Below are 230,686 nucleotides of genomic sequence, written 5' to 3' on the forward strand. Positions count from 1 at the left end.
ATTGCCCTAAACACAACTGCCGGAGCCTCGCAAAAAGGAAGCCCCGGCAGTCGGTTTTCTTAACGAGACAGCTAACTTCTACATCAGAATTGTTCTACATGATGCAGTGCTGGTGGTAGTTTCTGAACGCGAAAAATCTCTGTTACCACCGGCCCTGGAAATATTGTTGAGCCGTGCCACCGTGAATCTGATTAATTCAAGCTTTGTCTGGAATCGTGCCTGTGCTTTCATCGGGCTATCGTTGTTTACGGGTTATTACTTGCCCGAAATAACCCGACAAAAGCGTTCTTTTTAAACATTTTATACCAATAACCATCAACGTTCGACCAAAATGCGTCCTCCTTCGTTTGATGCTAGCCCACCGGAATTTGTACCGAAACGTTAAACTCTGTTTCCGTTTCTGATTTTTTAACCTTGTACTGTCCGGGGTAGTATATTCCCAGCCTTCTTTCTAGATTAGCTAACCCGATGCCCCCGCTTCCCGACTTGCTTCGTAGCGGTTGTGATGGTTTGCTATTGGTTATTTCAAACATTAACAAACTATTTGAAACGTTAACCAGAATATCAACAAACGAATCATGGCGGGTCGAATGCACACCATGTTTGAATGCATTTTCAACCAGGGTTATTAGCGAAACCGTTGGAACACGATAGCTATCCTTGACTTCTCCATGCTGCTCTACATTGATGTGACAGCGGCGGTTGCTTCTCATCGATTCTAGTTCAATATACAAATTCATATAGGCCAGCTCCGTTTCCAGTTTGATAAACTCATCATTCATCTCATACAGGGAGAAGCGCAATATTTCAGAAACTTTCTGGAGATATTCAGCAGCATCTTCCGAGACCGGCAATACCTTCGCATAGGCGGCATTCAGCACGTTGAAAACGAAGTGCGGATTGATCTGCGACTTCAACGCTTTCAACTCCATATTGCGGGCATCGTCTTCGATTTTTTGTCGAATAAAGCGCTCATTTGCAGCAAATTTTGCGGTTTTCAACGCGGCAGGCAATATAAAGAATTGCACCTCAGAAATGTCGCTGCTAATCACCAACCAGGTATTTGGATCCCGGAGATTGAAGGGAGCAAGATACATGTTCGCAAACATCCTGTATCTCTCGGTCATGTTTTCCAACCCCAAATAATAATCCACACCCCGGTATAGTACCACTGAAAACATATGGTTGATCGCAAGTGCAAGAATGAAAAGGACTAGAAAAAGTAAAAAACCCTTGATGTAATTGCGGAGCAGATAGTAGAGTCCGACGCAGATATAATATTCAGGTACTATTTTCAAAAAATAGAAAAAACTTGCAATGGTAACAGTCGGATCAGCATTCTTCTTTAAAATCGTGGGCAATGCATAGGAGTAATGCAGCAAAATGAACAAGACCCAGAAAAGAACGTGATAGGAAATTCTTAGTTTTTGCGTTCGGGGAAACAGCAGCCTTTCTATCAATGATCCCCTTTTTGTAATATCGTTGTTCATTCAGCGAGTTATCTTTCTGTCAATTGGCGGAGCACCTCGTCGCGGGTGGGGGACACGGCGATCGACACTTTCATGCCGTTCAGCATGGTAACCATGTTTCCTTCTATCATCTTGATCATATTGCGGTTAACAATGTAGGACCTGTGTGTGCGTACGAATGTGGGTGAAGGCAGGCGGGTCGTCATGGCCGCCATGGAAGCCAACGTAACCAGCACTCCGTCGGTATAGTACACTTTAACATAGTCTTTCAATCCTTCCACAAAATAAATGTCCTTAAACCAGACACAATACATCTTGCGATCGGCGCGAATCCACATATATTCTTCCTGCACGGTCTCTGGGCGCTGTTCGGAAGGTTGCGGGGCTGGCACCTGCTGGCGATCCGCCACATCATCAGCGGCCGGCTCAGGAACCGACCGCACCCTTTCACGTGTCAAATGGCTGTCACCTATCAACCTCCTGACCTTCGTGACAGCCTTCAAAAACCGGTCGAACCCGATGGGTTTCAACAAAAAAGCGGTAACGTCGAATGAAAAACCGTCCACTGCATACTCAGGATAGGCGGTGGTCATGATCACGTGCGCATCCGGGGCGTGAACGATATTCAGCAGGTCAAGGCCCGACAGCTCAGGCATATTTACATCCAGAAAGATAATATCCGGCTTAACCTCCGGGATCATTTCCAGCGCCTCCAATGCATTGTAGCAACTTCCTGCGTAGGTCAACCAACTGAGTTTCGAGATCAGAAATTTAAGGACTTCATGAGCCGGTTCCTCATCATCCACAATGAGGCAACTAATTTTCCCTGTCATACTTAAACCGAGTCCGGGTAGTAACTTATGAACTTACTGCCCGCGCAAAGCAAATTCCGCTAGGCACAAACAAATGTCAAATGTGCCACTTTTTCCCTTCTTGCCAACTTAGACTCGTAATATTTTTTCAAATAATGATACACAACTAGCTCATGTTCACGCTGTTGAGCAACAAACAGCCTATTTAGGAACATATGGACCAGGCTACTGGCGAAGTGATTCAGAGAAATCTCGTTGCGAGGCAAAATCACCGACAGCGAAGCTCTGATGTGGATAGACCGCTTTTCAAGTAATGCTACGATGTCTTCGATACCGTTCAGCGCATCGTGCTCCGAGTCTAAAAAACTCCTGATTTCCCCAGTATGCTGGCGATATTTGTTGTTCAACTGGACATTCAGACAGGTATCTCCCCGAAACTCACGAAAGAAGCGCTCCTGCAACTGCTCGACGAATGCTTTTTTTTCTGTTAATGTTAAACCCAGGTCGTTCAGGAGCATATCCACTCCCCTCAGTCCTGTCAGCCACCGAAAATGCTCACCTTCGTCGCCCGAAAGCCTATTCAAAAGACCAGCCGTAGCAACGCTATCGGCAAAAAAAATGGATTCGATTTCCTCAAATGCCTGATGCCCGTATCGTTCCAGCTCACGCTTGTAAGTATCGAGCTGTATTTTGTGAACGGTCCCATTGCTCAAATACGGCTCCATCAACACATGCAATTGCACGAGGACAGTCTGCCAGAACGATTTATCGCTACCATGAAAAAAACGCAGCCGGATATGGTTGTCGGGGTCACCGTAGCGGATAAAAAACCATTTTTCGATGACACTTTCAGCCAAAAGACGGTCGGCAAACGGTTTAATGACCGATGTCAGCAGCCGATCAGCCGTGCGGGTCCCTGCGTAGATTTTCACATACAACCATTCACTACCCGTCATAAAATCGCGTCTGACGGCGGGCCGGGCTACCGATTGCTGCTCCCCACCTTGCCTGGGCAACGAGGAATCTTTTTTGTGCAAAAGCGGCAATAGAATCTCATTCAAATAGTTTTCTCCGTCCTTGCCCAGGAACCCGTTCTGTTCATACTCGGGAAACTCTGTCAACGTAACTTTGTCAAACTTCCTGATAACATCGGAAACTATCTCCACTGCAAAATCGGAATCTCCGTCGATCAGCAATTCGCTATCCCCTTGCCGGAGCTGAACAAAACGCGGAATGTTAAATGCGCTCCTGAGCACACGCCACTCCCTGGCTGTCAGGAAGCTGCTTCCTACAAGGTTCACCACCATCTTTTTATCAATATTCCAGGTGGCGCGGCTTAATATCCAATGCTTGTATTCAACGCGCGGCAAGAAAGTATGGGAAGCAAGATGCCCCCATTCCCAGCCCAGATAACGGTAATCATGCTGGTAGGTGAGCTCGCAGAGGAAACGGTACACCGGCAGCCCATCAGAGAAATTATGGGCATTGGTAAGTCGTGGAAAAACACGTTTGTTCAACCTTTTCGACCGCAATATCACCTCCCCGGAAACTGATACCGACACCATCAGGTCTTCCGGCAGGATCTGGTTTTCGCGTGGCATCGTGGAACCGGAGAGATAGGGTATTTCAAACTCCCGCAAATGCGGGCGCATGAGCACATTCCCTACGCGCGCCTCGGGCAGGTGCGCGATTTCTGCATACACCCCTTCTTCACCCAGTGCTTCCTCCTCGGCGACGGCGCTCTTCACCCATTCGGATAGCTGGCTGTTCCCGTGGCAAAACCGCCCGATCAGTTTCAGGCCCGAAGGCCCTCCCATCGCTTTGAATGCGAATTTGAAATTTCCATTATCGACATCCTCCTGCGAACCGGCAATGATATTTCCAAACAGGTAAAAACTATCCGGCGTCTGCGCAGTGTTGTCGACCCTCTTTCGAAATTCATTCAAAATATTATCTGTGAGGCAAATGCGCATCGTCTTATCTGCCATAGATTGCAGAAAGAGCCTGTCCCGAAGCTCCGCGATCGCAGAGACATCCGCTTGCTCAGATTTAGGTCGCCCAGGCCATTGCATATCGTCCAGCAACGGGAGGTTATCAGCCCTCCCTGCTATGGCGTCGCCATAACCGATTCCGGTTTCACAGTCCAGCACTTCCAGTAGCGGCATTTCGCGTCGTTCATACCTTGCCAGAAATCTCTTTTTGAACAGATCCAATTCCGGTATCGGGTTCCGGTAGCCCAGGCATGCCAGATTCTGATATTCCCTGGTCAGCGTAGCCACCGCATTCTCATGGATAGTACACGATTGTGTTTGAAGAAAAAGGTCTGTCTGCACCAGATCCTTGCTGCCTGTTGTAGCAAAATGCTTCGCCAACACGGCTTCTACCTCCCGGTATTTATCCACGCTCTGTTCACCCGATTGGAGCAGGTTGGCAATTTTGTTCAGTTGTTCCAGATCCTTCGCTGCTCCTGCTATCCCACGTAATTTGTCGACAATTGTAAAAAAGAACTCTCCGCCGGTGACGGTCGCCGCGAGCTCGGAAACAAGAATTTGTGCATGGATGATCGCGTCGACAAATTGCTCCGCTTCCTCCTGGCTAACATCTTCGCACACAATGCAATCCACCAACTCATGTATAGCAGCGCCATCGTGGGCCGTGGCAATAATCTTGTCCAGATAGGCGTCGCGATCTACCGACGCCAGTATGTACAGCCTTTTTTTATTATTTAATGTACTTTCCACATAGCGGTAAGTGTCGCCAATCGGGTAGAGACTTGTATTAGGGAAAAACTTCACCTCATTGCGAATGGTGCTTTTTTGCAAAAGCCCTTCCGACAATTCGGCAACGTAATTCATGTCCAGCCGCACATGTTTACGAAATGGCTCAGCCTCGTCGAATGCAATACGGGTTTCCTGTCCCAGCTCACCCACAGCACATCCGGCAAAGAGGCCGTACGGAGTGCTGCGGGAGGTCATCCTGACGAGGTATTTATATAAAGTCTTTAGCAACTTGTCTACGCCGGTTCTAACCCGGCCCTCGATCAGCCCGGTGAACGAATGATATAATTCCGGCGAGGCTACATAAAGCGCCTCCAACATTGATGATTGCGAGAAAAAACGGATCAGTTCCCGCTCGAACAGCTCCGGCCGGTTGCCGGCCCGCTCATTGAATGTATAAAGAACGCTTAACGGCAGCCGGGGGCGTCTCAACACGAAGAATCCTTGGGATACAATTGACATATAATAGGAAGGTTTACAATCTCTGGATGAAGCTACCCACCAGAACTCACTGAAACCAAACTATTTATGCCAACGAGAATATTTTATCGACAAAGCTCCCGATACACACGTCGGTCATTCCCGCATGCTGTTTTGCAGTTCGTCGAACTAGATACATGGTTGGTCTAAAAAGTTCAGATCACACTCCCGTTTGTATTCACATTTGTGTATAAAAACCAACGGGTATCATGACGACATCAACAGGAATATCGGGGCTTTCGGCGATGATCGCTGCTGCTAAAATCGATGAGATCTACGAAGTTGTAAGTACACACAAAAAACAGCTGAGCAGTTTCGGTTTTACCCGGGGGTACCTCGGCGTTTCTGTTTTCACTTATTTATATGCGGTACATTCCGGCAAAAAGCAATACCTCGATGCCGCCCGGGATGCATTCGATCATGCCTGCGACCTGGTCGATAGCGATCCGCTGAAAGCTTATCCGCTGGACTTCGCCAGTCTGGGGGCCGTCGCGCAATACCTCTGCCAGGTGAATGTGCTGGACCTTGACCCCAATGTTTTCCTGAGCGATATCGATGCTGTTCTGCTCAAAAAAATGCGTTCCGAACTGTATATCGGGAACCTGGGAGATTTTGACAGCGGGGCACTCGGGTATGGCATTTACTTTCTTCAACGGAGCTATTTCAACAGAGCATTGGCACAACCGGTTGTGGATGAACTTGTTCAGGGCATTGTGCGCTATGCAATATCCACGGGCGAGGGTTGTTACTGGAAATCGGGATTCAGTGGACGCCATTCGAAACCTGCCGTGTTCTCCCCTGCCGAAAATACAGCGGTGCTCATTTTTCTGGCACGGGCAATTGACATGGGCCTTTGCCCTGCCGACTTCCTGGAAGGGGTCGTCAATGAAGCAGTCGTTTATATAGAAAATCAAGAGATCGACGCAAATGCGGAAACCGGTTATGCGCTACTCCGTGTCGGTGCCGCATTCGGCAACCCTTCCTGGACGCGGGAAGGACTGGAAATGCTGAGAAAATTTGCAAAACGCCGACAAGGACATCCGAGCTCTACCCGAGATGCCGGAATACAAAACGGTGCCGCCGGCCTCGCATTACTTTTCGATCGCATTGCACGGCTTACCTACGACCAAACGCTTGAAAATGCCGCCGGCTTCTGGTACCGGCAAATCCTGCGGTTCGATATCCATCCCGACGGATTTGCGGGTTATAAAACGCCTGAAAACTCCTGGAACATGCAAAAAAACCTGGCGTTTGGCGAGGGCATCGCCGGCATCGGGAGTGCATTGGTGAAAGCGCTGCATCCCGAAAAAGTCGACTTCGACGACCTTATCTGGCATTTCTGACATAACGCTTCTTCAACATCCTAAGTAAATAGCGCCGGAGAAATTCCCCGGCGCTATTTGCATAAAAAGATTTAACACATGAAGCAATTATTTTGCTACAATGATCTTCTGCGACCTCACGCCTCCATCCTGGTTAACGACTTTCACCAGGTACATACCGGCACTAAGTCCGTCGACCCGGAACGTGCCACCTGCCGTAATGCCGGTTTCCTTCACAGTTTTCCCATTCATATCGATCACCGAAACGCTTTTCACATGATCCGCATGCTGAATGTACACGATGTCGCGTGCAGGGTTCGGATAAGCGAGCTGGTTAATGTTATCGAAAGTCACGCTTTTGATCGAACTGTAAGCGAATGTTGCGTCTTTATCCACCATTTTCAGGCGGTACAGGTTTTCACCGGCTAAGGGAGCAGTATCAGTAAAGGTGTATTTCACCAGCACTTTGCTTTCTCCGTTAGATGCCACAGCGCCTATCCTGTTCCAAACTTTACCATTCGCACTGCGCTCGATCTCAAAGCGGTCACTGTTGGTTTCAGCGGTAGTTGACCAGGCGAGTGAGGCCGTCGAACCTTCCTTCCGGGCTTCGAATGCAACCAGTGTGACCGGGAGCGCGATATTTGCTCCGAACGTGAATGCCGAATAGTTGTCGGGGATGACGCCGATAGCGGTAATACTACCCGTGCCGGCCAGTGTACCGGTGGTACCGCCCGCTTTGCCCAGACTTTCCCATTGAGAGGTAGCCGGATTGTACCCCACAATGATCAGATTCACCATGTTCGAGCTCGCGAGTGTGTTCAGATTGCTGGCGGCGTCCCAGGTAAGGGTGATGTTGACCGGCCCCGCGCCGTCCAGGTCCCAGTATTCCACAGCACTTACACCGGTAACATCGGAGTTCATGTTCGTCAGCGGAAACGGTGCCCCTGCTGGCAAAGTAGCCGCACCAGCGCTTTCTGACCAATATGCCGCCTTGTATACGCCAGACGTTGCAGGAGCTGAAATTCCGATTGTACGCAGTTTTGTGCCGTCACCGATTGGGAACACAAATGCACTGTTGCCGTCCTTGGACACGTAACCGTCGACATGGTTTGCATCATCCTGGCCAGTATAGGAAGCGGTAGTCCCGAAGCCCAGAATACCGGGTGACAGGGCACGGTTGGCTTTAATGATGCCAGGTTGAATGCCCGCACCGCCTGTGAGGAAAGTATGCGTACCGAACACGGTCATCTGCGTGCCTTCCGAGATGACCGTATTTCCCTGGCTACTCGACTGCGCGGCCGCGGGGTCGGTCATTAGCGTGAGCGACAGGCACAATGCCGCGCTCAGGCCAAAGAGCTTTTTATGGATGATTTTGCGCATAATTCACTCATTTTGAAATGATAGCCTCAGATTTCTGCTGTTCGGCATTGCCCAACATCGCTTTGATGCTGGCTACCTCAGCTTTGAGCGCATTCATTTCGCTCAATTGCACTTTCAGTGCGGCGATTTCCTTTTGCTGATCTTGAACGGCTTTTACGAGAAGTGGGGTGATTTTACCATAGTCAACCATCCAAGGCTTTTTACTGACATCATCACTACCTTTTGTGACAGCGTCAGGGAATACCTTGAAGAGATCCTGGGCGATAAAACCAGTTATTTGCGTTTTTGTCTCGTCATTGATGTAATTGTAGTCCACCACACCAACTTTCATGAGGTCTTCGATTGAGTAATGCGTGTTTTTAATGTTTTCTTTCAACCGACGGTCAGAAGTTAAATTATAGGAAACGCCTGTACCTGTGCGCGAAATACTTCCTATCGGATTGGGCTGGTTACCAATCACGAATTCAACAAAGTTTTCTCCACTAGCAGAACCCTTTCTGGCCAAAATCATGTTTGCGTTTTCGCCAGAAGCCTGATTGATGATTTGAGCCCTATCATTGTCGGATGGAGCGTAAACAAGCATTGTCCCATTTGTTCCCGAAGTACCAGCGACAAGACCATTTCCAGTTGCATTTTCAGCTCCGGAAAATATTACGCCGGCAACGTGCAAGGGCCGTGCTGGGGTAGACGTACCGATTCCAATCTGGCCGTTTTTATTCATAACCATCCGCATCACATTAGAACTACCACTGCCAGTCTGGAAGGCAAGCGCACCTTCATCGCCGGCAGCATCATTCCGAACACCAATTCTAAACTGGTTCAATTGAGTAGACGTATTGGTAAAATCAATGGCGCCTCCCGCGTTCGCACCCAGCGTCGGCGATCTGTAAAGTTGTAGAATGCCACCCGGCGAAATGAGCGTCTTACCCAAGTTATTTTCGCGCAAGGCTACAATTTGCCCTCTTCGGGAAATCAAACCGGTCTTGTTTGACCCCGCATCGCTGGTCGTTGTAAGTCCAGAGTAAAAGGGGGTACTGGCCGGAGCACTGTATGGGTCCCAGGCGCCATTTCTGCAAATCCATTGCTGGCCTTCGGTGGCACTTCCCTCCAAAACATCTACCCAAATATTTCCTTCTGTACAGCCTCCGGTCGCCGGTGCCGGGCCATTTTCATATTGATAACGATCAGGAGAAATTTCACTTACCAGTCTTACCCAGCGGTTACCGTCGTAATAATACTCGCCCGGTGAGATCCCATTATCGCCAGCGACAGTGGCCGTATTGTACACATGCATGCCCGCTACGGCGTTGTCGACCGGTGCTTTGGTACCAAGGCCCTGAAGTGCGACCCGAGGCAACAAAAGCGCCCTAGTAGCACTTTCCAGCTCTAGAATCGAACTTGGATTAATCGAATTCGGGTTATCCCCGATCTTCACCTGTGCCATCAAAGGCGAACCGACAAAAAGCAAACCGGTGGTAACTCCAAGTGCACCGGCAGTGCGTGTTAGTAGTTGTTTTACTTTCATTGTTCAATTGGTTTTAATTAATAATCATTGAAAACAGTATGGAATTGAAAGGGTGATTAATGCTGGATAAAAGGATACACCGCTACCGCTCGAAAACAGGGCTTTGCCGCCTGCTTTTAAATGGACATAGACGATCTTCTCGTAAAATGAATGGGGCTTAAATCAGGCCGCCGTCCCGAAGAACAGGGGCCTTGTTTGTTGCATACCTGCGATGCAAACTATATCTACAAAGTAGCGGGAAAAATGTATCCGATTCGATGGACGGACAAGGCGAAGCGAACCCAGCAATCGTACAATAAACTCATTTACAGTTAGTTGAAAATGAAATTTTTCACAAAGCATAGAAACACTTCTATTCTTTTCCCTCGCCAGAAATAGAGTATCAATGGAGATATTTTTATCCCGGTATTGAACCGGGAAAGGTATCCTATTTCTTACGGGTTGAAATAACATCACCCTTGGACAGATGATACATCTCAACCCGCCTGGCCAGATCCAGCAGATTAGTTACACCCAGCTTTTTAAAAATGCGGGCCTTGAAAGTGCTGACTGTCGTGCTTTTTAAATTCAGCTGACCGGCAATATCTTTCGTCCATTTACCTTCCAGCAACATCTCCATGACCACCAGTTCTTTGGCCGACAAAAGCTCGGCCGGGTCGGATACACCCTGTTGCAGCATGGAGCCCAGCATTTGTGCCCGGACCACCGGACTGAGGTATTTCTGCCCGCTGAGCACAACCCGGATCGCCTCCTGTAATTCAGTTGCTTTGGATTCCTTGGAAACAAATCCGGCAGCTCCCGCGCGTATGCAATGCACGCCATACAGTTCTTCTTTTTGTCCGGAAAAAACGAGTATGGGCGCACCAGGTTGTTGTCCACGCAATTTTTCAATCGTCAGTAAATGGTCGGTACCCGGGATATTCAAGTCGAGAATAACGAGTTGGTAGCGCTGCGAAGAGACCGCCCGTGCCGCTTCCTTGAAGTTAACCGCAGTGTCAACGACCGCATCGCTGATCATTTCCTGGATAAGCATACTGGTGGCGATTCTGACAATATCGTGGTCTTCAACGAGTAAGATTCGGGTGGGGAGAGATTGCAATGGTATCGTGGTTCTCAATAATGTCCCCAATTAACAAAAACTCCCTGAAATTCCATTGAAAAGTGTAGTACTATGTTTACATCCCAAGACCAACATCTCCATTGTGTGGACAGCTCTCCCTGCCTAGTTTTGATCCATAAGGCCTCATCCGCCCATGTTATGAATCAAATATACTACCATTAATGAATGCATTACTTATTGAGGATCACGCCGTTGTGAGGATGGGCATGCGTCTGGTGCTACGCGAATTATTTCAAAATGTAACGGTTTGGGAATCGGAAAATTATAATGAGGGTCTACGCACCGTTCAGGAGAAACCGGTCGATCTGGTCATTCTTGACATTCATCTTCCCGGCGGCCAGGATGTGAAGATGATCGATATGATCAAAAGAGCGAGCAAAAATATAAAAATACTGATATTCAGCGGATTACCTGAGGATAAATATGCACTGAAATATGTACAGGCCGGGGCGGATGGTTATTTGTCGAAGCGATCGGATCCTGGGATGTACGGGGAAGCGGTATGGGCGGTGGCGAACGGAAAGAAATACCTCTCCGACGCGGTCCGACAGCAACTGGTGACGCAGTTGCCACATAATTACAACAAAATAAAACGACGGAAATGGATCGGATTGACGGACAGGGAGTTGGAAATCAGCAGACTGCTCATCAAAGGTTTGTGGACCAAGGAGATCGCTACCCAGTTGGAGCTGAAATTAAGTACCGTCAGTACGTTCAAGAAGAAGATTTTCCAGAAATGCGGCGTCACGAGCGCGATCGAACTTTCCAAAATCATCGACGACGTCGCTTCCACGTCCTGCTGACTTTCCACCTGCCGGGCAGGTTACCGCAACATTTCCATTTTCTCCGACAACGCTACCAGATTGCTCACTTGCAGCTTTTTGAAAACATTCGCTTTGAACGTGCTGACAGTACTTTCTTTGAGGGCAAGCATCTCGGCAATAGCCCTTATTTTGTTCCCTTCCAACAGCAAATGTACCACCAGCCGCTCCCGTGATGTCAACATTTGTAGTGGGTTGTGGTCAGAAGCGTCCACGTTGGCAATCACCTGCGAAAGCAGGCTTTCCTGTATCGCTTTGCTAAAATACGTCTTCGAATCCAGCACCATATCCATTGCAATCCGCAATTCGTCGCCAGAAGCATCCTTAGACAAGAAACCATGCGCACCGGAAGAAACCGAGGGAAGCGCATAGGTAGCTTCGCTCATCGAGGAATACACGAGGATCTTGCTGCCCCGAGCGATCGCCCGCATTTCCCGTATCGTGTGCATACTCCCGCCGGGGATACCGATTTCTACGATAATCAGGTCAAAAAATTGGTTTTCAATGGCTCCCTGGGCTTGCTCAAGCTGTGCCATCAGCGTAACCCTGGCTTGCGGTTTGTGGTCTTTTATTTCCCGTTTAATGGCCGATCTCATCAGAGGATGACCGTCAATAACGAGCACTTTCATAGTACGATGGGTTAACGCTTAAAATGGGTAAAATGAACGGCTCCGGAGAGCCGTTTTTCAGCGTGTGTATAATGTCTTGTTTTATTGCAAACCTGCATTTCAGGATGATAAAAACTCCTTTCGACCACCAAAATCAAAACGATCGTTACTATACGTCAACATCAAAACTACTCCCGCTTATGGTATGCTATCAGATTACTATTGCACCAAAACTAACTAGAATTACATCGTATTAGCTCGTGCCGATCAAAAGTAGGCCATAGAAAGATTTCTATTAGTTTCTAAAACCGACTGCTTTTTGCGACAATTCAAATGTATCGGTCACATTCATTTTCTTATAAATGCGCTTTTTGTAAGTGCTTATGGTGTTGCATTTTACATTGAGCAGAAAGGCAATCTCTTTTGTTGATTTTCCCTGCACCACCTCGTTCATTACCATCCGCTCGCGCTGTGAGAGCATTTCGAGCGATTCCAGGCCTTCTTTCCGATGGTTCGAATCCATCATTGAAACCAGCGAAGTCTGTAAATCCACGCTAAGATACTTGCCGCCGAAACCTACAATGGCAATAGCCCTGGCGAGATCGGCGGGCTTTTCACGCTTCATGATGAACCCGTCGGCACCGGCCCGAAGCGCCGGCAAGGCAAATATCCGCTCAGACAGGCCAGAATAAAATAATATAGAAACACCCGATCTGACAGACCGAAGCACCTGGATGATCTCAGACGGAACCAGTCCGTCTATTTTCACCTCGGTGATCACCAGTTTGATATCAGGATTTTCCCGGAGAACGCTTCGGGCTATTGTCAGGTCCGCCGCCTCAAAAAGCCTGTAATCGTCGGAAATGGTTTTCAAAAATAGCCGCATTCCGGTGCGCAGCAGCGTTTGGTCGTCGATGATGAGGATTTTCATGATGGTAAAGGCCTATGGGCCGGTCAATACAGACAACGGCGCACCAGAGAGACGCGACGCGAAAGAGAAAAAGTTTATACCGGTGACATCAGTAAAAGTAGGATGAAACTATTTTTGTTACAATGGCTCTATGGTAAATAGGGCATAGAATGATTTCTATCATTTCCGAGCGGGTATTTACGATTGCTGATCATCCTTTTATTATTAGGCACGGAACGATTTCACTTACTTTGTCTGAAAATCCAGACACGCCTAAATCAAAACTGTACTTTCAGTGAAGGATCAGATACAAGAGAATGCGACGGTAGCAGCCCACGCCGGCTGTGTCGTGAAGTTGGCGGGAATCTGTATCTGTGTCTTACTACATTTTTTCACACTGTCAGCCGCTTCACAGCCTCCGGCAAAAACTGCGGGATACGCTCTTCGGCACTATACCAGCGAAAACGGCCTGCCTCAAAATTCGGTAGCCACCATCGCGCAAGATCGCGACGGCTTTATCTGGCTGACAACCTATAACGGGCTGGTCAGATTCGACGGACAGGCGTTCCTTACGTTCGGTAAAACGGGGCTGGGATTGAAGAGTAATATGTTCGTGGGCTTTCTTCCTGACGCCGGCCGGCTGTACGCGCTGACGAATGAGCACGACTACGTTAAAATCACCGATGGCCAGGCCGTGAGTGAGGTACCCTCGCCGGTTAGACGCATCCGTTCGATGTTCAAAACCAGGGAAGGGTTTTATGACTTGTTCTTTTCCAAGGGACATGCCGATAGGCTCAATATGAACTGGTTTCTGCTCGACCACACGGATTCGTTCAAAAAGCTCTGGTTCCCGTCCCACTATGTATTTTTCGTCCCGCAATCAAACGGCCATTTTTTCATATGGCAGAAAAACGGAGGCATTGACTTTTACGCCAATTGGAAAAAAGAGAAAAGCTATCCCACACGGATAAGCTGGCCAAGAGGTGTTTTCAGGATCGGAACCAGTTTGTACAACGACGACCAGGCTGGCAATATCGAAATGCTGGCACCCGGCCCCGGAGCGGACGTTTCGGCCGGAAAAATCAAACTAACGGCCTCGCTGTCTCACGATCCAAGGCTGGACCTGGGCAAACCATACCTGGTTTATGCCCCGGATTTGTCGATGAACGCATTCATTTACCAGGATAATAAATTGTTCATGCTTTCGGAGAAGCGTCCGGGAAACATTCAAACAAGACTTTTGCTCGACGACTTCGACTTTCAGAGGAATAATGTAGCTTCTGTATTCTTTGACGAAAGACATCGAAGGCTCTTCCTCGGAACGCTCAGCAACGGGCTGTTTATCTTTGATTTTCATCCATTCGAAACACTGACAGTCAGCAGTAATGAACGGGAAGCAAATGTCTATTATGCGCAAACGGCTTTCTGGGATAGCACCGTAATTACACCGTCCTTTAATGTACTGGGCAAAAGTACTGCCGGCAACACGATCGCCTTCCAACTGTCCCGACCGGCGGGGCTTACGATGAATAAGCGTACTACGCTCACCAGCAGGAATGGTGACATTTGGTGCGTAAGCAATGATATGCTTTACCGCTTCGACGCAAAAGGCGGCAAATTGAAAAGACAATGGAATGCTGGCGGCGAAATATCCCATATATATGAAGACAAAACCGGAAGAATCTGGCTGGGCACCCGGTTCGTTGGTTTGCGTTACATTGATCCCACAGAAAAGGGGATGCCTGTGCGCCTGTTCACACCCAAAATCCCGCGCATTACCTACATGCTGCAAGAAGGCGCGGAAACGCTTTGGGTCGGCGCAGACACGGGATTGTTCCGCGTTAACTTGGGTCGGAAAACTTTTTCACTCATACCACACACCGGGAACGTTTTCGTGAAGAGCCTCTGCATTCCGCATCCGGGAGAGCTCTGGTTCACTACCCGCGACCATGGCCTTTGCCTTTATCAAAATGGCAAACTCACAACGTTCCCTGTGGATAAGAACCACTTTATGGTCTCGGGACATTGCCTGGTTTTGGATAAGAACGGCTATTTCTGGATGCCCACGAACAATGGCCTGTTCCGCATTCTTCGCAAAGACTTGCTGGATTTTACCACTCACCGCGACAGCACCCGGCTTTACTACCACCGTTACATCAAGCGGGACGGTTTTCGGATCGACGAATTCAACGGCGGTTGCCAACCGTGCGCGGTCCGTCTAGGCAACGGTTATGTATCACTGCCTTCCCTCGACGGGCTGGTATTTTTCGAACCGGAGCAAACACCGGTCGATGTGCCGGATTCAAAAATCTTCATCGACCGCATTGAAAGCAACTCTCAAAACGTGCCCATGGAAGGTAGCCAGGTAAAACTGCCGGCAACGGCCACCGATTTGAAGGTACTCATTTCCTCACCTTACCTCGGCAACCGGGAAAATCAGCAGCTTTACTACGCGGTAACGAGCGACCGGAGGGCGGAAACCCCTCAGATCTGGTTTCCGATTGAAAACGAGCAGCAATCCATTCACCTCAACAACCTGGAATCGGGCACCTACACGCTGAGAATCCGTAAAACTGGCGGTTTTGGAAGCAATTCGGAGCGATTGACTTCCCTGACCGTCATCGTCCCCTATCAATGGTACGAGACCTGGCCGTTTAAAGTGCTGATGGTAATTCTCGCAACGGCGACCCTGGGGATGTATTTCAAAAGCCGGCTAAAAAAGGCGGATAGACTTAACAAGGTGCTCGAATCCCGCGTATCCGAAAAAACACAAAACTTACAGGACACGCTAAACGTCCTCAAAATTTCGGAACAGGAGCTAGTCAAACAAATACGACTTCAAATGCATCTGATAGGCTCTATCAGCCATGACATTCGCAGTCCGCTCCGGTTCGTACAATATACGTCATCACAAATCCCCGTCTTGATTCAAAAGGGTGAATACGATTTGGCGGAAAGCATAGGCGCCAGTGTGAGTGAGTCTTCTGAAAAAATCCTGCTGTTGCTGGAAAATATGCTTTCGTATGTTAAATCCCAGGTTTCGGGCGGTTCCGTGGCATTCGAGGCCGTAGCTATTCGCAAACTGGTGGATAACGTCGCTGCCATTTTCAAAGACGCGTTTATAATCAGGCAAAATACATTTGTCAACGACATCCCTGATTCGTTGATCGTCAGGTCGAACCAGCAGTTGCTGAAAGTGATCCTGCACAACCTGATCGACAATGCCAACAAATTCACATATCAGGGAGCTATTACTGTAAGTGCCCGCCAGGACGACGGCATAACCACATTGTCGGTATCAGACACCGGCGCCAATCTTCCGGACGCCGTGCGGGACTGGTTCAACGATGGCAGCACGGCATATCCGGAATCATCAGATGGTGAACAGGGTGTTAACGGCATCGGTCTGCTGATCGTCAGGGAGCTGGCCGAACTGCTGAATGCAGAGGTCCGTGCGGATGCAGGTCCCGGGGCAGCATTTTTGATAAAGTTCGGCAAACCCGGCGAATGGTGATCTGAAAGCAGCTGCTCCGGCCTCAACGCCAGCCCACACTCATCCCCACGCCCGCGTGCGAAGCGAGCGCATTAGGCAGCAGTGGCGGGGTGTAGCGTAATCTGAGCATGTAAATCCATTTTCGGGATACAATGTGAAAGCGAAAACCGGCCACACCGGAGGGCGTCAGCAGCCGTTGTTTGTTCGTATCGTAGTAAATGCCGTTGTCGTAGCGGTCGACGAGGAAACCACCTATTCCGGCTTCAAAATAGCTTTCGACCAGATAGTTGCCCGGCTGAGGAATGCACGATCTCCGTTTATAAGGATTTAATACGAAACAATGCGTCAGAGCCGCTAAGACAGTAGGGCTCCGAAAATTCGCGCTGGTAATGGCCCCAATACCCGCCTGAACATTCCAGAATGATTTTTTGAGATAACCGAAAGCTGCTTCGGCAGTAACCGCTGCCCTGGGCGCAATACCGTATGCGTCAGCTCCAAAAGCCCCGCGCGTGCGCGTATAGTACGGCTGCGCGGCGGCATATTGAGAAAAGAAGAAGAGGATTACGAAATATCTTGATAACACGTATAAAGGCTTTGCCTCTTAACGGTTGAGAGTGACTGATAATTATCCCGGTTTCGATTTTGGATTATTCAATTACCTATACCAAAACTAACTTCCTAATAATCAATAATAAGAATATGTAGAATATACTAATTTCTTGTCGCCGTTAAAGCACAAATACCAGCGCTCATTCTTGCCGTTGCTGAGATCGAATGTATAACCCCGGTTGTCTTCGTATTCATTGCGAAAACTACTGTTGAAATTTACAAAGTTGTCGAGGTTAAAACCCATAAACTGCGAAGACGCAGCGAACAAATCGCGGAAATAGGTGATTTCCTTGTTAGTGAGGTTTGATGCTCCAAAACCCGGCCCACCATTGAAATCCTGATTAAACTGACGTATCCTGTTAAAGGCGCCGACCCATAACACCTGCCCATCTTCCTTAAAAAGAATGGGAAGGCTAGTCGCACCAAGGAATTTGACAGAAACCATATACTGCTTGGTTCCGTCGGGCATTACATTGACCGTACACTGGGAAAAAGCCAATTCATTATTATTGATAATGTACTGGCGGCTCGCCTCATTAAGGTTGGTGAGCGAATTCACAAATGCCGGGTTCGGCTTGTTTCGTGCAGCAATATATTGCTGGATCACATCGGGCAAATCCTGAATTTCGTTTGTAACAAATCCTCTTTCATAACTTGTAAGTGTTGCGCCCCCATTAACGAACCGCACTAAATATTTCAACCCATTCAATTCATAATCAGCAGCATACGAATTCTGTTCATTGAGATATGTAAGCTTTCTGTAATTGCTCAATTTACCTCCCCGGATTGTCAGGCGCTGGATCGATGCAACCAGTGAATCCGGTACCGCTTCTCCGACAGTAGCAGCCAATCTGAGAATATCGGATGTACCGACGATTGCATTATAGCCGGTATTGTTATTTTCAAAAGACAGCTCATACACCCGCCCTTTTTCCACCTCTGAGAGGCCTTTCAAATTGGTTGCCGACGGGTATGATTCATAAATCAAATCCTGAACTGACTGCGGTAATTCCAAAGAAGGCTGAGGCGCAGTTCCTGGATTTTCAGGGGATTTACATCCATGAATGGCTAATAGTACTATTGCGAAAAGTAAAAAGAATCTCATTGTTTTTCGGCGTAGTTTTGCGGACTCAAATCATAGACCTGTTTTCGAGTTTCAAACGTTGCCCGATATGGAAATAAATCATTTCCGATTTTAGTCCTCAAAAACATTTTCAAAAAAATTCCTCGGCTCAGGCAACATTTTCCAGCGACTCCCCTGTCTGTTAGGCAAACATGTCGGTAATACGCTCTATTATATATTAATGAACTTCGAAAAGATTGCACTTTTTGTCACAATCCTCTGCTTATCGATTCTGATCGGCTGCAATAAGGTTGTCGATGTGCAGGAACCCGATACTGAAACCGTTCCCGAGGCCACCATTACGGCTATAAAAAACGACTACCCGAATGCCGAGAAGTTTGTGTTCAAAACTTTATTGAAAGACAAATTATGGAAAGCAAAATTTGTCAGCAATGCTTCCAATTTTGAAACGCAGGTGAGCCCTACGGCGATCGTTGCCCAGGTTTACCGGGAGTCTTCCGATATCACATTATACAAAGACCTGACCGACAAGCTGAAAGTAAGAGGAGGAGCAATTTCCGGCGTTCAACTGGCCGACAAGGCCACCGATAACGGGGCGAGAATGAAATACGTTTTCAATGGCAAGCCGTTCCTGCTGGATTACTATATCCTCAACGACTGGCACATTATTAAACTGACTTCGAAAGCTCCTTCCGAGTCCATTGCACTGGAAGTCGTGGATTTACCAGACAATATTCAATCGTTCTGCCAGCAAAAGGCCATATCGCTGACCAACGCCACTATCAATCTGATCACCGATTCCGAAGGCAAAAAAGCCTATTACATCTATCCCGTGGCGCAATTGTATCCGGTTATCTTCAATGAGGCAGGCGAATTGTTGTGGATAGCCCGCAATTCCAATGGCTCGAATGTCGTCAACAAGCCTAATAATGAGGTAGGCAATGCGGAACTGCTTGCGAAAGTGAGCGAGGGATATGAGGACTTCACGACGCCCACCGCTGTCGCTTTCGAAGCGCAGTTCGACAGCCTGAAAAGTATCCGGTATGTATTCCAGAAAAAATCCGGGGTGGAAGGCACACGCACATTCATTAACGAACTGAGAGAAGTTTTTGTCAACGCCGCCACAGGGGAAATCATTTATGACCAATACTCATCCTATGTTTTTAGATAGCTTGTTCATGCAGGACCTTCGAACAGTCAGCAATTAACAGCCTCTGTTTCGATCATACTTGCGAATGGCCTTATTTCAAACAAAAACCAAAATGGAACTAGCGGAGCTCGTGAAGGCTTGCCAAAGGCAGGACTCGCGGGCACAGGCTGTTTTCTATGACCGCTATAAAAGCAAATTGCTGGGCGTTTGCCTTCGCTATGCAAAAACCGTGGCTGAGGCGGAAGATATTTTTCAGGAGGGAATATTACGGATTTTCGCAAAGATCAACGACATCCAAAATCCCCAGGCGATCGATAATTGGGTCAAGACGATCATGGTCCGCCATGCGATCGACTACTACAACCAGGTGACGCGCAAGGAAATGCTGAGCACATCCCACGAGGATGTAAAACTGGATTGGGAAAACAACGACTACACGCTCTTGTTCAGCAAACTGGACATCAGCCTGCTTCTCGAAGCCATCAACGAACTGCCCGACGGCTACCGGATTGTGATCAACATGCATTTCATTGACGGGTACAAACATGCGGAAATAGCTGAAATGCTGGGCATTAAAGAAGTCACATCCCGCTCTCAATTATTGAAGGGCCGGAATCTTTTAATTAAAAAACTGGAACAAAAAGGGATCAAGCAGCATGAAATCTTTTGATGACGAATTAAACGATGCCATTCGAAAGGCCCTTCACGATTCGTTTGAGAATTTTGAAAGAAAGCCTCGTGCATCCATTGACCAGAAAATATATAACACCCTGGACAAACCGGCCAGAGTAAGACCTTTACTCCTTTCTACCGCTGCGGTTCTTTTATTGCTGCTCGGGTTCGGAGTGAAGGAAATAAGCGAACGCTATGCTTCCTTTCGATCAATTACCCACTCCCGGGTCACGGACAGGGGACTCAAAGAAAATGCCACAGTAGTGCCTCTTCATGGCAGCATCGTGGTCAGCGCCGACCAACCATCGCATCATGAAAATGCTACCCAGGCAAATGCAGCCAAAACGACCATCCGGAGACCTTTAAAAACAACAGATCCGGAAAAACCGGCAAATACCCTGCGTGAGCATTCTAAGCCGGTACTCAATAAGGTTCACACTGGCGCGAGTCCTGCTCCTCGGGCCCAAAACCATACACTGCTTTTCAAAGAGAGCGGGCACACATTGCCTGTTCAAATGCTGGGAAGTCCCGTTAATCCCACTAACATGCACACTATTACTGCTGGCCATCTGACGCCGTTCCCTATCGATCTGGCTATGCCGGAAATCAGCCGTGTGGTAAATGCGGGAGACTCGACATTGCAAGCGCCAGAGCCTCAGCCGGTGCGCGAAAAGCTCGATTTCCCACGCTACCAGCCTTCCGACAAAAAGTCGTTTGCCTGGCTGTTTAATCTATCCGCGACCAATACTTTCCAAAGCATTTACCTGCTGCCCAATGCCGAATCTCGTATCCTGAAAGTCTCCTTTCCGGTATCGGCTGCGAATCTGGGATATAAGCTCAGTGCCGGGTTCCAGACGCTGGGCTTTCAATGGCTGTTCCATTACAGCCATCTCAGCTGGAAAGCGGAATACGTTTATGCGATCGATGAATTTAAAGCCGACGAACAAGGTGCGAATCGCTATGTTTTTGAGCGGCTGGGGAAAGCAGAAACGGTAACCAGCAAAGTGGAATTGGCAGGAATAGGCATTAAAAAACAGTTCGATTTCAAAGGCAAGCGTACCGGGCGCTTTTTCGCAAGAATCGGTGCCGACTATTCCCGTCAGCTGCAATCCAGCGGACAGGATTTCGTCACGGGCGCGATTTCAGCAGGAAAGATTTTTACCGTGAACAAAACCACGGACCTGATCATCGGCCCTTATTTCGAATACAATTTCAACAAGGTACCGACCGCCGAATACAGTATCAAAGTACGGCCTAATCAGGTCGGTTTATCGGTAGGTTTAAGGATCAACAGAACGAAGTAACGGCGCTAAAACTGGTGCGGCAGGCAGCTCAGCGCAGCGCTTCCAGATAGTTTTTTAACTCATTCAGATAAGGTAAGTATACCTCCTTGCTCTTTTCCAGTTTGCCAAAGTTGCGAATGCCCCAGTAGCCCGACAGGACGAACATGGTTATCTGCCGCGCATTTACGTCCTTGCGAACGGCACCGTTCGCTTTGCCACGCTCGATCAGATCGATCATCGTGTCGATCCATTGTTGGGTCAGCTCGTTTAGTGCTTTGTTGAAATCTGCATTCCAGGAGGTCATTTCATGGGTGAGATTAGCTGCGGGGCAACCGTACTCCACTTTGAGAAATTCGTTTTCCATCAGCAGATTGTACATTAGCCCGTAAATGGCGGTCAGCGGATCGGCCCCGGCTTGCAGAGGCCCGATGAAACTGCCTGCGAGCGTCGGTTTCAAAAGCTCATTGATGATGGCCAGGCCCATTTCGTCTTTGTTTTTGAAATGGTAATAAAAGGCGCCTTTTGTAACCTTGGTAGTCGCGATGATGTCGTCGATACTCGTGGTTTGGTACCCCTTCACGTAAACCAGCTCAAATGCCTTTTCAAGAATAGTCAACCTGGTCGCTTCTGCCTTCTTCATTGGTTTGCTCAATCCATTTTCCTCAAACCTACAATTTTTACAGGTCAAATTAGTCCGCAAGGCTTTTAATATAGTCCCTGATCAGTTTTACCCCTTCCTCGTCGGGCGTCGTCGTGCCGATTTGGGGCATATGGTATTCGCCCATCGTGCTCATCCGGATCACCATATTTTCCTTGTTATAGCCAATACCTGTTTTCTCAAACGGCGTGTTATAACTCAGGTCCAACGAGGTCCCGGCGGCCGAGCCGGCGTCGCGGTGACAATGAGCGCAGTTCATTTCAAGGTAAGCCCTGGCCCGTAGCGCCAATGCCCCCGACGAATCTTTATAATCCGGAAGCGAAGCAATTCCCCCAACGTCTGCCTTGCTCAACACCCCTTTCTTCATGAAGTAGACCAACTGATTGACATTTTCGCCTCCTACATTGACATCGATATTCAAATTTCGTATCTGAGGGCCCAGCGGGACAAGCTCATCACCTGAACGGTGGCAGGTACCGCAGTCATTTTGCGTCGGAATCTTGTATTCCAGATGCCGGTATTTCCCATACTTGTCCTCGAAGTAAACCGGTACTGTGGCTCCTTCCGTCAACAGTTCCGCATCGGTTTGCGCTTCGTTCCATCGGTAAGTAGCGGCGTTCCATTTGCCGCTGGAATACAGTAGCAAGCGGGTTTCTACAATCAGCCTCGTTCCCTTCCCTGCTTTTGAATAATAGAACGTCTTCGCGAGCAGCGTGCCGTCGGGGAATGACGGAAGTCCGTCGCCTTGAATGACCATCTTCCGACCTTTGGGAATTTTCAGGAGGCGCTGCTTTTCGGCGTAGTCGGTGAACAATGAGGAGCCGATCAGGATCGGTACCACGCCGTCGGCCGGAACGAGATCCGGCATTTCGCCCTTGAACAATGCGTATTCCGACAATCTGGCTTTAAAGGAAACATTGTTGCTGATTGCATGCGGGCCATTGTTGCAAGCCTGCATTAATACAACCGCCAACACCAGGCATAGCAGCATCGCCAATCCTAGTCCCTGCTTACCTCCTGTTTTAAACACCTTGGTCTTTACGATTATCCCAAACAGATTGTTCACGGGCCAGGACGTACTTATCGATATAAAAAGTCCCGAATGGAATCATACAAGCCAGCAGGACTTTCCAGGAAATTTCTGAAAACTTCCAGCTATAAGTCACTGCGGCGCTTAATGTGGCCAATACGAACAGCGTAAAAAGCAGACCATGAATAGGCCCGATCACTTTTACGAGCAAAGGTTCGCCACCCCAATATTTTAGGGGAACAGCAATAAAAACCAGTAAAATCAACGAAATACCTTCGAAAAAACCGAGTATTCTCAGGCGTCCAATGGGCGTTTTGAATAATTGAAGCATAAGAAATGCGTGATAATTAAAATGATCTGAAATAGGGCCGGTTAACCAGCGGTGAGAATGGCCAGGGAATGGCGGCCAGGATGATCAGCAAAGCAATTGCAAACCAAACGAGCATGGTCCTGAATTTTTCCTTATCCGACCCAATGCGCTTCGCCCTGGCCGACCCGACGGTGATCACGACCACTGCAATGGCCATGAGGACAATGTGAATCAGCCGGAAGAAGATGTGCTCGCTGACAAGCCCGGCGCCCACGGTTTCGGCGACATCGAACTTCACGACAGGGCTAATCATGTAAAGCGAGAGTCCGAGCAGCAACTGGACGTGCGCAATAGTAGCTGTAACGTGCCTGACTATATTGTCGGCAACGGAAAATGCCCTGCCCGAACGAAGGCCGGACAAGGCGATCCCGATTGCATAAAAGAGGCTTGCCAGAACAAGCCATCGGTTGATGGAGTGTAAAATGAGAAGTGTTTGATGCATGGTTTTTGAGTTTCCATGCAAAGCTAAACCAAAAACATACTACTTAGTATGTTTTTGGTTTAAGATATTTTTACCGGTGCCGTTTGATCGACCATTCAATGCCCTGGCGCAACAATTTCCGGTAGTTGGAGTTACCAAAAGCCTCAGGCCCGTGACCCAGCTGAATAAAGAGCACCTCGCTGCGGCCATACGGGTTGGTCCATGCAATGTATTTTGAACTTCCGGGATGTGTCGTACTCAGCAGTGGCCCGATGGTTGGCTGGGTGAGGAAGTTCCCGTAAACCTCGTCATAGATTTCAAAATCGGTGAGTCCTTTCGTGACCGGGTGTGCCGGATTCTCGACTTTTACCGGAATGATCACGTCATGCTGATAGCTCGATTTCACCGGACTTCCATTCACCATCGTAGCCTTTTCGTAATACTTGCCGCCGATTATTCGCAGGAAATCGTCCCAATTCTGATAGGAAACCAATGAATGATGCAGAAAGACCATCGCTTTGCCTTTTTGCAGCAAGTGCAGATAGGCTTGCTTTTGAGCAGGCGTAATCGAATCGTTCATGTCGTAAAAAACCAGCGCGTCGTATCGGCCCACCTCAGAGGAAGCGATCAGTTCATTCGCTTTGGGCTGCTCCAACTGGTCATAGGTGAAATTACCCAATGAATCCATCATATTGTAAAACGGTACTTTCTCGAAACCGTGCCCGCCGGTGATCACCAGCAGGTGGTACTTATTCTGGGAGAAGGCCGCCAGCTGAACAATGCATAGTAAAAGGGTCATCGACAATGATTTCATAGCAAATCAATTAATTGAGAATGATGCTTAAAGGCTAATGAGCTCCAACCGTTCCCCCTGCGAAGTTGCGAAAGAAAACATCTTGCCGCTTAGCTGCTCCGCTTTCTTTCCATTCCGAAGCAATTGTACCGGGCGACCCGGCCAGGGGTTTTCCATAACACAAGGCCTTCCCGCTTCACTCAGCAGCTTGACAGACCCAATTTTTCCCTCCTGCAAAGCGCAGCTGACCAGAAAGGCACCATAGGCACGGAGCTGATCAAAGTTGGCATTTTTTGTTCTGTTCCAATTGGGGAATACCCGGATGACGCCTTCATAGCTCTGCATCATCATTTCATTGATCGTCAATGGAACTGCCGATAGCGTCTCAATGCCGCCGCCTTCCGCAGTAATCCAGAGATTAGGCAGGGACTGGCGTTTGATACGGTCTGTGAGTTGCTTCATCACCTCGTCAGAGTCATATCCTACTCTGATAGCTGCCGGAAAACAGGTCTCGACACCATTGCCTAAGGTATTTGCCCATTCCCCCGGTGCTTTCATTTTGTCTTTCCAGCGACCGACGTCCCTCAACAATATCTGGTTGAATGCAGAATCGGTCACAGGCCCGCATACACCTCCCGGTAGCACCAGTCCGTGGATCGACACCCTGGCGAGCCCCTCAACCTTGCTATGAATCGGTGAAGGGCTGGTTTCGACATTTTTGAGGCTCAACTTCCCGTCTACCTCGCCTACTGTGAACTGGCTCATATGCTTGACAATATGCTCCCACTTCTTCCGTCTTTCCTGGTCGACATTTAGAAACCCGCTCACGTCTATCATCCCTTTGAACAGCATTTTGACCAATCCCACCGATAATGTCGAGTTGAAATCGCCCAGGAGCTGGCGCCATTGACCTTTATTTTTAAGGTTGGGCATCACCTCATTATAGTGGTCCATATAAATCACGTACCGCCCGTTCTCGAATTTCAGATAATCTTCCCAAAAATTCGCGCATTCGCGCATGTATGGATACACCCTGCGCGCATACGCAGCATCATATGTGCTGTAAAAACGCATGAGCATATTGCCCACGCTGAACACTGCATTGATTTTCTGTCCCAGGAATTTGTATCCTCCGTCAATTGTATTTTCGCGGGAAGCGTACCTTGTCTCCATCTCGTCGGCCGTCAGTGGCCAGCGGGTAGTGACCAGCCCCATCGGACCGATCCCAACCGGGTAATAGATCCCCCTGATACCAAGAAGCTCTCTCGCGTGCCGCTTCCCGTTTTCCATGTAATCGAGCAGGGGCTTGTCGAAATTATCGGTTTCATCGATATGGTTTGAAGAATAGGCGGCCCAAAAAGGGGCCTGATAGTTGTAATTCAGGTGGTAGTCGCCACCCCATGCGGCAGAATCCTTCGTAATAAATGATCCCCAAATGCCTGGTGCAAATTTGCCCGCCCGCGAAGTCGCCCCGAAGAGGTATTGGGAGGCATAATAGTATTTTTCCAGAAACGGGTCGCCTATCTGCACGGACGACCGGCTCCAATACTTTGCCCACCATGCCTGGTGGGCCTTCTGTAACCCGTTAATTTTCGCCAGCGTCATGGCTTTCGCCTCCGCTATCGTCTTTTGTTTCCACTCTTTCGAATCGTGGTTGGAATACATGGTTACTACCAAAGTCACCTTGCTGCCGGGCGTCAGGGTAATGGCGCCATCGTTTTCCGGTTTAGTGCCTAATACGCTTACGCCCATCGCCACGTGCGACGGCCATGCAAGCAATGGGGTATTTTCAAAAGAGCGCGTAACCCAATGCACGCCTGCCTCGGTCCCTTGCGCATTGACGGATGTGTTTCCCTCCGTCGCTCTCAATGCAAAATACATCGCGCAAGCTTTGTTAGCTTCCAGCTCTATCACAACCGTGTTGGTCGTTGCGGACACCCAGGTTTTCACCGACACCGAAAGGGTATTCTTTGAAAACCGGGCGGCGATTTCTGCTTTGTCCTGTATTTGCTCGGCATAATAGTCGGCCCCTGCAAGTGCGGGAATATTGATTTCCAACCATCCGGGCAAGGCAATGCCACCGCCTGGGTAAACCGGATAAGCACGCCAGAAATCATTCTTTCCGAGGTAGAAGCGCAGCTTATCCGGGTCGCCTCCCAATGTAAGCCCGATATCCCCGTTTCCCGCCAATGGCCCGTCCGGCGTTTTGGAAGTCGGCACTTTACGAGGCGGACTAGTGAAAACGGCTTTGTAACGTCCGGCATAGATATCCTGAGCATTGACCGGTTGCTGTAAGCTTAGCAGCATCACCATAAACAGGCCGAATATTGGAATGGTTATGATCCTAAAAATCGCGTTCATGGGCGTATAAATTTTGCAATGAAACCACCACCTTCTCCCAGGTTCAGGTGAATGCTACCATTTTTGTCATAGCTCCCCTTTTCAAGCGTTACACTCGCAGGGTTCTCATCTGAATCCCTTACTTCCGAAGCAGTGAAAGTACCCTCCGCCAGGAAGCTCAGCGGAATATCAATGTTCTTAGGGGTAGCACCGTTCATGACAGCCAGAAACCAGCGCTTCCCGCTCCGGCGCGCAAATACGGCCGCCTCGCCGATCGCAGACCCCGGCAGTACGATAGTCTCGTCCCAAACGGACGGAATACTTTTGATCATGTCCACCGCCGGATTTTCCAGCAAATGCTCAGGGCTTGCTGAATAGGTAAGCAGCGGAGCCGAAAAGATGGCGGCACTTGCAATCTGATGCGCCCAGGTCGTGTTTTTCCGGCGCTCGCCGAAATGTACGGGTGTGTACTCCGCGTGGCCGGTCACGAAACGGGTAAACGGCAACGTCACATTATGCCCGGCCCGGTCTTTCAGCTTACTTGCCTCCATTCCCTTCACTGCTTCGCGGGTCAGCTCATTGGGCCAGGTGCGTTCCTGACCTGTGGGCTTGTTGGCACCGTGGAAATCCACCATGAGCTTCAACTCCGCGGTTTCCCGCAGGATCGATTGGTACAAATCAATCTCCTCTTTCGCCTCGTGATCGAAAAAATCGAGCTTTAAACCGCTAACGCCCAGATCACGGCAATGCCTGAAAAACGCCTGCCGCGTTTTCGCATCCCGAAGCTCCTTCGAATGCACCCACAACCAGATGTAAACCCCTTTTTCGCGGGAATAATCCACGAGTGATTTCAAGTCGCTATCCGGCCATTTTTTCCAGAAACCTTCGAGAATATTATGTCTGAAACCCAGCTCGGCTGCCTGTCGGGAGTATTCCTTCATCGTTTCCAGGGTACCTTCACCCCCGTTATCAAGGTATTTCCAAACTGCGGAACCGGGCTGTATCCAGTCGGTTTTAATGCCCTGCGGGAAAAGCTTCTTATCCGGCGGCGGGCACAGGTTGTGCACGATATCACTGTTGACCAACGCATTCAACCCATTTGCAACTACAATCACGCGCCAGGGAGTGGTTACCGTTCCGCCGATGGCAGCAGGTTGCGACAGCCGGAGCACGTCTTCTGCGCTGTAACGCAATTTGTAGGGATAGGCAGTCGGTTGATACTGAGGTAGCCTCAGTACCATTCCCTTGTTACCGTCGGTCTGCAAAGCCATTCCACCATAATTTTTAAGGTCCGCCTCCGTCACCGACAAGTAGAGCTGGCTGTCGGGCAGCCGGAATGTCACCGAAGGCGCAGCCCATTGTCCGGCTTTTACCGTGTCCATGCTTTTCCGTGCGTATTCGCCTTCGTAATGCATGTACAGGTCGTGGTACCAGGCCGTGGTCCCCGCGGGTAGCCTGAAAACGGTGGATTCGTCGGCAATGCGTTTCGCGTCGGACTTGCCGGGAATGGTCAGTTGAAATGCCGCGCCATCGTTAAATACCCTTACATCGACGGTGTACCGTATTCCGCCCCGGCTAATGCCGATCTTCGAGCCGTTGCAATGGTTCCTGGCTACGGAATGGGCGCCATTCCAGGGATATTCTTCCTTCACCTGATAGTTCTCCGCTTTCCCTATATTGATTTTGTGGGTAATGCTCTTCCCGTCCAGCGACATACAGATGGGCGAAGCTTCGATCACGTCCTTGTTTTCATAGGAAATGCGGTAGAACAGGGAATCACTTTTTGTGAAAAGATGGAACAAAATCCTGTTATCGGGGCTCTTGATCGTCAGGTCTTGCGCAGACAATAGCCGGGTGGACGCCAGAAGTACCAGCACCACCAATCTTTTGATACCAAACATCATTTTATGTTATCAGTAATTTTCGTTTTGCGCCCAAACCCCTTTCATAATATCCATTTGCCCCAACGGAATAGGTAATAGGTAGGATTTGAATTTTCTTTTTGTGCCTTTCGCGTCGTACGCAACTTGCGGGATCACTTTATCCAACAGCTTCCAGCGGACCAGGTCGTTGTACCGTAATCCTTCGAAAGCCAGCTCAACGCGCCGCTCATTTCGGATCACGTCGCGCGTGAGGGTAGTTTTCGCAGGCATTCCTACGCCAGGCCTGGCGCGCACGTCGTTCAACGCCTTCAATGCATTCGCGTCACTCCCTTTCCCACTTTCAAACATCGCTTCGGCGTACATGAGCAGCAAGTCGGCGTAACGAATTTTCACCATATGCTGCTCGCTTAATGTGGAGCCTGATCCGTTGTTGATCGCCAGGTTAACCCACTTTTTGAAGGCCATGCCTGTGTAAGGAATTTGTCCTTCGGCGAGGCTTCCGGTTTGTTTGAAACCGGCTGGATTATAAGCCCATGGGTCGCCCGCTTCAAAAATGGTCATTTTTCTGCGCGGATCGTTCGGTTCATAAGCATCCCGGAGCTCGGTTGTGGGGAATACGGACATCCGGGCGCCAATCACCTGGTCGAGCGAATGGTAGTCGTCCGGTGCCTTGAACTGAACAGAAAACATAATCTCCCGGTTGTTGGCCTGGTTCCCAAAGAATATCCCCGAATAGCTGTCCGAGAGCTTGAACGGATTCGCAGGATCACCGATCAGGCTCCATGCCGCATCGGCCGCTTCACCGTACCGCTCGTTATTCAGCAGCACCCTCGTTTTTAATGCAATAGCCGACCCCTTCACGGCACGCCCGTCTGTATACGCATTCGCGGGAAGGTATGAAATGGCAAGATCCAGGTCTTTCAGTATCTGCGCGACCACCTCCGTCTTAGGCGCTCTTGGAGTCTCCCGGATATTGTCGTCGAGTTCCGCGGGTTTCAGGAGAATGGGCAGATCGCCGTAGAGCTGCGTAAGGTCATTGTAATAAAAAGCCCTCAGAAACAACGCTTCCCCTTTCATCCGGTTGCGGACGGCGTCGGTAGTAGCCGTTACCCGGTCGATGTTCGCGAGGAAGTAGTTGCACGCAGCGATCCCCTGGAAACCGATGCTAAACGATTTGCTGACGATACCCGTCGTAGCCGAATTGTGCTCGCCGCGCATCACGACGTCGAAAGACTCATAACCCGAGGTATTGGACGCGTTATCGGACAGCGATTCCCAAAACAGGAAGTTTCCGCTCTGCGCGGGACCATTGGATATAATGGGTTCTTTCAATTTGGCATAACAGGCAATCAGCGCCTTGTTGGCCTCCGTCTCCGTTTTCCAGAAGTTCTCAGAATTGGGATTTGCAAGCGGGTTTTTGTCCAGCGTGTCCTTGCAGGCGAACCCGACCGTTGTCAATAGAAGGAGAAATATATTTTTCGCGAATCTGGTTGTCATGGCATTACGGATTAAAATGTGACTTTAACACCAAATGAGTAGATCTTGGCCTGCGGATAAATAGCCGCTCTGCCGCTGGCGGCCGCACGCTCAGGGTCTATTCCTTTAAAAAATTTACTGAATGTCAATAAATTATCACCGGAAACATACAATCTGAGCATTTGGACTTTCGCGCGGTTGATCAACTTGGCCGGGAAGCTATATCCCAGCTGAAAGTTCTTTAACCGTAAATAGGATGCATCTTGCAGCCACCAGTCGGAAACCTGGGTGTTGGGCGCGTAGTTTTCGTTGAAGATATGCGGGATCGTGTTCGACGTACCTTCGCCGTCCCAGGCCTTCTCCCAGAATGTAGGCGGCGGTCCTGCCTGCCGGAAAGGCGCTATCCCCCACTCCTTAATGTAAATCTTGCGGCCTTCTACGCCTTGCAGGAATATTCCCAGGTCAAAGTTCTTATAATCTGCATTAAAGGTCACTCCGTAGTTGAACTTCGGGAATGCACCGCTGACAACCATACGGTCGTCGGTCGTGATTTTACCATCCGGGACACCGTTCGGCCCGCTGATATCACGGTATTTCATATCGCCGGGTTTGGGCTTCACGAGCGGCGTGGGACCGTTGTCGATTTCACCCTGATTTTGGTAGATACCATCAAAAACATACATGAAGTAGGAGTTATAAGGCAAGCCCTCCTGGGTTACGGTGCCGTTTCCATTGTTCACCTCCCGTGCGCCAAACTTCACTACCTTGTTTTTGTAGGTTTCAAAATTGCCCTGGATTTTGTAACGAAAGTCCTTGATCCTGCTCTGATAACCCAAAGAGATTTCGACTCCCGTATTGCTCATTTCGCCCAGGTTGACCGTCGGGCCGGCAACACCGATAAAATCAGGCACCTGCAAAGGTCTCAGGATATTCGTCGTCTTTTTGGAATACCAGTCCACACTCCCGAACACCGATGCCCGGAACAAGCCAAAGTCAAAACCCACGTCCGTTACGGTCGTGGTCTCCCAGGTAATGTTGCGGTTGATGAGGTCGGTCTGCGTGACACCTTGCTGCAACGAGCCGCCGATATTGTACACTACGGGGTTCAAAACCTGCTGGTACGGGTATGGTACCGATTCCCCGCTCAGCGACCGGTTTACATTCTGGTTACCGACCTGACCCCACGATACGCGTGCTTTCAAACTTTCGAGCCAGGTAACCTGTTTCAGAAATTGCTCTTCCGAAAGTCTCCAACCTGCCGACGCCGACGGGAAAAAGCCCCATTTGTTACCTTTCGGGAACCGCGACGAGCCGTCGTACCGAAAATTCCCTTCGAGCAGGTACTTCTCTTTGAAATTATAACTTACCCGGCCAAATACCGATTGCAATGCCCACTCATAAGCCAGACCATCGGCCAATTGCCCGCCGGGAGAATACGCGCCCAGTTCCAGGAGATCGTTCGACGGGGCATTCCGTTTAAAACCCTGCAAACGGTCGTACCGGAAAGTCTCCTGGCTCACACCCAGCAATGCATTGAGGTCGTGATTGGTGCCGATTTTCTTTGTGTAGTTCAAAGTACCAAATACTGTATACTGCACGTCGTTTTCCTTGCGGACGGTCAGGTTGTTTTCGCCCACGGTGCCATTCCACTGCGTGTTGTACAGATACTGACCGCTCGCATCAGGCAAAAATAGATAAGCCGGAATGCCCACCACATGGACTTTGGTTTGCCGGTCGTTGAACTTGACGGCACCTTTAATCTGCCCTTTCAAACCCGGTAAAATGTTGACATCCATAAATGCCGATGCCAGTGCGTAGTAGTTCCTTACATACCGACCGCCGTTTTCGGCAAGCGCGACGGGGTTTTTGTTACCGCCTTCCTGAATATAGGCCTTGGCAGCATACCGGCCGCTTCCATCGGGAAGCTTCGGTGTAAATGTGGGGTGCGCAGCCAATGCGCTCAGAATCTGGTCCTCGGTTGAATTGCCGTCGAACTGGGTGTTCAGCGCCGTCTCATTCCGGTCGCCTTTGGAAAAAGCGAGGTTGGTGCCGAAAGTGATCGTCTTGTTCAGACTCGTCTTGAAATTGAACTGGGCGTCGTACCGTTTATAACCGGTCGCGATCAAGATTCCCTCCTGATTGAGGTAACCTGCTCCGAAATTGTAAGTGGTATTTTCCTTGCCTCCATTCACGCTCACGTAGTGCTGCTGCATCGGGGAAGTCCGGAAAACGGCGTCCATCCAGTCATAACTCGGATACTGCGCGGGATTGGTAATACTTCCCTGCCGGTATTCCTCGATCTGTGCGGGTGTGTAGAGCTGGTTTGCATTGGTTCCCGTGTGGGCGATGGCCTTGTTGAGCAGCTCCATAAACTGTACCGAGTTTGTGATCCTGTCGTAAACAGACGTAGCGCGCTGACTGCCGAAATTGTAGCTGTAATCGACATTCAACCGGCCGGCGGTACCCGTTTTGGTCGTCACCAAAATTACCCCGTTCGCTGCCCGCGAACCGTAAATGGCCGCCGAAGCCGCATCCTTCAACACGGAAATGCTCTCGATCTGGTTCGGATTGACATTGTTCAGGTTACCTTCCACGCCATCGATCAGAATGAGCGGATCGTTCCCCGCGCCGCTGAATGTCCCCTGCCCGCGGATCTGGATGCTCGCGTTCTCAGCGCCGGGCTGCCCCGAGTTCTGCGTTACCTGCACGCCGGGCATTCTTCCCTGCAAAAGCGAAGTCGTGTTCGGCGCTTGCCGCGTGGTCAGCTCGGAACCTGTTACGTTGCTCACCGCTCCCGTAAGGTTCACCTTTTTCTGGGTACCATAACCAATCACGACTACCTCCTCCAATGCCTTTTCGTCCGTTGCCAGTACTACGTCCAGCACTTCTCTTGTGCCCACTTCCAGCTCCCGGGCCACATAGCCCACAAAACTGAATATGAGCACCGCGTTGTCTTCCGGTAATTCGAGATTGTAACTGCCATTCTGATCGGTAATGGTCCCGTGGCTGGTTCCTTTGATAATCACACTCACGCCCGGCAAGCCTTGCCCGTCCTTGTCGGTCACTTTACCTCTGACCGGAGCCCGGGTTTTCGTTTCGGGACTAACGACCTCCCTTTCCGTGAGAATAATATTTTTGCCCTCTTGCCTGAATGCCAGCTTAGTCCCGTCCAGAATCAATTCCAGCGTTTTCTGAACAGTGCGTGATTCTTTTCGGAGGCTGATATTGTCAAAAGGCGAGACAGCTTTTGAAAGATAGAAGATATTGTAGCCCGACTCCTGTTGAAGCGTTTGAAGCGCTTCCCTTAAAGAAGACTTTTCCAAACCCATGGTGACATTGACATCCCGGATGTCCTGTGCGCCGCTCACCCCTGCGAGTAGCAGCTGGGTTGCCATGATCAAAACACCGACGCCATAAACACTGATCTTCATTAGATTGCAGAGATACCGGCACAAGACACCTTGCCGGATAGGCACAGTTCTCCTGCCTACGGATATAGGTTTTTTCATATATTTGTATTGTCTAGAAATTTGTTTTTGCGAATTTTCTATTCAAAGCTCCCTATTGCTGTCCAAGGCCGGGGAGCTTTTCATATGACTGCCGGGAAGCTACGGGGCCCGGCCCGAATGGATGGAAATCTGTTTCATAAGAGTTTAGTTATTCGTTAATTCAGCGGCATCCTTCCCCACTTAACACCAGTTCGCCGCTTTCCAGGGTATATTTCGTATTGCTCGTCAGCGTCAGCACCTTAAAGACTTCGTCCAGGGTCTCCGTCCCTGAAAACCGCCCGGTAATGAGGCATTGCTGCAATCGGGGATTTTGAAAAGAGATTTTCACGCCGTAACGTTTTTCCAGCATTTCGGCCAGGACCCCAAAAGGCATTTCCTGAAACACCATATCGGCCTGTACCCAGGCGGTAAGCTCCTGTGATTTAACCACTTTCTCGTCCGCGACAGTCGTGCGGGTGTTGTACGTCACTTGCTGGTTCGCGGTAAGCAGACTGGTGTGTTTATTACCGTCGTCTACCCGCACTTTACCCCGCGTAACCGTCACCACCACTTCGCTTTCCGAAGGAAGGGATTTGATGCTGAATGCCGTTCCGAGTACGGTGGTGCTGATCTTACCGGTTTTAATCACAAAAGAAGCCGGTTTTCTGTCACCCACATTTAAATGCACGACATCGAAGTAAGCTTCGCCGGACAGCGATACCTCCCTGGTTTGACGGTTAAAATCTCGATCGTACTCGACGCGCGTATCGCCGTGCAAAACAACCCGGCTTCCGTCCGGTAATATCACAAATTTCGTCTGCCCTTTTACAGATTGGTGAACCACCGTCCTCGACGCCGAAAGATTAACTACGGGCTTCCGCTGTTCCCTTACCAGGAAGAAAACCCAGCCCGCACCGATCAGAATGAGCACCGCAGCAGCCACACGCCAGAAAACGCCCGGCAGAAACGGTCGCGACCGACCCGGCGGCGTAATACGTTTGGCAATATTCCCCTTCATTCGCTCCCGGACATCCGCAAGCTCGTCGTCCGAGAGCTTTGACAACCGGTCGGGCTTCCCCGCGAAAAGCTCATAGTATTTCTCGATCATGTCCGATTCTTCCTCATCGGCATTCCCGCTGAGGTACCTTGCCACGATCGACCTGAACTTATTCCTATTTCCACTTGGCATGTTTATAGACGCTGTTTATTTACCAGTGAAGGAATTCCTGAAAAAGTCCCAAACGAACTTCTAATTTTTTCAAAAAAATTCCAGGAAACTCCGGAAACGGTCGGGAACGGCTACGGGCGAAGCAGCAAAATGACAAGGGCAAGAAGCCTTCCGATGCTTTCGCGCAGGCTTTGTTGGGATGTATTAAGCTGGTTTTGGACGGTCTTTCTTGAAATATCGAGCTGCTCGGCAATTTCCAGGGTGGAGAGCCCTTCCAGGTAGCGTAGCCGGAAAATTTCACGGCGCTTTTCCGGCTGCGTTTCCAGCCAGAGATGAATGCTCGATAGCAATTCGTCCCTCAAATAACCGGAATCGGCATCGTCGCTGGAAAACGCCATATAATCAAGCGGCTCTTCGAATGCAGGGAGGGTTTTTCGCTTGTGGTAAATGGCAAAAACCTGGTATTTCACCGCTCCCAGCAAATATCCACGAAGATTATCGATCTGCCGGTTCTCTCTTTTATTCCAAAGGTCGACGAAAACATCCTGGACGATTTCCTCGCTATCGGAAGCATCGCTGAGCCTTTTGTAGGCTTCATTATAGAGTTTTTTCCAGTAGCGCTCGTAAATCAAGTCGAATGCCGCCTCCGAGCCATCCATGAGCATAGCCACCAGATCTTCGTCCGCTGCATTTTCGTCGATATACATGTAAGAAAGTGTCGAGATACGAAAACAAAAATAACAAAAAAATAAAGACGTTATGTCCTATTTTTCTCCCCTACACAACATGCAAAACCGTAGAAATCAGTTTAAATCCAAGAAGCTCCGCTACCGACATTCTATATACGCAAACGACAACCCAGCCTGTAACCCTCCCATTGACAGGAAGAACGTTTTATACAAATCAGGAAGGCAACGGTTTAAGTGAACAAATCCGTCTATCATTTGGTTGACATGTGATCCAACGTCAATCGAACATTTTCGGTAAAAGCATTGACCAATACTTTGAAAACGAATTCTGCACGCTGTTCATCGAAACATCATCCCATTTCCTGTCGGCTAACATTGTTTGCACTGATCCTGCTTCCACTCATGTATGGTTGTACAATGAAAGAAGCCGCTCCAAACCAGGATCCGGCCATTTCCGGGCAAATCCAGCGTTTAGTCTTCGAGAAATATCCTGATGCCCAAAACTTATCGGGCAAGGTCGTTGAAAAAGGGAAGGTGTTTGAATTCGCATTCACCGTGGATGATGAACGGTATTCGGCCATTGTCAATAATACCGAAATCATTTCCACGGCCAGAACAAGCGGGGAGCAAATACCGGACTCTTTGGTCAGCAGACTTCAAAATTCCACGATAAAGGGAGGCACGATCTCGGATTACCGGACCATTACTCTGTTCGACGGATATGTCTCTAATCCTGCGGTAAACTACCGGTTAAACGGAATGGATTTTGTGGCATCCTTTGGCGTGTCGTCGATATACATGTCTCCTTATCCAAGATGGTACTATATTAAAAACATCAACGACCTGCCGGATCCGATTATCGATTTTATCCAAAAGCGAAGCAAGCCCAATCCTGCATTTGTTAATACGCTCACTAATTTCAATGAAGAAACCAGGCAGATGATCGCCCGAAATAACGAATTCGAATTCGGGGGAGCTACCGTCTACATTAACCTCGATGGGACAAAAACATACGATGTTATTGTCAGATTTCTGGGAGTTGATTCACAAAGCCTGCTCTTCGATCAGGATTACAATTTGACATGGGTAGGCAGTTTTAATCAGATCCGGCAATACAATGAAGATTTCACGGGGCGTAACTTCGATACTAACCTGACGCGAAAAGAGATAGCGACCTTTACTGACATTTTCGGAGCTCCCTCTCACTTCCTCAATTTCGGACTGGATGTAGGTTATAACCTGATGAGAAGCTACCGGAATGAATACGAGGGGGTTACAAGCTACATTTTCTGGCTCGATAACGGCCGGGGAGAACAATGGATGCTTCGTTATAATGCCGACAAAAAAATTGTGTTTTCTTCTTATTCGAAGCCGTGAGTGGGGTTATGCAACAAAAAAAGCACTTAGAAACTAATCTAAGTGCTTGATTTTGAAGTGATCCCGTTTGGATTCGAACCAAAGACCTACTGCTTAGAAGGCAGTTGCTCTATCCAGCTGAGCTACGGGACCGATATTTCAAGTTTAAACTTTATTCTAAAAAAATAGGCAGTCAGCGATTCACAGTTTGCACTGCTACGGCTTACTGCCTTATCTTTTCTGTCGGGGAGACAGGATTCGAACCTGCGACCCTCTGGTCCCAAACCAGATGCGCTACCGGACTGCGCCACTCCCCGATAATTTTCTCCTTCTACTTTAAGAAAGAGCACTTTTTCGAACGTTCGGAAACCGCGTGGAGGAAGCGGGATTCGAACCCGCGGTACCCTTGCGAGTACGGCAGTTTAGCAAACTACTGGTTTCAGCCACTCACCCATCCCTCCTTCGTCCGTCGTTCTTGGGTGCAAATATAGCTGGTTCGTTTTCAGAAAAGCAAACATTGAAAGAAAAAAAACTTCGCCAGAAGCGCGAAATGCCTATTTTTGCCCAAGTTTAAATCACACAATACGTTCATTATGAACTGGAATTACCCCTTTGAGAGCACCGAATATTTTTTTATATTTTTTTTCATTTTCGCTTACACAGCCTATATAATACGTACTGTCCGGGTAGCCCGACAGCTTCAAACGACTGCCCGGACACTCATCATTAAACTCTTTTTACGCAGTATTACCTTCTCTCTTTTGATCGTTAGTCTGCTCGGGCCGTCCTTCGGGGAGGCCGAACGCGATATTCAGGCAAAGGGCAAGGATATATTTATGGTAGTAGATCTTTCGAAGTCGATGGACGCGGCAGATGTGACTCCCTCGCGCCTGGAAAAGGTAAAGTTTGAGCTGAACCGCTTCGTCGAGAACGAGCGGGCGAACCGGATCGGGATCATTATTTTTTCAAACGACGCGTACATTCACGTACCGCTCACGTACGACGCGGCCGCGCTCGAACTGTTCATCCAGTCGCTGCAAACGGATTTGCTCCCGACTAATGGCACCAATATATGCGGCGCCATTGAAATGGCCTACAACAAGCTGATGAACGCAGCCAACCCGACGAGCCGCGCCAAGATGATGGTGCTTTTCACCGACGGGGAGAACAGTTCAAGTTGCAGCAATGCATTGTTCAATAATCTACGCCGCTTCGGGATCGGGGTATATTCGGTGGCCGTGGGCACGAAGGTGGGCATCAGCATTCAGCAGAACGGCAAGCCTCTTATGGACAAGAACGACAAACTGGTGATCAGCAAACTGGATGAGAATTTCCTGCGCGGTGTCGCTAATTCGGCCCGCGGATCTTATTATGAACTCAACAATTCAAAAAACGACGTCCAGAAGATGATCAGCGACATTAACCAGGCGGAAGGCGCATTGGTGGATTCGCGGACGATCACCGTTGTTTCCAACAAGTACTATTATTTCCTGGGCGCGGCGCTGGTACTGATCTTGCTCGACGTACTAATTACTATCGGAACGTTCCGACTCTGAGCGCAATTCCCTATTTTTGCACGCAAATGTGAACCGATATGACGTCTCTGATCCTTTATGTCCTGCTCTGGCTTTGGGATAACCGTACGTTCGATTCCATTACCAAGGCAAACCAGAGAAAGCTGGATGCCGAGCAAGCCTTCCGGAAAAAAGAGTTTACGAAATCGGCCGAGCTGTACCGGCAAATCACCTACGGCTCGATCTTTTCGGATCCCGCTGCAAGGCTGAACCTGGCCCATTCATTATATAAGGCAGGCGACTACAAGCAGGCTTTGAAACATTACCGGCTACTGAGCGATATTGAGGACAACAGCATTGCCTCGGTAGCAAACGCACAGCTCGCATTGATCCTTGTCAACCGAAAAGATACGGCCAGCGCTTTGACAAACCTGAGAACCGCATTGCGCCTCGAACCTGGCAATGCGCTTGCTAGGACCAATTATATTATCCTGAAAAAGAGCTTCTCGGGTGTTGATCAGCAGTCCGACATGACCACGCGGAAACGCCAGTCGAACCAGCAGCAGACAAACCAGGTACAACCGGCACCTCCGCCGGCTCCCCCGCAGGAAATACGCGAGGTGAGCGAGGATGTCAAAAAGGAAGAATTGCTCAAAAGTCTCAAGGCCATGAACATGTCCGAAGAACAGGCGAGGGCAATCCTAGATGCCATGAAATCGAACGAATCCCAATATATTTACCAGCTCCGGCGCAAGCAGTACAATGCGAAACCGGGACAAAAGAGCGAAATCGAGTGGTAATTTTACCCATAATCTAATGAACAGTATACCAGCAACCAACTTCCAGTTCCCCGGCCAGACAGGCTTTTATAAAGGGAAGGTCCGTGACGTTTATTCGTTTGAAAAACGTCTGGTGATGATCGCCACCGACCGCATTTCGGCATTCGACGTGATCCTGCCGCGCGCTATCCCTTATAAAGGACAGGTTTTGAACCAGATCGCCGCGCATTTCTTGAACGCCACTTCCGACATCGTGCCCAACTGGCTCGAAGAGGTGCCGGACCCGAATGTGAGCATTGGTATCAAATGCCAGGCCTATCCGGTGGAAATGGTCGTACGTGGTTACCTGGCAGGCCATGCCTGGCGCGAATACAAAGCCGGAAAACGAGAAGTGTGCGGCGTTGCATTGCCCGAAGGTCTGAAAGAGAACGACAAACTCCCCCAGCCTATCATTACGCCTACCACCAAGGCACATGAAGGCCACGACGAAGATATTTCCCGCGAGCAGATCCTCGCGCAAGGGCTCGTGAGCGAGGACGAATACGAGCACCTCGAGCGTTACACGCTCGCCTTGTTCGCGAAAGGAACCGAAATGGCGGCCGATCAGGGCCTGATCCTGGTGGATACCAAATATGAGTTCGGCCAGCTGGATGGCACGATTTATTTGATCGACGAAATCCACACACCGGATTCCTCACGGTACTTCTACAAGGACACCTATGAGGAAAATCAGCGCGCCGGCGTGCCTCAAAAGCAGCTTAGCAAGGAATTTGTAAGGGAATGGCTCATCGAGAACGGCTTTCAGGGCAAGGAAGGACAGACTGTGCCTGAAATGACCGACGAAAAAGTAAACTCGATCTCCGAACGCTACATCGAGCTGTTCGAGAAAGTGACGGGCATGAAGTTTCAGAAAAACAACCTGGACCACCCGCTCGAAAGGATTGAGAAGGCCATTTTGCGTGCGATTGCCTGAGGCGGACTACTCACTTAGCAAAAAATTGTTTGACGAAACGACAACCGAAATGGATTTTAAACTGGAAAAGAAAGAACAATACGTCTATATCGAAACGGATGCAGCCGCTTTCGCCGGTGATGTGCCCGCAGCGTTTGAAGAAACGGCGCGTGGCCTCTTCCGCGAAGGCTACCACAGCCTGATTGTAAACATGCAGACTGTAAAGTCACTGGACGCGACAGGAATCACGACATTAAAGAAGGTAAACCGCCTCTGCGCGAACGACCTCGGCCTGCTCGTGATCGTAACCCGCGACGACGATTTCATGGACACGCTGGAAGACCTGCGTATTCCCGACCTCACCGTTCTGCCCACCAAAGAGGAGGCGATCGACGCTGTTTTCATGCACAGCCTTGAAAACGAGTTCGGTGCGGGCGATGACGATTATGACGACGAAGATTACGAAGGTGTGAGCGAATCGAAAGAGCCTTAATATTTGAATAGTATAATTTTCAGTCACTTACCAAAACGTCCCGCCGATATCCGGCGGGACGTTTTTTTGATGCCATTCTTACATTTTTTATATTTTCCTTAGGCGCTTTTTGTAATCCTCCAAGGCACAGAAAACGACGTTTGCAGCTTTCCAAAATGGTAACCAATACGGGTATTCGTTACATGTTTATCAATATTTTGATAATAATTGTAATAATTCGGCCAAATGCATATTAGTGATAGAAAATTTTGCCATTCCCATAATAAGCCAAATATTTTTTATGGGTATATTGCGTGGCTTTACCCAAAACATCACACACTGGCGTTTTCGCTTTCCTTTTAAAGTGCTTATTTAAACAGATTCTAATTACGAATTTGTTAATTACCTACAATTCGATAAATGTCGCAAATGTCTGAACAAATGGTAGAAAATCAGGGACTGTACCGCCCGGAATTTGAGCATGATGCATGTGGAATCGGTTTCCGGGCTAACATCAAGGGTCGTAAGTCGCACCAGATCGTGGCTGATGCCATTCATATGCTCGAAAGGATGGAGCATAGGGGTGCAACTGGTTTTGACCCTAACACCGGAGACGGTGCTGGTATTTTAATTCAGATCCCTCACGAGTTCTTTGTAGAAGAATCTACCAAGTTAGGCTTCCACTTGCCGCCGGCAGGTGAGTATGGTGTGGGGATGATCTTTTTCCCGGGCAACGAGCTTGCCAGGGAGGAAAGCAGGGATATCCTGAACCGAAAGATCAAGATGCTGGGCCTCCAACTGCTCGGCTACCGAAAGGTACCTACCCTGAACAACACCCTGGGTGAAGGCTCTCTCTCCGTTGAACCGGCAGTAGAGCAGGTTTTCATTAAACGTCCGGACGACATTACGGACGATATGGCGTTTGAACGCAAGCTGTTCATCCTCCGCCAGGTTTCTGCACGAATCATCAAAGACACGGTAAAGGGCGCGAAAAACTTCTATTTCTCGTCGCTTTCATGCCGTACCATCTCATACAAGGGACAGCTCACCACTGCCCAGCTGAAATATTACTTCCCGGACCTGGAAAACGAATCGGTCGTATCTGCATTGGCAGTTGTACACTCGCGTTTTTCTACTAATACCTTCCCTTCATGGGAGCTGGCCCAGCCGTTCCGCTACATTGCGCACAATGGGGAGATCAACACCGTGAAAGGAAACGTGAACTGGATCCGCGCCGGGGAAAAATCGTTCGAGTCGAAATTCTTCACCAAAGAAGAAATGGATATGCTCCTGCCGATTTGCGACAGGAATCAGTCCGACTCCGCCAACCTCGACAATGCGATCGAATTGCTGCACCTTTCTGGCCGCTCATTACCACACGTGATGATGATGCTGATCCCCGAAGCATGGGACGGCAATGAGCAGATGGACCCGGAACGTAAGGCATTCTACGAATACCACGCTGCCATTATGGAGCCGTGGGACGGTCCGGCGTCGATCTCTTTCACCGACGGTAAAATGGTAGGCGCTACGCTCGACCGTAACGGTCTGCGCCCGTCGCGCTACTGGGTACTCGACGACGATACCATCATCATGGGTTCGGAAGCGGGTGTGCTGGAAGTGGATCAGTCGAGAGTTGTGACCAAAGGCCGCCTGCAACCCGGACGTATGTTCGTGGTGGATATGGAGCAGGGCCGCATTGTTCCTGACGAAGAAATCAAGAAGCAAATCTGTACCGCGCAGCCTTACCAGCAATGGCTGGATGAAAATAAGCTGCACGTGGACGCGCTCGATCACCCGATCCGCACTTACCGCGCATACGACGAGAATGCATTGCTGAAACGCCAGGTGGCATTCGGTTATACTTCGGAAGACCTACGCATGATCCTCGGGCCCATGGCTCAGACGGGTATGGAAGCGATCGGTTCAATGGGTACCGATTCTCCGCTGGCAGTTCTCTCGGATCAGTCTCAGCATTTGTCTACCTATTTCAAACAGCTTTTCGCACAGGTTACCAACCCGCCGATCGACTCGATTCGCGAGCGTGCGATTATGTCTCTGATCTCTTTCGTAGGCAGCACCGAGAACATTCTGACCGAGACTCCAAAACACTGCCGCCAGATCGCATTGCCGCATCCGATCCTTTCGGTGCAGGAATTCGATAAGCTGCGTTTTGTAGATAAAGACGGCTTCCAGGCCAAAACCATTAATACCTATTTCCGTGCCGACCAGGGCGGAAAAGCGCTGGAAAGAGCATTGGAAAGAATCTGCCGTTACGCGGTAGACGCGATTGAAGACGGATTTGAGATCCTCATCCTCTCCGACCGCGCCATCGACTCTGACCACGCACCGATCCCTTCATTGCTCGCCACCGCGACCATTCACCACCATTTGATCCGCGAAGGATTGCGTGGCAAGGTAGGTCTGTTGGTGGAAGCGGGAGATGTCTGGGAAACCCATCACGTAGCGACGTTGATCGGCTACGGCGCTGCGGGTATCTGCCCTTACATGGCATTCGAAACGCTTTCGTACATGAACCGCAAGGGCATGATCGAAGGCGAGTTCACTGACGAAAAACTGCATTACAACTACATCAAGGCCGTTAACAAGGAGCTTTTGAAGATATTCTCGAAAATGGGAATCTCTACCCTGCAATCGTACCAGGGTGCGCAAATCTTCGAATGCGTGGGCTTGAACAAGGACGTAATCGACAAATATTTCACAGGAACCATTTCGCGTATCAGCGGTATGGGTATTCCTGAGATTGCGCGCGAGATCCTGGTGCGTCACAAAGTGGCTTACCACGAGAGCGCGGAGCAAAAGCCAAGACTCGAAGTGGGTGGTGTTTACCAATGGAAACAACGTGGTGAAGCGCACATTTTCAACCCGCAGTCGGTGCATTTGCTGCAACAAGCTACCCGCAATGGAAGCTACGAGCAGTTCAAGAAATACTCTAAACTGATCGACGACCAGAGCCACAAGGCGCTGACATTACGCGGACTTTTGAGATTCAAAAAAGGCAACCCGATTCCATTGAGCGAGGTAGAGCCGGTTGAAAATATCTTCAAACGCTTCGCTACCGGTGCGATGTCCTTCGGATCTATTTCCTGGGAAGCGCACACGACGCTGGCGATTGCGATGAACCGCATTGGCGGTAAGTCCAACTCCGGAGAAGGCGGCGAAGACGAACTGCGTTACAACAAGCTGCCGAACGGCGACAGCATGAACTCGCAGATCAAACAGGTGGCTTCGGGACGTTTTGGTGTAACCAGCCATTACCTGAGCAATGCGGGAGAGCTGCAAATCAAAACTGCGCAAGGTGCCAAGCCGGGTGAAGGTGGTCAGCTTCCGGGCTTCAAAGTGGACGACTGGATCGGCCGTACCCGTCACTCGACGCCGGGTGTAGGGCTTATCTCCCCTCCTCCTCACCACGACATTTACTCGATCGAGGATTTGGCGCAGCTGATTTTCGACCTTAAAAATGCCAACCGCGCCGCACGTATCAGCGTGAAGCTGGTGTCGGAAGCCGGTGTAGGAACCGTAGCATCCGGTGTAGCGAAAGCACACGCCGACCACATCCTGATCTCGGGTTACGACGGTGGTACCGGTGCCTCTCCATTGAGCTCGATCCGCCACGCGGGTCTGCCGTGGGAGCTTGGTTTGGCCGAAACGCACCAGACATTGGTACGCAACAAATTGCGCGGACGGGTAACCGTTCAGGCCGACGGACAGCTCCGTACCGGCCGCGACCTCGCGATCGCCGCATTACTCGGTGCCGAAGAATGGGGTGTAGCAACCGCTGCATTGGTTGCCGCTGGCTGTATTATGATGCGTAAATGCCACCTCAATACCTGTCCGGTGGGTGTGGCCACGCAGCGCAAAGAACTCCGCGCATTGTTCTCGGGCAAGCCTGAGCACGTGGTGAACATGTTTACCTACATGGCGGAAGAGTTGCGCGAGATTATGGCCCAGCTTGGTTTCAGAACAGTCAATGAAATGGTTGGTCAGGCTCAGTACCTCGAACTGCGCAATGATATCAAACATTGGAAATACAAAAACCTGAACTTCGACGCGATCCTGTACAAAGAAGGCGACCTTTCGGTAGCCCAATTCAAGCAGGAAGAGCAGGATCACGGTATCGACGCCATTCTCGACCTCGACCTGATCCGTTCGGCGCAGCCCGCATTGGAGAACAAGGATGAGGTTTACGCAGAATTCCCGATCAACAACCTCAACCGGTCGGTGGGAACCATGCTTTCGAATGAAATCTCAAAGAAATATGGCGGTGTGGGCTTGCCAACCGGCAATATCCACTTCAAATTCCGCGGTACAGCGGGCCAAAGCTTCGGTGCATTCAACACCTTAGGCGTACGCCTCGAACTGGAAGGTGACGCGAACGACTACTTCGGAAAAGGCCTTTGCGGCGCCGAACTGATCGTGTACCCCGACAGAGATGCGAAGTTCAAGCCGGAAGAGAACATCATCATCGGTAACGTGGCATTCTACGGGGCTACTTCGGGTGATGCCTACATCCGCGGAACCGCGGGCGAGCGCTTCTGCGTACGTAACTCGGGTGCGAAGGTGGTAGTAGAAGGTGTCGGCGACCACGGTCTGGAATACATGACGGGCGGTCTGGCGATCATACTCGGCGAAACTGGCCGCAACTTCGCGGCAGGTATGTCCGGCGGTGTGGCTTACGTACTCGACAAAAACGGAACCTTCGAAGAGAAAGTGAATAAAGAAATGGTGTCGCTGGAAGCGCTTACGGATGAAGACAAAGGCATCCTGCGCGAGTACCTGGATAAACACTTCCAGTACACGACCAGCAACATCGCTTTCCAACTGATCCAGAACTGGGAAGAATCTGTGAAGCAATTTGTGAAAGTAATGCCATCCGACTTCCGCAAAGCACTGGAAGGACGCGGTATCACGCTCGCACAGCAAATTGCCGACAAGAACGTGGTGTACAAAGACATCGTCGTAGACGTGGTACACCAGTAATTTTCAGTTTCAAGATCAACTATCAGAATTTTTTAAATCAGTAATAAGAATGGGAAAACCAACCGGATTTTTAGAGTTTGAAAGGGAGTTGCCGAAAAAAAGAAGCGTAGAAGAGCGTCTGAAAGACTACCGTGAGATTGAAACCGCACCGACCGACTCTAATTCCAAACAGCAGGCAGCCCGTTGTATGGACTGCGGAATTCCTTTTTGCCATAATGGTTGTCCGCTGGGCAACATCATCCCCGAGTTCAACGACGCGGTGTATGATGAAAACTGGGGACTGGCCTACGAAATATTAGCGTCTACCAACAACTTTCCTGAATTCACAGGACGCATTTGCCCAGCTCCTTGCGAAGCATCCTGCGTACTGGGTATCAACAAGCCGCCGGTAGCGATCGAGTACATCGAGAAATCGATCATCGAAAAAGCATTCGAATTGGGTTTGGTCAAACCACGCATCCCGAAAACCCGCACCGGCAAAAAAGTGGCGGTGGTAGGTTCAGGACCTGCGGGTATGGCTGCGGCTTATCAGCTCAACCAGGCTGGTCACTCGGTAGTATTGCTCGAAAGAGCGGATAAAATCGGGGGTCTGGTACGCTATGGTATCCCTGATTTCAAGCTAGATAAAAGCATTATCGACCGTCGTCTTGCCGTCATGGAAGCGGAAGGCGTTGAATTCCGTACCGGCGTGAATGTAGGTGTGGATATCAAAGCCGAAGAACTTCAAAATGAATTCGACGCGGTGCTTCTGACCGTTGGATCGACTGTCCCCCGTGACGTAAAAATCCAGGGCCGTCAGTTCAAAGGCGTTCACTTCGCGATGGAATTCCTGAGCCAGCAGAACAAGCGCGTAGCGGGTATCGACCGGATAGTAGATCACCGCGGCGTAGCATATGCGAATGGCGAAATACTCGCTACCGACAAGCACGTAGTGGTCATTGGTGGTGGCGATACAGGTTCCGACTGCGTGGGTACTTCGGGCCGTCACGGTGCGAAATCCGTTACGCAGATCGAACTCATGCCGATTCCTCCGAAAGAGCGTGATGCGAGCACGCCTTGGCCAAACTGGCCGATGATGCTCCGCACATCGACCTCGCACGAGGAAGGTTGCGACAGACATTGGTCTATCAACACCAAAGAATTCATCGGTGATGAGAACGGGAACCTGACCGCATTGAAAATCGTCGATCTCGACTGGCAGAAAGACCCTGAAACGGGCCGTATGCAAATGAGAGAAGTGGAAGGCAGCGAGCGTACCATTCCTTGCGACCTGGCGTTCCTGGCAGCCGGCTTCCTGCACCCGCAGCAAGAAGGCTTGTTGAACGACCTCGACCTGGAATTCGATGAGCGCGGCAACATCAAAACCAACGGGTACCAATCGACTTCCAACGAGAAGATTTTCGCAGCCGGCGACTGCCGCCGTGGACAATCGCTCGTGGTATGGGCGATCAGCGAAGGTCGGGAAGCGGCACGTTCGGTAGACGAGTACCTGATGGGCGAGTCATTCCTCGAAGCCAAGGCTGTATCGATGTTGAATCCTGTGTTTGCGCATGCGTAATTGACACAAGATTTAAGCCAGCCTCTATATATTGTTATTGCAAGAAAGCTGCCCCAACCGGCAGCTTCTTGTTTTATATCCCTTTATATTTGAAGTGCAAATTTCATCGACAGCATGTTCCTGCATCATTCTCCATTCTGGCTGAAAGCATTTTTCCCCGGTTTTACCTGGCATATTCCTACGCAAGAGAAAAGCATTTTCCTGACGTTCGACGACGGGCCTATTCCTGACATTACCGAAAATGTGCTGGAACTGCTGGACAGATTCAATGCAAAAGCCACGTTTTTCAGCATTGGCAACAATGTGCTCAAACACCCCGACGTGTACGAAATGGTCAGAAATGGCGGGCATTCGATCGGTAACCACACATTCAACCATATGAACGGTTGGAAAACCGAAGACGCAATTTACCTCGAAAATATCCGGCAATGCACTGAGCAGCTGAACCTCGAAACCAGACTCTTTCGCCCGCCTTACGGCCGCATTAAGAAAAGCCAGTCGAGGGTGGTTTTGCGGGACAAGCAGATCATCATGTGGGACGTGCTCAGCGGCGACTTTTCCGCCGAAATCAGCCCTGAAATTTGTTTAAAAAAATCCATTCAACACACCCGGCCCGGCTCTATCGTGCTATTTCACGATAGCATTAAGGCATCAAAGAATATGCTTTATGCATTACCGAGGTATCTGGAAACTTTTACGGAACGAGGGTACAGGTTTGAAGCGTTGAAAATGCTGTAAGCTATAAGCTATAAGCTTTAGGCTATAAGCTGTAAGCATTAGGCACTTCATGTTTTGCGTAGCTAACCATTTAAATAACCCAATAATAAAAAAGCTTAAAGCTTACGGCTTATAGCTTAAAGCATAAAATCGCTTACAGCCCCAAAATGATAGATTCGCACGCCCACATATACAGCGACGATTACGCCGAAGACCGCACTGCAATGCTCGACCGTGCCTGGAATGCCGGTATCGAGCAGATATGGATGCCCAACTGCGACCACGAGACCATCGACGGCATGCTCGAACTCGCCGAAAAATACCCCGGCAAATGCCTCCCGATGATCGGCCTGCACCCAACTTATGTGAAGGCAGGTTTTGAAAAAGAATTGCAGATCATGGAGGAATGGCTGGGCAAATATGAGTTTATCGCCATCGGGGAGATCGGGATGGACCTTTTCTGGGACGTTACGTTTAAAGAACAGCAGGAAAAAGCATTTTTATACCAATGCGGCCTCGCCCGCAGGCACAACCTCTGGATCGACATTCATAGCAGGAGCGCGTTTTGGGAAACAGTAAAACTCATCGAAGATTTTGCCGATCCTGCATTGACCGGCATTTTTCATTGCTTCACCGGCACGCTGGAAGAAGCGCGGAAAGCCATTGGACTCGGTTTCAAGCTTGGTATCGGAGGCGTGGCTACATTTAAGAATGGAGGTTTGGATAAAGTGATCCCACATGTCGGCATCGAACATTTAGTACTCGAAACCGACGCGCCCTACCTTGCGCCCGTCCCCTACCGCGGCAAACGCAACGAAGTCGCCTATATCGACCTCGTAGCCCAGCGCGTAGCCGATTTGAAAGAAATGACCAAAGCCGACGTGATCGCCGCCACTACCGCGAACGCGAAAAGCATGCTCAACAAACTATCCTAATGAGTTATACCAAAATACACATCAACCCCATTTCTCCCGAACCTACCACCGGTTCCGTCCTTGTAATTTATACGGGAGGCACACTCGGGATGGTGTACGAAACGAAAGGCAAGCAGCTCGTGCCATTCAACTTCCAGCAGATCATCGAGAAAGTGCCGGAAATCAGTCGGCTCGATTTCGACATTACCTTCCTCTCGCTTTCCGAACCGATTGATTCATCGAACATGCATCCGTCGATCTGGATCGAACTGGCGACCATTATTGAGGAGCATTACGAGCAGTTCGACAGCTTTGTGATCCTGCACGGCACTGATACGATGGCTTACACGGCGTCCGCGTTGAGTTACCTGCTCGAAAACCTCAACAAACCCGTGATCCTCACGGGCGCGCAGCTGCCCATAGGCGTGGCCCGCTCGGACGCGCGCGAGAACGTGATTACCGCGTTGGAACTCGCCGCGGCCAAGAATGCAGAAGGGCATCCGATCATCACAGAGGTTTGCATTTATTTTAATTCCAACCTGCTCCGCGGTAACCGTTCCAAAAAGAAGGAAAGCTCGGATTTCAATGCATTTCATTCCGAAAATTACCCCGCACTCGCGAATGCAGGCGTAAATATCGAATACAACCTGCCGTACATTAAGCCTTACAAACCCGGCTTGAAACTAAAAGTCCACAAAAGCTTCGACAGTAATGTGGCCTTCCTGAAGATGTTCCCGGGCATCAGCCAGCGGGTCGTGGAATCGATCCTGAACATCGATGGCCTGCGCGGTATTGTGCTCGAAACCTACGGCGCCGGCAACGCCACCACTGAGCCCTGGTTCCTGAATGCGATCAGCAACGCCATTGAGCGCGACATCGTGATCTTCAACGTCTCCCAATGCGACGGCGGCCGCGTAGCGCAAGGCCAGTACCAAACCAGCAAGTTCCTGCAACAGATCGGCGTCATCAGCGGCTCAGACATTACCGCAGAAGCCGCCATCACCAAAATGATGTACGTTTTCGCCTGCGAACGTCCCGGCGGCGCCTGCATCGACCTGCTCGGCAAACCATTGCGCGGAGAAATGAGTATTTGATTTGGGCGCAGGGTTTGGAAACAAGAATCTCTTCCTTATATTTGCACCCCGATAGAGAGGTGCCCGAGTGGTTGAAGGGGCTACCCTGGAAAGGTAGTATGTGGGTAACTGCATCGAGAGTTCGAATCTCTTCCTCTCTGCAAAATGCCTCTGCTGGTAACAGCAGGGGCGTTTTTCGTTTTCGGGACAATTAGCGGGACAGAAGGCGATCATCTGAAACTTCCAAAGAAACCGAGCAATGAAGTTAATGGCTACTGTTTGGCAGCATTTAATCATCCACTTCTAATTCTTCACAAATTTGGAATTCAAACCGCTATCAGATACAAGAACGTAGGTCCCGCTGGCAGGACACTGATCGGAATAGTCGCTTTCTCAGCATTGAATCTCATTTGCATTACCTGCCGCCCGCAACTATCGAATATTTTCAAATATCCTCTCGCTTCCCCGAGATGGTTACCGGGCTGGTAGCCGGGTTGGGATGTAACCTTGACGCAATGCCGCAAGAGGGGAAACCACACGTTATAGGAAGAATACAAACTTGTTAAAAGTTTGTTGGAACGATTCTTGGTTATTTACTTTACCCTACCTACGAGAGGTTGGGACAGTAAACTGTTTTAAATGGCATCAGGATTTTTCGCAATACTCGACGATATAGCCGCACTTATGGACGATGTCGCGTTGGCTACCAAAATGGCTACACGCAAGACAGCCGGAATTTTAGGGGATGACCTGGCGGTTAATGCAGAAAAGGCAACTGGATTTCTGGCAGAAAGAGAGCTCCCAATCCTTTGGGCGATTACCAAAGGGTCATTGATAAACAAACTAATTATCGTCCCGATCGCGCTCCTGCTCAACGCGTTCGCTCCGGTAGCCATCACCTACATACTTATTTTAGGAGGATGTTACCTGGCTTACGAAGGGGTCGAAAAAATCATAGAATTTTTCATTAAACCCAAACACGGTACACCCGTGGCAGCAATGCAGGAAAAGCCGCAAATACCCGCAGCGGAACAGGAGGGGGCCAAAGTCAAATCAGCCATTACAACAGACTTTATCCTTTCCGTTGAAATTGTAATCATCGCGCTGGGTGCTGTTGCAACCCAACAATCGATGATACAAATCATCACCGTTTCTGCGGTCGCTTTGATTGCCACTGTCGGGGTGTACGGGATTGTAGCATTGATTGTCAGGATGGATGACTTAGGGTATAGCCTCATTCGCAGAACAAATAACTCCGGACCGCTTGCAAAGGTTGGGAATGCGCTTGTTTTGGGGTTACCGGTTATCATCCGTGTCCTGGGCGTGGTAGGGACTTTGGCACTTTTACTGGTTGCAGGCGGTATATTTGCGCATAACATTCAATTCTTACACGACGTTTATCCAGGTCTTCCGGACATCATCAAAGAATTCGTGCTTGGAATAATAGCTGGTCTACTGGTGGCCATAGTTGTAAGCTTCTTTAAACGAATTGTCAAAACGTTCAATAAGTAGGAAGGGCTACGTAATGCATCCATTACACCGGTTTCTCACATTGACTAACGGTACAAAAGACAATACCGCCCTATCAATGGGGAATGGCTGTGACGCCTGAATTCTCCTGCAATGTAGAACTTCGTACTAATCCCTATGGCACGCAAGCTCGTTCAAAAGTCAATTTCCATACAGGCACCCGCCGACAGAATCTGGCGGGTTATCACTGACGCGCAATACAATAGCATTTGGCTTACCGCTTTGGGCAAGAGGAGCATCGCGCACACCGACTGGCAGGAAGGAAGTAAGGCAATTTTCGTCGATGGTTCTCAAACCGGTTTGATCACCCGGATCGGAGAGGTCCGGCCTTTTGAAAAAATACGCATGCAGAACGTCGGTATCATCACCAACGGTAAAGAGGATTATACAAGTGACGCTGCAGTGGAGAGCCGGGAGTTCTTTGAACAGTATCTTCTGACGCCCGAAAACGGATCGGTCAGGATGCAGGTTGAGGTCACTGTGGAAGACGATTTCTATAACGGAGTGTCGGACTGCTGGGTGAACGCACTCGAAATGATCAAAAAACTGGCCGAATCGCAGGCGCCGGCTGGCATGCCTTGATCGCCGCCAGGTATTAACCTACCTGCGGTCAATGTGGCACGCTTATTTACGGGTTTGCCCGATTTAAACCCCTAACGCGGGGTTAGTACTGAGTCGAATCCATTCACGCCTATGATTTTCAGACCTAAGGAACGACTCTCCGAACAGGAGGTCCACAGCGGATTGAATACCATTCTGAAAGAAGGCCTGACTACTGAGGCCATGACCACCCTCACCGGTGGAACCTTTCTGGTTGCATTCGCATTGCTACTCGGCGCCAACAACTTTCAGATCGGCTTACTGGCCTCGTTGCCGACATTCACCAATGTATTTCAGCTCACATCCATCTGGCTGATTCGCAAGTACAACAACCGGCGCGCGGTGTCGGTGATCTGCTCCATATTGGCACGGGTACCGCTATTGCTGATCGGTTTGTTGCCGTTTGTGTTTGGAAAGGAAGCCCCGGTAAATCTGCTGCTGTTTTTTCTCTTCTTCTTTTACCTGTTCGGCTCCATTGCAGGGCCAAGCTGGAATGCCTGGATGAAAGATCTCGTCCCCGGCGAAATGCTGGGCGTTTATTTTTCGAAACGTGGCCGGTATGCCCAGATACTGAACGTGATCCTGAGCATTATACTGGCGATTGCGGTTGATAATATCCGTAAAAACTATCCCCAGTTTGAACTGACCACCTATTCGATCATGTTCGCGCTGGCTGGTATCATCGGCCTCTCCGGAGCGTGGCTACTCTCCACGGTCCCGGAACCTATGTCGATTCTGGACCGCGACAATATTCTCAGAATGTTTGTGCGCCCGCTGAAAGACCTCAATTTCCGAAAACTGCTGGTGTTTAATTCGGCCTGGCTCTTCGCGGTGAATATCGCAACGCCGTTCTTTACGGTATTTATGCTGAAGACCCTCGGACTCACGCTGCTCTACATCGTTCCATTGACGATCCTCAGCCAACTGAGCAGCATTCTCACGATCGGGTTATGGGGGGTGTTCGCCGATCGTTACAGCAACAAGACGATTATCGCCATTTGTGCGCCGCTGTACCTGCTGTGCGTGATCGCGTGGTGTTTTGTAGGAATTTATTATAACCTCATTTCAAACATGGTCCTGCTCGCGCTCATTCATATACTGAGCGGGGCCAGTAATGCGGGGATCAACCTCGCATTGACCAACATCGGGCTCAAACTGGCGCCATCAAAAGAAGCCATCATTTACCTTTCAGTCAAAAACATCATTACCTCCGTCTTTTCATCCCTGGCGCCCATGATCGGCGGCTTCCTGGCCGATTACTTTACGTTGCGGCAATTGCGCATTATGGCCGAATGGACGGGCCCTACCCTCCAAAAAAGCTTCCGGTTATTGCTCTTGCACGAATGGAATTTCCTTTTCCTGATCGGGGCGGTGCTTACGGTGCTGGCTATCCAGCTGCTGCCGCGCGTGCGGGAGGAAGGTGAGGTACATAAAAGCATTGTCAAGCGCATTCTGCGGACAAGTATTCGCAGCAACTTGCGAGATTTCTTTGTCATTGACGTGCTCCTCAACTGGCAATCGTCATTGAATGCATTGTTTAAAGGCAAGCGTGTCAGTAACGCGCCTGTTCAATCAGGACCGGATGCGCCGCCTTTGAACTAAGCAGCCGCTCCACCGCCCCTATTACGTCAGACGGGTCCGGATAAGGAGTTATTTCGCGATACAAGTGCCCGGCAACGTGCCGGATAACGGCATTACGGCTTTGCAAGTGAGCTGGAACAGAAAAGGGCAACACTTCGTGAGGACTTTTCCAGGGCGTATGCTGCGGATTGGTTTGAGCATATAAAACAACCACCGGCGTTTGCACGGCAGCCGCAATATGTATTGTGGAAGTATTTACGGAGATTACGCAAGTCGCGTTGGCAATCAACGCAATGAACTCACCCAACGATAGTGCGCCGGCAACCGAATGGGCACCATTGCCAATGTCTGCGGCGATAGAATCCGCGAGCGTTTTCTCCGATGCCGATCCTGATATCAGCAGTGGTAAACCAAACTTCGCTTTCAAAAGCCTGCCGGTTTCAACCCATAGTTCTGCCGGATATTTCCGTTTCTCCTCCGAAACACCGGGATGCAGCACCAGATAAGGCACATTTTGACGAATCGGAATAGAAGACAGTTTATCCTTCAATCCGGCCAGCATATGCGTATGCCGGGTCAAAAAAAGCCGGTCATCAGTAACGTCGGCACCGATGCTGCGAACCAGATGCAGGTCGCGCTCGACCTGATGGCCGATCCGCTCGTAGGGTTCATCGTCGGGAAGCCAGGTAGTGAGTAATGCATAAGGATTTTCCCTCGCGTATGCAATGCGCATGGGAATGCCCGCCATGTACGCGAGCATGGCGCCCGGAAGCGCGCTTTGGCTGTATACAGTAAAAATGACGGCTGCGTCGAAATGCATCGAAGCGATTTCATTCGCCAATGCGGGAAGGTCGTAATCTGTCGCCACGGCATGCCCTGCCCAGGGCAAATCGGCTGTAATCAGCCCGTCCACGCAATCAAGATAAGGGACTACTAATGCCCCCGCCCGGGAAGTGAGTAAGGTAACTTGGCTTCCGAAGGTCTCTTTTAGTGCGCGCATGGCCGGCGACGACATGATAACGTCGCCCATATTATCGGCGCGGATGCAAAGTATATGCCGCAATGGCTTATGTTCAATCATTTTCGGCAACAGTTTGGCTGGTAATGTAGTCGGCGGCATCCTTGAAATGCCGCGTGGTATAATGCGGAACCCGGTACGGGCCTTCCAACCATTCCGTCTCGTTTCCATTGTCGATCAGGACTGTGCGACAACCTGCCCGGTTACCCGCTTCCACATCATTAAGAATATCTCCGATCATCCAGGAATGTGCAAGGTCGATATGCAGGTCGGAGGCTGCCTGAATCAGCAAGCCCGGCTCGGGCTTCCGGCATTCGCATGCATTTTCAGCAGAAGCAGGCCAATGCGGGCAGTAGTAGAACCCGGAAAGCACCAGGCCATTCTCTGCGAAAACATCTTCGAAATACCGTATCAGCACATCCAGCTCTATTTTTGAGAATAGACCCATCGCAAGGCCGGGCTGGTTCGATACCACCACGAGGCGGTATCCGTCGGCCTGCAAAGTCCGCAGGCCTTCGAATACTTCATCCTCAAAAACAACCTTGGCGGGATCGACATTATAGGGTTCGTCCCGGATCAGCGTGCCGTCTTTATCCAGAAAAACCGCCTTGTTAACGTGGTACTGCATAGGCTCTTATACTATTGCGGTAGTCGGCGTGCCGCATAACGCCGGCATTACGCATGTAAAGCAGGGAAGCGGCTGGCCGCGACACGGTACGCCGGTTGATGCGATGATAGAGATCGTCGGCTTTCCGCGCCACATGCTCCCAGGTAAAATACGCATGTACGCGTTTGAGCGCATTGCGGCACAATGCCCGGTATTTGTCGGGACACGAAATACCCTCCCGAACAGCCAGTGCCAATGCCTCAGGATCATGCGGCGGCACCAAAAAGCCTGTTTCACCGTCTTTAACTGTGTATTTGATCCCTCCTACTGCGGAGCCTATAACCGGCTTACCGCATGCCATCGCTTCCAGCGGGGTAATGCCAAAGGGCTCGTACCAGGGCGTGGAAATAAAGAAATCTGCCGCCTGGTAGTATTGTTTGAGCTGCTGCCGGTTTCGGCGACCGGTAAATTCGACCTGTGCCAAAACGCCCTCAGCCCGGGCAATGTCACGAAGGCGGATAAACTCCTGATCCTTTTCAAAATCGGGGACGTCCGCAGCTCCTCCGACAACGAGCAATCGCAGTTTGGGAATGTCGCGTAGGTAACGTAGCGAGCGGATCACATTATCGATCCCTTTGCGGGGCACCACCCTGCCCAGTTGCAGCAATACCAGTTCGTCCTTTTCCAAACCCAATTGCCGGCGTGCTATCGACTTGGCTACCGGATGAAACTCGTCGCTGCTGAAACCACAGGGTATAATGGAAATATTCGACGGGTCGGCCTGATAATGTTCCACGAGGTCCTGCTTATCCTGCGGGCATTCCGCAATGATATAATCGGCATCGTCGACGATCATCTGTTCGATTCCCAGGCGCTCCTCGGGGAAGGCGTCCTGCTCTTTCTGATGCAGCTTCCGGATTTTCCCCAATGCGTGAAACGTAATCACATAGGGAATGCCCAGCCGCCGCTTCACGTACGATGCCACCAGTCCTGACATAAAGAAATTGGCATGTATCAATTCATAATCCATATGAAATCGCTTGATGAAGCTGATCATGTTCTTGCCGAATTCATCCATAAAACCCAGCAAGCGCTCTTTCGGTACATCCGTAGCCGGCCCGGCCTCGATATGTATTACGCGGATACCCGGCAGCCATTGAACGATCTCGGGAAGCCCGGCGCTGTCCTTTCTCGTAAAAATGTCGATCACATAACCCAACTTCGCGAGCGATTTACAGAGTTCGGCTACATACACATTTTGTCCGCCACTATCAACTCCCCCTAATACGGCCAATGGGGAGGCATGCTCACTGATAAATGCTATTTCCCTTTTCATAATTGTGTTGAATAGTTTGTCTGAAAGTGCTTTCCCAATCCGTCACGAACCGGGTAATGCTGAATTTATTGCTGGCCACTTCTCGGGCCTGTTCGCCAAGCTGCCGCGCCCAGACCGGGTCGGCAATGAGGCGGTTCATTCCTTCGATAAGGCGGTCGATATTCGTGTCGATCAGTCCGCATTCGCGGTCTTTGATCACGGTCACATACTCGGTCGTAGCCAGCGCGACCACGGGCATTCCGGTCATCATGGCTTCGCAAACTGCGAGGCCAAAGCTGGTGTACCGAATCGGGTTGAAGAAAAAGCGGTAATGACTGATAAACTCCGGTAACTGCGGATTGAGCACCTCCCCCAGCCCGCCCGAGCCGCTGGTCCCCATGCCGATCAGGTCTAACGGCACCTGCTTCCGGACTTCCTCGAAGACATCCCAGCCAGTGATCCGTCCGCGCTGCTCGATGTGATTGATCACCACAATGCCGCGCGGAATATCGCCACGGTAGGAAACTGCCGGAATGCATACGCCATGCTCGATGACGCACACGTTGCGCGAGCCGCCATTGTCCCACATAAGTTTATTGAAATGGGTCACATGCACCATTTTCACGGCCGGGTCCGTCATTACGTGCCGGGTGTTGGTAGGGTGCTGCACAGGCGTATTGTGTTCCACGTAGACGCGCGGAAGCTGCTTTTGCCAGTCGGCCAGAATATCGTGCTGGTCAATCAGGTAATTCCGTTCCGACTGGAACAGGATACAGTCGAATTCCATATTACGCACGTCGGCAGCGTCCACTTCGACCACATTGGGGCCGAAAGGAAATGTCTCTCCACGCCCGTAATAGCCCTCGCTCCGGGTGCCGTTGACGGGGATAAAAATGTCATAATTGCCCTTTGAAAGATAATAAAGATAACTCCCATGAATGTGCCAGGTAAAAATCCTTAACCGGCTGATGTTGCTCCCGTCCATATGTAATCGTTGATGTGAAACAGGCCGCGCCTTGTCAAAAACGATGCCATTGCGTACAAGCGCTGTTTTGTCCCTCAGGCCTTTGGCGACCGGGAAGCGCATAAACCGTGCAAAACGCTTCCAAACGCAACGTATAGGAAGGGGCCCCGGTAATTCGCGACATGGAAGAATATCCACAGTTTGAACTGGCATGGTAGTTGTGCCCAGCGGCCAACATTCACAAACCAAAGACCTGCCTATGTATATTCTTGGAATTAATGCAGCGTTTCATGATACCGCCGCCGCGCTGGTGAAAGACGGAAAGATCATCGCTGCCGCAGAAGAAGAGCGTTTTACCCATATCAAACATGGCAAACGCCCGGTACCATTCTCCACCTGGGAACTGCCCTTCCACGCCATCGACTACTGCCTGAAAACCGCGGGCATTACCTTACAGGACGTGGACCGCATCGCCTATTCATTTGATCCGGAAAGCATTACCGAATCATCGGTCTATAAAAGCGCATTCGACGACGGCGCCGATGTGTTGGCTGCGCCGGATGTGTATCAGGATTGGGACACGCTTTTCCTCAACTACATCCGCAAAGCGCCGGAGCAACTGCGCGACGGCTATCCCCACCATTTGCAGAAACGGCTGGCCAACGGCGGCGACATTGCCGGTAAATGGGAGTATGTCAACCACCACGTGGCCCATGCAGCCAGCGCATTTTTCCCTTCGCCCTTCAATGAAGCCGCCGTGCTCACGCTCGATGGCCGGGGCGAACAGGCAACCACGGGCTATTTTATCGGCAAGGACAACTCGCTGGTCCAGATCGATTCGGTGGATATGCCGCATTCGCTGGGGATGTTGTATGAAAAAATAACCACTTACCTGGGCTTTCTGCATTCATCTGACGAGTACAAGGTCATGGCACTGGCTTCCTATGGGCGGCCGGTGTACCTGGAAGATTTTCGGTCGGTGATCCACGTAGGAGACAACGGTCAATACACCATCGACGATTTTGATCCTGAGCAATGGTGGGGACCAGGGCGCCGAAAAGATGACCCTTTCGGGCAACTGCACTATGATATTGCGCACTCGCTGCAAAAAGCATTGGAGGAAACGGTTTTAAAGCTGGCGCAATGGCTTTACGAGCAAACCGGTGCCCAAAACCTCTGCATGGCGGGGGGCGTCGCGCTGAACTGCGTCATGAATGCGGTGATCCGTGACCGAGGGCCGTTTCAGAATGTATGGGTACAACCCGCCGCCGGGGACGCCGGTACCGCATTGGGAGCAGCTCAATGGTTGGACGTGCGCCTAAACACCCGCGAAGAAGGGCCGCGCTACACCGCACCGATGGAACATGTGTACTGGGGCCCCGACTATTCTGATGAGGAAATCGAGAAATTTATGCTTTGGGCCAAAATGCCTTACAAACGGCTGACGAACGTCGCGAAGGAAACGGCGGCGATCCTGGCCGAGGACAAGATCATTGCCTGGTACCAGGGGCGGATGGAATTCGGGCCGCGGTCGCTCGGTGCGCGCTCCATCCTCGCCTCGCCGATCCATCCCGATATGCAGGCGCGGCTCAATGATATCAAAGACCGGGAGGATTTCAGACCGGTAGCACCCGTCGTGCTCGAAGAAGATGCCCCCGAGTGGTTTGAAGATGCCGGAGTATCGCCATTCATGCTTTTTGTTTACCCGGTAAAAGACGACAAGGCCGACCGCATCCCGGCAGTGCGCCATACCGATGGCACCGCCCGCGTGCAGACCATCAACCGCGACCAGCATCCGCTCTATTACGACCTGATCAACGAATTCAAGGCACTCACCGGCGTTCCGGTGCTGGTGAACACCTCATTCAACACACGCGGTGAGCCGATCGTGTGCTCACCCAGGGACGCCATCGAGTGTTTCTGGACATCGCCATTTGACGCCTTGATCATCAACTCATTTATTCTCGAAAAACAATGATAACAGCCAGCATGAGCGTGGTCATACCGACATTCAAACGCCCTGAACTTTTATATAGATGCCTGACGGCGCTATGCCGGCAGGATTATCCCGGATGTTTTTTTGAAGTAGTGGTTGTCTCCGACGGCCCGGATCCGCAGACAGAAGCCGTGGTGCAATCTTTTGCCAGCGAATACCCCGACTTCTGCATTACATTTCACAGTTTATCCGCCCGAAGCGGCCCGGCGGCCGCGCGAAACTACGGTTGGCGCAGAACGGCGGGTGACCTCGTCGTTTTCACCGATGACGATTGCATCCCCGACAACGACTGGCTTGTAGCCTACTGGCGTGCCTATCGCTTCCACGACCAGCGGTACGTTGCCTTCACCGGCCGCGTGACGGTGCCCGTGCGCGATTGTCCGACCGATTACGAGAAAAATGTTGCTTACTTATCCACTGCGGAGTTCATTACGGCCAACTGCGCTTGCAGCAGAGGCGCTCTTGAACTGACAGGCGGTTTCGACGAGGCATTTCCCACGGCCTGGCGGGAGGATTCCGATTTACAGTTCAAGCTCCTGACCGCCCAGGTCCCGATCTTCCATGTGTCCGACGCCGTGGTTTGCCACCCGGTCCGGAAGACTTCCTGGGGAGTAAGCATTGCCGAGCAGCGTAAAAGCATGTTCAATGCATTGCTTTTCAAAAAACACCCGGAGCTGTACCGGAGCAGAATTGCCAGCGGCCCGGTGTGGAACTACTATGTGATCATCCTGGCTAGCATTGTTGCCGTGCTTGGTTTTGCGCTGGACTCACCGGCTGTGGGCGGATTGGCGCTACTGGTCTGGGCCGGAGCACTGCTGTATTTTGTTGCCAAACGTCTCAATGGAACCGATCCTTCGTTTTCGCACCGTGTGGAAATGATGGTTACCTCCATGGCCATTCCTTACCTGTCTGTTTACTGGACCATTCGCGGGGCACTGCGATACAAAGTCTTTTTCCTATGACATTTCCACCCCAAACCACTCACCGCATTGCCGTTTTCAGAGCATTGCAACTCGGCGACATGTTATGTTCCGTACCTGCGCTGCGGGCATTGCGCCACGCCTATCCCGAAGCCGAAATTACGTTGCTCGGACTGCCCTGGGCCAAGTCTTTCTGCGAACGCTTTTCGGCCTACCTGGATGGTTTTATCCATTTTCCGGGTTACGAGGGACTTCCGGAACAGCCATTCGACCCCGACAAATGGGAGCAGTTCGGGCACATCATGCGCGGGAACCCCTTTGATTTGATCCTGCAAATGCAGGGCAACGGCAGCATCGTTAACCAGATGCTAGAAAACCTGCGGGTCGGTCCGGTGGCAGGGTTCCATAGCGAAGGGAATTATCGTGACCCTGACCGATTTCTTGAATATCCCACCGGCATTTCGGAAATCGAGCGGCATTTGCGGCTGATGAAGCACCTCGGTATTCCGGCGATCGGCACCCATCTCGAATATCCGGTTACGGAGACAGAAGCGGCCCGTTTTCATGCCCAGAATCCGATGCTCGAAGAAGGGCATTATGTGTGTGTACATCCAGGCTCGCGTGGTGCGTGGCGCCAGTGGCCGCCATCGCATTTCGCCTGCCTGGCCGACGAATGCGCAGGGATGAACTACCAGGTAGTGGTTACCGGTACGGCCGGTGAAGCCGATATCACCCGGCAGGTCATCGAGGCGATGGACTATCCGGCACTCGATCTTACGGGTCGGACAGGTCCCGGCGAAATCGGGCAGCTGATCCGGGAATCGGCATTGCTGATCAGCAACTGCACCGGCGTATCGCATATCGCTGCGGCAACCGGTACGCCGAGTATCGTGATCAGCATGGATGGTGAACCCGAACGCTGGGGACCGTTGAACAAAGCTTTACACAAGACCATCAACTGGAATGCCTGCCAGAATTTCGATGTGGTATTGAACTCGATGCTGATGCTGCTGGAAGAACGCCATGTTTACGCAGGCTAAGACAGCCCGATCTCCCTTCCAACCTTCGGGCATGGTTTTTACCTGGAAACAGCCTTTCATTCAAATACACGACATTATGGAAAACAATGGAAAATATGCCCTGATTACCGGGGCAACGAGTGGTATAGGACTTGAACTTGCCAAACTCTTCGCCCGCGACGGCTACAATCTTGTCATAACGGCCCGGGATATTGCCGAACTGGATGAAACCAGCTCGCAGTTACGGGCTTTCGGTGTAGAGGTGCTGCCTATTCCCAAAGATCTCTTTGACCGGGAACAGGCCTTCGGGCTCTATGCCGATATCAAACAGCGCGGCATTGAGATAGAGGTGCTGGTCAACAACGCAGGCCAGGGTGTTTATGGTAAATTTGATAAAACTGACATCGACCGGGAATTGGGGATCATCGACCTGAACATCTCCTCACTGGTAGTACTCACCAAGTGCTTTTTAACAGATATGACAGCCCGAAAGTCGGGCAAAATTTTGAACCTCGCGTCCATTGCCAGCAAACTACCGGGACCATGGCAGGCAGTTTACCATGCCACGAAGGCATTTGTACTTTCGTTCACCGAGGCTGTCCGGGAAGAAGTGAAAGATACCGGTGTCACGCTCACGGCGCTTATGCCCGGCGTTACCGACACCGACTTCTTCAACAAAGCCGATATGCAGGACAGCAAGGCCGTTCAGGACGAGGATAATCTGGCCGATCCCGCTGAAGTGGCCCGGGATGGTTACGAGGCATTGATGGAAGGCAAGGACAAAGTAGTCTCCGGTCTGAAAAACAAAATGCAGATCGCTATGAGCAATCTCACGCCCGACAGCGTGGTCGCGCATCAGATGAATGAGCAACAAAAACCGGTGGAGCAGCCCTAACCGCGTGGAGAACATAACCGGAATCACATTGCACGCGGCGCGTCTGGGAGAGACGGCCGTGCTGACGGAACTGATCGACCGCGGGGCGGATGTAAATGTCCAGGACGAAAAAGGCTATACGCCGCTCATTATCGCCTGTTATAACAATCGTTACGACGCGGCCGCGTTGCTGCTGCGCCACGGCGCGGATGTCAATGCGGCCGACTTCGGCGGAAACACAGCCTTGATGGGCGTTGCATTCAAAGGCTATCCCGATATTGCCCGCTTGTTGCTCATGCACGGCGCCGACCTCGACAGGCAACATGGCAATGGTGGTACAGCGCTGATGTTTGCGGTGCTTTTCGGGCGAAACGAGGTGATGCGCCTGTTGCTCGAAAGCGGTGCCGACCCGCTTATTCCGGATTCACGGGGACTAACGGCCTACGACATCGCCATTCAGCAGGGCAATCAGGAAGCGACTCTTTTGCTGGGTCAGGAAGCATAAAAAAGCGGCTGCGTAATGTGCAGCCGCTTTTTAAGTACATCTTGGTTCCGATCCTTATCAAGCAGGAATTCTTCTTGGTTTCTCGCGTTTCCAGAAGCGGTGCTGCGCCAGCGCCAAAATAAACCAATCAGCGAGCTTTGAAGGCTTATCTCCAATCACTATCCCGTCCAGCAGCACCGACTCGTCGGTATATTCGGCCGGGATTTGCTTTGCGAAATAAGTGGATTCGATCACCGGCATCGCAGAGGAGTCCGCCGCAATCGCCTTACAATGTTTGAATGCCTCATTCAGGAAATGCACAGCATCCGCGTCTGCCGCAATGGTAGCGACGCTGTTGGTACCACCCGGTACATACACCCCATCGTAAAATACCGAAGCCGCGGTGAGCAAACTGTGATTTACAGGTATTTCCTCCTCCGTTTCAGAAAGGATGAAATTCTGCCGTGGTGCAATCACTTCCACGATAGCGCCGGCTTTTTCCAGCGCGGTTTTAACGGTGTTTAAAGACTTCCCGTCGACACCGTCAGCCGCGAGAAATGCGATTTTGCGCGTTTTAATACTGTTCTTCGGACTCGTTGTCATACTCAGTGCAGGCGACACCGCCACGGATGGCTCTTTCACCACGGGTTCGTAGTCGGCGGGATCGGCGTCGGCCGGAACGCTTCTGTTCACAGGTTGCTCAGGATTTTCCGGCACGGCCAGGCGGAGCGCGAACGCTACTGCACCTGCCAGCTTTTTGTCCACCATCGACAATATCCCGAGCATCCGTTGCCTCACCGCATTGGATTGCACCTTGCCCAGCTCGAAACTGAATGCATCGATGATATGGTTTTTCTCCGGTTCGGACTGGCTGTTGAAAAACAGTTTCGCCTGGCTGAAATGGTCCAGAAAACTCTTGCTTCGCGCCCGCACCTTGCGTGCATCGATGCGCTCGGGATACGAACCGAACCCGCCTTCGGAAATTTTGGCCTGCACCGGGAAATTATCCCCGATCGAGTTGGGACCGTAACTTACCTTGCCGCGGTTGATCGTCTGCCGCATAAAGCCGTCGCGCTGGTTGTTGTGCACAGGCACGATCGGGCGGTTAATCGGGATTTCCTGGAAGTTAGGGCCGCCCAAACGGATCAGTTGCGTATCGGTGTAAGAAAAAAGTCGCCCCTGCAAGAGCGGGTCGTTGGTGAAGTCGATGCCTGGAACAACATGCCCGATATGGAAAGCCGCTTGCTCGGTTTCTGCAAAAAAGTTCTCCGGGTTACGGTTCAGCGTCAACTTGCCTACCCTGCGCACCGGCACGAGCTCTTCGGGGATAATTTTGGTTGGATCGAGCAAATCGAAATCGAATTTAAACTCGTCTTCTTCCGGTACAATCTGCAAACCCAGCTCCCATTCGGGGAAATTACCGCTTTCGATCGCATCCCATAGGTCCCGGCGGTGAAAATCCGGATCCTTACCCGAAATGTTTTGAGCTTCGTCCCAGGCTACCGAATGCACGCCGAGCAGCGGTTTCCAGTGAAATTTCACGAAACTGCTCTTGCCTTCCGCATTCACCAGCCTGAACGTGTGCACCCCGAAGCCCTCCATCATGCGGTAGCTGCGCGGGATCGCCCGGTCGCTCATGAGCCACATGATCATATGTGTGGATTCGGGCATAACGGAAATAAAATCCCAAAACGTATCATGCGCCGATGCAGCTTGTGGTATTTCGTTATCGGGTTCGGGCTTCACGGCATGAACCAGGTCGGGAAATTTCATCGCATCCTGGATGAAGAAGATCGGCATATTGTTGCCTACCAGGTCGAAATTGCCTTCCTGCGTGTAAAATTTCACCGCGAACCCGCGCACGTCCCGCGCCAGGTCGGTGGAACCGCGCGAGCCTGCCACGGTAGAAAAACGGACGAAAACGGGCGTTTCAATGGCTGTATCGTTGAGAAATTGCGCCTTAGTGTATTCGCCTAGCGGTTCGTAGAGTTTGAAAACTCCATGCGCGCCCGATCCCCGGGCATGAACCACGCGTTCGGGAATGCGCTCGTGATCGAAATGAGTGATTTTTTCGCGGAGAATAAAGTCTTCCAGCAGCGAAGCACCGCGCTCACCCGCTTTCAGCGAGTTCTGATCGTCGTTGATCTTCACGCCGGTATTCGTATTCATCAGTGCTCCCGACGAATCTTCCATGAATTGCTCAAGATCCCTGATCTTGTCGTTTTCCGGCTGGTCGACTGCCGGGTCCTGCTGTGCTTTTCTTTTTGCCATGATGCCCCTTTTGATTGTTACATTTCACAAATCACCCGAATAAGAAGCTTACCGGGTGCGAAATGGTGGGCTGAAAGCAATTCCTGTTCCAATGGACAGAACCCGGTTTGAAGGGGCGGCAGCACAACAGGAATGACAATGTGTGGAAATTCATTTACAACGGAGACGGCCGTTGCGCGGCGACAGCAGCCTACTACTTGCCTAATACACGTTTAAAAAAACCATAGGTGTGTATGATCGCCAGCCACGCGTTCCTTTTTACGGAATCAAACAAATTCGCTAAACCAACATAAGGCGTCTGCCTGATCGCTCCAAAATGCTGTTCGATGTACGCTTTGGCATTTCGCTCGGCATTCTCGTAAATATCCCGGCTGGTATTCGCCTGGGTGCCGCTTCCGGTTTTATCGAATGGCGCATGCAACGCATAATCCTCCAGACACAAATGTTTAAAAACATATCCTTTTTTATACATGTCGTGAGACCAGACCGTGGCGGTGTCGACGCCGCCCCAGTTCCCTCCATAGCAGCCGATGTTCCCGTTCGGAACGGTCTCCAGCCGATACTTGTCCACGTCGATCAGCGCGCAATACTCATTCAACCGGCATTCCGGTAGAATATGAACCCTCCCCCGTTCTATAACCTCCATCTGAAGTTTCTGCCTCGGAGTAGCATAGGCTGCCGTTATTTCCAGGGCTTCCTCAACAGACGGAACATACTGCTGGTAGATATTCGAATTGCATTTATTTCCCCACGCGGGACCGGCGGGGCAAGACCAGCATTGCCCGATTGAGCCGACACCGGCTAAATTGGGTCCGCCCGCCTCGAATTCTTTGAGCATGTCGCCGATCATATCCCCGGAATAAAGCATGTCGTTGTGCATGATGCACAGATATTTCTTATCCGTGGTTTCCAAAGCATATTGGTACATAATGCTCTGCCGCCAACGTTTGTCGACTTTTGCCCGCTCGATATCCATCACGCCCAATCCCAAATGATGGTAGGGATATTGAACGATCAATTGCACATCAGGATCATTTCTGAAATAGTCAACGACTTTGAAAATTCCGATGTAATCATTGTGAGGCTGCTTTCTTTCCCTTGAAAAATAGATTTTATCAATGTGGGCACCACTATGTTTCATCAATGTCTTTATGGTAACAATTGCCTGGTAAGGTTTACCATAAAATGCGATGCTGACATCAACCTTTTTACTCATAGCTAAAACTTTGATCTATATATGTCACGGTTTTCCAGGGACTTAATGGTCCCTTTGCTGTATATTTTATGAATAGGAGATCGAAATGGGTGTTCACGGCCCGATGCTCGTTCCGAATCTTAGTGTGAGTGGTCTTTGTGGTCTTAGTTTGAGAAGAATACTGTTGAACTGTCATCAAAGCTCATTCAGCAATACAAACTAATTAGGTGCTATCCACGAAATTTATAAATTAATGGCATTGTAACCAAACATCACCTGGATATTAACAATCAACACCTTAACCCAATGGATCAATACCAGAACCCCGGCGACAGAGCCTACACCCAAACTCTGATTGATGCCGCTAAAAAGGAGGCGGCGGCATTCCTGAACTTGAAATACACCGCCGAACGTGCAGACGGCGTAATCCCTGTCAAGTACCGCGAGTTGATGTCGATCGCCGTTGCGCTGACAACCCAGTGCTCTTTTTGCATTGAGTCGCACATCGAAAACGCAATTAAAGCCGGAGCGAACCGGGAGGAAATTGCGGAAACCGTCTTCATCGCTGCGGCTTTACGCGCTGGAGGCGCAGTCGGAAATGGATTATTTGCCATGCGCCTTTTTGAAGAAATCAGCCGGAAGGAATCTTAAGGGGTAGCGTCTGCCGCTTTTACTTACTACTTAATTTCCTGACCAGGATTAATCGGCATTTGCTCCGAATGCCCTAGCTGGGCGTCTTTGGAAGTAAACTTTGTTTAAATGTTTATACATTTGTAAGTTATTTAATAAAAAATCTACTTTTCTTCTAAGTGTTTCGGGCGGTGAGATCGACATTACTATAACAGGCCGCCAGAACCGGCCTGATGTCGGCACTTTTAACCGCTAATCATGGATAGTTTGGAATTGTCTGATCATCAAGAGGATGGTCCCGCTCAGCCCGCACCTCCCGGCCAGGGTCCGGACAGGCTTTCGCGCCGGCCGAAGTTTCCTGGTGAGTCGGAAATGCTGCTGAAAAAGGCATTTGAATCGGACACCAATACGGGTATCGAGCTGCTTTTCCGCTGGTATTACCGGCCGTTGTGCAGCCATGTGGTGCGGTATGTCTCGTCGAAAGAAATAGCCGAGGATATTGTTTCCGAAGTTTTCTACAAATTCCACAGGGACAAGGTTTTCGCAACCGTGGAAACATCTTTCCGCAACTACCTGTTTTCCGCCGTGCGGTACAGCGCCTTTGACTACACCCGCCTCGAAATGAAGCGGAATACCTCGCTGGAACATGCCGAATATGTGACGCTTCAGCCGGAACAGCAGCCCGACCATATCACCCAATATGAAGATCTGTACAACGACGTGCAGAACGCCATCAACGCGCTTCCGCAAAAGCAGCGCCGGGTATATCTCATGCACCGGTATGAGGGCAAAAAATACAGTGAGATCGCGGCGGAGCTGGGCGTATCGTACCGGACTGTGGAGTCGCAGATGTACACGGCAATGCAGGAACTGAGGAGGATTATTAAAGCCAAATGGCTATTCGCGCTGCTCGCCCTATTCAATTAATCCTTGCCTCCCGGGGCATCGGAACACATTATCGCAAAAATTAACCATGAAAGATCCAATAAGCAAAGAACTGATTTTCAATTACTTTTCGGGAAATGCGACGGCATTTGAAAAGGACCTGATCGACCGTTGGAGCGCCGATCCGCAGGCCAGGGAACAATTGTTCATCTGGTTGGTGGAATGGGAAAATCAGAACATCCAGTACAATGCCGACGTCGATGGTGCGATTATCCGCCATTTCTCGCGGATAGACGAGCAGACTGAGGAAACCATTGCCGGGCCAGCCGCGGCACAACCGTTACAAAGGTTACCGGCGCAACGAAAATCATGGCTTATCGCAGCGGCGGTGACGTTGCTGCTCCTTGCGGGTGGCTGGTTCGCGCGTGACCACGTGCGTTATGAAATTTACACCACCGGTTTCGGTCAGATCGAGCGGCTGGTATTGCCCGACGGCAGCAAGGTGGTACTCAACGCCAACTCCACGCTCCGGGTTCCGCGGTTCGGTTTTGGGAAGACGACCCGGGACGTATACATGACCGGGGAAGCGGATTTCGCCATTACGCACACGGAGAACCATCAAAAATTCATCGTACACACGGAAAAGAATTTTGATGTGGAAGTGCTGGGCACCGAGTTCAATGTATATGCGCGGCCGAGGCGCTCGCGCGTGGTGCTGAACAAAGGAAAGGTAAAACTGCATTACCTGAAAGGCTCGGAAACCGATCAGATCGTAATGAGGCCCGGTGACCTTGTCACTTTCGACGCGCCTGGGCAGGCATCCGTGAAGAAAACAACCAACCCGGCCAACTACTCGGCCTGGAAAGCCCATCGCTTTGTGTTTGAAAATGAGAGCCTGCGTGACATATGCGATCTGTTTGAAGACAATTTCGGTCTGAAAATCCACATTCCTGACTCCACGCTCGCCGCCCAGACAGTCTCCGGCTCTTTCACCGCACTGAATGCCGAAGAGCTCTTCGAAATACTGGCCGACGATTCCGGATTATCCTATTCCCGCTCGGAGGATGGAAAAGTCATTACGCTCGACTATTAATGTCATTAATCTAAACCCCTGACTACTACACCAACCCCTTAATCTTTTCTTACCCCGCTTAAAACCCATTTTCTATGAAAAAACCGTTACGATCCCTTCTATTTGTGCTGGCTGCCGCTAGTGCCGGTTCCCCCGGTCATGCACAGTTGCTGGCCGCCATCGGGCAGCGGCAGCACCCGTTCGTGGCCCAGCAGTCTACCAGAAGCCTGAAATCAGTATTGCAGGAGTTCAAAATCCATTACAAAGTCGACATCCTCTATTTCGACAGCGTCGTACAAGGCTACGAAGTGCCGTTAAGTGCGCTGGATTTTCAGGCCAGTGCGGAAAAATCCCTGTCCCGGATTCTGAAACCGCTCGGCCTGCAATACCGCAGGTCCAAAACGGGCGGGTATATCGTGGTCAAACCGTTGAAAGGTGATAAGAAAACCCAGCAGGCACCGGTATCGAACGCGCCCGACCAGCCGGCCGACAGCCCTCTCAGGCAATTTTCTTTCTTCGCCTCCACGGGTGGACAAACTGCCGGCGTCCCAGCCGAAATCGTGCTCAAAGGCAAGGTATCCGATGAAAAAGGGGCGGGACTACCCGGAGTAAGCGTAGTGGTGAAGGGCACCCAGCGTGGGACGATTACGGATGAGCGCGGTGAGTTTTCCGTGGAGGTCATTGACAAAGACGCCATTCTCGTCTTTTCTTTCGTCGGCTTTTTGTCGCAAGAACAAACCGTGGGTAACAAAACCCGGATAGATGTAACGCTTGCGTCGGACGTTAAATCACTGGAAGAGTTTGTGGTGACCGGTTACAGCTCTCAGAAAAAGTCGTTGATGACCGGCTCTGTGGTGAGCATGAATGTGACCGAGGAAATGCAGACAATGCCCACAACATCGGCAGGTAACCTGCTTTCGGGAAGGCTCGCCGGTGTCAATATCAAAACGCCTAACGGGATACCCGGTACCAATCCGGAGATCAGCATCAGAACCCGCTCTTCTCCCAATAACCAACCGGTAACCTATGTGATTGACGGGGTGATACGCGGATCAGCCGATTTCAACAACCTGAGTCCGAATGAAATAGAGACCATCACTGTATTGAAAGATGCGGCTTCGGCTGCCGTCTATGGTTCGCGTTCTGCGGGTGGCGTCATCCTGATCACCACCAGGAGGGGTAAAGTAGGCAAGCCCTCGTTTAACTACTCCTTCAATACCGGGTTTGATACCAGGACTAAAAATGCATCGCGGACCAGTGCCGTAGAGGCGGGCGAGCTTTACAACCGCATCAACGGCACGACGGACCCCGCAGGCTGGGCGTGGACACAAGCGGACTTGGACCATTATAAAAATATCGATAATGGCTGGGGATATGATCAGCTGGAAGCTGTTTGGCGCAATCCTTCTACCTCGCAACACAACCTCAGCGTAAACGGTGGCAACGAAAAGGTAAGATACTACGCCGGTGCATCCTACGTGAAACAGAACGGCTTTCTCAAACCACTTACTTACGATAAATATAACATCCGCCTCAACGCCACAGTTGATGCGACAAAGGATTTACAGTTTTTCGCAGGGTTGGGGCTCAGCAATAACATCCAAGGTGTTCTAACCTGGGAGGGCACGGAGGCCCTGTATAGAAAATTGCTCGTTTGGCAACCAGATCAGCCTGTTTTTACAGACGGCGGAAAACCGATTGACTACGGATGGATTGCCAACGTAGGAGCGACGGTCAAAGGAGACGGAGGGTACGACAAAATCAACTTTCTGAAACCGCAGATCGTATTGAATGCGACATACAATATCCCCGTGATTAAAGGCCTGAGCGCCAAGGTGGCATTTAGCAAAAATTTTGAATACAAGCGGGAGAAAATCTTTCAGAAGAGTTATTTAATGAATGTGATGAAGCGCGACCCTGTTAACAAGCATATTATCTCCACAAAGGATGCGGACATTTTGAGCACCAAAGCTTCCACAAATATTGCCAAGGATTATCTGCGTACTAACGTAGACTGGGCGCAGGATTACCAGGTCGATCTGCAATTAAGCTACGAGAATACATTCAACAACCTTCATCACGTACAGGGCCTGGTCGTTTATGAAAAAGCGGAATCCAGCGGAAGCGGTATTTTTGCAGGACGTGAAACATTCCCCGTATATACCACGGATCAGTGGTGGGCCGCCAGCAGCGCACGCGCCGATGATTATGCAGGCGGAAAGACCGATTTTACCATCGGGCGGGCTTCTTACATCGGCCAGTTCAATTACGATTATGACGGCAAATATCTCGCTGCCTTTTCATTCCGTAAAGACGGCTCTATGAACTTTGGACCTGAGAAAAGATGGGGTGTTTTTCCGGCAGGATCGTTGGGCTGGGTGGTTTCGAAAGAGAACTTCTTTCCCAAGGCTTCCGGAATTGATAATCTTAAACTTCGGCTATCTGCCGGTCTGACCGGAAATGATGTGGCGAATGATGTGAACGGCGATCCGATCGTGACCGGCTGGCAATGGCAGGAATCTTACAAACAAGGAACTTCCGCCTATTTTGGTACGGATGCAAAAACTGCTACCGGCGTTACTTACGGATCTGTCGTGAACCCTAATTTGACCTGGGAAAAATCATTGACCTATAATGCGGGTGCCGACATTAACTTTTTGAAACACTGGACAGCAACCCTCGAATATTGGAACCGCAAATCATATGACATTCTGGGTTTGAGGGTCGTTTCTGTTCCTCCAACATTTAGCCTGAACTTGCCGCCGGAAAACTATGGCGTGATTAAAGCGCGGGGGTTTGATTTCAGCCTGGGTTATGCAAGCTCCAAGAAGGCCTTCTCTTACTACGGGAATTTGACCGCTTCATACGGTTGGAACCGGATCGTTAAGCAGGATTATGCTCAAAATGCACAGCAAATAGACATTCCGACTGGCCGTTCGTTGACCGTCATACGCGGATACCAGTTTGACAAGATCATCCGCACACAAGCGGAGCTGGATCAATTCAACAGTGAACATAGCAATTACAAGGATAATGGAATGACGCCTGCATTAGGAATGATGGTGTATAAAGACCTGAGCGGTCCGGCCGGTACCCCAGACGGGATCATTGACACCTACGACCGGGTGGTTCTCAAAAAGAGCAATTTTCCGATTGTGTATGGGTTGAACCTGGGCGGAAGCTGGAAAGGCATCAGCGTTGATCTGATGTTCAACGGGAATCTCAAACAACAAAAATCGTATCGGGATCTTGCGGGCGGGGTAGAGTGGAACCGTTTGTATTCAGGATGGTATAGCGACAGCTGGACGGCACAAAATCCCAATGCCACCTTGCCCAAAGCGATATCGGCAACCCAGTCTAATACCTACAATGCAGCGTCGACATTTTGGTACCGGAACGCTGGTTTTGCCCGGTTGAAATCTTTGACCATAGGCTATACCGTGCCCCCAAGGCTTTACAACAAGGCTTTGGCAAGTGTGAAGTTTTACTTCTCGGGGACCAATTTGTTCAACCTCACCAAATTCTCTTACTACGATCCTGAAATTGAAAACGGATTTGCATATCCCGTCATGCGTAGTTTCAACTTTGGTATCAATGTCACATTCTGACCCTTCAAAAGGATTTCATCATGCGTAAACATATAATAAAACTCTCATTGTTCTGCCTGGCGGTGGGTGCCCTTCCCCAGGCCTGCACGCCCGATCTCGACTACGTCAACACCGGCGCCATCAACCCCGACAACGTCTGGAACGACGAAAAGCTGATCAACGCATTTCTAACTGACATCCACGGCAATATGATCCCGTCGTGGCCAGTGAATGGCAACAGCAGCGACGAAGCCATGAATGCGCCCGGTTCGATGGGAAATTACCTCAGGGGCATCATCAGCGTCGCCTCCGATGGTCAGGACCTGGTTTACACCAATATCGACAAGATCAACTTTTTCCTCGCGAAGCTGCCTACCGTATCTCCCACCGTACTTTCCGAGGAGAAAAAGAAGCAGATGACGGGCCAGGCGCTTTTCTGGCGTGCATGGGATTACTTCGGTAAAGTCGTCACTTTCGGAGGTGTGCCCCTGATTTTGAATCCGCAGGACCCGTCCAACAAGGAAAGCCTCTTCATCCCCCGCAACAAAACCTCGGAATGCGTGACACAGATCATTGCGGACCTGGATGCGGCCATCGCCTCCCTGCCCGATCAATGGGATAATGCCAACTATGGGCGCATTGACAAGGGTGCTGCCATGGCCCTCAAAGGCAAAGTGCTGCTCTGGTACGCGAGCCCGCTATTCAACCCGTCGAACGACCCGTCGCGGTGGCAGAAAGCTTATGAAGCCAACAAAGCGGCCGTAGACTTCCTGAAAGCGCAGGGAAAAGGCCTTCTCGGTGCTTACGGGCAAATTTGGAAACAGGAGCGAAATAAGGAGGTAATTATGGTGAATCAATTTTCTTACCCCGATCACCCGTTCAACCAGGCTGGCATCCGCCCGCAGCCGCTCACGCAGGGGGACGCGAACCGAAACCAGCCGCTGCTGCCATTGCTGCACGCATATCCCAAAAAGGACGGCTCACCCATTCAGTTTGATCCGGCAAAACTTCTGAACGATCCTGCTTACAACGAGCAGTACATGACTGATTTCGTGACCAACCGCGACGACCGGTTCTATGCGACCATCTTCACCGGCGGAACACCTTACCCTACACCCGACCTTCCTACCGGCACGCGGTACTGGAGCGCGTGGAGAAAAGCGGCGGACGCCAGTGCTCCCGGTGGTTTCAAATACATATCGCTTGCCAGTGACCAGAAGGCTGTAACGATCGGTGCGGGTGTATCGGGCTTCTTCGAGATCAAGGGACTTGACAACACGCTAACCAGCACAGTCATCGGCAATGCAGCAACCGACTGGGTGGAAATACGGTTCGCGGAAGTGCTGATGAACTATGGCGAAGCCGCGAATGAAGCTGGCAAGGCCGATGAAGCATTGCAGGTATTGAAGGACATTCGCGCGCGGGCAGGCATCACGCCGGGCGCAGCGGGCAAATATGGGATCGCGGCTGCCTCTCAGGCCGAAATCAGGGAGGCTTATATCAGCGAGCGGTTTGTAGAATTCGCGTTCGAGAACAAGCGCTGGGGCGATCTGCGGAGATGGAAGCGGTTTGACCTGGTCAACCAAACGAAGTTCCGTCAGGGTATCTATTTTGTGTTGAAGGATGGAGAAAAAATTGAATGGACGGATGACATTTCAAATGCGGCCGTTCGCAAAAAATTCACGGCCGTATTCATCGAAAACCTTGACGGCGATCCGCAATACAAGTACAATCTCGATCAGAACCACTGGTTTTACCCGCTCAGCCAGAAGAACCTGGAAGCCAGTTCCGTGTTGAAGCAAAATGCGGAATGGGGTGGAACATTTAATCCGTTAGAATAATAATAAAAGCAGGTCCCTGGGGCGATGATGCTTACTTCGAGAGAATAGGCATCATCGCTTTTTTATAAAGGTTTTACCTTTCGGAATGCGTGTTTAATCATAATTACCCGGCTATGCGATTTCAGATTTCCAAAACACTTATTTTAAGCCTGATTGCCGTTCTTCTGGCGTCCTATTCCCATGCCCAGCACGATTTCAATACCCGTTATTTTAAAATCCATATCAACAATAAGGGATGGATCACCAGTATGAAAAACGTCACAGGAAAACCGAACCAGCGCGAGTTCAGCCCTGCCGACAAGCCGTCGCCGTTGCTGTCCCTGTTTGACAGTAAAAAGAACAAGTATTACCAGCCGATAAAAGCCATTTTTAATCAAAACAAACAGGCAGTCACGTTGCATTATCCTAATGGTTCGGTGGCTACGGTTTCGCTGGTCCCTCATGAAAAATACTTCAAACTGACGCTGCAATCGCTCACTCCGCGTAACGGTATCGACAATGTGCAATGGGGCTCCTACCATACCAATATCACCAACCTCTTCGGAGAAATCATCGGCGTGGCGCGCGATACGAGCGAAGCTGTCAACTACGCCATCGGAATGCTTGCGCTCAATGATAACACCCTCGGTGGCACGTCCGAAACCGTGGCCGATGCCGCGCCATTCCAGTACATCATCCACAGTCCCGACAAAAAACGTTTCCCGCTTCCTGCGCACCTGCACGAGGGCCAGGTGTTCCCTATCGGCGGCGACGGTATCAGCGATGTGGCATTCTACGCGCATAAGGAGCCTTATTACCGGATACTGTATGGCAACGCCGCGCAGATCGACCGACAAGGGAGAATATCCATTGCATACAATTCGAGGGACAGGGCTCCCAAACGGACCGTATTCTTCTCCCTAATCCCGAATATGCAGGCCAACATTCCCAACCACCTGGACGTACAGCCGCTGCCGGGCATCGATTATGTAGGATCCTCCGTAGCATTCTGGGGAAGCCCCGATAGTACCGCGTTGCTGGATGTAATACAAAATATCGTCTTGTCCGAAGGCTTGCCCTACCCTACTTTCAATGGCAAATGGGTCAAGAACCCTTCCGCCTACACGCCCGACGTGCTTACAAGCGGCAACACGTACGACAGCATCGTCCCTTATACGCATCAATTGGGTTTCAAGGCGATCAGCCTCTATGACCAGGGCTTTATCCGCCCGGACCGCGGCAATGCAGGGTACATCGATGGAAAGAATTTTGAGAAAAAACCGCTGACGATGGCAGCAGGGAACAAATCGCACAAGGAACTGTCCGAAATCGCCGCCCGGCTAGGCATTATCATAGGCCGCACACCCATTACCACCGCCCTCGCACCCGGTACGCAGGATGCCAGCCCATTTCCGAGCGACAGCCTTTGCTACCAGCAAAAACGCATTCTGACAAAAAACATCGGAGCCTCCGATACACTGATATTCATCAACGATCCGCAATACCTCGATGAAATAGCCAGCTGGGAAGGCCATTGCAAGAACCTCAACATGATCAAAATCGGTAAGGAGCTCATTCACTACCTGGGCGTTTCCAAAGAGGCGCCTTACCGGCTGCTGAACGTGAAGCGTGGCTACTGGAACACTGCTACCGCCAGCCACGCTGCCGGCGACACTATTTACAAGCTGCAAGTGACGATCAACTACGGTTACGACGGGCTGATCCCCAATATGCAGCTACAAGATCAGATCGCCGAGTACTACGCGACCCTTTGCAAGGTAAACGGCCTGGCCTATTACGATTTCGATGGTCAGGAGTTTTTGTTCAACAACGGCCACGGTTACTACTCCGTCAAACGCTTTTTCCACCACATGTTCGATAAAGCCAAAGCCCTGGGGGTGCCGTACATCCGCTTCACTGGATCTACGCTTTCAGAAGGCTCGTGGCATTACCAGAGCATCTGGAATGTGGGTGGTGGCAAAAATCTTTACGATGTCGAGACTCGGGAATGGGGCAGCAGTACCAGCCAGGGAAAAGATCTGCGTGATGTAACCTACGCCAATTTCTTTCCGTCCGGCATGGGCGGCAACTTCCCGATCAAGGCAGGCTCCACGGTGGCGCAGTATGAGCATATTCAGGCTATTTCCGTGGGCATTGGCTCTACTTACAGCCTCCAAATCAACCAAAAGGATGTGGAAGCCTGCACAGAAAAATATGCGATTTTCAAGGCCATCAGAACATGGGAAAATGCCCGGGCTGCCGACGCATTTCCAAGATGGGTCAAAAAGCAGCTGGCCGATCCTGCAAACCAGTTCCATCTCGAAGAACTCGACAAGGATACCTGGAAACTCTTCCAAACTGACCTGGACGGTAAAAACAGCAGGCCATTCTGCACACTCAAACGATCGGTACATTAACAAATCAGGCCCGTGGCAAAAGCTGCGGGCCTTTTTATTATAAAAGCCCGCAAATCAACGATCTGCGGGCTTATGCATCACCGATTAACCTAATGGACTAAATAGCATGATTATGCCATAACAGCCTTTAATTTACGATTACTTCGTCGACAAACAGCCAACCTTTATTGCCTTTGCCCGAGTGCCATGCAGGTATTTTCGCAAGCGGTTTCGCAACGAGCTTGATGCAGCTCAGTTGCTGTGGCTCAAATCCGGCTTCATACACAATATTCTCCGTGCCCGGAATATCTTTCGCCGGCACGCCCGGGGTGATCACTTTCAATAACTTCAAGGTTTTCGGATCGGCACCGCCCCATACTTCAATCCTGGTAGGCTCAAAAATAAAGCTTCCGAAGCTCCGCAATGTACTCACTGTCACCACACTGGCTTTCACCGGCTTTTTGAAGAACAGATAGCTCTGGAAATCATTCTCGACATATCCCAGCCAGGTGCCGCTCACCCGCTCGGTGTCGCCGACCTTGCCGTCGGAGATCGAAGCGGCGCCTTTGGCATGGTACCGCTGGTCGACCGGCGTGATCAGTTGTACGCTGTCGACGTGGAAACCTTCTTTGAAAAACAGCTTGCTCACTTCTGTGCTACCGTACCACCCTTTCCTGAATGCCCTTGCTTTGAGTTTTAAGTTTCGGTTGATAGCAATAGGCTTGTCGTAAACAGGCGAACTGACGCTATCGGGCTCGGAGCCATCCAGCGTATAGCGGATGACGGTACCCGCGATCTGGTGCTTCATAGCGACCGTTTCCCCCTTGCCTATCAGCTGCTTTTCGTTGACGATTACCGGCGGGTTGAGCGCCATTACCAGGGTATCGCTGCGGAAACCAGTTTCAAATGCAATTTTCTGTCCTTTTTTCAAAGTTTCCAGCTCTTGCGGGCTAATGCCCGTGCTCCACAGATAAACCCTTTTAAGCGCCGGGAAACCTTCGAGCGATTTGACGTGCGCCATGGTAATGCCGGTACCGCTCAACGAAAGTTCCCGCAGATTGGCCAGCTTTTTCAGCTCCGTCAGGTTGCCGCCGGTAATGTCCGTAAAGTTCAGTATCAGCCTGCGCAGCTCAGGAAATTTGGCGAGGTTTTTGAGATCCTCGTCTTTTACGGGCATTTTGCTCAAATCCATGGAAACGATCTGGTCTTTCAATGGCAGCAGGCCTTCGATGTCCTGGCTTTTGAAATTCGCCCTGTTGTAAAAATTCACGAATAGTGCCGGAGATCCTGCGGACAATGGCTTGATGAGCCGGTAGTTGGTATTGAGTTTCTTCACCTCGTCGGCCGAGGCCGCACTGAATGTGTATTGTTCCTCCGTACGGTCCCCGCCCAGCACATTCTGCGCGTAGGAATACACGGGGTTCTGGGGCGGCAGGGAGCTCACGAGTTGATCGAAGCGCGAACCGCTTTTGACCCAGGCCGCGAGCAGTACCACTTCTTCTTCCGTCAATTGCACCTTACCGCGCGGCGGCATATGCTTTTTATCATCCAGCGGCAAATGCAGACGGCTGATCAGCAAGCCCAGGTCTGCCTTGGTAGTGTCCCAGAGCATGCCGCCTTTTCCGCCTTTTTTAAGCAGGGCTTCCGTCTGCATTTGCAATCCGCCTTTCGATTTCTCTTCATTGTGGCAGGAAAGACATTTCTGCTCGATCACCGGTTTCACCAGATGCTCGTACACTTTGGCTTCCTCGAAAGCCACGTGCTGAGCCGGTTCGGCCGACGGTCCTAGCGGGGAAATGAGGAAGTCCTCACCGTGGGTAAGATTTCCGCCCAGGTGCCCACCTACAAAAAGCAGCACCAGGAATGCCCCGGCAACCACCTTTGCACCGGCCGTCCACGGCAACAGGGATTTTCTTATCCCGTACCAAACCACCGCCGCAATGGAAATGGCAATGCCCAGCCATTTATGCCAAAGCAATGTGTCCGACTCGTAACCTTCCTCGTGCGACAGCACAAATCCGGAAAATGCAGCCACCGCAGCAGTAACCGTACCAATAACCAGCAGGCTGTCGGCCAGCCCCTCATTCCAGGCAGGAGAATCCGGCTTCCGCACAATCATTACCCATAGGCTGTAAAGAATCAGTACCACCAATGGAAAATGCAGCACGAGCGGGTGCATTCTCCCCAAAGCCTGCATCCATTGCGGAACGGCGAACCGGCTTTCGAAGAACAACAGAAATACGAGCAATCCATTCAGGAAGAAGGCAATGTTGTAGACGTACCCTTTCCAATACGACAAAATTCTACTCACTGTATTAGAGGTTTGTACTTTACGCAATAATTCCTTTCACCAACTTACCGGCTACGTCCGTGAGGCGATAGCGGCGGCCCTGATGCTTGTACACCAGCTTTTCATGATCCAGTCCCAATTGGTTGAGAATAGTCGCGTGAAAATCGTGGACGTGGACCGGGTCTTTGACAATATTGTACCCAAACTCGTCGGTCTCGCCGTACACAATGCCCGGCTTGATACCTCCGCCGGCCATCCACACTGTGAACGCCCTTGGGTGGTGGTCGCGGCCGTAGTTGTCTTTAGTGAGCGTTCCCTGGCAATAATTAGTACGCCCGAACTCCCCACCCCAGATCACGAGCGTTTCGTCCAGCAAGCCGCGTTGTTTGAGATCGGTAACCAATGCAGCCGAAGCCTGATCGACATCCATACATTGCCCTTTGATCTCCGTCGGCAGCCCACCGTGGCTGTCCCATCCCTGGTGGTAAAGCTGCACGAACCGCACGCCCTGTTCAGAAAGTTTCCGCGCCAGAAGGCAGTTCGCAGCATAAGTACCGGGTACAAGGCATTCCGGACCATACATTTTCACGATCGATTCGGGCTCTTTGCTCATATCGGTGATTTCCGGAACGGCCGTCTGCATACGGAACGCCATTTCATACTGCTGTACTTTGGCAGTGATTTCCGGATCGCCGAAATCGTTGAATGTGCCCTGGTTCAGTTCGGCCAGGTTATCGAGCATTTTGCGGCGCTGGGTACGGTCCATCCCGTCGGGGTCATTGAGATACAACACCGGGTTTTCCCCGCTGCTGAACTGCACGCCCTGGTGTACCGAATCCAGGAAGCCGTTGGTCCAGAGTTTGGAATAAACACCCTGGCCATTGCCTTTCCCGCGTGAAAGCAGCACGCAGAAACCCGGTAAATTCTGATTTTCGCTGCCCAACCCGTAGCTCAGCCACGCACCGAAGCTCGGCCTGTTCCCCACCTGTGCGCCGGTCTGGAAGAAAGTCAACGCCGGGTCGTGGTTAATAGCTTCGGTATTAAGGGTTTTGATAATACAAAGATCGTCCGCAATGCCGGCCATGTGTGGCAGCAACTCGCTCATCCAGGCACCGCTCTTTCCGTGCTGTTTGAAATTGAAAATCGAGCCAGCCAGAGGAAACTTGGCCTGATTGGCGGTCATACCCGTCAGGCGTTGCCCGCCCCGGATCGATTCCGGCAGGTCCTGCCCGTGCATTTTGTTGAGCATCGGCTTGTAGTCGAACAGATCGAGCTGCGAGGGCGCGCCGTTTTGAAACAAATAGATTACCCGCTTTGCTTTCGGAGCGAAATGCGGCAGGCCTGCCATCAGTTCGTTCACATCCGGCTCACCGCCGCCGCCTTTGAAAAGGTCCGGTATGAGCAGCGATCCCAGGGCCGCACTGCCGAGGCCGAGGCTGAGCTTGGACAAAAAATGCCTCCGTGTGGTGTTTATTCCGTAGTCGAATATTGGCTTTTCCATATTTGGCTTTCGGCTGTCAGCTATCGGCTGTCAGCCTTTTTTTTAATTAAAAACTTTGTTTTTGGGGCTTTCGGCAATCAGCTTTCGGCATTCGATTGTTTAGCTGTTTTAAAAGAGTTGACAGCCGACTGCCGAAAGCCGACAGCCGCATCAACTCTTCGTAATCGTCTCCTCCATGTTGTACAGGGTGTTGATCACGCGCATCAATGCTGCTGCATGTACCTTGTCGGCTTTTGCCTCGTGCGGGAATTCACCTACATTCAAGACTTTGGCGGCATTGTCTTTTTGTCTCGAGAACATGGAAGCCTCTTCATTGTAATATTTTTTGAGCAGTTCTACTTCCTTATCGGTCGGCTGGCGACAAACGATCGCCCGAAACGACGAACGGATATTACCCTCGATGTCGGTCGACTTCGCGACCAGGCGCTCGGCCATCACACGCGAGGCTTCGAGCACGGTTGGGTCGTTCAGCATCACCAGCGCTTGCAGAGGTGTATTGGTCTTGGACCTTTTCACCTCGCAATGGTCTCGGTTGCTGGCATCGAAAATGATCATTGACGGCGGCGGCACGGTGAGCTTGATGAACGTGTACATTCCTCTACGGTACAATGCATCGCCTTTGTCCTGCTGGTAAGTGCGCAGGGTACCGCGTCCCGAAGTAGCCGCCTCCCACAAGCCTTTCGGTTGGTAGGGTTTTACACTGGGGCCTCCTATTTTGGGATTCAGCAAACCGCTGGTCGAGAGCACCATATCACGTACGAGCTCCGCAGGCAGGCGGTAGCGCGGGCCGCGAGAGAGGTAAATGTTTTCGGGATCGGCTTTCAACTTTTCGTCGGTAACCCTGGCGGATTGCCGGTAGGTCGCCGAAGTGACAATTTGCTTGACAAGCCTTTTAATGTCCCAACCGTGGTTCATGAAGTCGACGGCAAGCCAGTCGAGCAATGCGGGATTGGTAGGTAAGTCGCCCTGCATGCCAAAATCTCCCGTACTCTTCACGATGCCTCTTCCGAAAAATTCCTGCCATATCTGATTGATAAAGACCCGGGCAGTGAGCGGATTGCTTTTGCTGGTCGTCCATTTGGCTAGTCCCAACCGGTTTTGGGGTAGTTTAAGGGTATCAAAACGCATCACCGCGGGTAATGCCGAAGCGGTAACTACCCTGCCCGGCGCGTCATACGAACCGCGGTTGAGGATATGCGTCGGGCGCAGCGTATCCAGATCGCCCAGCACCGATACCATCAGGCGGCTCGTATCCGGCCTGTTGATGAACGACAGCAACGTCTTCGCCTCCTCATCCGAAATGGTCATGATCGGGTTCTTGGCAGGTTTTGTCTGCGAAATATCCCCTTCAAAACCAACCTCTTTGGAGTTGTTGAAAAATGCGAACAGCCGGTAATAATCCTCCTGCGAAATAGGGTCATACTTGTGGTCGTGGCATTGCGCGCATTCGACGGTGAGCCCCAGCACCCCGGTACTGAAAGTTTTTGTTTTGTCGATATTGTACTCGATCCGGTATTCTTCCGGGATCACGCCGCCCTCTTCCGTGTATTTATGGTTTCTGAAAAAAGCGGTGGCCAGTATCTGCTCCTTGTTCGCATTGGGTAGCATATCGCCCGCGATTTGCCACATCAGGAACTGGTCGTACTTCATATTCTTGTTGAATGCATTGATCAGCCAGTCGCGCCACGGCCATTGGGTGCGCACTTCGTCGTCCTGGTAACCGTACGAATCGGCATAACGCGCCACATCCAGCCAATGAACGGCCATTTTCTCACCGTAGGCCTTTTTCGCCAGTAGCTGGTCCACTACTTTTTCGTAGGCATTGTCGCTTTGGTCGGCTTCGAACTGCTTCTGCATTTCGACCGTCGGCGGCAGGCCCGTCAGATCCAATGCCACCCTTTTCAACAAATAGCTTTTAGCCGCTTCATCGTTTGGTGCCAATCCTGCGCCTTCCATTTTATGCAAAACGAAATTGTCTATTTCGTTTTTCGGCCAATCTTCTTGGGAAACTTCGGGAACCGCGGGCAAAACCGGCGTAGTGAATGCCCAATGCCGCTCATACTTGGCACCTTCTTCGATCCATTTTTTCACCAGCCCTATTTCATGCTCATTCAGCAAACCCAGGTGCGACTCAGGCGTAGGCATTTGATACGACGGGTCGGGCGATGTAATTCTCCGGTATACCTCCGACTGCTCCGGCTTACCCGGGAAAATCGCCACACCTTTGCCATCTTTCAGCTTTGCATAAGCGCTTTCGGCAATGTCAAGCCGGAGGCCAGCCTCCCGCTTTTTGGCATCGGGGCCGTGGCATGCGAAACATTTATCGGACAAAATGGGCCGGATGTCGAAATTATAACTCACAGCTTCTCCACCCGACTGAGACTGTAACACGCCGTTCTTTTTGAAACAGGAAACCGCCAGAAAAGCAACGGCGCCGGATAGTACTCCCAGATACAAGAACTTCTTTTTCATTTGCAATTTTTTACACAATCAACTAATCTTTACTTCTCCTTTCACAGTCTCCGAACTCAGGAACTGCTCTATTTCTTCCAGCCGCTTTCCTTTCGTTTCAAACAGCTTCCGCTTCGCGTACACGTACGAGCACACGCAGAAGAAAGAGAAAACGAAAAATGTGTTAGCCACGCCCAGCCCGTCGCGCATGACCGGGAAAAGCAGGTTTACAATCCAGTCGGACACCCACATCGTCATGATGCAGATAGACAACGCAGTTCCCCTGATATGATTTGGAAATACTTCCGTAGCAATGACAAACTTCAACGGCCCGAGCGAGAAGGCGAAAAAAAGCAGGAACAGCATGATGCATACCAGCATACCCCATCCATTAATGCCATAGGCAAAGCACAGGCCGGTTAATGCAAGCGATACCGCCGCCCCGGCAGAACCCATCAGGTACAACGATCTTCGCCCGAGCGTGTCGACCTTCCAGATGGCTATCAACGTGAATACCATGCTGGCCAGGCCTAGCATTACCTGGTACAGCAGCACATCGCCGATCACGATACCTGCGGACCGGAGGATCGTCGGGCCGTAGAATACCACGCCGTTGATTCCGCTGAACTGCGAAAGGGCGGTGAGAACCATGGTCATCACCAGCAAGCCACGCAACGGATATTGCATCAGTTCTTTGACGCCCCCTTCTCTTTGGGTGAAAGCCTCCTTTATTGCCCCGAATTCGGCGCGAGCCTCATCCTCCCCATTTATTTTCACCAGGATCCCGAGTGCTTCTTCGTTTCTGCCGTGCTTGGCGAGCCAGCGCGGGCTTTCCGGCACTGTCACGAGCAACACACAAAATACCGCCGCCGGGATCACGCTCACAAAAAACATCCCGCGCCACACCTCTTCCACAAACAGCCAATGCAAAACGCCGCTTCCCGAGCCCTCATGTGCGAGCGAGTACCGGTGCAGGAACAAGTTGCTGATGTACGCCGCCAGCACGCCTATCGTGATCGCCAGTTGATAGAATGTAACAAGCCCGCCGCGTTTCGGCGCGGGTGCTATCTCCGAAATGTAGAGCGGCGACACATTGGAAGCCACGCCCACTCCCGCACCAGCCATGATGCGGAATATAATGAGGATAGCATAAGTATTTGAAAATGAAAATCCTATGGCACTTACCCAAAAGAGCAGGGCCGCTACAAACAGCACTTTTTTCCTGCCTGTTTTATCGGCCAGGTAACCCGAGAATGCAACCCCTATAATGCAGCCCAGCAAAGCAAACGAAACAAACAGTCCCTCTTCTGCCGCCGACAAGCCATATTGCGTCCTGACCGGCTCGATGATCCCGCTCACCACGGCCATATCGAACCCGAACAGAAAGCCTCCCAACGCCGCGATGAGCGTAATGAGAAAGGTAAAGTGTTTTACTTGTTGTGTTTGCAAGATGTTCTTCGATTAAGGGCTTTCTTCAATGTCAGCTTTCGATCAGCAGACGGGTTTCATTTCAAGGTCGGAATCGAGGTTCACCAGCTTTCCCTCCCAACCGCACAAAGCAGCACCAGTGCCGTAAACAATACACAAATCCGCGGAAGTATCAGGGCGCAGCACCCTCATTTTCTGATCATCTAATGAATGAAATCCGTCCCCCAAATGCCTTTCATCGGCGGCAGGGGTTTTAAGACAGGCGTCTATGTCGTACCAAAGCACATTCCGTCCGGCGGCTGTCAGCGCCGCATGCAGCTTCTGCCGGACAAATTCCCACGAACGCACTTCAAAACCATCGATCGCCGCTGTCTTTTCATGACGCAGCCGCTCGACCAGAAGACCGGTATCAAATGCAGGGTCCGTGCTCTCAACAGCATTGTCAGAGGCCTCTCCTTCCCGGTTCGCCAGGCAGGCGGCGCCCGTCAGGATGCATGCTTCGGTATCATCACAAAGAACCACACGTACTTTACAATCAAGTGGTTTCAACTGGTTTTCTAGTGCATTGAGAAACAAATGACCTGCTTTCGCGATGTTGCCGCCGATCACCAGCTCATCGCATCCGAACTTTTTCAGCCATGGAAGCAAAAACCTGCCCAGGTTGGCACCAAATTCATGAAATATGCCTTTCGAAACTTCCGAGTCCATTTCAGCCAGTTCACGAACATCCTTGCTAGCCTGCCCGGTGGCCTGCTTGTAGGCATGATGGAACCAGCGCGTTGAAAAATAATCGTCGGCAATGGATTCCCCGAAAGGCTCATTGTAGAATGCACCCGACCCGGGCAATGCGTTATGATGTGTCACCAGCGCACCGTTCTCCATGAACGACGATCCGAAACCCGATCCTAGCGTAAGGAAAACGGTTCGTTTACTTTCCAGCCTATTCCGCGCATAAGCGCCAATCGCAAAACAATGCGCATCATTGAAAAATCGGAACGCAGTATCGGGCATACCGGTAGCATCTTTAAGCGCCTGCCCGAGGTGCAGCCCGAACATGCGCTCGAACTTCCCACCTACGTGAAGGACTGTACAAATCCCTTTGGCATAGTTGAAAGGCCCTGGAAATGCGATCCCGATTCCGGCAACCGGCTCCCTGCCCGCGAGCGCCTCCATGATACAATCGGCGATCGCAGCCACAATCTCCGAGGCAGCGCCGAAGCTATCTATTTCCTTTCGCACCATCGAAAGCGACCGCTCTCCGGTGAAAGACATATCCACGACATTGGCCGTAACATGACTTCCTCCGACATCCAACCCCAGACTTACATTTGGCGCTTCCATAAGGGACTTTGTAATATATGTTCAAATATACAAACATATCACTAACAGTCAAAAAAGTTGCATTAAATCAACATACAAAAATAACACATTCAGGATATAACAAGCTGATTTTAAATTAATTACAAAATAAATATCAGATATCGTTTTGTGTTTTACTTCTACAAGCTCTAAGAGAAACAGAAATTCTTTGTCGAAATTAAGCCAATATGTATGATATGTATATACATATTAAAATACACAATACACATACACTAGAAGGCTCATTCCTGCCAGCTGCCGAACCCTTTCCGCACGTGCGCAGCACGAGTTTTTATTGAAACCGTCTATAAAAACCAATGGCGGGTATGTCCCGCCATTGGTCCCAAATACCTCAACTATTTACTAATTCACTCTATTAGAATTTGTGCCTGATTAATAGCCAGGATTCTGTTTAAGCGCGCCATTGCTTTTCCGGATTTCCGTATTTGGGATCGGAAACAGATAGTAATGGTCGCCTTTCCACGGCTTGCGTACCTCGGCTTCGGGAATTACGCCGTAGGTATAGGATAATTTCCCCAAAGCATCCCCCGGCTTGGCACCGGTCCAGTCCATGGTAACTTTCGTAAGGCCTCTGACCGCGATATCCACATTCCCAGGGGCCGCTTTCCAACGCATAAGGTCGAAGAAGCGGGAATCCTCCAAGTGCAGCTCGATAGCCCTTTCGTTCCGGTATACCCTCACCAGCTCAGCGCCGGTACTTTTGACATCGGGCATATTTACCGACGCCCGCTTTCTAACCTTGTTGATGTATTCCCTCGCAACAGCCTCATTACCCAACGCTATCTGGATTTCGGCGTAATTCAGGTAAAACTCGGTCAACCTCATGAACACGACTACCTGGTTATAGTCATAATCAAAGCTCGCACGCGGCCCGACAAAATCGTCGGTCTTTTTGAAAGTGTAGCCCGTTTGAACCCGCCAATGGAAAGGTGTAAGGCCTTTTACCCAATAGGTTTTCGAATCGCGGCCGAAATCGAACAGGTTCTGGCCATTTTTAGGATCAACCTTATTGGGATTGATATAAGGAGGCGCATTGTCAGGGTTGGGATTGGCGTCTTCCCAATATTCGTACAAACGCTCAGTACTTTTCGAACCATCGACGATATTCAGCGGCCCTGCTCCGGGATAAATCACCGCGTCATAGAACCTCGGATCGCGGTTTTTCTCCGGTTTCTGCGGGTCGTAACCCGAAGCCGCATTCACCGTCACGCCGTCGGCCAGATAGGGATATTCGCCGTTGGTCATCTGAAACATATTTACAAAATTCTGCGTCGGTACAATCCGCTGCTGCGCGTCGAAACCACTGGGCCAGTAGTCGTAATTGTACCCCCAGCCGGGTATCCGGGTAGCAGGCGTAAACGACTTCCCGAAAATGGTCTCATCCGTCTTCAAGGGCTTTTTGAACAGCGCTGCATATTCGGGGTGCAGTGTAAATCCCAGGTCCAGAACGGCCTTGGTAGCCGTTTCGGCGGCTTTCCATTTAGCCATATCATTGGAAGGATTGTTGAGCGGACTTGCCAGAAAAAGCAGTACCCTCGCTTTGAGCGCCATGGCAGCCGCTTTGCTGATCTTGCCGGTATTGACCGGCACCCCGTTCAAAAATCCGATAGCCTTATCCGACTCTTCCAATACAAACTTCGCGCATTCATCGAACGTATTCCGGGGCACATCAAAGCTCTCCGAGTTCAGCTGAAAACTGTTTGTAATAATGGGTACGCCACCAAATGTTCGCATTAATTCGAAATACATCCATGCACGCAGGAAATGTACTTCGCCCTTCATGGGATCCAGTTTATCGGCGGGAATGCTCGATTTCTCGATATTCTCAAAAAATACGTTTGCCTTTCTGATAAAGCCGTATTCATAATTCCAAAGCGGCGTGCCATCCTGCATCGCGGCCAGATCCGAAACATTGTCCGCGGTCATATTCCCTTCAATGTAGTTGCGGATACCTGCCGAACGCTCATGGGTTTCGGGTTGGTTCACGGCTATGTCCGTCAGCGCATCATAGCCACCGGTACCAGGCGCCCAGGGCGGCTTGATCCCGTTATAGATGTTGTACACATAGTTTTGGAGAAAAACCGCATCATTAAATACCGCCTCATCCGATATCGCGTCCAGCGGCTTCTTGTCGAGCACGTTACAGGAAGTAGCCGCAGCAATGATGCCGACGACCGACATCGTTAATGCCCGCTTCATTACCTGATTTTTTATAACTAAATATTTCATAGGTTATCTGAATTAGAAAGTAAGATTGAGGCCGAAGCTCAGGGTCTTCATATTAGGATAGGCACCACCGTTTCCGCTCAGGAATTCAGGGTCACCATTGCCATACTTTTTAAGCGAATTGAAGAGCATGAATGCATTATCCCCTGAAACATAGATCCGTAGAGCGGTAATCCTCGCTTTCGAAAGCAGGCTTTTGGGAAGCGTATAACCCAGCTGCATGTTTTTCATGCGCATCCAGGTTGCCTTGCGGTAATAGAAATCGCTATCCGAATTGGCAAGGCCGGTCGGAGCGATCATCGGCAGTTCGGCATTCACATTCTCTTTGGAATAACTGTTCAGCGCTACGTATTCCAGACCATTACCTCCCGCACCGGAGTTGAATCCCGTGCTCAAACGGAACTTAGCGCCACTTTGGCCTTGCAGCAACATCGTCAGGTCGAAGTCTTTGTAGTTCAATCCTACGCTCACGCCATATTGCGTACTCGGGAAAATCGTCGTAACCCCGGTAGTAGCATCGGTATTATTAGTGGTATTGAACATGTAACGGTCGTTGCTGTCGATTTTACCGTCGTTGTTCAGGTCGGCAAAAATCAGCCCACCCAAAGTCGCGCCCGGATATTTCACGCTGTTGTCCAGATCCTGCTGCGTCCGGTAAATGCCGATGGCCTTGTAAACCAGGCGCGAGCCGAACGGCTGCCCTTCCAGCTTCTGATAAGGCTCGGCCTGAGGGGTTTCATCGAAATAGACAATCTCGTTTTTGTTATATGAGATATTTCCGTTGATACGCAGCGTGAGATTCGAGAAGTTGTGCCGGTAGCCCGCCTGCAATTCGATACCCTGGCTGTTCATCTTACCAATGTTCTCATCCGGCAGGATCAAACCCGTATAACTGGGAATCGAAGCCTGCCTTCTGCCGAGAATATTGGAAGTTTTGTTTTTGAAAATATCGGCCTCGAACGTCAGGCGGTTATTCAGAAATGCCGCTTCCAGACCCAAATCGGTCTTTTCGCTCACTTCCCACGTGATATTCGGGTTCGGCGTCGACTTCACGGCAATCCCGCGGGCATCCACCCCATTCACTACCCAACCGGCGTCATAGCCATAGGCAGCGATGTACTGGAACGGATTCACCCGGTCGTTACCCAGTCGCCCCCAGGATGCTCTCAATTTCAGATTACTGATGACATTCTTAGGAATAAATGCTTCGTTACTGATCACCCACCCAGCCGAGACTTGCGGAAAAAATCCAAAACGGGTCTCTTTCGGGAAAATCGGAGAGCCGTCGTATCTCGCACTAAAACCAAAGAGGTATTTTTCCTTGAAGTCATAGCTCACACGACCGAAAAAGTTCTGACGGCCCGATTCCGTGGCGGTACCATCATTATTCCAGTTCGCCCGGTTGGTACTTCCGGCAAAAAGCTGGTCGATGAGCGGCGAATCGTAACCAAGGCGCTGTGCCCAAAACAGGTTGTCGTTATAGCTCATCTGCTCATAGGCCACAAATGCGCTTATTTTATGGTCCCTGGCGAACGTCGTGGCGTACGAGAGTTTCACGTTTCCGGTCGTACGCAAACTTTGTTTGAAGTCCTCCCGCAGACCAATGTCCTCCACCGTTCTGGATTGCTTTTTTACGATAGATCCATCCGGAGCCCGCTCATAATAAGGCCATACGTAGTTAAACTGCTTATTGTAATCCACCGTTTTGACAAGCGACAAATAGCCATCGAGCGCCAATCCTTTCACGAACGGGATGCTATACTTGGCCCGCAGCGTTCCGCTGGCCACATCGGCCTTGTATCTGCGGTAGCCCGGACTTTGCAGCCGTGCAGCCGGGTTCAAATGCGACCATCCTTCACCTGGATACCGGTAGTCTCCACCAATATAGGCTTCCTGCAACGGACTGGTACTTGCCAGCGCGCCCACTTCCCCGCCGGGACCGCCCTGGGGCGTTTGGGTATATTTTTCACGAACCGAAAGATCGAGGCCAACTTCAAAGTCTTTGGTTACAGTTACATCAATATTACTTCTCACGTTGTATTGCCGCAGCTTCGATTTGGTGTCGCCACGCAGGATACCACCTTGCGAAGCCGTACCCAACGACAAGAAATACCTCACCCGGTCGGTCCCGCCCCGCATGGTGAGCGAGTAACGTGTTTGCCTCACGGGCGGGCCGATCAGGGCATTCCACCAGTTCTCCGGCCTGCGCTGGCCGGTCTTGAATGCCTCGACCAATGCATCGGGGAAGTCGGGGGGCGTTCCTTCCAGCGCTCTTCTGTCGTTTAGTACCTTCATGTACTGGAATGCATCAGCCGACTTCACTTTCATCGTCGGTGATTGCCATGATTGTGTCGTAGAAAAGTCGAATGCGGGCTTTCCGGTAGTCCCTCTTTTGGTCGTAACAAGAATAACCCCTCCTGCCGATTGCGCACCGTAAATAGCCGCAGAAGCGTCTTTCAACACAGAAATAGATTCAATATCATTGGGGTCGAGGCGGTTTAGACCGTCGGGATCGGCGTTGGCTACTCCGTCGATTACGATCAGCGCCGAAGTGTTACGATACGTACTGGCGCCCCTCACGAGGATCTGTGAATCGTCGAAACCCGGCGCAGCGCTCCGCTGCGTCACATACACCCCGGCCATACGGCCCGCAAGCGAGTTGGACAGCGACACCGCATTGGATTTCTTGATCTCCGCACCGGTTGTCTGCACAACGGCGTTGGTCAGTTCGGACCGTTTCTGCGTGCCGTAACCTACCACCACCACGTCGTTCAGCTCCTGGGGTGACACATCCAGCTTCACCGCGATTGTCGACTGCGAGCCAACCTTGACCTCCTTGCTCGTGTAACCGATGTAAGAAAAAACCAGCACACTGTTCTCATCCTTCACCCGGATGGCGTAATTCCCGTCCTGATCGGACACCACGCCGTTGTTGGTTCCTTTTTCAAGGATATTGACGCCCGGTATCCCGGCATTGTTTTCATCCGTAACCTTCCCGGAAACGGCTTGTTCGGCCCGGCTTCGGTGTGCAGCATGTGCGGCAATACCGGATGTCCGTTCGCCGGTAGTCGGTACGCCGGGGGCGCGACTGAGCGGACCGGCATTTGCCCACGCCATCGGGGCGAGAAACCCCATCAACGCAATCCCCCATAGGGTACACGACGCACCGTGCCCATTTTCAGTCAGTAGTTTTGGTCTCATAAATGGAAAGTTTAATTAATAAAGTCCCTGCCTGCGGGTAGGAACACCTGCGGGTTATGATCGAAAATTCTTGGGGTTTGCTGATGATATATGCAACGGTAATGAATAAACGTCAATACATTCCGGATAGCTTGCATGCGGTCTCCCATCAGCAATGCTTCACCAGGCATTCCTTTCGAGCCTCTTGTATCGCTTCTTTTAGAATAGAAGCAATACAATAGCCATCGGAGCAGGGCTCACGTTACTCACTTATGATATTATCCGTAATGATACTTTAATATGTACAAACATATAAACATATAATCGAACATACAAATATTATCGGAAATAATAATTCATTGATTTTGTATGAATTTTATAAGTAAACGCTGTTTTACAAAAAGTGAAAATCCGTAGAACTATGCGTGCAGAAGGGCGGTAAATGTATCTACAATTACCGTCGTCAGTTAATACTCCTTTGACCTTTTTCGATAGTCCGTTGCCAATGCGAAGTAAAATGGGAAGCAGGTGCAGGATAACAGTTAACAAAACGGAGCCACCCATCCGGCAATGTCCGGACTTGTGGCTCCCATATAAGTTTGAAGATTATGCCGGCTACTCTCTTACGCTTTCAACTGTATATACAAAGCTGTCGGCACGGTAGTAGCCGATATTGTATTCGATAGGCCGTTCGCCCTGGTCAAACACGAAACGTTTTCTAAAAAGGATGGGACTTCCGGGTTCGACTTCCAATTTCGCAGCGGTGAACTTGTCGGCCGCAATCGCGCTCACCTCTTCCTTCGAGAGCGTAGCGACCACCATATGGTCTTTTTCAAGAATATCGTACAATGGCCGTTTGAAATCCTCCTCGCCAGTAAGTCCTACTCTCGGATGGAAATAGGAGATAAAATAGACAAACGGCCCTTCGGCTTTACCCCGGAGCCGCTCTAATTTCAACACCTTTTTATCGGTGCCAATATCAAAGAAGTTGGCAATTTTCTCGTCGGGCGTCACCCAGGTCACATGCAGCTCGAAATTCTTGACGATAATCCCGCGCGCATTCATCTCCTGCGTAAAGCTCAACCAGTTCTTTGATTTTGAACTAATTACAGGCTCCGTCACTTTCGTACCGACCCCCTTTTTCCGGATAAGCAGTCCTTCATACACCAGCTTATTGAGTGCCTGGCGCAGGGTCGACCTGGAAATGGCCAACCGCTTTGCCAGCTCCACCTCATTCGGCAAGAACTTCCCATCCAGATGCTCCGGAGAGTTGATCATGTTGCGTAATAAGTTCTCTGCCTGGATATGCAAAGGAACAGGACTCTTGTGATCGATACTAAATTTCATATTGACGGATTGCAGATAGACAAAAGCAAAAATAGCAATTTTGACCACGCCCGGAAATATTAAGCCCGACGAACCCTTCAAAGTCCTGTAACCAACGAGGCATTATTCGAGCAAAAAGCTCGCGGGCTGGTATGCCCCCAGGGAAAAACGGAGCTTGTTATCTGTAACAGAAAAAGGCTTACCCACCACCTCTCCGCGAAGGTTGACGGGAGTAGCTTTTGCAAATTTCGATTTTTCGGGAAAAGAGACTGTAATATCCCCGGCCTCGCCTGCCTGCTCCCATAGCCGTAAAACGATTCCTGCGCCATCCGGATTATCGCCAAATGCAGTCACTAAGGTACCTTTTCTTGAAACGGCCAACCCCTCCTGCCAGGTTGGAAGGTGGCCTTTGGGACCATCGGCAGCCCCGGTGAGCAACGGCAGCCGCGCTTCCCACGCGTTACGCACGAGATCCTGGTTCGCCTTCGTCTTCCCGTCAATTCCCCAAATCCTCACTTTTTCACTCCATGAGCCATCCTGCCAGAGCGGGAAATTGGTGTTCCACATATTATTGTAAAGATTGATGAATACCGCAGCTTTTCGGGGCATATCGGTTTCCGAATACTTCCACAGGCCCGGCTTGCCCAGGCTGATTAACGGTGAATCGATCGGGGAAAGGCCTACACCCGAACCGTCCGCTCCGGTTACGGCCACTCCCGAGTTAACCGCCATCAGGTATCTGTTGGTACCGGCAACAATATCCTTCGATGGATCGACCATTCCTCCGAGCCTCCCAACTGTAAAAACCGGCTCTTTCACCACCAGCGGGAAACATAACCAGCCACCTTCCGGATGCTTTTCAGCCGTTTTGGAATCTACAAACCATTCCACATCGATGTAACCTTCATGCTTTGGGAATGAGAACACGATCTGATAACCTTTCGCCAGGCCCCGGGTATCTTTCGGCGTTAATGTTGCGACGTCAGCCACATCGGAACTGGCAATATTGACGTGCCAGTTTTGCGGAGTTGACGCAAGATAAGGAACCTGCGCCGCGTCGGCCATCCCGGGCTTTCCCAGGTCGTTAAGCCCCCACCCTTCCTTAATTCGGCTGTATTGGTTAAACCATGCCCCAACCTCATTGCTGCTGAATCGTTCATGCAGAAACTGCCCCGCCACATATCCCTGGCTGGTGTCAATGAGCTCTTTACCGCTCTTTTTCTCAACGAGTGATGAGATCCCGCCCTTTTTCAGATCAAAAACCACGCTGAAATGAGGTGTTTCCAATACAGAAAGTGTGCTCGCGGCGCCGGTGGCCTGCCCGATTTCCTTTTCTGAAAACGACGCAAAACCCGACGCCGGCACATCCCGGGCCAGAAAGTATGTCCCCTTTTTCCAGGGAACCTCCACCATTCCCGACCGCTTCCATGGTAACGGATTGTACACGACCATCCGCTTTCCCTCCATACCGACCGACCTGGCCAGCAGTTCGAGGTGATTGCTCAGCTGGCCCTCCACGATCTGTGCAGCGTTTATGATGTATTGCCGTTTCTCGTCATAGGAATGCAGCCATTTTCGCTTGCTGCCCGTCTCGGGGTGCCGGGCGGAGCTATTCTTTAACAGGGGATAATCACCATTCGCTGGGATTGGTTCGGCCTCCGCTTCGCGCATCCATTTTTTCCAGTCTTCACCATAACTGTAACGCGGCCCGTATTCCGCATTCATTCCCCAGGTATGCTCGGCGTATAAAAGACTTTGCTCATAAGCTTTCGCCAATTGCTCTGAAACCGGCTGGACCGGCAGTTGCCATATCTTCATTTGCGTGTTCAGGCCTTCAAGCGCCGGGGCCATGGGCCGAACTCGCCTTGCAGTCCCTGTTTCCTTTGGGTTGGCCAGAACGCCGTGTATCCAGGTGTCCGGCATATCCCCCTTGATGACAGGGAGTTCCGGGTTTTCTTTTAAAACAGCGCGGGCAAAATCGTCCAGCGTGCCCAAATGCACCTTTACTCCCGGCAAATCGGTTGCAATTTTCTTAAGAATAGCATCCAGATGCTCTTTTGCCGGAGGCCCTTCATTGTCATTGGTCATGATCATTCCCAGGTAATTTCGGCAAGGCCAATCGGCACCTGGTTTAATTTCCGACCCATATAGTGCCGTGTACTGACATAATATCCGCGAACCGTCGGCACCCTCCCACCAGAACAGCGGCGGTACCCGCGGGTACTGACTGGCAGGATTGCAGCCCATTTGAAGAAATTTTACGCCCGCGTGATGCAGCAACGTCGGCAACACCCACGAATGGCTGGGTACGTCGGTCAATTTGGCGCTGATGGGCAACGGCACCCCATAAGTCCGCGCTACTTTTGATGAAAATCCCAACCCGCGTACAAGGTCTTCATAGTCGAGCGATTCAGTGTGCGTCGTGAACGGATAGGCATGCACGGCAATTGCACCTTCCCGGATCGCCTTTTCAATTTTTCGCTTGCGCTCGGGCGTTTGCAACGGTCCCAGGATTTGCTCGCTGAGCGGCCAGCCGGGCACAGTCCAGGTAAAACGCTTTTCAGGCGGCAGCTTCGCATTATCATCGATTATTTTCAGCGCTCCGTCCATCATTTCGCCGCGGTATCTTTGAAACACATTTTCGGGCAAATCGGTGAAACCTAGATCGAAATGAGTCTTGAAAACCAACCAGATGTCCGTGACCTTCGGATGATCGGCCGTGTTTTTCTGCGCCGGAGCCGGCAAAGCCAGCGCCGTCAAAATCAATAGTGTTGCTCTTTTTAACATTCGGACAAACGAAATTTCTATTTTCTAACGTAGGCTTTCAACGTGGCGCATTTCTTTCCTACGCTCTTTCCCGACGGCGTTATTGTATACGACGCAACATCCGCAGGCACGATGAACGTCTCGGCATAATGGATTACATATGGCTCAAAAAGACCATCAGGGCTTTCCACCACAGCTTCATCACCTTCCACGAGATTGACTACGTTCAGATTACCGTTGGTATAATGGGTCACTTTGCTGTCGAACCAATGCCTCCTGGTTTCGATAAACTGGGTATTGAACAGCCCCGTCGATTCTTCCATCGAATGGCCATTTACCGAAATCTGTTCGACCTTGTTGAAGAGGTTTTCTTTCACCCAATCCTCGTCCCGGCTCCAATCGATCACGTTTTTACCATGCTCGATGTTGATCGGCCGCGGCTTGCCGTCGAGGCCCAGCCTGCCCCAGTCCCACAGTTTGAAGGTAAAAATGTAGGGGGTAGCCGAGATTTCGAGGACAACCGCATTCTTGCCGGAGCAATGGACCGTACCTGCCGGGATCAGGATGTGGTCATGCTTTTTGACAGGCAGCTTATTAACGTACTTCTCCGCATCAAAATCCTCCAACCCGCTCTGGGCTTTTTCCAGCTCTGCAATCATATCCGCCGCTTTCACATTTCTGCGAGTGCCCAGATATACGCAGGCATCCGGACCGGCTTCCAGAAAATAATAACTTTCGTCCTGGGTGTAATCCATGCCAAAATGCTCCTTGATGTACTGCCGCGTAGGATGTACCTGCAAGCTCAGGTTGCCGCCATCCATGGTGTCGAGGAAATCGAAACGGATCGGGAACTCGGCTCCAAAAAGACCGTAAACGTGCTTGCCGAGCAATTGCCGCGGCCGGGTAAGCACCAGGTTGATCGAAGGCAGCTCGAAAACACACTCACCAAATTTGAAAAGCAGGCTGTTTTCTTCGGGAACACAGTCGAATCCCCAGGCGTAGTTAACCTCCCCCCGATCCAGGTCAGCGACTTCTTTAAGCCATTGCCCTCCCCACGGTCCCGGATCGAAAAACGGAACAACCCTGAACGGCCGTCTGACAGCTATGTCCAGTCCTTGATGGTAAAGCTGCGCATTCACCATTTTGGGTTCGTCCTCTTTACAGGCGTCGATGAAAAAGTCTATCCTATCAAAAAACAGGAGCTTATGGCGGTCGAACACCCGCCAATCGAGAAAATAGCCCTGTTTATATTTCAATGCAAATTGATCGTCCGCATTATCCATACCGAAGTTGCCGACGACGCCGCGTTTCATTCTTTTCTGGATTTCCCAGCGCGCCAGATCAGCATAAATAAGTAGATCGGGATCCGCAAAAAGGGCGGCACCCTCGCCATAAACGACGACTATCCCCGAGGCAATGCTGTGAATCTGCTCACGAACCTTTTGCAACTGGTCGGTATCAAAAAAGTCGGCCATTTCGAGGTCATTCATTTTCCCGAAGACCTGATCATCCGTCACGAACGGGTATACCATCGCCCCGATCTCGGGCACGCTTTTAAGCACATCGCCTGTATGGATTACCGCGGCCGCGGGCATGTGCCGCCCGACAGCTTCCCGTATCGGACCGGTATCGACCCCGTGATACACATCCACGCAGATCACACACCTCGGCTGGCTGGCTTCCTGGACAAAGCGCGCTACCTGCCCAAAAATACCGTCCCAGCCCACAAAGCACATGTCGGATGATTTGCTTACTTCTATAAAGGGATATTTATCGTAATTTGAAGGCATTTCTATTTTGATTTGGAGCTTTGGCTAAATTGGATCCGCACAAAGCGCGGACGATAAAGATTGGGTTGTTTGGGCAATACTTCCAGAAATTTGAAAGTATTGACGTTATAAGAAATGAGCAATTCGCCCCGGGAGGACAATGCAGGATGCGCTTTGGCATTGTAGGTAAACAGGTCGGGGTCGCGGATATCCGCGGACGTTTTATACAATACAATCCTCGGCCCGAACGGCCCATAAGGCGTTGGCCCGATCTGCATGCAGATTTCAGGGAAAATGCTGCCAAGCTGATACACCAATGCATATTTACCAGGCGCCAGCATACTCACACTTAGCTCGTTCGAAACCGAGTCGCTTAAAGCTGCAACCGCCCCTGCGTCTTTCGACCAGCCCTTCTCTCCCCGGAACTCCCATTGATCAAACACTGTGAGCCGGTCGGGTCTCACCCTTGCTGCCACCAGTTTTTTGGTGGAGCCCTTGACGCCATAAATGTAAACAAAGCCATCGGGCGAGGTTTCTCCGGCTGCCCGGCTATTGTTATAGATGCCTGCACCAAACGAAATCGTTTCCCCGCCGGCATGGTAGTCGTTGAACGGCAGCGCAAATTGCTCGTGATCCGCATAAGGGAAACGGCTGCCGACTGGTACCCTGATCACCGAATTTCCCGTTTCCTTAAACGGAAATGGTGAATTATCGTGTGTGTTGGTGATTTTGTAAGCAAAAATGAAAAGGTCTTTGCCAGCGTCCGGATTCACGAACCCGTCGCCCAGCCAGAAATAGGTATCCTTGTCGGGTTTGTCGGATTTCGGGATAAATACGGCGCGATACCCTTCTCCGCCGCTTGCAACCCGGAATGCGATTTTGTCCGGATCGGGTGATTTCCCACGCAACAATGCGACCGAATTGTTTACCAGCGAGAACCCTGGTTTTAGCGCAGCCCCATCAATTTCCCCCAGGACGGTATCACTGAAAAGGAAAAGAATGCTGTCCTCCTTCTGGGTATCGCGTCCGGAAAACGGGATCGCAAATATACCATCGCCGCCCAACCAGCCCGATTTTCGCAGGAACAGGTCCGACCACTCCGGCGCCGGCGAAGCTGTGAATTCGTTCACATTCAGTTCGCACACGCTTGTGTGTGCTTGCCCGGACGCGTATCCGAGACAAGACCAGATTATCCCTAAAATCAGAGTGGTGTTTCTCATCCGCTGTCCAATTTTCCTTAAATATAGTTTATATGTACATATGTATATACATTATTTCATTATCCGGCTTCTTTTCCTTTCACTTGCCGCCCGCACAGTAGTGGTTACCAGCTATTATGTTACCGGAATATTACAAAAACCTTTGGAACTCTTGCGTACAGGAAATACTTTTGCGGCATTCAAATTATAATAAGTCTAAATAAATGAAATATCTGTTATACCTACTCATTTGGTTGCTCTTGCCTTCACTGGTGCTTGCCCAAACAGGAAAAGTAAGAGGAAAGGTTGTCGACAATACCCAAATTGGCATACCCGGTGTAAGCATCATCATCAAAAGTGCCGGACTCGGTACTTACACCGATGAAAATGGTGCATTTGAAATATCCAATATCAATGTTGGCAATTACATTTTATCCGTTTCATCCGTCGGGTTTAAAACCCGGGAACTACCGCTGGCTATTTCGCAGGATGAAGCCGAGCTTGGGGCCATTACACTTTATGAGGGCGATGAAATTTTGCGCGAGGTGGTTGTGCAGGGTGAAAGGGAGAACAAATTCTCTCGTAGTAACACGGCATACGTCGCCAAGCTGCCTTTGAAGGACTTCGAAAATACGCAGGTGTACAGCACGATCACCAACTACCTTTTACAATCTCAGATCGTTACCAATTTTGATGACGCGCTCAAAAACGCGGCCGGGGTCGATAACCTCTGGACTTCCACCGGCCGGGGTGGAGATGGTGCCGGCTACTATTCGCTTCGCGGGTTTTCTGTACAGCCAAAGCTCGTGAATGGCCTTCCCGGGCTAACGAACGGGACAATTAACCCCGCCAACATTGAGCGGATCGAAGTGCTGAAAGGACCTTCGGCCACGTTGTTTGGCAACGCGGTGAGTTCTTACGGCGGGCTTATCAATGTGGTTACGAAAAAACCTTACGTGGGAACGGGTGGCGAGCTATCGTTTACGACCGGCTCTTTCGGCTTAAACCAGATTACCGGCGATTTCAACACGGCCCTGAACAAGGAAAAAAACCTTTACTTCCGTTTGAACACTTCATATGCGACCGAACGCAGCTTTCAGGACGCGGGTTTCAGAAAGTCGTTTTTCGTAGCGCCCTCGCTTTCTTACAAAGTGAATAACAGGTTGTCCTTTTCATTTTATGGCGAAATCACTCAGGCCGAACAGACTAACCCGATGTTCCTCTTCCTGAACCGGAGTGCTCCCTCGGTCGCGAAAAACATGAAGGAGTTGGGATACAACTACAAACTGTCGTTCACCAGCAATGATCTGACTTTGCAGAACCCGACCCAAAACTACCGGGTTGAAATGGATTACAAACTGTCCGATACCTGGCAATCGCAAACGCTGGTTTCCAAAAGCGCCACTTCTACCAAAGGCTATTACACCTATCTTTTCGATTACGGCATCCTGAAAGGCAACACATTTTCCCGTTTCCTGAATAAACAGAATGAATACACCGGGACATCCGATATCCAGCAGAACTTCATCGGGGATTTCAAGCTGGGTTCGCTGAGAAACCGCGTCGTACTGGGTCTGGATTATTTCACTGCAACTTCCACCAGCAACGGCACCGCCTACGCATTTTATGGAAATGTTACACCCGACGGTGGTTCTAACGGCGATGATCCATTTACGCCCGAGGTCGAAACCACCGCTTACCCGCTTTCCGCAGCCGCCGTCGACGCAGTGCTGGCTTCAAAAAATGTGGCTAACGCCAAATCGAAATACAACATTTACAGCGCCTACGCTTCGGATGTATTGAATATTACCAAAGCATTGTCCGTAATGGTAGGTCTCCGCCTCGACCATTTCGACAATGCAGGCAGTGTATCGAGCTCCGACGATGATTACAACCAAACCACACTTTCGCCAAAGTTCGGGATCTTGTACCAGCCACTGGTTGATAAACTCTCCGTTTTTGCCAACTATCAGAACGGCTTCACCAATGTAGCACCCGAACTCGTAGGCAACCCGGAAGACGGCCCGCAAACCATCAAGTCTTTCAGGCCTGAACAGGCGAACCAGATCGAGTTCGGTTTTAAAACCAATATCATTAATAACAAACTGAACCTCACCGTCAGCTACTACGACATCCAGGTGAAAGACCAGGTAATCACCGATCCGGCATCCCCCTTCAACAAAATCCAGGGCGGCGAAGCTTACAGCCGGGGATTTGAGGTAGAGCTGAATGCCAACCCGGTGAAGGGGCTCAATATCCGGGCAGGGTTCAGCAACAATAAAAGCAAGACAACCAAATCGGACAACGAGCAGATCCTGAATAAGCGTCCGCTGGGAGCAGGCCCCAAGACACTCTACAATATGTGGGCTAACTACGAACTACCGGAAGGGAAACTGAAAGGCTTCGGCGTAGGCGCCGGGTTCAACGGTGCGAGTGAGCGGTATGCGATCAACTACACCTCAACGGGCGACTTTATGTTGCCTGCCTATACCGTAGCCAATGCTTCCCTGTTCTACCAGGCTGCACATTACCGCATCGGATTGAAACTCAACAATGCATTTAACAAGGAGTATTACAAAGGATGGTCGACGATCGCCCCGCAGACGCCGCGCGCATTACTGGCCAACTTCACCTACACTTTCTAGGATTTAAATGAAAGAAACGCCGGAAAGTAACCGAAAGCCGCCTTACCGGGGCGGCTTTTTCCTTTATCCGCACTTTGGCACAATATTTCTAGCCATATTTGCCAAAACAACCTTGATGCTATGAAAAGGATTTCTCAATTGATGATTGGTATCTTGTTTACACTTCTAGCGGTTTCCTTGTCCGTTTCAGGACAAAATCCCGGTCTTCAAATCACTACCACATCTTCCAGCGAGTACAATAAAAGTCCCAAAACGTCGATATACCCCGCGTTCGTCGACAACATCATCTACCAGTCCTGGACAGAGGCCGGGCCATCTCCCTTCTTTCAACTGACTGCTGAGGGCGGCACGCCGCCTTACACCTGGACTCTTGCCGGCGGCGAACTACCCAAAGGACTTCAAATGGATAAAACCGGAAAAATCAGAGGTATGGCCAGCAAAGAGGGCAACTACGCATTCACCGCCCAGGTAACCGATTCGAAAGGCGTCTCCGCTACCAAGCCACTTGTTTTTGAAGCTGCACCATATCGGTCCAAATGGTTTGCGGATGCCAAATTCGGCATATTCATACAATGGGGAATCTTCACACAACCATCGCTCAAGGGCAAGGACGGCATCGAACAATTTGAGAAAAGAATTACCAAGTTCAATGCCGACGAATGGGCACAAACGGTCGTCGACCTGGGAGGGAAGGTGCTGACAGTTACGATCAATGCGGGTGACGGGGTGCGCTTATGGCCCTCGACAACACCAAGCAAGCTGGAACTGAAAACCAAACGTAACCTCGTCAAGGAGTTGATTGATGCCTGTCATAAAAAAGGAATCAGGTTCATAGCCTATTTCGCACCCGACAAGGCCTGGAACAAGGACATTGTCGACACCGGTCTGGATGGTACGTACGGCACCCTGAATCTGGGGTTGATCAAAGAACTTGTATTAATGGGTGTGGACGGTTTCTGGATCGACATGACCTCTGCCACAGAACTTTACCAGGGTTTCGATTACAACTGGTTCCCCTGGAACAAGATGATCCCGATCATGCGCGCCAACAATCCCAAAGTAATATTTGCCAACAACACCGGCCTATATAATGGCGGCACGGTACTGCAATATCCCAATACCGATGTCATCATCTACGAAGGCGGTACTTCCCCCTATGAAACAGCACTGGAAGTGGCGAAACCAACCACTGTCAAGAAAAAGCTGGCTATCGAGGTTGACAATTTGCTGGACAACACGTGGTCATGGCGGGAAGATCCCAAGCTCAGATCTCCGAAACCAGTGGACATGATGATACGGAATATCAAGAAAAACTGGGAAGTGGGCGCTACTTACATACTTAGCTATCCGGTCCCTGCAAATGGCGACATTTTTCCGGAAGTCTACCGGGAAGAACTGAAACAGATCGCCAGTTTTGTCAAAAAGAATCAGGGATGGAGTGAAACGCCAAGAGCCTCCTTGTCCGACACGATTGATTACGACAAAAGTCAAAAGTTGGTGTTGACTGCTTCTCCCCGTTCAAAAATATACTATACCATTAATGGGAACCGGCCAACAATAAAGTCCAAACTCTATAAAGCGCCGATTCCGATCACTAAAACAAGCCGCGTTCAGGCTATCTCGGTAGAACCGGGAAAACCTGCCAGCAAAGTATTTGACCAGACATTTACCATTTTGACCAATGCCAACAGGACGGCGGCCAATGCCCGTTCAGCCTCGCCGGCTCCGGCATTGGCCGCCACGGCATCGGCCGCCGCGGCATCGGCCGCCGCGGAAGTGTCCGGAAAAACCGAACCGAACGGTTTTTACAGGGGAATGCGCATTACAGTAGGCCCCACGCCTATCCGGCTCACGGATATCGGCCGAAAATATATCCAGGGCAACAAGGATCGACATCCAATTATCATTACACGCTTTACAGACGACCATCCTGTACTGACCGCATCGCTGAATACCGCGTTGCTGCCTGTGGCTGATGATGGTTACCAATATGCGCCAATCCCCCCGCTTCTGTTGGAAGCCGGGAAGTCGTACATCATCAGCATCGGCGAAAATGGCAATGACAAATTTGCGCCGGAGGATTTTAAGAATATCCCCTCTTCCACGGACTACCGGGTTGTTGAATACAACATTTTAAGCCCATTGGGCACCAAGCGACCCGTCATAGACGACAAAATAGGCCAACTACTTAGTTTGAAATACGAAAAGATGAAGGCCAGTGGAACAAGAGTTAACCTTGCGTTGGGTAAGCAAGCATTTTTGCGGGCCAACAATGAAGCCGCTCTCGGCCCGTCGAGCCACATATTCTTCGCGGAAAACGCCGTCGACGGTGATCTTGCCACGATGGCGCTTGCCGGAGGCCAATATCCCTGGACGCTGTTGGTAGACCTTGCAAAAATTGAAACTGACATCAAACAAGCGAAAATAACTTTTGCGCAAACCAATTACTCGACAGAATTCAAGGTAATGGCATCCGCTGACAACAAAACGTGGACAACACTTTTAGAGAAAAAGAACAATTCAGACAGGGTCATCGATTTGAAATTCAGTCCCATCGATGCGCGGTTCTTCAAAATCAGATCATTCAAGCCTGAAAAAAAGGGAGATGTCGGCGGCGGAATGGGAATACTCGAATTCGAACTGTACCGGTAGGCAGCGTCCCGGGACGAACGCGCATTGTTCGTTACCGGACACTAGCCGCGCCCACATCACCACTTAAACATCTGGCTATTAATTATTTAATTTTTTGGCAGGCTATTTGATTCCAAATATTTCAGATTTGTCTGGAAGAACAAAAAGATGCTGGAAAACTATCTCAAAATCGCATTCAGGAATCTGCTCCGAAATAAGGCTTTTTCGGCGATTAATATTCTGGGGCTATCCGTCGGTATGGCAAGCGCCGTACTTATCCTGTTTTGGATGTACAATGAAATCAGTTACGACCGCTTTCACAAGAATAAGGACTATCTGTACGAAGCCTGGAACCGCGGGACGTTCGACGGTAAATTGCAGTGCTGGAATTCTACCCCACAAGTGCTCGGGCCTACCCTGAAAGCGGAATATCCCGAAGTCGACTACATTTCGCGCAATTATTCCCGATGGTTTGTGACGCGCGCAGGTGACAAGAAGATTTCGAGCGAAGCCATCATTACCGATCCTGCTTTCCTGACGATGTTCGACTTTCCTCTATTGCAAGGAAATGCAAGGACGGCTCTGAACTCGGTCGGTTCGATGGTGGTTACTCAGAACATGGCCATTAAAATGTTCGGTACGGAGGATGTAATGGGCAAAGTCATATCCATCGACAAGAACAATTTTACGATCACCGGTGTGATGCAGAACCTGCCACCCAACACTGCATTCCGGTTTGAATACATCCTTCCGATCGAATATCTGAAGAAGATCGGCTCGGCCGACGACGGCTGGATGTTTAATACGGTGAAAACCTATGTTCAGTTGAAACCCGGCACAAATCCGGAGGCATTTGCCGTGAAGATCAGGGATATTACGATCCGCCATTCCAACAAAACAGAAGAACACGAAGTATTCCTCCATCCGATAAGCAAGTGGCATTTGTATTCCAACTTCGAGAACGGCAAAGTCGTTGGCGGACGGATCGCTATTGTGCGGCTCTTTGGTATTATAGCAGCATTCATACTGCTGATCGCCTGCATCAACTTTATGAACCTCAGCACCGCGCGCAGCGAAAAACGGGCCAAAGAAGTGGGTATCCGCAAAACGGCCGGAGCCGCCAAAAGCCTCCTGGTAGGCCAGTTCATCGGCGAATCGATCCTGATCGCGATGATCGCCGGCACGATCGCGATGATTGCAGTTTACCTTACCTTGCCCGCATTCAACACACTGATCGGCAAAGAACTGGAGGTACCAGTAACGAATCCGACATTTTGGGCTGCCGCATTTGCGTTTATCCTTTTTACAGGCGTAGTAGCAGGAAGTTACCCCGCATTCTACCTTTCGTCGTTCAAGCCGATCGGCGTGCTCAAAGGGACATTTAAAAAGACACACGCTACATTCAGTCCCCGGAAAGTACTCGTTGTCGTACAATTCAGTTTTGCCATCGTTCTGATCATTTCTACGCTCATCGTGGTAGAACAAATCCGTCACGCCCAGAACCGCGACCCTGGTTACGACCGGGGACAAGTGGTATATCACTGGATTACCGGTGATTTGGGCAAACATTATCCGCAAATCAAACGCGAGTTGCTGAGCGCAGGGATTGCCACCTCGGTAACCAAAACTTCCTCTCCATTGAGCAGCGTTTCCTCCGATACATGGGGCATCGAATGGCAGGGCAAAAACATGGCCGAAAAAATTGATTTTGATATTTTCACCGAAGACGAAGGGCTCGTCAAAACCGCCGGTCTGCAACTCATTCAGGGCCGCGATATGGACCTTACGAAATTCCCTTCCGACTCAGCGGCTGTTCTGCTCAATGAAACCGCGGCCAAAATACTCGGCTTCAAAGATCCGATCGGGCAAACGATCAAAGACAATGGTCTTCAATATCACATTGTTGGTGTGGTAAAGGACTTTGTGATCCGGTCGCCTTATGACCATCAGAGCCCCCTGATCATCGAAGGTGCGCAAAGCTATTTCAACGTTATACACATGAAACTCACGGCCGACAAACCTGCAGCCGATGTCATGCCGGCCGTCGAAGCCATTTTCCGTCGCTACAATCCAGAGTACCCTTTTGAATACCATTTTGTGGACGAAGACTATGCGCTGAAATTTGAAGACACCCAACGTGTAGCCAGGCTCACCGGTATTTTCGCGGGCCTCACCATCTTCATATCATGCCTCGGGCTGTTTGGTCTGGCCGCCTATATGGCCGAAAACCGCGTAAAAGAAATTGGTGTGCGCAAGGTATTGGGTGCCAGCGTGATGAGCATTGCCGCACTACTTTCCGGTGAATTCATGGCGCTTGTGGTCATTTCCATTGTCATAGCCGTGCCGGTTGCCTGGTATGTTATGGACCTGTGGCTAAACGATTTCGAATACCGGATCGGCATTCAGTGGTGGACATTTGCAGTGTCGGGCATATTGGCGATTATTGTGTCGTTGGCCACCGTCAGCTACCAGGCGATACGCGCTGCACTGCTCAATCCCGTAAAGAGCCTGCGCAGCGAATAAACGCATTCAAATACCTGCAACCATTACTCGGAGCTGATCCCCCCTTTAAGGGCGATGATCAGCTCCTGTTGCGTTTGGATCAGCTGGTGTAGTACCTGATTGTCTTCATTTTGAAATCCGGTTTTCAAAAACTTCACCTTATGCAGGCTTATCAATGTTTCAATGTCTGTTTCCAGGATCGCCGCGATCTCCGAAAGCCGGCCCATCGTTATGGAATCCTGTTCTTCATTTTCCAGCTGCCGGTAACGCTGCTTGGAAATCCCTAGCCGCCCGGCCACGTATTCCTGCGAATAACCCAACCGGTTACGCACGAGACGTATATTATCACCGATAGGAATTTTTTGTTCTTTCATGGGGTGCCACTGACAAATCTTTTACCTGAATAAAGGCCGTTTGTTACCCATTATTCCTATTCCCAGTTTTCAATCGGCAACCGATTGATTAGCCTGTGTACACTCCTAGTTCTACTCCTGCAGACAACTAGTTAAAAGTATCACCAGACTGGTTCTTAACCACCACTTCAATGAACATAATGCCACGGTTTTTCAGGCTATTTGCAATATGTATTTAGTACAAAAACTACACGCATTATGAAGAGAAAATTACGATTGCTTGTTTGCTGCTTTATCTGTCTCCTGGCCACATTCACCTCCGTACCTGCACAACAGATTTACAACCAGAAGAATGTTACGCAGGATGTTCTGACAACTCACTATGACGATTCGAAACCGTTACGTGTAATGGAATATACCCTGGATCAGGCAGGAACTATAATTCGACGCCAACTGGAAGTATTACCTGAAAATGATCTGCCATTGATAAAGGTCCGGAGACTAGACAAGAATCTTGTCGAGTTTCCTTTTGTCAATGCGCCACCATTTGATGCACTATTTGATGACGGCGCTCCCGACTTCGAAATAGCAGAAACCGCCGCTACGCTATTGCACGGCACCGAAGTATCACTAAATGCAATCAAAGATAAATTCGGCTGGCTCGGGATTGACAATCAGGCCGGCAACGGAAAGCCAATTATATGGAATGTTGTGGAGGCCGTCAACCCCAATTCTATTCCAGCACCCAAGTACGGCCCGGTACAGCAGGAATTTTTCCTCTTTGCAAACGGAAACGAGCTTGAGAAAGTCACCAGGATTGAAACTGTATGTCATGAGATCGTCCATGCCATCATTCACTCCAAAGTCGGAAATGCAACACTGGTGGGAGTTGACCCTTGTGGTGAGAGGAATGTGTTAGAGGAATCTATCGGCGATATTATTGGATTATATGTTCTGAATGAATACGAACAAAACTCCCCCGCATTATACCAATGGACCTGGTCCAAGGGCGTGATATATCAGGGTAGACCTTTTGACAATCCCAACAACTTCAGTCTGCCAGACACGTATTACGGAAATTTTTACGCAAGCACTTGCCCAGTCGCTGGCAACTTCCCTGAACATCAGAACGCTACCGTAATTGATCACTGGTACTACCTGCTGGCCGCCGGTACAACAGGAACTGAGACAAATGACCTGGGATATTCCTATCATTTGAATGGTATAGGTGTTAATAAAGCTATCCAAATCGTTTGGAAATGCATTGACTTTCTCGACCTAAAATCCAATTTCAAAGACCTTAAAAGTGCTACGCTAAAAGCAGCCGAGCAGCTTTACGGCCTCCACTCCACCGAATACCTTGCAGTCATGGACGCCTGGTGCGCGGTAGGCATTTGTGAAAACAACCTCGGTCCATTTTATATGTCCCCTGCACACGGAGCTACCGGTGTCGAGCCCTGGCCTGGGGTGGATGTAAATGTAACCTGGGAAGGCTTGCCTGTCGATGAATGGGAGGTCCAAATGGCAACGAATGCGGCTTTCACTGAAAATGTGCAAAATGTGCTGATCAAGAATTTTTCCGTTGTGATCGAACCTGGAGGGGAAAGCGCTTATTCGGGATTTGCAACAGGCTACTACCTTCCGGGAGCGCGTGTATATGCCCGTGCGCGCATCACACAGGCAGGTGCCAATTTTTGTAAGGGATACAATCCACTTTGCGTGTTATATCAGCAATATGGCCCGGCTCATGCATTCACACTTGACGACAAGCAGACCCAATTCTGGCATACAGTACCCAGCGACCACTGGACCGTCAATCCGTGGAACGACCCGTCGATTTCATGGAAAAGTGTCGGAAATGCGGAGCAATACGTTTACGAGGTAAGTGAAGACGAAGCATTTTCAAAAATCGCTTTTACCGGCACCACCCCATTTTCCGGTAACTTCACGGAATCCGGCACTATCAATACAATGCTGGATCCGGGGAAAACCTACTTTACCCGCGTAAGGGCCAAGCGATTCAATACCCCATATCTAATCAACAACTATGGCGCCTGGTCTAAAACTGAACCGGTTAATGTTTCAACACCAAGGACCTCCGTCCTTCAAGCTTTGAATCAAAAACCGGGTGACCCGGCCGTGGAGGTCAGCAGTCTCGGATTTTGGGTCGGTTGGTATTCTTATTCGGGTGCGAGTAATTATGTTATTCAAATTGCCACAGACGACGCATTTCAGAATATTATCCGCACGAAAACCGTTGCCGGCAATCTGACCACCGCATTAATAGAACTACCATCACTACCCGATTTGTCCTACTTATCAGTTCGGGTACTGCCGCAACAAGGTAGCGAATTTGGCCTTTGCGACAACGTATGGCGGGTCAAAACCAATAAAACTGCGACGGTCCCAGCGATGAAAAATCCCATCAACGGTACTGCCTTTGCCTTCAAAGCACCCGTTGCCGCTTTTGAATGGAAGGGGGGAACCCTCAACCTAAACCTGGTACATCATTTCGAATTACATTTCAAGAAAAAGTCCTCCAATCTTACTTCCATCTTCACAACACAAGATGTAAGTTTCAATATCGGCCTGATGGACGCCTCCTTGTTCGACAGCAAACAGGGTTTTGAAGTGGCAGTCTTGGCAGTCGGGCCACTCGGAGCCAAATCTGCGCTATCCCCACCATTCACCTACAACATTTGCCCGGACCAGCCTGATGTAGTCTTTCCCGTCGACTTGATCAGCGAAATAGATGCTCTTCAGGATTTCGATATCAAATGGAAAGACAGTTTCTGGTTTGATCCCGGAAGTGCATATCTGGTCACGATCAGAGATGCCAAGACCTCCGCCCTGGTACCAGGGTTCAGTAACAAACCAACAACAATAACCTCGATGCCCGTTCCGGCCGGAACGCTCACCAATGGGAACAAATACTCCGTAACCGTCAAAAATTCGTCCTCGTGCGCCGGAATCTTCGCAGCGGATAACGTTTTCAAAACAGTAGGTTCGGGATCCAACCAACCGCAGCCATCCAAACTTGTCAATTTTGAAGTTGAACTAAAAGGATTTCGCAACGACCAGGACGGCCTTGCTTGGGAAACCTCCGACTATGTCCTTGGCATCGAGTTTATCGATCCGGATGGCAATGCATTAGCTCTTTTCGACCCGGGCAATAATCTGGTTACAGAGCTCCTGGTAGATTCCGAAAACTCGGGCGTAATCATGCAAGCCTTCAACAAGCCCCAAGGCCAGTACAAGCTCAGGCTCAAAATGAAAAATATCTTCAATCCGATTCTTTACTACCCCTTCGACCAGCCGCGGTTTTCAGTTTTTCTCAATGGGCAACCCATTGTTAACCCTCACGTAATCACAGTCGATTTTGCCAATCCAAATTCCACGTTTAACGAATGGATTGTCGGCTTCCAGTTTGCAGATATCATTCTGAATGTAATTTAGAACCTTCACCAAACACTATACTGTCATCATGAAAAATCTACAATATGCTCTCGTAGGAGCCCTTTGTCTGTTGCTTCACAACGCACTATCTCAAAACCTGTACAACCCCAAAAATGTCGATAAAACGGTGATGACTTACTACCAGGGAATGCAGACAATGCGGGTATTGGAACACACAATAAATCCAGATCCGCAAAGCGAAAAAATCTACCGGCTCGAGACATTGTCCGAAAACGGCTTTCCGCCAATTTCGCTTGTCGGAACAGACAACGGCTCGACTGTTACGTTCGAGGACAAGTTTCCTTATGACGATATGTATTCCGATAATACAACCCCGTACCTCAGCACAGAAGCAGCGCAACTATTTTATGGATTTCAGACTGCGATGAAAATCTTTGATCAAAGATTTGGCTGGAAAGGATTGGATGCGATTGGTGTGAATCCAGCCAAAATATTCATCGAAAATTCAGATGAAACACAGAGTAGCGAATATTCCTACGCCAAGTATTCTCTAACCAACGAAGATTTCGTATTCGGCAAAAGTGTACAACAAAATACCCCCTTGTATTGCTCGATGGATGTTGCTGCCCATGAATTTAGCCATGCTGTTATGGCACACAGGAATAACGTCACATTCTTACCCAGTGTTTGTACAGAATACCGATCAATAGACGAAGGCCTTGCCAATGTATTTGGGATTTACGTCAAGAATAAAGTATTGCAGTCTACGCCCCAAAGCTATAACTGGTTTCTGATGGAAGAGTTTTTTCTAAAGAAATGGGATCTAAGAGACCCAAAATCAAATAAGTTGGCTGATACATACAAAGGCAAAAATTTCGATAATGGTTGCTCAGCGAACTATGATTATGGTGCAGGAGCAGGTGTTGTAGTCAAATGGTTCTACCTCCTCTCCTCTGGTTTTGCAGGTTCGGCTACCAATGATTTAGGGTATCAATATGGTAACCTGACGGGAATAGGCGTAGAAAAAGCGATTCAAATTATCTGGGATGCTATACCGAAGCTTAAAGCTTACTCCGACTATCCGGCATTCAAAACGTTCACACTTGATGCAGCAAAACAGTTATATGGTGGCAATTCCGCAGAATACCAGGCAGTCGAAAAAGCCTGGTGCGCGGTAGGCGTCTGCGACAATAACCTGCCATTCTTTTCCATTTATCCGGCCAATGCCTCGGCTAACATCGACCCATGGCCCGCGGTTAAAGTTAATTTTTCGTGGGACAACGACGCACGCGTTAAGGAAGTGGAAGTGCAAATGGCCTCGGATTACAACTTTACCAATCCGCAGGTATATAAGGTGAGCACCTTCGACACCTTTTTCAAGCCGGGCGGGGGCGTATTTTACAAAGGCAGCGCCAGCGGCTATTTTCGCCCGCAGGAAACGGTATATGTGAGGGCCAAAATCACCCAGGCTGACGCCAATTTTTGCAAAGGATTGAATCCGCTCTGCAAAGTCTATCAGCAGTTCAGCCCCACACATGTCTTCAAACTGGCCGATAAGCGGGTCGAGTTCTGGCCGTCAGCTACCTCCACCACTGTAACGCCATGGTATCCGGAAATAACCTGGAAATCAATGAAAGATGCCGAGCTTTACTTGATACAGGTTGGCAACGATCCTTACTTTAACTCCGTAGTCTATGAAGGATATGCGCCGCATACCGGTAATTTTACGGAAACCGGGCATATTAACGCAACCCTGGATATCGGCCAAATTTACTATGCACGTGTCGCGGCAAAAAGACTTGATAAGCCGGTACTCCAGAGCAACTATGGCGTTTTGTCTAAGCCCCTGATAGTTAAAACGTCCATCCCTTCAACATCCGTCATCCAGGCTAAAACCCAAAAGCTAAATGATCCACCGACACCCATTGGAAGCCTGGGGCGGTTAGTCAGTTGGGATCCGGTACCGGGCGCAACCGGCTTTGTGGTGGAAGTCGCGAAGGACAATGCTTTCTTCGACATTGTATCGTCTGTCAACTTACCTGGAAATGCAGCCAGCACCATCCTGCTTTTCCCGCCATTGCCTGATCAGACCAATCTCTTCATCCGCGTACGTCCCAAAAACAACCTCGCCTTTGGCATTTGCAGCAATGTATGGAGGATCAAAATAGATGAAACGGCAGCGTTGCCCCTAATGACATCGCCTGCAAACGGAATCACGTTTCCATTTAAGAACTTCGCGGCAGCAGGTTTTGAATGGAAAAGCGGGTCACTTAACATGAATACCGTCGATCACTTTGAACTTCACCTTACCCGAAAGACATCCGGATTGACCTCCATTTTTACTTCCCAAGGTAAGGCAATGCAATTATTCGTTCAGGATCCATTGCTGTTTAATGACCACCAAGGTTTGCAAGCAAGCGTACTGGCTGTCAATACGCTAGGCGCAAAAACAGCTCTTTCACTGCCTTTTGATTATACCATTTGCGACGACCACCCGGCCGTTTTCTTCCCCGGTGATTTGGGCAAGGTCGATCCTACCAAGAATTTTAACATTCAATGGTTCCCAAGCGAGTCGTTCCCTTCGGGCAGTCAGTATTTGGTGACTATCAAGGAGGCCGGACTTAACGCATTGGCCGGATTTACCGACAAACCGACGACCTCCAATTTCATGCCTGTTCCCGTCGGTACGCTTATAAATGGCAAAAACTATACTGTAACTGTTAAAAATTCGTCCTCCTGTGCAGCATTATTACCACCAGTCACGTTTTTTTCCGCGGTCGGTTCAGGCGGTTCGAACCAACCTCCGCAACCTAAGCCAGTTGATTTCAAAATCGAATTGAAAGGTTTCCGAAACGATCCGGATGCATTCTCGATTCCACCGGCTTACGGAACATCCAATTATGAGTTCGGAATCGAGTTCATTGATCCCGATGGCAATGTTCTGGCACTCCTGGACCCAAATAGTATGCAGGTGACAAAGCTACTCGTCGACTCTGAAAACTCAGGAGTAATCATGTTCGGCGACGACAAACCACAAGGGAAGTACAAGCTAAGGCTCAAACTGGCCAAAATTTTCCCGCCCAACACCTACTATCCGCTCGACCAACCACGCTTCTCCGTATTCCTCAACGACCAGGTAGTCGTGTCGAACCATGTTATTACGTTTGATATCTTCAATCCCGGTTCAAGTTTTGATGAATGGAAGGAAGGATTTCAGTTTGGCGATATAATCCTGGACATCAAATAAATCTTAAAATCTAAACAAACACGCTATGAAAATCTCCCAATTACTATTAGCCGCCGGAATCCTCTCAGCTTCCGCACTGACGGCCCGTGCGCAACAAGTACGGTACAATACAAAGTCGTTGACGATCAACCGCAACGGCGATTTCCTCACGGCCATCGACGCATCGGGCAAGCACGTGGCCAGTGTGGATCTGACCAAACCTGCATTAAAAGGCAAGGTCGTCGCATTTGTCTATTCCAGCAAAAAGAAAGAAGCCGATAACGAGGTCGCCGAACCGACTACAAGCCTGACGATCTTTCCAAATCCTGCCTCCAAAGAGGTGCAGCTTAATTTGAAAGGAAGCTGGAAATACCCCGTTGATGTACAAATATTCGATCGCAGCGGGAACACGATGCAAAGAGATCGTCTCGATTCATCGGAACGCACATTGAACATCGCTTCACTCAGGCAGGGTGTTTACGTGCTAAAAGCTGAGTCAGGCGAATCAAGGGTGGTGGAGAAATTGGTTGTAGAATGAGTTTCTGGTGGTGCATAGATTAAAACCAGTCGAGTAGCTAAAACAGAAGCCGGACATTGCCTGGCTTCTGTTTTCATCTCCTTCCGGCGGTGGAACGGCTACGCTCTAAAGCATTAATTGTTTATATTAGTCTCTACCAATCTTTTGCAACCGCCATGAAATACACCGCCTCCATCGACAAACCAACCAAAACCATTACAATCGGTATAACAATCTTATTCGCCAGCATCGGGATTTTAGAACTTTTAACCTTTTCCCCTGAGGCGAAAATCGGTGCGTTTGTTTCAATTGCCATTATGCTGGCTATTTATTGGGGGACTTACGTTTATCGGGTGACAGGCTACACACTAACGGACGACGTATTGACCATTCACCGGCCTATAAGCGACGTTACGTACTCACGGCACACCATCGAATCCGTACGGATAGTGACGAAAGAACAACTCAAATTCACGATTCGTACGTTCGGCGTAGGGGGCTTTTGGGGTTATTTTGGCAAGTTTTACAATTCGGTTTACGGGAAAATGACCTGGTATGTCACTCGCCGTGATCAGATGGTGCTTATAAAGACGGACAACAATACAATCCTCCTCTCACCGGACGATATCGATTCATTTACCAAAGATTTAGAAAAAAGCGCCCAAGTCATGAACTAGGCGTGCTGGCAAATCGCAATTATTACTTATTCGCCAGATTTTTCGAAAAGAAAGGCAGCAGCTTCGTCTCGATCCGCTCTCCTATTTTGTTGAGGTGATCACCCTGGTATTCTTCATAGGAATGCTCGATCTTATAGTTGTCCAGCACCTGGTGGAGGATTTTAATATTGGAAGCAATAGGCTGGTCGCGGTCGCCGGCATCAAAACCGATCCCCTTCATTTGTTTTAAATTGGTAATATATTGGTCAATGCTGGCAAGCGTCATGTTGGCATTCCACTTGATCTCGGCGGCAAGATTTAATTTCCCATTTTCGACGATCGGATCGGCGTAGAACGGCGGACGCAGGGGGTTAGGCGACCATGCGGCAGCATAGGCAAGCGCTACCTTGGTCATGAAATCCGCTTTTGCAATGTCATCGGGCGTTTTTACTGCCTCGATTTTTGCCAGCACGTCAGCAGGACGCGGGTTGCCGGGAGCAAGGCAGCATGGGCTCAGCAGGTAAATGCTCGAAAATATTTCGGGATGCCGCTCGCCGATGCGGATCGTGCCGTAGCCACCCATCGAATGTCCGGCCAGGCCGCGGCTGGCAGCTTTGGCAATCGTCCGGTAATGCTGGTCGATGTAAGCGACGAGCTCTTTGGCAACAAAATCCTCCCAGTTTCCCGCCGTAATGGAATTGGAATAATAACTGCCGCCCGAGCGCGTCAATGCATTCGGGGTAACAATGATCATCTCCTGCGCCCGACCGGACGTGAATACCTGATCGACAATAACCGGCAGATTGATCCAATGTTTTACAAACCCATACCACTGCGCATCCGTATCCGTGAAGCCATGCAGCAAATACACCACCGGATAGCGTCGCTTTGACTCCTTTTTATAACTCGGCGGCAGGTATATTGAGACATCGGGGTCGGCGGGATTACCTTCCAGATTCCCTTCCAGCGATTTGCCGTGTACTTTAATTCGTTCTACCGATCCTTTGAGCGGTGATTGCCCGAATGCGAAAACGGGGGCGAGCAGGATTACAAATAAACAGGCGGTCAATCTTTTTCTTTTCATTACGTTCAGGTTTGAATATGCCGTAAATTAAAAAAGATTAACCGCCTGTTAAAGCGCCCCGAATGCGGATCAGTAATTAAACCTTTGTCCGTCCGATAATGTCGAAACGTGCCGCATTTTACCATGGCGGAAATCGCTGTAAAGTTCCTTGATTTCCTCCTGATGGTCGGCAATGAAAGGCCCGTGCGAAACGATACTATCATGTTGCGGCTCGCCCGCATATAGCACCACGCGTGCACCTTCCGCTCCCGCGGCTAAGATCAGCTCACTTGCCTCACCGCCGACTCCCTGGCTCAACCAGCCGATCTGGTTAATTTTCAGCGATTGCTTCTCGTCACCTACTGCGACATCGCCATCAATCACATACAAAAAAGCATTGTACGAAGCCGGCAACGATTCCGCGAGTCTGGCGCCCGGCTGCAACCGGATGTCGGCCACGATGAGCGGCACGTAATTCTTCACAGGCGAGCGTAGCCCTGCAAAAGAACCGCTATATAAAACCGTTTTTACGCCATCCTTTTCGGTCGTCGGCGCATTGGCAAATGTCAGGTCCTGTACTCGCGGCGTTGCCCAGCGATCGGCTTTCGGCAGGTTCAACCACATTTGCAACAGACGCATCCGCGATCTGCCTTCGATCGTCTCGGTGTGTACAATTCCGCTGCCGGCGGTCATGATCTGAAAATCACCCTGCTTCATCATATGCGTTTCGTCGCCGATTTCACCTTCCAGCAATAGCGAAACGGTTTCAAAACCAGCATGCGGATGCGGCCCTCCCACGGGCTCGTCGTCCTTTTTATCCAGAAAATCATCCATCAGTATGATGAACGGGTCGCTGTGCTCGAATTCGTGGTAAACAACCGCCCGCGCCGTGTGGTCCGGACCGAGAAATCCGGGTTGGGCAGGCGGCGTTTTGATACTGATTATATTTCTGACAATGCCTTGATTTTCCATGATCTGCTTTCTTTGTTAAATTCATAAAGCCATTTGCAGGCCTCATTTAGTTAACAAAAAACGGCGCTTCAACCATCCATACAACCCGCTATACATTTGGTTAGCGCGGCCTCAGCATGCCCGATTCCTGATATTCCAAAGACCAATAAATGACAAAAAATTGTCAACAAATGCGAAAATCCTGCCAACAACCAAATTCTTTCTGTCAACTTTTTGTTGGAAAGGGTGACAGGGGTGTGAGCGAAACTACGCAGCCCAAGCCATGTACCCATTAAAGTCCTATTTTACACTTCACAATGCAGTTTTATTCAGAACGTTTACGCTACGAAAAATTCACTCCCGACCATTTCGAAGACTACTTCCGGCTTGTCTCTCAACAGGATGTAATGCTGTACATCAGCGGAGCCGGGCTCGACATGGAAGGCGCCCGCAAAAGATTTGAGAGATCGCTCAGTGCCGACGGCCAGCAAAGCGAAATGGGCTTTGTGGCTGTTTACGAACAGGTTACCGGTTTGTATATAGGCTTAGGCAAAATCGTGCCTTTCGAGGATGGTCTCACAGAGATTGGTTACGCGCTCCTGCCCGAGTTCTGGGGCAAAGGGTACGCGTCCGAAATCACGAGCCGGCTCGTTGCCTACGCCCGTGAATGCGGCAGCGTCGAATCGCTCGTTGCCCTGGTAGTACCCGAAAACCACGCATCCGTTAATGTGCTTACCAAACACCAATTCCGCTTTTTCCGCGAAGTACCCGACGGCGATGTGATACGGCATGATTACATTCTGGATTTGTGACCTCGACGCTTTTTGTGTGTAGTGATGAAGCCAATTCCTCCTGTATGGTAGGTTCCTGCAGGTAATTTGTCTATAAATGCCATAAAGGAGTCATGTAAGCCTAGCAAATGATCAAGTTTCTTACTTAGATCATCTATTGCCGCAGCTTCCCTTAATCGGTCCCTTGCAACAGAAGGAGTCCAATAGGTTTTAAATGCATAAGAGCTGGGAGTCGAATGCTCAACGAGATACGTTATTCCGTCGACTCCTGTCGGCCAACCGGGAATATCCTGTGAATCAGGAATAGATAATATCGAAAGGTTTTTAAAAACGGAGTATACTACGTGGGCTTGGGCTGTATCTAATTTGGTCACGTTAAATAGTAGTTTGGGATCCCCCTTTCGTCGCCTTCTTCGCTTTTCTTCTGACAAATATCTCGTTGTACATACATATTGAAATCCGTAAAAAGTCCGAAAATCGTTGGTGAATATTTCAACTGCGCGGGTATCTGTCGAAAATATAAGCAGTAAACTATCCTTCGAAACCAGCGGATCACGCATTTTCATCTGAGCAATCCGTTCACGCTGCCATTTGTAGAAAAGCGTTGTGTCCCCGGACTTATAAACCGGAACCGATATTGACTTCGATTGTCCGAAACCGTCGATCGCGAATAACAAACTGATCAAAAACGGCACCAATTTCAGCGTCATAACAACCTGGTTGTTTTTCTTACAAATTCAAAAACATCGGTTACAAAAGCAATATTTACCGGCAAATAAAGGAGACTAATGCGTACGATAAAACGTTCATTACCACTTGAAAAGTAGTGCGCTTTTTGACTTGTGCAAGCACTATGAACGCATTACTAACCCCTACCGGCCCCGAAGACCCGGTTTGCATGGCCTATGGCCGCGAAGTGAAAGCGTTGTTGAATGTCAGTGATCCGGTGTCATGGACAGAGGACCCCTGGACAATCTACACCGGCTTCACGCTGGCCCAGAAGGAGCTCGGTTATGACCCGCGCATTGCCGACACCTTTTGTTCTTTCAAGGAGTTACTGTTTTTCTTTGAGAGGGTAAAAGAAATCTCCTGAGGCTATTGAAAAGAATTTGTACGGACGAACGATCTTGGGGAGGCAAATACCTCTCCTTTTTTATTCCAATTGGCATAATTGTTTCTGTATATAACCGGGCAATAGCCACGGAATAGTTACAGAAAAGACACCAAATGATCGGACAATTATACACTACCCCTCAGACGATCGTCGTAGCCGGTGCAACCGGGCACCTCGGAACGTTGATCGTTCAGGAACTCCTCACACGGCATGCGCACGTAAGGGCGCTCGTACGGAGAGATACGCCCCTGTCCAAAACAGCAATACTGGAAAAAGCCGGAGCGGTGATAATCCCGGTCGATTATCAGAACACGGTTACACTCGCCGAAGCACTCCGGAATGCACAATGTGTCGTTTCGGCATTGTCGGGTTTGCAGGACGTGATCGTCGAAACGCAATCCGACCTGCTCAAAGCCGCGCTGAATGCTGGCGTGCCGCGCTTCATTCCCTCTGACTATTGCATTGATTATACAAAACTTCCGGATGGCTCGAACCGTAATCTCGACCTCCGTCGTGCCTTTGCGTCGGTTATCGACCGCACACCGATCCACGCTACTTCCATTCTCAACGGCATGTTCACCGACTTGCTCAAAGATCAGGCGCCACTGATCCTTCCCAAACTGAACCGCGTGATCTACTGGGGCGAAGCCGATCAGCCGATGGATTTCACAACCATGGCCAACACCGCCGCATTTACTGCCGCTGCGGCACTGGATTCACAGGCACCGCGGTTCTTGCGCATTGCGGCCGAAGTAGCCACCATACAGGACTTGCAACGGGCTGCCAGCCAGGCCCATGGAAAAGAATTTCGATTGTGGAGGATCGGAGGATTGGGCTTTCTGGCGATGATGATCCGCATCATGCGCACAATTGCCCCCGCCAGGGGCGAAGTATTCCCGCCCTGGCAGGGCATGCAATATTTGCATAATATGCTCAGCGGCTTGCCCAAGCTGGGACCGCTGGATAATGCTCGTTATCCTGGCATAAAATGGACAAAGGTCCGGGAGGTGCTGGGCAGTTAGTTTCCCTCCAAAAACTCCTTCACGAGTATGGCCGTGATTTCCGGCTGCTTGCTACCGGCCTTTGCCGTGCAAATCTCTCCTAGTAATGTTCCATGCACGCCGGGAAGGATCACGAGCTCGGCCTTCGGGATCAGCTTGGAGATTTCGACAATGTGCTCTGTTTTGATCACATCTTTGTCGCCGCTCAAAATCAATGCGGGTGCCTGTATGCGCGTGAGGTCGCTTTGGGGCCAATCTGCGAAGGTCCGGCGGCGCTCACGGTCCTTATTGAACATCGTTTGGAGGCCTTTCGGGTCGGGATTTACTTTGAGGTAATATTCTTTCAAAGGCGCAGGCATATTATCGAGCGAGGCATTATCCATCATTTCGAAAAAGCCGTCTATCATCCCCGCACGGGTGTAATTGGAGGCTACCACGATGATTTTGTTAATCAGTTCAGGGTGACGACCGGCGAGTTGCATTGTAGTACAGCCGCCGTCGCTGAAACCGAGAACATTGGCTCTTCCTACTTTCAGATGCCGGAGCAATGCAGCCACATCGTCGGCATCCTGCTGAAACGACTCGGGCGCGTCACGATCGCTCGTGCGGCCATGCGCCTGCAACTCAACGGCGATGATCTTGCTGAATGCCGCGAGCCTAGGCAGAATATTGCCGAATGTTGTTTCGATCGTCGAGCCGCCGCCGTGAATAAGCACCAGCGGAACATCGCCGTCCCCGTAAACCTCATAATACATTTTCAGCCCATTCACGGGCGCATAACCGGTTGTTTTTGGCTGTTCCATGCGAGTTTGTTGTGCTTGAACGGATAAATTCAGCATTGCGCCGAGCAATGCAACGACCAGCGTTTTCATGACTGCTGGATAGCTTTCCTGCCTTCGAGATACACCGAGAGCTTGTCGACATTCTCTTTCAAGCCTTCGGCCGCATTGTTCGATTTCACGATGCGGATCATCTGCTCCGCCGATTCGAAAAGCATATGCCAGCGCAGAAACGTCTCCTCACCCTGCGCTTCAAACTCCACCGTGGTCACGAAGCTGGGCGCAAAATGCTGGTATACAATCTTTTTCAACGGAATAACTTCCTTAAATATACTCCTGTTCTGATAATCTTTTCCATCGGGGCCGTGCATCACGAGTTCCCATACACCGCCCGGCACGAGGTCCATTGTCGTGATCGTGTTCGTGAAGCCGTTTGGCCCCCACCATTTGGCAATGTGCTCCGGCTGGGTCCACACCTCCCACACCAGCTCTACCGGCGCATTCAGTTTGCGGGTAATGATCAGTTCGCGGTCGTGCGTGCTGCTTTTTTCATTTTCCATATCGCTCTTTTTTTAGTTGTTCCAAATAGCTTTCCAATGAATCCAATTTGCTCTCCCAATGCTTTTTGTACTGCTCCACCCACACCGACACTTCGCTGAGGCTATCGAGCCGCGCTTCGCAAATATGGTCCCTACCCTCTTTGCGGATAAAAATCAGCCCGCAATCACTCAGGATTTTAACGTGTAGCGAAATCGCCTGCCTGGTTACATCAAACTGCTCGGCAATGGCATTCACATTCTGGGGCTGCTCGGCCAGCATACCGATGATCGCCCGGCGCGTGGGGTCGGCTATGGCCTGATATACATCTCTTCGTGCTCTCATAACATGCAAGTATTTGCTTGCAAATATATATGCAAGTACTTACTTGCGCAACATTTATCTGTTAATTTTGAAGTGTCGAAAAAAGGACTTCAATTTGTCGCGACCGCCCCCTGTGAATGTCCGTTTTAGGGAGCATGCGTGACGGTGCAAGTCCATACTTTTGCATCTGTCAACAATCTAAAATCAAGTCCAATCACCTTTAAATCTTTTAGCTATGCCCAAAATCAATCCTTACCTCAACTTCGACGGAACTGCGGAAGAGGCATTCAATTTTTACAAATCCGTTTTCGGTGGCGAATTCCGGGGCGTTCACAGAATGGACGGCGCCCCCGGCTCGGAAAACCTGCCCGAAAATGAAAGAAACCGTATTATGCACATTGCATTGCCGGTGGGCGATGAGTTGCTGATGGCTTCCGACATTATGCCTTCCATGGGCCAGACGCTCAAAGTCGGCAATAATAATTACGTTTCCATTTTCCCTGACAGCCGCGAACAGGCCGATGAGTTTTTCAACGGTCTATCAGCGGGTGGTACCATCGAAATGCCGATGGAAGACCAATTCTGGGGCGATTATTTTGGCGCTTTCCAGGACAAGTTCGGCGTAAACTGGATGATCAATTTTCCTGCGCAGCAAGGCGCATAATGTACAGTTGTAATGACGAAAGGCCGGTTTCCGAAGATGCGGACCGGCCTTTTTCTATTTTTTATACTAAGCAAACATCCATTCCATCATGCCCTCCTTACGCACAGCATTCCAGGTCCCATACCTCGCGGCGTTACTTCCCAGCCAGCTTCTTCGCCTGGGCTTCCAGGATCAGTTGCAGGTCGGCGCTGGCGTCGGTTACGTGGGCATAGGAACCCATGCCCAGTTCGCTTAGCTTTTTGAGTTTCTGGCCGGTATGCTCGTTGCGTCCAAAGGTAAAAACACTCAGATACACATCCTGACGGGCATTCTGGCGGATCATGTCCACCACCTCGTCGCTCACGGGGAACTCGCCGTCGGTAGCGAGCACAATGCGGTTATTGCCGGCCCGGATGTACTGTTTGTTGGCGGTTTTGTAGGCTAGTTTAATGCCTTCATTACCATCCGTATCGCCGTCGGATTGCAGCAGGTCGATCATCCTTGCAATTTCGGATGCTTTGGCGCCCGAAGTTGGTTTCAGCACTACCCTTGCCTTGCCGGAATAAAGCACGATCGAAATCATATCCTCGGGCCGTACGAGTGTCAGCAGCGATTTAATGGAGCGTTTCAGCAGGGGTAATTTGTAAGGAGAGTTCATCGACGACGACACATCCAGCAGCAGTACCATGTTGTTCGGCGCAAAGCCTTCGAGCGAGCGGGTAACGTTTTGCAGTTGTGCATTGCGGTCTACATACACGGTATCCACACGCACGCGCTCTACGTACACGGTGTCGCGCTTCACCTGCGTAATGGGCGCATTCGCAGGCGCGCCCTCGTTCGCGAGCGGGCGCGTATCCTGGCGCGCAGGAGGCTTCGGTGTGGCAGTTATGTCGCCATTGTTGGCTTGAACCTGCGTTATGGCTTCGGCTGGCTTCTCAACCCTGGGCTTTTCGATTTTCGGCTCCTCTATTTTCGCCGGCGGTACATCCGGTTTCTGAGGAGTAGTCCGCTGGAATGCGAAAACATCGGGCTGGTTAATTGTTTTCAGTAGCCCTGCTTTCGAGAGCTCTATGAAGTTGTTATACTCGTAAACCAGCTCATTGTTATAGAAATAGTAAAACGACTCATAAGGATGTGCCGCATAACCCGATCTATCCGGCTTATATTTCTGAACACTCTCCGCAAACCGGCCCGCATTGGCCCCCAGGTCCTCATAGGGCGTATACGGGCAAAGCCCGTTACTTCTACCATAGCGCTGCAGTCCTTTCATGTTTTTATACTCGTCTGCGATCAATTGTCTGCTATCGGCTTCCAACCGGTCGGTTTCCGGTAGTTTCGAAGCCTCTCCTTTAAGATAATCCCGCAGGCCGAACATCACATCGTGACCATTATCCATGGTTTTCAGCATAGCGCTACCCGCGATGTACCACGAGCTTGTGGGTGTTGCATTGGGATAGCTTTCGTGAATGCGGCGGACATCATTGTAGAGCTGCTCTTTCTTTTTATCCAGAATATCGAAAAGAACAAGGTAGCGGTCGAGAATGGCGTCGGAGCGTTTGAGCTGGTCTTGCAGATATTGTTTTTCGGAAGTATAACGGATCAGCTCGATGCTTAGGCCGTCCATTTCCTGTAAAATATTCATCAACACCTCCGCCTGGCCGGTCACTGATTTGCGGTAAGGTTCCGGAATGGCTGAACTCGCGCTCAAAAGCAGGGTATATTCAGAAGAAGGCAGTTTGAAGTCCTCATGCGAGTAGCTTAGATTGGCCCGCTTTTGCGCCTTTGCGGGATCGCGGTAGTATTCTGCGGAGCTCTGGTAGTTGCGAACGATCATTTGCAGCAAATGCATTTGCCGCAATGACTCGTTGATCCAATCCACATATTGATTTAAAGTCTTAACCACCGCTGCGTTGGCAGGAGCAGTCGCTTTTTTAACATTCAATGGCTGAAAAGACCTATCCTGAAACGGCGGAGTGCTTTTGCCGGCAGAAGCTACATTGTTCGCCCCTTCCGCCTTCATGACCGGGCTGAAAAACGGATAATTCAACAGCAAATGCCCCGGCCTGCTATACCCGACAAACGCCTTGTAAAATTCCAGCATATCGTGATTAAACTGCTCCACCAGCGATAAATACACCGCATTACCGTGGCGGGCCGACTGTTGCGCCGCGAAGTTGTGATCATCGAGCGCCCGCCGTTTGATATCCTGCATCGACGTCAATGCCGATTTGAAACTACCCACCATATCGGATGCCGGGTATTGCAATTGCGAAGCGGTATTCCCAATGGTCGCGAGCACCTTTTCATCATCCAGGATGCTCTGCCGCACGAGCGCTACCGGCCATTCGGCTTTGTTTTCTTCATTCAGATAATAGGGTAATGCATCCAGTAACCGCTGTTGGGCGGCGATTACTTCGCCCATGGCCTTCTCTGTTACAATATAAGGATCGGTAACCGGACGATTTTGAACGCCCGTGTAAACTTGCCTGATTTGCGTGTACAATGCGTTTTTGTCGTGTGCATAGCGTTCAAAAAGCGACTGTATTTCCTCGACCAGCGCATCGGATTTTTTCAGTTTGTCGCGCTCGTAATCTTTCAGCCGCACATAAGTTTCCAGCGCTTTGCAGGTTTCATCGAGCTTGTTGAGCACGTGCCAGACATTTTCCAGCCCGGCGTTCAATTGCTTCCGCTTTCCCGCTTCGATGCCCAACCCGTGTGTTGCCTTTTGGTAATAATATTCTTCCAATGGCCCCGACGACGGCAGGCGTAAGCCGTAATCCGGCTTCTTACGGTAACGGGCCACGTCGTCCTGATAGTCGCGAAGCATTTTGAACCGGCGGATAACCTGCTCCGACGACTGGCTCAGAAATTCGATATAGTGGTTCAAGGACGTCTGCGGCGCTTCCTGTTGCGCGGCAACCGGGCTGATAATGAATGCAAAAAGAATAAGCAGGATGGAGAATCGCTTCATACGTAAACTACTGAAAGTATGTGTGTTATCGAATGCGCGAAGGTCGGGATTTTTACCCGAAAATCGGCAAACACCTGCTTCCGTAAAATAAGTCACACGTACAAAGCGCGAGTCTACACAGCCTGATGCTGCGTCTGCGGACCGCCCGATTGCAGGTAGCCGGTGAGTTCCGAAATGTCGATTTTCAGCATCCTGCTTTTGAAAAGATCGGCCTTGTATTTAAAAATGAAGTTACGCAGCGACATCCCCGTCTGGTTAAGCACGCAAAGATTGGCGACGTCTTCCGAAATATTGAAGCGCATAAGCAATTCGGGTACGCGGATGTTCTTGTTCTGATGCAATTCCTGCCGCAGGTAGTCGATAATCGCCCCGGCGAGGCGCTGCTTCGAAGTGGCTTCTTCTACTTTTTTACTCTCAAAATTATTCCGCGCGAGAATGGTCACAATCAGGTCGATACTTCCGCGGATGAGTTTGTTATGCGACGTGGGCTGCTGCGTTATTTCAAAAAGGATCTGGTTGATCAGGTAGGTGATAGTCTGGGCATCACGCTCGTTTTGCAGAGGTTTGCCCTGGGTAAGGCGCAGGCCGTCGCAAAGGTGTTCGGCTTGTTTGTAAATATCCGCAAAATCGGGGCTGAACTCCTTTTTCTGCAAGAAATCCTCAGAAAGCCAGGTGTCGAATGCGATGAGGAAGATTTCGGCGCTACTGTCTTCCTGAAATATCGGATGCTGGCCGGGGCGAAGCAGAATGACACCGTGTTCGGCATAATCATGCAATTTCCCGTCGAGGCTGAAATGTCCCTCCCCGCTGCGGATAAATAGGATGCGATAATGCGGGGTCAGATCATTGTGGGTTTCCCAAACGCGGGTTTTACTTTGAAGCACATGGTACTTCTTGTGGGCATTGAATTGAATTACTGACATAACACAAACCTCCTGCTGTTTGAACCCAATTTGGCCAAGCCACATTTGGAATGAAAATGCAAATCGCGGAACGCCCGTTTTCCGGAGCTGAAACGGCAATTTCAAGTGCCGAAGTAAACGCCAGTTTATTTTCCCAGCCAGTTTTTAAACTCCGTCATACGCTCGGAACTCACATAAGTTTCGTGCGTGGCTGCCGGATTCAAATCGATTTTCAGCTTTCCGGCCGACATCGCATGCATTTCACGGATCGCGTGGAGCGATAACAGCATGGTGCGGTTAATGCGAAAGAACTCGGCGGGATCGAGCATTTGCGAGAGCTTTTCCAAACTGTATTCCACCGCAAAATGCCGGCCATCGTACAGGCGCATAAAAGTGGCGCGTTCTTCGATCATGAAATAGGCTATTTCGGAGGTTTTGAATGTAAACATCCGCGTGCCGGCGCTTACAAGGAACCGGTCCTTGTACTTCTCCTGTGAATGCATGATCTCCTCCGCTGACAGGCCGCCGTTTGATCTGATATTCCGGTACTTGTTCAGCGCCCCCTGCAATTCGAGCGGATTAATGGGTTTCAGCAGATAATCGATGCTATGTACCTTGAATGCCCGAAGAAGGTAATCGTCAAATGCCGTTGTAAAAATAACCGGGGTCATGAGCCCCTGGCTTTCCAGGATTTTGAAACCGTTGTCGTCTTCGAGATGAATGTCCAGGAAAATCAGGTCTGGCTGCGTATTGGCTTTGTTTTGCAAATAAGCAATCGTTTCGAAAGCCGACGGAATGATACCAAGCACCCGAATGGAAGGATCTATATTACGGATCAGGTTTTGCAGGCGTTCGGCGCTAAGTTCCTCGTCCTCGACAATCAGTACATTCATGATAGTAATGGTATTTTCACCGTAAAATGAGTGGCAGTCTTGTCGATTACCACATCCTTATCCTGCAACAACCTATAACGGCTGATAATATTTTTTAACCCAAGACGCGTTGTAGGCTGATCTTGTTGCCTGAGTTGCAAAGGATTGCTTACTACAAGCATTTGATCCACAATCTTGATACTGATTACGAGAGGATTAAGCAACGACATGGTATTATGCTTCACTGCATTTTCCACCAACAGTTGCAAGGTTAGCGGGATGATGTAATACCGCTCCTGATCCCCAGGCGACAGCGCCGAATCAAGCACCACCTTTTCTTTGAAACGCGTCCGCAGCAGGTACATATAAGTATCGAGGAACTTCATTTCATCCTTCAAACTGATCTTATCCAGTTCCGATTGTTCCAGAATATAGCGGTACGCCGACGATAGTTCCTGTATAAACTCCCCCGATTGCTCCGGCCGCGACTCTACCAGCGACGACAGCACGCTGAGGTTATTGAATAAAAAATGCGGGCTTACCTGGCTTTTCAATGCGAGAAAACGTGCATGCATATTCTCCTTTTCAAGCCGTTCGGCGTCGACCAATAGTTTTTTCATCTTTTCCTGCACCTGATTGCTCACACAGAGGTAGTAAGCGGCGATAAGCGCGAGGATCGTGAGCGCCTGTCCTGCCCGCCAACGCGTATACATGAGATCGCGTACGCGGAAATCCGACAACGAAGGCCGCGGCAGCGGGTTCCACCATTGACTTATCAGCCCCCAGGTGCGCGCCAGGATCATATTGAACAAAAATGCCAGCAGCACGGCAGGTATCAACGCAATGAGCTGGTCGCGGATGCTGAATGCAGGTGATTTGTCGGTGCCGGTAAGCGAGGCCTGTTTTCTGAGGAACCAGTCCATCAGGTAAATCCAGGCAGTATAAAAAACGGTACTGATCACGATTTCCAGTCCGAACAGCGGCAGGTTGCGCGGGATGGTATGCCAATATTGTTGAGGGACGTTTATGTATGTTCGGAGCGGAATGTAAACCAGTGCGAGGGCGAAACCCAGCAGCCATTTTTGCCCGAAAAGATAAGGCCGCATAGTTAAAAGGTCAGTTAGGATGCCCAAAAATAAGGTAATTTCATGAAAATTTATCAGTATTTTGCAAGACTCAAATGAATCAAAAACACTTAAATCTGCCCCTATGACCCGTTTTTTCGTTACCGCAGTCGCTGCGCTCATTTCCCTGAACACCTACTCGCAGGCCCTCAACACCCTCACTGCAGCAGAAAAGAAAGAAGGCTGGAAATTGCTGTTCGACGGCAAGGACCTGAAAGGGTGGCACGCCTATAATGGCAAGGCCCCCGGCTCGGCCTGGCTGATAGAGGATGGCGCGATTAAACTGAATGTTCCCGAAAGAGCGGGGAATAAGGCCAAAAACGGCGGCGACATCGTGATCGACGAGGTGGTGAATGGCGATTTCGAATTCAAGGCAGAATGGAAGGTGAGCAAGTATGCCAACAGCGGCATTTTCTTTTTTGTACAAGAATCTCCTGCCTACAAAAACATGCACGATACCGGGCTGGAATTGCAAGTGATCGACGATAAAATTTACGAAGGTGCCAAAGAAAATACACACCGCGCGAGCGACTTTTTCGGTGTCGCGAATGCCCGCCTGCGCGAAGGCAACCCGCAGGGAGAATGGAACAAGATCCATTTCATTGTAAAAAAAGGCAAACTGACCGTATACCAAAACGAGTTTATGGTGCAGGAGCACGACCTCAACGGCACCGACTGGAAGCAGCGCATTGCCAACAGCGGACTGAAAGCCGCGCCGATTTCCAAAGGCAATTACAAGGGGCGTATTGGCTTGCAGGACTGGGGCAGCACGGTTTGGTACCGCAATATCAAGTTAAGGAAATTGTAAGATCGGATGATGTCGCATTGTCCCCCTTTGGTTGTCCTGTTAGCACCCGCAGCCATTGTTCACACCCGGTTAAATTTGTGATTGCTACACTCATACAACCACCATAATAACTAAGCACAATGGAAAAAGCCGTTTTACACCCGTATCTGATGTTCGAAGGCAACTGCCGTGAAGCGATGGAGTTTTACAAAGGCATTTTCGGCGGTGAGCTGAATATGATGACTTTCGGGCAAGTGGATAACAGCTGCCCTGCCGCCATCCGCGACCATATCATGCACGCTACGCTAATGGGTGGAGAAATCGATTTTATGGGTTGCGACACGCCAAAGCCGGGCCCGCTCGGGGGTGACAAGATCCAGCTCTCGCTCAGCGGTTTCGACGAAGCCAATCTCCGCAGCAAATTCGCGCAGCTCAGCGAAGGCGGCACCATTACCGTTCCTATGGAGAAACAGGTCTGGGGCGACATTTTCGGTGCATTCAAAGACAAGTACGGGATCGATTGGATGATCGACGTACGAGCTCAATAGGCCATGCAAGGCATTTCGAAAGCCGGGGCCAATCGTGAACCCCGGCTTTTTCGTTAGCCATCTTTCAAAAAGCGCTCCTGCAAATACCAGCGGGCGCATGAATCGCCGTCCATCCGGCGTACAAAGCTGAAATACATATCCGACGGGCATCCGTAAGCGCCGACAAACATGACGCCTATTTTCGGATATTTCCGCACAATACTATCCGGCACCACCAGTTGATTCGACGTCGTGCTCGCGTAATAAGGCAGGTACGTCTGCGCGCCCGAAGTATCCTTTAACGGCGCCAGTACCCAATCGAGGGCTATGGAAGAAGGCGAATCGGCCGTCAGCAACAGCCCATCGGTACCCGCATAACAATCCGCCGAAACCGTCACCCGCTCCACCGGCACGCAGTTATCACGTTTATCCACTTTCTTTTCGGAACAGGCCAATGCAATGGCGGCGAGGGCCAGGAGTTTTTTCATATGAATAGCAGTTTTAACGCATGACACGACTCTCCACGCCATGGTTGTTATGGCTAAAAGCCGTTACTCTTTCTCCCTTACCTATTCAGGATTGCCCGGATCTGTTGCAGATGATTAATATCATGCCCTGCATAATACAATGCAATATCACGGATACTTTCTTTACCCCTTTCGGCGTGAATCCCAAAATAATCCCATTGATGAGGCTCCAACAGACCTAACAATTGCAGGTTTGTATGGCGCAATTGGGCGAATAATACCAGCGAATCTTCAACCGGAATTTGTCCATACTTGCCCCGCACGGCCCATTCAGCCTGATCGAACGCCTGTATGTCCGTACCCGGTGCGCTCAAAATCATCCGGATGCGGTAAGCTCCGACCAGCTCATCATCAGCCAGATGTGCCACGATTTCGTTAATGGACCACTTGTCCGGCGCTGGCTTGAAATGCAATTGATCCGGCAAGGTTTCCCTTACTAACGCTTCTAAAATATCAGGCATTCTTTCCAGCAGCTCCATTGGCTCCTGTGCCCCTACATAGCCAATAATTCGGCTTTTATACATATCAAAAGACTCTGTCATCATTTTCTAGTTTAATGCTCGCTTGAAGTTCGCGCTTTCCGGCAACAAAAAATGGCTATGTCGACATAACGCTTTGTATGGTAGACCAACAAAATAGGCCGACGCGTTTCAAAACATTTAAACTCGTTTTATTGCAGTACAAGTTCACAATAGTTATTTTTGAAACCCAATTATTGATATTAAAAATATCAATAAGTAACTCAAACGTTCCTTATGGCTCTCCCACTCCTGAAAAACGGCATGTTTAACAGGTTGCAAGAAGATATTCTTGCATTGCAGGGCTTTCGTGCGCCTGTCGGGGCCAGGAAGATCGATTTCGGGTTAGGGGTTATGGATGCCTCTTTCCCCAATCATACTTTTCCTACCGGAGCTGTACATGAATTTATCAGCAACGATCCTGAAAGTGCCGCGGCAACGACAGGTTTTATGGCAGCATTACTGGGGAAATTGATGGGGGAATATGGCATATGTCTGTGGATCGGCATACGTCCCATGGTATTCGCGGCGGCATTGAAAGCATTTGGCGTAGAACCGCACCATGTGATTTTCATTGATCTCAGCAGAGAGAAGGATGTGATCTGGGCCGTGGAAGAAGCGTTGAAATGCGAGTCGCTGACGGCGGTGGTCGGGGAATTTCGTGAAATCACTTTTACGGAGTCCCGGCGTCTGCAACTGGCTGTGGAACAAAGCCGGGTTACGGGTTTTCTGCACCGCTGCAATCCACGCGCTGTAAATACCCTCGCCTGCGTATCGCGCTGGCAGGTAACCCCCATGGCCAGCCAACTGGAAGAAGGCATGCCTGGTGTAGGACATCCTTGCTGGCGGGTCCAACTACAAAAAATCCGGAATGGCGAGCCGGGAGAATGGGATATGCAATGGGCAGCTGGGCGATTTGAATACCTATCGAAAGAAGTTCCGGGTCATAACCAACAAGAGGCAGACACCGCTGCCGCTTATATTGCACAAAGAGCTTAGCCCGTCGGCAAACTTTTATCAATAAATTATTTAGTATTATATATAATTTAACTTTATATTTATTGAATAAATCGATCTACTAGCCATGACCAGTTACCTGATGCTTCCATTCGCCTTCGTTTTCCACGCAGCACTACTTACTTGCGAAAAACCGGCGCCGACCATCCGCAAAGATAAAATACCAGACACTATTGGTACAATTATCGACGAAAAGGCCCACCACGAACTCTACGATAACATGCCCAATGCATTCGAAGGTATGGAGATCATAACCGTACCGAACGATTGCGATTTGAAGGATCGTTAGTCTTACCACTTATCCTTTTATCACCGCCTTCATCCAGAACGGTTCGCATTGTTGTGCATTGATATCCTATATTGGGATACATTCAATCGCTCATCAATAATCACTGGTATGAAAGCATCACTACGCCTCCTTATCCCTGTTTTACTATTAGTGGCAGGCATTCAAGCCGCTGAATGCCAGTCTCCGCGCACAACGGTCAAAGCGGATTCACTATTTGCAGAGTGGAACAAGCCCGGAATGCCTGGCGCGGCGGTAGGTGTGGTGCATGGTGGCAAGCTGATTTATGCCAAAGGGTTCGGTGAGGCGGATCTGGAAACGGGTGCCAAAATAGGCCCTGAAACGATTTTCCATGTGGCGTCGGTGTCCAAACAATTCACTGCATACGCCATCATACTACTGGCTGAGCAAGGTAAGCTTTCACTTGACGACGATATCCGCAAACATATTCCGGAAGTTCCCGATTTTGGCAAAACCATCACCATTCGGCACCTCCTCAACCATACCAGCGGTCTCCGCGATCAGTGGAACCTGTTGGCCATGGCAGGTTGGCAGCTCGACGATGTGATCACCAAACAGCATGTGATGAACCTCGTTACCCGGCAAAAAGAACTGAATTTTGAACCTGGAAGTGCTTTTACCTATTGCAATACGGGTTACACGTTACTTGCCGAAGCCGTTAGCCGTATCACAAAACAGCCCTTTGCCTACTGGATGGAGCGAAATGTATTCAAACCATTAGGCATGAAAAGCACACAGTTCTTTGATAATCAGGAAGGTATTATAAAAGGACGCGCCTATTCATTTCACCGTACGCCCGGCGCCATCGGGCCGACAATGTTCAGTAAAAGCATATTGAGTTATGGCAATGTCGGCGCCACCAGCCTTTTCACGACCGTCAATGACCTTGCATTGTGGATCAACAATTTCCGCAACCCTCAAGTAAGCAGTCCGAATATCATGAAACAGATGCTTGAACGCGGCCGACTTACCAAAGGCGACACGCTGTCGTACGCATCCGGGCTCCTCCACGGCAAATACAAAAGCCTCTCCTATTACGGCCACGACGGCGCCGACGCCGGTTTCCGCTCCTCACTGACTTATTTTCCCAAAGAAGATTACGGATTTATCGTTCTGAGCAACCAGGCGGAGTTCAACGCATCGAAAAAGAACCTCGACATGGCTGATTTGTATTTATCCTCTTTTACCAAAGAAGACAAACCCTCCGATTCAACTACCAAACCAGCGGCATCCGGAAATTATGCATTTGATTCAACCCTCTTCCGTGCTTATGCCGGCTCTTACTCGCTAGACGAAGCTCCGGGATTTGTATTAAAATTCTGGCGGGACGGCAGCAGCTACTATACCCAAGCCACAGGCCAGCCATCGGCGGCGATATTCCCGTCGTCGGATTCGACGTTTTTCCTAAAAGTCGTGGAGGCGTCCGTGGTATTTCACAAAGCAAAAGACGGTAAAGTGAATCGCATCACGCTGAAACAAAACGGCAATCACCCCGGAACGAGGGTTAACGCGCAGGAAACGGATGCCATTGACGCGGCTCAATTTGCCGGGCAATATTATAGTCCCGAGCTCGAAACGATTTACACCATTGCCAAAAAGGGCGACGCGTTGAAGCTCATTCACGTACATCACGGCGAGGCCGACCTGAAAATCGTCGGTAAAGATAGGCTGAACGCACCGTGGTGGTTTGTCCAGAATATCGAAATCGTCCGAAACCCTTCCGGCGTTATCACAGGCATCAAAATGTCGAATGGCCGGGTGGTGAATTTATGGCTCAAGAAGCTACCGGACGACTTTGCTGCAAACAACAAATAGCAACCTGCAACTATTATTTCCCTAGTTGCCGCTTGAAAAACTTCCACGACTCCTCAAACATATCAAAATCCGTTACGAACTCGTGCTTTCCGTTGATTACTTTCAGCAAAGTCACCTCCGGCTTACCTTTCTTTTGATAGGTGTATTTTTCCACCGTGATATTATTGGAGGTGTCGCCATCCGGCATGGCGGATTTTACGGGCTCGCCGGAATATCCGTCGAGTTTTGCCCAGTACTGAAACGACTGGTCGGTAGACCGCACCGTTCCTAACTTAACGCCCGGCGTTGTTACCTCACCTCCATCGTAAGGATTGGTTTGGTCGGCCGTTCCATTGGTGATCATAACGGGAAGCGGTACATTCATGGGCGCGCAGTCCATATTCTCATCGGTAGGAAGGTTGGCAACGATCGCCGAAACGGCCCGGATTTTCCCGGGCATTGTGAGCGCGAGCTTGTACGACATGTGTCCGCCACCCGAAAAGCCGGTCGCAAAAACCTGCTTTTTATTGATTTTATATTTTGATGCAAAAAGATCGATCAACGCATCAAAAAATGCTTCCTCGTTCAGATTCTGTGTATTCGCTAGCGCCGTGGATGCCTTACGGCATTCGTTCCAATACCTTTTATACCCTCCCGGATAAACCACCAGCACATTCTCCGATTCCGAAAGCGATTCCAGCTTCGCACCCCGGCGTGCAAAGCCCAACGGCTCCCCGCCCGACCCATGCATTACGAATACCAGGCTGGCGCCTGGCCTCACTTTCACGGACGGATTATAGGCGTACACCCGGTAATGCCCGTCGATGAATAATGAATCCAGTATGTGCTGGGCATTGGCGGAAAATGCAACGAGGATCAGGAATGCGGAAAGTAACTGCTTGAACATGGACGATGGAATTGAATTTTGTTCATGCAAGTTACATAATCCTGCTTTCAAACATCCACACATGCCCAAACGGATCCAGTACATCGCCTTGCCGGTAGCCATAGTCGTAATCCTGCGCCGGCGAGGTAACCTTTGCCCCTGCGGCTACTGCCCTTGCCATGTAGGCATCCACATTGTCCACGAACAACCCGATTGTCACCGTCGATCCCTGATGACGCAATGGGCTAAATAAAGCAGGATTCCTCGTCTCCTCATGCAAATGAAATACCGCGCCGTTAATCGATAGCTCCGAAACATGAATTGTACCATCGTCATTGCAGAAACGGCGGAGCTCGACCGCGCCAAGACCATTAATGTAAAAGTCGACATCCCTCACGCCATTCGGAATGTAAAGTTCGGGAGCAAAAGTTGGGGTAGTTTTTTCCATTAGATTACTTCTTCAACATTCGTTCGATAGCCTTCAAAACCGCCTCCCGGTTCTTAGCGGCTTTAATAAATTGCGGAAGCTTCTCGACCATGGTCGTAACCCGCATCGTTTGTCTTTCCCGCAGCCTTGCGGTCACGTAATTACGGATTTCTAGCAAATGCTCCTTGTTACTGGCCCAAAGTGTATCGCCCCGGATGTTTTGCTGAAACCAAAGCGGCAGGCCAAAAACCGGATCCGTCAGCCTTTCGGGGCTATACCTCAATCGGTAGGGCACATTATTGGGCTTATACACTTCGGGTACATGGCAATGAGGGCAAGAATATTTCAGTTCGGCTACCTTCTCCTTGTTATTAGGAATACTCACTTCGATGTATTCTCCGCAATGGCCGCAAGCACGACTGACGGTTGCCGTGTAACGCAAACGCTCGTCAGCAGTTTCCGAATAATTGCAATGATGGCATACCAGCTTGTCGTCGCTGATCCCCACCAGGTCTGTCTTGATAACGCGCGCTGCTTTGGCACATTTCGGACATTCCACCCAAAACTCCTTTGCGTACGCGTAACGCGTCGTCGGCGGGCCTACATAACGGTTAGCTTCGCTTTCCATGTTGTCACTTTTTAATGGTAATGTCAGGGACAGATGCCTTTGCAACCTCGGCAATCAACGCCTTCCGTTCAGCTTTTAACCGGGTCAGAAACGGATGAATGTCCTTTCCGTAAGCACGGTTACTAAGCGCATACAGCAATATCCCCTTTTGTCCCGATTTCGCCGTAAGTGCTTTGAAACGGTACACATCGTGTTCATAAATACTTTTCGCGTCGTCGGTCGCCGTCTGCCCGAGCAGGCAATCGATGATCTTTTCGCCAGTGGCAGCATTGCCGATCACTTCATAATTGACGTCCAGCGTCTTTTTCAATTGTTCCAATTCACGAAGCTTAGTCCGTACTGCTTGATCAACATTGGTCGCCACAATCACAAAATCAATGGTTATCATCGATTTATAGTTAGGGAGACCGTCGCCGGCCACCAGATATTCCTGCTTGTAAAGCGAAGCGTCAGGATGTGAAGACCAAATCAGTTGGTAGCTTTTATTTTGGAACACTACAGGCCCGGGAATACCCATGTAATTGACTGCCGGCTTATTGTTCTGGCCAACACTTTGCACCGAAGCCAACAGAAGAAAAGCTAGCACCAGCGTAATTGATTGAATGATCATTTTCATGCGTGTATGAATGATGTGCGAAACAAGAATGCAAAGTCCGGCTTACGGCTAAACCGGATTGCAAACTTATGATGTCATTCAGCCAAACACAATGTACAGATGAACACAAACGCATTTCAAAACCACTGATGCACAATATTTTGAGTGAACGGCAGATACATTAACCCTGTACCCTGGCGAGATAGGCATCCAACTGTCCCCAGGTACCTTCGTATCCCTGGTTCATACTGGCATTGAGATCCGCAAATGTCTTTTCTTGTCCGGGTGTTGCATTTACAGGCTTCGCGTAAAGAGTCAACGTAGTAATGCCGTTCGCTTCACTTAAAGTAATACGGTTATACACCTCCAATGGGAAATCGATCGGAAATGGCGACGAACTGATATTACCCTCCGGATCGGTGAAAGAGCTCAGAAATTCAAGGGAATCCGGCTGTTGGATTCTCTGATAGCGGAAAAGCGCCCACATAAGCAGCCCATTGTTATCGAGTTTATAATGAGTTCTTCCGCCTTCACGAAAGTCAAAACTTAACACGGTGATTGTAGAACCTGCCGGCCCCCACCATGCCGCAAACGACTCCCTGGAAGCGAATGCGTTATAAACTAAGGGCTGCGGCGCTTTGAATTGGCGTACGATTTTTAATTCCGCCTTTGGAGTTACCTGATTTTCCATCTTATTGATCGGATTGATTGTTGTTTTGAATGCGGTTCAGATAATGATCGAGGGAATCGAACTGCGTGTTCCAGAACTGCCGGTACTGATCGACCCAGGTAGACACTTCCTTTAGAGCATCCAGCTTCGCCTCGCAATACCGCTCCCGTCCTTCCTGCCTCACCATCACCATCCCGCATTCCATTAAGATCTTAATGTGCTGTGAAACAGCCGGTCTGCTGATCGAAAAATTCTCAGCAATGGCATTCAGGTTCATGGATTGATAGGCGATCAGGTTAATAATCTGCCTGCGGGTAGGATCTGCAATCGCCTGAAAAACATCTCTTCTTGCTTCAATGGACATATACGTAAGCATTTACTTACACAATAGTAAATGTAAGTATTTACTTACGCAATTTTCAGGAGCAGAATTTTTTCCAAAACTTCTACAATCAATGGAAATCTGACTATCTGAGCCGTTTTCGAGATCCCTTACCGATCTTCCCGATATTCTCGGCCGGTGGAAGATTTTCAGGCATAGTACCGCCCAACTCCTGAATCGTTTGGCGCACCCTGGCGCCCACCTCGAAGTGTGTTTGATTAGCCCGATCCTTACCAGCTATATTTTCCCTCCTCAATTTATCGTCGGTCTGCGTAGCTCGAAAAACATTTGCGGCTAATTCGGAACTACCCATGTGGTCAGGCAGATTCTGGCTCTTTTTCAAGCCCTTCCTTTCCCGAATTGCTTTTGCATCGAGTCCGCCGTACAATCCCATGTAGCCATGATTCTGGAAAATCGCATAATCGATCGGCTCGACAACGCCAGCCGTTTTGGCGGCTTCTGCGAGAAGAAGGTTGTTCCTGGTCAGTTCACCTCGTAAAAAGACTCGTTTTTCGTCCTCCGTATTCAACCGGTTGTATTCCTCCATTTGCCGGATTTCCTGCAAGCGGGTTTGTACAGCGAAGTAAGTCTGCCCCAGGGCAACTACTTCTTTTGCCGGATCGGCATTCTGGACAATGAGGTAGCAAGCGTAGCGGGATAACCTGGCGCTTTCTAGTTCTCGGCTCGCACCTGAACCGATTACGACCATTTCGTGCAAATGCACGAAATGGTTTTCGACTAGCTGACCACTTTGTTTACAGGCCTCTCTGGCTTTTTTAATAACAGGTTTGAAATTCCGGTACTCCGTATATTCCAGCACTTTTGCTAAATCTCTGGCACTCCAGAACTCGTTACCGTTTTCGTCGGATTTCCTGATTTGCTCGAAGAGCGTGGGAGCTTGTTGTGAAGTCATACTATTCAAATTTTAGGTGTGTAAAATCATTTCAACAAAGCAAAAAAATTGCTGGCAATTTTCAAAGTGTTTTGATATTATTGTAATCCAATTTAAGATATTTATAATATCAATATTTCACAACTACTTCACTGACAATACATTTAAATGCCAGACAGATTCATTTCCATATGGTTCCCGAATCTTGCAACGGATCATGAAATCCGGGTCAGGCCGGAGTTATATGGGCTTGAATTTGCGCTTGCTACACCTGAACGCGGACGGATGATAGTGACCGCGGTAAGTGCCGAAGCCAGGGCATTGGGCATTGAACCCGGGATGGTTGTAGCAGACGCCCGGGCTATACTCCCTTCGCTGGTGGTGCTGGACGATGAGCCGGAGGTTACGAGGCATGCATTGCAGGCCCTGGCAGAGTGGTGCCTGCGCTACACCCCGACCGTCGCGCTGAATGCACCGGATGGCCTTATCCTGGACGTGACCGGGTGCGCGTACCTGTGGGGAGGCGAACGCGTATACATGAATGACCTCACTACCAGGCTTAACCATGCTGGCTACACGATGCGTGCCGCCATGGCGGATACGATCGGAGCGGCCTGGGCGCACGCGCATTATGGACGCTCGGGAGCCATTATTCCACCTGGAGAACAACGTAATGCATTGCTGAAACTTCCTCCGGCCGCGCTGCGCCTGCCTTCCGAAACGCTGAAAAAAATGCAAAAGCTCGGGTTTTATACCATCAGCAGCTTCATACAAATACCTGCCAGAATGCTGCGCCGGCGGTTCGGGGAGGACTTACTGGAAAAATTGAACAAAGCAGTCGGGTACTCGCAGGAATTCATCGAACCCATCCGGCAGGTCATCCCATATCAGGAACGGCTTCCCTGCCTGGAACCCATTGTAACGGCCACAGGTATTGAGATCGCATTGCAAAAACTACTGGAAATGCTTTGTACCCGACTCGTAAAAGAAGGTAAAGGGCTACGTAAAAGCGTTTTGAGTTGCTTCCGTGTGGATGGCGAAACACAGCAAATCGACATTGTGACGAACCGCGCTTCACATCACGTCAAGCATCTTTTCAGGCTTTTTGAATTGAAAATCAAGACCATTGCACCCGGTTTTGGGATCGAGTTGTTCCTGCTTGAAGCACCTGAGATAGAGGATATGGAAATGACCCAGAAAACAATGTGGGATACCACGGGCGGTTTTGAAAATGCTGCTATCACCGAATTACTAGATGCCGTCACTGGAAGGACAGGTGCCGAAACAGTTCATCGGTATTTGCCCGATGAGCACCATTGGCCTGAAAGGTCCGTCAAAACGGTGATGTCCCTACGCGAAAAACCGGATACCAGCTGGCGTACCGACCGGCAAAGGCCTGTTTTCCTGCTTCCAAAACCCGAAAGCATTGAAGTCACCGCCCCCGTACCCGATTACCCACCTACGCTTTTTGTATACAAAGGGAAGGTTCATTATATAGATAAATCGGAAGGGCCCGAACGCATCGAGCAGGAATGGTGGCTGCAACAGGGCCTCCACCGCGACTATTATACTTTGGAGGACCAGCAAGGGCGGCGCTACTGGGTTTTCAGGCTTGGTCCATACTCCGAAGAAAAGGATAAAGAACGCCCGGAATGGTTTATTCACGGCTTTTTTGCCTGAACGACAAGCTATTTACCGAATTACACTTCATCATCATGAATTACACTGAATTACAGGTCACGACCAATTTCAGCTTCCTTCGTGGAGGGTCGCACCCCGAAGAACTGGTGGCGCATGCCATTGAACTGGGTTACAAAGCCATTGCCATTACCGATCGCAACACGCTCGCAGGCATTGTACGTGCGCACGCGGCCGCGAAGGGCAAGGATTTCCGCATTATCCCCGCCTGCCGCCTCGATTTACTCGACGGCCCCAGCTTACTGGCATATCCTACCGACCGGGAGGCTTACAGCCGCCTTTCCGCATTGCTGACCAAGGGAAACCTCCGCACCGAAAAAGGCAAATGTGACCTTTACAAAGCCGATGTATACCAGCATGCCGAAGGCATCAACTTCATAGCCGTACCGCCATCTGCTCTAAATGGGTCTTTTGACTTTGACCCTTCCTTCCCCCGAAACCTGAAAGAATACCGCGAGGCCCTCGGAAACAACCTCTATCTCGGCGCCATACGCTCCTACCAGGGCGACGATATGAAAAAGTTCTACCGCCTCGACCAGCTCTCCCAGCGATTTAACATCCCGCTGGTTGCCACCAACGACGTGCATTACCACAACCTGCAAAGGCGCGAATTACAGGACGTGCTCACGTGTGTGCGAGAGAAATGCACCATTTACAATGCCGGTTACCGGTTGCACGAAAATGCGGAAAGGTATTTAAAACCGGCCGCGGAAATGCAGCGACTGTTTCTAAAATACCCCGAAGCCATCGAGCGCACCCAGGAAATCGCGGACGCCAGCCGGTTTTCGTTGAGTAGTTTAAAATATGTTTATCCGGAGGAGTTGACTACGGAGGGGAGGACGCCATTGCGGGAGCTTGAAATTCTGGCCTGGCAGGGTGCGGTTGACCGATTTGACGCTTGCATTCCGCAAAAAGTGGAAGACGCCATTGAACATGAGCTAACCTTTATAGAAGAAATGGATTATGCTCCATACTTTCTTACTGTTTATGACATTGTCAGGTTCGCAAGGTCCCAAAATATTCTTTGTCAGGGAAGGGGCTCGGCAGCCAATTCGACCATATGCTACTGCCTTGGCATTACAGCTGTCGATCCAACTAAGGTTGACCTGCTTTTCGAACGTTTTATTTCTTCCGCCAGAAATGAGCCTCCTGACATTGATGTAGACTTTGAACACGAGCGGCGAGAGGAAGTAATGCAATACATTTATAACAAATATGGCCGGGATCGGGCTGGTATCGTCGCCACAGTTACGCAAGTACATCAGAAAGGTGCCGTTCGCGATGTTGCCAAAGCCATGGGAATGTCGATGGACGCAATTAACAGGCTTTCGAGCTCACTGTGGGAATTGTTTTCAGATGAGTGGCTCGACGGCAAGCTTATAACTGAGCACGGTTTCAATCCCAATGATCCGCATTTAATTAAAATCCTCGACTTGACCCGGCAATACATGGGTTTCCCACGCCAATTAGGACAGCATACTGGTGGTTTCGTTATTACACAAGGCAATCTTTCAGACCTCTGTCCTATTCTTAATGCAAGAATGGAAAACCGCACATGCATCGAATGGAATAAGGACGATATTGATGCATTGGGTTTCCTGAAAATAGATGTGCTGGCATTAGGCATGCTCACATGCATACGCAAGGCATTTGATTTACTTAGAAATCATTACAATCAGGATTATACCCTTGCTAATATTCCTCCGGAAGACCCAAAGGTGTATGATATGATCTGCGAGGCTGACACGATCGGTGTTTTTCAAATTGAGAGTCGGGCACAACAATCGATGTTACCGAGACTTAAACCGAGGGAATTCTATGATTTGGTGATTGAAGTGGCAATTGTACGCCCCGGCCCGATTCAAGGTGATATGGTGCATCCATATTTAAGACGACGGGATAAGATTGAGGACGAAGAATACCCAAGTGAAGAGTTGAGGAAAATTCTGGAAAAAACCAAAGGAGTCCCCCTTTTCCAGGAGCAAGCCATGAATATTGCTATTGTTGCTGCCAATTTTACTCCCACAGAAGCAGATGAATTGAGAAGAAGCATGGCAACTTTTAAAGCCAAAGGAGTTGTATCCAGATTAAGAGACAAACTAGTGTCAGGAATGGTAAAAAAAGGCTACGAAAAAGACTTCGCCGAGCGCATCTTCAAACAGCTCGAAGGCTTCGGAAGCTACGGTTTCCCGGAAAGCCATGCGGCCAGTTTTGCATTGCTTGTCTATGTTTCTTCGTGGATCAAATGCCACTATCCCGATGTCTTTGCAGCGGCGCTGCTCAATAGCCAGCCTATGGGCTTTTACCGGCCGGCACAAATCGTCATCGATGCGCGGAACCATAAGGTGAAAGTAAGGGAGATCGACATTAATCACTCCTTTTGGGATAATACCCTTGAAAACATTCCCGGCGAACAATGTGCTTTAAGGCTGGGCTTCCGACAGGTAAAAGGTTTGAAGGAGGAAGAAATGCAAATTCTGATCGCCGCTCGTACCAAGCCATTTACCCACATTCACCAATTGCTCGAAGCGGGGATTTCCCATACCGCGCTGGAAAAACTGGCGGATGCCGACGCATTCCGGTCAATCGGCTTCGACCGTCGCCAGGCATTTTGGGAAGCCTCCGCGTTGGCCGACCGGCCGATCGGCCTTTTCAAAGGGCAACCATCGGCCAGCGACAGTGAGGAAGATGTGCAATTGCCGCAAATGACGCTCTCCGAGCACGTAATCCATGATTATGCCGCCACGTCACTTTCGTTGAAACAACACCCCGTCAGCTTTGTACGCGAGCAGTTGAATGCGCTTGGCGCGGTTACCAGCAAGGAACTGGAAAATATCAACGATGGTAAAATCGTGAAAGTGGCGGGCCTGGTACTGGTGCGGCAGCGGCCCGGGACAGCCAGCGGTATTTGTTTTATCACTGTGGAAGACGAAACCGGCACCGCAAACCTGGTCGTTTTTCAAAACATGTTTGATACCTACCGCAAGGAAGTGCTACGCTCCAAATTGCTGATGGTCGAGGGTAAGGTGCAAAAGGAGAGTTCTGTTATACATGTGGTGGTAAGCAAATGCATCAATGCATCCGGGCTACTGCGAAATCTTGCGGCAAACGAGGAGCAGGAGCCCGATGTCCTTACATTATCGCGGGCCGATGAAAAAGATGAGTACGAATCGCAGGCCAAGGTGCGAAAGTTACAGCCACGCAAAAATGTCCAGGCAGAAATCTTCCCGTCATCCAGGGATTTCAGGTGATCAATGGACCGCCATATCGAGGTCAATAACCTGCGTTTTGTAGTTTTCCGGCAGGAGAATATTACGCAAAAATGTACCGACACCCAGTTGCCGGCTGAATTTGTAAATGGGCAGCAGCAGATCCACGAGCCAGCCTTGCCCCAGTCCGAGCAATGCATTCACGCGTTCGGGCACGAGCTGCATTTGCACATTCCGTAGCAAATGGTACCGGTACCAGCCAAGATGTTTCCGGTATTGTTTATAAAGATCAATGGTAAAATGGCTTTTGACGAGGTTTTCCTGCAAATGCTCCGCACGCATCCGTTCCCACGCGTGCAGGTTCACGGGTAGCCCGGGAACGCCCATACCCTCACCCACCGTGTAAAAAACGTTGAACAATTCCTCCTTTTCGGCCAGTGTCAGTTCTCTTTCAAGTAGCTCGAAGGACCGGATCGAATAGTCGATAAGCATAAAAAGCACGTCGCGGTAGGCGCTGTCGGGGATGCGGGCATTACGGCTCCGCTCTACGCCCTGGTGAATCGCCGCGATCTGGCGGATGGCCCGCATGGCGTCATCATATTCAGAGAACACGATCTGCCTCGCGTAACCTACGGTCGAAAACAGCCTTCCCAGCGGATCCGCGGGAAGCCTTCCTGTAAAATAAAGCCAGTCTACCGACTTATTAAGCGCAAATTCGGCCGACGCCCCTGCAAAAATGAATAATATCGTATCCGCCTTTCCCCAGATTTCCCGCACGATCGAACCTTCTTTCACAAACCATTTCATACCGCCTGCCTTTTGTTCATAACCACTTCCACTCCCACTACCAACACAATACCCAAAGTATAAGCAACGATATCCGACCATGAAAAGGTTGTACCGATGATCGTCCGGGCAAATGCATTGCCTTCCAAACCGAGTATCCTGACGATTTGCAGGTATTGCAGCGTTTCGATAAAGCATGCAAATACCAAAACCGCCAATGCCGCCGACAGTACATTCAATCGGGTAACACCGCTCACAAGGCAATACAGCAATACTACCACCAATACATCCCCTCCCCACGGTCTTATGAAATCGTCGTGCACATACAGGGCAATCCAAACTTCGAGGAGGAAGACTACCAGAGCCGCGATCAGATAATACAGTCTATTCATTCACAAAAATAAAAGTACTTTGTGTTACAAAGTAACTTATTGCTTTCATCAAAAGCAAAATGCATCCATAAAATCCCTGTTCTTTCCCCTCAAAAAAACAGCCTCCGGAAATCGGAGGCCGTTTTACGATTCACAAATCTGACTACAACATCATTTTAAATCTTCAAGCCGGTAACCCAGGAAATCGTCGACAACCAGCTTGTAATTCAATTTCTTCCTCGGGCTGGCGATATACACGCTGTATGTCCCCGCAGCGAGTTTCGACACATCAAACCAACGTCCGTAACTGGGATCTTTAACCTGTTCACGGTAAATCGTGCGTAGTTCGTTGTCGACAATGCGGATATCGTATGATTCCTGTGCCGGATTTTTGAGAATGACTTTCATTTTTCCGTTTTGCACCACATATACATTCGACATGGCCGTTTTCATGTTCACACTCGGCGCAGCCCATTCCGGTTCCGAGGCACCGCGGTAATCCGTCCGGCTATCGGCGACGATATTGTAGGCTTTCACTTTTTCGGATAACAATTCGCGCGCCATCAATTTAGCCAGCAAATCATCAAAAAGCCTGACATTCCGCCGCGACAGTTTAACATACTTGCGCGCCATCGACTCCTGGTACAACAATTGGTTACTGCCGTCGAAAAACTGCACTATGGTGTTGCGGGAATTGGGATCCGTGTGGACTTGCCAGTACCCTTTATCGGATTCTACGTAGGGCTGCCTGGCGGCGAACTGGCCGGCGGCCGGTACAAAGCTGGCCAGCCATAAGGTGGATGCCAGCAAAAGGGCAAGGTGGATTCTTTTCGTTTTCATGGCTATCAAGGGGTGGAATATTTTTTGAACAAAAACACAAAAAGTACTCAATGGGAAGAGCTTTCCCATTCCGTTGATTGATGGCCATCAATTTGTTTCAAAGAGGATGTTTCAAATATGAAAGTTGCAGCGAATGTAAATTCTTTTCGAGATTGGGGATAAAACAACCGGACGACCATGGTAACGATCACACAATTTGTCTATGTCAAAGAAGGTAAGGAGGACATTTTCCAGCAATTCGAGTCGCTGGTGCTGCCGCTGATACCGCAATACAACGGAAAACTGCTCCTGAGGCTGCGTACAAGCCCGGAGCAGTTGATCGAAGGCGAGCTGGAAGCGCCTTATGAAGTACATTTGGTGAGTTTCGAATCAGAGGCGGACCTGGCTGCCTACATGGCCGACCAGACCCGCGAACAATATCTCTATTTAAAAGAGGATTCGGTACTAAAAGTGATGACCGTCAAACAGCCGTAACGCACTCAGGGCGCCGGCGGAATGTACGATGGTACTACGTTGGAAACCGGTTTGATGGATTTCAGGTATGCGAAAATCGCTCGCATATCGCCGTCAGCCATATTCACATAGTTGAACCACGGCATAGGCGGCATGAGTGGGCGGCTGTTTTCAAGGCCTTTGAACTTCCCTTTACGCATGGCGGTATTGAACTGCTCGAACGACCAGTTACCGATTCCGGTTTCATCGGGCGTCAGGTTCGCGGCGAACGACATTCCCCACGGGCCTGCGAAGGCAGTGCTTTGGCCGTTAAACACCACCCATTCACCGGTTTTGAGGATGCTTTTATCAAAAGTACCCAGCGGCTGGGCGCTGTTGTGCCCCGACAAAAAGCGATCCATATCTGGTGCCGGGCCTTGCGCCGTCATTTTCTTGGGAGCATGACAATCCGCGCACCCCATAATGGTGACGAGGTACTGCCCTCTTTTCACAGCGTCGTCTTTCGAATCGGCAACGGTTTCGGAAGGCTTCGACACCGTTTCCACAGGAGCATGCATTACGCCTTTGGGCCCTTCGGGCTGGTTTGTAAACGCACAAACGGACCATACGGCCGCCGAAGCAGCCAAATAAACAAGTTTCATGGTAAATAGATTTTAAAGTTAAAAACTGGGATCAGGCGAACCGCACCTGTTTGTCGGGCAACCTGAAATACTGGTGTTGGTCTTGAAATATATTAGTTGGTACTTCCTGGGTAAATTCTTTGAAATCACGGATAAAATGCGCCTGGTCGGAATAACCGAATTTGTACGAAACCTCGGCCCAGTTGGGCGTCGACGACATACTGGAAAACGACTCATACGCGCTCCTGAACCGGATAATACGCTGATACATCTTGGGCGTCGTACCGTAGTGGTCTTTAAAAATCCTTTCCAATTGCCGTTTGCTGATGTATAAATTCCCGCTCAGCGCGTCGATAGACAACCGGCCTTGCGTTTGACGGATCAGCCGCGTTGCTTGTGAAATAGGGTGCTCTTTCGAGCGGGTATTTTTCAAAAGTCCGAACAGGAACATCTCCGTAATGCGCACAACCTCTTCTACGTTCTGTATACCATATACGTCATCTACAAGCCGGTTTATCTCACTTCCGAAACAGCTCTCAACATCGGTAAACTGGTTGAATAGCGGCGCGATCGGTATCCGGAACAATTCCAGCGCGCTTTCAGGCCGCAGCCGTATCCCGAACTTCCTGCACGACCCGACCGTTTTCCACTGCACGGCATCGCGGTACAACCCTACCAGAAACGCGGGCGGCAACTTCTCCCATTGCCCGTCGAAAAGCGCATTGCATCGGTTATCATCCAGGTGAAGGATCAACTCCAACGTCCCGAACGGTATGCAGCGCTGCACCGGCGACTCGCGCTCGCCCACCGTTTCGAACCGGTGTAACCAGTAGCACTCGACATAGGGCTGTAATTCGGCAGATGGTTTAAATTCCTGATAACCTGAGCTCATCGTTTGCGAAAAGGGCTTTTACATTGACACTACAAAACTAGGGGTATTCGAGAAACCTGTATTGTAAAAAAGCGACATCCGACTGCGAATTACCTAAAAACCAATGCATTATTGAGGGTTGGAGTTAGTAAGCGGTGTTAAAAACCTGTGAAGACTATCGATTTAACTAATCGATCGCGGCAGGAAATCGTATAGGTGAGTTCAGTAATTAATTATATACATCCTTTCTATCACCAATTTTGATGACGGTGACGGTCAATTCACCGTTGCTTACTCTATACAAAATGCGGTAGTTTCCAGCCTTGACTCTATAAACATTTTCGGCACCTTGTAACTTTTTTGGTACCTGATTGATAGGGATTATTAGCCAGCGAGTAAATGGCTCCGATTACCAGATCATAGTTCCTCTTAGCTAGCTTATTCAAACATTTTTCGGCAGTGTGTGTAATTACAATTTTGTATTTCAACGCTTTATTCCATGTTTTTTATCGAGCCTCGCCACTACTTCTTCAAATAGTTTTGTTGAGTCATTTTTGGTTGCTTCCACCGCAATCAAATCAAGTAAATCTTCCACGAACTCCGATTTGGAAGCCGCATTGATCGTCACTTTTTTCAACTTACCCTTTTGCGTGTATTCACTTTTAATGCCTTGCAGTTTCATAAGATTCTCTTGTTTCTACTAGCAAGTTACGCATTCTTTTTCAGCCCTTGAAGCAAATTATCTAACGAACGCTCATTAGTACCAGCCACTTGATATGTTATGGTGTTTTGGGCGTGTAGAACAGTTGCAAGCGGCAGTTAATGCCTATAAGTTTGTGACGCTCAAATCATCATTATCGGACTTAGAATTTTATGACATACTGTCCCAGGCATTTCAAATGGCTGTCCAGATTTTTTATCGCACCAGAGAACGGTGCCGTAGTCGTAATGGTTCTAGTCCATTCCTTAATGATGAGGTGAGCAACGGCAGGTGCGGCACCGTTCTTTGCTGCGCATAACGATCCTTAACAATCATTATGCAGTATCAACAAACAGAGTCAGCGCAAAGCGCACAGGATATTATCCACGATTTGCAGAGTAACGATATTGACATCGAGGAAGTGGAAATGCTTTACATTGATATGCTACATCACTACCTCCGCCCTACAAGCGATTGGAATTTGGGTTTACAAAACACGGCCAATGCGCTTGACAACAGTTTTTTGATGGTACGTTTCCTCCGCATGCTGAAACGTTACCAACGCCAATCTTCGCACGCGAAAGCATAAGGAAGCAATGCAAACGCAGGCGAATGCAAGGGCCGCGGTCTCAGGATCGTGGTCCTTCGCTTTAATCAACCACATCAAACCCCTTCCCATGATTCAGCACCACGTGCGTACTGACCTTCCGGCCTTCCAGCTCTATAAGGCGATAGCCATAATACCGGCTGTGGATTACAATTTCCAGCGGGTTCTTCTCCATCTGCACGGACGCTGCGGGGGTTACATATTGGGTAATGTTCTCTTCTTTGGTAAAATCATCGGTATGATAATGCCCGCAAAAAACCGTCACCTCGCGCCCGCTACGCACGAGCACCTCCTTCACCGCATTGCGGTTTAACAATGGGTACTTAAAATCCACCGCAGTAAGGACCTGCAATACGGGATGATGAATAAAAAGCAGCACATGTTTTGTCGTAACGAGTTCATTTTCCAACCACTGCAACTGAATTTCACTGATGGAATCGGACGAAGAATCGAGGAAAATGTATTTAAAATACGCATCCTCCTTGGCATGAAACATTTCGGTTTTCGTTTTCAGGTACTGCGGAAAATAATGCGGTTTAATGTTCGCAAATGCGTCGTGGTTGCCGGGTATGACCGTAAAGTGGAAGTCTTTGAGCAATGCGAAAAAGCGCAGATAAGCATCCGAATGCCCGATATCACCCGTAAAAATCACATCTCTGATCCCACGCGCACCGACATCCTGCAAAATCAGTTTCAGATTCGAATCCGTATCGGCCCCATGCCTGGCCGACCATTCTTCCATTAAATGAATGTCTGTTATTTGCGCAATCCGTTTCATAGCTTCGTCTTATTTAATTCAAATTTCGTTAGAAATCGCTGCAATAACTGATCCAATCGGGTGATTTAAACGGTACCAATGGCGGGATGTAGTCATTTATTGTCAGGAGTGGTCAGGTGTTGTCAACAGTGGTCAATTGTTGTCAAGAGTGGTCAGGTATTGTCAGGAGTAGTCAGGAATGGTCCGCGTTCTCAGGTCATCGGTCTTGCTTGTTGATTGTGAGCATACACTGGCTTTGAGCCGAATAATTGAATTATTCGGCTCAAATTTTAACTATATTTGAGCCGAATAAGCTTCCTAATCGGCTCATGACCTACATTTGGCAACATCCTGAATGGCCTGAATTCCGGTATGATCTTACCGGTATGGAGGATATTCTGCTCGTTTTTGCAGAAGAAACAGGACATATAAGCGGCATTTTAAAGGGTACGCCCAATGCGTTTCAAATTGAAACACTGATCAACACGCTTGTTGCAGAAACTATCAAAACTTCTGAAATCGAAGGCGAATTTCTGAGTCGGCAAGATGTAGTTTCCTCCATCAGAAACAATCTCGGCATAGCGCAAAAACCGGAGCCGGTCAAAGACCGAAAAGCCCAGGGAGCGGCTGAACTGATGGTAAATGCACGTAACTCCTACGCAGAGCCACTCTCGGAAGCAATGCTTTTTTCCTGGCACAAAACACTCCTAAAAGATAGCAAAACCATCGCCACCGGTGCCTGGCGGAAAGGTACAGCCCCTATGCAGGTCGTTTCCGGTTCCATCGGAAAGGAAAAAGTGCATTTCGAAGCACCGCCCTCCGAACGTGTGCCTGCTGAAATGGCACGATTTATCGAATGGTTTAATAATACTGCGCCGGGTGGCTCAAAAGAAATCAACAAGGCCCCCGTACGCTCGGCTATTGCGCACTTATATTTTGAAACCATTCACCCTTTCGAGGATGGTAACGGGCGGATCGGACGTGTGATTGCCGAAAAAGCCTTGTCGCAAACACTCGGCAGGCCGGTTATGCTAAGTCTGTCTCGGACCATCGAAGCGGGGCGAAAAAAATACTACCAGTCGCTCGAAACGGCACAAAAGCACATCGATATCACCGCGTGGATCCACTATTTTGTGCAAACCATCGTAGACGCGCAAATCGAAACACGGAACGCACTGGACTTTACATTGAAGAAAACCCGGTTTTTTGATCAATTCAAGAATTTACTCAATAACCGGGAGGCGAAAGTCATCCAAAAAATGCTTGAAACCGGCCCGGATGGCTTCGAGGGCGGCATGACCGCAAAAAAATACATGTCGATTACCAAAACCTCCAAGGCCACAGCAACGCGCGACTTGCAGCACCTCGCAGAAATTCAATGTCTTGCCCCCTCCGGCGGCGGTCGCAGCACGAGTTACCAACTAAGTATTCCTGAAAATTGATTTTTATCTCTAACTTTCCCACCCTTTAATACCTAAAAAATTTATGAAGAAAGTATTCCAAACCAACCTGTACCGGACTTCCCGGAACTTGATGCTTTCGGCAGGTGCCCTGCTGATGGCAACCTTTTCGACCAAAGCTGACAACGCCCCCCTCGCCTCGCCGATCGAAGGGCGCTGGGACATTTCCGTAGATGCAAACGGCAAAGTATTACCGTCGTGGCTGGAAGTGCGCCACTCGGGTACCAAAACACTCGTAGGCCAGTTTACAGGCTTCTCAGGCAGCGCGCGGCCTATTTCCGTGATCCATTTCAAGGAAGGCAAATTCGATTTCGCAATCCCGCCGCAATGGGAACGCGGGGAAAATGACCTGAAAGTGGAAGGAACCGTTTCGGGTGATGCCATCACAGGATCATTGACCACCCCCGATGGAAAGACTTATAGCTACAAAGGCGTGCGCGCACCGTCACTGCGTGGAAAAGCCACACCCGCCTGGGGAGCCCCCATCAAACTGACGGCCGGCAACGAAATCAAAGGATGGCACGCGACCGGCGAAAACCAGTGGGTTGCTGAAAACGGCATTCTTCGCAGCCCGAAATCCGGCGCCAACCTGGTAACCGACCAGAAATTCGGCGATTTCAAACTGCACATCGAGTTCCGCATTCCAAAAGGCAGCAACAGCGGCGTGTACCTGCGCGGTCGTTACGAAGTGCAAATCACCGATGGCAAAGGCATGGAGCCGGCCCTCGACCAGATGGGCGCTATCTATGGTTTCATTACGCCTAGCGAAATGGTAGCCAAAGAAGCGGGGGAATGGAATACATTCGATATTACATTGGTAGGCCGCATGCTCACACTCGTGGCAAATGGCAAAACGGTGATCAGCAACCAGGAAATCCCCGGCATCACCGGCGGTGCATTGGATAGCAACGAAGGCGAACCAGGCCCGCTCTACATCCAGGGCGACCACGGCCCGGTGGAATACCGCAACATCGTGATCACACCAGCGAAATAACCCGCCGGAAGGCAACCATTCAAAGGCTGCTACCCTGCCCTTTTCAAACCCATATAGTAACTGCGCAAAGGCTTGTCGAAATGCTCGATCGAGTAACGCAGCAGGGTTCGGGGCATGGTAGCGGCATATTTATCGAGAAATTTCTGCAATTGCGGCCTGTTCACTTGTCCGGCGCTGCGTAGCATCCAGCCGGTGGCTTTGTGAATAAGGTCTTCCCGGTCGTTCAAAAGCAGCTCCGCGATCCGGAAAGTGTCTTCAACATCCCCTTTTCGGATGAAATGCCCCGTGGCGACAATGGCCGTCCGGCGCTCCCAGATGTTTTCGGAAACAGCCAGTTTGTAAAGCACATCCCTCGGCTCACCGGAAACATACAAATACCCTCCTACCACATGTGGCGCGCAGATATCCACCAGATCCCAGTTATTAATCCTGTGCGTGTTACGCAGGTACAACTCATATAGTAGCTTCCGTTGATGCATCGTGGTCTTTCTGCTCCTGGCCTGCTTATCGATAATGCTCAATGCGCCGGTGCGGATTTCGTGAATGGGACTTTGAAGCAGCACTTCGATTTCTTCCAAAGGCATATGGATATAAGCCTTCGCCATTTCAAAAATCTGCCCCATACGCACACCCATGAACACATCGCCCTCCCCATACTGCCCCTCTCCGGTTTTGAAGTAGCGCATCAGCTTCATGGCCTCAACCGGCGAGCGGTATTTTTCGATGTGTTGAATGAACCGCCCGGCGGTAGGGTTCAGCTGTTTTTCTTTAATTAGTTCGATGGCTGCCATAGATAAGTGCTTGAAAGTGCTTTTCTCAAATATAACGATATAAAAATCATCAAATCATAACCCCTGCGTAACAACCGGTAACGGTACCGCCGGTAATTTTGACGTCCTAAACTCACAGATTAAATGGATTCGAGAAGAGATTTTTTGAAAAAAGCGGCCCTGCTCGCAGGTACGGGCGCGATGGCGAATACACTCCCGCCTGTGATACAAAAAGCCCTGGCGATCGACCCCGCACCGGGCAGCACATTTTATGATGCCGAGCACATCGTATTCCTGATGCAGGAAAACCGCTCGTTCGATCACCAGCTCGGTATGTTGCAAGGCGTACGAGGCTTCAACGACCCACGGGCGATCGACCTCGCCAATAAAAACAAAGTATGGTTTCAAACCAACAAAGCCGGCGAAACTTACGGGCCTTTCCGCCTCAATGTGAAGGATACCAAAGTCGCCTGGATGGGCTCTATTCCGCACGGCTGGACCGACCAGACCGACGCCATGAACAATGGCAAATACGACCGCTGGCTCGACGTCAAAGCCCCTCGTAACAAACAATATGCGCATATCCCGCTCACTATGGGCTATTGCGACCGTTCCGATTTTCCGTTCTATTACTCACTTGCCGATGCATTCACCGTTTGCGACCACAATTTCTGCTCGAGTATTACCGGCACCCACCCGAACCGTTACTACTGGATGACGGGAACCGTGCGCGAGAAAAACGAGCCGGCCGGCCTTGCGCATTTGTGGAACATCAGCAACTACGAATACCCAGAGCTCGAATGGAAAACCTACCCCGAACGCCTTGAAGAACATGGTATCAACTGGAAAGTCTATCAGAATGAGCTCACGATGGGTTATGGCCTCAAAGGCGAGGAAAGTGCCTGGCTCAGCAACTTTGGTACCAATGTATTGGAGTATTTCAAAGCTTACAATGTGCGGTTCCACGAAGGCGGGATCGCCAATCTGGAAAGCAAGCGGCAGGCGATTGTCCAAACTATTGCCGATCTCGAAAAAGAGGCGGCTACCGATTCCCGTGTGGTTACGAGGCTTGCTGCGGCCAGGAGATTATTAAAAAACATCGAAACGGCACAAACCAAATTCAATAAGGATACGTACGCCAGCCTTTCGGACAGGGATAAGAAACTGAACGACAGGGCATTCTGCACTAATATAAAAGACCCGCATTTCCACGAACTGACATCGATGCAGTATTCCGACAATGGGACTGAAAGGACATTGAGCGTACCGAAAGGCGATGTGTTCCACCAGTTTCGGGAGGATGTGAAGAATGGCACCTTGCCGACCGTCTCCTGGCTGATGCCGCCTGCGCATTTCTCGGATCACCCGGGCGAGCCATGGTTTGGCCCGTGGTATGTAAGTGAGGCAATGGAGATTTTGCTGCAAAATCCCGAGGTTTGGAAAAAGACCATTTTCATCGTGACTTACGACGAAAACGACGGTTATTTCGATCATTTGCCGCCATTTACAGTTCCTAATCCTTACAAAGAAGGTACTGGCAAGGTGTCTGCCGGCATTGATCCTAAGCTGGATTTTGCATTAGCCGATCAACAAACCAACCCTTCGGCCGACCCCGCCAACATTCGCGAGGGTTCCATTGGCCTGGGCTACCGCGTGCCGATGATCATCGCTTCCCCTTGGTCGAGAGGCGGCTATGTGAATTCAGAGGTATTCGATCACACTTCTTCACTCCAATTCCTCGAAAACTTTCTGGAAAAGAAGTTTAATAAAAAGGTGAACGAGGAGAATATTACCCAATGGCGCCGGACCATCTGTGGCGACCTCACGTCGGTATTCAGGCCCTATAACGGTGAGAAGATTGAAAAACCGGCTTTTCTGGAACAAAAGCAGTTCATTGAAAGCATTCACCAGGCGCAGTTCAAAGAGGCTCCCGAAAATTTCAAAAAACTCGGCGCATCTGACCTGGCTGTGTTGAACAACAACCCTCAAAACTCCGCACTATTTCCGGTTCAGGAAAAAGGCGTTCGCCCGGCTTGCGCGTTACCCTACGAACCATTTGTGAATGCACAGCTCAGCAAAGGTGGTGATGTGCTGCAACTGTCGTTTAAGGCAGGTAACCAGCTTTTCGGCGCAAACGCCAGCGGCATTCCTTACCGGGTGTATGCGATGAAACCCTACCGCAACGAAGCGCTCCGCTCCTGGGATTACAGCGTTGCTGCCGGCGACAGGCTCACTGACGATTGGCAACTGGCTGATTTCGAAAGCAATGCTTACCACCTGCGTGTATACGGCCCGAATGGCTTTTACCGCGAGTTCATCGGCAATGCGGCCAATCCGAAGCTGAAAGTGAGCTGTGAGTACGAAGTAAAATCGGATAAACCGACCGGCAATGTGCTGGTAACCATTGAGAACCTGGATTCGAAACCACACGCCGTAAGGATTGCAGATAATAGTTATAAAACCGGGGTCAAAAACAAGACATTCGCCGTCGGCGGAAAGGCATCGCTTGTCCTGAACTTAGGCAAATCATTCCATTGGTACGATTTCAGCGTGAAAGTGCCAGGTTATGACGGTTATGAAGAACGTTTCGCAGGACACGTTGAAACCGGCGCAGCTACGAAAACCGACCCATTGATGGGCGGCATAGTGTAGTGTATACATACCCCCAAATACACTCGGTCTTAGCATGTAACAACAAAACGGCCGGGAACACAACGCTCCCGGCCTGATAGATTTGTTGATGAATGCAATCTGACCGCTATTTTTTGAAGGGAATCAATGCACGTACCCGCTCGTCGCGCAAGTACAAACCCGCCCACACAAGCACTCCAAACACAGCCGCAAAATACAGCGGCTGTCCAACGCGCACCATCACCGCGATCGCTCCGCCAAGGTAACCAGTGATCAAAATGGCTCCCAGAATGCATGTACGAGGAATAATGTAAAGGATGGTGGAGATCAGCAATGCGATCCCGATGCTCTGCACCTGGTCGGCCGGCCAACCCAGTGCAACGGAGCCTTCCATATGGTGCGATTCCTTAAATACCTTACCTAGTGCGTCGAACAAGAGGAACAAAACACACAGCGCGCTGATAATCTTGCCGGCAAGTGCGGCCTTATCGGTACGATCTTTTGCCGCTGGGGTAACAAATGTAGCTTCCATGATTTCTTTTGGTTTATACAGGTTTTGTTTGATTGATTGGTTGATACAAAACTAATAGGTACCAAAAGGTCGGGCGCTGTGTAATAACGGCAGTATTAGGGGGCATTTGCGCCACTACCAGAACGTTATATGCCTAATCAGGTACAATTAGATTCGTTTCTACCGCGTTGTAGGTTACAAAAAGTAGAAATTATTAGTAACTTGCTTATATCTGAAATTCAAACGTAGCCCGCAAAACCTGAAATATGAAAGAACCGATCATGCAGGATCATATCCTTGCTGCAAGCATTCGCAATGGCGACATACCCTCTTTCACAAGGGTTTACGAAACCTACCACGCCTACTTGTTCCGCTTTGCATTACGGTTTTTGAAATCCACAGAGCATGCCGAAGAAGCCGTACACGATGTATTCCTGAAACTATGGGAAAACCGCGATGGATTGAACAACGAATCCTCGCTGAAATGCTACCTGCTTAAAATCTGCAAAAGCCACATTTTCCACACGCTTACGCGCGCAGGCAAAGAGCAGGCCGTGCTGCAACTTTGACCATTCCGAACCGGGCCAGATCAATGGATAAAGAAATTCATATCAGGAACCTCGTTTACAAATACATCTCGAACCAATGCGACGGTCGCGAGCAGGACGAACTGCTCCGGCACCTGCAAACGCCGGCAGGCAAGTGGGTTTTTGATGAAGTAATGACTTCGGAAGCTGGTAAAATCTTTACAAAAAGCGAGGAGATCGAACCTGCGGTATCCAGCCGACTTCTGGGACGCTTGCGACAAAGTATGGTCGCGGAAGAAGCCCTAAGCCAACAATCTACTCCCTTCTACCGCAAAAGTAGTTTTATTCAAATTGTTACGGCCGTATTGGTGCTGCTGACCGCCCTGGCGTTCTACTGGTTCATGACATGAGCCGAATCGCTCCTACTTTTTAAGATATTCGTCCGTGAAATGCGTCCTGGCTTTGGGTTGGGCGAATTTCTCATTGTTATAATTCTGCGATTTGCCGCGAGGGATCGAAAGCGACGACCATTTTTCATCCAGCGCCATTTTCCCGATGAATACGATCTGTCCGACATGATAGGGATAATGCGCCAATTGCCGGTTAATGGCTTCCATAACCGAATGCCCCTGATTCCGGATATAAACAACGGTGTCCCAATTCGACGCATTCAATGAATCCAGTGCATCGAAAAGACAATTCCAGCCCTCGTTCCACTTCGCCAACAGATCGTCGCGGCCATGGATGTCGTTGTCGAATTCAGCGTCTCGGTTACGCGATTCCTTTTCGCCGTCTGTTGTCAGGAAATCAGTCCATCGAGACAGCATATTGCCCCACAAATGCTTCACGATACTGGCGACGCTATTACTTTCCTCATTGTATTTCCAGAAAAGCTGTTCGTCGCTGAGCTGCGCAATGGTCTTTTCACCCAGCATTTTGTAGTACTCAAACTGCTTTCTGACACTGTCGATGTATTCCTGGTTCACGGCCCTGTGGTTTTGAGGTTGATTTGTATTACACCAAATTACTAATTGCTATTGACTAATACGAACCCGGATCACTTCTCCGTAGGCTACTTTAATATCGAAAATATCGGTCAGCGCTATCTCGTTGACGATCGAAAGAATCAGCCGGATCACACCTGCGTGCGTCACAATGGCAACTTTCTTGTATTGAAATGGCCCTAATTCCGCCCAAAACTCGCTCACGCGGGCGTACATCTGCATCATACTCTCGCCCCCGGGTGTGCATACGTTCACATAGTCGTCCATCCAGGCTTGCAATGCCTGCTGATCGACAGCGTCCCAGGTTTTGCCTTCCCATTCCCCGAAATCCAGTTCCTGCAAGCGGTTATCAACCACATATACGGGTGAAATCGCCCCGGCAAGCTCGGTACATCGGAATGCCGGACTGGAATAGGTTACTTCAAAATCCGTATCGAGCTGCGAGCGTACGGCAGCCAATTCGGATTCAAAATCGGCATGCAGTAAAAGTTCTTTCCGCCCGTAAATCAGCCCAGGCTCGAAGACTGGCTTCGTGTGGCGAATCAGATAAACTTCCATAACACGACGATGTAAAAGTAGAATGCAACTTCACAAACCTGTTGAATGGCGCCCAGGCAGTCGCCGGTATAGCCGCCGATCCATGTTTTGAAATATCGCGCCAGCAGGATCGTGATCACCCCTAATACCAGAATGGCTACCAAAAGTTGCGGTTGGCGCAGATACACAACCATCCCAAACAAAGGCAAAATTCCAAACGCAACGGCCGAAATAAGCACCGAAAAAGGCGGTTTCTCAGCAACAGGCTTTGCTTTGCTATCGGTATCACGCGAGTAAGGGAGCATATAAATGACAAAAACCGGCATAAGCCTGCTCAACGCGTGCCCGCTAATCAGCACGCCAATGACGGCACTTTCCTGGCCAACAATCGATTGCAGCAGTGCGAACTTCAATGCAAGAATTAATATCAAGCCCACGGAAGCATAGGTACCTACGCGGCTGTCTTTCATGATTTCCAGGATCTTTTCACGCGTCCATCCGCCTCCGAAACCGTCACACACGTCCGCAAAACCATCTTCGTGAAATGCGCCGGTCAAGAGAATGGAAATGGCCATGGAGCACAGAACGGCTATCGATGGGTTCGTGAGGTAATCCGCCACGGCCCAGACTATTCCGGCAGTCAGGCCTACAATCCAGCCAACGAGCGGCAGATAAGCTGTCGCCAGACTCAGGTTTTCAGGCCGGTAAACCAGCCACTTCGGCGCAGGCAACCGGGTGTAGAATTGCAGTGCTGTGAAAAACAGATCCAGCTGATGACGAACGTAGGACATCGGTTATCGATTTTAAGCAGACCTCTCCGTTTTCTGGCTTACGCCTGCACTTTCAAAACTCGCCATTTCATTCAGAAACGCAACCGCACTTTGCAGCAGTGGATAAGCGAGCGCACAGCCAGTCCCTTCCCCGAGACGCATATCCAGTTTTAACAATGCATCTGCACCCATTGATTGAAGCAGCAGACGGTGTCCTCTTTCATCGGATTGATGGCAAAAAACCGCATATCGCTGAACCGACGGGTCTATTTTAAAAGCAGACAAATAACTGACAGATGCAATAAAGCCATCCACCAGCACAAGCATGCCCAACCGCGCAGCTTCCAGCATCGCACCGCACATCATGGCGATCTCAAACCCGCCGAACGTAGCCAATACCGATTCAGCATCGTTACGTACATGCTGATGATGTTCCAACGCTTTGGTGAGTACTGCTATCTTTCTGCCCAACTGCTCCTCGTCTAGTCCCGTCCCCCTCCCTACGCATTCGGATACGGGGATATTCAACAAGCGGCTCATGATCGCCGACGCCGAAGAGGTGTTTCCAATGCCCATTTCACCAAAACCAATCACATTACAGCCCGTCTGCTGCACTTTCCGGACTAGCACGGCTCCTTTTTCCAGACATTGACGGCATTCGGCGTTAGTCATCGCGGGTTGTTGCGCAAAGCTTTTAGTACCAAAGTTGACCTTTGCGTCGACCAGCCTTTCATTTTGACCAAAATCATAATCCACGCCTGCATCTACCAACAACAGGTTAATGCCATGCTGCCGTGTAAAAACATTGATTGCCGCGCCACCGCCGATGAAGTTGAGCACCATCTGCGGGGTAACCTCCGACGGATAGGCACTCACACCCTCCGAGGCTATCCCATGACTGGCTGCAAAAACAATGATATGCGGGTTGACCAGCTCCGGCGACAACGTATCTTGTACCGAAGCAATCTGAAATGCCAGTTTTTCAAGAATCCCCAAAGCGCCCTGCGGCTTGGTTTTCAAATCAATTTTCGCTTGAATTTCCTGACTGGTAATCGTAGCGGTATGCATAGTTATTGGATTGTTTTTAAGATTAATGGAAGTCCCGACACCAGCATAATCGCCTCTTGTGCAGCAGCAGCCACATACTGATTGGCCCAGCCTTGCAAATCGGTAAATTTCCGGCCTGCTTCGGTTTCTGCATGGACACCCATGCCTATTTCGTTGGAAATGATGATCAAAGTGGCATCAACAGTCAATAGCGCATCGACTTCTGCTTTGAATGCCGCCAGCGCTTTTTCAATATCGTATTCAAACGCGACAAACAGATTGGTCAGCCACAATGTAACACAGTCGACCACAGCTACTCTTCCGGCCAGCGGCAACAGGTGAATATCCCGCTCGCTTTCCAGCGCTGTCCATTCCGGCCCCCGCTCGTCCTGATGCCGTTTCACCCGTCGGCCAAAATCCTCGTCCCAAATCCTGGATGTAGCCACATATACCGGATTAGCACTTTTTTGCAAAGCGAGATCCATCGCAAACCTGCTTTTGCCACTCCGGACGCCGCCGGTCACATAGATGATCATGACGGTTCAGCGTTTTTGAAACGCTTGTATAGAAACAGTTGCCATTTTTCTTCCGCCACCCCTGCTTTGTCCATCTCGGCACGAGCGAGCGTGAAAAACAGGTCCGAAAGGCGGTTGATATAGGCCGGGATCGCTTCATGCACCTCATCGGTTTTGATCAGCGACACCAACCGGCGCTCTCCCCGGCGCATTTGCGTACGTGCGATGTGGCAAAGTGCCGATACCTCATTCCCGCCCGGCAGCAGAAAATAGTCCGAAGGCGAAGTCATAGCAGCTTCCAGCGCGTCGATCCACTCCTCACAAAAAGCGGCGCCATCCACCGGCATCGGGTTTTTATTCTCCTTTTTGGCATCCGATGGCCGTGCCAGGTGCGACATCATATCCATCAGGTCCTTTTGGATTTTATGCAAATTGGACTGCCATTCATGCCCGGCACCGAGCTTTACCCGTAAAAGCCCGATCGTCGAATTCGCTTCATCGAGCGTCCCGATGCATTCGATGCGCACATCGTCCTTGCTCACCCTGCTCCCGCCAAATAGCCCGGTGGTGCCTTTATCGCCCTTTTTGGTATATATTTTCATTTAATTAATTGATTTATAATAGATCAACTCGTGATTCGGTAATAGCTCCGGGTGGATAATACGGATCAGATCGGCCAGTACCAAATGCGGGTTTACCGCGCCGGACTCCCAGTAATCGTTGGCCCCCTGCGCATTCATGCGTTTGTTATAGCTGTAAATGTGATTGGTTTTAAATGCCTTGAAATCCGCATAACGGATATCTCGCGCGAGGACGTCCTTCTTCGTCTGTACATTTCCGATACTTACATTCAGCCAGAAGTCGGCCTGCAATGCAATGGGATAAACGGTTTCAAAACTGAGTGGCAAGCTTCCGGTTGCCTTTGTTCCGGACCAATGATACGAGGCGCCCGCGTCCTGGAAGAAGCGGTTTACGTAACTATCACCATTTGGAACATTCCACGCGTCTTTGGAATTCATTCCGGTAATCAGGCTCGGGCGCATTTTTAGATTTTGGGTCAGACGGGCCAGTCGTTCGTACTCTTGCTCGACGTTAGCGAACTTCCTATTCACTTCCCCTTCCTTATTGATCAACGCTGCCAGGAGTTTCACCCACTCCGCCCTACCCAGCGGCGTCGTTTCCACCCATTCCGAATTGACCATTACCGGTATCCCCGCCTGATGCAGTGATTCGTAACGGCTAACCTTCGAAACGGGGTTCCCTGTCGCCATAATGAGGTCCGGATGCATGCTTACCAGCAGTTCCTCATTGAGCCCCTGATCCTTTCCTACTTCGACAACCTTGCCCAATTTAATGCGATCAAGTACTTTGGCGGAAGAGACATATTTGAGGTTACCCATACCTGTAAGAATATCCTCACAATCCAAAAAGCCAATCAACCCGATGTGCAGTGACGACATTGCCACCATGCTTCGCACGGGAATTTCGATGAGCTGGCTGTCTTTGTACCCGATCGGTCGCGGCTTTCCACGTTGTACCAGCACATACGTGAGCGTGTCCGTCGATTTTTCGAACGGGCTCATGATCTTGACTACCTTGTAATATTTATGATAAGTAATTTTAAAGCCTTTGGCGTGGGCCACTTTGGCTTTTTCAGGAAACAGGTCGGGGCCTGAATAATGGGAATCGCCTTTTTCGTAAAGCGATGACGAAGTGCTGCAACTAGCCAACAAGCGGCACAGCAGCAGGGCTGCAAGTATTTTTCTGATAATCATGTAGTCACCGGCCTTTCTTCCGAAAGCCATATTAACAATGTTTGCAGGCAGGTCTTCTGACTCGTTCAGGTCGTTGGCGCCTTCCCGGGTTAGTGAGTGAATGAGTCAATGAATGAATGACTGAATGCTTTTTAATTACAAACATTCACTTATTCACTCATTCGCACATTCACTCATTGTAATCCCAGTGGCACAATTGCCAGGACCGTTAGTGAACTTACAGCAGCGGAGACTGTTCCGGATTCCCACCGGATTCCCTTTTAATCACGCATGACGCGTGTACCTGGATGACCGCAAAACTAGCAATATTTTATTGGTTATCATTGCAGAGTTTCATTTACACACACGCTTCATGCAACGCGACGACACTCTCTGGAAATCGATCCTGGAAGATATTTTCGAAGATTTCCTGCTCTTCTTCTACCCGAACGCAGCTTCCTATTTCGATTTCTCCAAAGATTTCGAATACCTCGATAAAGAGCTGGAACAATTATTCCCGCCGGAGGATAATTCGTACCAGACCCGCTTTGTAGACAAACTTGTAAAAGTGTATTGCCAAAACGGCGACAACGAATGGATACTCGTGCACATCGAGGTGCAGGGCTACCATGATCCCCATTTCAATCGCCGAATGTTTACTTATTACTCCCGGATACTCGATAAGTATGACAAACCTGTCACGGCATTCGCCATTTTCACGGAGAACAATGCGGCGTTTAGGCCTTGTGAATATTACAGGGAATTTATGGGAACGAGTATTTTGTACAGGTTTAACGCATTCAAAATCCTGGAACAAGACGAGCAGATGTTGCGGGAAAGTGACAATCCGTTTGCTGTAGTGGTGTTGACGGCTCTGATTGCATTGAAATGCAAACATATTACCGAGGACGAAATACTTGCTATTAAATTAACACTTGCCAGGAATCTTCTCGGCAAAGGATTTTCAAAGAGAAAAATCTCTAAGTTAATGAATTTTCTTCGCTACTATATCCGCTTTGAAAAGGTTGAAGCAATCGCTAAATTTGACCATATCATCAGTCACTTAACTAATCGATCGACGACAATGGGTATCGAAGAATTTCTGTTGGATAGAGCAAAAAAAGAGGGGGAGAACAACAAAGCAACAGAACTAATAACCAATCTATTAAGAGAAACGTCGTTCACAGTAGAGGTAATCGCACGTCTGGCGGGTGTATCGCCCGAATTTGTAACCGAAATCAAACTGGGCAAGACATCTCGACTGCCCAACTGACCAGGATAACTATCAGCACCATCGCCAAACAGGTCCGCTGATTGACACTTGCCGCTCTTGCGATTTCCTGCGGTTCAATTACCCGGTCATTCTCCCCGATAAACGGCTTGTCGACTACCTGCCCGTGATAGACATTCGCCCCGCCGAAGCGGCAATCCAAAATCCCAGCTAATGCTGCTTCGGGATACCCGGCGTTCGGGCTTTTATGTCTGTGCCCGAATTTGAAGACAAATCGCAATCCACGCCTGCTTCCTGTCACTAAAACCATCAGCAAGGCCGTCAGCCTGGCAGGCATAAAATTTGCCACATCATCCAGCCTTGCCCCAGATTTCCCGAACCATTCATAGCGCTCGCTGCGGTAACCCAGCATGGAATCCATCGTATTGATCATCTTGTAAGCCATCATACCCGGAACGCCTGCCAGAGCATAGTAAAAAAGCGGTGCTACCACGCCATCACTGAGATTTTCGGACATTGTTTCCAGCACTGCAACGCGTATTTGCTGCGCATTCAGGTTTGAGGTATCCCTGCCTACAATTCTTGAAAGTTGCTTCCTACCTGCTTCCAAGCCTTCATTTTCCAGCGCTGAAAATACCGCCCGTCCCTCCGCGATAAGCGAATGGTTGGCCAAACCATAGTAAACACAAATACTATTGATTACCAGATACATTGCGGGTGCGTGCAGAAGCAATGCATTAAGCCTGTAAAAAAAGTAGAACACCAGCACTACAAGGGTTATGCTCAATATAGCCCCTTTCAGAAATCGGAAGCGGCCACGATTCAACCATTTTTCACCCAGCGCAATTGCGTTACCAAATACTCGTACGGGGTGTGGCCAGTTGTCGGGGTCGCCCAACCGGAGATCGAGCAGGTAACCTGCGATCAAGGGGCAGATCAGTAATACAGCGCCTGCCATTCTTTCAATGCATTGATCATCTTCTCGTTATCATCCGGCCGCTGGGTAGCGAGCCGAAAATGCTGCCGGGTGAGGCCGCGGAAGTTACCTGCGTCACGAATCAGCAAGCCATGTTTTTCGATCAGAAAATCTTTCAACTGAGCGGCGTTCCGCACCAAAGTTCTGACCAAAAAGAAATGCGTATCGCTTTCCAGCACTTCAACGCATTCCAATTTCTGCAATTCTTGAACGAACGTTCTTTTATCAGTCAGGAGTCGGGAAACCGGGGGCTGAATCCGATCGAAATGATCGTAAATGTAATGCCCCGCCGCCATCGCCAGCGTATTGACCGTCCAGGGTTGTTTGATATTCATTAACGAATCAACAATTTCTTCCCTCGCCAGTAAATAACCGAGACGTAACCCCGGAATCGCATAAATCTTGGTAAGTGAACGCATAATCAACAAGTTTGGAAACCGAGCCATCAGCGAAACAGCCGAATCCGCTCCCTCAGTGAAATCAATAAATGCCTCGTCAACTGCAAAAAGGCATTGCGGGTTCAGTTTGAGCCAATATTGTAAGTCACTAAAAATAAGCCCGGTAGGATTATTCGGATTACAAATAAATACCAGATCGGTTTTCAATCTTGGCAATTCCAAAGCCTCCTGCCAGCTCAAACTGGCTATTTCATGCCCGAACGATAGGCATGCGTCTTCATATTCTGCAAATGAAGGCGTAACAATCGTCGTCCGTTTCCCGGAGAACAATTGCGCGATCAGGTAGATGCTTTCGGTCGTGCCGCTGCATACCAGCAACTGCGCTACCGACATTTGGTGATGTCGTGCGATCTTTTCCCGCAAACTCTCTGCCAGTACCTCAGGATAACGGTTTATTTCACTCCATTTTTCGAAAACATACGCTTTCAAACCGGCCGGTTCGCCTTCATACCAGACATTCGTACTGAAATCCGCGATGATCTTGCTGCCGTAACGATAGCCATCGTCGCCGTGCCCGTGTAACATATTCTACTCAGCTATACTGTTGTAAATCAACTCCATATTAATGTTCTGACGCAGCAAATCCGCCAGTTTATCATATTGCTGTTCCTTAAATTGCTGATAGTCGTACCGCATACCTTCCTCTTTGGTATAAGGGGCCAATACGTGGTCGATTACCACCTGATTGTCCAGAATACCGTGAAGATAGGTACCCCAGGTACGTGCATCGCGGAAGTACCCGTCGTGGCGGCCGTTAGAGAATGTGGCAACGGCCTCCCCGGGCTGCAATGCGATGGTTTCGCCCATGTGGATCTCATAGCCCGAACATGGCTCCTCGCTTTGGCGGAACCGGAATGCACACTGCAATGTCGTTTTCTCAAATTGCAGTGTGGTTTTTACAGGCAATAACCCCAGCCCGGGCAACTCTTCAATATCACTTTCGACATGATGAGGATCGAGAATGCGCTCACCAAGCATCTGGTAGCCCCCGCAAATGCCGATAACGGTCTTGCCAAGCTTGTGCGCATCATAAATGGCTTTCGCGACACCGCTATTTTTCACGGCCAGCATGTCTTCGATCGTATTTTTACTTCCCGGGATGATGATCACCGAGGCTTTGGCAATTTCTAAGGGTTCATTGGTATAATACAAATTCACCCGCGGATCTTTTTCAAGGCGGTCGAAATCAGTGAAGTTCGAAAGCCTTTTCAACAGGATCACCGCCACATTCACTTTACCTTCTACCGCCGACCGGTATTTGAGCTCCAACGAAACAGAGTCTTCCTGTTCGATGTAGATATCTCTGAAATAAGGTAAAATACCCATCACTGGCAGCCCCGTCAACTCTTCAAGCATTCTTTTACCTTCTTCAAACAACCGGCCGTCTCCCCTGAACTTGTTGATAATGATGCCCTTCATACACGCGCGCTCCTCAGGCGTGAGCAATGCAATGGTGCCATAAACACTCCCGAAAATTCCGCCTTTATCGATGTCAGCGATCAGATACACAGCCGCCCCGGCGTGTGCAGCCATTCTTAGATTCGTAATATCCCGATGTTTGAGATTAAGCTCCGAAATACTCCCCGCTCCTTCCATAACAATCGGCGAATACCTGGCAGCAAGCCGATCGAACGCGTCCTTAACCGCCGAAAATAACTCTTTACGGTCATTCGCCATAAAGTACTGATAGGCCGACTGGTTCCCGACGGGTTTGCCGTTCAAAATGACTTGCGAAGTCTTGTCGTTCGTCGGTTTGAGCAACACGGGATTCATATCGGACTCGCATGGGACTTGCGCTGCTTCCGCTTGCACGGCTTGCGCCCGCCCAAGTTCGAGGCCGTCGGCCGTTACAAAGCTATTGAGCGACATATTCTGCGCTTTAAACGGCGCCGGTTGGTAGCCATCCTGCTTGAATATCCTGCAAAAACCAGCTGTGATCACACTTTTACCTACATCCGAGCCAGTTCCTACGAACATAATAGGACGTAATTTCTTGGTATTCATTTGCATTTAGATATCAATACGGCCTGCGATAGAACCCGTGATTTCATTGACTGAAAGTTCCTGAAGCAATAAATATTCCCCGCCCAGCGCTGCCGCGAGTTCCTTTGCTTTTCCGTAACGGACATAGCCGCCTTCCGTATCCAGCACTAATGCGGGATGTTTCAGACTTCCAGCGAGGTGTAATGATTGCGCCCATGCATCCCCGCCCGCGCCGGGCAGAGGTACATTAGCCTTCCCATCACTTAATATCACCAGAAACGGTTGAATTCGTTCGCTTTTTACGGCAGAACTGAGCATTTTCCCTGCCAGTTGCAATGCATGCGGCAACGGTGTGCGGCCTCCTGCCGGCAGTTTTTCCAATGCCTGTGCCGCAAGCTCTATACTTCGGGTGGGTTCGAGCAGCACCGTCGCTTCCACACCGCGGAAACTAATCACAGCCACCATATTACGTTTCTGATACGCATCTTGCAGCAAATTCATTACGCTTCCTTTCACAGCCTCCATTCGCTTGCCCGCAACCATTGAGCCGGAGGCATCTACCACAAAAACAATGAGGTGACCGGCCTTCCCATTTCTGACTTTCTGATGCAGGTCCTGCCTGCCGATATGCAGTTGGTCGGGATCGCGTGCCAAGGCGTGCAGTATTGTTTCAGTCAAGGCAATATCCGTAGTGGTATCGCTTTTAACAGCCCGCACCTGGAAACCTTTCTCACTTTGCCTGGCCTTAATTGCACGACCATTCGTTGAATCTGGCATGGTAACAGGTTCAACATTCGGCAATTCTGGAATATTCATTCTAAAATCAATCCCAGCGACAGTCTCATTGCCGCCGCTGTCATAATTTTCTTCACTACATTCCCTTTTTTCCTCATCACTTACCTCAGTTTTTGTGTGATTTGAAGGTTGAATGCCAGGCTGTGCAGCATCGTCTTGCTCTGAATTTTTCTGACTATCGTCCGGGGACTGACTGGTTTGTGGCGGCAGTGCCTTTTTCCCCTTTCTGTGGCTCAAAACCAGCTCGGCTCCTTCGCGTATGTCCTGCGGAGTTACCACTGCCCGCCCATTCAATGCGGCAATGGTAATCGCTGTTTTGTATAGCACAATGTCGGCACGCAGGCTGCTCACGTCCCATTCAATGCATAGCTGGCTGATCATTTTAAGCAACCCGTCGGGCATTTGCACAAGCGGCAGCAAAGCCCTGGCCCTGCTTATTTCTTCCCTCACAACTTCCTGTGCATTCGCCCAGTGATTCGCAAACGTCACTGGATCGCTTTCAAATGCAATCCTTCTCCGCACTACCTCGGCCCTGCTCAACACATCGGTTTGGGACCCTACTTCCACCATGAGTCCGAAGCGGTCCAAAAATTGCGGGCGCAGGTTTCCTTCTTCCGGGTTCATTGTCCCGATCAGGACAAACCGTGCAGGATGGCTCACCGACAATCCTTCCCTCTGAACTATATTAACCCCCGAGACCGCCACATCCAGCAGCACATCCACCAGGTGATCGGCCAGGAGATTTACCTCGTCTATATATAAAATTCCTTCGTGCGCGCTCGCGAGCAGGCCTGGGAGCAATTTTTTAGTTTTATTGGAAAGGATCGCCTCGACGTCCAGACTGCCAAGTACCCGATCCTCGGAAGCGCCCAGCGGCAAATCGACGAATGGTACCGGTTCGCCCGAATGTGTCAGCACCGGCATTACTTCCGCCAATCCCCGTACGGCGGTGCTTTTCGCTGTGCCCTTTTCTCCCTTGATCAGCACTCCGCCGATGCCGGGATTGATCGCACACAGCAGCAATGCTTTTTTCAGTTTCTCTTGCCCGACAATCGCGGAAAACGGGTATAAATTCATTTCAATATTCATTTAAAAGGGCATTATTCGCTTCTGGACTCCAGCAGCGCCTCGCTTTTGAGATACAAATCCTTTAAGCCTTCCAACGCTTCTTCCGACGGCTTTTCCCAAAGTCCCCGCTGCGCCGCTTCGAGCAGGCGCTCAGCAATGGCGTGAAGCGCCCACGGGCTGTTTTCTTCAAAAAACTGCTGCATAGCAGCGTCCAGCGCGTAGGTTTCGGCGACCTTTTCGTACATCCAGTCATCCACCACACCGGCCGTAGCGTCATAACCAAAAAGGTAATCGACAGTGGCGGTGAGTTCCAGTGCACCTTTGTAGTGGTGCTTTTTGATGCTTTCGATCCATTTAGGATTCACGACACGCGACCTGAAAACACGCAATGTTTCTTCTTTCAAATCCCTTACTACCGGTCGCGCAGGGTCCTGGGAATCACCAAAATAATGCCTGGGCTGCTGGCCTGTCAGGTTACGGATCGTGGCGATCATCCCACCGTGAAATTGCAGATAATCGTCGCTATCGAACAGGTCATGTTCGCGGTTGTCCTGGTTATGCAATGCTACTTCCACGCCTGCAAGCCGCTGGGTGAACTCCTTGCGGGCGTCCACGCCCTGTGCATTGCGCGAGTAGGCATAACCACCCCAGTTAATGTACGCCCGCGCAAAATCATCATCGGTTTGCCAATTCTTTTCGTTGATCAAAGGCAATATACCGGCCCCGTAACTGCCGGGCGCGGCTCCGAAAATGCGGTAGGCAGCCCGCTCTTCGGCCTGCTCTATGGATAATGCATCGTCTCTTTGCAATTCGGCGAGTTCTTTTAAATAATGCTTTTTTACAAAATTCTTTTCCAAAGGCTCGTCTGCTGCGATCACCATCTGTACTGCCTCATCCATCAACTCGATCAGATGCGGAAATGCGTCCCTGAAAAAGCCACTGATACGTGTCGTCACGTCGATCCGGGGACGGCCGAGTTCATCCAACGAAATGATTTCCAAACCATTTATCCGCCGGCTTTCTGCCTGCCATACGGGCCGTACCCCCAGCAATGCCAGTACTTCGGCCACATCGTCGCCATGCGTGCGCATGGCACTCGTTCCCCAAATGCTGATGCCGACACTCTCAGGATATCTGCCGGTCTCTTTCCAATGGCGATCCAATACCTCCCTGGCCAATTGCTGCCCCACTTCCCAGGCCGCTTTGGAAGGCAAGACCCGCGGGTCGACGGCGTAAAAATTTCTTCCCGTGGGAAGGATATGCGCCATCCCGCGCGTAGGCGCGCCACTCGGGCCGGCAGGCACGTACCCACCCGAGAGACCATGCAGGAGATTAGTAATTTCTTCGTCCGTGCGTGCCAGATTCCCCACAAGCTCCTCTGATATGAAACTGAGTATCTTGCGAAGACCAGCCAGCTCGGGTAAATTCGGATTGCGTTCGATCGACTCAAATAGGACCCGGTCAATGGCCGACTTGTCAAATCTGTAATGCTCAAACAGCCTGACAATATGCGCCGCCATTTCATCTAGCACTTCCAGCGCATCTGCCCCCGTAACAACCGACCGACCGGCCCATACCGCCAGGGCATCTGCCGGCGTACGGAGTTTTTGACCTTTTAGTTGATAAAGTGTCTCAATATTAAGACCATATACATTTGCCAAAACAGCCTGCATTCCCGGCACAGGCCCGTTTGGAAGCCGGGTGAGCGCTTGCAGCATATCGAGCAATGCGTCCCCTTCCGGCATTTCACCCAGCGTATGCAATCCATTCCGGATTTGCGCGGCACCGAGTTCGCACAAATAACCGTCGATATCCTCGATCAAATGCGCGATATCCTTTCCTTCCATTTCCGACAGGCTGACCGGCACCCCCTCGGGTGTCATATCGTCGTCCCAGTCATGCTTATGATCCCCGTGATCGCGGCTCAACATGGCCGCAAGATCAGCGTCGAGGTTGGTTTGTTTGATCAGATTCCAGATTTGCCTTTGCAGCAAGGGCAATTTGGAAGGGTCCAGGCTTTCAACCTGATAATATTCATCCACCAATTGCGTGAGTTGCGCCAATTCGCCGTAGGTATCTGCCGAAGTCATCGGAGGTGTCAAATGGTCGACAATGACCGCGTGCGCGCGCCGTTTGGCTTGCGAACCTTCGCCAGGGTCGTTGATGATGAATGGGTAAAACAATGGTAAATCGGCCAGGAATGCGTCCGGGAAGCAATTCTCCGATAGACCAATCCCCTTTCCGGGCAGCCATTCCAGCGTCCCGTGCTTACCCACATGTACAATGGCATCGGCTCCCCAGCCGTCGCGAAGCCATCGGTATAATGCGTAATAGTGATGCGTAGGCGGCAAATCGGGCTGGTGATATATCGCATCGGGATCCATGCCATAACCCCGTGGTGGCTGCAATGCCACAAATGCATTGCCCAAATTGAGCCCGGCCAAGGCAATATGGCCTTCATGTACGTAGGTTTCGCCGGGAGGTGGCCCCCATTTTTTCAGCATCTTTTGCCGTGCAGCTTCGGGTAGTTCCTCAAACCAACCCGCATATTGCACAGCGGAAACGCTGGCCGCAGCCTGCGCGAGCTGGCCTGGTGTCAGGAAATCCTCATCATAGGCACACAAGTCTATCAATTTGTGAATCAGCTCCGTGCCCGTCGCAGGCAGGTCGTCTATCCGATAGCCTTCGTCCTGCATTGCCCGCAGGATATTCATGAGCGAAGCCGGCGCGTCCAGCCCTACCGCATTGCCGATCTGTGATGCTTTGGTATTGGAATTGGTCAATATGAATGCAACCTTTTTATCCGCATTCTTCAAATGTCTTAAACGTGCAAACCGGATAGCTAAGCCAGCAACCCGATCGATCCGGTTATCCAATGGCTCATACCCGCGCGTATCTTTCGCTTTCTCCTTAAATGAAACGGGTACGGTAATAATCCGCCCGTCAAACTCCGGAATAGCTACATTCATCGCCGTATCGAGCGGGTTAAGTCCCCGCGCCGAGGATTCCCATGGCCCGCGCCCCATACCGCTCGTGATCGCCTGCAAAACCGGCACGTTCAGGTCCAGCAATGCCCTGGAAGGGGTGCTCCCCTGCCCTACTGGCTGTATATCCGTCATCGCAAACGAAATCGTATTCACCAACACATCAATTCCCATCCCCGCACCCGTTTTGAAAAATTCAAATGCCAGCGGCTTGCCGGTTGCGGTATTGACCGATTTGAGCGAAGATGTAAACACAGGCAGCACATTCACACCACGTTCCTCGAGAGCGCGGATCATCGCGTCCACGAACTGAGTGTTCCCGCTCAACCAATGCGCCCTGTAAAAAGTAATACCTACTGTCGCCAGGGCCGGATTACGGTATTTCAGCCAGTCGGATACGTCGGCAAATTCGGGTAAATCGGGATGGTAAATACCTTGCTCCGGCAAGTTTACAGGTGCCTCTGCGCCAAAACCGGTCATCAGTAAGTGATCAGAAAGGTAGCTCAGGAGCGAAATCAGGTTACTATAACCACCCGCCTGTAAGTAGGCCAGGGTTTCATGCAAAATATCGGGTGAAACCGTCGATACGGCCGCAAATTCGGGGTTCAGTTCTCCGGTACCGCTCACCACGATCAGGTGCTGTCCACGCTGGCCGGCCAGTTTTACCAGCTCATTAAACCCGGGAATGCTGCTCAACCGCCCGTGAATGCGAATAATGATGATTTTCGCTTCCGCAATTTCACGTTGCAAAATCTGCTGCATTTGCTCTTCGCTTTTGATCGCCATCAGGCTGATACCAGTCGTCTTGGGAAAATCATCCGGCAAAAGCTGCATGGCGCGGTCGAGCGTGAGCAAATCCGTATCCGCATGTGTGAGGAACACGATTCCATCGGTAGGAATGGCGGTTTGCCCCAATTCGGTTGAAGTTTCGGAACCTTTCCAGGTATAAAACTGAAATACATATTCGGCCAGATCCGAGGGCGGCACCAGGTATCGGTCGGCCTTAACCATACTTTCGATGTAGTCAAAAATCGCGATGATCTGCCATTCGTAATTGATCGAATGGAACCACACCGAGTGACCGTCGAACAAAAGCGTCACTACATTCGCCAATGTGCACGGGCCCAGACAACCGCCCTTCGTCATGTGTACGACGTTCCGCAGTTTCCGTCTCAGCCACTCATTTTTATACAATTCCACGGGAATGGGCGCATATCCGCGATCGACGCGCCCGCAGCAGCATGCATTGTAGCAATAGGAAAGATGCCCGCGCCGCTGCACGAGGTTAATGGACTTTCCGTCAGATCGGGTAATGCGCTGGCGTTTCATTGTGGGCTGTCGGCTTTCGGCGGTCGGCCGTCGGCTTTTTCTGTGGTTTGGTCGATGAGGTGTTGAATGAATTCGGGCTTGTCGGCCCAGTAGAAATGCGTATAGCCGGCAAAGGTGTTTTTCATTCTAAAAAACTGTGTATCAACCGGCATCCCCCTTGCATTAGTCATTGGTGCAAGCGACGCCTGCGCAAATGGCTCTTTCAATGAAGAGTAGTGAAATTCATGACCTTTGATTTCCAGACCATCCCAATGCATAGCCCGGTAGCCGAGCGTCACCTTGGCATGTTGGAGCGTAGTTGCCAGGTCAAGCACGCCGGCCATTTTGAATGCAGTGCCTTTGCTATCGACAATCTCCCTGCCCAGGTACATCAGCCCACCGCATTCCGCATAGGTCAATCCTCCGCTTTCACAATACTGCCGAATACTTTCCAGCATCGATAGGTTTCCAGCCAATTGTGCCGCAAACAGCTCGGGATAACCGCCTGGCAGGTAGACCAGGTCGGTTTCAGGCAAGGCTTTGTCATTCAAAGGACTGAACCACTGCACTTCTCCGAAGGTGCGCAGGCATGTGATATTTTGGTGATACAAGAATGAAAAAGCCTCGTCTTTCGCGACGGCAATGCGCAGGTCCCGGGAATTATCTTGTAGGTGTGGTTGATTTTCCTGATTCAAAACTGGCTCATTTTCGCCGCTACAACCGACGGCAGTAAGTTCCAGCAACCTGTCCAGGTTCACTGTCCGCGGGATAATCTCTGCCAGCCTTTGGATAATCTGTTCATAATCTGTTTCTGCGGAAATGTGCAGGCCCAAATGCCGGGAAGGAATATGCAGCTCCTCATTTTTAGGCAAATACCCCAATGCTTCCACGCCGGCGTCCGCACATGCATCCTGTAAAAACCGGTAATGCGATTCGGTATTGACGAAGTTGAAAATCGCACCTGCCACGCGGATTCCGGGATAGAAATTCTTCAACCCGTAAATCAGCGGAGCCGCCGAATAGGCCATCGACCGCGCATTGATCACCAGTACCACCGGAATATCCAGCAATGCAGCGATCTCGGCGCTGCTGCCTTTCATTTTGTCGGCACCGTCGAAAAGTCCCATCACGCCCTCGGTCACGCTCACATCCGCACGCGACGCATAATGCGTATACACGCCGCGCATATGCGCCTCCGAAGCCATAAAAGTATCCAGGTTCAACCCCAGCCGACCGGCGGCAGCCGTATGGTGGATCGTATCGATATAGTCCGGCCCGCATTTGAACGCCTGCACACCCAGCCCTCGCTCCCGCAACGCACGCAGTAGCCCGAGGGTCAAAGTAGTCTTGCCCGAATTACTGGACGGCGCGGAGATTAGAAAACTGGATTTTGGGTTAGTCATGAGGTTACTATCTTCTGGACACCTATTTTCTTTTGAGTTAAATCCCTATCATTTTTGATTATGGGAAAAATCAAAACATTGAAAACCAACTACGCGCTTCCCGGTCAGCCGATGACCGACGAGGAGGTAAATCGTATGGTTCAAGAAACTCAATCAGCTTTCTTCTGAATATCTTCATCATCCCATCTGTCGTTTCATTCCGACTAAAACCGGCATGTAACGAACCTGCTACATGGCAGATACCTGGTCATTTACCGTATCAAGCCGGTACGTATTGAAGTCCTGAACATCATTCACAGCAGTCGCAGTCCTTCGAAAATCAAAGCAGCCTGAAAAATCAAGATTTGATGTGCGCTGACAGACAAGCAAAATAATCAGCAGAAAACAGAAAGGAACTCCCCAGGCAGCAACACGCCAGGTGAGCGTCGGACCGCAAAGCGGCGAAAACCGACGAATATCCAAACCAGACCCTGCTTCATACCGCGAAAGCACTGTCAACAAGGAAAAGGATGGGTGTTCTGGCTTAGTTCAATGATTGAAAAACTGACCGGGTCGCCGGTGCGATGATTGAATGATTGAATAGTAAATATTCAATCATTCGGTCATTCGGTCATTCAATCATTAATCCTTTACAGTTGCGCGACAGCTCGTGACTCCACCACATGGGTGGCCCCGACGATTCCCCCGGAATGCGTTGATACGCAATCCCTTTTCCTGTTGGAGAAGTATGTTAAAGAACTTTTAATGCCGTAAAGTTAGCGGTATTCGGCTATTTTTCTGGCTTATCTCCAACAAAAACACCTAGCTTTGTCTATTCATTGGTTCGCGCCCCCGGCGTGATTAAAAGGGAATCCGGTGCAAATCCGGAGCAGTACCCGCTGCTGTAAGTTCACTAAACGATGTTCTTGTAAGATGTCACTGGGATATAATTTTGAATGATTGAATTTTGAATGATTGAATAAAAAGTATTCGATCATTCAATCATTCAAAATTCAGTCATTCAATCATTACTCCTGGGAAGGCGCAAGAGCTGAACGAGCCAGAAGACCTGCCGTTGAATAATCCGGTTTTGCTTTCGGGAAGAAAGGCAAGAGGAAACGGCAGGCTGCATTGCGGCTGCGCTACTCCCTGCATTCTCCCATAAGTTATGTTTTAATTTATGCGGAAATCCAAATGATCCAGTATCTGCTTATTGACTCGCTGCTCCTGGGTGTGCAGCATTCCTTCGAACCCGACCATATGGCTGCGGTTTCGGTTCTTGCCACGGAAGAAAACAATAGTGCGGCCCCAGGAGCGGTCCGGCCGGGAGCGGCCCAGCCGGGGGTGACCCCACTGAACCCGGCCATTCGATGGAAACTCATTTGGCGATCCTCCCACTGGGCGCTGGGGCATTCACTCACACTAATTCTATTCGCCGTTCTGGTGCTTTTGCTCAAATCTACGATGTCGCTGCACATTGCCGACCAGGTTGAGCTATTAGTCGGCCCATTGATGATCTGGCTCGGCATTATGGCGATCCGCCGGAATTTCAAAACAGACGCCCCCGTACCGGCGCCAGTCGAACGCAGGGTGAGCCGCTCATTCTGGGTAGGCATGGTGCACGGTCTTGCCGGTACGGGCGGGGCGTGCGCAGTGGCACTTACACTCGCGGCCCGCGATGCCATGACCGCCGTTTGGATCATTGTACTGCAAAGTATCGGCATTATCCTCTCCATGTCAGCGTACGGCTATTTTTTCGCCTTTTCCATCGGCCGTTTTGCCGGAAAGCGCGAACGCTTTCTGATGATCGTCAACTACCTGGTCGGTGTATTTTCGATCCTGATCGGCGGTATCACTCTTTTTGAATCATTTCAATTCTAACAATGTATACCCAATTCTACCGCCCCGCCCACATTTCAGTCGGCGGCTTATTGCTCTCACTACTAGCCATTTCAACCGTAGCGCAGTCGGCAGCATCCGCCCAGGAAAGCAACGCGGATTCGACGGCTAAAAAGCTGCTCGATCCGATCGTGGTAACTGCCACCCGTTTTGAAACCAAAAAGGAAAAGATCGCTCAGAAGCTGGATATTATTTCCAAAGAGGATATTCAGATGACGCCCTCCGCCGACCTGACCGATATTGTCCGAAAAGCAGCCGCGGTGGATGTGATCCAGTACCCCAATCTGTCTTCCGGCATCGGTATCAGGGGATTTCGTCCGCAGTTTTCAGGATTAAACCAGCGGACGCTGTTGCTCATCGATGGCCGCCCGGCGGGTGCAACCAACCTTTCCCAGATCAATCTGAATGGCGTTGAACGGATTGAAGTACTGAAAGGCCCCGCGTCGTCACTGTACGGCTCGCAAGCCATGGGCGGTGTGATCAATGTTATTACCCAACGCTCCAAAGGTACCCCCGGCGGCAATGCATTCCTGGAATATGGAAGTTTCAAGACATTACAGGCCGGCCTCAACACAGGCGGCAATATTACTTCCAAACTGGATTACGATTTGTCATTCAGCTATCTGGAAAGATCCAAGGATTACAAAATCGGTGAGGATAACTGGCTCCGCAATGCATTCGGCTACAAACATGCGCAAAAGAACTACACCGACCGTCCCGTCGTTGAAACCGACGAAACAACCGGTGACGGCAACCGGCGGCCGTTCACCAAGCTGCATTATTTTTCCGGTGCGTTAAGGTTGGGTTATCAGATCAACGATCGCTGGCGGGTGGATGTGTGTGGGGAGCAATTCCAGGCGCGGGATGTAGAATCACCAGGAGAGCTGTCCTCGGGCAGTACAGAAGCCAGCACCAAGGATATTGATCGTCAGGCGCTTGATATCTCATTAACCGGGCAAGTCGGGCAACATAGCCCGAGCGTGAAAGTGTATACTTCGGAAGAGAACACCAAAAACTACACCCAGAATGTGTCGGGTAAACCGGTGGTGCCATTCCGTTCCGCACAAGGACATAATGCATGGAAAGGCATACAGGTGAAAGACGTCTGGAAGCTCGGCCGGCATTCGGTGATATGGGGCTACGATTATCTCAATGCATCCACTAACAGCCGCCGCTGGACCAACGACACTACCGAACGTGCTCCTACTCAGCCCGAATACGCATTGATTTCCAGCGCATTCTTCGCACAGACATTATTGAATTTTGGAAAACTTACGTTACAACCAGGACTCCGCCTCGACCACGTTACCTTCGACGTACGCGAAACGCCGTTGCTGCCTACCTACAAAGCCGGTAAAAAAACAACGCCTTTCGCCAGCCCGAGCCTGGGAGCTACCTATGCCCTTCTGCCATCGCTCCGCGCGAAAGCCAACATCGGCCGGGCCTTCGTCACCACCGACGCATACAGCGTAGCTGGTTACAACGAAGTACGCGATTCCAAGGGCCGCATTGCCGTCACAGCCGGTAATCCTGACCTGAAAAACGAAAGCAGCCTGAGTTGGGACCTGGGCCTGGATTTCAACAAACCACAATCCGGTTTCGCGGCCAATGTGACGTTCTACAGTACCAACGTCGATAACCGCATTGCTAAAATCATCAGAGTCGTAAACGAGCCTTTGGAAAACGGCGACGTGATTGTTTCCCGCGCCACATTTGTTAACGCAGCAGATGCTGAAATCACAGGTCTTGAAACCGAGCTGTCTTATGATTTTGGGGCAAAAAGCGATTATCGCTATTCATTGAAGGCATTCTGGAACGGTAATTCCATAATTAAAGCGAAAGAACTCATCGTAGGCACCGATGCCTCCGAAATACGCCGCGACATTCAGAATGTCGCCCGCAATACTTTCAATTTTGGGTTGGCTTATGATGATTTGAGATGGCTGCAACTACGGTTCTCAGGAAGGGCGGTCGGAATAAGAAAGGACATCGACTACACCGATCCTATCAATCCTGAGATCGAATATCCACAGTATATGGTGTTGGATTTCGCCGCACAGTTCAAAATCCCCGGCGGCCACACCGTCGCATTGAAACTAAACAATGTGACTGACGAGAATTACTACGAGAAACGCGGTTATAACCTTCCTGGGAGAACGTTTTCCGTGCGTTATTTGAAGAGTTTTTAATATAATAGCGCCTAATCGGTTTTACCGGCCGATTGGGCTTTTTCTTTTTCGAGCTCGATTTTTCTTGCCATCGCCCAATTGCTCATAAATTCGACATCCTCCTTCGATCTCGGGCCATTCCAGACCATCATAGGACCTTTCGGATCTTCATCTTCCCACGAGACCTCTTTGTAGCTTCTATTTTTCACTGTTCGTTCCATATATCTAAAATTAAGCATTTTTAAAGTACAAATCAACTAACGTTTTTGCCGCGAGTCGGCCTGAAAGCAACAAGTCCATGAATGACAGGATCTGATCCGACTTGGAGTTTGTACACCGTATACTCCTTCAAAAGAGAAAGGAAATTAAACTGGAAAGCGCCTCTCGAAGCCACTATCTCCGAACGGCTGGCAGGCGACGCCACCGCATCTACTTTTTCACCCGTCGCATTAAAAGTAAAGGCTGATGATAGTGTGTAAATTTTTGTCATGCAACAAAATTACCAAACCCGGTCGCAACGAACGGTTACCGTTGCGACCGGCTGATAATTAGTACTTATCCCACCAATTCCTGGCCCCCTTACTATTTCTACCGCCCAGTTTCTCCAACGCGGTCCGGTAATGCGCGCCGTTGAGTGAGGCTTCGACGAGTGGGTAGGTCATACGCTTGGAGATGTCGGTAACGTCCGGATCGAGGGAACCGTCCGCAGGGAGGGCGAAAATGGCCTTGCCGGTGATCGGGTCCTTGAAGTCCAGCCGGAGGCGTTCGAGCCAGCCCTGAATGCCCTGGGTGTACATGGCTATCCATTTCTGTGAGCCGATGCTGTCCTTCCATTTAGCGGCATTGTAAGGCACTTTTTTGAGGTAAACTGTAATGCTTTCCTCGCGTACGCCAGCGAAGCGCATAGAGGCAGTGATACCCTCCTGGTAATATTGGGCCGCGGTGCCGGTAAGCCCGACTTTCAGCTCCCTGGCCTGGATTTCAGCGAGCATGAATTTCACTTCGGCCAGATCCAGCCAGATAGTCGGGGCAGTAGCGCCTACTGCATAGTTCGATGGTAAACTCACCAACGTCGGGTCGCCGTTGGAGCTTGCATCACTGCTTTCCTGCCCGTACACTTCGCCTACATAATCATTGGTATTCAGGCGCGGTTGCGCGAAAACAGGCAGCCGGGGATCGTCGTAGAGTTTGAGGTAATCAATAAACGGCTTCGACATCGAGAAATCCACACGCACTTTGAACGACTGGTTCATCGGGTTGTTGTTCGGCGGCGAAGGCAACCAGCGGAACAGGGCACTTTGTTCCTGCGTACTGATAATACCGCCATTGGCCGGATCCAGCGACTTTTTGATCGCTTCTGTGGCCTCGGCAGGTTTCACGTCGATCATACGTAACGCGATGCGTAGCCGAAGCGAGTTGGCGAAGCGTTTCCAGGCATTCACGTCGCCGCCATATAAAACATCGCCTGTGGCGTAGCTCGGTTCGGCAGCATCGAGATTCTCGATGTGCTCGTCCAGGCTGGTCAGCAAGCCGGCGTAAACCTCCTCTCCCGTATTATATGCAGGCGTGACGTCGCCGGCATTCAACGCCTCGGCATAAGGAATGGGGCCACCGTAAATGTCGGTCAGGAAATGGTAGGTATATGCCTTCACGATCCCGGCGATGGCAATGCGGTTTTTATATCCCGCCCATTGCGATTCCTGCTCCACTTTTTGCGCTTCGTGTAACTCACTCAGCACATCGGTGTAAAAGGAGTTCCACATGATCTGGTTGGTACTTTCACGGATCTGGTAGCGGCTCTCATCCGAGTAGTAGGTCGACGACCAGTATTGGGCATAATACATTCCAAAGCGGCCATTGTTCCACTCATCGGTAATGTTGGTGGAAAAATTGTATTGCGCGTTCGTGAGCAACTGCGCCGAAGTAGCATGTTCTGCACGGTTAGGGTCCTTGTTCATTTCCTCAAAACCGTCGGTACAGGCCAACGCCGAGGTTAGCAGTAATGCGCTGGTTATTTTCCTGATATTTTTCATAGCTGTTCTCATTTAAAATCCGAAAGAAACGTTCACGCCCATCGAGCGGACGGACGGCAGCGCGCCGCCTTCAAGCCCCTGCCAGTTGGAAATGGAATTGGTGATCGCAGTAGGATCGACGTGTTTGGAATTCGATTTGATCAACCACAAATTCCTGCCGGTGAGCGCCACACGCACTTTGCTGAACGGCGTTCTGGAAACCCATCCCTCAGGCAGGTTATATCCCAGGCTGACCTCACGCAAGTAAATATAGCTGGCGTCAATTACGTCGATCGAGTTGATATTATAGCCACCGTTCCCGTTGCTGCTGTAATGATCACGCGCTGAAATAACTACGTCGTTAGGCGTGCCGTCCTGCTTCACGCCTTCGGCGATGATACCATCCTCACGAATGCTCCCCGCTGCGGTTTCTTCCAGGATGCCCGTCTCACGGCCAAACATTTGCGTCGTCGAGAAGAAGTTGCCGCCTTTCTGAAAATCGACCAGCGCCGAGAGGTTAAAACCTTTGTAGCGGAACGCATTGATCACCCCGCCGGTAAATGACGGCAGCACTGAACCCAGCACTTTCTGCTCGTCGGATCGCAGGTACACCCCGTCCTCATTCACTACTTTCTGGCCTTTTTCGTTGTATACAAAATCATAACCAACTATGGAGCCGAACGACTCTCCTTCCCGCGCTTCCAATTGCACGGCAAACGGCGCACTGGCTAATACCATCGTCTTCTGATCGGTGGTAAGACGCACGATCTTGTTATGATTCTTCGCCCAGTTCAACGTAATGTCCCATTTGAAGTTGCCGGCGGAAACCGGCGACGCGTTCAGGCTCAGCTCAATACCTTTGTTTTGAAGCAAACCTGCATTCACATACTTATAGGTGGCACCCGTAGCAGCCGAGCGGCTCAGCGGGATAATCTGGTTCCGGGTGCGGCGGTTGTAATACGACAAATTCAGTCCCAACCGGTTGTTGAGCACTTTCAACTCGGTACCAAACTCGTATTCTGAGGTAATTTCCGGTTTCAGATCCGGGTTAGGCAACGTATTGGGCACCGAAACGCGCGAATCCGTACCGAATGGCTGGTAAAGCAGGTATGCCAGCGTCACATTGTACGGATCGGTGTCGTTGCCCACCTGGGCGAGCGCCGCGCGGAGTTTCAGGAAATTCAGCCAGTTTGCGTCGATCAGCCCGGAGGCGATCCACGATACCGAACCGGAGGGGTAGAAATACGAATTGTGCTTCACCGGCAATGTCGATGACCAATCGTTTCGTGCACCCAGATCGAGGAAAAGCATGTCCTTGTATCCCAATGAAGAGCTCGCGAATACGGAATTAATGCGTTTTTTGGTTTTCAAGTCCGTAATATCCGGCCGGCCCATCGATGCTTCCAGGCTGAAAACATTCGAGCTCAGCCCGTCCACCGTTTTCGAAATGAGCGTAGAGCCGGTGCGGGTCATACGGTTCACACCCACGTTGGCATTCCAGGAAAAGTCTTTGGTAAAAAGCTTATTATAGGACAGCAATCCCTGAATATTGTTTTCCAAATGCCCGTATTTACTCAGCCAGTATTGCGACGTGTACTGCGAGCCAATGGCAACCCTCTCTTCCTGCGTTTCAAAATAAGTGTCCGTCATATATTTCACCTCTGCGGTAAGCCCTTCGGCCAGTTTGTAACTCGCAGCGAGGTTACCAAAAACGCGCGTGCGGCCGTCGGTTTCGTAGTTTTTGTGCCTTACCCAATACGGGTTGTTCGAATACCGGGGCGTGGGGTTGAACCACGATGAGCGGTTCCAGGTAAGCTGTGTGCCGTCGGGCAGTTCGTATTCCTTCATTTTGTTGAAATCGATCTGCCGCTGGCCCCACTGAGTAAACTGTACCATCACGTTCGCACCATCGTCGCCATAACCGGTTCCGGGCCTGCCTTTGGCCGAATGTGTCACAAAGTTCGCGGCGCCTGAGATCGTCAGGTTCTTGATGGCCTCATAGCTGGCATTGATGCTCGCATTATGGCGCGTTAGCTTGGAATTTGGCAGTATGAATTTCTGGTCGAAATTGGAATAGGAAATGCGGTAGGAACCTTTATCGGTAGCGCCGTCGAGGGAAATGTTATGGTTAAAGGTGCTTCCGGTCTCAAAGAAGCTCCTGATATTATTCGGCTGCGCTTCCCAGGGTACCACTTTGCCGAAATCCGGATTCTTGCTGTCCTTATCCCAGCTCCAATATGGCCGGTAAAGCTGCCCCTCGAATTTCGGACCCCACGATTCGTCGGTGGCGTATTGCGGAAGCAAATCGTAGCGACCTTTCCCGTCGTTATCGTCATAACTGCCCTTGCGGTCATCGGGGAAAGCCTCCGGGTTATCATTGTAATACAGCTTCTGAAAACGGTAGCCGCCGCCATATTTATTCTGGTAACGCGGCAGTTTATACACCTTGTCGATATTGTAGCCGAAAGTGTAGCTCAGGTTAGGCTTCCGCGATTTGCCGCCTTTTTTAGTAGTAATCACAATCACCCCGTTCGAACCCCGGCTGCCATACAATGCCGTGGCTGCCGCTCCTTTGAGCACCGTCACATTCTCGACGTCGTTCGGGTTTAAGTCCTGGATGGAATTCCCAAAGTCATAGCCGCCCGCCCCGCGTTGTTGTTCGAGCGAGTTGGTATTCCGGTTTTCCATCGGCATTCCGTCCACAACGAAGAGCGGGTTATTGTTACCGTAAATCGAATTGATACCCCTGATATTGATCTTCGCCGAGCCGCCCATCGAGCCCGTGTTACCCGCTACCTGCACGCCCGCGAGCTTGCCCGAGAGCGAATGCACCAGGTTTGCCTCCCGTACATTGCTCAGCTCTCCGCCGTCGAGTTTCTGAGCCCCGAAACCGATCGACTTTTCTTCCCGCCGGATGCCTAATGCCGTTACCACCACTTCGCCCAGTTGCCGCGTGTCCTGCGCAAGCGAAATGTCGAGTTTCGAGCGGCCGCCTACCTTTATTTCCTGTGTTTCAAAACCGATATAACTAAAAACGAGCACGGTAGTATCACTTCCCACTTTAATAGAATACTCCCCATTTCCGTTGGTCTGCGTACCGATGTGGGCGTTCCTGACCTTGATATTAACCCCCGCGAGCGCGGTACCGTCGTCCTTCGCGGTCACCGAACCGGTCACCGTCCTGTCTTGTGCGATCGCATGAATTGCCGGCAGCAATAGCATGCACCAGAGTGAATAGATATTTTTCATGGTATATATGGATTGGTAAAAAATACGCACGTGTTGCCTGCGCGAAGGCGCGGCAAAGGCCTGAAGCAATGCAGCGGGCACAATGCTCCCATTCACCGGTTTTGGCCGGCGTGAAAATGAATGCGTTAGTTTTTAACGAAACAGGCTAACCTGCTCGGCAACGATCTTCCAGCCTTCGGGCCGGTGCTGCCAGACGCGGGTAAAGAACCCTTCCACAGTTTTGTCACCCTTCACGGCCTTGGCTTTGCCGAAACAATAAGCGAGGTCACCTGCTTTGGAAATCCCTTGTCCTGACCTGATAAATTGGTATGATTGAATTGACTGCTGCGCTAGTGTACCAAGTGCTTCCGCTTTGGTTTTACCAAACGGTCGGTCACTCCTCAATAACACGACTTCATCGGCCAAGAATTGCTTGTAGGCTTGATCGGCGTCTTTTCCGGCCGCTTCGGAAAATGCATCTTCCGCCTTCCAGGGCTGAGGAGAGCGCTCATTTACCTTCGGAATCGGCGAAATATACGCGTATGCCGTATTGCTTTGCGGTTCAGGATCGCGCTGGAATGCTTCCGTCGCATTACCGGAATGGATCACGCCGCCATCGAGCATTACCTTGAACCGACCGGCAGTATTCTTCTTCCAAACCGAAAAAAAGTAACCCGAACCCACTGCCTCCTGCACCCGATCAGCCAAAAATTGAAACGGACCGGATGTAAAACCCATGTCACCATCCTGCGAAACATGGCCGATAGTGGGATACCATTTCAACAGGTCCTTGCCGCCTTTCGGGACATTGCTGTATTGCGCTATGCCGTTCACGGCCCCTTCCCCATTGAATATCACGCCTGCACTATCCAGGTATGCCAGAAAGGCGGTCGGCACATCCGTTCTCTCCGCTTTGGCCGCAAATGCTTTTTCCTCTCGAATCAATGTTGCCAGATCGGGGTCGATCTGCTGTGACCTTACGCTATATACGCAGCCCAAACCCAACGCGAAACAAAGCGTCCAGCGCCACCGGAAAAACCGCGCGCTTTGATGCGGAATATGTACAAGTCGGGACATTGCGAACGATCTAGTCAGGAGTTATAACACAATGATACAGCATCTTAAGCAATAGTAAAAGCAGCGGATAGTACCATCGACGAACGACCCAAAGTATCGGCAAAATGCCTTTGTAGAATAAAATCGTCGTATCAATACCGCACTATGCCGTTCGTCAGTTCTTAGGTGTATTTAAATAAAACAATCCCGCCCCATTCATAAGGAGCGGGATTGCGTTTAAATGCTTGAAAAAGATCAGAACACAATCTGCGCGCGGATTTCTCCGGCCGGATGCAGCACGTTATGAATGTTGAAATAATACAGCCCGTTGAGCAGCTCCGCTTCCTTGATCTTCACCTCATCCACAATCACTGAATTGGAGAATTCCCCCGATAGTGTTTTAGGGAAATTGGCAAAAAAGTCATGCTGAACCGGTGCATTGGAGCCCGGGGCCGCCGTTCCGTGAATATGAGAGCCTGTCGGCGTAGCTTCCAGGTCTTTCCATTTGATGAAATAGCTCAGCAATTTTGTCGATTTGTTGTACATCACATCTACCGTTCCCGTCGCAGCTGAAACAACAGGCGGCACTTGCTGAGTCCCCTGGAGCATCAGACCTTTAGCAACAACAATATGCGGCTGATCGTAAAACTCGATTTGCCCGCGGATCTCACCACCGGGATTGGTCGGAGTGTGAATATTGAAATAGTACAGCCCGTTCAGCAGGTCGTTTTCGTTGATCATCGTTCCGTCCACGACTACTGAAGTCGAATAGGTACCCGTCGTAGTCTTTGGAATAGCCGAAAAGAAATCGAATTTGACAGCAGCATTGGTTCCACGCGCCGCGATCCCGTGTATATGCGCGCCTGTGGGAATCCCTGTCAGATTGGCCCAATTGAGCGTAAAAGTGAGCAAGTGGGTCGTTTTGTTATACGATACATCGGCCCAGCCGGTAGCCTGAGTTTCCTTTGCCGGCATCTCCTGCGAACCGCTCATCGGTAAACCATTCTGCCTGACAACATCCTGCGGGGTATCGTGGTCATCACATGCCGTAAACAGCGCGACGAGCAGCCATACCAGTCCAAACTTACATAGAACTTTCATCATTTGGCTTTGTTGGATTGAGTTGAAAGATTTATATAAAGCATTCCTCTAAAATTACAATTAAATACCCACAGTTACGGATAACCGAAATGAATAAAATATTAAGGAATAATTTATCAAACCACAACTGACCAAGGTGTTACTCCCGTCGTATTATCTGTAATAAGGCTTCCCGAAACGGCGCCACCAGAGCAAAGACAAAATGATAGGAAAACAATAGGCTACCCAGAAAAAGCGGCCATCGGTATGGGCGGAAAAAAGCGTGTAAAACCAAAGCAGGTAGCCTCCTATGGTACCTACCCATAACGGCAGTTCGTCTTTCCAGGCACTTTTTACAGCGTTCCCGAATTTTAACAGGTAATAACAGCATAAAGCCCCCGGAATGCCGAAACTCAGAATCGAGCTTAGATAGGCATGTGAGCGGGTGAAGTTATCGACAATGCGCCACGTAATTGGCTGCCAAAAAAGCACCGGCGTGCTGCCATGGCCATTGGGAATGTACTTCTTTACCAGGCCCCATGCTACCAGGTAAAGCAATAATCCGGCGATGGCCGAATAATACCATCGGTTATCCTTTTTGGTAAATCCATAGGCAACCGCAACGGGGATTAACAGCACAATCCCTTCCTTGGCAATGGTCCCCAAAACCACGGCAAGCAGAAACAGCAGGTGGTTTTCCTTATAAATAGCGTAGGTTCCGGCAAAAATCATCAGCAAAACACCTGAGTCGACATAGCCGATCGTACTATAATAAAATGTCGGAAAAGAAATTACGAACAGGTATAAACCTGTCCAAATAAGCTTGTTGTCCAGCTTGAAATGTTCCAGAAGCTTGTAAAGAAGCCAGATCGCCGCAAGCAGGAAGATAACGTTAATGATATTGATGGATGTCATCGGATCAAACGGTAATTGTGATGCCGCAATCGTCACAAGCAAGCGTTCATTAAAGGGGGCCTGTAAGTAAAACGCTACATGCTCACCTCTCAGAAACTGCACGTTTCCGATATAAAAAGCGGCATCTCCCAGCGAGCGCTTTACCAGCAGATCGTTCCGGTTGAAACGTACCGCCACAACAAGAAAAAAACAGATCAGCAACGCAGCAGGGCTTCGCCAAAAATTAGAAGGCATGTGTGTAAATTAAAATTATAAATACAACCAAATAAGCGGATCCGAAATTAACGCAGTTACCATTACTTTCCTCTACTTTTTCATGCGTTGGTCGATATAATTTCATTCCCGGCGATCTTTTCCATTCATTTACCACATCATTTCAAAACACGCCTATGGAAACGCCCTTCCTGGAAAAGCAAGTAAGGCTTCCGTTCTCAAACCGAACGGTTTCTGTCAAGTATGCGCTGGTACATGCCTGCTACTGGCTGCTGGTGACGGGCTTTTTCCTGTATGAAAAACGCTACCTGATTTTCAAGGCAAGCCTCAACTATTTCGCGATCTGCGTCGCCGCCCGCGTGGTCCTGCTGATCGTCATTGCGTACTTGAACCTGCATTACTTTTTACCTAAATACCTTTCAAGGAAAAAGTACGGCCAGTATTTCGGAATGGTGCTGCTGTCAATCCTGGGGTACCTCTTCATTCAATCTTTCTTTGATTACTATCTGTACGGGTACGTGATCGGTCCGATGCGGAACAGCAATATCGTGGAAGCACTGTCCTATAACTTTTTCAGCACACTCTGGTACCTGGCGCTGATGGTCGCGCTCAAACTAAGCATCGATTGGTATGAGCAACAACGCATCCTGCAACAGATCGTGGTCGAAAAACTGAATGCGGAAGTCAATTTCCTCCGCTCGCAAGTGAACCCGCATTTCCTTTTCAACATACTCAACAACCTGTACGCATTAACTTTAAAGAAATCGGATCTGGCGCCGGAAATGGTACTGAAATTATCCGAAATGATGGAGTATATGCTCTACGACAGCGACGACAGCACGGTTTCGCTCGACAAGGAGATCAGCTATTTGCACAACTACATTGAGCTCGAAAGGATCCGCTACGACAATAACCCGGATATTTCGCTGGAAATTGCCGGCGATCCCGACGGAAAAGAAATCGCCCCGCTCCTGCTACTGCCGTTGGTCGAAAACGCATTCAAGCACGGTGTAAGCCGTAAATCCGAAAAAGGCTGGCTGCATGGAAAGATACACGTCGGCCCGTCGGCCCTGAAAGTAACGATTGAAAACAGCAAATCGAATCCTGCGGGGAAAGCTGCGACGAATGATAGCAAAGGAGGCATCGGCCTTGCCAACCTCCGCAAGCGGTTGGAACTGCTGTACCCGTCACGCCACAGCCTGCAAATCGATGATCAAAAGGAACGTTTCAGTGTTTTTATGGAAATCAATTTGGCCAACACATAATCAGAACTTGCCATGAAAAAGTACATCCTGCTTCCGCTTTTAATATCCACAATTGGCGCTGCAATAAGCTGGGTCACCCCCGACCTCATATCACCCGAACCTGAAATATTCGCCGCCGCCACCCCTTGCGACGCCGTCCCAAGGCATTTACTGGCGATCCCCGCTAACCTGGATTGCGAAATGATCAAATGGCGCCTCACGCTCCGCCGCGATCCGCGCAACCTGGGCCGCGACGATTTCAAACTGCAATACACCTACGGCATGACCAAGCCCGGAACGCAGGGTTTTATGAATGATGGATTCAGCAAGGAGATTTCTGGCAAATGGGTTATTTTCAAAAACACCGGCAAGACACCGGGTAAGCAGATTTTCGCCTTGCAGCCAGCTGCCCCGGAAGGCACTATCACCCTCTTGCAAATGAGCGATCGCATGCTGCATTTATTGGATACAAAAGGTAACCTAATGATCGGTAATGCCGGTTTCAGTTATACTTTCAACAAACAGAACGCTAATCTGTAATAAACGTCCATCAGCCATGAAAGCATTGTTTTTCCTCTCCGCTTGCGTCATAACGCTGCAAAACGTATCGGCACAATCTACAATACCCGCTAATGTACCTTCCCAAACGACCACTCGTAGTCCCATCGCCGAAGGGCCGGATGTATGGGGCGTATTCCATGGCCGCGTGCCTTGCCAGACGATGGCGTCCATCATGCACATTTCTGTCCAGTCCAACTGCGAAAAACTGAAATGGGGGTTTACGTTCTACCAAGACCCTCAAACCAAAAATCCGACTACTTACCAATGGAATGGCTCACTTTTCCGGGACAAACCGCGAACCGGTAAATGGACGCTCGTGAAAGGCTCCGCCGAAAACCCGGATGCAACCGTCATCCAACTCGACCCCGACCAGCCCGAAAAATCGATCTTCCTGCTGAAAGGCGACGAAAATGTGTTATTTATACTCGACGGTTCGAAAAAACTCATGGTCGGCGGCGACTATCTGAGCTACACCTTCAACCGGGTTTCTAACCGGGTCTCCAACGGGGTCTCCAACCGGGTCTCCAACCGGGCCACTGACTGATTTTCCGGACAAAAATCCTGACGTATGCTGCAATGCGTGATCATCGATGACGAACCTCTCGCGAGGGGAATACTGGAAGAATACCTGTGCAAATCGGGCATTACGGGTGCCGTGCAGTTCGGCAATGCCCGTGACGCGCTCGGGTACCTGCAAGCGCACGAGCCGGATGTCCTGTTTCTGGATATTGAAATGCCTGAAATGAACGGCATCGACTTCCTGAAATCACTACCGCAACCGCCCGTTACCGTTTTCACCACCGCCTACCGCGACTATGCCTTCGAAGGTTACGAACTTGGCGTCATTGATTTTCTCTTAAAGCCCATTTCATTTCCCCGTTTCCAGCACGCCCTCGAAAAAGTGCGTGATTTCCTGCAATTGAAAGAACAGAATGCCGACCTGGAACAGAATCCGTCGGAGGAGAAACCGGACTTTGTATTTGTCAAAAGCGGCGTCCAGCGCGTCCGCCTTGCTTTCGACGATATTTCCCATATCCAGGGACTGAAAGATTACGCCATTATCCATACCAGCACCGGTAAAGTCGTCATCAAAGGCTCCGTGAAGGCCATGCTCGATATCTTTCCGCCCGCCCGCTTCCTGCGCGTGCACAAGTCGTTCATTATGGCCATCGACAAAATCCGGCGGATAGAAAGAAACCGGATTATCTGGGGCAGTCATCAGATTCCGATCGGGAGGAATTACAAGGAGGAGGTGATTCAGTTGACAGGCCGCTGATATTCGCCGGCCATAGTTAGTATTTGGTCAGATACCTTTTGAGAATCACAGAGCCATTCATAATAAGGGTTAGGTCAGCGGGTAAAAGTGTAAGTCTTTCCTTTTTCTGTTTTGAAATCGTACAAAGCCGTTTCCGGCAACTTTAAAGCGGTAATCTGGGCAGCAGGAGAAACTATTGGCTTGGGAATATCCATCAGTTGATAAAATGGATTGCTATTCGGGTTGGCTCCGGCGAGCGCCAGCGAATGGCCTTTCAGTGCATTAGGCAATCTCAACCGGCAGTTTCCACCCAGATTTGATTTAATAACCAACCTTGAAACCTTTCCCTCTTTCCATTCCAATGTCACAATTTCGAAACCGCCACGCGCCCGCAAGCCGCTGATCGACCCGTTTTTCCAGCTGTCGGGAATGGCTGGGAGCAAATGAATGGCGCCGTCGTGGCTTTGCATGAGCATTTCGGCAATGCCGGCCGTACAGCCGAAGTTACCGTCAATCTGAAAAGGCGGATGTGCATCGAATAGGTTGGTGTAAGTACCGCCACCGCCTTTCTTGCCAGGCGCGTTCACGGGTGAAAGCTGGTCGGTAATGAGTTTGTAAGCACGGTTGCCATCGAGCAGGCGCGCCCACCAGTTCACTTTCCAGCCCATCGACCAGCCGGTAGAGACGTCTCCCCGGTGTTCCAGTGAAGTCCTCGCCGCGCTGAAAAGCTCAGGGGTGCGGTAAGCCGAAAGCTGATGCGAAGGGTACAATCCGTATAAATGCGAAATATGGCGATGCTTGTCCTCGGGGCTGTCGAGGTCTTCGAGCCATTCCTGCAACTGTCCGAATTTCCCGACTTGCATGGGAGGCAGCTGCGCGCGTTTGGTTTTCAATGTTTTGACAAAATCGGAATCGGTTCCAAGCGCCTCCGCCGCACGGATCGTGGCAGTAAAAATGTCGTACACGATCTGGTTATCCATCGTATTCCCTGCACCGATCGTCGTCTTCGGGCGAATCGCCGGGGCATTTTCAGGCGACATCCCAGGTACCACTACCAGCCATTGATGTGTGGGCTCGGGCACCAGGAAGTCGACAAAGAACTGCGCCGATCCTTTCAGCGCCGGGTATACCGATCTGAGGTACTCCTTATCACCCGAATAGCAATATTTTTCCCACAAATGCGTACTCAGCCAGGCTCCGCCCATCGGCCACATGGCGTAAAAAATCGGGTCAACCGGGCCGGTAATGCGCCATAAGTCGGTGTTGTGGTGTGCAAGCCAGCCCTTCGCGCCATACATTACACGGGCCGTCTCCTGCCCCGTCTCCGACAGTTCTTTCACCATTTGAACCAGCGGTTCGTGCAGTTCGGTGAGGTTGGTAACCTCCGCGGGCCAATAATTCATTTCGGTATTGATATTGATGGTATACTTACTGCCCCACGGCGGGTTCATTTGCTGGTTCCAGATGCCTTGCAAATTAGCCGGCTGCCCTATCGGCATTCCATTGCCACCCGGCTGCGAGGAAGAAATCAGCAAATACCGCCCAAACTGGAAGTACAATGCCACCAATTGCGGATCGTACCCCGAAGCAAATTTCACAATACGCTCATCCGTAGGCCATTGAGCGGCTTCCGAAGTCCCCAAATCGAGTTTTACCCTATTGAAATAATGCTGATAGGCAGCAATGTGGCTTTTCAGAATTGTATGAAATGGCTTTGCGGCGGCTTTGCCCAGGTACTGGTCCGCTTTGGCTTGCGGGTTCGCCGTCAGCGTTTTGTAATTCACGAAATTGGTGGCAATAGAAATGTAAATCGTGGCCGCATTCGCCTTGCTGACCGTCAGCGAGGTATCTCCCTCGCTCATTTGCCCGCCCTCGGGCGCTACCAGCACATGCGCGCGAAACGCTACCTGGCCCTTAATCCCTTCCTTATCTCCGCTGATTCCCGCAAAAATCATCCTTCCTCCTTTCTCCATCCTCCTTTCTCCCTTCTGCGGACTGTTCAAAAACGAAGTGAATGTGAGTTTGCCAGGTTTATCGGCCGTCAGCCGAATTGCAATCACCTGATCCGGCACCGATGCGATGACCTGCCGGGTATATTTCACGCCGTCGACGGTGTAGGAAGTGGTCGCCACTGCTTGCTCAATGTCGAGTTCGCGGTAATAATTTGTGAAATTGTCGTGACCCGGAAAGGCGATATTCAAGTTACCGACGGGTTGGTACATCATCCCGTTCGTTGTCTTCGACTCGATTTTCTCCGCGGCGAGCTTGGCAGCCTCATCGTGTTTGCCTTCGAAGATCAGCCTGCGCACCTCGGGTAATGCGGCAAGAGCATTCGGGTTGTCGTTTCGGTTGGGACCACCCGCCCACACCGTCGATTCGTTGAGTTTAAGGACCTCTTTTTCGGGATTACCATACACCATGGCGCCCAACCGGCCATTCCCCACCGGCAATGCGTCGGTCCAGGTATTTCCGGCAGGCTTTTTATACCAAAGCTTCAATGCGCCGGGCGTCGCTACGCCGGGCGTCGCCACGCCGGGCGTCGCCACGCCGGGCGTTTGCGCAAAAATCTGATTGGTGAAAACAAAAAGAGTGAGACTTAGTAGTAGGTGTTTCATGCAAAAGTGTATTTGTTATCCTTTGCGTTAAGAGGACACAAACGGGGATTTTTAATGCTCTCGCTTGTTAAAGTTTGGTTAACCGGTCTCAAACACAGCTCGGAAATAGCCGCTGCGAGCTAGCAGGGTAAAACGATGGGCAAATTAGACGAATGGGATTAACGGGGGTATTAATAAAAACTTAACGAGGCCGGGGAATGTGAAAAAGGTTGATTTAATCCAGTATTTTGCCGGTAACATCAGGATCTCCACTCAAATATGCTTCGCTCACCACCGAAAAAAAGATACTATCTGCATGCATTAAAATAGATGTTATCCAACCTCACTTACCTTCCTTATCTTCTCCACCAATAGCTGGCGGTCCGCGCGCGACTTCGCCAGACCGACCGCCGCATTGAAATATTCCAGCGCTTTCGCGTCGTCGATTCCCAAATACAATTCTCCCAGCAGCGAGTGGTATAAATGGTTGTCGGCAAGATTCAGTTTCTCGGCTTCACGGATGGCCTCGGCTTTGGACCGGGCTTTGGCCAAAGCATAGGTGCGGTTCAGCGCGGCGATGGGCGAATATTCCAGAATGAGCAACTGGTTGTAGTATTGAAGAATGCGCTCCCATTTTTCAGGAGTGTCGGCCTTGATGGTGTGCCAATAGCCGATCGCCGCTTCGAGGTGATAGCGGGAAAGCTGCTGGCCAATGGATGCGCGGTTGAGGTAGCACTCGCCCCGGTTGATCAACGCCGCGTCCCAGAGGCTATCGTCCTGATCCTGGTAGAGCACGGTTTCACCCTGGGGATTAATGCGTGCCTCGAAACGCGATGCATGAAAACACATCAGGGCAAGCAGTGCGTTAACGGGCGGCCGGTCGGTGCCCGGATTTTCTGTCAGCATTTTTGTGAGCCACATGGCTTCAATGCAAACATCCTTTCGCAACGTGACATCTTTTCCTGCCGAGTAAAAACCTTCGTTGAAAAGCAGGTACAACGTTTTTAAAACCGCTTCCAGGCGCGCCTCAATCTCGGTTTCATCGGGAAACTCCATTTTCACCTGCTCGGCACGCAGTTTTTCCCTGGCCCGGTAAAGCCGCTTATTGATGGTCTCCTTATTAGTCAGAAACGCGCTGGCGATCTCGTTAATCCCGAAGCCGCACAAAACATTGAGCGCGAGGCCAATTTGCGATTCCACGGGGAGAGACGGATGGCATATGGCGAACATCATCTGCAACTGGCTGTCGGTAATGTTCCGGGCCGATAGATCGACATCTATTTCATCACCCACCGGGCTGTTCCGCACCACCTGACCACTGACTTTCTCTTTAAAAAGCTTGTCACGCCGAAGGTAATCGAGTGTTTTATTGCGTGCCACAGTGTAAAGCCACGCCACGGGATTATCCGGTATTCCCTTAATCGCCCACATTTCGGAAGCGAGCAAAAATGTATCACTGGCGATATCCTGGGCAATTTCGATGTGCTCCAAACCGAATGTCTTACCTAATACCGCCGTGATCTTGCGGTATTCTGTCCTGAACAAGTGTGGTATCAACTCCTGGTTTTCCATGGCGTTAAATTAAAAAAGCCTTTGCTGGTTACAAAGGCTTGTGGAACATGCGGGTACCGGTTATATACGGTCTATCTCTCTCACTTCGACATTGCCGCCGAAGAGCAGGATCGGACAGCCCTTGGCCATTTCGGTTGCTTCGTCCAGCGACTCCGCCCGCACCATTGTGTAGCCGCCTACTGACTCCTTCGTTTCGATATACGGACCGTCGGTGATGGCCAGCGAGGGTTTTACCACCTTACCTGCCGGATTCAACCGGTTGCCCCGGTCGATCAGCTTGCCTTGTGCAGCAATTCCTCCGATCCAGTCCATCCATTTCTGCATGCTGGCCTGCATTTCCTCGGGTGAGCGATCGGCCAAAGTGGAAGGATCATTTCTGAAAACAAACATGAAGTCTTTCATTTTGATCTAAAGTTTAAGTTTTAAAGCTTGTTGACGAACAGCCGGCACCAGACTGGACAGAAGTTTAATTTTTTATTGAAAAAATTTCGGATGCCTGTAAAAGACCCTTGCTGGTAAAAGGACTTATCTCCGTTCCGACAAAGTTACACTTTGATAATCGGTCGTACTTCGACATTACCTCCGGCAACCAGGATCGGGCAGCCTTTGGCCATTTCGGTTGCTTCGCCCAATGATTCCGCCCGCACCATGATGAAGCCTCCGATGGACTCCTTTGTTTCGATATAAGGACCGTCAGTGACGACCTTCGCCGGCCTTACCACATTGCCCTCATTTGCCAGCTGATTTCCGCGATCCACGAGTTTGCCCTGGGCCGCAATGCCACCAATCCAGTCCATCCATTTCTGCATGCTGGTTTGCAGTTCGTCGGGAGACATTCCAGCCATTATCGCCGGATCATTTCTAAAAACAAACAGAAAATCATTCATTTCGATATAAGGTTTAAGTTTTAAAGCCTGTTGACGAATGGCCGGCGCAAGGCTGGACAAAAATTTAACTTTTTCTCAAAAAAATTACGAAACCTGCAAAAGTGTGTAGCTGCCTTGGTACGATTGTTTCAATAAGCGGCCTAAAAATCAATCGCATCTCATTGCAAACAGAATTTGGAATGACCACCACACGCACGCATTCAAAAAAAAGACGCACGACCAAAATATTAATCGGGATTGTAATCGCCATTGTAATAATCCGACTGATTCTACCGTACGTCGTCCTCCATTTTGCCAACAAAAGCCTCGCCAATATAAACGGGTATTACGGACATATTGACGATATCGACCTTGCCATTATCCGTGGAGCTTACCGGATCGACAGCATTTACATCAACAAGATGGATGGCCCGGGCGAAGACTCCGTTAGCCAGACGCCCTTTTTCGCATCCAAAGAGATCGACCTGTCGATCGAATGGAAGGCACTGCTCAAAGGTTCCATCGTGGGCGAAATGGTTTTTCAGAGACCTTACCTTCGCTTCACCAAAGATAAAGTCGAGCCGAAAGAGGTGGTGAAAGACTCCGCCGATTTCCGTAAGATACTGGACCAGTTCATGCCTTTGAACATCAACCGCTGCGAGCTGCGGGGAGGGGCGATCCAATATAAGGATTTCAGCTCCAAACCAAATGTCGACATTGCCATGACCAACGTGAACCTGCTTGCCCAAAACCTCCGTAATAGCTACGATTCATCGGCTGTACTGCCGGCAACCATTCACGCAACCGCGGATGTGTATGAGGGGAAGCTCCGTTTTGATGCCAGGCTCAACCCGCTGGCCAACGCTCCCACCTTCGATATGAGTGCCGAACTGACCCATACCAATCTGGTAAAGCTAAACGACTTTTTCCAGGCATATGCCAAAGTGGATGTCAACGATGGGCGCTTCGGGCTGTATACAGAGGTGGCGGCGAAAGACGAGGAATTCAAGGGATATGTAAAGCCGGTAATCAAAAATCTGGATATTTTGGGTAAGGAAGACCGGAAGGACAACCTACTGAGGAAGCTGTGGGAAGCCGTTGCGGGAGGCGCAGGCAAGTTGTTTGAAAACAAAAATAAAGACCAGGTAGCAACCAAAATCCCCTTTCAGGGCAGGCTCGACGATCCCAAAACGAATGTATGGGTGGCCATCGTCAATATTCTGCGGAATGCATTTATACACGCTATCCAGCCTTCCATCGACAACGAGATCAGCATTGCGTCGGTGAAGGAGGATAAAAAAGAGAAGAAGACCTTTTTTCAAAAGATCTTCTCCAAAGATGACGACGAAAACAAGAAGGGAAAAAAAGGGCAAGAAAAAAGATAAATAGCTATTCCTGTGAGCCGGTATCGCCATTTGTGAGTCCAGAAAATCCGCCCTGCTTGTGCTTATGCAGTCGTTGAGCGGCATCGATGGAATGCGAAGTATGAATGTCGCCGTCCTCTTCCGACATTTCCGCCAGTTTCTGGTAAAACTTACGCAGCACGTCGAGTTCCGCCTCACTCAGGTCTTCAATATCGACCATCCGGTTGCTTGCATAACGGCTGGCTCCAATCAGTTCATTCAGTTTCAATTGAATGGCTTTCGAGTCTTTGTTCTGTGATTTTTGGATCAGGAAAACCATCAGAAAAGTGACGATCGTCGTACCGGTATTGATCACCAGCTGCCACGTATCGGAATACCCAAAGATCGGTCCGGTAATCCCCCAGACAAGTATGATCCCGAATGCTACGCCGAATGCCGTTGAACTACCCGTCCATGCTGTGATGCGGGTAGCCATTTTCTCAAAAAAATTAATTTTTCCCCTTTCCATAAATAAGCAATGTTGATAAAGGCAATCTCCGATCTTTCGGGCGGAAATTCTATTTCTCTGCCTGGTTTTCCAATAAAAAATATGCCAGTCTGACGAGTAGTTAATGCGCCATTGTTCATCCATAGACAATTAAAATCACCATTATGACTTTCGTCATGTTTTTAAATAAATTTCTTCGCATATATTTGTAGTATTACTTCACTATTCTACTCAACGTTATTAAAAAAGGGCTTCTACGTGAAGCCCTTTTGATTCTCAATGGTTCATTGCGGTTCCGGTTGCATGGTCAACGTGAGGATGCAGGCTTTCGGTTTTACCCACCTTTTGATAGTCTTTCAGCACTTTTTTAGATTCCTCAGTACCAATCGCTTCCACGCGCTGGATCATGTAAGGCAGCATCTTAGGAAACCTGGATTTCTCGGCCAGCTGCAATGCCCGTTTGGCATCAATCGGCGCCAGAGGCTCGGCGGCATACCACTCCATGAGCGGCAGGTTGTGGTCGTCCTTATCATCGGTCTTTTGCACCAATGCATCCAGCACGTCCCAGCGTTGAGAAGGATCTAGTCGGAGCATTCCGGAGGTCAAATACAGCCTTACCAGTTTCGAATTATCTTTTTGCGCCATTTCAACAAACTTTTTCAACGTTTCCGGCGACACCGATTTGCCTTCCGTCAGCAGTTGTATCGACCAGCTGCGAATGTATTCGCTGTCATTTGAAAGCAAATCGGCCAGCTCCTTTTCAGTGAGCCCTTTGGTCACGTGGAGCGTCCATAATGCGCGGAGCTTCCTGGTTTCATCCGGATTCTTCGCGAGTATTTCTTTCAATGCCTTGTGCACCTTTTTATTTGGGCTCCGCTCCTGCAAAATGGTGCGCGCCTGCCGAACGTACCATTCATTGGGGTTCAACTGATGATTCACCAGCTCCATATCGGATGCTTTGGATAAGTCCACTTGTACCCATTTATCGTTGTCATGGCTTATTTTAAATATCCGGCCCATGGTTTTGTTGTGCACGTCGGGATTCGGGCTGTGGCACTGGTTCTTGTCGTACCAGTCGATCGCCCAAACGGATCCGCTCGCGTCATACTTAAAGTTCAGCCACTGCGACCAGGAATCGTTCATGGCCATGAAGTCCTTCTTGTGGGTTGCTTCATAACCGGATCCCGAGCGGGTAAGGTGATCTATATTGAGACGCGCGCCGTTGATATTGTTCATGAAAATATCGTTACGGTACTCCTTCGGCCAGCTGTTGCCGAGGTAGATCATCGCTCCCGCATGCGCGTGCCCGCCTCCCGCGGATGCGGAGCGGAAGTTACCCGCATGTGGCCCGCGCTCACCTACCCAGTGCACGTGGTCGGCGATGGTCTTAATGTCGTCGTAAGTGTAGGGATTGAAGTGCTTTCCTGCCTGCCGCTGGTAGCGTGCCCCCTGGATCACATGATACATATGCGGGATCACGCACACGGTAATGAACGGGTGCCCGTAGTCATTGAAATCAATTCCCCACGGATTGCTCGATCCTTCCGCGAAAACTTCGAATTTGTGCGACGTCGGGTGATAGCGCCATACGCCGGCATTGATTTTGGTCCGTTCCGAGTCCGGCGCTCCGGGCTTGCCTACATTGGAATGCGTAAACACGCCGTGTGTGCCATACAGCCAGCCGTCTGGTCCCCAGCGAAGGTTGTTGAGGACTTCATGCGTATCTTCCAGGCCCCAGCCATCGAGCAATATCTGCGGTGGACCAGCGGGCTTGTCATTTTTAAAATCCGCAGGAATAAACAGCAGGTTAGGCGCCGAACCCAGCCACACCCCTCCCATTCCCACTTCGATACCGCTGATGAGGTTCAGGTTTTCCGCAAATACCTTGCGTTTGTCGAGCGTACCGTCGCCGTTAGTATCTTCAAAAATCAGGATTTTGTCCCTGCCCTGCCCTTCCGCAGCGCGTACCGGGTAAGTATGTCCTTCAACCACCCAAAGCCTTCCTCGGTAATCGACAGTGAAGCTGATGGGCCTGATAATATCCGGTTCTGCGGCTGCCAACGTGATCTTGAAGCCCTGCGGAGGCGTCATGGCCCTAGCCGCATCCGTTCCCGACAAGCCCGCGTTCAAGACAGGATCCAACGGCGGAAGAATGATGATATCCTTCTGTTTCAACTCATTGGGGAAATCAGGCCGGCTGGGGTAAAAGCGAAAATCATCAAAATTAATATGCGCCCATTTGTCGTTGGGAATGTAAGGAATCTGAGAAATGCCGGTCTCGTTATCGACGATGCGGATAAAAATCTCCTTGTTCAGGTACGGTTGCAGGTCCACGACCGCTGGCTGCAATGTAGCCCGGCCCTGGCCGGTAATGTGGTAAATGACCTTGTTATCAGCGGCCGTCACGATTTCCACGCGGGTATCCTGCAACGCGCCGCCCGATACCCGAAATGCCGCGAATGGCTGCGTAACCTGAAATGGCACGGAAGTCAGGGTACCGGTTTGCTTGTAGTTAAGCGTACCACCGCTGCTGAGGAAATACTTCCCTTCATAGCCTATGTTCATTTCCTTTTCATGGACCGGGGAAGGATCGGAGCTGAAAAGCGCATTCGCGAATGCGTCGCCCGTTGCCGTCCAGTTTTTCAGGTCGCCTGTTTCAAAACCCAGGTTCAGTGGCTGCCCGTCTTTCACAGGAAGCTGTCCCGCCACCGTTTCGTTGGAGATAACCCCTTCTACCACTTCAAAACTGCCAACCATCCCCGCAGCACGGTGCCCGGGCACTGAACAGAAATAGGTATCGCTCTGCTCGGCTTTGAACGTAATGCTGGTACTGGTCCCTTTTTCAATAATCACTTTGCTTTTGATACCCAGCTTTTCGAGCGCGATATCGTGTGTCATCAATTCGCCATTCGTGATGGTGATCCGCACGCGGTCTCCTTTGTTCGCTTTCAATGTGGGGTTCCGGGAGCCATCCTTGGCAAAAAAACCGAGCATGGTCGCTTCCAGGGCATAGTCCCGATCGAACTTCTCAGTAGGTTGTGTGGTAGTTGTTTTTTGCGCGAGGAGGTCCTGCGCCGGGAGGGTCACGATGGCCAATGCCAACGGAACGAGCATGTGTGTCAACCTGATCATACTTAACTGTTTAGGAATTTCGGTTTTAAAAGTTGAGGAATAAAGGAGGACAACACTATGTTTATACTTACTGGAAAAAATTCAGTTTTGATTTTGAAAAAATTCCTATATTTGAGTACCTAATCTTCTTTGCCATGAAAGCCTTTGCTCAACCCGGGTCCAATTTGAAATCCAAATTCAATCACATCGCCATGGACAGCAATTTTTCCATTGTGCTCTCTGCCCGAAAAGGTCTACACACCAAAGTTTTCTATGATTTCGCGGAGGCAATCAAAATGCCGGAACGGAGATTGGCAGCCATCATGAACGTGTCTGCCCGTACTATCAGCAACTACAAAGAGGCTCAAAAACCGTTGGAACCGCTTTATGGAGAGCATCTTTTGAAACTGATCGCGCTTTTTGAAAAGGGGGAAGAGTTTTTCGGAACGATCGACGAGTTCAACTACTGGCTGCAAAAACCATTCTGGAATTCGACGGAAAAACCCGCGGACTGGCTGACGACAGGCGGTGGTGTGGATTTTCTAAGCGAGGAACTCGATAAAATGGCCGAAGGTTATCCGGCGTAAACGATGCTAGTATTCCGGATTGTCCACACGCTTTATGCGAATACGTTGTTCGCTTCCGGCATGCGCGGCAGATGGAACAGTGCTGGCAATAAAGTGATTTACACATATGAAACAGTCACGCTGGCACTACTCGAAAACTTGGTCAGAAGGCAGGGAGTCGGATTCAATAGTGATTTCAAGATCATGTTTATTGAAATACCCGACGATGCTGTGGTCGAATCGATCACAGAAACCGACCTTGAAGCCGGTTGGCGTGACCCGAACGATTACTCCCAATGCCAGCCATTAGGGGATCGGTGGTTCAGCGCGGTCGAAGCACTTGTGCTGAAAGTACCTTCGGCAGTGATGCCTCTTTCATACAATTTTGTCGTTAATACCCTCCATCCAGACTATCCGCGTGTGTCGCTCGTCGGGGTCACCGATCTGATGCCTGATCCACGGATTGAGGATATCTTAAAGAAGTATGGTTTCAAAACAGGCGCTTAATCCGCACCTTGTTTCGCAGCATTCGCCTGATTTTCGGCAATCCGCAATTCCGTAATCTTTCTGATCAGGTCAAGCGGCATGGGTTTGTTCAATGGGAAGTGCACCGAGCCTTTGGTCCCCTTATAACCCGAAAGTTCAGTAGCAAGCGCCTCGGAGATCTTTCCTGTAACCGGGTAAAGTGCAACGTGCTTTTTCCAGCCGGCAAAATAAATAAGGTACGTCCCGTTCAGATTGAATGTGGGCATGTCGTATGAAATCGTCTCCGCGGCCTCAGGTGCAGCATTCCTGATTACCGTCCGAATTTCCTGTAATACTTTCTGTACATCGTCCGGAAAAGTAGCGATGTATTCGTCTATTGAGTGGTGTTTTGTGGCCATTTCCAAGTCTTTTACGGCTGAATAAGTTAGCGAAAATTTCTACTTTCGGAAATGACTAAAACCAAACTATCCTTGATCTCGCTCGCATTCATGGCGGGCATGGGCCTTGTTGCCCTCAAAAGCGGGAACGCTCCTGTAAAATCTAATGCTGCCAAACGTCCCAATATCATCGTGATACTTGCCGATGACATGGGCTATTCGGACATGGGCTGTTACGGAGGCGAAGTGCACACGCCAAACCTCGACTACCTCGCTCAAAACGGCCTGCGTTACCGGCAATTTTACAATACGTCGCGCTGCTGCCCCACGCGCGCATCCCTGCTCACGGGCTTGTACAACCAGCAGGCGGGAATCGGAAAAATGACGGAGGCCGAAAACCAGCCGGGTTATCGGGGCCATATCACCGAAAATACCGTCACGCTGGCCGAAGTCCTTAAAACCGCAGGTTACCAAACAGGAATGACTGGCAAATGGCACGTCTCCAACACTTTTACGCAAAAGACCCCGCACGAACAGCTCGCCTGGCTGAATCATCAAAAGGAAGCGGGCCCTTTTTCTCCCATCGAGCAGTATCCGACGAGCCGTGGTTTCGATAAGTACTTTGGAACGATCTGGGGCGTCATCGATTTTTTTGACCCTTTCAGCCTGGTGAATGGCAAAGAAGCGGTCAAAAGTGTTCCCAAGGACTATTATCATACAGACGCCATCAACGACACGACAGTCGCTTACATCCGGGAATTCGCCAAATCCGACAGGCCATTTTTCCTATATGTAGCGCAAAATGCGCCTCACTGGCCGTTGCAGGCAAAACCGGAGGACATTGAAAAATACAAGGATACCTACAAAGGCGGCTGGGAGGCAGTCTGTAAGGCACGTTATGCAAGAATGGTCAAAATGGGCCTGATTGACCCGAAAGTTACGCCATTACCGGAAACGCCGGCCAACGCTATAAAATGGGAAGACAATCCCGACCGCGAATGGGATGCCAGGGCGATGGCCGTCCACGCGGCGATGATCGACCGCATGGACCAGGGAATCGGCCGCGTTATCGACGCATTGAAACAAACCGGCGAGTTGGATAATACGTTGATCCTGTTTCTGAGCGACAATGGGGCCAGCCCCGAAAACTGCGCCAAATACGGCCCGGGTTTCGACCGTCCCAGCCAAACGCGCGACGGCCGAAAAATCACATACGCTACCGAAAAGCAGGTTATGCCTGGTCCCCAGACGACCTATGCGTCCATTGGCGCGCGCTGGGCGAGCGTTGCCAACACGCCATACCGCTATGCGAAAGCCGAGTCGTTTGAAGGTGGGATCAATACGCCGATGATCGCTTGCTGGCCCGGGGGCATTACAGCCAAAAAAGGAAGTTATAGCGATCATACAGGCCATGTGATGGACCTGATGGCTACATTCTGTGAACTTTCGGGCGCGAAATATCCCCGGCAGTTCAATAACAACGATATCAAACCCACTACCGGGACAAGCCTTGTCGGCTCGTTTTCCGGCAAACCTTCAAAAGGCCATTCAACACTCTTCAACGAGCATTTCGGTGCTCGTTATGCCCGGGAAGGCAACTGGAAACTCGTGTCGACCGCTGCCGATTCCACCTGGCAGCTTTACGACCTTTCTACCGACCATTCGGAAACCAAAAACCTGGCTGCTGCCCATCCCGAAAAGGTCAAACATCTGGCTGGTCTTTGGCACCAATGGGCCAATACCCACCAGATATTTCCCAAACCGGGCAAGCAGGACCCTTCAAAATAACAAACTGTTAACGTCCCGATTGCCGCCTGTGTAAATGCCGGATGTATATAGGCCGAAAAAGTCAATCGCATTTTGCCGCGATACCGCTGTTAAGCGCCTGGAAGGTTGTCCCCTGGTTCAATTTAGGGTTTGAAAACAGCATCGCGTAGTACGCGTGACGCATTGCTGCGAAGTGTTCTGATTACCTGGCCAGCAAGTATCGTTGAAGATCGTTGCTCTGTACCCAAGCTGGCAACGGCTTGTGATCTTCTGTTAGTTCGATAACAGCATCATAAGTTACGTCAACAAGAATAATACGGGAGAACAGGATTTTGTTTCGCTCAAATAGCGGCATGGTAGCGGCATACATCTCTTTGATCACATCCGCAGTGACTTCGTGTCCGCCATTCAAATGTCTGATTTTTGCTCTATCTAAGCATACATTGATATCATCTGAAAAAAGAGAATAAGATCGATTTGATTTTTATGGTCAAAAGCAGCAATCGAGCGCAGATAGTCGTAGTGGGATTCGAAGCCTAGATTTAGCTCTAACGCAAACGGCTCCTGACTAAACAATAAGTCGCGAATCCTATGATTGCTCTTTAGTGATGCAATATCCTGGTAGTTCGCAAAGCCAAGCTTTTTATACTGATAAGCCGCCAAATTCTGATCTACAATGGGGACTCCGAGGGGAATGAACGATTGGCTGTGTGTGCTTTTACCGATACCCGGAGGTCCCGCAACCAGGTAAATCGTCATCGGATTACTTGTATCCGGCCGTCCTTATGTTCCACTACTACGTGGCCATCGCGTTTGTAAACCAATGGCTGTCCAATTGAAAAAAGGTAGTCGCGCGCATTTACAGCGAGTTGCTGCTGCCATTGAGAACGCTCTTCCCGCGTCATAGAACACGGATCATTCGTCCGGTGGCCAATTTTGAATTGAATATCCTCTTTCATTTTACCTAGTTTGTACAAAAATACAAAATACCGCTTCTCAAAGCACCAGCTTATACCCTCTTCCACGAATATTAATGATCTGGATCTTGGGATCCTCACGGAGGTGGCGGCGCAGTTTGGTGATAAAGACATCCAGACTGCGGCCGTTGAAGAACGAGTCGTCGCCCCAGAGTTCGGTAAGGACCTCGCTGCGGCCGAGAACCTCGTTCCGTTGCTGGTAAAGGCGACGGAGGAGTTCGGCTTCACGGTGGGATAGTGTTACCTCGTGGTTATCGACAGTAAGTTTCTGTTTGGCAGGATCGAAAATATAGCGGCCTATTTTGAGCGTTCCGTTCGTGTTCGTCCGCGACGCGCCGGTACGCAGGAGCGCATTGATGCGTGCGACCAGTTCGTCGAGGCTGAATGGCTTCTTTAGATAATCATTCCCGCCCAGTTCAAAGCCGCGGACGACATCCGAAGTCTGCGAACGTGCCGTAAGGAACATGATCGGCGTATGCGGGTCGTCGCGACGGATTTCCTCGGCCATCGTGAACCCGTCCATGTCGGGCATCATGATGTCGGCGACGACGATATCGGGATGGTGCTGGCGGTATTGTTCGAGCCCGTCGATGCCGTTGGCAGCGTACAGCACCTCAAACCCTCTGTAAACCAGGCTATCTTTCACAATCATTCCCAGCGCGGGCTCGTCCTCGATGAATAATACCGTAGCCATTTTTAGAATTTTAAAACAAATGCACTCCCTTTTCCCGGCTCGCTTGCCAGACTAATGCTCCCGCCATGCTTCTCCACTACCTGCCGCACATAGGCCAGTCCGAGACCGAAACCTTTCACCTGATGCAAATCGCCCGTCGGCACTCGGAAGAAGCGATCGAAGACGGAGGCCTGGTAAGCTTTCGGAATGCCTATACCATTGTCGGCCACCGTGAGTTGCCAGCCATGCGGCTCCTGTTCGTAGTTAAACGATATCGTCACGCGGTCGTAAGAGTATTTGATCGCATTATCGATGAGGTTATTAATCACATTTCCAAAGTGCATCCTGTCCACCTGCACCATCGTTCCGAACGGGATATGCATATTAAAAACCACCGTTTTCGCGGCCTTAATGCGGTGGCTGGCCGCCAGTTCGCATAAGATCTCGGCCAAGCTCACCGGCTCCGTGTGAAATTCGAATTCCTGCTTCTCCTCCACTGCCAGGTTCAATACTTTTTCTACCAGATCGGACAGTCTTTGAAGGTTATTCTGTGAAATATGGAGGTACTCTTCTGTTTTGCGCGGATCGTTTAACGCCCCGAAGTTTAGTAGTGCGTCCACAGCTGCGTTGACCGTCGCAATGGGCGTTTTGAGCTCGTGGGTCATGTTATTGATAAAATCGTTCTTGATGTCGGAGAGCTTCTTTTGGCGAAGGATTGTCCGCAGCATAAACACGAAACAGCCCGTCGTAAGCAGCAGGAGCATCAGGGAGCAGCCGAGCAGCCACGCCATCCGTCTCAACAGGTATGGGACCGGGGTTTCAAAAGTAGCCTGAACGAACAGATGCCGCACCGGGTTGATCGGCAACGGCAATGTACTGAAACGGTCGCCCCCTTGCCTCCTCAAACCATTAAAAATGATCACATTATTGGCCCCGGTTTTGGGAAGTATATGGAGTGTATCGAGCAGAAACGAAGCGTGAATATCCCTTCTTGCCAATTCGGCCTGGTAGGCCGCATAGATCTTCTTCATGTCGACCCGGCCACCTTCCTTCCATTCCTGCATTACGAACCTGGAAATACGGCGCGCGAGCGTATCGGCAGGTGCTACTACAATGCTGTCGTTGTTGAACTGGTAATAAAACCGGGATGCTTCGCCGCTGCGAACGCCCAACCGCCTGACCACAACGCGTGCGTCGCGGGCGCCGCTGCCGGGAGCTTTCTTAGTGGAATTGCCGACAGGAGGTTCATCAGGAACATCGCCGCCAGGAGGTTTTGAGGGAACATTTTGTTCGCGTATCAGCACGCGTGCATGGTCAAGCTGTTGGCTCTCGACCACCTGAAACAATGCATCTTGAACCACATTTGCGAATTGCTGCCGGTTGAGCCGGTAGGTGGTCAAGAGCCAATATCCCTGGAATGCATTGATCGCGACAATGCAGGCGGTCATGAGCCAGAAAATCGATCGGATGCGGCGGTTCGTCATACCGCAAAGCTACGCTTTCCGGGTGGATGATTTCCGGCACTTTAACACTATTTAACACAAAATAGCATTGATTAATAAGGCCTTCTAGCGCAAGAGTGAAATAGCCGGCGTTTCCCTACGATGAAAAATCCGAACGCCGTTTAGTTCCCTTACCAGCCGGTAATGCCGCTGCACATACTCGCGAATGACCGGCACTTTGTCGTGAGGCAGAAAAAGATCTCCCCGTTCCGAATAGTCGCGGATCATCGCTTCTATGAAGATTTTCGGCTTGTTTTCCTCCATATCTTCCACGAAATCACGCGTCCAGCTTGGAACAAGCGGCGATTTCATCGAAAAATGAAAGGTATGCACATCGCGGTAACCCATGGGCCGCTGCGCGGCCACCAGCAGCCCGTCGCGCCAGCCCCATACTACTACCGGGTCCGACGAACAGCTGTTTTGTACAATATGTCCTACCACCTTCTTATCAATATCATCCCGCTTGTCGTAAGCAATATCCCCGTCGAGGTATTTGAGGCTCACTACCATTTGAACAATGCCTCCGAGCAACAGTATTCCCACCGCATATTTACGAAGTTCCAGCCGGGTTACGGACAGAAATAACGCATTGAAAATCAGCAATGGTACAAAAAGGAAGAGCTTATAATGCTCAAAATTGTTTCCCGATTGCAATACGGCGTAAACGCTCAGCAGCAAAAACAGAAAGTTAAAAACAAGCGGCACCCAGTTCGTTTTGAGCCCGGAGCTCCATTTTTTGAACGACAAAACCGGCAATACAACCGCCAGCGCGGCCAGCGTGAGGATGTAAATACCTGAGCTTGTGGCATAGAAAATAAACCGTACGACACGCCCGGGACTGAACCGCTCCGCAATGGGCATGGAGGAGAACTGGGTCGTAAAAGAATAATAAAAGTAATTCCAGAAATAGTTGTTCCAAAAAACATCCAGCTTGCCCCGTAAACCATAAAACACGTTAATCAGAACCGTAGGTAAAAGACAACCCACCAGCAATGCCGCCATATTCCGCCAATCCTTCCGTTGCGCCATCGCGAGCAATAAAAATGCCCCGGTGAGCAATCCCATCGGGGCATTTTGAAATTTGGCGTAGACAAGACTTCCCAGCAATATACCCGTAAAAGCGGCTACCATGGGACTCGACCATCGGCCATAGACATATAAAAAGAACAACGCGATACCGGCTGTCACCATAAAAATGCTGCTATGCTCGGAATTATAGGCGGCGAAAATAGGACAGATTGTGCCCAGAAAAAGCGCAAGACTCCAAGTCACTACCAAACTGAGGCTTTTCCCTGCAAACAATTTACATATCTGATACAGAAGCAGTACCGTCCCGGTCCATAGCAGTAAACCAATGATTTCAGCGCTGCTGTAACTGACCGGCATTCCCGCCCATGAGCCGGCTAGCAACGGAAACACGGTCAAAGGCCGCGCGTCGGTGTAGTTGAGTAATGTCCAGAGTTTGTTGGGGTAATGGTTAATCGCTATGACGGCACTGAGCCAGGTACTGGTATCGATATCATATTCCTGATCGCGCAAAAACGGGACCCTTACGGCCCATATCAGCACCAGAATAACGGCAATTATCGCTGCAGCGTCTTTTCCGGAAACCTTGCGTTTGGGTTCATTGATATACACCTTATAAATCCACAAAGTTGATAGAAAAAAGACTACAAACAGGAAGAGTTTGAAGTAGAGGCTATAAATCATTAGTATACAGAGGGTTGCTTGGGTTGAGTTGGTTAAACCAATATAAGCCCAGGTTCCTGATAATGTGCTATGGAATGTGACTTTTTTTAGTTTTCGGCAAGCAACTGGTACGAGGAGTATTTTTTATTGAACTCTTCCCAGATTTAGCGTTAACACTACTTAACACTAAATAGCAGAACCTTACAAACCGTCGCCTGACCTTTGATCCATCAAATCAAAAACATGGTGACATTATGAAAAAGCTCCTTTCCATTATCGCGCTGCTCTTGGCGGCCGCGCCGGACATGCTCGCACAAACCTCCGGGCAGATCAATTACGAAGTCGTGCGAAAAATCGACCAATCGCGCTTACGCTTCATGGTAAACGGCGAGGAGGTAAAGCAGGGTGACCCCAATTTCCCGACGGATGTTCCCGACACCCGTACCATAGGCCAGAAAGTGTTGTTTGCCGGAAATTTCGTACGCGAAAGCCGCGATGAAGAGAATATGATGTTGAGGGTCAGACAAGAACCAGGCGGGATTCCGCAGACCACCAATGCCGGACGGCCATTCGAAGAATATGTGGTGGTAGACATTGCTGGCCAGAAAACCCTCACTTTTGTGACCGTGGGCAAAGATAAGGAAGCGCATACCTACAAAACCGAAGCGCCGATTGAGCCAACCAGCGGATGGCAGCTCACGCAGCAGACGAAAAAAATCGCCGGGTATTTGTGCCAGAAAGCGGTGGTCAATTTTAAGAAAGAACCCTATTCCGTATGGTTTACGACCGAACTGCCGTTCCGCTACTCGCCGGTGCCTGCTCTTACGCCCGAAAAAGGGGTAGTACTGCTTGTGGAAGGTAGCCGTGAACAGTTCAGGGCCACGAAAGTGAGCCTGGGTAAGGTTGACGACAAAACCGTAATGCCGGATGTACAGGCAGAAAGCGTCAGCCAGGAGCAGATGACAGATATCCGTCAGCGGGCAATGGCGGATTTTCACCAAAAAATGGGGCCGGGCGGTGGAGGCATTTAAACTGATATTCTGCTTGCTGCTGCTCTCGCTGTCGCCCCTGCTTGCGCAAAAAGTTACGCCGACGGGCGAAATCAGCGGCGCCGTGCTCGACTCCGCCTCGCGCAAGCCGCTGAGGATGGCGTCCGTCTCGCTCCTGCACGCACGTGACTCCGCATACGTAACTGCGACCACTACAGGCGGCGATGGCGATTTCCATTTCCGGAAGGTTACTCCCGGCTCTTATCGACTGCTGGTCACGTTTATGGGTTACAAAAACATTTCCCTGCCCGTTACCGTTGCCAGCGATACCCCCGCCAATGTCGGTACGCTATTTATGACTGAGCAGGGCACGCAACTGAATGAGGTAGTGATCCGCCAGGAAGCCGCGCCGATCACGATTAAACAGGACACCGTTGAGTTTAACGCGGGCTCCTTCAAAACGCAGCCGAATGCACAGGTGGAGGAACTGCTGCGCAAGCTGCCGGGCGTCGAGGTGGCACGCGACGGTTCCATAAAAGCCAACGGCCAGGCTGTGAATAAGGTACTTGTGGACGGCAAGCCGTTTTTCGGCAACGACCCCAAAATGGCGACCCGCAACCTACCTGCTGATATCGTCGACAAGGTTCAGATGTTTGACCAATCATCCGATCAGTCCCAATTCTCGGGTGTGGACGATGGCGATCGGGAACGGACTATCAACATTACCATTAAAAAGGACAAAGGAAAGGGTTATTTCGGGCAAAATGCACTAGGCGTCGGCCCGAGCAGCGGCGATCAATCGGCGCGGTACGAGGCGAAATTGAATGTGAACCGATTCAATAACCACAACGGCGGGCCCAACCGGCAACTTTCGGTGATCGGGCAGGCCAATAACCTCAACCAGCAGAATTTCACGATGGGCGAAGGCGGCGGCGGGCCGCAGTTTGTGGGCCAACCGGGCGGAGGGGGCGATGGCGGACCGGCTGCCCCATCCAATATCACTGAAGTCGCCGCGTTGGGCGCCAACTACCGGACCGAAAGCAAGGCAGTGAAGTGGGGCAAACGCTCCGAAATGGCCGCCAGCTATTTCGTCAACCGCGCCGTAACCACCACCGACCAGCAAAGTCGTCGCGAAAACATATTACCCGGCCAGTCGTTTCTGACCGACCAAAGCAACTATTCCAAAAACACATTGCTGACACACCGCATCAACGGCCGCTTCGACCTGCCGATCGACTCGCTGACCAGCCTGCGTTTTACGCCTAATCTCAGCTTTCAGACCAAGGATGTGCTTAGTAAAAACAATAGTTTTTCTTACCGCTCGCCGGCCGACTCTCTCAACAAAGGGCTGACCAGCAACGATCTGCATGGCACGGGCTGGAATGGCTACAATAATCTGCTGTTCATGCGCAAATTCAAAAAGGAAGGCCGGTCGCTGTCGGCGAACCTCAATTCCGTTCTGACCACAGGCAATACGACGGCCTACAACCGCGCGACCAATACGTTTTTTGATACATTAACCACCGAACACAGGATTGATCAGCGCAATGCACAAGACCAGTTTGCATTGCAAAATACAGTGAATGTCTCTTTTACAGAACCCATTTCATTTACCCAAAAACTGGAATTCAGGTATGCTTACAGCAACAGTTTTGGAAAACTGCTGCGCAATGTAGCCAGCAAAAGCGAAGAGACCGACCAGTACGACCAGCCTAATGCCGCATTAAGCCGGAATTTTGCCAATACCTTTGAAACCAACCGCCTGGGCGCCACATTCCAGACCCGGCGCCTGCGTTACACGGTCGCGTTGGGCGGCGATGCGCAGCTGGCATCCCTAAGGCCTGTCGACAGGTCTAGCGACGCCGGTTACAGCTCCCGGTATGCATATTTCATGCCGAATGCGATGTTTTCCTACACATTCCCTGGAAACAAAAACCTGCGACTCCAATATCGAACGAGAGTCGTTTCGCCCGGCATTACGCAGCTGATACCCATCGCGGACAATTCCAATCCGCTCAATATCAGCATTGGCAATCCGGATTTGCGTCCCGAATACTATCATAACCTTACGCTCACATTCAGCATCTCGTCGCGCGGCGGAACTGATAACCTGTTTGTATTCAGCAGCTTCAACCAAAGTAACAACCGCATTGGGGTCTCCACTCGCACGGACGAATCCGGCGTGCAGTTTACGACGCCGATCAACACCCGGGGATTTATGTCGGGAACGGGATTTGTTTCTTTGGGCAAAAAGATCGAACCGCTGCACCTGACTGTCAACCTGAGCACTCAGGGAAGCCTTGCGCGTAATACGAACCTGATCAATGCGTCGGATAATGTAACCACCTCGACTTCTATCGGACAGGGAGTCCGCCTGCAGTCGGATTACAATGGCAGGATCGACTATGGACTGAGCGCGCGCATCACCTACCAGCAGGCGCGGTATTCGCTTCTATCACAGCAGAATATGCAGTATTGGTCGCAATATGCCACGGCGGATATACATTGGCAGTTACCTGGAAACCTGGTGCTCACCTCCGACCTCGCCTATACCGGCAATACCGGCCGTGCCGAAGGGTACAACCAGCGTTTTATGCTCTGGAATGCGTCCGTTGCCAAACAGTTTCTGCGCACGAAGCAAGCCGAGGTGCGGTTGCAGGTATTCGATCTGCTGAACCAGAACCGCAGCCTGGTTCGTAACACAGGCGACGCATACATCGAAGACGTCCGCAGCCGGGTCCTGAAACGGTATTTCCTGGTCAGCCTGGTCTACAATCTCCGGAAGTTCGGGATATGAAGCTACGGCCTTGCTATCTCCAACCGGCCTTTGCGCTCCCCTGCCCCGTTGCCTGTGAGCGTATAATAATAAGTACCAGGTGCCAGTTTCGAGATATCCAGCGGCTGGCTGTCGGAACTAACAATGCCCGACCATGCAACTTTTCCGTTGCCGTCATACAGCCGAAATTCGCCGCCACCGGCAGCCAGCCCATTTGCCAGTGTTACCTGGCCAATCGACGGATTAGGATACACAAAGAAATCTCTATACGGGATCTTCTGCCGGGGCACTTCAATGGATGGACCCGTAAAAGTGCTGATAAGCCCCTTCTGCGTGGCCACATACAGGCGCCCGTTTGCATACGCGAGGCCATAAGTGTAGTATCCGGCCAGGGTATCGACCGTCGTCCATGCCTCCGAAAGCGGCTCGGCAATGCGTCGCTTGTATACAATGGTATGGTTATCCCCAAAATTCACCGCCGCGTAAATGTGTGTGGCGGTAGTCGTTGCCCGCGAAACGCCCCCGTGCCGCATGCCAGCAGGCACATATAGCCAGGTAGCACCGTTATCGCCGCTCACATAAGCTCTGGAATTGGTAAATGCCCAGACATGCTTTCCTGTTTGCACAAAATCGAAGGTAGTCAGCCCGGGAAGAATGCCTCCGCCGTGGTAGCGAATGTTCCATTGGGCCGTTTTATCATCCAGAATGACGAGAGTACCATTCGCGCCCATTCCGCCGATGAGGCAACTGTCGGTGTTGATAATCGCATTGAAACTATAACTGGTCCTGAAATCGAGGCCCTTGTTAAATGCTGCCCAGCTAGTACCTGCCGCATTGAGCTGCTGTATACCCTGGTCGTCGGTGGCTACATATAGTCTACCCTTCCTTTCTGCAAACCGGATGGGAGATGTGCCCGAAAAGCCCTGAGAGGCAAAGCGCCAGGTTTTACCATTGTCGGTGCTTTCGTAAATGCCCTTTCCATAACCAGTGGCATACAGCTTGCCCTTGAAACTGACCAGATCGTCGATACCTGCCGGTGCGGGGTTAAATTCTGTTGATGCCGCCCACGAAGTCCCCCACCGGTCGGCAATGTAGACCTGGCTCGCACCGGCCGCATAGAGCCTTCCGCCGAGGTTGCGTATTGCGTAGATATCACTTAGAGGCACCTGCCTCTCCAACCGCCAGACGACGCGGCCAGGACTCGCCGTGCCAACGGATATCTCATCGGACTGTGCAAATGCGTATTGAAAAGAAAACAAACTAAGAACGTAGCAAATGATTCTCATGGCTGACAAATGTTGTTGAAAACAGGATGTCGTAAATACCACAAAAATGGTTTGCAAGGATTGAGTGAACGGTGCAAATTGCTGGGCGTAAAAGACAAAAAGCGTGTTATGGCAGTTCCATGACACGCTTCTACACTACATGTTCGTTTATCGGCTTATTATTCTTTCTTGTATCTGGAAATTCGGTCGTGTGATGAGCCGCCCTGCTACCAGCATTCCGACTTTCGGACAACTGTAAGTTTAGCACCTCTGCACCAATGTAAAATTAATTCTATAATAGAAATAACAAATAATTCCACGTTATTTTTTTTATTAAGCCACCAAGGCACAAATTAGCACGAACGCATTCGTGAAGCATTCGTGCCTTGGTGGCATTAAAACCTCATTTTTTAATCCTAGTTTGCGGCAAGAAAAGATTAATCGCTAAAAAAACTGCCGCATGGAAAGATATATCGAGATACGGCTCCGACATTGGGTGTTTGTAGATGAGGTCAAATTTTTCGGTCCCGGACGCTACGAGTTGCTCGAACGCATCGCCGAGACCGGCTCTATCGCACAGGCGGCCAAAGAGATGGGACTGTCCTATAAAAAAGCATGGGCGATGGTCGACGCGCTCAATACACTGGGCAAAGGACCATACGTAGTCACACAGAAAGGCGGTACCAAAGGGGGCGGTACGGTGCTTACCGACACTGCCCGCAATGTGATGGCGGCCTACAAACGTCTCAACGATAAGCTGAATGCTGCATTGGCCGAAGAATCCGAGCTTTTGTCACTCGTTTGAGTTCAAAGGCGTCGCGTTCCGCGAGGTGAGAGCATTCGAAATGCGTTTGCTAAAACTGATTCGGGCAACATACAATAACTGCTGGTCAGCGGGCCGGTGTTCTTTCTGTTTGGGCATAGTTGAAATATCGGTAATCGCCCAGGACAGACATTTCTGCGGACAATTTGTAGGTTCCCCACGGATAAACCGCCTCCGTTTTTACGAGATGTTTTTGGGAAATGCCGTTCGCTTTCCGCGCCTTTTGCAGCAGCTCAGTCACTGCCCTGCCATCCATTCCAGCCGGCTTTGGCAAGTTGTAAATGGCCAGAATCGTGGGAACGATATCGGCATTGGAAGTCGGCAACTCCGTGCTCGCGGCATGCTTAAAATCCGGCCCCGAGGCGAACAACGCAATATTGATCTCGTAAGGACTGGCCCCGCCGTGCCCTGCGACACCTCCCGCAAAGTCGGTACCGGCATAGCCCTTGTCGTTTTTGGCATCATTCCAACTGGGAGCTACAAGAATATCCCCGGAGCGTTTTGGGTGATCGTAATGGATCAGGTCAAAAGAAAGCGTTCCTTTTACGCGGCCCTGAGTGTCGCCTTTTTTAATTCCTTTTGTAAAAACCGCTCCCACCCATTCCTGCTTGTGCAATGCGGCTACTATGCCGGCAATGACCTTTTCGTCGTGATTTTTTACGTAAATCGCGCCCTCCGCTACTACTACATCGTCAGATTTTTGGTCTTGTTTAAAGCCTTCTTTGATCAGAAAATCAGCCAGACCCGGTTTCTCTTTGTGCGTCACAAAGCCGTGGTCGGTGGAAATAATGATATTATAACGCTCCCCGGTTCCTTTCGCCCGCAAGGCTTCTATGATCCGCCCGAATTGCCTGTCGACGTATTGAATCGCCTTGACCGCCTGCTCCGAGCCGATACCATGCTCATGCGCCGCGCCGTCAGGGTCCGAAAACCAGATTGCGCTCACCAGCGGGCCATTCTTGACCAGGCCATATTTCAGTAATGCGTCTGTAATCCATTTGTGCCGGACCAGTTCCTTACGTTCTTCCTCCGGCAGCGCGCCGATATCATTCAGGACCTGCGTTTTGAAGGTCTCCGGCAATATAAGGCCCGGGTTGACAATTGCCCCATTCACTGTATGGTTTTGCAAGAAGGCCTGTCCCGTCGTTCCTGAGCTGAAAACCATCATCTTCTGACCCGCATCCGCCAGCACCTCACCTAATGATTTCGCCGTGAGCAGCGGCCCGGATGTAGCTGCGGGAATTTTACGCAAATCTTCGTAGGTCGTCTCGATAGGCCTGTTCGTAGCGACTTCGGGAATGTAAATGGAATTACCCAGCAAGCCGTGTGTCCCCGGATACGAGCCCGTTGCATAGGAAGCTGAATTCACCCGGGTTACCGTCGGAAAGACGCTGTGATGCTGCTTACCCAGGGCCGAAGACTGTTTGAATGCAAACAGGTTAGGCATTTGCGCTTCCGTGATGTAGTCCGGACGCAAGCCGTCGAAAAACACGATCAGGGTTTTAGCATGAAAACGGCCACTAGCCGCAACCGTACCCTGTCCGTGCGCTTGTTGGAGGACAATCACCGAAAAAAGGCAGACCAGGTAACGGAAATGCGGCTTCATCATGCGCTGGGTTATCGGATTTCGGAAACTGTAACGGTGTGTTTACTACGCTGAATGCCATACAACGACATTTTGCCCGCCACCGAGCGGTCAATAGCAATACCTTGTCCTTCGATAGGTGCAGGTAATGTACTGATATGCTGCAAAGTGTAACCCGATTTCGGTAGTTTAAGCACATATATCTCCGCGCGGTCATGGCCGGTGCAGTACAGCAAACCGTCCGCGCCCCAGGCCCCGCCGGAATTGCTTTTTGGTGTGAACAAATCGACGAGGTTTTTCGGGAAAACCCATGCCTCGACCTGCCGCCATTCCAGGTCATATTTCACCAGCGATGTCCACCGCACATCCCTTCCCTCACTAGATTCCTTGCCCGCATAATGCGCAAAGCCGATAAACCAGTGCCCATCCTTCTGATCGAGCCAGGTGAGTGACCCGTGCTGCGCAATCCCGAAACTGTGTGTATCGACGTGCGTCAGTGTTTTCACTTCGAATATTTCGACCGAACTCGTCATCGGGGTTTCAGGATAATTGGAATTCGCGCAATACAACTTGCCTTTGATTACGACCCCGCTGTTCAAATGGACTATCCCATCCTTGGTTCCGTCCCAGGTCGCGACGAGCTTACCGTCGGTCTTGGAATGCTTGGTAATGGTGCTGTTGTTGATCACGTAGAAATGCTGCGCGTCGACCGCCACTGCCTGTTTGGCTTCCCTCACATCAAAAGTCTTCACGGGCACGAGCGTTTGTGCTAGTGCCGGTACATGCGAGAACCACAACAACGAAAAAGTGCAGAATAACAGCGATTTGAAAAGGAGCATAAGGGTCCAGGTGTTTTCAAATCTTAAAAATAGCGAAAGGTGGCTTTTTCTACTTTAACAGAATATGATCAATGGTTGCTACCGTTCGGACATCGGTAGTGGATTTCCTTGGAGCAAGGTTTCAAGCATTCGTATATTTGTAAAAATCAAAACGTTACTCAAAAATGGAAACGACAACCGCAATAAAATCGAAGGAGGCAGATCGCAGGGATGCTCAAAAAGCACTTTATCACAAACTCATCGAAAACCAGCACGCCGTTGAAGCGTATTTCCGCGGCGAATACACATTACAACAGCTTCATGCAAAAGGAATCAAATTTTTTAAACCCATATGAAGTAGTAACAGATGATCAGGAACGTTATTGGTTCCTGGCAGAGTCCGGTATTTGTTATAACGCCGCGTTTGTTAAATCACATGGCTACTTCTATCATTATCCTCAGTTTGACCATCAAGTAGTCAGCTTTTCCTTCAAGCCTTACGGAGAAGATCAGCTCCCTTTCAAAGACATTCCAAGAAGCGAAGGCTATTCCAGCCGAACCAGAGTCAGGGACACAATTATCTGGTTACTTCTTGAATCTTTCCGTCTGCATCCTGAAATATCCATTATCTTATTTGCGAATCCTGCGACGAACTTGCCGCGTGCCGGCAACGGCTATTCGATCGATGGTTCCGACAAGCAGGCCGGCTTGTGCCGCATTGTATCTCCAAATACGACACCAACTTCGCCGGTGAAGGCTACGGCTCAATCTTTATCAGTGATTATAATCCACACCACGATTTGATCCGTGATGCTTTTCTGGGAATTTCCGGCTCGGACAAATAGCTGAACGAATTAGCCTAAAATCGGTGAAAGCCAGTAATGCAAATACAACAACATCGATTCCCATTTGTCATGCATTCCCAAACCCGCTTCAAGGCATTCATTACAACCCTGCTTTTCCTGGCAATCTGTTTCCCAAGCATCGCACAGTCCATTGACCTGAAAAACGCGACGTGGATTATTTCCCCGGGTATTGCGTCCCCCATGAAAGAAACGGCTCCGGCGGTGCTTACGGAGGAAATCGCAAAACGGACGGGTATAACGCTGAAAAATGCAGCAGCATGGCCCAAGGGTAATGCGCCGGTCATCGCATTTGCACTGGCATCGGACAAAACTTTACTGTCGCGCAATGTGCCTGCAGGCGACGGAAACGGCCCCGAATACAAGCCGGAAGGTTACCGGATCGCAACCGAAACAACGGGTGGAAACAAAACCGTCTGGATCATTGGAGCCGATGCACGGGGCGTGCTATTTGGTACCGGGTATTTGTTGCGGCATTTGAAAATGAGCAAGGCATTTATGGGCAAGCCACTTCTGGAACTCGCCGGGCCCGTAAACATAGCCTCGTCCCCCGCCTACCCGATCCGCGGGCACCAGCTCGGTTATCGGTCCACTGCCAATACATACGATGCCTGGACGGTCGCACAATTCGACCAATACATCCGCGACCTCGCTATTTTCGGCAGTAATGCAGTGGAAGGTATTCCGTTCCACGAAGACGATAAGCCAAGCCCGCATTTCAAGATCCCCGCCAGGGAAATGCGCATCAAAATGAGTGAAATATGCCGGAAATATGACATGGACTACTGGGTGTGGACACCTGCCACATTTGAGCTGGCCAACAAAGCCAAACGTCAGGCCGAACTGGAAATGCACGAGCAATTTTACAAAGAGTGCCCTCGCCTCGACCACATATTCTTTCCCGGCGGCGACCCCGGCGACAACCATCCTTCCGAAGTATTGCCTTTCCTGAAAGAGCTGCAAACCATACTGGTGAAGTATCACCCGAAAGCTAAAATGTGGATTTCCCTGCAAGGTTTCGACACTGAGCAGATCGATTATTTTTACAAGTACCTGGAAACAGAAAAACCCACCTGGCTGCAAGGTGTGGTATCCGGCCCGGGCAGCCCGCCAATGGCCGAAACCCGTTACCGCCTGCCCAAGCAATACCAGCACCGCCAGTACCCCGATATTACGCACTCTGTACGCTGCGAATTCCCGGTGGAGAAGTTCGATCAGGCATTTGCATTGACACTCGGCAGGGAGTCGGTCAACCCGCGGCCCTTTGCATTTGCCAAAATCCACGCGAAATACGCGCCATTTACCGACGGATTTGTTTCCTACTCCGACGGCAGCCACGACGACGTGAATAAGGTGCTGTGGAGCATGCGCGCGTGGGATCCGCAGGCGGATGTGCATAGCATTATGGAGGAATACTCCGCCTTTTTCTTTAATCATACAGTAGCTGCCATAGTAGCGAGTGCGATCGAAGGACTCGAACAAAACTGGAAAGGTCCATTAACCGAAAATGGCGGCGTGGAAATGACTTACATCAACTGGCGGGTTCTTGAAAAAACAGAAGAGAGTCTCGCGAGCAATTGGCGCTGGCAAATGCTTTTGCTGCGTGCATATTATGACCAGTACACGCGCCAACGCCTCATCCGCGAACAAAATCTTGAAAAGCAAGCAAATGCAATTCTGGCCGCTGCCGACCGGAATACCATTGCAAAGTCCATGGATGCGGCATTGGCAACCGTCAACAAAGCGGATCAGGAACCGATTGAACGCGACATCTACAAGCATATCGTTGATTTAAGCGATGCACTCTACACTTCTATCGGCCTGCAAACAAGTACCGAAAAGCACAAACCGCGCAACCCGGAACGCGGTGTGGTGATGGATTTCGTTAATTATCCCCTCAATAACCGCTGGTGGCTGGCCGATGAATTCGAGAAAATAAAAAAAATGACCAGTCCCGACGAACAGTTAGCGAGATTGAAAACCATCGCATTCTGGGAAAATCCAGGTCCCGGAAGTTACTACGACGATATTTCGAGTGTAGCCAAGGGGCCCCGCGTCAAAACGATTTCAGAAGATGCCACCGACGTGGCATGGTGGGATAATGGTATGAGCCGGAAAAGGCTGTCGACACAGCTTTTCCAACGTGAGCCGGAACTCGATTATGACAACCTCGACCCCCGCGCACGCTACATCATACGCGTAGCGGGTGAAGGCGATGCGCTCCTGCGTGTGGATGGGAGAAGGCTTTCCCCTATTGTTTACAACAAAGAATCCGAGACATTCAAAGAATGGATCGTGCCGTTAAGCCTCACCCAGGACGGCAAGATCTCGGTCACTTTCGACGGCCCGGAAGAATCACAGTTGAACTGGCGCAAGCAATCGAAGATTTCGGATGTATGGTTATTGAAACAGCCTTAATGCGATCAATTGTGAATTTCTAAAAAGCGCTTACCGGTGCAAATCTCCAGATTTGCACACACTATTCGCAGGCCTCCGGCCGGTCCATACAACAAAAGCGACATCGCGGTGTCGACCGGCCGGAGGCCTGCGAATAACAGTCATGAAGGTAAACCTTCGCGCCATTTCGTTCCTACAAATAGGAAGCCACGCTGTGGCTTAATCGTGAATGCCCAGAAAGCGATTCCTTACGAGCAGGCAGGCCCCCAGTAAGCCGGCGTCTTCACCCAATTTTGAATGCACCAGTCTTGTATCATTATTAACCAGGCTAAGGGAGTATTTATTAATGGCTGTTTTAATGGGCAAACCAATGTAATCGCCCGTAGCAAGCAGGCCGCCTCCAAGGATTACCAGTTCTGGGTTGAAAACGTTGATCAGGGAAGCGATACCGCGGCCGATATTTTGGCCCAATTGCGCGATAAGCTCAATGGCAAGCACGTCGTCGGCTATGGCGGCTTCGATGATATCGTCCATCATAATGCGATCGGGCTCAGCTATTTTTGTCGTAATGAGTGACGAAGAGCCTTCCCGGACCTTTTCACGGAACATTCTTTCCAAAGCCCAGCCGGCGGCTTCCGTTTCCAGACAGCCTTTTTTCCCGCACCGGCAGATGTATTCATTATTGAAAACCGGCATATGCCCGAATTCGCCCGCATAACCCGATTTACCATAATACAACTCGCCGCCCATCAGGATCCCGACCGCGATACCGTAGTCCAGGTTGAGGAAAAGTACATCTTTTTCATTTTCAACAGCTCCGAGGCAAAATTCGCCATAAGCCATCGCCCGCGAATCGTTTTCGAGGAATACGGGGAAGCCTATTTTCTCTTCGACAATTTCGCTTAGCGGACGGTCGTCGAAATGAAAGTAGCTGTAACTGTGCCCGGTACGGTAATTAACCCGGCCCGAGAGGTTGATGCCCACCCCTTTGATCCGGTCTTTCGGAACAGATAGTCCGCTGATAAAATCGAGGATATGACCACACAGCGTATCCCGCGATTCGACGGTATTCGTCAGCTCGTAATCCATTTTACCCGAATTCCTGACCAATGTCTTGTCCAGATTCAGCAACCCGATCGTGATATGGCTTTGCTTCACGTCCACCCCGATAAAATAGGCGGCCTCCGCTGCTACACCATACAAATTGGGCTTGCGGCCACCGGAAGAATCGACCTTGCCGTAATCGCTCACCAAACCCTCGTTTCGCAGCTCATTCACCAGTACCGTTACCTTCGGGACGCTGATATTCAGCCGTTTTCCCAGCTCTGGTAGCGTCATGCTGCCATGATTGGCCAGATACCCCAGGATAATCCCGGCCGGATCTTTGGTTTTATAGTTGGCTGCAACGCGAAGTGGTCTGCTCATAGAGTGTAAAAACAAATGGGGCGGCTAAATTAAGGACATATTTACTTTGTTTTATACCCGTTCATGCCAAAAAAGAGGATGAAAACATAGCACAGCAGCGGTAGCATAAAAGCAACCTGCCAGTTGAAATGGTCAATCAGCACACCTTGTAAAAACGATATGACTGCCCCACCGACAATGGCAGTGGACAACCAGCCGGAAGCCCTGGTCGCATGCTCTTCCAGCCCGGCTACCGACAATGAAAAGATCGTCGCGAACATAATCGAATTACATAGGCCAACGGCCACCATCGTCCAGGCAGCCAGCATACCTGCGCCCGTCACGGACACGACGATCAATACGACGGCAGCAATGGCACAAACGCTCAATACCTGCGGCGCCCGCACGATTTTCAGCACACCAGCGCCTATGAACCGGCCCACCAGCATGCTTCCCCAATACAATGCGACGTAGGTAACGGCCTCATTCTCCACAATACCGGCAGTATCGGCAATATAGTTGGTCAGAAAAGAGCCAATGGAAACCTCCGCGCCCACATAGCAAAACAATGCCACCAGGCCGAACCGCAGGTTCCGGAAACCGAAAATTCCCGGTTGCTCTTCGTTGTCAGGTGCCTGTAAAACCGGAGAAGGTAACTTCAACTGACTGATCACGAAGGCGATCACAATCACCAGCGCGGTAATACAAAGATAGGGAAGCCGCACAGCCTCGCTGGATTGCATGCCATCGCGGACCTCCGAAAGAATATATGATGCGCCCAGCAGCGGTGCTACGGTAGTACCCAGCGATCCCAGCGCCTGAATGAGGTTGAATCTCGACGAAGCGGTTTCCGGCGGGCCCAGTAAGGTAATGTAGGGGTTTGCAGCCACCTGCAAGAGCACAATGCCGATCGCAAGAATAAAAAGCGCTGCCAGAAACAGGTAGTACTGGTGCATCAATGATGCCGGAAAAAACAGGAACGTCCCCACCGCCGCGATCGCAAAACCGGCCACCATACTCTGTTTGAATCCGAATTTACTGACGATAACGCCGGCAGGAATGGACATTACGCCATAAGTGACGAAGAAGTAAAACTGTACCAGCGCCGATTGCGTGTAGTTCAGTTGAAAACTGCTTTTAAAAAACGGCACGAGTGTGTCGTTGAGGCAAGTAATAAGCCCCATCATAAAATACAAAACCGCGAGCGTTACCAGCGCGGGCCGGTAACTCTGCCCGTGGGCAGTGCCCGCAGGCTGGGTGGCAGCAACTGGAACCTGGGCCATAATCAGACGTTTAAGGACACTTTCGATTGAATCGCTTCCAGCGTTTTCCAGCATTGGTACAATCCGCGCGGTACGTGGAAGCAACCTTTCCATTTACCGCCCTTCAATGTCAGCAACGGCCCGCCCTGGCGGTTGAGGTAGCCGAACCACTCGCCGTATTCAGGGTCAGGAAAATGGCCCCATGTATACGCATGCACGCGCTCGAACCAGTGCGCGCAACGCTCGTCACCCGTATGCAGGTAACCTTTCAGGAGCGTGATAAGCGTTTCCATATGTACCCACCAAAGTTTCTGGTCCCATTCGAGCTGCTGGGGCGGATTGCCTTTTACATCCATAAAATAGAAGATCCCGCCATGCTCATGGTCCCAGCCGTACTCCACGAGCTGGATCGCGATATCGACCGCCCGTTGCGCCAACTGCCCGTCCGAAGTACGTTCGGCCAGATCCATCATAAACCACATCGATTCCAGCCCATGGCCAGGATTGACCAGCCTGCCTTCGAACGAATCCGAAAAAGAACCGTCCGGGCTGACATTTTCGAGGATCACACCCAGCTCAGGCTTGTAAAACTTGTTCATGACCGTGTCGATACCGCGTCCGATCACCTCATTCACCAATGCCGGTTCCAGCAGCGACTCGATTTCCAGTACCAGGTTACACAGGATCATCGGCAGCGCGAAACTTTCCAGCGGCCGCGCACCGGGCACGGTTTTGCTGTAAATACCCTTCGGATTGTCCTGCCTTGTCAGAATGTTATAAAAAGTGTCCGTGGCAATGGTTTTGAACTCCTCGTTGCCCGTAGCCTTGTACAACTGCCCGAATGCCATGGTAGCAAAGCAGTCCGAAAAAATGCTGTGCGGCTGCATAAGCGGGTTTCCGTGGCGGTCCAGCGAAAAATACCAGTTGGCGCCGGCGCGGACGTCCCGTCCGTGCCCATGGTCCCGCCCATGCTTCTGCAAAAACACTGCCCCCGAAAGCGCCATGTCCAGCCACTCCTGCCGTGTCTCCACCTGATTGTACAACATGGCAAAGCACCATACCTGCCTGCATTGAAGCCACAGAAATTTGTCGGTGTCGAACACCTTTCCCTCGCGGTCGAGACACGTAAAAAAACCTCCCGATTCGTGGTCGGGAGAATTCTTCATCCAGAAAGGGATCACATCGTTCAGCAGTGCGTGTCGGTACTGGTCAATATACTTTTCGGGTTGCATGAAAGGTAGGTTTAGGTTCAGGAATAGTCCTGCATTTTAAAACGTTAGGGATTAAAATCGTTTTCGAAATACATCCAATCAATATGGAACAGCGGGCCCCTGGCCTTTTCATTCCTGAAAACCAGGTAAAGGTCATGGATATCCTTGCCGTTTACCGGCAACAGCACTTCTTTCCAACCGGTTTTGAGGTCGTCCAGCCGTCCGCCGGGGACATCGACTTTACCCAGCAGCTGACCTTCACGGCCTCCCTGGCGCAACTCGATCGTACCGCCAGCGCCGTGCTCCTGAATGCGAAATCGGATGTTCTTGATGTGTGTGAGGTCAATCTGGTTAAACCGCGTATATTTCCCATTGGTAATGTTGGCGATATAGGACACGTAGCCGGTGTTTTGCGTCGCGATTACCACGCCCACATTCCCTTCCTGGTAATCCTCCATTTGCACCAGCGGATTACGCAGCACAATATGACTGGCCGTCTTTTGCGGGCCGATACCATTCGCCCCCTTATCGGTGTAGGAAGCTTGCAAGACGTAAGCACCTTCATTGCCTTTTCCAATATGCTCTGTCAGTTTCAGCTGAGCAGAAAGCGGCATTTGCTCCGCATTTTTACCTAATGAAAGAATGTAACCTGCTATTTCTTTCGCGTCTTTTTCGGGCAGGTCCGCGTGAGGGGGCATCGGGTAAGAGCCCCAGTTTCCGCTTCCCCCGGTAATGATCTTGCGCGCAAGCATATCCGCAGCGCCTGCGTTATCCGTGTATTTTTTTGAAATATCCTTCAATGCCGGACCAATCGACTTGGTTTCCAGTGTGTGACAAGCCTTGCAATCCAGCGAAGCATACAATTTCGCCGTCGCCGCATACCGGATATTCTCCCCTTCCGAACCCGACAACGCACCCGCGAGGTCCTTTCCGAAAGCCAGGTAATTGAAGCCTGCGTGAATTTTGGCTCGCTGGATATTCCCGTCTTCTTTATCCGTAACCTTGATATTGTAATCAAACGGGGCATTATCCCAGTAAAAACTGCGATTCGCCTTCGTCTCGATCTTCACATCCGGAGGCGTGTTTCCGATCTTGAACTCGGTAGTAGCAGTTCCCTTTCCGCCGTTCTGGTCGGAGACGGTCAATACTACATTGTAAGTACCGGGTTTGGTGAAAGTGTATTTGATTTCCTCCCCCGCCAGCTTTTTCGCCCCGATCTTCCATTCGTAGGTCAGCTTGTCGGCAGCATCGTAATCCTTCGAGCCTTTGGCAGAAAGCGTAGCCGTGAATGGTGCGGCCCCGATGGTCTTACCTGTCGTAACAGCTGCTATCGGATTGCGGTTACCCTCGGCATACTCCACCCGGATAATGCCGGAGTCGGTATTGCGTGCGAACCAGTTGGTACCGTAAGCGAGCAGGTAAATGGCACCGTCGGGGGCAATCTGCATGTCGATCGGCGCTACGACCTTCAATTGGGGAAGGAAAGGCTCCATGCTTACATAGTTGCCGTTCGCATCCATGGTCACGGCCATGATCCACTTCCGTATCCATTCAAAAATGAACAGCTTCCCATTGTAGTATTCCGGAAGTTTGTAGGGCGCATTCGGGTATAAATCACTGTAATACACGGGGCCAGCCATGGCGCTCGCACCGCCTTTGCCTACCAGCGGGTATTTCTTCGACGGGCCTTTCCCGTACCATATGAATGCTGGTTGGGCAGGCGGCAGCTCACGGATTCCCGTGTTATGCGGTGAATCGTTGATCGGCTTTTGCGGATCTTTTCCTGGTCCTTCCTTCTTGGTCGCGAAATCATAGTCGGGGAACACCTCATTGTCCCCCAAAAAATAGGGATAGCCGAAGAAACCCGGCTTACGCGCCTGGTTGATCTCGTCATAACTCATTTTACCCTCACTACCAGGCACCTCCGTATCAGGGCCTACATCGCCCCAATAAAGGTATTTCGTCTTCGGGTCGACGGAAATGCGGAATGGATTCCGCACACCCATTGCATAAATTTCGGGCTTGCCCTGCGAACCGTCTTTCGGGAAAAGATTCCCGTCGGGAATACTGTAAGTACCATCCGCTTCCGGCTTGATCCGCAGGATTTTCCCCCGATAGTCATTGCTGTTGGCAGTAGCCGCCTGATCGTCCGAAAGCTCGCGGCCCGGGCGCTCGTCGATGGGCGTATGCCCCTCGATTTCCTCAGCATTGGTATTGTCGCCGATCGAGAGATAGAGCAAACCATCCGAAAAAGTAAGGTAACCGGCCGAATGGCAGCAATATTTACGCTGGGTAGGCACCTCCAAAAGAACCTTTTTGGAATCCTGGATCAGGTTTTGCCCTTTCAGCTCGAAGCGTGCCAAATGACTGACACTCTTCTCACCTCCAACGCCATAATAGAAGTAAATCCAGTTATTACGCTTGAAGTCCGGGTCAACTGCTACGCCGAGCAGCCCGTCCTCGATGCCGCTGAAAACATTGAACTGCGCGATCGTCGAAAGCTCTTTGGTGGCATTGTTGAAATAGCGCACAGCCCCTTTCCGTTCAGCGATCACCATATCGTAATTCGGCAGGATCGCCATTTCCATCGGCTCATCGAGGCCCGACACCAGTTTGGTATAGGTAAACCGGCTCGAATCCGGCCCCTCCGATATTCCGGCCATGCGAACCGGGTCTGCATTCTGTACATCCCGGAAAACTGGTTTATCGTGCCGGCTCACCGAAGCCAGGCACAGCCCCCCGGCAAACAAAAGACCAATGGAAGATTTCAATTTTTTCACCCAATAAACTTAATAAAATGATTTATAAAATATAGCGATATGTAAAACTTTAATTTTGAATGACTGAATGACCGAATAAGGAGTATTAACCAAGTCATTATTCCGCTGAAGAACAATCATTCAATCATTCAATCATTCAATCATTCAATCATTCAATCATTCAATCATTCAATCATTCAATCATTCAATCATTCAATCATTCAATCATTCAATCATTCAATCATTAATCTAATAGTTCGGATTCTGCACAATGGAGCCTCCTGAGCGGTCGATCTCCACCTGTGGAATCGGAAATACCTCATTTTTCCCTGCCGTAAAATTCCCGCCTTTGCCATTCGAGAACGGTTTGGCTGAGTAGGCCTTCATCGTCGGCACGAGCGTGTTCCAGCGCATCAGGTCGTACAAGCGATGGTATTCCATGGCCAGCTCCACGCGGCGTTCATGCCGCACGGCCTTACGCAGATCGTCGCCTGCCTTCACATCCGGCAGCTGCTTTTCAGCCACTTTCAAAACCCTCGATGCCGCTTCAATATCCTTTCGCGACGAAGCCGAGGCACGTTTGCGCACTTGATTAATGTAGCCAGCCGCCTCGCTCTTATCCCCTCCGCTTTCGATCAATGCTTCTGCGTACATCAGCAGCACATCGGCATAGCGGATCGGGTGGTAAGTCCAGGCGTCGTTACCCCATCCTTGTCCACGGCGTGACTCAGGCAAATACACTTTGCGGCTGTGGTAACCGGTATTCGGGTAGGTCGAAAAATCCAATACCTCTTTCGTACCATTTGTTTTCGGAAACTGGTCCCCAGATTGCAGAATAGTATACAACAACCGCGGATCGCCCTCTTCGAACTCATTTACGAGGTCTTGCGTGGGCAAATCAAAGCCCCAGCCGCCGGTCGCTCCACGAGGAGAACAGTACACATTAATGGTACTGCCATAGATAGGAATCGCCGGATCATCGCCCATGATAATGGAAAACACAGCTTCCTTGGTCTTATACCCGTTTTCCAAAAAAATCTCCTGATACTGAGGGTGCAAAGCAAATGCGCCCGAGTCGATCACCTTTTTCGCGGCATCGCGCGCCTTGGCAAAAAGTGCGGGGTCATCTTTAGCAAAAAACAGGTAAACTCTCGCCAGCAATGCCCAGGTAGCCTCTTTGGTAGCCCGGCCCACTTCGGAAGCCTGCAACTTGGCGGCCGAAAGCATGGCCGGGTCATTCGCAGCAGCTGTCAGCTCGGCTTCAATAAACTGAAACACCTCTTTAGCCGATGCGCGGTTCAGTTTCGTACGATCGTCGACCGTGAGCGTTTTGGTCACCAGGGGCACGCCGCCGAAAACCTCCGCGAGCTCGAAGTAGAAAAACGCTCTCAAAAACCGGATTTCAGCCAGGTAGCGACTCTTCTGGACCGGATCCAACGGCGCGCCGCTGGCGTCGATAAGGCTGGCATCCGGCAACCGCTCCAATGCCACATTGCAGTTCCCGATCGCGCTGTAACGGGCTGTCCAGTAACCTGCAAGGGTTTCGTTGGACGAAAGTGCGCGCCCGAAACCGAGGTCTGTCACGAACGGGCGGTCGCCGGCATCGGAACCGCCCTTGTCGGCATCGTCCGTAGCCATATTGCCCAACTCAGCCCGGGCCGCCTCGTAGCCCCAGAAGTTACTGACAAAACCCCGGTAGCAAGTTACCAGCGACTTAAATCCAGCATCCGGCGATTTGTAAAATGTTTCGTCGGTAAGGTTGCCCGGAGGCGTACGGTCGAGGAACTCTTCGGAACAGGACGTCCCGCCCAGCACCAGGCACGACGCGAGCATTATGATTGATAACTTTTTCATTGTGAATATTTTAGAATTTTGCATTGATACCAAACATCCATGTACGCGCCTGCGGGAAATATCCCTGATCGATTCCCGTCAGCTTCGGATCGGCTGAGCCCATTTCGGGATCGAGGCCGCTGTATTTAGTGACCGTGAAAAGGTTCTGCGCGCCTACATACAACCTTACCTGCTTGATTTTCGCCTTTTGCAGCAAGCCTCCCGGTAAGCTGTAACCCAGCTGGATATTCTTCATGCGCAGGTATGAGCCGTCCTCCACAAAATACTGGGACACATTGGTATTTAACCCCGCATTCTGCGAGATCTTGTAATATTCGTTGGTAGTTCCCGGGCCATTCCATGCCTTTTCGAGGAAACCTTTCGGCGCATTGTACCATCCGGTACCCGATTCGGTATCATACCGGAGGATGTTCATTACATCGTTCCCCTGCGAACCCTGCACGAATGCGCTGATATCAAATCCTTTGTAAGCCGCATTCACCGTAAGCCCGTAAATGAAGTCCGGCCATGGGTTCCCGATTTTCGTGCGGTCGTCTGCGTTAAGCAACTGGTCGCCGTTGATATTTTTGAAACGAATGTCCCCGGCTGTCGAAAGGCCTTTCTGTGCACTGGCATTAACCTCATCCGGCGTTTGGAAAATACCGTCCGTTTGCCATCCGAAATAGTAGCCCACAGGCATTCCTTCTTCGGTTTTGGTGATGGTTTCACCCAAATGCGCGGTCGAATAAATCGGCTCACCGCCTCCGAGCGTGGTTACCTTATTGGAGAAAGTCGACAGCGTAGCTTTGATACCATATTGAAAACCAGCCACTTCATCGTCATACCCGATCGCAAAATCCCAGCCCTTATTCACCATCTTGCCCGCATTCGACCAGGGGAAATTGGGATAACCCAACGTGGTTGGCAGAGGTACGATGAGCAGCATATTATCCACTGCTTTTTTGAAATAATCCGCAGTGAACGTCAGTTTGTTATTCAAAAACGCGAGATCTACTCCAATGTCGGTCTGATTGGACGTTTCCCATTGCAGCATCGGATTCCCTATACTGCCGCGGCCGGCACCCATGTACCAGGTCTTGTTATCCCCGAAAAGATAGCGGCTGTTGTTGCCGTAGGTCGACAGGTATGCACCATTGGCAACATTCTGGTTACCAATCTGCCCGTAGCTGGCCCGTAACTTACCTTCTGAAAGCCATTTCAAGCCTGCGTCTTTGAAAAATTCCTCATTGGTAAAATTCCAGGCGGCCGACACCGAAGGAAACGTACCCCAGCGGTAATCCTTCGCAAACCGGGAAGTACCATCACGACGCACATTGGCCGTCAACACATATTTTCCGCCAAACGAATAGCTTACCCTTCCAAAATAGGAGTTCAATGCATTGGAATAAGTATAGCCCGAGGCGCCCGGATTGATCGTAGCGGCGTTGATAATCCGCATATCTTCCTCATTATTAACGGCTCCTTGCTTGGAAGCGCCGTACTCCAATCCTTTTGTGAGCTCCGCCGAGGTACCCGCGAGGACATTCAGGCGATGCTGCCCCCAAACCTGGTCAAATGCGAGCGTATTCTCCCAAACGAAATAGTTGGACCAATAGGAATAGTTGCTGATCGTGTTGTAAGTCGCGTAATCGTACCCATTGAGGTAGTATTGGGGGGTGAAGCCCTTAGAAAGGCCCCGGTGAATATCGAGACCAAAGTTGCTTCGGAATTTAAGCGGTTCCAGGATTTTCACTTCCAGGTTCGCGCCGCCCTTCATACTGATCCCCTCCCAGATACTCTGCCGCATCCGCTCGATTTGCCCTACCGGATTTGGCTTGTTGGAATACAATACACCTGCGTACCGCGAAAACGGGTTGCTGGCATCGTAGCCCTGCATGATCGTCTGGTAAAAAGATGGAATATCACGAAGATTATCACGGTAAACAGGCGTGATCGGATCGGCAGTCATGGCACTGAAAATCGTTCCGGAATACGGGTTGTTTTCATCGATATTGCGGCGACTTTCGTACACCACGGCAATGTTGCTACCCAGGCGTACCCGCTCGTTGATATCCGCATTCACATTGTTACGCCACGAAATCCGGCGATAATCGGAACCACGAACGATCCCTTTTTGATCCATATAGCCCAATGCCGAGGCAAAATCAATCTTTTTGCTGCCGCCGGAAACGGTGATATTATAACTCTGTACCGGCGCATTTTCATGGATAATCTGCTTCCACCAGTCGGTACCGTTGGCGCCTGTGTTCGTCCGCACGAAGTTGAGCGCCTGGGTTTTCATGTCCGGGGAGATCGGCGGGGTAACGCCCACAGCCTCGGCCGCGCGGTTCTTATAGTTGATAAATTCCTCTGCATTCAGCATATGCGGACGCTTCCATGGCGACTGCAAACCGTAGTAACTATCAAACGAAACGCTCATTGCTTCCGATTTGGAGCCTTTTTTGGTAGTGATAATCACCAGACCATTCGAGGCGCGCGAACCGTAAATGGCAGCCGCGGATGCATCCTTGTGAATATCCATGGTCTCGATATCATTCGGGTTCAACCATCCTATACCTGTCTGGGGCAGCCCGTCGACAATGTAGAGCGGCTCATTGGAGTTATTGATCGAACCGATCCCCCGTATACGCACGATACCCGCGGAGCCCGGGCTCCCGCTCGACTGCGTCACCATCACGCCCGCAGCCTTCCCCTGCAAAGCGTCCGTTGCGGATCGCACGGGCATATTTCGGATCTCATCACTTCCTATCGAGGCCACCGAACCCGTCACATCCTTTTTTGAAACGGTACCATATCCTACCACGACGACTTCCGAAAGCGACTTCGAATCCGTCGAAAGTTTCATATCTACTACTGAGCGGTTATCCACCGGCGCCTCAGCCGACAGGTAGCCAATAAATGAAAAGACCAAGGTCGCGTTCTCAGGCACATTCGAAAGTTCATACCGACCTTCCCCATTGGTAGTTGTGCCTGTACCAGAACCTTTTACAATCACACTGGCGCCCGGTAACGGCTCGCCGGAAACCGCGTCGACCACTACCCCGGAGACCGTCAGCGCGACATTCGCTACCTTGCGTTCCGCCGCTCCCTTTAACAAGGATGCTAGGGTATTCACCGGCTGTGTCACCTGCAATTGACCGGTCGGCTGCGATTCCAGCGGTGCTTTCCGCTCCGAGTCAGGCCGGTCACCAGTCTTTTCAGTAGATTCATCTTTAATGTAGATCACATAAAAATTGTCACGCAATTTCTTAAAAGCCAGATTATTCGGTTCCAGGATCTTACGCAGTGAATGTTCCAGCGAGCCAGTCTTGCCGGATTCCTTTACGGTTTTACCGTTGACATAGCCTGAATTATACAAAAAGGACACATTGAACTGCTTTTCCAGCTCACGAAGTTTCGATTCCAGGGTTACTGCCTGGCGTGGGCGCGAGTCGACACCGGGGCTGACGCGGCCTGAGGCGACCCCGGCTAGCACGCTCCCGTCGAGTCTCGATAGCGCGACGTTCTGCGCATGCACCACAAACACGGCGCAGCAGCAAATGGCGATCAGGTTAAGAGTAGTGATCAGTCGTTTCATAGGCAAAAGGGCTTTAACAGGGTTTGTTTAAATGGCCAAAATCCGAACGCGTACCATATTATTTCGCGATTCTAAACATAGAGTACCGTTTCATTCGGCTTACCGCCACGCGGAATGCAACTTTTTTCTAAAAATTTTTAACAGTGCAAAATCATCGAATTAAGAAGTATCTATTTATCTCAATTTCAAATATAAAATTTGATTTTTAAGACAATTAATAAATTAAATTATAAACTTCTCATAGGAATATATGTAAGTTTTATACCTTCAGTTCTCGATTACAGCTCCTGATCTAAAAACTTTCCTGACCTGTTAAATACAACACCTGACCTTTTGACCTAATGACTTTCCTGACTCTGCGATTTCATAACTATGTGCCTTATTCGGATCTGGGTGCAATG

181 protein-coding genes, 4 tRNA genes and 2 riboswitches (1 of these 187 running past the window's edge) are annotated in these 230,686 nt (G+C 50.3%); of the genes, 73 read left to right on the forward strand and 112 right to left on the reverse strand.

The window, feature by feature from the left end; all coding sequences use genetic code 11:
• Positions 1–353: 353 nt before the first annotated feature.
• From ACQ4MZ_RS22410 to ACQ4MZ_RS22420, 3 genes are read right to left on the reverse strand one after another with little or no spacing between them, the layout of a single operon-like run.
• Positions 354–1,490, reverse strand: a complete 1,137-nt coding sequence (locus tag ACQ4MZ_RS22410; RefSeq protein ID WP_430848695.1) for a sensor histidine kinase — start codon at positions 1,488–1,490, stop codon at positions 354–356.
• An 8-nt stretch (positions 1,491–1,498) separates the two neighbouring features.
• Entirely contained in the window at positions 1,499–2,302 is an 804-nt protein-coding gene (locus ACQ4MZ_RS22415) for a LytR/AlgR family response regulator transcription factor (protein ID WP_430848697.1), read from the reverse strand.
• A 59-nt stretch (positions 2,303–2,361) separates the two neighbouring features.
• Positions 2,362–5,520: a lantibiotic dehydratase gene (locus tag ACQ4MZ_RS22420; protein ID WP_430848699.1), complete on the reverse strand. Its 3,159-nt coding sequence runs from the start codon at positions 5,518–5,520 to the stop codon at positions 2,362–2,364.
• Positions 5,521–5,747: 227 nt separating this feature from the next.
• Here ACQ4MZ_RS22420 and ACQ4MZ_RS22425 point away from each other — a divergent pair, with 227 nt between their 5' ends.
• Entirely contained in the window at positions 5,748–6,881 is a 1,134-nt protein-coding gene (locus tag ACQ4MZ_RS22425; protein ID WP_430848701.1) for a hypothetical protein, read from the forward strand.
• A gap of 87 nt (positions 6,882–6,968) precedes the next feature.
• Here ACQ4MZ_RS22425 and ACQ4MZ_RS22430 read toward each other — a convergent pair whose 3' ends face one another.
• The 3 genes from ACQ4MZ_RS22430 to ACQ4MZ_RS22440 form a co-directional block, all read right to left on the reverse strand.
• Positions 6,969–8,240: a T9SS type A sorting domain-containing protein gene (locus ACQ4MZ_RS22430; protein ID WP_430848703.1), complete on the reverse strand. Its 1,272-nt coding sequence runs from the start codon at positions 8,238–8,240 to the stop codon at positions 6,969–6,971.
• A 7-nt stretch (positions 8,241–8,247) separates the two neighbouring features.
• Positions 8,248–9,765 carry a tail fiber domain-containing protein gene (locus ACQ4MZ_RS22435; RefSeq protein ID WP_430848705.1) on the reverse strand — a complete coding sequence of 506 codons (1,518 nt, stop codon included), beginning with the start codon at positions 9,763–9,765 and terminating at the stop codon, positions 8,248–8,250.
• A 427-nt stretch (positions 9,766–10,192) separates the two neighbouring features.
• Entirely contained in the window at positions 10,193–10,894 is a 702-nt protein-coding gene (locus ACQ4MZ_RS22440; protein WP_430848707.1) for a response regulator, read from the reverse strand.
• 152 nt (positions 10,895–11,046) lie between these two features.
• Between ACQ4MZ_RS22440 and ACQ4MZ_RS22445 the strand changes: the two genes are divergently transcribed.
• Positions 11,047–11,688, forward strand: coding sequence for a response regulator (locus ACQ4MZ_RS22445; protein ID WP_430848709.1), 642 nt, complete (start codon positions 11,047–11,049; stop codon positions 11,686–11,688).
• Between the two features lie 20 nt (positions 11,689–11,708).
• Here ACQ4MZ_RS22445 and ACQ4MZ_RS22450 read toward each other — a convergent pair whose 3' ends face one another.
• Positions 11,709–12,335: a response regulator gene (locus tag ACQ4MZ_RS22450; protein WP_430848711.1), complete on the reverse strand. Its 627-nt coding sequence runs from the start codon at positions 12,333–12,335 to the stop codon at positions 11,709–11,711.
• A 274-nt stretch (positions 12,336–12,609) separates the two neighbouring features.
• Entirely contained in the window at positions 12,610–13,245 is a 636-nt protein-coding gene (locus ACQ4MZ_RS22455) for a response regulator transcription factor (RefSeq protein ID WP_430848713.1), read from the reverse strand.
• Positions 13,246–13,519: 274 nt separating this feature from the next.
• On the opposite strand from ACQ4MZ_RS22455, the gene ACQ4MZ_RS22460 reads away from it, so the two are divergent.
• Positions 13,520–16,738 carry a two-component regulator propeller domain-containing protein gene (locus tag ACQ4MZ_RS22460; RefSeq protein WP_430848715.1) on the forward strand — a complete coding sequence of 1,073 codons (3,219 nt, stop codon included), beginning with the start codon at positions 13,520–13,522 and terminating at the stop codon, positions 16,736–16,738.
• A 22-nt stretch (positions 16,739–16,760) separates the two neighbouring features.
• On the opposite strand, the gene ACQ4MZ_RS22465 is transcribed toward ACQ4MZ_RS22460, so the two are convergent.
• Together ACQ4MZ_RS22465 and ACQ4MZ_RS22470 are read right to left on the reverse strand one after the other, a co-directional pair.
• The gene (locus ACQ4MZ_RS22465) at positions 16,761–17,300 is read right to left on the reverse strand and encodes a hypothetical protein (RefSeq protein ID WP_430848717.1); all 540 of its coding nucleotides are present in this window, start codon (positions 17,298–17,300) and stop codon (positions 16,761–16,763) included.
• Positions 17,301–17,402: 102 nt separating this feature from the next.
• Positions 17,403–18,431, reverse strand: a complete 1,029-nt coding sequence (locus ACQ4MZ_RS22470; RefSeq protein WP_430848719.1) for a hypothetical protein — start codon at positions 18,429–18,431, stop codon at positions 17,403–17,405.
• 199 nt (positions 18,432–18,630) lie between these two features.
• Between ACQ4MZ_RS22470 and ACQ4MZ_RS22475 the strand changes: the two genes are divergently transcribed.
• The 3 genes from ACQ4MZ_RS22475 (at position 18,631) to ACQ4MZ_RS22485 (ending at position 21,536) form a co-directional block, all read left to right on the forward strand.
• Positions 18,631–19,581 (forward strand): hypothetical protein, encoded by a 951-nt coding sequence (locus ACQ4MZ_RS22475; RefSeq protein WP_430848721.1) that lies wholly within the window; start codon positions 18,631–18,633, stop codon positions 19,579–19,581.
• A 91-nt stretch (positions 19,582–19,672) separates the two neighbouring features.
• Positions 19,673–20,230, forward strand: a complete 558-nt coding sequence (locus ACQ4MZ_RS22480) for an RNA polymerase sigma factor (RefSeq protein WP_430848723.1) — start codon at positions 19,673–19,675, stop codon at positions 20,228–20,230.
• Positions 20,217–21,536 carry a hypothetical protein gene (locus tag ACQ4MZ_RS22485; RefSeq protein WP_430848725.1) on the forward strand — a complete coding sequence of 440 codons (1,320 nt, stop codon included), beginning with the start codon at positions 20,217–20,219 and terminating at the stop codon, positions 21,534–21,536. Before ACQ4MZ_RS22480 ends, ACQ4MZ_RS22485 begins: the two co-directional genes overlap by 14 nt.
• Positions 21,537–21,564: 28 nt before the next feature.
• On the opposite strand, the gene ACQ4MZ_RS22490 is transcribed toward ACQ4MZ_RS22485, so the two are convergent.
• The 11 genes from ACQ4MZ_RS22490 to ACQ4MZ_RS22540 all read right to left on the reverse strand — a co-directional run bounded on the left by ACQ4MZ_RS22490 (position 21,565) and on the right by ACQ4MZ_RS22540 (position 35,849).
• Positions 21,565–22,155, reverse strand: a complete 591-nt coding sequence (locus ACQ4MZ_RS22490; RefSeq protein WP_430848727.1) for a TetR family transcriptional regulator — start codon at positions 22,153–22,155, stop codon at positions 21,565–21,567.
• 49 nt (positions 22,156–22,204) lie between these two features.
• Positions 22,205–23,203, reverse strand: a complete 999-nt coding sequence (locus ACQ4MZ_RS22495; RefSeq protein WP_430848729.1) for a hypothetical protein — start codon at positions 23,201–23,203, stop codon at positions 22,205–22,207.
• Entirely contained in the window at positions 23,196–23,534 is a 339-nt protein-coding gene (locus tag ACQ4MZ_RS22500; RefSeq protein WP_430848731.1) for a DUF3817 domain-containing protein, read from the reverse strand. Before ACQ4MZ_RS22500 ends, ACQ4MZ_RS22495 begins: the two co-directional genes overlap by 8 nt.
• A 16-nt stretch (positions 23,535–23,550) precedes the next feature.
• Positions 23,551–24,015: a hypothetical protein gene (locus ACQ4MZ_RS22505; RefSeq protein ID WP_430848733.1), complete on the reverse strand. Its 465-nt coding sequence runs from the start codon at positions 24,013–24,015 to the stop codon at positions 23,551–23,553.
• Between the two features lie 70 nt (positions 24,016–24,085).
• Positions 24,086–24,808: a ThuA domain-containing protein gene (locus ACQ4MZ_RS22510; RefSeq protein WP_430848735.1), complete on the reverse strand. Its 723-nt coding sequence runs from the start codon at positions 24,806–24,808 to the stop codon at positions 24,086–24,088.
• 27 nt (positions 24,809–24,835) lie between these two features.
• The gene (locus ACQ4MZ_RS22515; RefSeq protein WP_430848737.1) at positions 24,836–27,148 is read right to left on the reverse strand and encodes a glycosyl hydrolase family 95 catalytic domain-containing protein; all 2,313 of its coding nucleotides are present in this window, start codon (positions 27,146–27,148) and stop codon (positions 24,836–24,838) included.
• Complete coding sequence (locus tag ACQ4MZ_RS22520) at positions 27,145–29,031, reverse strand: glycoside hydrolase family 97 catalytic domain-containing protein (protein WP_430848739.1); 1,887 nt, start codon at positions 29,029–29,031, stop codon at positions 27,145–27,147. Before ACQ4MZ_RS22520 ends, ACQ4MZ_RS22515 begins: the two co-directional genes overlap by 4 nt.
• 9 nt (positions 29,032–29,040) lie before the next feature.
• Positions 29,041–30,507 (reverse strand): RagB/SusD family nutrient uptake outer membrane protein, encoded by a 1,467-nt coding sequence (locus ACQ4MZ_RS22525; protein WP_430848741.1) that lies wholly within the window; start codon positions 30,505–30,507, stop codon positions 29,041–29,043.
• 11 nt (positions 30,508–30,518) lie between these two features.
• Complete coding sequence (locus ACQ4MZ_RS22530) at positions 30,519–33,917, reverse strand: TonB-dependent receptor (protein ID WP_430848743.1); 3,399 nt, start codon at positions 33,915–33,917, stop codon at positions 30,519–30,521.
• Between the two features lie 238 nt (positions 33,918–34,155).
• A complete protein-coding gene (locus tag ACQ4MZ_RS22535; protein ID WP_430848745.1) occupies positions 34,156–35,163 on the reverse strand; it encodes a FecR family protein in 1,008 nt (335 codons plus the stop codon).
• Between the two features lie 110 nt (positions 35,164–35,273).
• A complete protein-coding gene (locus tag ACQ4MZ_RS22540; protein WP_430848747.1) occupies positions 35,274–35,849 on the reverse strand; it encodes an RNA polymerase sigma factor in 576 nt (191 codons plus the stop codon).
• A 399-nt stretch (positions 35,850–36,248) separates the two neighbouring features.
• Here ACQ4MZ_RS22540 and ACQ4MZ_RS22545 point away from each other — a divergent pair, with 399 nt between their 5' ends.
• Positions 36,249–37,208 carry a hypothetical protein gene (locus ACQ4MZ_RS22545; protein WP_430848749.1) on the forward strand — a complete coding sequence of 320 codons (960 nt, stop codon included), beginning with the start codon at positions 36,249–36,251 and terminating at the stop codon, positions 37,206–37,208.
• Positions 37,209–37,266: 58 nt separating this feature from the next.
• On the opposite strand, the gene ACQ4MZ_RS22550 is transcribed toward ACQ4MZ_RS22545, so the two are convergent.
• The 3 genes from ACQ4MZ_RS22550 to ACQ4MZ_RS22560 all read right to left on the reverse strand — a co-directional run bounded on the left by ACQ4MZ_RS22550 (position 37,267) and on the right by ACQ4MZ_RS22560 (position 37,648).
• A tRNA-Arg gene (locus ACQ4MZ_RS22550) sits at positions 37,267–37,340 on the reverse strand.
• A gap of 90 nt (positions 37,341–37,430) precedes the next feature.
• Positions 37,431–37,504: transfer RNA gene (locus ACQ4MZ_RS22555), tRNA-Pro, on the reverse strand.
• Between the two features lie 57 nt (positions 37,505–37,561).
• Positions 37,562–37,648 (reverse strand) — tRNA-Ser (locus ACQ4MZ_RS22560).
• A 300-nt stretch (positions 37,649–37,948) separates the two neighbouring features.
• Between ACQ4MZ_RS22560 and ACQ4MZ_RS22565 the strand changes: the two genes are divergently transcribed.
• From ACQ4MZ_RS22565 to ACQ4MZ_RS22625, 13 genes are all read left to right on the forward strand, one after another.
• Positions 37,949–38,743 (forward strand): vWA domain-containing protein, encoded by a 795-nt coding sequence (locus ACQ4MZ_RS22565; RefSeq protein ID WP_430848751.1) that lies wholly within the window; start codon positions 37,949–37,951, stop codon positions 38,741–38,743.
• A 38-nt stretch (positions 38,744–38,781) separates the two neighbouring features.
• Positions 38,782–39,501, forward strand: coding sequence for a tetratricopeptide repeat protein (locus tag ACQ4MZ_RS22570; RefSeq protein ID WP_430848753.1), 720 nt, complete (start codon positions 38,782–38,784; stop codon positions 39,499–39,501).
• A gap of 16 nt (positions 39,502–39,517) precedes the next feature.
• Positions 39,518–40,453, forward strand: a complete 936-nt coding sequence (locus tag ACQ4MZ_RS22575) for a phosphoribosylaminoimidazolesuccinocarboxamide synthase (protein WP_430848755.1) — start codon at positions 39,518–39,520, stop codon at positions 40,451–40,453.
• 49 nt (positions 40,454–40,502) lie between these two features.
• Positions 40,503–40,925, forward strand: coding sequence for an STAS domain-containing protein (locus ACQ4MZ_RS22580; protein WP_430848757.1), 423 nt, complete (start codon positions 40,503–40,505; stop codon positions 40,923–40,925).
• A gap of 399 nt (positions 40,926–41,324) precedes the next feature.
• Complete coding sequence (gene gltB / locus ACQ4MZ_RS22585) at positions 41,325–45,905, forward strand: glutamate synthase large subunit (RefSeq protein ID WP_430848759.1); 4,581 nt, start codon at positions 41,325–41,327, stop codon at positions 45,903–45,905.
• A 49-nt stretch (positions 45,906–45,954) separates the two neighbouring features.
• Positions 45,955–47,463, forward strand: coding sequence for a glutamate synthase subunit beta (locus ACQ4MZ_RS22590; protein WP_430848761.1), 1,509 nt, complete (start codon positions 45,955–45,957; stop codon positions 47,461–47,463).
• Positions 47,464–47,577: 114 nt separating this feature from the next.
• On the forward strand, positions 47,578–48,201 hold the full coding sequence (locus ACQ4MZ_RS22595) for a polysaccharide deacetylase family protein (protein ID WP_430848763.1): 624 nt from the start codon (positions 47,578–47,580) through the stop codon (positions 48,199–48,201).
• A 146-nt stretch (positions 48,202–48,347) separates the two neighbouring features.
• Positions 48,348–49,115, forward strand: a complete 768-nt coding sequence (locus ACQ4MZ_RS22600) for a TatD family hydrolase (RefSeq protein WP_430848765.1) — start codon at positions 48,348–48,350, stop codon at positions 49,113–49,115.
• A complete protein-coding gene (locus ACQ4MZ_RS22605) occupies positions 49,115–50,188 on the forward strand; it encodes an asparaginase (RefSeq protein ID WP_430848767.1) in 1,074 nt (357 codons plus the stop codon). The genes ACQ4MZ_RS22600 and ACQ4MZ_RS22605 overlap by 1 nt, the downstream gene beginning before the upstream one ends.
• A 53-nt stretch (positions 50,189–50,241) precedes the next feature.
• Positions 50,242–50,328: transfer RNA gene (locus tag ACQ4MZ_RS22610), tRNA-Ser, on the forward strand.
• A 478-nt stretch (positions 50,329–50,806) separates the two neighbouring features.
• Entirely contained in the window at positions 50,807–51,679 is an 873-nt protein-coding gene (locus ACQ4MZ_RS22615; protein ID WP_430848769.1) for a DUF808 domain-containing protein, read from the forward strand.
• 135 nt (positions 51,680–51,814) lie between these two features.
• Entirely contained in the window at positions 51,815–52,279 is a 465-nt protein-coding gene (locus ACQ4MZ_RS22620) for an SRPBCC family protein (RefSeq protein ID WP_430848771.1), read from the forward strand.
• A 111-nt stretch (positions 52,280–52,390) separates the two neighbouring features.
• Positions 52,391–53,899, forward strand: coding sequence for an MFS transporter (locus ACQ4MZ_RS22625; RefSeq protein ID WP_430848773.1), 1,509 nt, complete (start codon positions 52,391–52,393; stop codon positions 53,897–53,899).
• Here ACQ4MZ_RS22625 and ACQ4MZ_RS22630 read toward each other — a convergent pair.
• The 4 genes from ACQ4MZ_RS22630 to ACQ4MZ_RS22645 are packed head-to-tail and all read right to left on the reverse strand — an operon-like array spanning position 53,850 to position 57,905.
• A complete protein-coding gene (locus ACQ4MZ_RS22630) occupies positions 53,850–54,959 on the reverse strand; it encodes a glycosyltransferase family 9 protein (protein ID WP_430848775.1) in 1,110 nt (369 codons plus the stop codon). The two genes, ACQ4MZ_RS22625 and ACQ4MZ_RS22630, sit on opposite strands and share 50 nt — an antisense overlap.
• The gene (locus ACQ4MZ_RS22635; protein WP_430848777.1) at positions 54,952–55,524 is read right to left on the reverse strand and encodes a D-glycero-alpha-D-manno-heptose-1,7-bisphosphate 7-phosphatase; all 573 of its coding nucleotides are present in this window, start codon (positions 55,522–55,524) and stop codon (positions 54,952–54,954) included. The genes ACQ4MZ_RS22630 and ACQ4MZ_RS22635 overlap by 8 nt, the downstream gene beginning before the upstream one ends.
• Positions 55,508–56,839 carry a glycosyltransferase family 4 protein gene (locus ACQ4MZ_RS22640; RefSeq protein WP_430848779.1) on the reverse strand — a complete coding sequence of 444 codons (1,332 nt, stop codon included), beginning with the start codon at positions 56,837–56,839 and terminating at the stop codon, positions 55,508–55,510. Before ACQ4MZ_RS22640 ends, ACQ4MZ_RS22635 begins: the two co-directional genes overlap by 17 nt.
• Positions 56,811–57,905, reverse strand: coding sequence for a glycosyltransferase family 4 protein (locus ACQ4MZ_RS22645; RefSeq protein ID WP_430848781.1), 1,095 nt, complete (start codon positions 57,903–57,905; stop codon positions 56,811–56,813). The genes ACQ4MZ_RS22640 and ACQ4MZ_RS22645 overlap by 29 nt, the downstream gene beginning before the upstream one ends.
• A 136-nt stretch (positions 57,906–58,041) precedes the next feature.
• Here ACQ4MZ_RS22645 and ACQ4MZ_RS22650 point away from each other — a divergent pair, with 136 nt between their 5' ends.
• From ACQ4MZ_RS22650 to ACQ4MZ_RS22670, 5 genes are all read left to right on the forward strand, one after another.
• Entirely contained in the window at positions 58,042–59,760 is a 1,719-nt protein-coding gene (locus ACQ4MZ_RS22650) for a carbamoyltransferase family protein (protein WP_430848783.1), read from the forward strand.
• Entirely contained in the window at positions 59,757–60,740 is a 984-nt protein-coding gene (locus ACQ4MZ_RS22655) for a glycosyltransferase (RefSeq protein WP_430848785.1), read from the forward strand. The genes ACQ4MZ_RS22650 and ACQ4MZ_RS22655 overlap by 4 nt, the downstream gene beginning before the upstream one ends.
• Positions 60,737–61,738 (forward strand): glycosyltransferase family 9 protein, encoded by a 1,002-nt coding sequence (locus ACQ4MZ_RS22660; protein ID WP_430848787.1) that lies wholly within the window; start codon positions 60,737–60,739, stop codon positions 61,736–61,738. The genes ACQ4MZ_RS22655 and ACQ4MZ_RS22660 overlap by 4 nt, the downstream gene beginning before the upstream one ends.
• 76 nt (positions 61,739–61,814) lie before the next feature.
• A complete protein-coding gene (locus ACQ4MZ_RS22665; RefSeq protein ID WP_430848789.1) occupies positions 61,815–62,612 on the forward strand; it encodes an SDR family NAD(P)-dependent oxidoreductase in 798 nt (265 codons plus the stop codon).
• Positions 62,581–63,096 carry an ankyrin repeat domain-containing protein gene (locus tag ACQ4MZ_RS22670; RefSeq protein WP_430848791.1) on the forward strand — a complete coding sequence of 172 codons (516 nt, stop codon included), beginning with the start codon at positions 62,581–62,583 and terminating at the stop codon, positions 63,094–63,096. The genes ACQ4MZ_RS22665 and ACQ4MZ_RS22670 overlap by 32 nt, the downstream gene beginning before the upstream one ends.
• Before the next feature lie 57 nt (positions 63,097–63,153).
• Here the strand turns inward: ACQ4MZ_RS22670 and ACQ4MZ_RS22675 are convergent, their stop codons facing one another.
• A complete protein-coding gene (locus ACQ4MZ_RS22675) occupies positions 63,154–65,346 on the reverse strand; it encodes a catalase (RefSeq protein ID WP_430848793.1) in 2,193 nt (730 codons plus the stop codon).
• Between the two features lie 193 nt (positions 65,347–65,539).
• Entirely contained in the window at positions 65,540–66,562 is a 1,023-nt protein-coding gene (locus ACQ4MZ_RS22680; protein ID WP_430848794.1) for a hypothetical protein, read from the reverse strand.
• A gap of 285 nt (positions 66,563–66,847) precedes the next feature.
• Here ACQ4MZ_RS22680 and ACQ4MZ_RS22685 point away from each other — a divergent pair, with 285 nt between their 5' ends.
• The 6 genes from ACQ4MZ_RS22685 (at position 66,848) to ACQ4MZ_RS22710 (ending at position 76,952) form a co-directional block, all read left to right on the forward strand.
• Positions 66,848–67,192, forward strand: coding sequence for a carboxymuconolactone decarboxylase family protein (locus ACQ4MZ_RS22685; protein WP_430848796.1), 345 nt, complete (start codon positions 66,848–66,850; stop codon positions 67,190–67,192).
• Between the two features lie 237 nt (positions 67,193–67,429).
• Positions 67,430–68,098 (forward strand): sigma-70 family RNA polymerase sigma factor, encoded by a 669-nt coding sequence (locus ACQ4MZ_RS22690; protein WP_430848798.1) that lies wholly within the window; start codon positions 67,430–67,432, stop codon positions 68,096–68,098.
• A 46-nt stretch (positions 68,099–68,144) separates the two neighbouring features.
• Entirely contained in the window at positions 68,145–69,149 is a 1,005-nt protein-coding gene (locus tag ACQ4MZ_RS22695; RefSeq protein ID WP_430848800.1) for a FecR family protein, read from the forward strand.
• A 74-nt stretch (positions 69,150–69,223) separates the two neighbouring features.
• A complete protein-coding gene (locus ACQ4MZ_RS22700) occupies positions 69,224–72,736 on the forward strand; it encodes a SusC/RagA family TonB-linked outer membrane protein (RefSeq protein ID WP_430848802.1) in 3,513 nt (1,170 codons plus the stop codon).
• Between the two features lie 20 nt (positions 72,737–72,756).
• Entirely contained in the window at positions 72,757–74,556 is a 1,800-nt protein-coding gene (locus tag ACQ4MZ_RS22705) for a RagB/SusD family nutrient uptake outer membrane protein (RefSeq protein WP_430848804.1), read from the forward strand.
• A 113-nt stretch (positions 74,557–74,669) separates the two neighbouring features.
• Positions 74,670–76,952, forward strand: coding sequence for a hypothetical protein (locus ACQ4MZ_RS22710; RefSeq protein WP_430848806.1), 2,283 nt, complete (start codon positions 74,670–74,672; stop codon positions 76,950–76,952).
• Between the two features lie 127 nt (positions 76,953–77,079).
• Here the strand turns inward: ACQ4MZ_RS22710 and ACQ4MZ_RS22715 are convergent, their stop codons facing one another.
• The 11 genes from ACQ4MZ_RS22715 to ACQ4MZ_RS22765 form a co-directional block, all read right to left on the reverse strand.
• Positions 77,080–79,242, reverse strand: a complete 2,163-nt coding sequence (locus ACQ4MZ_RS22715) for an FN3 associated domain-containing protein (RefSeq protein WP_430848808.1) — start codon at positions 79,240–79,242, stop codon at positions 77,080–77,082.
• A 19-nt stretch (positions 79,243–79,261) separates the two neighbouring features.
• Positions 79,262–80,722, reverse strand: a complete 1,461-nt coding sequence (locus ACQ4MZ_RS22720) for a DUF1501 domain-containing protein (protein ID WP_430848810.1) — start codon at positions 80,720–80,722, stop codon at positions 79,262–79,264.
• Between the two features lie 150 nt (positions 80,723–80,872).
• Positions 80,873–83,194, reverse strand: coding sequence for a PSD1 and planctomycete cytochrome C domain-containing protein (locus ACQ4MZ_RS22725; protein WP_430848812.1), 2,322 nt, complete (start codon positions 83,192–83,194; stop codon positions 80,873–80,875).
• 18 nt (positions 83,195–83,212) lie between these two features.
• Entirely contained in the window at positions 83,213–84,622 is a 1,410-nt protein-coding gene (locus ACQ4MZ_RS22730) for a sugar porter family MFS transporter (RefSeq protein WP_430848814.1), read from the reverse strand.
• A 42-nt stretch (positions 84,623–84,664) separates the two neighbouring features.
• Positions 84,665–85,942, reverse strand: coding sequence for an ROK family protein (locus ACQ4MZ_RS22735; RefSeq protein ID WP_430848816.1), 1,278 nt, complete (start codon positions 85,940–85,942; stop codon positions 84,665–84,667).
• Between the two features lie 411 nt (positions 85,943–86,353).
• Positions 86,354–88,210: a RagB/SusD family nutrient uptake outer membrane protein gene (locus tag ACQ4MZ_RS22740; RefSeq protein WP_430848818.1), complete on the reverse strand. Its 1,857-nt coding sequence runs from the start codon at positions 88,208–88,210 to the stop codon at positions 86,354–86,356.
• Between the two features lie 12 nt (positions 88,211–88,222).
• Positions 88,223–91,408, reverse strand: a complete 3,186-nt coding sequence (locus ACQ4MZ_RS22745) for a SusC/RagA family TonB-linked outer membrane protein (protein WP_430848820.1) — start codon at positions 91,406–91,408, stop codon at positions 88,223–88,225.
• 594 nt (positions 91,409–92,002) lie between these two features.
• On the reverse strand, positions 92,003–92,734 hold the full coding sequence (locus ACQ4MZ_RS22750; RefSeq protein ID WP_430848822.1) for a GntR family transcriptional regulator: 732 nt from the start codon (positions 92,732–92,734) through the stop codon (positions 92,003–92,005).
• A gap of 102 nt (positions 92,735–92,836) precedes the next feature.
• On the reverse strand, positions 92,837–95,500 hold the full coding sequence (locus ACQ4MZ_RS22755) for a hypothetical protein (protein ID WP_430848824.1): 2,664 nt from the start codon (positions 95,498–95,500) through the stop codon (positions 92,837–92,839).
• A 17-nt stretch (positions 95,501–95,517) separates the two neighbouring features.
• Positions 95,518–97,269: a class I mannose-6-phosphate isomerase gene (locus ACQ4MZ_RS22760; protein WP_430848826.1), complete on the reverse strand. Its 1,752-nt coding sequence runs from the start codon at positions 97,267–97,269 to the stop codon at positions 95,518–95,520.
• A 2-nt stretch (positions 97,270–97,271) separates the two neighbouring features.
• Complete coding sequence (locus ACQ4MZ_RS22765; protein WP_430848828.1) at positions 97,272–98,468, reverse strand: DUF4185 domain-containing protein; 1,197 nt, start codon at positions 98,466–98,468, stop codon at positions 97,272–97,274.
• 203 nt (positions 98,469–98,671) lie between these two features.
• Here ACQ4MZ_RS22765 and ACQ4MZ_RS22770 point away from each other — a divergent pair, with 203 nt between their 5' ends.
• From ACQ4MZ_RS22770 to ACQ4MZ_RS22780, 3 genes are all read left to right on the forward strand, one after another.
• Entirely contained in the window at positions 98,672–101,092 is a 2,421-nt protein-coding gene (locus ACQ4MZ_RS22770; RefSeq protein ID WP_430848830.1) for a TonB-dependent siderophore receptor, read from the forward strand.
• A 120-nt stretch (positions 101,093–101,212) separates the two neighbouring features.
• A complete protein-coding gene (locus ACQ4MZ_RS22775) occupies positions 101,213–103,744 on the forward strand; it encodes an alpha-L-fucosidase (RefSeq protein WP_430848832.1) in 2,532 nt (843 codons plus the stop codon).
• Between the two features lie 147 nt (positions 103,745–103,891).
• Positions 103,892–106,246 (forward strand): ABC transporter permease, encoded by a 2,355-nt coding sequence (locus tag ACQ4MZ_RS22780; RefSeq protein WP_430848834.1) that lies wholly within the window; start codon positions 103,892–103,894, stop codon positions 106,244–106,246.
• A 23-nt stretch (positions 106,247–106,269) separates the two neighbouring features.
• Here ACQ4MZ_RS22780 and ACQ4MZ_RS22785 read toward each other — a convergent pair whose 3' ends face one another.
• Positions 106,270–106,599, reverse strand: coding sequence for a helix-turn-helix domain-containing protein (locus ACQ4MZ_RS22785; RefSeq protein ID WP_430848836.1), 330 nt, complete (start codon positions 106,597–106,599; stop codon positions 106,270–106,272).
• Positions 106,600–106,836: 237 nt separating this feature from the next.
• Between ACQ4MZ_RS22785 and ACQ4MZ_RS22790 the strand changes: the two genes are divergently transcribed.
• From ACQ4MZ_RS22790 to ACQ4MZ_RS22805, 4 genes are all read left to right on the forward strand, one after another.
• Positions 106,837–110,034, forward strand: coding sequence for a M4 family metallopeptidase (locus ACQ4MZ_RS22790; RefSeq protein WP_430848838.1), 3,198 nt, complete (start codon positions 106,837–106,839; stop codon positions 110,032–110,034).
• Between the two features lie 28 nt (positions 110,035–110,062).
• The gene (locus ACQ4MZ_RS22795) at positions 110,063–113,242 is read left to right on the forward strand and encodes a M4 family metallopeptidase (protein WP_430848840.1); all 3,180 of its coding nucleotides are present in this window, start codon (positions 110,063–110,065) and stop codon (positions 113,240–113,242) included.
• Positions 113,243–113,267: 25 nt separating this feature from the next.
• Complete coding sequence (locus ACQ4MZ_RS22800) at positions 113,268–113,759, forward strand: T9SS type A sorting domain-containing protein (RefSeq protein ID WP_430848842.1); 492 nt, start codon at positions 113,268–113,270, stop codon at positions 113,757–113,759.
• Between the two features lie 155 nt (positions 113,760–113,914).
• Complete coding sequence (locus ACQ4MZ_RS22805) at positions 113,915–114,415, forward strand: PH domain-containing protein (RefSeq protein WP_430848844.1); 501 nt, start codon at positions 113,915–113,917, stop codon at positions 114,413–114,415.
• 22 nt (positions 114,416–114,437) lie between these two features.
• On the opposite strand, the gene ACQ4MZ_RS22810 is transcribed toward ACQ4MZ_RS22805, so the two are convergent.
• Both ACQ4MZ_RS22810 and ACQ4MZ_RS22815 read right to left on the reverse strand, forming a co-directional pair.
• The gene (locus ACQ4MZ_RS22810) at positions 114,438–115,478 is read right to left on the reverse strand and encodes an alpha/beta hydrolase (protein ID WP_430848846.1); all 1,041 of its coding nucleotides are present in this window, start codon (positions 115,476–115,478) and stop codon (positions 114,438–114,440) included.
• Between the two features lie 69 nt (positions 115,479–115,547).
• Positions 115,548–116,429, reverse strand: a complete 882-nt coding sequence (locus ACQ4MZ_RS22815) for a pirin family protein (RefSeq protein WP_430848848.1) — start codon at positions 116,427–116,429, stop codon at positions 115,548–115,550.
• 296 nt (positions 116,430–116,725) lie between these two features.
• On the opposite strand from ACQ4MZ_RS22815, the gene ACQ4MZ_RS22820 reads away from it, so the two are divergent.
• A complete protein-coding gene (locus tag ACQ4MZ_RS22820; RefSeq protein WP_430848850.1) occupies positions 116,726–117,220 on the forward strand; it encodes a GNAT family N-acetyltransferase in 495 nt (164 codons plus the stop codon).
• Here the strand turns inward: ACQ4MZ_RS22820 and ACQ4MZ_RS22825 are convergent.
• The gene (locus ACQ4MZ_RS22825) at positions 117,202–117,909 is read right to left on the reverse strand and encodes a hypothetical protein (protein WP_430848852.1); all 708 of its coding nucleotides are present in this window, start codon (positions 117,907–117,909) and stop codon (positions 117,202–117,204) included. The two genes, ACQ4MZ_RS22820 and ACQ4MZ_RS22825, sit on opposite strands and share 19 nt — an antisense overlap.
• A gap of 143 nt (positions 117,910–118,052) precedes the next feature.
• On the opposite strand from ACQ4MZ_RS22825, the gene ACQ4MZ_RS22830 reads away from it, so the two are divergent.
• Together ACQ4MZ_RS22830 and ACQ4MZ_RS22835 are read left to right on the forward strand one after the other, a co-directional pair.
• Entirely contained in the window at positions 118,053–118,292 is a 240-nt protein-coding gene (locus ACQ4MZ_RS22830) for a hypothetical protein (RefSeq protein ID WP_430848854.1), read from the forward strand.
• A gap of 134 nt (positions 118,293–118,426) precedes the next feature.
• Positions 118,427–119,335: an NmrA family NAD(P)-binding protein gene (locus ACQ4MZ_RS22835; protein WP_430848856.1), complete on the forward strand. Its 909-nt coding sequence runs from the start codon at positions 118,427–118,429 to the stop codon at positions 119,333–119,335.
• Here the strand turns inward: ACQ4MZ_RS22835 and ACQ4MZ_RS22840 are convergent.
• The 3 genes from ACQ4MZ_RS22840 to ACQ4MZ_RS22850 form a co-directional block, all read right to left on the reverse strand.
• Entirely contained in the window at positions 119,332–120,117 is a 786-nt protein-coding gene (locus ACQ4MZ_RS22840) for an alpha/beta fold hydrolase (protein WP_430848858.1), read from the reverse strand. The genes ACQ4MZ_RS22835 and ACQ4MZ_RS22840 overlap by 4 nt on opposite strands.
• Positions 120,118–120,182: 65 nt before the next feature.
• On the reverse strand, positions 120,183–120,653 hold the full coding sequence (locus tag ACQ4MZ_RS22845) for an SRPBCC family protein (protein WP_430848860.1): 471 nt from the start codon (positions 120,651–120,653) through the stop codon (positions 120,183–120,185).
• Complete coding sequence (locus tag ACQ4MZ_RS22850) at positions 120,643–120,975, reverse strand: ArsR/SmtB family transcription factor (protein ID WP_430848862.1); 333 nt, start codon at positions 120,973–120,975, stop codon at positions 120,643–120,645. The genes ACQ4MZ_RS22845 and ACQ4MZ_RS22850 overlap by 11 nt, the downstream gene beginning before the upstream one ends.
• Before the next feature lie 214 nt (positions 120,976–121,189).
• Between ACQ4MZ_RS22850 and ACQ4MZ_RS22855 the strand changes: the two genes are divergently transcribed.
• Positions 121,190–121,618 carry a VOC family protein gene (locus tag ACQ4MZ_RS22855; RefSeq protein WP_430848864.1) on the forward strand — a complete coding sequence of 143 codons (429 nt, stop codon included), beginning with the start codon at positions 121,190–121,192 and terminating at the stop codon, positions 121,616–121,618.
• Positions 121,619–121,751: 133 nt separating this feature from the next.
• On the opposite strand, the gene ACQ4MZ_RS22860 is transcribed toward ACQ4MZ_RS22855, so the two are convergent.
• From ACQ4MZ_RS22860 to ACQ4MZ_RS22875, 4 genes are all read right to left on the reverse strand, one after another.
• A complete protein-coding gene (locus tag ACQ4MZ_RS22860) occupies positions 121,752–124,568 on the reverse strand; it encodes a VWA domain-containing protein (protein WP_430848866.1) in 2,817 nt (938 codons plus the stop codon).
• A gap of 113 nt (positions 124,569–124,681) precedes the next feature.
• Complete coding sequence (locus ACQ4MZ_RS22865; protein WP_430848868.1) at positions 124,682–125,491, reverse strand: hypothetical protein; 810 nt, start codon at positions 125,489–125,491, stop codon at positions 124,682–124,684.
• A 125-nt stretch (positions 125,492–125,616) separates the two neighbouring features.
• Positions 125,617–126,363, reverse strand: coding sequence for a LytR/AlgR family response regulator transcription factor (locus tag ACQ4MZ_RS22870; protein WP_430848870.1), 747 nt, complete (start codon positions 126,361–126,363; stop codon positions 125,617–125,619).
• A complete protein-coding gene (locus tag ACQ4MZ_RS22875) occupies positions 126,360–127,448 on the reverse strand; it encodes a sensor histidine kinase (protein ID WP_430848872.1) in 1,089 nt (362 codons plus the stop codon). Before ACQ4MZ_RS22875 ends, ACQ4MZ_RS22870 begins: the two co-directional genes overlap by 4 nt.
• 103 nt (positions 127,449–127,551) lie before the next feature.
• Here ACQ4MZ_RS22875 and ACQ4MZ_RS22880 point away from each other — a divergent pair, with 103 nt between their 5' ends.
• A complete protein-coding gene (locus tag ACQ4MZ_RS22880; protein WP_430848874.1) occupies positions 127,552–128,274 on the forward strand; it encodes a 3-keto-disaccharide hydrolase in 723 nt (240 codons plus the stop codon).
• Between the two features lie 119 nt (positions 128,275–128,393).
• Positions 128,394–128,801 (forward strand): VOC family protein, encoded by a 408-nt coding sequence (locus ACQ4MZ_RS22885; protein WP_430848876.1) that lies wholly within the window; start codon positions 128,394–128,396, stop codon positions 128,799–128,801.
• A gap of 53 nt (positions 128,802–128,854) precedes the next feature.
• On the opposite strand, the gene ACQ4MZ_RS22890 is transcribed toward ACQ4MZ_RS22885, so the two are convergent.
• Complete coding sequence (locus ACQ4MZ_RS22890) at positions 128,855–129,268, reverse strand: hypothetical protein (protein ID WP_430848878.1); 414 nt, start codon at positions 129,266–129,268, stop codon at positions 128,855–128,857.
• Between the two features lie 77 nt (positions 129,269–129,345).
• A complete protein-coding gene (locus ACQ4MZ_RS22895; RefSeq protein ID WP_430848880.1) occupies positions 129,346–129,852 on the reverse strand; it encodes a DinB family protein in 507 nt (168 codons plus the stop codon).
• Positions 129,853–130,062: 210 nt separating this feature from the next.
• On the opposite strand from ACQ4MZ_RS22895, the gene ACQ4MZ_RS22900 reads away from it, so the two are divergent.
• From ACQ4MZ_RS22900 to ACQ4MZ_RS22910, 3 genes are all read left to right on the forward strand, one after another.
• On the forward strand, positions 130,063–130,824 hold the full coding sequence (locus tag ACQ4MZ_RS22900; protein ID WP_430848882.1) for an ImuA family protein: 762 nt from the start codon (positions 130,063–130,065) through the stop codon (positions 130,822–130,824).
• Positions 130,825–130,909: 85 nt separating this feature from the next.
• Positions 130,910–131,131 (forward strand): hypothetical protein, encoded by a 222-nt coding sequence (locus tag ACQ4MZ_RS22905; RefSeq protein WP_430848884.1) that lies wholly within the window; start codon positions 130,910–130,912, stop codon positions 131,129–131,131.
• 108 nt (positions 131,132–131,239) lie between these two features.
• The gene (locus ACQ4MZ_RS22910; RefSeq protein WP_430848886.1) at positions 131,240–132,964 is read left to right on the forward strand and encodes a serine hydrolase domain-containing protein; all 1,725 of its coding nucleotides are present in this window, start codon (positions 131,240–131,242) and stop codon (positions 132,962–132,964) included.
• 13 nt (positions 132,965–132,977) lie between these two features.
• Here the strand turns inward: ACQ4MZ_RS22910 and ACQ4MZ_RS22915 are convergent, their stop codons facing one another.
• From ACQ4MZ_RS22915 to dinD, 7 genes are all read right to left on the reverse strand, one after another.
• Positions 132,978–133,850, reverse strand: a complete 873-nt coding sequence (locus tag ACQ4MZ_RS22915) for an alpha/beta hydrolase family esterase (RefSeq protein ID WP_430848888.1) — start codon at positions 133,848–133,850, stop codon at positions 132,978–132,980.
• A 31-nt stretch (positions 133,851–133,881) separates the two neighbouring features.
• Positions 133,882–134,277 carry a VOC family protein gene (locus ACQ4MZ_RS22920; protein ID WP_430848890.1) on the reverse strand — a complete coding sequence of 132 codons (396 nt, stop codon included), beginning with the start codon at positions 134,275–134,277 and terminating at the stop codon, positions 133,882–133,884.
• Between the two features lie 4 nt (positions 134,278–134,281).
• Positions 134,282–134,884, reverse strand: coding sequence for a hypothetical protein (locus tag ACQ4MZ_RS22925; RefSeq protein ID WP_430848892.1), 603 nt, complete (start codon positions 134,882–134,884; stop codon positions 134,282–134,284).
• 4 nt (positions 134,885–134,888) lie between these two features.
• Entirely contained in the window at positions 134,889–135,494 is a 606-nt protein-coding gene (locus ACQ4MZ_RS22930) for a hypothetical protein (RefSeq protein ID WP_430848894.1), read from the reverse strand.
• 166 nt (positions 135,495–135,660) lie between these two features.
• Positions 135,661–136,170: an SRPBCC family protein gene (locus ACQ4MZ_RS22935; RefSeq protein ID WP_430848896.1), complete on the reverse strand. Its 510-nt coding sequence runs from the start codon at positions 136,168–136,170 to the stop codon at positions 135,661–135,663.
• A gap of 1 nt (position 136,171) precedes the next feature.
• On the reverse strand, positions 136,172–136,513 hold the full coding sequence (locus ACQ4MZ_RS22940; RefSeq protein WP_430848898.1) for an ArsR/SmtB family transcription factor: 342 nt from the start codon (positions 136,511–136,513) through the stop codon (positions 136,172–136,174).
• Between the two features lie 103 nt (positions 136,514–136,616).
• Positions 136,617–137,444, reverse strand: a complete 828-nt coding sequence (gene dinD, locus ACQ4MZ_RS22945; RefSeq protein WP_430848900.1) for a DNA damage-inducible protein D — start codon at positions 137,442–137,444, stop codon at positions 136,617–136,619.
• Between the two features lie 147 nt (positions 137,445–137,591).
• Here dinD and ACQ4MZ_RS22950 point away from each other — a divergent pair, with 147 nt between their 5' ends.
• A complete protein-coding gene (locus tag ACQ4MZ_RS22950; protein ID WP_430848902.1) occupies positions 137,592–139,103 on the forward strand; it encodes a Y-family DNA polymerase in 1,512 nt (503 codons plus the stop codon).
• 35 nt (positions 139,104–139,138) lie between these two features.
• Positions 139,139–142,372, forward strand: coding sequence for an error-prone DNA polymerase (locus tag ACQ4MZ_RS22955; protein ID WP_430848904.1), 3,234 nt, complete (start codon positions 139,139–139,141; stop codon positions 142,370–142,372).
• Here ACQ4MZ_RS22955 and ACQ4MZ_RS22960 read toward each other — a convergent pair whose 3' ends face one another.
• From ACQ4MZ_RS22960 to ACQ4MZ_RS22970, 3 genes are all read right to left on the reverse strand, one after another.
• Positions 142,373–143,137: an oxygenase MpaB family protein gene (locus tag ACQ4MZ_RS22960; protein WP_430848906.1), complete on the reverse strand. Its 765-nt coding sequence runs from the start codon at positions 143,135–143,137 to the stop codon at positions 142,373–142,375.
• Complete coding sequence (locus ACQ4MZ_RS22965; protein ID WP_430848908.1) at positions 143,134–143,508, reverse strand: DUF2809 domain-containing protein; 375 nt, start codon at positions 143,506–143,508, stop codon at positions 143,134–143,136. Before ACQ4MZ_RS22965 ends, ACQ4MZ_RS22960 begins: the two co-directional genes overlap by 4 nt.
• Positions 143,509–143,658: 150 nt before the next feature.
• Positions 143,659–144,327 (reverse strand): hypothetical protein, encoded by a 669-nt coding sequence (locus ACQ4MZ_RS22970; RefSeq protein WP_430848910.1) that lies wholly within the window; start codon positions 144,325–144,327, stop codon positions 143,659–143,661.
• Between the two features lie 177 nt (positions 144,328–144,504).
• Here ACQ4MZ_RS22970 and ACQ4MZ_RS22975 point away from each other — a divergent pair, with 177 nt between their 5' ends.
• Positions 144,505–144,801 carry a DUF1330 domain-containing protein gene (locus ACQ4MZ_RS22975; protein ID WP_430848912.1) on the forward strand — a complete coding sequence of 99 codons (297 nt, stop codon included), beginning with the start codon at positions 144,505–144,507 and terminating at the stop codon, positions 144,799–144,801.
• Positions 144,802–144,806: 5 nt separating this feature from the next.
• Here the strand turns inward: ACQ4MZ_RS22975 and ACQ4MZ_RS22980 are convergent, their stop codons facing one another.
• The 4 genes from ACQ4MZ_RS22980 to ACQ4MZ_RS22995 all read right to left on the reverse strand — a co-directional run bounded on the left by ACQ4MZ_RS22980 (position 144,807) and on the right by ACQ4MZ_RS22995 (position 146,953).
• Positions 144,807–145,421 carry a c-type cytochrome gene (locus ACQ4MZ_RS22980; protein ID WP_430848914.1) on the reverse strand — a complete coding sequence of 205 codons (615 nt, stop codon included), beginning with the start codon at positions 145,419–145,421 and terminating at the stop codon, positions 144,807–144,809.
• Positions 145,422–145,452: 31 nt separating this feature from the next.
• Entirely contained in the window at positions 145,453–146,292 is an 840-nt protein-coding gene (locus ACQ4MZ_RS22985; RefSeq protein WP_430848916.1) for a DUF6597 domain-containing transcriptional factor, read from the reverse strand.
• Between the two features lie 208 nt (positions 146,293–146,500).
• Positions 146,501–146,656 (reverse strand): type II toxin-antitoxin system RelE family toxin, encoded by a 156-nt coding sequence (locus ACQ4MZ_RS22990; protein WP_430849204.1) that lies wholly within the window; start codon positions 146,654–146,656, stop codon positions 146,501–146,503.
• Positions 146,657–146,755: 99 nt separating this feature from the next.
• On the reverse strand, positions 146,756–146,953 hold the full coding sequence (locus ACQ4MZ_RS22995; protein ID WP_430848918.1) for a hypothetical protein: 198 nt from the start codon (positions 146,951–146,953) through the stop codon (positions 146,756–146,758).
• 355 nt (positions 146,954–147,308) lie between these two features.
• Here ACQ4MZ_RS22995 and ACQ4MZ_RS23000 point away from each other — a divergent pair, with 355 nt between their 5' ends.
• A complete protein-coding gene (locus tag ACQ4MZ_RS23000) occupies positions 147,309–147,560 on the forward strand; it encodes a hypothetical protein (protein WP_430848920.1) in 252 nt (83 codons plus the stop codon).
• A 61-nt stretch (positions 147,561–147,621) separates the two neighbouring features.
• Here ACQ4MZ_RS23000 and ACQ4MZ_RS23005 read toward each other — a convergent pair whose 3' ends face one another.
• On the reverse strand, positions 147,622–148,356 hold the full coding sequence (locus tag ACQ4MZ_RS23005) for a metallophosphoesterase family protein (protein ID WP_430848922.1): 735 nt from the start codon (positions 148,354–148,356) through the stop codon (positions 147,622–147,624).
• Positions 148,357–148,664: 308 nt separating this feature from the next.
• On the opposite strand from ACQ4MZ_RS23005, the gene ACQ4MZ_RS23010 reads away from it, so the two are divergent.
• Positions 148,665–149,777: a Fic family protein gene (locus tag ACQ4MZ_RS23010; RefSeq protein WP_430848924.1), complete on the forward strand. Its 1,113-nt coding sequence runs from the start codon at positions 148,665–148,667 to the stop codon at positions 149,775–149,777.
• A gap of 43 nt (positions 149,778–149,820) precedes the next feature.
• Complete coding sequence (locus tag ACQ4MZ_RS23015; protein ID WP_430848926.1) at positions 149,821–150,789, forward strand: 3-keto-disaccharide hydrolase; 969 nt, start codon at positions 149,821–149,823, stop codon at positions 150,787–150,789.
• A gap of 29 nt (positions 150,790–150,818) precedes the next feature.
• Here the strand turns inward: ACQ4MZ_RS23015 and ACQ4MZ_RS23020 are convergent, their stop codons facing one another.
• Positions 150,819–151,580 carry a DNA alkylation repair protein gene (locus ACQ4MZ_RS23020; protein ID WP_430848928.1) on the reverse strand — a complete coding sequence of 254 codons (762 nt, stop codon included), beginning with the start codon at positions 151,578–151,580 and terminating at the stop codon, positions 150,819–150,821.
• Between the two features lie 123 nt (positions 151,581–151,703).
• Between ACQ4MZ_RS23020 and ACQ4MZ_RS23025 the strand changes: the two genes are divergently transcribed.
• The gene (locus tag ACQ4MZ_RS23025) at positions 151,704–154,211 is read left to right on the forward strand and encodes a phosphocholine-specific phospholipase C (protein ID WP_430848930.1); all 2,508 of its coding nucleotides are present in this window, start codon (positions 151,704–151,706) and stop codon (positions 154,209–154,211) included.
• 106 nt (positions 154,212–154,317) lie between these two features.
• Here the strand turns inward: ACQ4MZ_RS23025 and ACQ4MZ_RS23030 are convergent, their stop codons facing one another.
• Entirely contained in the window at positions 154,318–154,722 is a 405-nt protein-coding gene (locus ACQ4MZ_RS23030; RefSeq protein WP_430848932.1) for a DoxX family protein, read from the reverse strand.
• 245 nt (positions 154,723–154,967) lie between these two features.
• Between ACQ4MZ_RS23030 and ACQ4MZ_RS23035 the strand changes: the two genes are divergently transcribed.
• The gene (locus tag ACQ4MZ_RS23035; protein WP_106596662.1) at positions 154,968–155,270 is read left to right on the forward strand and encodes an RNA polymerase sigma factor; all 303 of its coding nucleotides are present in this window, start codon (positions 154,968–154,970) and stop codon (positions 155,268–155,270) included.
• A gap of 23 nt (positions 155,271–155,293) precedes the next feature.
• The gene (locus ACQ4MZ_RS23040) at positions 155,294–155,638 is read left to right on the forward strand and encodes a hypothetical protein (protein WP_430848935.1); all 345 of its coding nucleotides are present in this window, start codon (positions 155,294–155,296) and stop codon (positions 155,636–155,638) included.
• A 12-nt stretch (positions 155,639–155,650) separates the two neighbouring features.
• Here ACQ4MZ_RS23040 and ACQ4MZ_RS23045 read toward each other — a convergent pair whose 3' ends face one another.
• From ACQ4MZ_RS23045 to ACQ4MZ_RS23075, 7 genes are all read right to left on the reverse strand, one after another.
• Positions 155,651–156,214 carry a DUF1572 domain-containing protein gene (locus ACQ4MZ_RS23045; RefSeq protein WP_430848937.1) on the reverse strand — a complete coding sequence of 188 codons (564 nt, stop codon included), beginning with the start codon at positions 156,212–156,214 and terminating at the stop codon, positions 155,651–155,653.
• Positions 156,215–156,262: 48 nt separating this feature from the next.
• Positions 156,263–156,790: an alpha-ribazole phosphatase gene (gene cobC, locus ACQ4MZ_RS23050; protein WP_430848939.1), complete on the reverse strand. Its 528-nt coding sequence runs from the start codon at positions 156,788–156,790 to the stop codon at positions 156,263–156,265.
• Entirely contained in the window at positions 156,775–157,560 is a 786-nt protein-coding gene (locus tag ACQ4MZ_RS23055) for an adenosylcobinamide-GDP ribazoletransferase (RefSeq protein ID WP_430848941.1), read from the reverse strand. Before ACQ4MZ_RS23055 ends, cobC begins: the two co-directional genes overlap by 16 nt.
• Positions 157,561–157,572: 12 nt before the next feature.
• Positions 157,573–158,607 (reverse strand): nicotinate-nucleotide--dimethylbenzimidazole phosphoribosyltransferase, encoded by a 1,035-nt coding sequence (gene cobT / locus ACQ4MZ_RS23060; RefSeq protein WP_430848943.1) that lies wholly within the window; start codon positions 158,605–158,607, stop codon positions 157,573–157,575.
• Positions 158,608–158,609: 2 nt separating this feature from the next.
• Entirely contained in the window at positions 158,610–159,122 is a 513-nt protein-coding gene (locus tag ACQ4MZ_RS23065) for a bifunctional adenosylcobinamide kinase/adenosylcobinamide-phosphate guanylyltransferase (RefSeq protein WP_430848945.1), read from the reverse strand.
• The gene (locus tag ACQ4MZ_RS23070; protein WP_430848947.1) at positions 159,119–159,703 is read right to left on the reverse strand and encodes a cob(I)yrinic acid a,c-diamide adenosyltransferase; all 585 of its coding nucleotides are present in this window, start codon (positions 159,701–159,703) and stop codon (positions 159,119–159,121) included. Before ACQ4MZ_RS23070 ends, ACQ4MZ_RS23065 begins: the two co-directional genes overlap by 4 nt.
• Positions 159,704–160,906 carry an ABC transporter substrate-binding protein gene (locus ACQ4MZ_RS23075; RefSeq protein ID WP_430848949.1) on the reverse strand — a complete coding sequence of 401 codons (1,203 nt, stop codon included), beginning with the start codon at positions 160,904–160,906 and terminating at the stop codon, positions 159,704–159,706.
• Positions 160,906–161,178: riboswitch (cobalamin riboswitch) on the reverse strand. Its footprint overlaps the gene before it by 1 nt.
• A 50-nt stretch (positions 161,179–161,228) precedes the next feature.
• Here ACQ4MZ_RS23075 and ACQ4MZ_RS23080 point away from each other — a divergent pair.
• Entirely contained in the window at positions 161,229–162,128 is a 900-nt protein-coding gene (locus tag ACQ4MZ_RS23080) for a hypothetical protein (protein ID WP_430848951.1), read from the forward strand.
• Here the strand turns inward: ACQ4MZ_RS23080 and cbiB are convergent.
• From cbiB to ACQ4MZ_RS23110, 6 genes are read right to left on the reverse strand one after another with little or no spacing between them, the layout of a single operon-like run.
• The gene (gene cbiB, locus ACQ4MZ_RS23085) at positions 162,094–163,044 is read right to left on the reverse strand and encodes an adenosylcobinamide-phosphate synthase CbiB (RefSeq protein ID WP_430848953.1); all 951 of its coding nucleotides are present in this window, start codon (positions 163,042–163,044) and stop codon (positions 162,094–162,096) included. The genes ACQ4MZ_RS23080 and cbiB overlap by 35 nt on opposite strands.
• Positions 163,023–164,045, reverse strand: a complete 1,023-nt coding sequence (locus tag ACQ4MZ_RS23090; RefSeq protein ID WP_430848955.1) for a pyridoxal phosphate-dependent aminotransferase — start codon at positions 164,043–164,045, stop codon at positions 163,023–163,025. The genes cbiB and ACQ4MZ_RS23090 overlap by 22 nt, the downstream gene beginning before the upstream one ends.
• Before the next feature lie 3 nt (positions 164,046–164,048).
• On the reverse strand, positions 164,049–165,524 hold the full coding sequence (locus tag ACQ4MZ_RS23095; RefSeq protein ID WP_430848957.1) for a cobyric acid synthase: 1,476 nt from the start codon (positions 165,522–165,524) through the stop codon (positions 164,049–164,051).
• A gap of 6 nt (positions 165,525–165,530) precedes the next feature.
• Positions 165,531–167,375, reverse strand: a complete 1,845-nt coding sequence (locus ACQ4MZ_RS23100) for a magnesium chelatase subunit D family protein (RefSeq protein ID WP_430848959.1) — start codon at positions 167,373–167,375, stop codon at positions 165,531–165,533.
• Between the two features lie 23 nt (positions 167,376–167,398).
• Positions 167,399–171,679 (reverse strand): cobaltochelatase subunit CobN, encoded by a 4,281-nt coding sequence (cobN, locus tag ACQ4MZ_RS23105; RefSeq protein ID WP_430848961.1) that lies wholly within the window; start codon positions 171,677–171,679, stop codon positions 167,399–167,401.
• Positions 171,676–173,061 (reverse strand): cobyrinate a,c-diamide synthase, encoded by a 1,386-nt coding sequence (locus ACQ4MZ_RS23110; protein ID WP_430848963.1) that lies wholly within the window; start codon positions 173,059–173,061, stop codon positions 171,676–171,678. The genes cobN and ACQ4MZ_RS23110 overlap by 4 nt, the downstream gene beginning before the upstream one ends.
• Before the next feature lie 802 nt (positions 173,062–173,863).
• A riboswitch (cobalamin riboswitch) is annotated at positions 173,864–174,131 on the forward strand.
• Between the two features lie 103 nt (positions 174,132–174,234).
• Between ACQ4MZ_RS23110 and ACQ4MZ_RS23115 the strand changes: the two genes are divergently transcribed.
• Positions 174,235–174,921: a hypothetical protein gene (locus tag ACQ4MZ_RS23115; protein WP_430848965.1), complete on the forward strand. Its 687-nt coding sequence runs from the start codon at positions 174,235–174,237 to the stop codon at positions 174,919–174,921.
• 2 nt (positions 174,922–174,923) lie between these two features.
• Positions 174,924–177,128 carry a TonB-dependent receptor plug domain-containing protein gene (locus ACQ4MZ_RS23120; protein WP_430848967.1) on the forward strand — a complete coding sequence of 735 codons (2,205 nt, stop codon included), beginning with the start codon at positions 174,924–174,926 and terminating at the stop codon, positions 177,126–177,128.
• An 11-nt stretch (positions 177,129–177,139) separates the two neighbouring features.
• Here the strand turns inward: ACQ4MZ_RS23120 and ACQ4MZ_RS23125 are convergent, their stop codons facing one another.
• On the reverse strand, positions 177,140–177,328 hold the full coding sequence (locus ACQ4MZ_RS23125) for a hypothetical protein (protein WP_430848969.1): 189 nt from the start codon (positions 177,326–177,328) through the stop codon (positions 177,140–177,142).
• An 81-nt stretch (positions 177,329–177,409) separates the two neighbouring features.
• Here ACQ4MZ_RS23125 and ACQ4MZ_RS23130 point away from each other — a divergent pair, with 81 nt between their 5' ends.
• Positions 177,410–177,586, forward strand: coding sequence for a hypothetical protein (locus ACQ4MZ_RS23130; protein WP_430848971.1), 177 nt, complete (start codon positions 177,410–177,412; stop codon positions 177,584–177,586).
• Positions 177,587–177,655: 69 nt separating this feature from the next.
• On the opposite strand, the gene ACQ4MZ_RS23135 is transcribed toward ACQ4MZ_RS23130, so the two are convergent.
• The 5 genes from ACQ4MZ_RS23135 to ACQ4MZ_RS23155 form a co-directional block, all read right to left on the reverse strand.
• Positions 177,656–179,140 carry a SusD/RagB family nutrient-binding outer membrane lipoprotein gene (locus ACQ4MZ_RS23135; protein ID WP_430848973.1) on the reverse strand — a complete coding sequence of 495 codons (1,485 nt, stop codon included), beginning with the start codon at positions 179,138–179,140 and terminating at the stop codon, positions 177,656–177,658.
• Between the two features lie 12 nt (positions 179,141–179,152).
• Entirely contained in the window at positions 179,153–182,368 is a 3,216-nt protein-coding gene (locus tag ACQ4MZ_RS23140; RefSeq protein WP_430848975.1) for a SusC/RagA family TonB-linked outer membrane protein, read from the reverse strand.
• 132 nt (positions 182,369–182,500) lie between these two features.
• The gene (locus ACQ4MZ_RS23145; RefSeq protein ID WP_430848977.1) at positions 182,501–183,424 is read right to left on the reverse strand and encodes a nuclear transport factor 2 family protein; all 924 of its coding nucleotides are present in this window, start codon (positions 183,422–183,424) and stop codon (positions 182,501–182,503) included.
• 234 nt (positions 183,425–183,658) lie between these two features.
• Positions 183,659–184,507, reverse strand: coding sequence for a CHRD domain-containing protein (locus ACQ4MZ_RS23150; protein WP_430848979.1), 849 nt, complete (start codon positions 184,505–184,507; stop codon positions 183,659–183,661).
• Positions 184,508–184,657: 150 nt separating this feature from the next.
• The gene (locus ACQ4MZ_RS23155; protein ID WP_430848981.1) at positions 184,658–185,632 is read right to left on the reverse strand and encodes a hypothetical protein; all 975 of its coding nucleotides are present in this window, start codon (positions 185,630–185,632) and stop codon (positions 184,658–184,660) included.
• Between the two features lie 155 nt (positions 185,633–185,787).
• On the opposite strand from ACQ4MZ_RS23155, the gene ACQ4MZ_RS23160 reads away from it, so the two are divergent.
• The 4 genes from ACQ4MZ_RS23160 to ACQ4MZ_RS23175 are packed head-to-tail and all read left to right on the forward strand — an operon-like array spanning position 185,788 to position 188,692.
• Positions 185,788–186,876 carry a sensor histidine kinase gene (locus tag ACQ4MZ_RS23160; RefSeq protein WP_430848983.1) on the forward strand — a complete coding sequence of 363 codons (1,089 nt, stop codon included), beginning with the start codon at positions 185,788–185,790 and terminating at the stop codon, positions 186,874–186,876.
• Between the two features lie 12 nt (positions 186,877–186,888).
• A complete protein-coding gene (locus ACQ4MZ_RS23165; protein ID WP_430848985.1) occupies positions 186,889–187,395 on the forward strand; it encodes a hypothetical protein in 507 nt (168 codons plus the stop codon).
• A gap of 16 nt (positions 187,396–187,411) precedes the next feature.
• Entirely contained in the window at positions 187,412–187,960 is a 549-nt protein-coding gene (locus tag ACQ4MZ_RS23170) for a hypothetical protein (protein WP_430848987.1), read from the forward strand.
• A 24-nt stretch (positions 187,961–187,984) separates the two neighbouring features.
• Positions 187,985–188,692, forward strand: a complete 708-nt coding sequence (locus tag ACQ4MZ_RS23175; RefSeq protein WP_430848989.1) for a LytR/AlgR family response regulator transcription factor — start codon at positions 187,985–187,987, stop codon at positions 188,690–188,692.
• Between the two features lie 74 nt (positions 188,693–188,766).
• Here ACQ4MZ_RS23175 and ACQ4MZ_RS23180 read toward each other — a convergent pair whose 3' ends face one another.
• The 4 genes from ACQ4MZ_RS23180 to ACQ4MZ_RS23195 all read right to left on the reverse strand — a co-directional run bounded on the left by ACQ4MZ_RS23180 (position 188,767) and on the right by ACQ4MZ_RS23195 (position 193,724).
• The gene (locus ACQ4MZ_RS23180) at positions 188,767–191,286 is read right to left on the reverse strand and encodes a glycoside hydrolase family 95 protein (protein WP_430848991.1); all 2,520 of its coding nucleotides are present in this window, start codon (positions 191,284–191,286) and stop codon (positions 188,767–188,769) included.
• Between the two features lie 312 nt (positions 191,287–191,598).
• Positions 191,599–192,837, reverse strand: a complete 1,239-nt coding sequence (locus ACQ4MZ_RS23185) for an RNA polymerase sigma factor (protein ID WP_430848993.1) — start codon at positions 192,835–192,837, stop codon at positions 191,599–191,601.
• A 60-nt stretch (positions 192,838–192,897) separates the two neighbouring features.
• Positions 192,898–193,239: a YciI family protein gene (locus ACQ4MZ_RS23190; RefSeq protein ID WP_430848995.1), complete on the reverse strand. Its 342-nt coding sequence runs from the start codon at positions 193,237–193,239 to the stop codon at positions 192,898–192,900.
• A gap of 143 nt (positions 193,240–193,382) precedes the next feature.
• Positions 193,383–193,724, reverse strand: a complete 342-nt coding sequence (locus ACQ4MZ_RS23195; RefSeq protein WP_430848997.1) for a YciI family protein — start codon at positions 193,722–193,724, stop codon at positions 193,383–193,385.
• Between the two features lie 179 nt (positions 193,725–193,903).
• Between ACQ4MZ_RS23195 and ACQ4MZ_RS23200 the strand changes: the two genes are divergently transcribed.
• The gene (locus ACQ4MZ_RS23200) at positions 193,904–195,088 is read left to right on the forward strand and encodes a DUF748 domain-containing protein (protein ID WP_430848999.1); all 1,185 of its coding nucleotides are present in this window, start codon (positions 193,904–193,906) and stop codon (positions 195,086–195,088) included.
• A 4-nt stretch (positions 195,089–195,092) separates the two neighbouring features.
• Here the strand turns inward: ACQ4MZ_RS23200 and ACQ4MZ_RS23205 are convergent, their stop codons facing one another.
• Positions 195,093–195,575: a low affinity iron permease family protein gene (locus ACQ4MZ_RS23205; RefSeq protein ID WP_430849001.1), complete on the reverse strand. Its 483-nt coding sequence runs from the start codon at positions 195,573–195,575 to the stop codon at positions 195,093–195,095.
• A 255-nt stretch (positions 195,576–195,830) separates the two neighbouring features.
• A complete protein-coding gene (locus ACQ4MZ_RS23210; protein ID WP_430849003.1) occupies positions 195,831–198,686 on the reverse strand; it encodes a PVC-type heme-binding CxxCH protein in 2,856 nt (951 codons plus the stop codon).
• A gap of 134 nt (positions 198,687–198,820) precedes the next feature.
• On the opposite strand from ACQ4MZ_RS23210, the gene ACQ4MZ_RS23215 reads away from it, so the two are divergent.
• Both ACQ4MZ_RS23215 and ACQ4MZ_RS23220 read left to right on the forward strand, forming a co-directional pair.
• Complete coding sequence (locus tag ACQ4MZ_RS23215; protein WP_430849005.1) at positions 198,821–199,252, forward strand: antitoxin Xre-like helix-turn-helix domain-containing protein; 432 nt, start codon at positions 198,821–198,823, stop codon at positions 199,250–199,252.
• A 3-nt stretch (positions 199,253–199,255) separates the two neighbouring features.
• Positions 199,256–199,738 carry an RES family NAD+ phosphorylase gene (locus tag ACQ4MZ_RS23220; RefSeq protein ID WP_430849007.1) on the forward strand — a complete coding sequence of 161 codons (483 nt, stop codon included), beginning with the start codon at positions 199,256–199,258 and terminating at the stop codon, positions 199,736–199,738.
• On the opposite strand, the gene ACQ4MZ_RS23225 is transcribed toward ACQ4MZ_RS23220, so the two are convergent.
• Complete coding sequence (locus tag ACQ4MZ_RS23225; protein ID WP_430849009.1) at positions 199,735–200,115, reverse strand: iron chaperone; 381 nt, start codon at positions 200,113–200,115, stop codon at positions 199,735–199,737. The genes ACQ4MZ_RS23220 and ACQ4MZ_RS23225 overlap by 4 nt on opposite strands.
• 51 nt (positions 200,116–200,166) lie before the next feature.
• Between ACQ4MZ_RS23225 and ACQ4MZ_RS23230 the strand changes: the two genes are divergently transcribed.
• Positions 200,167–201,882, forward strand: coding sequence for an arylsulfatase (locus ACQ4MZ_RS23230; RefSeq protein WP_430849011.1), 1,716 nt, complete (start codon positions 200,167–200,169; stop codon positions 201,880–201,882).
• Positions 201,883–202,293: 411 nt separating this feature from the next.
• On the opposite strand, the gene ACQ4MZ_RS23235 is transcribed toward ACQ4MZ_RS23230, so the two are convergent.
• From ACQ4MZ_RS23235 to ACQ4MZ_RS23255, 5 genes are all read right to left on the reverse strand, one after another.
• Positions 202,294–202,620 (reverse strand): hypothetical protein, encoded by a 327-nt coding sequence (locus ACQ4MZ_RS23235; RefSeq protein WP_430849014.1) that lies wholly within the window; start codon positions 202,618–202,620, stop codon positions 202,294–202,296.
• On the reverse strand, positions 202,617–202,820 hold the full coding sequence (locus ACQ4MZ_RS23240) for a hypothetical protein (RefSeq protein WP_430849016.1): 204 nt from the start codon (positions 202,818–202,820) through the stop codon (positions 202,617–202,619). Before ACQ4MZ_RS23240 ends, ACQ4MZ_RS23235 begins: the two co-directional genes overlap by 4 nt.
• Positions 202,821–202,857: 37 nt before the next feature.
• Positions 202,858–203,532 carry a response regulator transcription factor gene (locus ACQ4MZ_RS23245; RefSeq protein ID WP_430849018.1) on the reverse strand — a complete coding sequence of 225 codons (675 nt, stop codon included), beginning with the start codon at positions 203,530–203,532 and terminating at the stop codon, positions 202,858–202,860.
• 2 nt (positions 203,533–203,534) lie between these two features.
• Positions 203,535–204,995 carry a sensor histidine kinase gene (locus ACQ4MZ_RS23250; RefSeq protein ID WP_430849020.1) on the reverse strand — a complete coding sequence of 487 codons (1,461 nt, stop codon included), beginning with the start codon at positions 204,993–204,995 and terminating at the stop codon, positions 203,535–203,537.
• A gap of 84 nt (positions 204,996–205,079) precedes the next feature.
• Complete coding sequence (locus tag ACQ4MZ_RS23255; RefSeq protein ID WP_430849022.1) at positions 205,080–206,723, reverse strand: hypothetical protein; 1,644 nt, start codon at positions 206,721–206,723, stop codon at positions 205,080–205,082.
• A 233-nt stretch (positions 206,724–206,956) separates the two neighbouring features.
• On the opposite strand from ACQ4MZ_RS23255, the gene ACQ4MZ_RS23260 reads away from it, so the two are divergent.
• Both ACQ4MZ_RS23260 and ACQ4MZ_RS23265 read left to right on the forward strand, forming a co-directional pair.
• Entirely contained in the window at positions 206,957–207,733 is a 777-nt protein-coding gene (locus ACQ4MZ_RS23260) for a GLPGLI family protein (protein ID WP_430849024.1), read from the forward strand.
• Positions 207,720–210,488 carry a TonB-dependent receptor gene (locus ACQ4MZ_RS23265; RefSeq protein WP_430849026.1) on the forward strand — a complete coding sequence of 923 codons (2,769 nt, stop codon included), beginning with the start codon at positions 207,720–207,722 and terminating at the stop codon, positions 210,486–210,488. The genes ACQ4MZ_RS23260 and ACQ4MZ_RS23265 overlap by 14 nt, the downstream gene beginning before the upstream one ends.
• A 2-nt stretch (positions 210,489–210,490) precedes the next feature.
• On the opposite strand, the gene ACQ4MZ_RS23270 is transcribed toward ACQ4MZ_RS23265, so the two are convergent.
• Positions 210,491–211,753 carry a T9SS type A sorting domain-containing protein gene (locus ACQ4MZ_RS23270; RefSeq protein WP_430849028.1) on the reverse strand — a complete coding sequence of 421 codons (1,263 nt, stop codon included), beginning with the start codon at positions 211,751–211,753 and terminating at the stop codon, positions 210,491–210,493.
• Between the two features lie 439 nt (positions 211,754–212,192).
• On the opposite strand from ACQ4MZ_RS23270, the gene ACQ4MZ_RS23275 reads away from it, so the two are divergent.
• On the forward strand, positions 212,193–212,537 hold the full coding sequence (locus tag ACQ4MZ_RS23275; RefSeq protein ID WP_430849030.1) for a winged helix-turn-helix domain-containing protein: 345 nt from the start codon (positions 212,193–212,195) through the stop codon (positions 212,535–212,537).
• An 85-nt stretch (positions 212,538–212,622) separates the two neighbouring features.
• Here the strand turns inward: ACQ4MZ_RS23275 and ACQ4MZ_RS23280 are convergent, their stop codons facing one another.
• On the reverse strand, positions 212,623–214,164 hold the full coding sequence (locus ACQ4MZ_RS23280; protein WP_430849032.1) for an alkaline phosphatase family protein: 1,542 nt from the start codon (positions 214,162–214,164) through the stop codon (positions 212,623–212,625).
• An 8-nt stretch (positions 214,165–214,172) separates the two neighbouring features.
• Entirely contained in the window at positions 214,173–214,979 is an 807-nt protein-coding gene (locus tag ACQ4MZ_RS23285; protein ID WP_430849034.1) for a hypothetical protein, read from the reverse strand.
• A 258-nt stretch (positions 214,980–215,237) separates the two neighbouring features.
• Between ACQ4MZ_RS23285 and ACQ4MZ_RS23290 the strand changes: the two genes are divergently transcribed.
• Positions 215,238–215,762, forward strand: coding sequence for a hypothetical protein (locus tag ACQ4MZ_RS23290; protein ID WP_430849036.1), 525 nt, complete (start codon positions 215,238–215,240; stop codon positions 215,760–215,762).
• A 110-nt stretch (positions 215,763–215,872) separates the two neighbouring features.
• Positions 215,873–218,239, forward strand: coding sequence for a hypothetical protein (locus tag ACQ4MZ_RS23295; protein WP_430849038.1), 2,367 nt, complete (start codon positions 215,873–215,875; stop codon positions 218,237–218,239).
• Positions 218,240–218,437: 198 nt separating this feature from the next.
• Here ACQ4MZ_RS23295 and ACQ4MZ_RS23300 read toward each other — a convergent pair whose 3' ends face one another.
• From ACQ4MZ_RS23300 to ACQ4MZ_RS23330, 7 genes are all read right to left on the reverse strand, one after another.
• Entirely contained in the window at positions 218,438–219,643 is a 1,206-nt protein-coding gene (locus ACQ4MZ_RS23300; RefSeq protein WP_430849040.1) for an ROK family transcriptional regulator, read from the reverse strand.
• 41 nt (positions 219,644–219,684) lie between these two features.
• Positions 219,685–220,905, reverse strand: a complete 1,221-nt coding sequence (locus ACQ4MZ_RS23305; protein ID WP_430849042.1) for a sugar MFS transporter — start codon at positions 220,903–220,905, stop codon at positions 219,685–219,687.
• A 2-nt stretch (positions 220,906–220,907) separates the two neighbouring features.
• Positions 220,908–222,116, reverse strand: a complete 1,209-nt coding sequence (locus ACQ4MZ_RS23310) for an AGE family epimerase/isomerase (RefSeq protein ID WP_430849044.1) — start codon at positions 222,114–222,116, stop codon at positions 220,908–220,910.
• Positions 222,117–222,160: 44 nt separating this feature from the next.
• A complete protein-coding gene (locus ACQ4MZ_RS23315; RefSeq protein WP_430849046.1) occupies positions 222,161–224,875 on the reverse strand; it encodes a PQQ-dependent sugar dehydrogenase in 2,715 nt (904 codons plus the stop codon).
• Between the two features lie 228 nt (positions 224,876–225,103).
• A complete protein-coding gene (locus tag ACQ4MZ_RS23320; protein ID WP_430849048.1) occupies positions 225,104–226,708 on the reverse strand; it encodes a RagB/SusD family nutrient uptake outer membrane protein in 1,605 nt (534 codons plus the stop codon).
• Positions 226,709–226,718: 10 nt separating this feature from the next.
• On the reverse strand, positions 226,719–230,285 hold the full coding sequence (locus ACQ4MZ_RS23325; protein WP_430849051.1) for a SusC/RagA family TonB-linked outer membrane protein: 3,567 nt from the start codon (positions 230,283–230,285) through the stop codon (positions 226,719–226,721).
• Between the two features lie 379 nt (positions 230,286–230,664).
• Positions 230,665–230,686, reverse strand: partial view of a FecR family protein gene (locus ACQ4MZ_RS23330; RefSeq protein ID WP_430849053.1) — the end only. 1,046 nt of this gene lie beyond the right edge of the window; only the last 22 of its 1,068 coding nucleotides appear in the window; its start codon lies beyond the right edge, outside the window; the stop codon is at positions 230,665–230,667.

This window comes from Dyadobacter sp. BHUBP1 (assembly GCF_050587785.1).
In the GTDB taxonomy this organism is placed as follows: Bacteria; Bacteroidota; Bacteroidia; order Cytophagales; family Spirosomataceae; genus Dyadobacter.

Excerpts from the sequence above, each read along its gene's own strand:
- ACQ4MZ_RS22985 (WP_430848916.1), bottom strand. The coding sequence starts at position 146,292 with ATGAGCTCAGGTTATCAGGAATTTAAACCATCTGCCGAATTACAGCCC.
- ACQ4MZ_RS22510 (WP_430848735.1), bottom strand. The coding sequence starts at position 24,808 with ATGAAATCATTGTCGATGACCCTTTTACTATGCATTGTTCAGCTGGCG.
- ACQ4MZ_RS22965 (WP_430848908.1), bottom strand. The coding sequence starts at position 143,508 with ATGAATAGACTGTATTATCTGATCGCGGCTCTGGTAGTCTTCCTCCTC.
- ACQ4MZ_RS22745 (WP_430848820.1), bottom strand. The coding sequence starts at position 91,408 with ATGAGACCAAAACTACTGACTGAAAATGGGCACGGTGCGTCGTGTACC.
- ACQ4MZ_RS23140 (WP_430848975.1), bottom strand. The coding sequence starts at position 182,368 with ATGAAAAATATCTATTCACTCTGGTGCATGCTATTGCTGCCGGCAATT.
- ACQ4MZ_RS22805 (WP_430848844.1), top strand. The coding sequence starts at position 113,915 with ATGAAATACACCGCCTCCATCGACAAACCAACCAAAACCATTACAATC.
- ACQ4MZ_RS22890 (WP_430848878.1), bottom strand. The coding sequence starts at position 129,268 with ATGAAAAAACTCCTGGCCCTCGCCGCCATTGCATTGGCCTGTTCCGAA.
- ACQ4MZ_RS23120 (WP_430848967.1), top strand. The coding sequence starts at position 174,924 with ATGTATACCCAATTCTACCGCCCCGCCCACATTTCAGTCGGCGGCTTA.
- ACQ4MZ_RS22740 (WP_430848818.1), bottom strand. The coding sequence starts at position 88,210 with ATGAAATATTTAGTTATAAAAAATCAGGTAATGAAGCGGGCATTAACG.
- ACQ4MZ_RS22625 (WP_430848773.1), top strand. The coding sequence starts at position 52,391 with ATGATTTTCAGACCTAAGGAACGACTCTCCGAACAGGAGGTCCACAGC.
- ACQ4MZ_RS22430 (WP_430848703.1), bottom strand. The coding sequence starts at position 8,240 with ATGCGCAAAATCATCCATAAAAAGCTCTTTGGCCTGAGCGCGGCATTG.
- ACQ4MZ_RS22910 (WP_430848886.1), top strand. The coding sequence starts at position 131,240 with ATGAAAGCATCACTACGCCTCCTTATCCCTGTTTTACTATTAGTGGCA.
- ACQ4MZ_RS23030 (WP_430848932.1), bottom strand. The coding sequence starts at position 154,722 with ATGGAAGCTACATTTGTTACCCCAGCGGCAAAAGATCGTACCGATAAG.
- ACQ4MZ_RS22475 (WP_430848721.1), top strand. The coding sequence starts at position 18,631 with ATGAACTTCGAAAAGATTGCACTTTTTGTCACAATCCTCTGCTTATCG.
- ACQ4MZ_RS22655 (WP_430848785.1), top strand. The coding sequence starts at position 59,757 with ATGATAACAGCCAGCATGAGCGTGGTCATACCGACATTCAAACGCCCT.
- ACQ4MZ_RS22930 (WP_430848894.1), bottom strand. The coding sequence starts at position 135,494 with ATGATCATTCAATCAATTACGCTGGTGCTAGCTTTTCTTCTGTTGGCT.
- ACQ4MZ_RS22885 (WP_430848876.1), top strand. The coding sequence starts at position 128,394 with ATGGAAAAAGCCGTTTTACACCCGTATCTGATGTTCGAAGGCAACTGC.
- ACQ4MZ_RS23100 (WP_430848959.1), bottom strand. The coding sequence starts at position 167,375 with ATGAATTTATACCCGTTTTCCGCGATTGTCGGGCAAGAGAAACTGAAA.
- ACQ4MZ_RS23220 (WP_430849007.1), top strand. The coding sequence starts at position 199,256 with ATGCTAGTATTCCGGATTGTCCACACGCTTTATGCGAATACGTTGTTC.
- ACQ4MZ_RS23275 (WP_430849030.1), top strand. The coding sequence starts at position 212,193 with ATGGAAAGATATATCGAGATACGGCTCCGACATTGGGTGTTTGTAGAT.
- ACQ4MZ_RS22630 (WP_430848775.1), bottom strand. The coding sequence starts at position 54,959 with ATGATTGAACATAAGCCATTGCGGCATATACTTTGCATCCGCGCCGAT.
- ACQ4MZ_RS23170 (WP_430848987.1), top strand. The coding sequence starts at position 187,412 with ATGAAAGCATTGTTTTTCCTCTCCGCTTGCGTCATAACGCTGCAAAAC.
- ACQ4MZ_RS22840 (WP_430848858.1), bottom strand. The coding sequence starts at position 120,117 with ATGGAACAGCCAAAAACAACCGGTTATGCGCCCGTGAATGGGCTGAAA.
- ACQ4MZ_RS22540 (WP_430848747.1), bottom strand. The coding sequence starts at position 35,849 with ATGTATATCGACGAAAATGCAGCGGACGAAGATCTGGTGGCTATGCTC.
- ACQ4MZ_RS23160 (WP_430848983.1), top strand. The coding sequence starts at position 185,788 with ATGGAAACGCCCTTCCTGGAAAAGCAAGTAAGGCTTCCGTTCTCAAAC.
- ACQ4MZ_RS23115 (WP_430848965.1), top strand. The coding sequence starts at position 174,235 with ATGATCCAGTATCTGCTTATTGACTCGCTGCTCCTGGGTGTGCAGCAT.
- ACQ4MZ_RS22790 (WP_430848838.1), top strand. The coding sequence starts at position 106,837 with ATGAAGAGAAAATTACGATTGCTTGTTTGCTGCTTTATCTGTCTCCTG.
- ACQ4MZ_RS22720 (WP_430848810.1), bottom strand. The coding sequence starts at position 80,722 with ATGGAAAAGCCAATATTCGACTACGGAATAAACACCACACGGAGGCAT.
- ACQ4MZ_RS23325 (WP_430849051.1), bottom strand. The coding sequence starts at position 230,285 with ATGAAACGACTGATCACTACTCTTAACCTGATCGCCATTTGCTGCTGC.
- gltB (WP_430848759.1), top strand. The coding sequence starts at position 41,325 with ATGTCGCAAATGTCTGAACAAATGGTAGAAAATCAGGGACTGTACCGC.
- ACQ4MZ_RS22760 (WP_430848826.1), bottom strand. The coding sequence starts at position 97,269 with ATGCCTTCAAATTACGATAAATATCCCTTTATAGAAGTAAGCAAATCA.
- ACQ4MZ_RS22480 (WP_430848723.1), top strand. The coding sequence starts at position 19,673 with ATGGAACTAGCGGAGCTCGTGAAGGCTTGCCAAAGGCAGGACTCGCGG.
- ACQ4MZ_RS22640 (WP_430848779.1), bottom strand. The coding sequence starts at position 56,839 with ATGAAAAGGGAAATAGCATTTATCAGTGAGCATGCCTCCCCATTGGCC.
- ACQ4MZ_RS22865 (WP_430848868.1), bottom strand. The coding sequence starts at position 125,491 with ATGTCAGTAATTCAATTCAATGCCCACAAGAAGTACCATGTGCTTCAA.
- ACQ4MZ_RS22710 (WP_430848806.1), top strand. The coding sequence starts at position 74,670 with ATGCGATTTCAGATTTCCAAAACACTTATTTTAAGCCTGATTGCCGTT.
- ACQ4MZ_RS22970 (WP_430848910.1), bottom strand. The coding sequence starts at position 144,327 with ATGAAAACGAAAAGAATCCACCTTGCCCTTTTGCTGGCATCCACCTTA.
- ACQ4MZ_RS23250 (WP_430849020.1), bottom strand. The coding sequence starts at position 204,995 with ATGACGAACCGCCGCATCCGATCGATTTTCTGGCTCATGACCGCCTGC.
- ACQ4MZ_RS23240 (WP_430849016.1), bottom strand. The coding sequence starts at position 202,820 with ATGAAAGAGGATATTCAATTCAAAATTGGCCACCGGACGAATGATCCG.
- ACQ4MZ_RS23255 (WP_430849022.1), bottom strand. The coding sequence starts at position 206,723 with ATGATTTATAGCCTCTACTTCAAACTCTTCCTGTTTGTAGTCTTTTTT.
- ACQ4MZ_RS22670 (WP_430848791.1), top strand. The coding sequence starts at position 62,581 with ATGAGCAACAAAAACCGGTGGAGCAGCCCTAACCGCGTGGAGAACATA.
- ACQ4MZ_RS22595 (WP_430848763.1), top strand. The coding sequence starts at position 47,578 with ATGTTCCTGCATCATTCTCCATTCTGGCTGAAAGCATTTTTCCCCGGT.
- ACQ4MZ_RS22575 (WP_430848755.1), top strand. The coding sequence starts at position 39,518 with ATGAACAGTATACCAGCAACCAACTTCCAGTTCCCCGGCCAGACAGGC.
- ACQ4MZ_RS23320 (WP_430849048.1), bottom strand. The coding sequence starts at position 226,708 with ATGAAAAAGTTATCAATCATAATGCTCGCGTCGTGCCTGGTGCTGGGC.
- ACQ4MZ_RS22905 (WP_430848884.1), top strand. The coding sequence starts at position 130,910 with ATGACCAGTTACCTGATGCTTCCATTCGCCTTCGTTTTCCACGCAGCA.
- ACQ4MZ_RS22665 (WP_430848789.1), top strand. The coding sequence starts at position 61,815 with ATGGAAAACAATGGAAAATATGCCCTGATTACCGGGGCAACGAGTGGT.
- cobT (WP_430848943.1), bottom strand. The coding sequence starts at position 158,607 with ATGCATACCGCTACGATTACCAGTCAGGAAATTCAAGCGAAAATTGAT.
- ACQ4MZ_RS22785 (WP_430848836.1), bottom strand. The coding sequence starts at position 106,599 with ATGAAAGAACAAAAAATTCCTATCGGTGATAATATACGTCTCGTGCGT.
- ACQ4MZ_RS22490 (WP_430848727.1), bottom strand. The coding sequence starts at position 22,155 with ATGAAGAAGGCAGAAGCGACCAGGTTGACTATTCTTGAAAAGGCATTT.
- cobC (WP_430848939.1), bottom strand. The coding sequence starts at position 156,790 with ATGGAAGTTTATCTGATTCGCCACACGAAGCCAGTCTTCGAGCCTGGG.
- ACQ4MZ_RS22435 (WP_430848705.1), bottom strand. The coding sequence starts at position 9,765 with ATGAAAGTAAAACAACTACTAACACGCACTGCCGGTGCACTTGGAGTT.
- ACQ4MZ_RS23215 (WP_430849005.1), top strand. The coding sequence starts at position 198,821 with ATGAAAGCCTTTGCTCAACCCGGGTCCAATTTGAAATCCAAATTCAAT.
- ACQ4MZ_RS22605 (WP_430848767.1), top strand. The coding sequence starts at position 49,115 with ATGAGTTATACCAAAATACACATCAACCCCATTTCTCCCGAACCTACC.
- ACQ4MZ_RS22650 (WP_430848783.1), top strand. The coding sequence starts at position 58,042 with ATGTATATTCTTGGAATTAATGCAGCGTTTCATGATACCGCCGCCGCG.
- ACQ4MZ_RS22520 (WP_430848739.1), bottom strand. The coding sequence starts at position 29,031 with ATGATGTTTGGTATCAAAAGATTGGTGGTGCTGGTACTTCTGGCGTCC.
- ACQ4MZ_RS22875 (WP_430848872.1), bottom strand. The coding sequence starts at position 127,448 with ATGCGGCCTTATCTTTTCGGGCAAAAATGGCTGCTGGGTTTCGCCCTC.
- ACQ4MZ_RS23065 (WP_430848945.1), bottom strand. The coding sequence starts at position 159,122 with ATGATCATCTATGTGACCGGCGGCGTCCGGAGTGGCAAAAGCAGGTTT.
- ACQ4MZ_RS23080 (WP_430848951.1), top strand. The coding sequence starts at position 161,229 with ATGCAACGCGACGACACTCTCTGGAAATCGATCCTGGAAGATATTTTC.
- ACQ4MZ_RS22505 (WP_430848733.1), bottom strand. The coding sequence starts at position 24,015 with ATGCATCAAACACTTCTCATTTTACACTCCATCAACCGATGGCTTGTT.
- ACQ4MZ_RS23035 (WP_106596662.1), top strand. The coding sequence starts at position 154,968 with ATGAAAGAACCGATCATGCAGGATCATATCCTTGCTGCAAGCATTCGC.
- ACQ4MZ_RS22700 (WP_430848802.1), top strand. The coding sequence starts at position 69,224 with ATGAAAAAACCGTTACGATCCCTTCTATTTGTGCTGGCTGCCGCTAGT.
- cobN (WP_430848961.1), bottom strand. The coding sequence starts at position 171,679 with ATGAAACGCCAGCGCATTACCCGATCTGACGGAAAGTCCATTAACCTC.
- dinD (WP_430848900.1), bottom strand. The coding sequence starts at position 137,444 with ATGACTTCACAACAAGCTCCCACGCTCTTCGAGCAAATCAGGAAATCC.
- ACQ4MZ_RS23125 (WP_430848969.1), bottom strand. The coding sequence starts at position 177,328 with ATGGAACGAACAGTGAAAAATAGAAGCTACAAAGAGGTCTCGTGGGAA.
- ACQ4MZ_RS22775 (WP_430848832.1), top strand. The coding sequence starts at position 101,213 with ATGAAAAGGATTTCTCAATTGATGATTGGTATCTTGTTTACACTTCTA.
- ACQ4MZ_RS22810 (WP_430848846.1), bottom strand. The coding sequence starts at position 115,478 with ATGAAAAGAAAAAGATTGACCGCCTGTTTATTTGTAATCCTGCTCGCC.
- ACQ4MZ_RS23005 (WP_430848922.1), bottom strand. The coding sequence starts at position 148,356 with ATGAAACGGATTGCGCAAATAACAGACATTCATTTAATGGAAGAATGG.
- ACQ4MZ_RS22500 (WP_430848731.1), bottom strand. The coding sequence starts at position 23,534 with ATGCTTCAATTATTCAAAACGCCCATTGGACGCCTGAGAATACTCGGT.
- ACQ4MZ_RS22860 (WP_430848866.1), bottom strand. The coding sequence starts at position 124,568 with ATGAAGCGATTCTCCATCCTGCTTATTCTTTTTGCATTCATTATCAGC.
- ACQ4MZ_RS23165 (WP_430848985.1), top strand. The coding sequence starts at position 186,889 with ATGAAAAAGTACATCCTGCTTCCGCTTTTAATATCCACAATTGGCGCT.
- ACQ4MZ_RS22935 (WP_430848896.1), bottom strand. The coding sequence starts at position 136,170 with ATGGAAAATCAGGTAACTCCAAAGGCGGAATTAAAAATCGTACGCCAA.
- ACQ4MZ_RS22425 (WP_430848701.1), top strand. The coding sequence starts at position 5,748 with ATGACGACATCAACAGGAATATCGGGGCTTTCGGCGATGATCGCTGCT.
- ACQ4MZ_RS23295 (WP_430849038.1), top strand. The coding sequence starts at position 215,873 with ATGCATTCCCAAACCCGCTTCAAGGCATTCATTACAACCCTGCTTTTC.
- ACQ4MZ_RS23210 (WP_430849003.1), bottom strand. The coding sequence starts at position 198,686 with ATGATCAGGTTGACACACATGCTCGTTCCGTTGGCATTGGCCATCGTG.
- ACQ4MZ_RS23205 (WP_430849001.1), bottom strand. The coding sequence starts at position 195,575 with ATGGAAAGGGGAAAAATTAATTTTTTTGAGAAAATGGCTACCCGCATC.
- ACQ4MZ_RS22955 (WP_430848904.1), top strand. The coding sequence starts at position 139,139 with ATGAATTACACTGAATTACAGGTCACGACCAATTTCAGCTTCCTTCGT.
- ACQ4MZ_RS23020 (WP_430848928.1), bottom strand. The coding sequence starts at position 151,580 with ATGGCAGCCATCGAACTAATTAAAGAAAAACAGCTGAACCCTACCGCC.
- ACQ4MZ_RS23235 (WP_430849014.1), bottom strand. The coding sequence starts at position 202,620 with ATGACGATTTACCTGGTTGCGGGACCTCCGGGTATCGGTAAAAGCACA.
- ACQ4MZ_RS23260 (WP_430849024.1), top strand. The coding sequence starts at position 206,957 with ATGAAAAAGCTCCTTTCCATTATCGCGCTGCTCTTGGCGGCCGCGCCG.
- ACQ4MZ_RS22735 (WP_430848816.1), bottom strand. The coding sequence starts at position 85,942 with ATGGAAGCGCCAAATGTAAGTCTGGGGTTGGATGTCGGAGGAAGTCAT.
- ACQ4MZ_RS22950 (WP_430848902.1), top strand. The coding sequence starts at position 137,592 with ATGCCAGACAGATTCATTTCCATATGGTTCCCGAATCTTGCAACGGAT.
- ACQ4MZ_RS22880 (WP_430848874.1), top strand. The coding sequence starts at position 127,552 with ATGACCCGTTTTTTCGTTACCGCAGTCGCTGCGCTCATTTCCCTGAAC.
- ACQ4MZ_RS23150 (WP_430848979.1), bottom strand. The coding sequence starts at position 184,507 with ATGATGAAAGTTCTATGTAAGTTTGGACTGGTATGGCTGCTCGTCGCG.
- ACQ4MZ_RS22530 (WP_430848743.1), bottom strand. The coding sequence starts at position 33,917 with ATGAAGATCAGTGTTTATGGCGTCGGTGTTTTGATCATGGCAACCCAG.
- ACQ4MZ_RS22850 (WP_430848862.1), bottom strand. The coding sequence starts at position 120,975 with ATGAGAGCACGAAGAGATGTATATCAGGCCATAGCCGACCCCACGCGC.
- ACQ4MZ_RS22420 (WP_430848699.1), bottom strand. The coding sequence starts at position 5,520 with ATGTCAATTGTATCCCAAGGATTCTTCGTGTTGAGACGCCCCCGGCTG.
- ACQ4MZ_RS23000 (WP_430848920.1), top strand. The coding sequence starts at position 147,309 with ATGCAGTATCAACAAACAGAGTCAGCGCAAAGCGCACAGGATATTATC.
- ACQ4MZ_RS23090 (WP_430848955.1), bottom strand. The coding sequence starts at position 164,045 with ATGTTACACGGGCACGGCGACGATGGCTATCGTTACGGCAGCAAGATC.
- ACQ4MZ_RS22815 (WP_430848848.1), bottom strand. The coding sequence starts at position 116,429 with ATGGAAAATCAAGGCATTGTCAGAAATATAATCAGTATCAAAACGCCG.
- ACQ4MZ_RS22725 (WP_430848812.1), bottom strand. The coding sequence starts at position 83,194 with ATGAAAAAGAAGTTCTTGTATCTGGGAGTACTATCCGGCGCCGTTGCT.
- ACQ4MZ_RS23110 (WP_430848963.1), bottom strand. The coding sequence starts at position 173,061 with ATGACTAACCCAAAATCCAGTTTTCTAATCTCCGCGCCGTCCAGTAAT.
- ACQ4MZ_RS23195 (WP_430848997.1), bottom strand. The coding sequence starts at position 193,724 with ATGAATGATTTTCTGTTTGTTTTTAGAAATGATCCGGCGATAATGGCT.
- ACQ4MZ_RS23155 (WP_430848981.1), bottom strand. The coding sequence starts at position 185,632 with ATGCCTTCTAATTTTTGGCGAAGCCCTGCTGCGTTGCTGATCTGTTTT.
- ACQ4MZ_RS23190 (WP_430848995.1), bottom strand. The coding sequence starts at position 193,239 with ATGAAAGACTTCATGTTTGTTTTCAGAAATGATCCTTCCACTTTGGCC.
- ACQ4MZ_RS23015 (WP_430848926.1), top strand. The coding sequence starts at position 149,821 with ATGAAGAAAGTATTCCAAACCAACCTGTACCGGACTTCCCGGAACTTG.
- ACQ4MZ_RS23130 (WP_430848971.1), top strand. The coding sequence starts at position 177,410 with ATGACAGGATCTGATCCGACTTGGAGTTTGTACACCGTATACTCCTTC.
- ACQ4MZ_RS22975 (WP_430848912.1), top strand. The coding sequence starts at position 144,505 with ATGGTAACGATCACACAATTTGTCTATGTCAAAGAAGGTAAGGAGGAC.
- ACQ4MZ_RS22675 (WP_430848793.1), bottom strand. The coding sequence starts at position 65,346 with ATGGCAAAAAGAAAAGCACAGCAGGACCCGGCAGTCGACCAGCCGGAA.
- ACQ4MZ_RS23280 (WP_430849032.1), bottom strand. The coding sequence starts at position 214,164 with ATGATGAAGCCGCATTTCCGTTACCTGGTCTGCCTTTTTTCGGTGATT.
- ACQ4MZ_RS22830 (WP_430848854.1), top strand. The coding sequence starts at position 118,053 with ATGAACGCATTACTAACCCCTACCGGCCCCGAAGACCCGGTTTGCATG.
- ACQ4MZ_RS22750 (WP_430848822.1), bottom strand. The coding sequence starts at position 92,734 with ATGAAATTTAGTATCGATCACAAGAGTCCTGTTCCTTTGCATATCCAG.
- ACQ4MZ_RS22570 (WP_430848753.1), top strand. The coding sequence starts at position 38,782 with ATGACGTCTCTGATCCTTTATGTCCTGCTCTGGCTTTGGGATAACCGT.
- ACQ4MZ_RS22780 (WP_430848834.1), top strand. The coding sequence starts at position 103,892 with ATGCTGGAAAACTATCTCAAAATCGCATTCAGGAATCTGCTCCGAAAT.
- ACQ4MZ_RS23230 (WP_430849011.1), top strand. The coding sequence starts at position 200,167 with ATGACTAAAACCAAACTATCCTTGATCTCGCTCGCATTCATGGCGGGC.
- ACQ4MZ_RS23055 (WP_430848941.1), bottom strand. The coding sequence starts at position 157,560 with ATGTCCTACGTTCGTCATCAGCTGGATCTGTTTTTCACAGCACTGCAA.
- ACQ4MZ_RS23300 (WP_430849040.1), bottom strand. The coding sequence starts at position 219,643 with ATGAGCAGACCACTTCGCGTTGCAGCCAACTATAAAACCAAAGATCCG.
- ACQ4MZ_RS22835 (WP_430848856.1), top strand. The coding sequence starts at position 118,427 with ATGATCGGACAATTATACACTACCCCTCAGACGATCGTCGTAGCCGGT.
- ACQ4MZ_RS23305 (WP_430849042.1), bottom strand. The coding sequence starts at position 220,905 with ATGGCCCAGGTTCCAGTTGCTGCCACCCAGCCTGCGGGCACTGCCCAC.
- ACQ4MZ_RS22470 (WP_430848719.1), bottom strand. The coding sequence starts at position 18,431 with ATGAGATTCTTTTTACTTTTCGCAATAGTACTATTAGCCATTCATGGA.
- ACQ4MZ_RS22925 (WP_430848892.1), bottom strand. The coding sequence starts at position 134,884 with ATGGAAAGCGAAGCTAACCGTTATGTAGGCCCGCCGACGACGCGTTAC.
- ACQ4MZ_RS23040 (WP_430848935.1), top strand. The coding sequence starts at position 155,294 with ATGGATAAAGAAATTCATATCAGGAACCTCGTTTACAAATACATCTCG.
- ACQ4MZ_RS23200 (WP_430848999.1), top strand. The coding sequence starts at position 193,904 with ATGACCACCACACGCACGCATTCAAAAAAAAGACGCACGACCAAAATA.
- ACQ4MZ_RS22825 (WP_430848852.1), bottom strand. The coding sequence starts at position 117,909 with ATGACGCTGAAATTGGTGCCGTTTTTGATCAGTTTGTTATTCGCGATC.
- ACQ4MZ_RS23185 (WP_430848993.1), bottom strand. The coding sequence starts at position 192,837 with ATGGAAAACCAGGAGTTGATACCACACTTGTTCAGGACAGAATACCGC.
- ACQ4MZ_RS23095 (WP_430848957.1), bottom strand. The coding sequence starts at position 165,524 with ATGAATACCAAGAAATTACGTCCTATTATGTTCGTAGGAACTGGCTCG.
- ACQ4MZ_RS22455 (WP_430848713.1), bottom strand. The coding sequence starts at position 13,245 with ATGAAAATCCTCATCATCGACGACCAAACGCTGCTGCGCACCGGAATG.
- ACQ4MZ_RS23070 (WP_430848947.1), bottom strand. The coding sequence starts at position 159,703 with ATGAAAATATATACCAAAAAGGGCGATAAAGGCACCACCGGGCTATTT.
- ACQ4MZ_RS23135 (WP_430848973.1), bottom strand. The coding sequence starts at position 179,140 with ATGAAAAATATCAGGAAAATAACCAGCGCATTACTGCTAACCTCGGCG.
- ACQ4MZ_RS22695 (WP_430848800.1), top strand. The coding sequence starts at position 68,145 with ATGAAAGATCCAATAAGCAAAGAACTGATTTTCAATTACTTTTCGGGA.
- ACQ4MZ_RS22795 (WP_430848840.1), top strand. The coding sequence starts at position 110,063 with ATGAAAAATCTACAATATGCTCTCGTAGGAGCCCTTTGTCTGTTGCTT.
- ACQ4MZ_RS22765 (WP_430848828.1), bottom strand. The coding sequence starts at position 98,468 with ATGAGAAACACCACTCTGATTTTAGGGATAATCTGGTCTTGTCTCGGA.
- ACQ4MZ_RS22410 (WP_430848695.1), bottom strand. The coding sequence starts at position 1,490 with ATGAACAACGATATTACAAAAAGGGGATCATTGATAGAAAGGCTGCTG.
- ACQ4MZ_RS22445 (WP_430848709.1), top strand. The coding sequence starts at position 11,047 with ATGAATGCATTACTTATTGAGGATCACGCCGTTGTGAGGATGGGCATG.
- ACQ4MZ_RS22870 (WP_430848870.1), bottom strand. The coding sequence starts at position 126,363 with ATGAATGTACTGATTGTCGAGGACGAGGAACTTAGCGCCGAACGCCTG.
- ACQ4MZ_RS22940 (WP_430848898.1), bottom strand. The coding sequence starts at position 136,513 with ATGTCCATTGAAGCAAGAAGAGATGTTTTTCAGGCGATTGCAGATCCT.
- ACQ4MZ_RS22580 (WP_430848757.1), top strand. The coding sequence starts at position 40,503 with ATGGATTTTAAACTGGAAAAGAAAGAACAATACGTCTATATCGAAACG.
- ACQ4MZ_RS22635 (WP_430848777.1), bottom strand. The coding sequence starts at position 55,524 with ATGCAGTACCACGTTAACAAGGCGGTTTTTCTGGATAAAGACGGCACG.
- ACQ4MZ_RS22515 (WP_430848737.1), bottom strand. The coding sequence starts at position 27,148 with ATGAACGCGATTTTTAGGATCATAACCATTCCAATATTCGGCCTGTTT.
- ACQ4MZ_RS22960 (WP_430848906.1), bottom strand. The coding sequence starts at position 143,137 with ATGAAATGGTTTGTGAAAGAAGGTTCGATCGTGCGGGAAATCTGGGGA.
- ACQ4MZ_RS22615 (WP_430848769.1), top strand. The coding sequence starts at position 50,807 with ATGGCATCAGGATTTTTCGCAATACTCGACGATATAGCCGCACTTATG.
- ACQ4MZ_RS22915 (WP_430848888.1), bottom strand. The coding sequence starts at position 133,850 with ATGTTCAAGCAGTTACTTTCCGCATTCCTGATCCTCGTTGCATTTTCC.
- ACQ4MZ_RS22600 (WP_430848765.1), top strand. The coding sequence starts at position 48,348 with ATGATAGATTCGCACGCCCACATATACAGCGACGATTACGCCGAAGAC.
- ACQ4MZ_RS22645 (WP_430848781.1), bottom strand. The coding sequence starts at position 57,905 with ATGCGCTTCCCGGTCGCCAAAGGCCTGAGGGACAAAACAGCGCTTGTA.
- ACQ4MZ_RS22855 (WP_430848864.1), top strand. The coding sequence starts at position 121,190 with ATGCCCAAAATCAATCCTTACCTCAACTTCGACGGAACTGCGGAAGAG.
- ACQ4MZ_RS22845 (WP_430848860.1), bottom strand. The coding sequence starts at position 120,653 with ATGGAAAATGAAAAAAGCAGCACGCACGACCGCGAACTGATCATTACC.
- ACQ4MZ_RS22525 (WP_430848741.1), bottom strand. The coding sequence starts at position 30,507 with ATGACAACCAGATTCGCGAAAAATATATTTCTCCTTCTATTGACAACG.
- ACQ4MZ_RS23025 (WP_430848930.1), top strand. The coding sequence starts at position 151,704 with ATGGATTCGAGAAGAGATTTTTTGAAAAAAGCGGCCCTGCTCGCAGGT.
- ACQ4MZ_RS22660 (WP_430848787.1), top strand. The coding sequence starts at position 60,737 with ATGACATTTCCACCCCAAACCACTCACCGCATTGCCGTTTTCAGAGCA.
- ACQ4MZ_RS23310 (WP_430849044.1), bottom strand. The coding sequence starts at position 222,116 with ATGCAACCCGAAAAGTATATTGACCAGTACCGACACGCACTGCTGAAC.
- cbiB (WP_430848953.1), bottom strand. The coding sequence starts at position 163,044 with ATGGCAGGCGCTGTATTACTGATCTGCCCCTTGATCGCAGGTTACCTG.
- ACQ4MZ_RS22705 (WP_430848804.1), top strand. The coding sequence starts at position 72,757 with ATGCGTAAACATATAATAAAACTCTCATTGTTCTGCCTGGCGGTGGGT.
- ACQ4MZ_RS22685 (WP_430848796.1), top strand. The coding sequence starts at position 66,848 with ATGGATCAATACCAGAACCCCGGCGACAGAGCCTACACCCAAACTCTG.
- ACQ4MZ_RS22820 (WP_430848850.1), top strand. The coding sequence starts at position 116,726 with ATGCAGTTTTATTCAGAACGTTTACGCTACGAAAAATTCACTCCCGAC.
- ACQ4MZ_RS22485 (WP_430848725.1), top strand. The coding sequence starts at position 20,217 with ATGAAATCTTTTGATGACGAATTAAACGATGCCATTCGAAAGGCCCTT.
- ACQ4MZ_RS23075 (WP_430848949.1), bottom strand. The coding sequence starts at position 160,906 with ATGGCTTTCGGAAGAAAGGCCGGTGACTACATGATTATCAGAAAAATA.
- ACQ4MZ_RS23145 (WP_430848977.1), bottom strand. The coding sequence starts at position 183,424 with ATGTCCCGACTTGTACATATTCCGCATCAAAGCGCGCGGTTTTTCCGG.
- ACQ4MZ_RS22920 (WP_430848890.1), bottom strand. The coding sequence starts at position 134,277 with ATGGAAAAAACTACCCCAACTTTTGCTCCCGAACTTTACATTCCGAAT.
- ACQ4MZ_RS22415 (WP_430848697.1), bottom strand. The coding sequence starts at position 2,302 with ATGACAGGGAAAATTAGTTGCCTCATTGTGGATGATGAGGAACCGGCT.
- ACQ4MZ_RS22755 (WP_430848824.1), bottom strand. The coding sequence starts at position 95,500 with ATGTTAAAAAGAGCAACACTATTGATTTTGACGGCGCTGGCTTTGCCG.
- ACQ4MZ_RS22895 (WP_430848880.1), bottom strand. The coding sequence starts at position 129,852 with ATGATGACAGAGTCTTTTGATATGTATAAAAGCCGAATTATTGGCTAT.
- ACQ4MZ_RS23270 (WP_430849028.1), bottom strand. The coding sequence starts at position 211,753 with ATGAGAATCATTTGCTACGTTCTTAGTTTGTTTTCTTTTCAATACGCA.
- ACQ4MZ_RS22690 (WP_430848798.1), top strand. The coding sequence starts at position 67,430 with ATGGATAGTTTGGAATTGTCTGATCATCAAGAGGATGGTCCCGCTCAG.
- ACQ4MZ_RS22900 (WP_430848882.1), top strand. The coding sequence starts at position 130,063 with ATGGCTCTCCCACTCCTGAAAAACGGCATGTTTAACAGGTTGCAAGAA.
- ACQ4MZ_RS22770 (WP_430848830.1), top strand. The coding sequence starts at position 98,672 with ATGAAATATCTGTTATACCTACTCATTTGGTTGCTCTTGCCTTCACTG.
- ACQ4MZ_RS22450 (WP_430848711.1), bottom strand. The coding sequence starts at position 12,335 with ATGAAAGTGCTCGTTATTGACGGTCATCCTCTGATGAGATCGGCCATT.
- ACQ4MZ_RS22590 (WP_430848761.1), top strand. The coding sequence starts at position 45,955 with ATGGGAAAACCAACCGGATTTTTAGAGTTTGAAAGGGAGTTGCCGAAA.
- ACQ4MZ_RS23245 (WP_430849018.1), bottom strand. The coding sequence starts at position 203,532 with ATGGCTACGGTATTATTCATCGAGGACGAGCCCGCGCTGGGAATGATT.
- ACQ4MZ_RS23180 (WP_430848991.1), bottom strand. The coding sequence starts at position 191,286 with ATGAAACACCTACTACTAAGTCTCACTCTTTTTGTTTTCACCAATCAG.
- ACQ4MZ_RS22535 (WP_430848745.1), bottom strand. The coding sequence starts at position 35,163 with ATGCCAAGTGGAAATAGGAATAAGTTCAGGTCGATCGTGGCAAGGTAC.
- ACQ4MZ_RS22800 (WP_430848842.1), top strand. The coding sequence starts at position 113,268 with ATGAAAATCTCCCAATTACTATTAGCCGCCGGAATCCTCTCAGCTTCC.
- ACQ4MZ_RS22545 (WP_430848749.1), top strand. The coding sequence starts at position 36,249 with ATGAAAGAAGCCGCTCCAAACCAGGATCCGGCCATTTCCGGGCAAATC.
- ACQ4MZ_RS23175 (WP_430848989.1), top strand. The coding sequence starts at position 187,985 with ATGCTGCAATGCGTGATCATCGATGACGAACCTCTCGCGAGGGGAATA.
- ACQ4MZ_RS23225 (WP_430849009.1), bottom strand. The coding sequence starts at position 200,115 with ATGGCCACAAAACACCACTCAATAGACGAATACATCGCTACTTTTCCG.
- ACQ4MZ_RS23010 (WP_430848924.1), top strand. The coding sequence starts at position 148,665 with ATGACCTACATTTGGCAACATCCTGAATGGCCTGAATTCCGGTATGAT.
- ACQ4MZ_RS22995 (WP_430848918.1), bottom strand. The coding sequence starts at position 146,953 with ATGAAACTGCAAGGCATTAAAAGTGAATACACGCAAAAGGGTAAGTTG.
- ACQ4MZ_RS23285 (WP_430849034.1), bottom strand. The coding sequence starts at position 214,979 with ATGCTCCTTTTCAAATCGCTGTTATTCTGCACTTTTTCGTTGTTGTGG.
- ACQ4MZ_RS22680 (WP_430848794.1), bottom strand. The coding sequence starts at position 66,562 with ATGAGTAAAAAGGTTGATGTCAGCATCGCATTTTATGGTAAACCTTAC.
- ACQ4MZ_RS22980 (WP_430848914.1), bottom strand. The coding sequence starts at position 145,421 with ATGAAACTTGTTTATTTGGCTGCTTCGGCGGCCGTATGGTCCGTTTGT.
- ACQ4MZ_RS22620 (WP_430848771.1), top strand. The coding sequence starts at position 51,815 with ATGGCACGCAAGCTCGTTCAAAAGTCAATTTCCATACAGGCACCCGCC.